Source organism: Streptomyces litchfieldiae (genome assembly GCF_031845365.1).
GTDB classification, from domain to species: Bacteria; Actinomycetota; Actinomycetes; order Streptomycetales; family Streptomycetaceae; genus Streptomyces; species Streptomyces litchfieldiae.
Genome location: NZ_JAVREL010000004.1, coordinates 1 through 229,824 on the forward strand (window position 1 = coordinate 1; position 229,824 = coordinate 229,824).

At 72.0% G+C, this 229,824-nt stretch carries 202 protein-coding genes, 4 tRNA genes and 10 pseudogenes; 95 read left to right on the forward strand and 121 right to left on the reverse strand.

What is annotated here, in order from left to right; all coding sequences use genetic code 11:
* Positions 1 to 214: 214 nt before the first annotated feature.
* Positions 215 to 408, forward strand: a pseudogene (locus RM590_RS08715) (hypothetical protein); the annotation flags it as partial.
* Between the two features lie 73 nt (positions 409 to 481).
* A complete protein-coding gene (locus RM590_RS08720; protein WP_311703849.1) occupies positions 482 to 1,051 on the forward strand; it encodes a maleylpyruvate isomerase N-terminal domain-containing protein in 570 nt (189 codons plus the stop codon).
* 36 nt (positions 1,052 to 1,087) lie between these two features.
* Here the strand turns inward: RM590_RS08720 and RM590_RS08725 are convergent, their stop codons facing one another.
* A complete protein-coding gene (locus tag RM590_RS08725; protein WP_311703850.1) occupies positions 1,088 to 1,825 on the reverse strand; it encodes a helix-turn-helix domain-containing protein in 738 nt (245 codons plus the stop codon).
* 94 nt (positions 1,826 to 1,919) lie between these two features.
* The gene (locus RM590_RS08730; RefSeq protein ID WP_311703851.1) at positions 1,920 to 2,936 is read right to left on the reverse strand and encodes a transglycosylase SLT domain-containing protein; all 1,017 of its coding nucleotides are present in this window, start codon (positions 2,934 to 2,936) and stop codon (positions 1,920 to 1,922) included.
* Positions 2,937 to 3,427: 491 nt separating this feature from the next.
* On the opposite strand from RM590_RS08730, the gene RM590_RS08735 reads away from it, so the two are divergent.
* The 10 genes from RM590_RS08735 (at position 3,428) to RM590_RS08780 (ending at position 12,313) form a co-directional block, all read left to right on the forward strand.
* Positions 3,428 to 4,771 carry a MinD/ParA family ATP-binding protein gene (locus tag RM590_RS08735; protein WP_311703852.1) on the forward strand — a complete coding sequence of 448 codons (1,344 nt, stop codon included), beginning with the start codon at positions 3,428 to 3,430 and terminating at the stop codon, positions 4,769 to 4,771.
* The gene (locus RM590_RS08740; protein ID WP_311703853.1) at positions 4,758 to 5,048 is read left to right on the forward strand and encodes a hypothetical protein; all 291 of its coding nucleotides are present in this window, start codon (positions 4,758 to 4,760) and stop codon (positions 5,046 to 5,048) included. Before RM590_RS08735 ends, RM590_RS08740 begins: the two co-directional genes overlap by 14 nt.
* Positions 5,049 to 5,246: 198 nt before the next feature.
* Positions 5,247 to 5,837: a hypothetical protein gene (locus tag RM590_RS08745; protein ID WP_311703854.1), complete on the forward strand. Its 591-nt coding sequence runs from the start codon at positions 5,247 to 5,249 to the stop codon at positions 5,835 to 5,837.
* A complete protein-coding gene (locus tag RM590_RS08750; RefSeq protein WP_311703855.1) occupies positions 5,834 to 7,273 on the forward strand; it encodes a hypothetical protein in 1,440 nt (479 codons plus the stop codon). The genes RM590_RS08745 and RM590_RS08750 overlap by 4 nt, the downstream gene beginning before the upstream one ends.
* Before the next feature lie 804 nt (positions 7,274 to 8,077).
* A complete protein-coding gene (locus tag RM590_RS08755) occupies positions 8,078 to 8,758 on the forward strand; it encodes a hypothetical protein (protein WP_311703856.1) in 681 nt (226 codons plus the stop codon).
* Positions 8,755 to 9,285 (forward strand): hypothetical protein, encoded by a 531-nt coding sequence (locus RM590_RS08760; protein WP_311703857.1) that lies wholly within the window; start codon positions 8,755 to 8,757, stop codon positions 9,283 to 9,285. The genes RM590_RS08755 and RM590_RS08760 overlap by 4 nt, the downstream gene beginning before the upstream one ends.
* Positions 9,261 to 10,127 carry a hypothetical protein gene (locus tag RM590_RS08765; protein ID WP_311703858.1) on the forward strand — a complete coding sequence of 289 codons (867 nt, stop codon included), beginning with the start codon at positions 9,261 to 9,263 and terminating at the stop codon, positions 10,125 to 10,127. Before RM590_RS08760 ends, RM590_RS08765 begins: the two co-directional genes overlap by 25 nt.
* Positions 10,124 to 10,360 (forward strand): hypothetical protein, encoded by a 237-nt coding sequence (locus tag RM590_RS08770; RefSeq protein WP_311703859.1) that lies wholly within the window; start codon positions 10,124 to 10,126, stop codon positions 10,358 to 10,360. Before RM590_RS08765 ends, RM590_RS08770 begins: the two co-directional genes overlap by 4 nt.
* 115 nt (positions 10,361 to 10,475) lie before the next feature.
* Positions 10,476 to 11,828: a type IV secretory system conjugative DNA transfer family protein gene (locus RM590_RS08775; protein ID WP_311703860.1), complete on the forward strand. Its 1,353-nt coding sequence runs from the start codon at positions 10,476 to 10,478 to the stop codon at positions 11,826 to 11,828.
* On the forward strand, positions 11,825 to 12,313 hold the full coding sequence (locus RM590_RS08780; RefSeq protein WP_311703861.1) for a hypothetical protein: 489 nt from the start codon (positions 11,825 to 11,827) through the stop codon (positions 12,311 to 12,313). Before RM590_RS08775 ends, RM590_RS08780 begins: the two co-directional genes overlap by 4 nt.
* A gap of 466 nt (positions 12,314 to 12,779) precedes the next feature.
* Here RM590_RS08780 and RM590_RS08785 read toward each other — a convergent pair whose 3' ends face one another.
* The 4 genes from RM590_RS08785 to RM590_RS08800 form a co-directional block, all read right to left on the reverse strand.
* Positions 12,780 to 13,061 (reverse strand): YrhB domain-containing protein, encoded by a 282-nt coding sequence (locus RM590_RS08785; protein WP_311703862.1) that lies wholly within the window; start codon positions 13,059 to 13,061, stop codon positions 12,780 to 12,782.
* A gap of 311 nt (positions 13,062 to 13,372) precedes the next feature.
* Positions 13,373 to 13,705, reverse strand: coding sequence for a hypothetical protein (locus RM590_RS08790; RefSeq protein WP_311703863.1), 333 nt, complete (start codon positions 13,703 to 13,705; stop codon positions 13,373 to 13,375).
* A gap of 20 nt (positions 13,706 to 13,725) precedes the next feature.
* Positions 13,726 to 14,904: a hypothetical protein gene (locus tag RM590_RS08795; protein ID WP_311703864.1), complete on the reverse strand. Its 1,179-nt coding sequence runs from the start codon at positions 14,902 to 14,904 to the stop codon at positions 13,726 to 13,728.
* A gap of 27 nt (positions 14,905 to 14,931) precedes the next feature.
* Complete coding sequence (locus tag RM590_RS08800) at positions 14,932 to 15,069, reverse strand: hypothetical protein (RefSeq protein WP_311703865.1); 138 nt, start codon at positions 15,067 to 15,069, stop codon at positions 14,932 to 14,934.
* A gap of 289 nt (positions 15,070 to 15,358) precedes the next feature.
* On the opposite strand from RM590_RS08800, the gene RM590_RS08805 reads away from it, so the two are divergent.
* A complete protein-coding gene (locus tag RM590_RS08805; RefSeq protein WP_311703866.1) occupies positions 15,359 to 16,078 on the forward strand; it encodes a site-specific integrase in 720 nt (239 codons plus the stop codon).
* A gap of 4 nt (positions 16,079 to 16,082) precedes the next feature.
* Here the strand turns inward: RM590_RS08805 and RM590_RS08810 are convergent.
* The 3 genes from RM590_RS08810 to RM590_RS08820 form a co-directional block, all read right to left on the reverse strand.
* Positions 16,083 to 16,155 (reverse strand) — tRNA-Ala (locus RM590_RS08810).
* Between the two features lie 103 nt (positions 16,156 to 16,258).
* On the reverse strand, positions 16,259 to 16,492 hold the full coding sequence (locus RM590_RS08815) for a hypothetical protein (RefSeq protein ID WP_049575784.1): 234 nt from the start codon (positions 16,490 to 16,492) through the stop codon (positions 16,259 to 16,261).
* A gap of 181 nt (positions 16,493 to 16,673) precedes the next feature.
* Positions 16,674 to 18,128 (reverse strand): MFS transporter, encoded by a 1,455-nt coding sequence (locus tag RM590_RS08820; RefSeq protein WP_311703867.1) that lies wholly within the window; start codon positions 18,126 to 18,128, stop codon positions 16,674 to 16,676.
* 109 nt (positions 18,129 to 18,237) lie between these two features.
* On the opposite strand from RM590_RS08820, the gene RM590_RS08825 reads away from it, so the two are divergent.
* Positions 18,238 to 19,107 carry a helix-turn-helix transcriptional regulator gene (locus RM590_RS08825; RefSeq protein WP_311703868.1) on the forward strand — a complete coding sequence of 290 codons (870 nt, stop codon included), beginning with the start codon at positions 18,238 to 18,240 and terminating at the stop codon, positions 19,105 to 19,107.
* Positions 19,108 to 19,127: 20 nt separating this feature from the next.
* On the opposite strand, the gene RM590_RS08830 is transcribed toward RM590_RS08825, so the two are convergent.
* The 5 genes from RM590_RS08830 to RM590_RS08850 all read right to left on the reverse strand — a co-directional run bounded on the left by RM590_RS08830 (position 19,128) and on the right by RM590_RS08850 (position 22,838).
* Positions 19,128 to 19,775 (reverse strand): histidine phosphatase family protein, encoded by a 648-nt coding sequence (locus tag RM590_RS08830; protein ID WP_311704171.1) that lies wholly within the window; start codon positions 19,773 to 19,775, stop codon positions 19,128 to 19,130.
* Positions 19,772 to 20,215: a ribosome silencing factor gene (gene rsfS, locus RM590_RS08835; protein WP_311704172.1), complete on the reverse strand. Its 444-nt coding sequence runs from the start codon at positions 20,213 to 20,215 to the stop codon at positions 19,772 to 19,774. Before rsfS ends, RM590_RS08830 begins: the two co-directional genes overlap by 4 nt.
* Positions 20,216 to 20,290: 75 nt before the next feature.
* The gene (locus RM590_RS08840) at positions 20,291 to 22,021 is read right to left on the reverse strand and encodes an LCP family protein (protein ID WP_311703869.1); all 1,731 of its coding nucleotides are present in this window, start codon (positions 22,019 to 22,021) and stop codon (positions 20,291 to 20,293) included.
* A gap of 21 nt (positions 22,022 to 22,042) precedes the next feature.
* On the reverse strand, positions 22,043 to 22,666 hold the full coding sequence (nadD, locus tag RM590_RS08845) for a nicotinate-nucleotide adenylyltransferase (RefSeq protein WP_311703870.1): 624 nt from the start codon (positions 22,664 to 22,666) through the stop codon (positions 22,043 to 22,045).
* A 10-nt stretch (positions 22,667 to 22,676) separates the two neighbouring features.
* Positions 22,677 to 22,838 carry a hypothetical protein gene (locus RM590_RS08850; protein WP_311703871.1) on the reverse strand — a complete coding sequence of 54 codons (162 nt, stop codon included), beginning with the start codon at positions 22,836 to 22,838 and terminating at the stop codon, positions 22,677 to 22,679.
* Positions 22,839 to 23,006: 168 nt separating this feature from the next.
* Here RM590_RS08850 and RM590_RS08855 point away from each other — a divergent pair, with 168 nt between their 5' ends.
* The gene (locus tag RM590_RS08855; RefSeq protein WP_311703872.1) at positions 23,007 to 24,128 is read left to right on the forward strand and encodes a M48 family metallopeptidase; all 1,122 of its coding nucleotides are present in this window, start codon (positions 23,007 to 23,009) and stop codon (positions 24,126 to 24,128) included.
* Here the strand turns inward: RM590_RS08855 and RM590_RS08860 are convergent.
* The 5 genes from RM590_RS08860 to proB all read right to left on the reverse strand — a co-directional run bounded on the left by RM590_RS08860 (position 24,097) and on the right by proB (position 28,998).
* Positions 24,097 to 25,185: an SCO2583 family membrane protein gene (locus RM590_RS08860; protein WP_311703873.1), complete on the reverse strand. Its 1,089-nt coding sequence runs from the start codon at positions 25,183 to 25,185 to the stop codon at positions 24,097 to 24,099. The genes RM590_RS08855 and RM590_RS08860 overlap by 32 nt on opposite strands.
* Positions 25,186 to 25,268: 83 nt before the next feature.
* Positions 25,269 to 25,910, reverse strand: a complete 642-nt coding sequence (locus RM590_RS08865; RefSeq protein ID WP_311703874.1) for an SCO2584 family spore wall biosynthesis protein — start codon at positions 25,908 to 25,910, stop codon at positions 25,269 to 25,271.
* Between the two features lie 48 nt (positions 25,911 to 25,958).
* Entirely contained in the window at positions 25,959 to 27,251 is a 1,293-nt protein-coding gene (locus RM590_RS08870) for a glutamate-5-semialdehyde dehydrogenase (protein ID WP_311703875.1), read from the reverse strand.
* Between the two features lie 36 nt (positions 27,252 to 27,287).
* Entirely contained in the window at positions 27,288 to 27,686 is a 399-nt protein-coding gene (locus RM590_RS08875; RefSeq protein ID WP_394813829.1) for a hypothetical protein, read from the reverse strand.
* A 181-nt stretch (positions 27,687 to 27,867) separates the two neighbouring features.
* Positions 27,868 to 28,998 carry a glutamate 5-kinase gene (gene proB, locus RM590_RS08880; protein ID WP_311703876.1) on the reverse strand — a complete coding sequence of 377 codons (1,131 nt, stop codon included), beginning with the start codon at positions 28,996 to 28,998 and terminating at the stop codon, positions 27,868 to 27,870.
* Between the two features lie 225 nt (positions 28,999 to 29,223).
* On the opposite strand from proB, the gene RM590_RS08885 reads away from it, so the two are divergent.
* Positions 29,224 to 31,314, forward strand: coding sequence for a hypothetical protein (locus RM590_RS08885; protein ID WP_311703877.1), 2,091 nt, complete (start codon positions 29,224 to 29,226; stop codon positions 31,312 to 31,314).
* An 88-nt stretch (positions 31,315 to 31,402) separates the two neighbouring features.
* Here the strand turns inward: RM590_RS08885 and RM590_RS08890 are convergent, their stop codons facing one another.
* Complete coding sequence (locus tag RM590_RS08890) at positions 31,403 to 32,032, reverse strand: alpha/beta hydrolase family protein (protein WP_311703878.1); 630 nt, start codon at positions 32,030 to 32,032, stop codon at positions 31,403 to 31,405.
* A gap of 77 nt (positions 32,033 to 32,109) precedes the next feature.
* Here RM590_RS08890 and RM590_RS08895 point away from each other — a divergent pair, with 77 nt between their 5' ends.
* Positions 32,110 to 33,195: an acyltransferase family protein gene (locus RM590_RS08895; RefSeq protein ID WP_311703879.1), complete on the forward strand. Its 1,086-nt coding sequence runs from the start codon at positions 32,110 to 32,112 to the stop codon at positions 33,193 to 33,195.
* 24 nt (positions 33,196 to 33,219) lie between these two features.
* Here the strand turns inward: RM590_RS08895 and RM590_RS08900 are convergent, their stop codons facing one another.
* The 20 genes from RM590_RS08900 to RM590_RS08995 all read right to left on the reverse strand — a co-directional run bounded on the left by RM590_RS08900 (position 33,220) and on the right by RM590_RS08995 (position 62,778).
* The gene (locus RM590_RS08900) at positions 33,220 to 35,994 is read right to left on the reverse strand and encodes a CDP-glycerol glycerophosphotransferase family protein (protein WP_311703880.1); all 2,775 of its coding nucleotides are present in this window, start codon (positions 35,992 to 35,994) and stop codon (positions 33,220 to 33,222) included.
* Between the two features lie 6 nt (positions 35,995 to 36,000).
* On the reverse strand, positions 36,001 to 38,094 hold the full coding sequence (locus RM590_RS08905) for a hypothetical protein (RefSeq protein WP_311703881.1): 2,094 nt from the start codon (positions 38,092 to 38,094) through the stop codon (positions 36,001 to 36,003).
* Positions 38,091 to 39,596 carry an SDR family NAD(P)-dependent oxidoreductase gene (locus tag RM590_RS08910; RefSeq protein ID WP_394813843.1) on the reverse strand — a complete coding sequence of 502 codons (1,506 nt, stop codon included), beginning with the start codon at positions 39,594 to 39,596 and terminating at the stop codon, positions 38,091 to 38,093. Before RM590_RS08910 ends, RM590_RS08905 begins: the two co-directional genes overlap by 4 nt.
* Positions 39,597 to 39,767: 171 nt before the next feature.
* Entirely contained in the window at positions 39,768 to 41,210 is a 1,443-nt protein-coding gene (gene obgE, locus RM590_RS08915) for a GTPase ObgE (protein ID WP_311703883.1), read from the reverse strand.
* A gap of 143 nt (positions 41,211 to 41,353) precedes the next feature.
* The gene (gene rpmA / locus RM590_RS08920) at positions 41,354 to 41,611 is read right to left on the reverse strand and encodes a 50S ribosomal protein L27 (RefSeq protein ID WP_311703884.1); all 258 of its coding nucleotides are present in this window, start codon (positions 41,609 to 41,611) and stop codon (positions 41,354 to 41,356) included.
* A gap of 14 nt (positions 41,612 to 41,625) precedes the next feature.
* A complete protein-coding gene (rplU, locus tag RM590_RS08925; RefSeq protein WP_311703885.1) occupies positions 41,626 to 41,946 on the reverse strand; it encodes a 50S ribosomal protein L21 in 321 nt (106 codons plus the stop codon).
* A 225-nt stretch (positions 41,947 to 42,171) separates the two neighbouring features.
* The gene (locus RM590_RS08930; protein ID WP_311703886.1) at positions 42,172 to 45,873 is read right to left on the reverse strand and encodes an Rne/Rng family ribonuclease; all 3,702 of its coding nucleotides are present in this window, start codon (positions 45,871 to 45,873) and stop codon (positions 42,172 to 42,174) included.
* 197 nt (positions 45,874 to 46,070) lie between these two features.
* On the reverse strand, positions 46,071 to 46,862 hold the full coding sequence (locus RM590_RS08935) for a TIGR03936 family radical SAM-associated protein (RefSeq protein WP_311703887.1): 792 nt from the start codon (positions 46,860 to 46,862) through the stop codon (positions 46,071 to 46,073).
* Positions 46,863 to 46,967: 105 nt separating this feature from the next.
* Positions 46,968 to 47,513, reverse strand: a complete 546-nt coding sequence (locus RM590_RS08940; RefSeq protein WP_311703888.1) for a GNAT family N-acetyltransferase — start codon at positions 47,511 to 47,513, stop codon at positions 46,968 to 46,970.
* Positions 47,514 to 47,562: 49 nt separating this feature from the next.
* A complete protein-coding gene (locus RM590_RS08945) occupies positions 47,563 to 49,488 on the reverse strand; it encodes a TIGR03960 family B12-binding radical SAM protein (RefSeq protein WP_311703889.1) in 1,926 nt (641 codons plus the stop codon).
* 40 nt (positions 49,489 to 49,528) lie between these two features.
* Positions 49,529 to 51,013: a CYTH and CHAD domain-containing protein gene (locus tag RM590_RS08950; RefSeq protein ID WP_311703890.1), complete on the reverse strand. Its 1,485-nt coding sequence runs from the start codon at positions 51,011 to 51,013 to the stop codon at positions 49,529 to 49,531.
* A 70-nt stretch (positions 51,014 to 51,083) separates the two neighbouring features.
* Positions 51,084 to 52,274 (reverse strand): FtsW/RodA/SpoVE family cell cycle protein, encoded by a 1,191-nt coding sequence (locus RM590_RS08955; protein ID WP_311703891.1) that lies wholly within the window; start codon positions 52,272 to 52,274, stop codon positions 51,084 to 51,086.
* A gap of 55 nt (positions 52,275 to 52,329) precedes the next feature.
* The gene (gene mrdA, locus RM590_RS08960) at positions 52,330 to 54,573 is read right to left on the reverse strand and encodes a penicillin-binding protein 2 (RefSeq protein ID WP_311703892.1); all 2,244 of its coding nucleotides are present in this window, start codon (positions 54,571 to 54,573) and stop codon (positions 52,330 to 52,332) included.
* Complete coding sequence (gene mreD / locus RM590_RS08965; RefSeq protein ID WP_311703893.1) at positions 54,570 to 55,277, reverse strand: rod shape-determining protein MreD; 708 nt, start codon at positions 55,275 to 55,277, stop codon at positions 54,570 to 54,572. The genes mrdA and mreD overlap by 4 nt, the downstream gene beginning before the upstream one ends.
* 3 nt (positions 55,278 to 55,280) lie before the next feature.
* Entirely contained in the window at positions 55,281 to 56,252 is a 972-nt protein-coding gene (gene mreC / locus RM590_RS08970; RefSeq protein WP_311703894.1) for a rod shape-determining protein MreC, read from the reverse strand.
* Positions 56,253 to 56,370: 118 nt separating this feature from the next.
* Positions 56,371 to 57,390 carry a rod shape-determining protein gene (locus tag RM590_RS08975; protein ID WP_311704174.1) on the reverse strand — a complete coding sequence of 340 codons (1,020 nt, stop codon included), beginning with the start codon at positions 57,388 to 57,390 and terminating at the stop codon, positions 56,371 to 56,373.
* Positions 57,391 to 57,768: 378 nt separating this feature from the next.
* Positions 57,769 to 58,182, reverse strand: coding sequence for a nucleoside-diphosphate kinase (gene ndk / locus RM590_RS08980; protein ID WP_311703895.1), 414 nt, complete (start codon positions 58,180 to 58,182; stop codon positions 57,769 to 57,771).
* An 85-nt stretch (positions 58,183 to 58,267) separates the two neighbouring features.
* Positions 58,268 to 58,597, reverse strand: coding sequence for a DUF4233 domain-containing protein (locus RM590_RS08985; protein ID WP_311703896.1), 330 nt, complete (start codon positions 58,595 to 58,597; stop codon positions 58,268 to 58,270).
* Complete coding sequence (folC, locus tag RM590_RS08990; protein ID WP_311703897.1) at positions 58,597 to 60,117, reverse strand: bifunctional tetrahydrofolate synthase/dihydrofolate synthase; 1,521 nt, start codon at positions 60,115 to 60,117, stop codon at positions 58,597 to 58,599. The genes RM590_RS08985 and folC overlap by 1 nt, the downstream gene beginning before the upstream one ends.
* Positions 60,118 to 60,150: 33 nt before the next feature.
* Entirely contained in the window at positions 60,151 to 62,778 is a 2,628-nt protein-coding gene (locus RM590_RS08995) for a valine--tRNA ligase (RefSeq protein ID WP_311703898.1), read from the reverse strand.
* Positions 62,779 to 62,920: 142 nt separating this feature from the next.
* On the opposite strand from RM590_RS08995, the gene RM590_RS09000 reads away from it, so the two are divergent.
* Together RM590_RS09000 and RM590_RS09005 are read left to right on the forward strand one after the other, a co-directional pair.
* Positions 62,921 to 64,024, forward strand: coding sequence for a hypothetical protein (locus RM590_RS09000; protein ID WP_311703899.1), 1,104 nt, complete (start codon positions 62,921 to 62,923; stop codon positions 64,022 to 64,024).
* A gap of 117 nt (positions 64,025 to 64,141) precedes the next feature.
* Positions 64,142 to 65,218: a hypothetical protein gene (locus RM590_RS09005; protein WP_311703900.1), complete on the forward strand. Its 1,077-nt coding sequence runs from the start codon at positions 64,142 to 64,144 to the stop codon at positions 65,216 to 65,218.
* A gap of 74 nt (positions 65,219 to 65,292) precedes the next feature.
* Here RM590_RS09005 and clpX read toward each other — a convergent pair whose 3' ends face one another.
* The 5 genes from clpX to RM590_RS09030 all read right to left on the reverse strand — a co-directional run bounded on the left by clpX (position 65,293) and on the right by RM590_RS09030 (position 69,797).
* Entirely contained in the window at positions 65,293 to 66,594 is a 1,302-nt protein-coding gene (clpX, locus tag RM590_RS09010; protein WP_311703901.1) for an ATP-dependent Clp protease ATP-binding subunit ClpX, read from the reverse strand.
* 187 nt (positions 66,595 to 66,781) lie between these two features.
* Positions 66,782 to 67,432 (reverse strand): ATP-dependent Clp protease proteolytic subunit, encoded by a 651-nt coding sequence (locus RM590_RS09015; RefSeq protein WP_311703902.1) that lies wholly within the window; start codon positions 67,430 to 67,432, stop codon positions 66,782 to 66,784.
* A 61-nt stretch (positions 67,433 to 67,493) separates the two neighbouring features.
* Entirely contained in the window at positions 67,494 to 68,096 is a 603-nt protein-coding gene (locus RM590_RS09020; RefSeq protein ID WP_311704175.1) for an ATP-dependent Clp protease proteolytic subunit, read from the reverse strand.
* A gap of 147 nt (positions 68,097 to 68,243) precedes the next feature.
* Positions 68,244 to 69,617, reverse strand: coding sequence for a trigger factor (tig, locus tag RM590_RS09025; RefSeq protein ID WP_311703903.1), 1,374 nt, complete (start codon positions 69,615 to 69,617; stop codon positions 68,244 to 68,246).
* 103 nt (positions 69,618 to 69,720) lie between these two features.
* Positions 69,721 to 69,797 (reverse strand) — tRNA-Pro (locus tag RM590_RS09030).
* A gap of 118 nt (positions 69,798 to 69,915) precedes the next feature.
* Here RM590_RS09030 and RM590_RS09035 point away from each other — a divergent pair.
* Positions 69,916 to 69,986 (forward strand) — tRNA-Gly (locus RM590_RS09035).
* Between the two features lie 51 nt (positions 69,987 to 70,037).
* Here RM590_RS09035 and RM590_RS09040 read toward each other — a convergent pair.
* Entirely contained in the window at positions 70,038 to 70,265 is a 228-nt protein-coding gene (locus RM590_RS09040; protein WP_311703904.1) for a hypothetical protein, read from the reverse strand.
* 473 nt (positions 70,266 to 70,738) lie between these two features.
* Here RM590_RS09040 and RM590_RS09045 point away from each other — a divergent pair, with 473 nt between their 5' ends.
* From RM590_RS09045 to RM590_RS09065, 5 genes are all read left to right on the forward strand, one after another.
* Positions 70,739 to 71,863 (forward strand): acyltransferase family protein, encoded by a 1,125-nt coding sequence (locus RM590_RS09045; protein WP_394813830.1) that lies wholly within the window; start codon positions 70,739 to 70,741, stop codon positions 71,861 to 71,863.
* A gap of 203 nt (positions 71,864 to 72,066) precedes the next feature.
* Positions 72,067 to 74,478, forward strand: a complete 2,412-nt coding sequence (locus RM590_RS09050) for a SpoIIE family protein phosphatase (protein ID WP_311703906.1) — start codon at positions 72,067 to 72,069, stop codon at positions 74,476 to 74,478.
* A gap of 64 nt (positions 74,479 to 74,542) precedes the next feature.
* A complete protein-coding gene (locus tag RM590_RS09055; RefSeq protein WP_311703907.1) occupies positions 74,543 to 75,646 on the forward strand; it encodes a sugar ABC transporter substrate-binding protein in 1,104 nt (367 codons plus the stop codon).
* Between the two features lie 22 nt (positions 75,647 to 75,668).
* Entirely contained in the window at positions 75,669 to 76,457 is a 789-nt protein-coding gene (locus RM590_RS09060) for an ATP-binding cassette domain-containing protein (RefSeq protein WP_311703908.1), read from the forward strand.
* Entirely contained in the window at positions 76,454 to 77,713 is a 1,260-nt protein-coding gene (locus tag RM590_RS09065; RefSeq protein ID WP_311703909.1) for a sugar ABC transporter permease, read from the forward strand. Before RM590_RS09060 ends, RM590_RS09065 begins: the two co-directional genes overlap by 4 nt.
* A gap of 34 nt (positions 77,714 to 77,747) precedes the next feature.
* Here RM590_RS09065 and RM590_RS09070 read toward each other — a convergent pair whose 3' ends face one another.
* From RM590_RS09070 to RM590_RS09090, 5 genes are all read right to left on the reverse strand, one after another.
* Positions 77,748 to 78,392, reverse strand: coding sequence for a M23 family metallopeptidase (locus RM590_RS09070; protein WP_311703910.1), 645 nt, complete (start codon positions 78,390 to 78,392; stop codon positions 77,748 to 77,750).
* Between the two features lie 178 nt (positions 78,393 to 78,570).
* Entirely contained in the window at positions 78,571 to 79,725 is a 1,155-nt protein-coding gene (locus RM590_RS09075; RefSeq protein WP_311703911.1) for a PP2C family protein-serine/threonine phosphatase, read from the reverse strand.
* Between the two features lie 207 nt (positions 79,726 to 79,932).
* The gene (locus RM590_RS09080; protein ID WP_311703912.1) at positions 79,933 to 80,745 is read right to left on the reverse strand and encodes an Fpg/Nei family DNA glycosylase; all 813 of its coding nucleotides are present in this window, start codon (positions 80,743 to 80,745) and stop codon (positions 79,933 to 79,935) included.
* 8 nt (positions 80,746 to 80,753) lie between these two features.
* Positions 80,754 to 81,230, reverse strand: coding sequence for a ribose-5-phosphate isomerase (locus RM590_RS09085; RefSeq protein ID WP_311703913.1), 477 nt, complete (start codon positions 81,228 to 81,230; stop codon positions 80,754 to 80,756).
* A 37-nt stretch (positions 81,231 to 81,267) separates the two neighbouring features.
* The gene (locus tag RM590_RS09090) at positions 81,268 to 81,849 is read right to left on the reverse strand and encodes a biotin transporter BioY (protein ID WP_311703914.1); all 582 of its coding nucleotides are present in this window, start codon (positions 81,847 to 81,849) and stop codon (positions 81,268 to 81,270) included.
* A gap of 94 nt (positions 81,850 to 81,943) precedes the next feature.
* On the opposite strand from RM590_RS09090, the gene RM590_RS09095 reads away from it, so the two are divergent.
* Positions 81,944 to 82,405, forward strand: a complete 462-nt coding sequence (locus tag RM590_RS09095) for a GNAT family N-acetyltransferase (RefSeq protein WP_311703915.1) — start codon at positions 81,944 to 81,946, stop codon at positions 82,403 to 82,405.
* Positions 82,406 to 82,532: 127 nt separating this feature from the next.
* Here RM590_RS09095 and RM590_RS09100 read toward each other — a convergent pair whose 3' ends face one another.
* On the reverse strand, positions 82,533 to 83,162 hold the full coding sequence (locus RM590_RS09100; RefSeq protein ID WP_311703916.1) for a mycothiol-dependent nitroreductase Rv2466c family protein: 630 nt from the start codon (positions 83,160 to 83,162) through the stop codon (positions 82,533 to 82,535).
* 168 nt (positions 83,163 to 83,330) lie between these two features.
* Here RM590_RS09100 and pepN (RM590_RS09105) point away from each other — a divergent pair, with 168 nt between their 5' ends.
* The 4 genes from pepN (RM590_RS09105) (at position 83,331) to pepN (RM590_RS09120) (ending at position 93,185) form a co-directional block, all read left to right on the forward strand.
* Positions 83,331 to 85,931: an aminopeptidase N gene (gene pepN / locus RM590_RS09105; protein WP_311703917.1), complete on the forward strand. Its 2,601-nt coding sequence runs from the start codon at positions 83,331 to 83,333 to the stop codon at positions 85,929 to 85,931.
* A 114-nt stretch (positions 85,932 to 86,045) separates the two neighbouring features.
* Positions 86,046 to 87,059 carry a hypothetical protein gene (locus RM590_RS09110; RefSeq protein ID WP_311703918.1) on the forward strand — a complete coding sequence of 338 codons (1,014 nt, stop codon included), beginning with the start codon at positions 86,046 to 86,048 and terminating at the stop codon, positions 87,057 to 87,059.
* Between the two features lie 136 nt (positions 87,060 to 87,195).
* Positions 87,196 to 90,504 carry a S8 family serine peptidase gene (locus RM590_RS09115; RefSeq protein ID WP_394813831.1) on the forward strand — a complete coding sequence of 1,103 codons (3,309 nt, stop codon included), beginning with the start codon at positions 87,196 to 87,198 and terminating at the stop codon, positions 90,502 to 90,504.
* Positions 90,505 to 90,620: 116 nt separating this feature from the next.
* Entirely contained in the window at positions 90,621 to 93,185 is a 2,565-nt protein-coding gene (gene pepN / locus RM590_RS09120) for an aminopeptidase N (protein ID WP_311703920.1), read from the forward strand.
* A 25-nt stretch (positions 93,186 to 93,210) separates the two neighbouring features.
* Here the strand turns inward: pepN (RM590_RS09120) and RM590_RS09125 are convergent, their stop codons facing one another.
* Positions 93,211 to 93,465: a hypothetical protein gene (locus RM590_RS09125; protein WP_311703921.1), complete on the reverse strand. Its 255-nt coding sequence runs from the start codon at positions 93,463 to 93,465 to the stop codon at positions 93,211 to 93,213.
* A complete protein-coding gene (locus tag RM590_RS09130; RefSeq protein ID WP_311703922.1) occupies positions 93,462 to 93,935 on the reverse strand; it encodes an NUDIX domain-containing protein in 474 nt (157 codons plus the stop codon). Before RM590_RS09130 ends, RM590_RS09125 begins: the two co-directional genes overlap by 4 nt.
* 245 nt (positions 93,936 to 94,180) lie before the next feature.
* Here RM590_RS09130 and RM590_RS09135 point away from each other — a divergent pair, with 245 nt between their 5' ends.
* Positions 94,181 to 95,065: a helix-turn-helix domain-containing protein gene (locus tag RM590_RS09135; RefSeq protein ID WP_311703923.1), complete on the forward strand. Its 885-nt coding sequence runs from the start codon at positions 94,181 to 94,183 to the stop codon at positions 95,063 to 95,065.
* Between the two features lie 5 nt (positions 95,066 to 95,070).
* A complete protein-coding gene (locus RM590_RS09140) occupies positions 95,071 to 95,304 on the forward strand; it encodes a DUF397 domain-containing protein (protein WP_311703924.1) in 234 nt (77 codons plus the stop codon).
* A gap of 99 nt (positions 95,305 to 95,403) precedes the next feature.
* Here the strand turns inward: RM590_RS09140 and RM590_RS09145 are convergent, their stop codons facing one another.
* From RM590_RS09145 to RM590_RS09155, 3 genes are read right to left on the reverse strand one after another with little or no spacing between them, the layout of a single operon-like run.
* Complete coding sequence (locus RM590_RS09145; protein WP_311703925.1) at positions 95,404 to 95,526, reverse strand: hypothetical protein; 123 nt, start codon at positions 95,524 to 95,526, stop codon at positions 95,404 to 95,406.
* An 11-nt stretch (positions 95,527 to 95,537) separates the two neighbouring features.
* A complete protein-coding gene (locus RM590_RS09150) occupies positions 95,538 to 96,176 on the reverse strand; it encodes a DUF6879 family protein (RefSeq protein ID WP_311703926.1) in 639 nt (212 codons plus the stop codon).
* Positions 96,169 to 96,438: a hypothetical protein gene (locus RM590_RS09155; RefSeq protein WP_311703927.1), complete on the reverse strand. Its 270-nt coding sequence runs from the start codon at positions 96,436 to 96,438 to the stop codon at positions 96,169 to 96,171. Before RM590_RS09155 ends, RM590_RS09150 begins: the two co-directional genes overlap by 8 nt.
* Before the next feature lie 432 nt (positions 96,439 to 96,870).
* Here RM590_RS09155 and RM590_RS09160 point away from each other — a divergent pair, with 432 nt between their 5' ends.
* Complete coding sequence (locus RM590_RS09160) at positions 96,871 to 97,557, forward strand: fascin domain-containing protein (protein ID WP_311703928.1); 687 nt, start codon at positions 96,871 to 96,873, stop codon at positions 97,555 to 97,557.
* 82 nt (positions 97,558 to 97,639) lie between these two features.
* On the opposite strand, the gene RM590_RS09165 is transcribed toward RM590_RS09160, so the two are convergent.
* From RM590_RS09165 to RM590_RS09180, 4 genes are all read right to left on the reverse strand, one after another.
* Positions 97,640 to 97,861 carry a hypothetical protein gene (locus RM590_RS09165; RefSeq protein WP_394813832.1) on the reverse strand — a complete coding sequence of 74 codons (222 nt, stop codon included), beginning with the start codon at positions 97,859 to 97,861 and terminating at the stop codon, positions 97,640 to 97,642.
* Between the two features lie 35 nt (positions 97,862 to 97,896).
* Entirely contained in the window at positions 97,897 to 99,915 is a 2,019-nt protein-coding gene (malQ, locus tag RM590_RS09170) for a 4-alpha-glucanotransferase (protein ID WP_311703929.1), read from the reverse strand.
* The gene (locus RM590_RS09175) at positions 99,915 to 100,103 is read right to left on the reverse strand and encodes a hypothetical protein (protein WP_394813844.1); all 189 of its coding nucleotides are present in this window, start codon (positions 100,101 to 100,103) and stop codon (positions 99,915 to 99,917) included. The genes malQ and RM590_RS09175 overlap by 1 nt, the downstream gene beginning before the upstream one ends.
* 201 nt (positions 100,104 to 100,304) lie before the next feature.
* Positions 100,305 to 100,841 (reverse strand): HNH endonuclease, encoded by a 537-nt coding sequence (locus RM590_RS09180; protein WP_311703930.1) that lies wholly within the window; start codon positions 100,839 to 100,841, stop codon positions 100,305 to 100,307.
* 286 nt (positions 100,842 to 101,127) lie between these two features.
* Between RM590_RS09180 and RM590_RS09185 the strand changes: the two genes are divergently transcribed.
* Complete coding sequence (locus tag RM590_RS09185) at positions 101,128 to 102,621, forward strand: MFS transporter (protein WP_311703931.1); 1,494 nt, start codon at positions 101,128 to 101,130, stop codon at positions 102,619 to 102,621.
* 60 nt (positions 102,622 to 102,681) lie between these two features.
* Here RM590_RS09185 and RM590_RS09190 read toward each other — a convergent pair whose 3' ends face one another.
* A complete protein-coding gene (locus RM590_RS09190; RefSeq protein ID WP_311703932.1) occupies positions 102,682 to 103,317 on the reverse strand; it encodes a TetR/AcrR family transcriptional regulator in 636 nt (211 codons plus the stop codon).
* Between the two features lie 165 nt (positions 103,318 to 103,482).
* Here RM590_RS09190 and RM590_RS09195 point away from each other — a divergent pair.
* From RM590_RS09195 to RM590_RS09245, 11 genes and pseudogenes are all read left to right on the forward strand, one after another.
* Positions 103,483 to 104,352: pseudogene (locus tag RM590_RS09195) on the forward strand (mechanosensitive ion channel family protein); the annotation flags it as partial.
* Positions 104,353 to 104,445: 93 nt separating this feature from the next.
* Complete coding sequence (locus tag RM590_RS09200) at positions 104,446 to 105,066, forward strand: GNAT family N-acetyltransferase (RefSeq protein ID WP_311703933.1); 621 nt, start codon at positions 104,446 to 104,448, stop codon at positions 105,064 to 105,066.
* A 227-nt stretch (positions 105,067 to 105,293) separates the two neighbouring features.
* Positions 105,294 to 106,691, forward strand: coding sequence for a hypothetical protein (locus tag RM590_RS09205; RefSeq protein ID WP_311703934.1), 1,398 nt, complete (start codon positions 105,294 to 105,296; stop codon positions 106,689 to 106,691).
* Positions 106,692 to 106,711: 20 nt separating this feature from the next.
* Positions 106,712 to 107,782, forward strand: coding sequence for a glutamate ABC transporter substrate-binding protein (locus RM590_RS09210; protein ID WP_311703935.1), 1,071 nt, complete (start codon positions 106,712 to 106,714; stop codon positions 107,780 to 107,782).
* A gap of 91 nt (positions 107,783 to 107,873) precedes the next feature.
* The gene (locus RM590_RS09215; RefSeq protein WP_311703936.1) at positions 107,874 to 109,142 is read left to right on the forward strand and encodes a coiled-coil domain-containing protein; all 1,269 of its coding nucleotides are present in this window, start codon (positions 107,874 to 107,876) and stop codon (positions 109,140 to 109,142) included.
* Positions 109,139 to 111,691: a serine/threonine-protein kinase gene (locus RM590_RS09220; protein WP_311703937.1), complete on the forward strand. Its 2,553-nt coding sequence runs from the start codon at positions 109,139 to 109,141 to the stop codon at positions 111,689 to 111,691. The genes RM590_RS09215 and RM590_RS09220 overlap by 4 nt, the downstream gene beginning before the upstream one ends.
* A gap of 2 nt (positions 111,692 to 111,693) precedes the next feature.
* Positions 111,694 to 113,115: a PP2C family serine/threonine-protein phosphatase gene (locus RM590_RS09225; RefSeq protein ID WP_311704178.1), complete on the forward strand. Its 1,422-nt coding sequence runs from the start codon at positions 111,694 to 111,696 to the stop codon at positions 113,113 to 113,115.
* Positions 113,116 to 113,164: 49 nt separating this feature from the next.
* Positions 113,165 to 114,520: a vWA domain-containing protein gene (locus RM590_RS09230; protein ID WP_311703938.1), complete on the forward strand. Its 1,356-nt coding sequence runs from the start codon at positions 113,165 to 113,167 to the stop codon at positions 114,518 to 114,520.
* Between the two features lie 29 nt (positions 114,521 to 114,549).
* Positions 114,550 to 115,542: an FHA domain-containing protein gene (locus RM590_RS09235; protein ID WP_311703939.1), complete on the forward strand. Its 993-nt coding sequence runs from the start codon at positions 114,550 to 114,552 to the stop codon at positions 115,540 to 115,542.
* A gap of 28 nt (positions 115,543 to 115,570) precedes the next feature.
* Positions 115,571 to 116,305, forward strand: a complete 735-nt coding sequence (locus RM590_RS09240) for an ABC transporter ATP-binding protein (RefSeq protein WP_311703940.1) — start codon at positions 115,571 to 115,573, stop codon at positions 116,303 to 116,305.
* Positions 116,302 to 117,366, forward strand: coding sequence for an ABC transporter permease (locus RM590_RS09245; RefSeq protein ID WP_311703941.1), 1,065 nt, complete (start codon positions 116,302 to 116,304; stop codon positions 117,364 to 117,366). Before RM590_RS09240 ends, RM590_RS09245 begins: the two co-directional genes overlap by 4 nt.
* 4 nt (positions 117,367 to 117,370) lie before the next feature.
* Here RM590_RS09245 and RM590_RS09250 read toward each other — a convergent pair whose 3' ends face one another.
* Complete coding sequence (locus RM590_RS09250; RefSeq protein WP_311703942.1) at positions 117,371 to 117,754, reverse strand: globin; 384 nt, start codon at positions 117,752 to 117,754, stop codon at positions 117,371 to 117,373.
* A gap of 92 nt (positions 117,755 to 117,846) precedes the next feature.
* Between RM590_RS09250 and RM590_RS09255 the strand changes: the two genes are divergently transcribed.
* Positions 117,847 to 118,974, forward strand: coding sequence for an acyltransferase family protein (locus RM590_RS09255; protein ID WP_311703943.1), 1,128 nt, complete (start codon positions 117,847 to 117,849; stop codon positions 118,972 to 118,974).
* A gap of 93 nt (positions 118,975 to 119,067) precedes the next feature.
* Positions 119,068 to 120,462, forward strand: a complete 1,395-nt coding sequence (locus RM590_RS09260) for a sialidase family protein (RefSeq protein ID WP_311703944.1) — start codon at positions 119,068 to 119,070, stop codon at positions 120,460 to 120,462.
* Positions 120,463 to 120,490: 28 nt separating this feature from the next.
* On the opposite strand, the gene solA is transcribed toward RM590_RS09260, so the two are convergent.
* The 7 genes from solA to RM590_RS09295 all read right to left on the reverse strand — a co-directional run bounded on the left by solA (position 120,491) and on the right by RM590_RS09295 (position 129,498).
* Positions 120,491 to 121,651, reverse strand: coding sequence for an N-methyl-L-tryptophan oxidase (solA, locus tag RM590_RS09265; protein ID WP_311703945.1), 1,161 nt, complete (start codon positions 121,649 to 121,651; stop codon positions 120,491 to 120,493).
* A 39-nt stretch (positions 121,652 to 121,690) separates the two neighbouring features.
* Positions 121,691 to 122,347: a hypothetical protein gene (locus RM590_RS09270; protein ID WP_311703946.1), complete on the reverse strand. Its 657-nt coding sequence runs from the start codon at positions 122,345 to 122,347 to the stop codon at positions 121,691 to 121,693.
* A complete protein-coding gene (locus RM590_RS09275; RefSeq protein WP_394813833.1) occupies positions 122,344 to 122,772 on the reverse strand; it encodes an acyl-CoA thioesterase in 429 nt (142 codons plus the stop codon). The genes RM590_RS09270 and RM590_RS09275 overlap by 4 nt, the downstream gene beginning before the upstream one ends.
* Positions 122,773 to 122,774: 2 nt before the next feature.
* Positions 122,775 to 124,439 carry an energy-dependent translational throttle protein EttA gene (ettA, locus tag RM590_RS09280; protein ID WP_311703947.1) on the reverse strand — a complete coding sequence of 555 codons (1,665 nt, stop codon included), beginning with the start codon at positions 124,437 to 124,439 and terminating at the stop codon, positions 122,775 to 122,777.
* Positions 124,440 to 124,619: 180 nt separating this feature from the next.
* Positions 124,620 to 126,032: a thioester domain-containing protein gene (locus RM590_RS09285; protein ID WP_311703948.1), complete on the reverse strand. Its 1,413-nt coding sequence runs from the start codon at positions 126,030 to 126,032 to the stop codon at positions 124,620 to 124,622.
* A 192-nt stretch (positions 126,033 to 126,224) separates the two neighbouring features.
* The gene (locus RM590_RS09290; RefSeq protein ID WP_311703949.1) at positions 126,225 to 127,874 is read right to left on the reverse strand and encodes a GTPase; all 1,650 of its coding nucleotides are present in this window, start codon (positions 127,872 to 127,874) and stop codon (positions 126,225 to 126,227) included.
* 10 nt (positions 127,875 to 127,884) lie between these two features.
* Positions 127,885 to 129,498 carry a dynamin family protein gene (locus tag RM590_RS09295; protein WP_311703950.1) on the reverse strand — a complete coding sequence of 538 codons (1,614 nt, stop codon included), beginning with the start codon at positions 129,496 to 129,498 and terminating at the stop codon, positions 127,885 to 127,887.
* Between the two features lie 249 nt (positions 129,499 to 129,747).
* Between RM590_RS09295 and RM590_RS09300 the strand changes: the two genes are divergently transcribed.
* A tRNA-Arg gene (locus tag RM590_RS09300) sits at positions 129,748 to 129,820 on the forward strand.
* Between the two features lie 39 nt (positions 129,821 to 129,859).
* Here RM590_RS09300 and RM590_RS09305 read toward each other — a convergent pair.
* A complete protein-coding gene (locus tag RM590_RS09305; protein ID WP_311703951.1) occupies positions 129,860 to 130,867 on the reverse strand; it encodes a tyrosine-type recombinase/integrase in 1,008 nt (335 codons plus the stop codon).
* 125 nt (positions 130,868 to 130,992) lie between these two features.
* A complete protein-coding gene (locus RM590_RS09310; protein ID WP_311703952.1) occupies positions 130,993 to 131,391 on the reverse strand; it encodes a transposase in 399 nt (132 codons plus the stop codon).
* A gap of 480 nt (positions 131,392 to 131,871) precedes the next feature.
* Between RM590_RS09310 and RM590_RS09315 the strand changes: the two are divergent.
* A pseudogene (locus tag RM590_RS09315) lies at positions 131,872 to 132,738 on the forward strand (cryptochrome/photolyase family protein); the annotation flags it as partial.
* Positions 132,739 to 132,961: 223 nt separating this feature from the next.
* Here RM590_RS09315 and RM590_RS09320 read toward each other — a convergent pair.
* The 3 genes from RM590_RS09320 to RM590_RS09330 are packed head-to-tail and all read right to left on the reverse strand — an operon-like array spanning position 132,962 to position 136,490.
* Positions 132,962 to 134,539, reverse strand: coding sequence for an FAD-dependent oxidoreductase (locus RM590_RS09320; protein ID WP_311703953.1), 1,578 nt, complete (start codon positions 134,537 to 134,539; stop codon positions 132,962 to 132,964).
* Positions 134,536 to 135,270, reverse strand: coding sequence for a methyltransferase domain-containing protein (locus tag RM590_RS09325; RefSeq protein ID WP_311703954.1), 735 nt, complete (start codon positions 135,268 to 135,270; stop codon positions 134,536 to 134,538). The genes RM590_RS09320 and RM590_RS09325 overlap by 4 nt, the downstream gene beginning before the upstream one ends.
* 29 nt (positions 135,271 to 135,299) lie before the next feature.
* On the reverse strand, positions 135,300 to 136,490 hold the full coding sequence (locus RM590_RS09330) for a lycopene cyclase family protein (protein ID WP_311703955.1): 1,191 nt from the start codon (positions 136,488 to 136,490) through the stop codon (positions 135,300 to 135,302).
* Between the two features lie 276 nt (positions 136,491 to 136,766).
* Between RM590_RS09330 and RM590_RS09335 the strand changes: the two genes are divergently transcribed.
* From RM590_RS09335 to RM590_RS09365, 7 genes are all read left to right on the forward strand, one after another.
* Positions 136,767 to 138,101 (forward strand): polyprenyl synthetase family protein, encoded by a 1,335-nt coding sequence (locus RM590_RS09335; RefSeq protein ID WP_311703956.1) that lies wholly within the window; start codon positions 136,767 to 136,769, stop codon positions 138,099 to 138,101.
* A complete protein-coding gene (gene crtI / locus RM590_RS09340) occupies positions 138,098 to 139,636 on the forward strand; it encodes a phytoene desaturase family protein (RefSeq protein WP_311703957.1) in 1,539 nt (512 codons plus the stop codon). The genes RM590_RS09335 and crtI overlap by 4 nt, the downstream gene beginning before the upstream one ends.
* Entirely contained in the window at positions 139,633 to 140,721 is a 1,089-nt protein-coding gene (locus RM590_RS09345) for a phytoene/squalene synthase family protein (protein WP_311703958.1), read from the forward strand. Before crtI ends, RM590_RS09345 begins: the two co-directional genes overlap by 4 nt.
* Positions 140,722 to 140,755: 34 nt before the next feature.
* On the forward strand, positions 140,756 to 141,760 hold the full coding sequence (locus RM590_RS09350) for a DUF5914 domain-containing protein (protein WP_311703959.1): 1,005 nt from the start codon (positions 140,756 to 140,758) through the stop codon (positions 141,758 to 141,760).
* Between the two features lie 27 nt (positions 141,761 to 141,787).
* On the forward strand, positions 141,788 to 142,429 hold the full coding sequence (locus tag RM590_RS09355; protein WP_311703960.1) for an ABC transporter permease subunit: 642 nt from the start codon (positions 141,788 to 141,790) through the stop codon (positions 142,427 to 142,429).
* Positions 142,430 to 142,520: 91 nt separating this feature from the next.
* Positions 142,521 to 143,318: a thymidylate synthase gene (locus tag RM590_RS09360; RefSeq protein ID WP_311703961.1), complete on the forward strand. Its 798-nt coding sequence runs from the start codon at positions 142,521 to 142,523 to the stop codon at positions 143,316 to 143,318.
* Positions 143,315 to 143,818: a dihydrofolate reductase gene (locus RM590_RS09365; RefSeq protein ID WP_311703962.1), complete on the forward strand. Its 504-nt coding sequence runs from the start codon at positions 143,315 to 143,317 to the stop codon at positions 143,816 to 143,818. Before RM590_RS09360 ends, RM590_RS09365 begins: the two co-directional genes overlap by 4 nt.
* Positions 143,819 to 143,957: 139 nt before the next feature.
* Here the strand turns inward: RM590_RS09365 and RM590_RS09370 are convergent.
* Positions 143,958 to 144,260: pseudogene (locus tag RM590_RS09370) on the reverse strand (MFS transporter); the annotation flags it as partial.
* Between the two features lie 142 nt (positions 144,261 to 144,402).
* Here RM590_RS09370 and RM590_RS09375 point away from each other — a divergent pair.
* The 3 genes from RM590_RS09375 to RM590_RS09385 all read left to right on the forward strand — a co-directional run bounded on the left by RM590_RS09375 (position 144,403) and on the right by RM590_RS09385 (position 146,409).
* Positions 144,403 to 144,549, forward strand: coding sequence for a hypothetical protein (locus RM590_RS09375; protein WP_311703963.1), 147 nt, complete (start codon positions 144,403 to 144,405; stop codon positions 144,547 to 144,549).
* 156 nt (positions 144,550 to 144,705) lie between these two features.
* A complete protein-coding gene (locus RM590_RS09380; protein WP_311703964.1) occupies positions 144,706 to 145,551 on the forward strand; it encodes an alpha/beta fold hydrolase in 846 nt (281 codons plus the stop codon).
* 63 nt (positions 145,552 to 145,614) lie between these two features.
* On the forward strand, positions 145,615 to 146,409 hold the full coding sequence (locus tag RM590_RS09385; protein WP_311703965.1) for a DUF5995 family protein: 795 nt from the start codon (positions 145,615 to 145,617) through the stop codon (positions 146,407 to 146,409).
* A gap of 366 nt (positions 146,410 to 146,775) precedes the next feature.
* Here RM590_RS09385 and RM590_RS09390 read toward each other — a convergent pair whose 3' ends face one another.
* Positions 146,776 to 148,131 (reverse strand): poly(ethylene terephthalate) hydrolase family protein, encoded by a 1,356-nt coding sequence (locus RM590_RS09390; RefSeq protein ID WP_311703966.1) that lies wholly within the window; start codon positions 148,129 to 148,131, stop codon positions 146,776 to 146,778.
* A 535-nt stretch (positions 148,132 to 148,666) separates the two neighbouring features.
* On the opposite strand from RM590_RS09390, the gene RM590_RS09395 reads away from it, so the two are divergent.
* From RM590_RS09395 to RM590_RS09405, 3 genes are all read left to right on the forward strand, one after another.
* On the forward strand, positions 148,667 to 150,979 hold the full coding sequence (locus RM590_RS09395) for a rhamnogalacturonan lyase family protein (RefSeq protein ID WP_311703967.1): 2,313 nt from the start codon (positions 148,667 to 148,669) through the stop codon (positions 150,977 to 150,979).
* Between the two features lie 130 nt (positions 150,980 to 151,109).
* The gene (locus RM590_RS09400; protein WP_311703968.1) at positions 151,110 to 152,420 is read left to right on the forward strand and encodes an RICIN domain-containing protein; all 1,311 of its coding nucleotides are present in this window, start codon (positions 151,110 to 151,112) and stop codon (positions 152,418 to 152,420) included.
* A gap of 126 nt (positions 152,421 to 152,546) precedes the next feature.
* Entirely contained in the window at positions 152,547 to 154,910 is a 2,364-nt protein-coding gene (locus RM590_RS09405; protein ID WP_311703969.1) for a glycosyl hydrolase 53 family protein, read from the forward strand.
* Positions 154,911 to 154,973: 63 nt separating this feature from the next.
* Here the strand turns inward: RM590_RS09405 and RM590_RS09410 are convergent, their stop codons facing one another.
* Complete coding sequence (locus RM590_RS09410) at positions 154,974 to 155,957, reverse strand: alpha/beta hydrolase family protein (RefSeq protein WP_311703970.1); 984 nt, start codon at positions 155,955 to 155,957, stop codon at positions 154,974 to 154,976.
* Entirely contained in the window at positions 155,954 to 156,874 is a 921-nt protein-coding gene (locus RM590_RS09415; RefSeq protein ID WP_311703971.1) for a zinc-binding dehydrogenase, read from the reverse strand. Before RM590_RS09415 ends, RM590_RS09410 begins: the two co-directional genes overlap by 4 nt.
* 89 nt (positions 156,875 to 156,963) lie before the next feature.
* Between RM590_RS09415 and RM590_RS09420 the strand changes: the two genes are divergently transcribed.
* Positions 156,964 to 157,890 carry a LysR family transcriptional regulator gene (locus tag RM590_RS09420; RefSeq protein WP_311703972.1) on the forward strand — a complete coding sequence of 309 codons (927 nt, stop codon included), beginning with the start codon at positions 156,964 to 156,966 and terminating at the stop codon, positions 157,888 to 157,890.
* Here the strand turns inward: RM590_RS09420 and RM590_RS09425 are convergent.
* From RM590_RS09425 to RM590_RS09435, 3 genes are read right to left on the reverse strand one after another with little or no spacing between them, the layout of a single operon-like run.
* Entirely contained in the window at positions 157,887 to 158,507 is a 621-nt protein-coding gene (locus RM590_RS09425) for a class I SAM-dependent methyltransferase (protein ID WP_311703973.1), read from the reverse strand. The genes RM590_RS09420 and RM590_RS09425 overlap by 4 nt on opposite strands.
* 34 nt (positions 158,508 to 158,541) lie before the next feature.
* Positions 158,542 to 158,925 (reverse strand): VOC family protein, encoded by a 384-nt coding sequence (locus RM590_RS09430; RefSeq protein ID WP_311703974.1) that lies wholly within the window; start codon positions 158,923 to 158,925, stop codon positions 158,542 to 158,544.
* An 11-nt stretch (positions 158,926 to 158,936) separates the two neighbouring features.
* Positions 158,937 to 159,392 carry a GNAT family N-acetyltransferase gene (locus tag RM590_RS09435; RefSeq protein WP_311703975.1) on the reverse strand — a complete coding sequence of 152 codons (456 nt, stop codon included), beginning with the start codon at positions 159,390 to 159,392 and terminating at the stop codon, positions 158,937 to 158,939.
* A 201-nt stretch (positions 159,393 to 159,593) separates the two neighbouring features.
* Between RM590_RS09435 and rox the strand changes: the two genes are divergently transcribed.
* Complete coding sequence (gene rox, locus RM590_RS09440; protein WP_311703976.1) at positions 159,594 to 161,027, forward strand: rifampin monooxygenase; 1,434 nt, start codon at positions 159,594 to 159,596, stop codon at positions 161,025 to 161,027.
* Between the two features lie 122 nt (positions 161,028 to 161,149).
* Positions 161,150 to 161,665 carry a carboxymuconolactone decarboxylase family protein gene (locus tag RM590_RS09445; protein WP_311703977.1) on the forward strand — a complete coding sequence of 172 codons (516 nt, stop codon included), beginning with the start codon at positions 161,150 to 161,152 and terminating at the stop codon, positions 161,663 to 161,665.
* A 15-nt stretch (positions 161,666 to 161,680) separates the two neighbouring features.
* On the opposite strand, the gene RM590_RS09450 is transcribed toward RM590_RS09445, so the two are convergent.
* Positions 161,681 to 161,902: a hypothetical protein gene (locus RM590_RS09450; protein ID WP_311703978.1), complete on the reverse strand. Its 222-nt coding sequence runs from the start codon at positions 161,900 to 161,902 to the stop codon at positions 161,681 to 161,683.
* Between RM590_RS09450 and RM590_RS09455 the strand changes: the two genes are divergently transcribed.
* The 6 genes from RM590_RS09455 (at position 161,903) to RM590_RS09480 (ending at position 166,645) form a co-directional block, all read left to right on the forward strand.
* Entirely contained in the window at positions 161,903 to 162,172 is a 270-nt protein-coding gene (locus tag RM590_RS09455; RefSeq protein WP_311703979.1) for a hypothetical protein, read from the forward strand. It begins immediately after the preceding gene.
* 283 nt (positions 162,173 to 162,455) lie between these two features.
* Positions 162,456 to 162,974, forward strand: coding sequence for a toxin-antitoxin system HicB family antitoxin (locus RM590_RS09460; RefSeq protein ID WP_311703980.1), 519 nt, complete (start codon positions 162,456 to 162,458; stop codon positions 162,972 to 162,974).
* 82 nt (positions 162,975 to 163,056) lie between these two features.
* Positions 163,057 to 163,899, forward strand: coding sequence for a DUF4097 family beta strand repeat-containing protein (locus RM590_RS09465; protein ID WP_311703981.1), 843 nt, complete (start codon positions 163,057 to 163,059; stop codon positions 163,897 to 163,899).
* 77 nt (positions 163,900 to 163,976) lie between these two features.
* Entirely contained in the window at positions 163,977 to 164,963 is a 987-nt protein-coding gene (locus RM590_RS09470; protein ID WP_311704180.1) for an ATP-binding cassette domain-containing protein, read from the forward strand.
* Positions 164,960 to 165,751 (forward strand): ABC transporter permease, encoded by a 792-nt coding sequence (locus tag RM590_RS09475; protein ID WP_311703982.1) that lies wholly within the window; start codon positions 164,960 to 164,962, stop codon positions 165,749 to 165,751. Before RM590_RS09470 ends, RM590_RS09475 begins: the two co-directional genes overlap by 4 nt.
* Positions 165,752 to 165,892: 141 nt before the next feature.
* The gene (locus RM590_RS09480) at positions 165,893 to 166,645 is read left to right on the forward strand and encodes a class I SAM-dependent methyltransferase (RefSeq protein WP_311703983.1); all 753 of its coding nucleotides are present in this window, start codon (positions 165,893 to 165,895) and stop codon (positions 166,643 to 166,645) included.
* A gap of 3 nt (positions 166,646 to 166,648) precedes the next feature.
* Here RM590_RS09480 and RM590_RS09485 read toward each other — a convergent pair whose 3' ends face one another.
* The 4 genes from RM590_RS09485 to RM590_RS09500 all read right to left on the reverse strand — a co-directional run bounded on the left by RM590_RS09485 (position 166,649) and on the right by RM590_RS09500 (position 169,692).
* Positions 166,649 to 167,893 carry an MFS transporter gene (locus tag RM590_RS09485; RefSeq protein ID WP_311703984.1) on the reverse strand — a complete coding sequence of 415 codons (1,245 nt, stop codon included), beginning with the start codon at positions 167,891 to 167,893 and terminating at the stop codon, positions 166,649 to 166,651.
* 276 nt (positions 167,894 to 168,169) lie between these two features.
* Positions 168,170 to 168,496, reverse strand: a complete 327-nt coding sequence (locus RM590_RS09490; RefSeq protein ID WP_311703985.1) for a hypothetical protein — start codon at positions 168,494 to 168,496, stop codon at positions 168,170 to 168,172.
* The gene (locus tag RM590_RS09495; RefSeq protein ID WP_311703986.1) at positions 168,493 to 168,939 is read right to left on the reverse strand and encodes a DUF6232 family protein; all 447 of its coding nucleotides are present in this window, start codon (positions 168,937 to 168,939) and stop codon (positions 168,493 to 168,495) included. The genes RM590_RS09490 and RM590_RS09495 overlap by 4 nt, the downstream gene beginning before the upstream one ends.
* Before the next feature lie 102 nt (positions 168,940 to 169,041).
* Complete coding sequence (locus tag RM590_RS09500; RefSeq protein WP_311703987.1) at positions 169,042 to 169,692, reverse strand: TetR/AcrR family transcriptional regulator; 651 nt, start codon at positions 169,690 to 169,692, stop codon at positions 169,042 to 169,044.
* Positions 169,693 to 169,767: 75 nt separating this feature from the next.
* Here RM590_RS09500 and RM590_RS09505 point away from each other — a divergent pair, with 75 nt between their 5' ends.
* Together RM590_RS09505 and RM590_RS09510 are read left to right on the forward strand one after the other, a co-directional pair.
* On the forward strand, positions 169,768 to 170,175 hold the full coding sequence (locus tag RM590_RS09505; protein ID WP_311703988.1) for a RidA family protein: 408 nt from the start codon (positions 169,768 to 169,770) through the stop codon (positions 170,173 to 170,175).
* 120 nt (positions 170,176 to 170,295) lie between these two features.
* Complete coding sequence (locus RM590_RS09510) at positions 170,296 to 171,096, forward strand: VOC family protein (RefSeq protein ID WP_311703989.1); 801 nt, start codon at positions 170,296 to 170,298, stop codon at positions 171,094 to 171,096.
* A gap of 93 nt (positions 171,097 to 171,189) precedes the next feature.
* Here RM590_RS09510 and RM590_RS09515 read toward each other — a convergent pair whose 3' ends face one another.
* Both RM590_RS09515 and RM590_RS09520 read right to left on the reverse strand, forming a co-directional pair.
* Positions 171,190 to 171,783 carry a DUF6461 domain-containing protein gene (locus RM590_RS09515; protein ID WP_311703990.1) on the reverse strand — a complete coding sequence of 198 codons (594 nt, stop codon included), beginning with the start codon at positions 171,781 to 171,783 and terminating at the stop codon, positions 171,190 to 171,192.
* A gap of 34 nt (positions 171,784 to 171,817) precedes the next feature.
* Positions 171,818 to 173,560, reverse strand: coding sequence for a discoidin domain-containing protein (locus RM590_RS09520; RefSeq protein WP_311703991.1), 1,743 nt, complete (start codon positions 173,558 to 173,560; stop codon positions 171,818 to 171,820).
* A 325-nt stretch (positions 173,561 to 173,885) separates the two neighbouring features.
* On the opposite strand from RM590_RS09520, the gene RM590_RS09525 reads away from it, so the two are divergent.
* Both RM590_RS09525 and RM590_RS09530 read left to right on the forward strand, forming a co-directional pair.
* Complete coding sequence (locus RM590_RS09525) at positions 173,886 to 175,820, forward strand: chondroitinase-B domain-containing protein (RefSeq protein ID WP_311703992.1); 1,935 nt, start codon at positions 173,886 to 173,888, stop codon at positions 175,818 to 175,820.
* Positions 175,821 to 175,834: 14 nt separating this feature from the next.
* On the forward strand, positions 175,835 to 177,220 hold the full coding sequence (locus tag RM590_RS09530) for a discoidin domain-containing protein (protein ID WP_311703993.1): 1,386 nt from the start codon (positions 175,835 to 175,837) through the stop codon (positions 177,218 to 177,220).
* A gap of 492 nt (positions 177,221 to 177,712) precedes the next feature.
* Here the strand turns inward: RM590_RS09530 and RM590_RS09535 are convergent, their stop codons facing one another.
* The gene (locus RM590_RS09535) at positions 177,713 to 178,033 is read right to left on the reverse strand and encodes a hypothetical protein (protein WP_311704181.1); all 321 of its coding nucleotides are present in this window, start codon (positions 178,031 to 178,033) and stop codon (positions 177,713 to 177,715) included.
* Between the two features lie 197 nt (positions 178,034 to 178,230).
* Between RM590_RS09535 and RM590_RS09540 the strand changes: the two genes are divergently transcribed.
* The 5 genes and pseudogenes from RM590_RS09540 (at position 178,231) to RM590_RS09560 (ending at position 184,232) form a co-directional block, all read left to right on the forward strand.
* Positions 178,231 to 179,622 carry a hypothetical protein gene (locus RM590_RS09540; protein ID WP_311703994.1) on the forward strand — a complete coding sequence of 464 codons (1,392 nt, stop codon included), beginning with the start codon at positions 178,231 to 178,233 and terminating at the stop codon, positions 179,620 to 179,622.
* A gap of 116 nt (positions 179,623 to 179,738) precedes the next feature.
* Positions 179,739 to 180,670, forward strand: a pseudogene (gene sigJ / locus RM590_RS09545) (RNA polymerase sigma factor SigJ).
* Positions 180,671 to 180,817: 147 nt separating this feature from the next.
* On the forward strand, positions 180,818 to 181,342 hold the full coding sequence (locus tag RM590_RS09550; protein WP_311703995.1) for a YceI family protein: 525 nt from the start codon (positions 180,818 to 180,820) through the stop codon (positions 181,340 to 181,342).
* Between the two features lie 32 nt (positions 181,343 to 181,374).
* Positions 181,375 to 182,298 carry an aromatic prenyltransferase gene (locus RM590_RS09555; protein WP_311703996.1) on the forward strand — a complete coding sequence of 308 codons (924 nt, stop codon included), beginning with the start codon at positions 181,375 to 181,377 and terminating at the stop codon, positions 182,296 to 182,298.
* Between the two features lie 134 nt (positions 182,299 to 182,432).
* Positions 182,433 to 184,232, forward strand: coding sequence for a bifunctional serine/threonine-protein kinase/glutamate ABC transporter substrate-binding protein (locus RM590_RS09560; RefSeq protein ID WP_311703997.1), 1,800 nt, complete (start codon positions 182,433 to 182,435; stop codon positions 184,230 to 184,232).
* A gap of 29 nt (positions 184,233 to 184,261) precedes the next feature.
* On the opposite strand, the gene RM590_RS09565 is transcribed toward RM590_RS09560, so the two are convergent.
* Entirely contained in the window at positions 184,262 to 184,951 is a 690-nt protein-coding gene (locus RM590_RS09565) for a FadR/GntR family transcriptional regulator (protein ID WP_311703998.1), read from the reverse strand.
* Positions 184,952 to 185,135: 184 nt separating this feature from the next.
* Between RM590_RS09565 and RM590_RS09570 the strand changes: the two genes are divergently transcribed.
* The gene (locus RM590_RS09570; protein WP_311703999.1) at positions 185,136 to 186,908 is read left to right on the forward strand and encodes a 2-isopropylmalate synthase; all 1,773 of its coding nucleotides are present in this window, start codon (positions 185,136 to 185,138) and stop codon (positions 186,906 to 186,908) included.
* A gap of 8 nt (positions 186,909 to 186,916) precedes the next feature.
* On the opposite strand, the gene RM590_RS09575 is transcribed toward RM590_RS09570, so the two are convergent.
* The 5 genes from RM590_RS09575 to RM590_RS09595 all read right to left on the reverse strand — a co-directional run bounded on the left by RM590_RS09575 (position 186,917) and on the right by RM590_RS09595 (position 190,872).
* Positions 186,917 to 187,348, reverse strand: coding sequence for a PPOX class F420-dependent oxidoreductase (locus RM590_RS09575; protein WP_311704000.1), 432 nt, complete (start codon positions 187,346 to 187,348; stop codon positions 186,917 to 186,919).
* Positions 187,349 to 187,421: 73 nt separating this feature from the next.
* A complete protein-coding gene (locus tag RM590_RS09580) occupies positions 187,422 to 187,970 on the reverse strand; it encodes an HAD domain-containing protein (RefSeq protein ID WP_311704001.1) in 549 nt (182 codons plus the stop codon).
* A 55-nt stretch (positions 187,971 to 188,025) separates the two neighbouring features.
* On the reverse strand, positions 188,026 to 189,309 hold the full coding sequence (locus tag RM590_RS09585) for an MFS transporter (RefSeq protein ID WP_311704002.1): 1,284 nt from the start codon (positions 189,307 to 189,309) through the stop codon (positions 188,026 to 188,028).
* 250 nt (positions 189,310 to 189,559) lie between these two features.
* The gene (locus RM590_RS09590; protein ID WP_311704182.1) at positions 189,560 to 190,357 is read right to left on the reverse strand and encodes an AfsR/SARP family transcriptional regulator; all 798 of its coding nucleotides are present in this window, start codon (positions 190,355 to 190,357) and stop codon (positions 189,560 to 189,562) included.
* Positions 190,358 to 190,656: 299 nt separating this feature from the next.
* Entirely contained in the window at positions 190,657 to 190,872 is a 216-nt protein-coding gene (locus RM590_RS09595; protein ID WP_394813834.1) for an AbfB domain-containing protein, read from the reverse strand.
* 41 nt (positions 190,873 to 190,913) lie between these two features.
* Between RM590_RS09595 and RM590_RS09600 the strand changes: the two are divergent.
* From RM590_RS09600 to RM590_RS09615, 4 genes and pseudogenes are all read left to right on the forward strand, one after another.
* A pseudogene (locus RM590_RS09600) lies at positions 190,914 to 191,245 on the forward strand (IS5/IS1182 family transposase); the annotation flags it as partial.
* Positions 191,246 to 191,329: 84 nt separating this feature from the next.
* Positions 191,330 to 191,923 (forward strand): hypothetical protein, encoded by a 594-nt coding sequence (locus RM590_RS09605; protein WP_311704003.1) that lies wholly within the window; start codon positions 191,330 to 191,332, stop codon positions 191,921 to 191,923.
* Positions 191,924 to 192,462: 539 nt separating this feature from the next.
* Positions 192,463 to 193,395, forward strand: a complete 933-nt coding sequence (locus RM590_RS09610; protein WP_311704004.1) for a hypothetical protein — start codon at positions 192,463 to 192,465, stop codon at positions 193,393 to 193,395.
* A 46-nt stretch (positions 193,396 to 193,441) separates the two neighbouring features.
* Entirely contained in the window at positions 193,442 to 194,086 is a 645-nt protein-coding gene (locus RM590_RS09615; protein ID WP_311704005.1) for a hypothetical protein, read from the forward strand.
* Here RM590_RS09615 and RM590_RS09620 read toward each other — a convergent pair.
* Positions 194,047 to 195,051: a GNAT family N-acetyltransferase gene (locus RM590_RS09620; protein ID WP_311704006.1), complete on the reverse strand. Its 1,005-nt coding sequence runs from the start codon at positions 195,049 to 195,051 to the stop codon at positions 194,047 to 194,049. The genes RM590_RS09615 and RM590_RS09620 overlap by 40 nt on opposite strands.
* A 252-nt stretch (positions 195,052 to 195,303) precedes the next feature.
* On the opposite strand from RM590_RS09620, the gene RM590_RS09625 reads away from it, so the two are divergent.
* Genes RM590_RS09625 through RM590_RS09635 form a run of 3 tightly spaced genes read left to right on the forward strand, consistent with a single transcriptional unit; the run spans position 195,304 to position 197,844 of the window.
* Positions 195,304 to 196,611 (forward strand): geranylgeranyl reductase family protein, encoded by a 1,308-nt coding sequence (locus RM590_RS09625; RefSeq protein ID WP_311704007.1) that lies wholly within the window; start codon positions 195,304 to 195,306, stop codon positions 196,609 to 196,611.
* A 20-nt stretch (positions 196,612 to 196,631) separates the two neighbouring features.
* Positions 196,632 to 197,318 carry a GNAT family N-acetyltransferase gene (locus RM590_RS09630; protein ID WP_311704008.1) on the forward strand — a complete coding sequence of 229 codons (687 nt, stop codon included), beginning with the start codon at positions 196,632 to 196,634 and terminating at the stop codon, positions 197,316 to 197,318.
* Between the two features lie 34 nt (positions 197,319 to 197,352).
* Positions 197,353 to 197,844: a cupin domain-containing protein gene (locus RM590_RS09635; protein ID WP_311704009.1), complete on the forward strand. Its 492-nt coding sequence runs from the start codon at positions 197,353 to 197,355 to the stop codon at positions 197,842 to 197,844.
* Between the two features lie 572 nt (positions 197,845 to 198,416).
* Here the strand turns inward: RM590_RS09635 and alaS are convergent.
* From alaS to RM590_RS09685, 10 genes and pseudogenes are all read right to left on the reverse strand, one after another.
* A complete protein-coding gene (gene alaS / locus RM590_RS09640; protein ID WP_311704010.1) occupies positions 198,417 to 201,071 on the reverse strand; it encodes an alanine--tRNA ligase in 2,655 nt (884 codons plus the stop codon).
* A 237-nt stretch (positions 201,072 to 201,308) separates the two neighbouring features.
* A complete protein-coding gene (locus tag RM590_RS09645) occupies positions 201,309 to 201,974 on the reverse strand; it encodes an HAD family hydrolase (RefSeq protein ID WP_311704011.1) in 666 nt (221 codons plus the stop codon).
* The gene (locus tag RM590_RS09650) at positions 201,971 to 202,234 is read right to left on the reverse strand and encodes a phosphoribosyltransferase family protein (protein ID WP_311704012.1); all 264 of its coding nucleotides are present in this window, start codon (positions 202,232 to 202,234) and stop codon (positions 201,971 to 201,973) included. Before RM590_RS09650 ends, RM590_RS09645 begins: the two co-directional genes overlap by 4 nt.
* 33 nt (positions 202,235 to 202,267) lie before the next feature.
* Positions 202,268 to 203,149, reverse strand: a pseudogene (locus tag RM590_RS09655) (RNA-guided endonuclease InsQ/TnpB family protein); the annotation flags it as partial.
* Between the two features lie 57 nt (positions 203,150 to 203,206).
* On the reverse strand, positions 203,207 to 204,427 hold the full coding sequence (locus tag RM590_RS09660) for a cytochrome P450 family protein (RefSeq protein ID WP_311704013.1): 1,221 nt from the start codon (positions 204,425 to 204,427) through the stop codon (positions 203,207 to 203,209).
* On the reverse strand, positions 204,382 to 205,644 hold the full coding sequence (locus tag RM590_RS09665) for a cytochrome P450 (RefSeq protein ID WP_311704014.1): 1,263 nt from the start codon (positions 205,642 to 205,644) through the stop codon (positions 204,382 to 204,384). The genes RM590_RS09660 and RM590_RS09665 overlap by 46 nt, the downstream gene beginning before the upstream one ends.
* Positions 205,641 to 206,240 carry a GTP-binding protein gene (locus RM590_RS09670; RefSeq protein WP_311704015.1) on the reverse strand — a complete coding sequence of 200 codons (600 nt, stop codon included), beginning with the start codon at positions 206,238 to 206,240 and terminating at the stop codon, positions 205,641 to 205,643. Before RM590_RS09670 ends, RM590_RS09665 begins: the two co-directional genes overlap by 4 nt.
* The gene (locus RM590_RS09675) at positions 206,218 to 206,565 is read right to left on the reverse strand and encodes a DUF742 domain-containing protein (RefSeq protein WP_311704016.1); all 348 of its coding nucleotides are present in this window, start codon (positions 206,563 to 206,565) and stop codon (positions 206,218 to 206,220) included. The genes RM590_RS09670 and RM590_RS09675 overlap by 23 nt, the downstream gene beginning before the upstream one ends.
* Positions 206,566 to 206,618: 53 nt before the next feature.
* Entirely contained in the window at positions 206,619 to 207,038 is a 420-nt protein-coding gene (locus RM590_RS09680; protein ID WP_311704017.1) for a roadblock/LC7 domain-containing protein, read from the reverse strand.
* A 3-nt stretch (positions 207,039 to 207,041) separates the two neighbouring features.
* On the reverse strand, positions 207,042 to 208,370 hold the full coding sequence (locus RM590_RS09685; protein WP_311704018.1) for an ATP-binding protein: 1,329 nt from the start codon (positions 208,368 to 208,370) through the stop codon (positions 207,042 to 207,044).
* 221 nt (positions 208,371 to 208,591) lie between these two features.
* On the opposite strand from RM590_RS09685, the gene RM590_RS09690 reads away from it, so the two are divergent.
* A complete protein-coding gene (locus RM590_RS09690) occupies positions 208,592 to 210,337 on the forward strand; it encodes an ABC transporter ATP-binding protein (protein WP_311704019.1) in 1,746 nt (581 codons plus the stop codon).
* A 33-nt stretch (positions 210,338 to 210,370) separates the two neighbouring features.
* Here RM590_RS09690 and RM590_RS09695 read toward each other — a convergent pair whose 3' ends face one another.
* The 13 genes from RM590_RS09695 to RM590_RS09755 all read right to left on the reverse strand — a co-directional run bounded on the left by RM590_RS09695 (position 210,371) and on the right by RM590_RS09755 (position 222,968).
* Positions 210,371 to 213,460 carry a BTAD domain-containing putative transcriptional regulator gene (locus RM590_RS09695; RefSeq protein WP_311704020.1) on the reverse strand — a complete coding sequence of 1,030 codons (3,090 nt, stop codon included), beginning with the start codon at positions 213,458 to 213,460 and terminating at the stop codon, positions 210,371 to 210,373.
* A gap of 53 nt (positions 213,461 to 213,513) precedes the next feature.
* Entirely contained in the window at positions 213,514 to 213,945 is a 432-nt protein-coding gene (locus RM590_RS09700; RefSeq protein ID WP_311704021.1) for a TadE/TadG family type IV pilus assembly protein, read from the reverse strand.
* Positions 213,942 to 214,358: a TadE/TadG family type IV pilus assembly protein gene (locus RM590_RS09705; protein WP_311704022.1), complete on the reverse strand. Its 417-nt coding sequence runs from the start codon at positions 214,356 to 214,358 to the stop codon at positions 213,942 to 213,944. The genes RM590_RS09700 and RM590_RS09705 overlap by 4 nt, the downstream gene beginning before the upstream one ends.
* The gene (locus RM590_RS09710) at positions 214,349 to 214,813 is read right to left on the reverse strand and encodes a TadE family protein (RefSeq protein ID WP_311704023.1); all 465 of its coding nucleotides are present in this window, start codon (positions 214,811 to 214,813) and stop codon (positions 214,349 to 214,351) included. Before RM590_RS09710 ends, RM590_RS09705 begins: the two co-directional genes overlap by 10 nt.
* Before the next feature lies 1 nt (position 214,814).
* On the reverse strand, positions 214,815 to 215,027 hold the full coding sequence (locus RM590_RS09715) for a Flp family type IVb pilin (RefSeq protein WP_311704024.1): 213 nt from the start codon (positions 215,025 to 215,027) through the stop codon (positions 214,815 to 214,817).
* Between the two features lie 33 nt (positions 215,028 to 215,060).
* The gene (locus RM590_RS09720; protein ID WP_311704025.1) at positions 215,061 to 216,014 is read right to left on the reverse strand and encodes a type II secretion system F family protein; all 954 of its coding nucleotides are present in this window, start codon (positions 216,012 to 216,014) and stop codon (positions 215,061 to 215,063) included.
* The gene (locus RM590_RS09725) at positions 216,011 to 216,952 is read right to left on the reverse strand and encodes a type II secretion system F family protein (RefSeq protein WP_311704026.1); all 942 of its coding nucleotides are present in this window, start codon (positions 216,950 to 216,952) and stop codon (positions 216,011 to 216,013) included. Before RM590_RS09725 ends, RM590_RS09720 begins: the two co-directional genes overlap by 4 nt.
* 7 nt (positions 216,953 to 216,959) lie before the next feature.
* Complete coding sequence (locus tag RM590_RS09730) at positions 216,960 to 218,261, reverse strand: CpaF family protein (RefSeq protein ID WP_311704027.1); 1,302 nt, start codon at positions 218,259 to 218,261, stop codon at positions 216,960 to 216,962.
* Positions 218,258 to 219,277 carry a hypothetical protein gene (locus RM590_RS09735; protein ID WP_311704028.1) on the reverse strand — a complete coding sequence of 340 codons (1,020 nt, stop codon included), beginning with the start codon at positions 219,275 to 219,277 and terminating at the stop codon, positions 218,258 to 218,260. The genes RM590_RS09730 and RM590_RS09735 overlap by 4 nt, the downstream gene beginning before the upstream one ends.
* Positions 219,278 to 219,341: 64 nt before the next feature.
* On the reverse strand, positions 219,342 to 220,076 hold the full coding sequence (locus RM590_RS09740) for a hypothetical protein (protein ID WP_311704029.1): 735 nt from the start codon (positions 220,074 to 220,076) through the stop codon (positions 219,342 to 219,344).
* A gap of 155 nt (positions 220,077 to 220,231) precedes the next feature.
* Entirely contained in the window at positions 220,232 to 221,188 is a 957-nt protein-coding gene (locus RM590_RS09745) for a hypothetical protein (RefSeq protein ID WP_311704030.1), read from the reverse strand.
* 80 nt (positions 221,189 to 221,268) lie between these two features.
* Positions 221,269 to 222,237 (reverse strand): hypothetical protein, encoded by a 969-nt coding sequence (locus RM590_RS09750; protein WP_311704031.1) that lies wholly within the window; start codon positions 222,235 to 222,237, stop codon positions 221,269 to 221,271.
* Between the two features lie 56 nt (positions 222,238 to 222,293).
* Positions 222,294 to 222,968 (reverse strand): hypothetical protein, encoded by a 675-nt coding sequence (locus RM590_RS09755; RefSeq protein WP_311704032.1) that lies wholly within the window; start codon positions 222,966 to 222,968, stop codon positions 222,294 to 222,296.
* 166 nt (positions 222,969 to 223,134) lie between these two features.
* Between RM590_RS09755 and RM590_RS35990 the strand changes: the two are divergent.
* The 6 genes and pseudogenes from RM590_RS35990 to RM590_RS09785 form a co-directional block, all read left to right on the forward strand.
* Positions 223,135 to 223,734, forward strand: a pseudogene (locus tag RM590_RS35990) (putative T7SS-secreted protein); the annotation flags it as partial.
* 35 nt (positions 223,735 to 223,769) lie between these two features.
* Positions 223,770 to 224,333, forward strand: a pseudogene (locus tag RM590_RS35995) (hypothetical protein); the annotation flags it as partial.
* A gap of 1,392 nt (positions 224,334 to 225,725) precedes the next feature.
* Positions 225,726 to 227,624 (forward strand): annotated as a pseudogene (locus tag RM590_RS36220) (RHS repeat-associated core domain-containing protein); the annotation flags it as partial.
* Positions 227,621 to 227,974 carry a hypothetical protein gene (locus RM590_RS09770; RefSeq protein WP_311704034.1) on the forward strand — a complete coding sequence of 118 codons (354 nt, stop codon included), beginning with the start codon at positions 227,621 to 227,623 and terminating at the stop codon, positions 227,972 to 227,974. The pseudogene RM590_RS36220 and the gene RM590_RS09770, both read left to right, overlap by 4 nt.
* An 11-nt stretch (positions 227,975 to 227,985) precedes the next feature.
* Positions 227,986 to 228,627: a hypothetical protein gene (locus tag RM590_RS09775; protein WP_311704035.1), complete on the forward strand. Its 642-nt coding sequence runs from the start codon at positions 227,986 to 227,988 to the stop codon at positions 228,625 to 228,627.
* Positions 228,628 to 228,935: 308 nt separating this feature from the next.
* Positions 228,936 to 229,124: a hypothetical protein gene (locus RM590_RS09785; RefSeq protein WP_311704036.1), complete on the forward strand. Its 189-nt coding sequence runs from the start codon at positions 228,936 to 228,938 to the stop codon at positions 229,122 to 229,124.
* Between the two features lie 361 nt (positions 229,125 to 229,485).
* Here the strand turns inward: RM590_RS09785 and RM590_RS09790 are convergent, their stop codons facing one another.
* Positions 229,486 to 229,650, reverse strand: a complete 165-nt coding sequence (locus tag RM590_RS09790) for a hypothetical protein (RefSeq protein WP_311704037.1) — start codon at positions 229,648 to 229,650, stop codon at positions 229,486 to 229,488.
* Positions 229,651 to 229,824 lie beyond the last annotated feature (174 nt).

Below are 229,824 nucleotides of genomic sequence, written 5' to 3' on the forward strand. Positions count from 1 at the left end.
TCAACCGCCGCCCCGTCCCGCCATCGATCCCCCACCAGACATGGATCAACAACCCCGCCAAGCGACACCAAATCGAACAACAGAGTTCATAGCATCACATTCGTTTCATTTGACTTGACAGGCACCGAAGTCGTCTTCCAGCCCGTGCCGTTTTCTGCTGCTGTGACAGGGAAGGTCCGCCGGGTCGGTGGTCGTGGCCGCTGGATAGGCGGTGATGTTCGTAACGACCGCAGGAGGTGGTGGCCGAGCTTGTGCGGGTGCGCAGATCGTGCGCCGAGGCAGTACCAGCTCGGTGCGTTATCGCCGGGCGATGATGCTGCTGGCGTCCGCCGACGGGAACCGGGTGCCGGTGATCGCTCACTGGTCCAGGCCGACGAGGACACAGTTCGGGAGGTGACCCACCGGTTCAGATCCCCGGCGGCGTGAAGGAACGACAGCCGGCACAGCCCAGCCGCACAGCACGAACCGCGAGGAGTTCCGCATGGACCACCAGGACGTCGACGCCGCCGTGGCAGAGATGCTGCGGATACTCAGCCCTCATACCGCCCAGGACTGGACGGTGCCAGCGGGGCCGCTCGATTGGACCTGCTGGCAGACAGCAGCGCACGTCGCTCACGACCTGCTGGCCTATGCAGGGCAGCTCGCGGCACAGCCCACCGACGCCTACCTCCCCATCGACCTGAACGTCCGCCCCACCGCCTCACCGGCTGAGCTGCTCCAGGCCGTCACCGCCTGCGGCGGGCTGCTCAGCAGCGTGTTGGCCACAGCCAGCCGGACCCTACGTGCCTGGCACTGGGGCCCGTGCGACCCCGAGGGGTTCGCGGCGATGGGCGTTGCCGAAGCCCTGCTGCACACCCACGACATCACGCAGGGACTGTCCGTGGACTGGCTGCCACCGGCACCGCTGAGCGCAGCCGTACTCAACCGGCTCTTCCCCGCCGCCCCGCCCGGAGACCCCACCCAGGTGCTTCTCTGGTGCACCGGCCGCGGGGACCTCGACGGCCTTCCCCGCCAAACCTCATGGAGGTGGGAAGCCGCACGACCGGACTGATCGAGCTGACCCCGGCGAACCTTCCCGGTCACAGCACTAGCCTTCTGCGCCGCCCTCGACTTCGCGCAGGTGGTCGATGAGGGCGAGAACAGCTTGGCGGCTGGCGGGGGTGAGGTGGGTAAGGCTTCTGGCGGCTCGTCGAACGTCGTCTTCGGCGAGCGCGTCGAGCAGGTCGGACTGGCTGATGGTGCCGACAGCCGTGGTGATGCGGTCCTCGGCGAGCGCGTTGGCGGCGAGGGCCAGCTCTCGCACGTGGTCGTTCTCAAGTGCGTCGAGCAGCTCCGTTTGGTGGGCCGGGTCCAGGGACTTGAGCCGGAGTGCGGTCTCGCGGGTCTCGTCGTCGCCGAAGTCGTCCAGGAGCCGGAGCTTGCCCAGCAGACTCTGGATAGTGGAGATGTCGACGCCCGGACCGCTGAAGCCTTCGAGTTTGATGTCTCGGACGCCGCCGCGTTTGAGGGCGTGGAGGAGTTCGAGCTCGGACTCCAGTTGCTCGAAGTCGGCCTGCTCGTCGACGAGGTAGGCGACGGGGACGCCGTAGAAACGGGCCAGCGCCTGGAGATGGTGGAGCTTGGGGTTGGTGGTCCGGCCGGTGACCAGTTCCCAGAAGTACGGGCCGGAGATGCTGACGCCGGTGGTCTCGGTGATCTGGCGGGCCGTGATCTCGTAGGACGGCGGGGGTTCGCCCGGCGGGGCCTTCATGTCGCGGAGTCGCTTCAGCTTCTCGCCGAGGGTGCGTCGTCCTGCGGCCGGGGCGTTCTTGCTCGGAACCCGCATGGGTGTGTTGCCTTCTTCCGGTGCCGTTGCCTCCTTCGTCCCGAGGTACCCTATCGCCATTCACAGACGTGGATGACGCATGCGGGGCGTGCCGTCAGCCGACGTCGCTGGTCCCCTCGCTTGCGTGGAGGAAGACCGGCGGTGTCCAGCCGAGGTAGGTGAGTCGCCACCGGCCGCCGGTCAGGTCGTTGAGGGGAACGATGTCGATGCGGCCCGGCGTGGCGATGTCGTTCGTCGCGACTTGGCCGTCGCCGAGGTGGAGGGCGACGTGCCCGGCGTCGTCACCGTTGTCGTAGAACAGCAGAGCGCCGGCGGGAGGGTCCGTACCGTGGGGGTGGGCCGTGCCGGACGCGAGCGCTCTGTCCCAGGCCACGGCGGCGGTGGCCTCGCCCGAGGCGCCCCAGCCGTATGCCTGGGCAACGAACGCCAGGCACCGGCGGTGCCAGACGAGGCTGCCGGACCGCGCTTCCCGGCGGGCGGCGTCGATGGCCTCCTGGCAGGTGCGCGGGTTCGGGCGGGTCAGAGTGAAGTCGCAGTCCGCGGCGTGGGCGGTGCTGCGGAACGCGGCCTGGTAGCGGGGGAAGAGGGCCTTGACCGTGCGGACGTAGTCCCGCGTCTCCGTAAAAGGCGGGAGTCCGGCGAAGGAACGAACGGCGTCGGGCCCGGCGTTGTAGGCGGCCAGGGCGTTGACCACCGGGTCGCTCGGGAGATCGGCCAGCTCGTCGACGAGGTGGCACATGTAACGCGCCTGGGCGTCGATGGCGTCGGCCGGGTCGAAGGGTGAGGGCCGGCCGTTGTCGTCGGCGTCCCGCCCCCACCCGTTCCAGGTGTCATCGGTGAACTGGGCCAGTCCCTTTGCCCCTTGGGGCGAGACGGCCTGAGGGTCCCAGTCGGATTCCGCGTCGATCTGGGCGGCCAGGAGCGGTGCGCTGATCTCGTCGCAGTGCTCGACCGCGGCGATGACGAGGGCGCGGTAGGCGTCGGGAACGGAGGCGTCCTCGGCCAGTCGCGGTGACGACGCGGCGGCCCCTGGCCCTCCGGCTCCGAAGACGATCAGAGCCAACGCCGCGAGAGCGACGAGCGGCACGCCGAGACAGCCGAGTTTCTCCACGCCGGTCCTTCCGTCACCTCGCCCAACCGGGGGTGTCATTCCGGTGGTTCTGTGTCTTTCGCTCCCAGTTGTGCGCCATGGTCCCGACCATAAACGACTGTGAAGGACATTCCCGTGCTCGCACGCTATGGCAGGAGGGTGACCCTTTTGATGTTGATGGCATGCGCGACGGCGTGCGGCATCGGGCCCGACGTTCGTCCGGCTGAGCTCACCGAAAGCATGGAGGCATCTCCTTCGGGGGCGTTCGAGCTGTACGGGGCCTCGATCCCCCGCGACGCCCCCGCCGCCTTCGAAGGCGCCGCTGGCGAGGCGTTGATGACAGCGGCCCGTCTCGCGGTGGCCGTCGATCCGGGCATGCCCGAGACGGTGTGGTCCCCCGCCGTCCGCGTCGCCATTCCGGAGGCCCAACGTGCGACGGTTCTCGCTCAGTTGGCCGCAGAACGCAAGAGCTGGCTCGGGAGGAGGGGTTCGAGGGACCTCTGTCCCCCACGGTGCCGGCCCGGGCCTGGGAACCAGGCATCCGCCTCGTCGGCTTCGACCGTTTCACCGCGCAGGCCGATCGGGCCGAGGTGCGCATCTGGGCGCGCGAAGACCGCAGCCACGCCTGGCTGGAGCGCACCGTGGCGGTCGAACGTGTCGGCGACCGCTGGGTGATGCGTCTGCCGATACCACCCGGCTGGAAGCGCAGCCCCGTTCCCGAAGCCATCGTCCCGTTCTCCGGAGCCTCCGGCCCCGGCCTGAGCAGCAAGGAACCCAGCGTGGCCGACACCGTGCGCGAGGAGCCGCTGACCGAGGCATCGTTCCGCTCCTCGGCGGCCAGCCGCCTGACCACGTCGCCGACCGCGGTCCCCCAACGACCGGTCGGCCACGGGGACTTCGCCGCCTCGCTGCGGCGGCACACGCGATCGGCGGCTCCCCGCTGGGGGTGGCGTGGACGCGTTCACCGCCTGAGCGAGGGTCGCCTGTCCCCGGCACCGTGCGCCGCCGAGCAAGAGTGGAACAACGCACTGCGGGCCGTGCAGATGTCGTTCGCCGGGCCGCGCACCATCGTCTTCGTCAATCCGAAGGGCGGGGCGTCGAAGACCACGGCCACACTGATGGCCGGCCGGACCTTCGGCGTGCACCGCGGCGGCGGCGTGGTGGCGATCGACAACAACGAGACACGTGGCACGCTCGGCGAACGCTCACTCCCCGCCGGACACGCCAACACCGCGCGCGAACTCCTCGACCAACTGCACACGTTCGAGACCACGGCGGCCCGGCTCGGGGACCTCGGGGCGTTCATCCGCGGTCAGGGCCCGGCGCACTTCGACGTGCTGGCCAGCGACGAACAGCCCGAGGTCACCGGGCAGATCGACGCCCCGGCCTTCGCGCGGCTGCACGAGCTGTTCCGCCGCTACTACCAACTGATCCTCGTGGACTCCGGCAACAACATCCGAGCGTCCAACTGGCTGGCCGCCGCGCGGCAGGCAGACCTGATCGCGATCACGACGACGATTCGCGAGGACACGGCGTCGGCCGCGTTGTGGATGGCCGATGCACTGGAACGGGACGTTCTCGGTGCCGGGGCCCTCAAACAGCGGGGCGTGGCGCTGGTGACCGACCCGGCGCCGACTCGCGACGCGGCGCTCCGGGACGTTGTGCTGGGCACGCTGGCCGAACGCTGCGCCACCGCCATGCCCCTCCCCTACGACCCGGCGCTGGCGAGCGGCGGGCCGGTCGACCACACGCGGCTGAAGCCCGCGACCCACACCGCGTGGCTGTACGCCTGCGCGGCGATGGCATCCGTGCTGTCCACGCTCCCGGAAGGGCGGTCTCTCCATGTATCTGGCTGAGGAGTTCAACCCGTTCGAGGGGATCAGCCCCAGCTTCGGGCCGTTCGCGCCGCTGCTGGAGTCGAAGTTCGGCATGTTCCTGGCACTGGCCTGGCTGATCGGCTTCTTCGTCTGCGCGTACTTCCTCGTCGAGGCAATCGCTCGTGCCGCGAAATCGCGGCGTCAGGGGCTCGCGGGCGATCTCGACGAGACCCGCGGGGAACTGGTGCGCGTCGGCGCGGCCACCATCGGCATGGCCTCGCTTCCCGTGCTCTACACCATCCTGGTCAGCGCCTGAGTGAGGAATCCGCTGATGAACACGCGTATGGACTGCGCGCCTCCTCAGATGCCGGGCCGGGACGGCGAACGCGGGGCGGCCGGCCGCCGGTGAAAGGTGACGGCGGTGGTGACCGGGGGCGTTCTCCTTGTGGCCGCGGTGGTCACATTCGGGCTGTGGGAGGGGCGGCCGACGAAGGCCGGCCGGGACGATGGCTCGGTGTCCGAGCCGCCTCGGGGGGACGCCACCGCGGCCGGCCAGCGAGCCACCCGCAGCGTCTCCGGGCTGCCGCGCGGCTTCCCCCGGTCGGAGGTTGGGGCGGTGGAGGCCGGAGTCTCCTACGTCGCCTCGATCCCCGAGGTGCACCGCATGACCTCCGCCGACCGATGGGCGTACACGCACGACGCCATGCTCGACCCGCCCTCGAAGGCCAGGCTCGACGCGGACGCCGCCGCCTCTCCCTTGAGAAGTGCCGCCTCGGACTGCCACCCCGAACTGGGCGCCTACCGCGTCCTGGCAGCCTCACCGGACCAAGCGCTGGTGGACTACTGGATGCCCTGCCTGATGGGAACCGCCGACACTCACATGCGGTGGCAGATGGGGCGCATGGCACTGCGGTGGGACGCGGACGACTGGCGCGTCGCCGAGATGACGAGAGGCCCGTTCGACCAGTTGGTCACTCCTGCCGAGCAGGGGAATCCGGTCACGACGTTCGCCGAGCGGCTGGAACTGCTGGGGGATGGCTGGGAACTGTTCGCGGACGCCACCGACGAGTGGCCCGTTGGACCGCCGGCCGGAGGTGTGTGGTGACCGGCCGCCGGGCCAGTGTGTCGCGGCGCATGGCCTTCGGCGTGCTCCTCGGAGTGCTGCTGACCTTGACGTGCGCGAGCCCGGCGGTCGCAGCGGACGAGGGCGGGAACGAGTGCGAGGACGCGCTGTTGGGGCAGTGGGCCTGCGAGCGGCTCAACGAGATCCCCGGGGTGTCCTCCCTCTACGGATACGTCGGCGACGTCCACCGTTCCAAGGTCGACGCCGTGACGGGCGCCCTCGGGGACATCGTGCCGGACGACTTCGTGGAGGAGTGGGTCAAGGGCATGGCCGAGTCGACGGTCAGCCTCCTGTCCTACATCCAGGGCCTGGGCGAGCAGGTGACCCAGCCGGCGTTCGACCAGCAGTGGTGGGCCTCCCAGTACGCCACCAGCTTCGGCTTCTCGCTGCTCCTGCTCGCGGTGATGCTGGTCTGGATCACGGCGCGGTTCGCCGCGTCCGGTTCCTCCGCCACCGCCGCGGATCTCCTGCGGCAGTCCGGGTGGCGCGCGGTGTTCGTCGTGCCGCTGATCGCGGCCGGGCCGCTGATCCTGCTCGAAGCCCAGTTGGCCGCGAACGAGGTGGCGCGCGCCTTCGCCGATCAGGGCAGGGAGCACGCCGGGAGCGCCGTCGAAAGCCTGATGGACCTCATCGTCGAACAGGCCGGGGACTGGGGGGTGTTCGGCGGAACGGTACTGGCTCTGCTGCTCTTCCTGTGCATCCTCTGCCTGGGTTTGGTAACGCTGATCGAGCTGGCCGTTGCCCAGTGGGGGCTCCATCTGGCCGCCCTGCTGGTCCCGTTGGTGCTGGTCGCGTGGGTGTATCCGCCGTGGTCCGCCGCGCTGCGGCGGCTGGCGTCGCTGCTCGGCGGCCTGATGCTGCTGCCCGCGTTCATCTACTTCTTCTTCAACACCGTCTGGTCGGCGTTCGATTCGGTCCTGCACGACCGGCCGGATGACGACGGGCTCAGCGTGCTGCTGTTCCTGGTCGTCGGACTGCTGATGATCGACGCCTTCCCGATGGTCGTGATGTGGCTCATGTCGCTGGCGGCGCCGATGGGCGGGGCCATGGACCCCGGGGTGCGAGGAGCGCTCGCGCACCCGTCGGCGGGAGAGATGGTCGCCTCGGTCGTCGAGCGCTTCGAGGCCCGCGCCAGCCGGATCGGCACCTCGCAGGCCGTCGGTGGCGCCGATGAGGGAACGGACGAGAACGCGGAGGACGCCGACGATTCTGGTGCCGCCGACCGGCAGGCGGCGAACGTCGCCGCGCGTACGTCAGGCGATCTGGCCCGGCGCGACCACAGCTCGGCGAGCGATCACCCGATGGGTGCCGACCCGGCGAACTCTGCCGCGTCCGTGCCATCGCCCGGAGGCGCCGATCCCACGGGGCGCTCCAACACCGGGGAAGCAACCACCGAGGAAAAGGAAGTGGACCGATGAGCACGGCGGAGCGGACCTATGTGCTCGGGGGCGAGACGCGCCGGCGTTCCGTGTTCGGGGCAGTGACGCCCGTCCAGGTGGCCATCGGTGCGGTGTACCTGGCGGTGTGGTTGCTCCTGCTGATCAGCACCCGATCCCTCGTCGTCCTGATCGCGGGCCTCCTCGGCGCCGGAGCCGGCTGGTTCCTCCTGCGGCGCGCCACCGCCGAAGGGGATTCCTGGGGCGCCGGGCTGGTGGACAAGGCCGAGTGGCGCATGGCGAGCAAGGCCGGGCGCCGGCCCGACTACGTGCCGGGGCTCGCCCCGCCGCCGGAGGTCGGCGAGATCCGCCTCCTCACCTATGCGCCCACCTCCTCCCCCGGTTCCCCGATGGCCCTGATCCACCACCGCGACCATGCGAGCCGCTCCTGGACCAGCGGCCATCTGACGGCCACCTTCGAGATCACCGGCGGTGGCGACGGCCTGCTGCCCACCCGGGCGGTCAACGCCGCCGGGTACCTGTTCGAGCGGCTGCTGGGCGGCCTGGCCGGGGCGAACCTTCCCGTGGACCAGGTGGACGTGTGCACCCGCGTGCTGCCGGTCCATCCCGATTCCTACCGGGCCCACATGGATGGTCTGCTCGCCCCCGGCACGCCGTCTCGGCTGCGGCGCTCCATGAGCGAACTGGCCGGTTACGTGGCGGGGACCACCGAGGAGTACCGCAGCTTCGCCACCGTGCGGATGCCCCTGGCACGGCTCGCCGAACGGAGCCCCGCGCCGGCCGACGACGAGGCGTTGTGCGCGGAGGCGTTCAACGTCCTCGGCGATGTGGTCGGACGGGTCGGGCGCGCCGGCCACCCGCTGCGCGGTTCTGGGGCCGCGGCGGCTGGGCGCGTTGATCCGCCACCTGCACGATCCGGACCTGGACATCGACGAGCTCGACGGCATCGAGTCCGTTCTCGACGGCTGGTCCCAGACGCGTACTCCGGGCCGCGACTGGGTGCGCACCGAGGGCGTGCACCGGCCCTGGTTCCACGCCGTGGCCTCGGTGCCGCGCGACGCGTGGCCGTTGCAGCCGGTCACCGCCCGCTGGATGGAGCACCTGGTCACCGGCATCCACCCGGCCACCATCCGGACCGTTCAGGTGCAGTGGCGCCTGGTGCCAAAGGTGCTGGCCCGGGAACGCGCCCGGCTGGCCCTGACGTACGACACCGCCGACCGGCATGGCGAACGCCGCCGCGGTCAGGTGTCGACGGGCGTGAGCGAGGCGTCCATGTCCTCCTCCCGCCGCGTGCTCCAGGATCTGCTGACACCGGTGGTCGGCGGAACGCACCCGGCCGTGCGCCTGCACCTTTCCGCGCCCAGCACCACCGAACTCGCCGCCGCGCGCGTGCGGTTGGTCGCGGCGGCCGAGGACGGCGGCGTGACGCGGCTGCGCTGGCACGCCCACCGGCACCACCAGGCGCTGCTCACCGCGCTGCCGCTGGCCAGGGGGATCAAGGCATGACGGCGACCGAACCTTTGGCACCGTCCCGTCCGGGTCGGCGCGGCCGCCTGCGCGAGCTCCTGGGGCGCGGCGAGCTGGCCGAGGAGACCATCTTCACCTCGACGCGACAGGCCGCGGCCCTCAACCCCGCCGTCGTCGGCACCCACCCCGCGTTGGCCGGGCCCATCACCGGCGTCGACCTGGCGACCGGCCAGCCGGTCACCACCGACCCGCACGCGCTGTATGCCCAGGGCCGGATCACCAGCCCCAACGTCCTGGTGCTGGGCGACATCTCGTCGGGGAAGTCGTCGCTGGTCAAGACGCAGTACTGCGTTCGGCAGGTGGCGTGCGGGAAGCAGGTCGTCGTGCTGGACCGGAAGAACCAGCAGGGCCGTGGCGAGTACGAGCGGGCGGCGGCGGAGTGCCGGGTCACGCCGGTGCGTTTCGCCCGCACCGGCGGCACCGCCATCAACCTCCTGGACCCCGCATCTCCACCACCTCCGAATCCGGCGGCGACGGGCGTGTGGGGCAGGACCGACTGCTGCTGATGGTCGCCGAACACGCCCACGAACGCCGCCTCACCTCTCGCCAGCGCTACGCCCTGCGCACCGCCCACGCCACCGCCCTGCACCGCGCCCGCGCCGAGGGCCGGATCGCGACCCTCCACGATGTCGTTATCGCCCTGTACGACCCGGCGCCCGACGCCATTCCGCGCCCCCACCTGAACGACGAGGGCATCGTCACCCGCCGCGCGGTCATCGAATGGGGGCTGGACCTGGCCCTGGGCCTTGAACGGTTCATCACCGGCGACCTCTCCGGCCTCATCGACCGCACCACCAGCGAGGATTTGGACCTCGACGCGCCGCTGATCGTGTTCGACACCTCGGCCCTGCCGGAGGATTCCCCGGCGCTGTCGCTGGTGATGGCGCTGGTGGCGACCTTCCTGTCCGCGGTCTGGGCCCACCGGGACGGGCAGCGGCTGATCATCCTGGAGGAGGGCTACCACACCGCCCGGCTGGAGAAGGTGGCCTCCGTGCTGCGTTCGCTGGCGAAACGCGGCCGGGGCATCGGGCTGTCGTTCATCACGGTCGTCCATCACATCAGTGACATCCGCGAGGACTCCGACGCCATGTCCCTGATCCGCGAGGCCGGCATCGTGCACATCTACCGGCAGTCCCGCGAGGACGACGCGGAACAGGCACTGCGGCAGTTCCGCCTCCCGACCGCACTCAGCGGGCAGTTGGGAGCTCTCGCACAAGGCGTGCACGTGCTGCGCATCGGCCACGAGCCGGCCCGGATGGTCCAGCACCTGCGAACGCCACTCGAAGTCGAGATCACGGACACCGACCAGGCGATGACCGGTCGCCGACGAGTGGCGGAGACGGCGTGACCGTTCTTGCCGTCGTCGGTGTCCTCCTGCTCCTCGGGCTGGTCGTCACGGCCGGTTTCCTGCGCGGCTACCTCTCCCATCGACCGACCGCCGGCGTCCGCCACGCCACCGAGCACGCCGGGTTCGCCACCCCGGAGCACGTGATGAACGACCTGTCCGAAGCCGCCGTACGCCGGGCCGGCGCCCAGGTACGGCCCGCACTGCACGCCGCCGAAGAGAGGAACGTCCCATGACCGTTGATCCAGGAACTCGCCATCGGCCGCCGAGTACGGCTACTTCCTCGGCTACGCGACCCGGCCGGAGTGCGGGCGGCTGGAGTTGTTCGCGCGCTACGACCAGGCTCTGCGGGTGATTGGTCCGATGGGCTCGGGCAAGACGTTCCGCTTTCTGGCCCGCCTGTTGCACGACGTTCCCGGCCCGGCGCTGGCCACCTCGACCAAGCCCGACCTCATCGAACTCACCCTCGGCGCACGCCGTCGCCGGGGCCCGGTCGCCACCCTCGACCCACAGGAACTCGTCCCCGGCCAGGAGCCGTTGCGCTGGTCACCGATCCACGGCGCGGAGGACACCCTGACCGCCGAGCTGCGCGGGCGGGCGTTCATCGCCGGCACCCGCACCCGGGTCTCCGGAACGCAGGACGAAGGGGCGGCGCACTACCGGCATCTGGCCGGCACCTGGCTGTCCTGCCTCATCCACGCCGCCGCGCTGGACGGCGCGACATGGCGCCACGTCCTGCGCTGGGCCAAACGCCCCACCGACCCCGCGCCCCGCCGCATCCTCCAGCACCATCCAGGTGCCGGGCCGGAGTGGGCCGAAAGCCTGCTGGACGCCACGACCGGGGACGACCGCGCCGTCGGCAACACCCGCTCAACGCTCGCCAACGCCCTGGCGGCGTTCGCGCACCAGCCGGTCATCGACACCGTCGACATGCCGCCCGAACACGCCACCGACATCGAGGAACTGCTCGACGCCAACGGAACGCTCTACCTCCTCGGCAAGGACAGCGCCCACAGCACCATCTCCCCACTGGTGACCGCCATCACCGAAGACGTCCTGGACCGCGCCGAACAACTCGCGGTCACCAGACCCCACCGGCGCCTCGACCCGCCCCTGGTCGCCGCGCTCGACGAGGCACCCAACATCGCTCCCCTCCCCTCCCTGCGCCAACGCGTCGCCGACGGACGGGGCCGAGGGCTGTGCATGATCTACCTGGTGCAGGGCTGGGCCGCGGCCGAGTCCCGCTTCGGACGCGACGTCGCCAAGGAACTGGCCGCGATCACCAACAACACTCTCGTCCTCGGCGGCTCCCACGACATCGGCCTGCTCAAGGACCTCCAGGAACTCTGCGGCACGACCGAGGTCTTCAAAACGTCCGTCACCCTCAACCGAGACACCCGAGGCCACGGCCGCGCCACGGGAACGAGCCGCTCCATCAGCCACGACCGCGAACCCGTCCTGCGCAGCCACGAGATCCAGCACCTCGACGTCGCGGCCGGCCAGGCTCTGCTCCTTGCCGGAAACCTCCCACCCGTCCTCGTCGAGCTCCCCCTGCTGTCCGAGCATTCCGACTGGCCACGGATCGTGCGCGAGATCGAAGAAGTACGCACGCTCGCCGACGCCACGCGCGGCAGAAGACGAGTACAGCGGCACCTCACCCGACGCCTTCACCACGACGCCTGGCAGAAGAGGAGCGAGACATGAGTCGACTGCCGCCGTGGCCTCCCCTCCCGGAGGTCGTCCGGACGCTGATGGAAGAGCTCCAGGGCGAGCAGTTCGCCCTGGACGGCCCTCGGGAGTCGCCGCCGCGCCCCTGGGACCTCTGCTCTCTGGCCGGGGCGATCGAAGATGCCGTCTGGCTCTGGCTCGACGAGGTGGCCCAGTGGCTCAACCGCACCTACGGCTGGACCGACGAGCAGGTCATCCCCGCCTGCTGGCACCAACATGAGGCAATCGCCCACGACCTGGCCGCACTGGCCTTCAGCCGCATCGACGTCTACTCCGCGTCCTCGGCGGCGTTCGTCGGCCGTTGGCACGCCGACATGGAGGACTTCCACCGAAGAATGACGCTCAGCCTCGGCCTCAACTCCCCCTGCCGCCACAGCCACCACGGCGAGTCGCCCCCGCGGTACACGGCCGAAATGGCCAACCGGGCAATGAGCGACCGGACTTCGCAGACGGGAGAGTGAAGTTCTTCCTCGACACCCGCATGCCCACTGGTCGGTGCTCCTTCCGCCGCCCGCTGCCCAGGCCCCTCATGCCCGATATCGGCGATGAGGGCCGTGAGCGCCCCGCAGGAATCCGCCCGCTCGGGAGAGAGCTTGGCCCGCCTTGCCCAGCGGTCCGGCTGGGCCCGCTCGCCCTCGGCCAGGACCAGGCCCCGACCGATAGGGCCCTCCACGAGGGCCGGGTGCGGCGTCGAAGGCCGCGACGTCGGCCCGGGGGTCGCCGGGTGGAACGGCGTGGAGGCGTTCTTGGGCACGGCCAGCGACGCGTTGAGCATGGCCGCCTCCTCGCCCGCCCCGGCCGCGTCAGTCGCGGCACAGGCGAAGAGCCGGGTCTCCGGCGTCTCGTGGAGAGGGTCTGGGCTGCGCAATGCCACTCGGCCGCGATAGGTCTGGTCGAGCCACCGCACGGCCCGCTGCCGAGGGTCGCTCATTGCGGGCCCTCGAGCTGCTCCACGTAGTCGATCACGGGCCGAGCCGAGGGCGGAAAATGCGGCTGGGAGCCATCCTTGGGCACCATGAGCACGCGCGTCATGGGCGCCTTGGTCATGTCGCCGGTGTCCAGATGTTCCTGAGTATCGAAAGCCACGGCCCAGATGGTCCGATATTCCTTCGTCAAATTCGGAAGCATGACGAAGGTGTATCCCTCCCCCTCGTACACGTTCTGCAGATGCTCCAGTGCGACCCGCAGCGCTTCCTTGCACGAAATCATGTGGGTGCCCCCTCGTAGATTCCGGAATGCCATCGACGGAGTTGGGACGCGTTCTTCGCCCCTCCCACTCTCCGCACCGAAATAACATCCCCCCGCCTACCTGAACGCCGTGGCCGCCGAACTCCACGGACGACCCGTCGTGTTCTGGACTACCGCACCCCAGCCGAAGCCTTCACCGAGCTCCTGACCAGCTCCATTGCTTCGACCGACTGACACTGCCCCCTCCTCGGATTCCGGACTGTGGCATCACCCGGCGGATGGCCACGGCGGGTGCTACTTCTTCGTCCCGTCGGTTCCGGGGCAGGACGCGTTCAGCCGTAGTACTTCACGACTTTCGAGGGGGCGGTTCGCTCCTTGAGCCATTCACGCCTGATACTTCCTGAAACGAGCGCAAATTCTTCCGGGCTCATAGAAGCGTCTTCGGCCTCGGATGCACCGCTAGCAGTGGATGGCTGCATGTTGCCATCCTCGAGAGAAAGTTGCATGTCCCCTGCTGGTTCCCCCGTAGATGTGGAGGAAAAGATTTCACCGCTTTCGATATCGAGAACGAGATAAGCGAAGCGTTCTCCGCCGTCCATAATGACGCGGTAGGAGTGGGTATCATTCGTGCTCTTGATGAGTTGGGCAAGGAACGACATCATCATGAAAAAGAGATCCTCATCTATCAGCGCCGCCGGAAGCCGATCCCGTCGCGGGAGGGAGCCTCACCATCCCAGGCCAGACCGGCATCGATGGCTGCCCGGTGGGCTTCACTATAGCTGGGGTTGCCTGTGTCACGCATATAGTTCGACTCGTACAGTTCATGGCGCAAAAGCGTAATGTCCTCCGGGTGTGGATTACCCTCGCGAAGACGCAGCCAGGCTTCTGCCATTCTCGGATTGGATTGGAATCTAGCCATCTCGGCTGGCTCGCCGTAGGCCACGTAGCTGTCCAGCAGATGCTCCTCCTCGAATACGTGAGACTTGATCTGAGCTATGTCGTCTCTGGTGAAGCCGTATTCTGCCACGTTGGCGGCAATAGTATCGACGTCGTCGGTAGCGCGAATCGAGTCGTATACCTCGTCGGCCCAAGCCGAGTCGAAGTCGTTTGTGTTGCGAGCTGAGCGAATCTCACCTCCGGTCTGGCGTCCGGGCGGGAGGACATCGTCGGCACTCCGGCGAAGCCCGTTGGCCATTTCCCGCAGGCCGCCACGGGCCAAGGCCCGCATGCCGACGGCGAGGCCGCCGAGGGTGGTCAGGCCCTTCATCCCCGGAATACAGTCCAGGGCTGGAAAGGCGACGTCGAAGAGGGATGCTCTGCCTTGTGCGTATTTGATGAGGGTGTCGGCGAGGACGACGAGGGCGGCCGCGAGGACGATCCATGCCAGCGGGCCGCCGATGATCATCACGACGATGCCGAGGACGGCGACGACCAGTTTGCAGACGTCGACGAAGGTGTCCCAGTTCTCCGTGACCCAGTTGACGGCGTCCTCCCACCAGCTGCGGTTCTGGATCCCGGCGTCGGAGGCGGCGTCGATGTCACGGGCGCATTCGCGGGCGGCCTCCTCGCGCAGCTCCCGCGCCTGCCCGGCCAGTTCGCGGGCGGCGGCGAGGCGCTGCTCGGCCGCGTCCACGCGGGACTGGGCCGCACCGGCCGCCGCTTCGGCGGCCTGGTGGTCGCGCATCGCGTCACGGACGGCCTGCTCATCCGGCGGCTCCGCCGCAGAGCTTTCGCCTTCGTCCTGGAGGCGTTCGGCCTCCTCCCCGGCCCGCGAGACCCAGTCCTGCGCGTCGCCCAACTCACTCTGCGCGGCACGGAGATCGTCCTGGGCGGCGATCGCGCTCTCCAAGGCGCGGTCCGCCATGCCCTGCGCGTTCTCCAGCCTCGGCCACTAACGCGCCAGCGCGTCCGCCGCCATGTCATACGACGTCCGGAGCTTGGTCAGATTCTCCGGCACCCCGTCGAACTCCGTACGGAACGCGTCCGCCGACAACCCCGACCAGTCCGCCACCGCCCGGTCCGAGGCCATCCCCCGGATCTCGCCCAGCGCCTCACCGACATCATCGGCGAACTCCTAGAGGTCCTCCGCCAGCTCCCGGACCTCCTCCGGATGACCCGGAGCGGGATCCGAGTCCATGTCAACGCTACTCCAGTCAGACGGACGTGCCACGATCTTCCCCCCACGGTGATCAAGCTACGTGCGATGCCCGACTGTACGGTAATCGCCGCGTCACACCGGGTTCAACGGTCATAAGGTCACGGCCCCTTGACGGTTTCCCCGGCTCGTCGGCCAACCTCGCCGAAGGCGCCCCTGCAACGTGACGTCACTCGGCACCGTCCTCTGCACCGTCCCACCAGGACAACCAGGCCGCCCTTCGAAGGCGTTCACCCGCGCCCAGACCCGCGCCATCATCGAAGCCACCCAGGACGACCGGCTCCACGCCTACCTCGTCCTCTCCCTCCTCACCGGAGCACGCACAGAAGAGCTCCGCGCACTGACCTGGGACAACGTCGACCTGGAAGGAGACCCACAGACAGACCCACCCGTCCCGCCGCACTTCGCAGTCTGGCGCTCCGTCCGCCGCAGCGGCGACACCAAAACCCACCGCTCCCGCCGAACCCTCGCGCTGCCCACCCGCTGCGTCACCGCACTCACCATCCACCGCACCAGACAGCAACACGAATACCGATCCGCCGGACTCCACTGGCGGGAGACCGGGCTCGTCTCCACCACCACCGTCGGTACCCCCATGGACGCCGCCAACGTCCGCCGCGCCTTCCGCCGTGCCCTGGCCAAGGTCGCCGGCATCGACCCCGCCGAATGGACACCCCGCGAGGTACGGCCCACCTTCGTCACCGTGCTCTCCGACGACGGCGTCACCAGCGACAAGATCGCGCCCCTCGTCGGCCACACCAGCACATCCACCACGGAGAGGATCTATCGAAAGCAGATCCAGCCCGTCGTCCAGACCGGCGCCACCGCCATGAACCGCACCCACGACAAAGGGGCCGCTTCCCTTTCGGGAAGCAGCCCCTGACCTGTGGAGCTAAGGAGAATTGAACTCCTGACCTCTTGCATGCCATGCAAGCGCTCTACCAACTGAGCTATAGCCCCTGGGTGGTCCGCCTCGGGCTTCCCCTCGGCGGCGATGCCTACTCTACACGGGCCCCCGGGACGTTTGCCAAATCGGTTCTCGGACTCCGGGCGGGGGACCCGGTCAGACGCTGGCGAACGAGTAGAACCGCTTCAGCGCGCAGTGCTCGTCCAGCAGCCGGCCGTAGATCGGCTCGCCCTCCAGCTCCCGGTAGACCTCGATCGGGTCGCCCTTGATGATCAGCGCCCGGGCGCACTCCACGCACCAGTACTGATAGGCGACGTTGACCGGCTGGAGATCGCGGACGATGGGCGTTCCCGCTCCGCACCAGTCGCACTTCCTGCTGTGGGCACCCATGCGCGATCAGCTCCACCCTCGGTTGTGGGCCGTGCACACGTGGCATACCCCTCCGTCGAGCCGGGTGATGAACGCCGGGGTCCCGCCCCGGCGTAATGACGATTCTGCCACGCGGGTGGCGGTCCGATAAGCCTTGTGATCCCGTCTCCACACGAAGGGAGACGGGATCGATACACAGCGCTCAGCGGGCGCGTGCCCGGCCCACCACGCCCGCCGTCGCGCCCGCGAGGGCCGTCGCCGCGAGCCCGAGCATCGCCGCCCACACGCCCTCGGCCGTGGACAGCTCGCTCTCGGCCCGGTTCAGGAAGAGCGTGCCCAGGGCGGCTACCCCGACCAGCATCCCGAGCTGCGTCATCATGGCCGTCACGCCGCTCGCGTCCGCGGCGTCCGCGGGCGCCACCAGCGCCAGCGAACGGGTCAGCGTCGGGCTGTAGGCCAGCGCCAGCGCGCAGCCGTTCAGCGCGAACGCCACCAGCAGCGCCGGTCCGCCACTGCCGCCGTCGCGCAGCAGCAGCCCCATCCACAGCATCGCCGCCGCCGACAGCACGAAGCCGGCCGGCGCCAGCGCGCCGTGCCGCCGCGCGGGGATCCTCCGCCACAGCAGCGAGGTCGCGCCGAAGCCCACCGCCGTCGGTATGAACATCAGCCCGGTGCGCAGCGCCCCGTGGCCCAGCCCCTCCGCCTCCTCGGCGCCCTGGAGGTGCAGAGACAGCACGAAGAGGATGCCGCCGTTGACCGCCATCGCCAGGAAGATCCGGCTCGCCGCCGCGGTCATGCCCGGGCTGCGCAGCACCCGCGGGGAGATCAGCGGCGTTCCGCCGCGCCGCGCCAGCCGGGACTCGTACCAGGCGAAGAGCGCGACCAGCACGGCGCCGGCCGCCAGCGACAGCCAGCACCACAGGGGCCAGTCCTCCTCCTGGCCCACCACCAGCGGCACCGTCAACGCCAGCACCGCGGCCGTCAGCACCGCGAGCCCCGGCAGGTCCAGGCCCCGCGCCCGCTCCGCGCCGCCGGGCCGGTCCAGCGGCACGACGCGCAGGCCGACGGCCAGCAGCAGCGCGCCGATCGGCACGTTGACCAGGAAGACCGGCCGCCAGCCCCAGTCGAACAGGTTGGCCTCGATCAGTACCCCGCCCACGATTTGCCCGGCCGCCGCCCCGGTGGCGAGCACCGCCGCGAAAATCGTCAGGGCCCGGGCGCGGGCCGTGCCGTGGAAGGTGCGCTGGATCAGGCTGAGCACCTGGGGCAGCATCAGCGCCGAGCCGATGCCCTGCCCGAAGCGGAACGCGATCAACTGCCCGCTGTTGACGGCCAGTCCGCAGGCCAGCGAGGCGGCGGTGAACACCACCAGCCCGGCCAGGAACAGCCGGCCGTGCCCATAACGGCCGCCCAGCCGGGCGCCGGTGATCAGCAGCACGGCGTAGGCGATGGTGTAGCCGGCGATGATGAGCTGCAACTCCCCGCCGGAGGCCGCCAGATCGGCCTGGACGGTGGGCGCCGCGACGTTGACGATGAAGATGTCGAGCAGTGCCATGAACTGCCCGGTGAGCACGATCGCCAGCAGCCAGCCGGCCCGGCGGGGCGACCCGCCGCCGGTGTCCCGCCCGGCGGCCGGGAGCGTCGAGGTGGTGGTCATGCCCACCAGGCTGGGGCCCGGGCGGTACCAGTAACGAGAGCCCGTCGATACTGGTACTGACAGCACCTGGCAGGGCGCGCCCGCCACCGGCAGGCTGGGGGATGTGAGCATGGCGACGACAGCGCGCGGCACGGCGGGTGAGCGCCGCCGGCCCGAACTGGCCGCGTTCCTGCGGTCCCGGCGGGCCCGCATCACGCCGGCGGATCTGGGGCTGCCCCCGGGGATCCGGCGGCGGACGCCCGGGCTGCGCCGCGAGGAGGTCGCCCAGCTCGCCGGCGTGGGCGTCACCTGGTACACCTGGCTCGAGCAGGGCCGGCCGATCAACGCCAGCGCCCAGGTCCTGGACGCGGTGGCCCGCACGCTGCGGCTGGACCGGGCCGAACGCGAGCATCTGTACCACCTGGCGGAGGTGCCGTTCACGCCCGGCCAGCCGGACGGCGCCGGGAACGGGCCCGCGGTGAGCGAGGACGTGCAGGCGGTCCTCGACGCGCTCAACCCGCTGCCCGCCGTCATCTACAACACGCGCTACGACATCCTGGGCCACAACGCGACCTACCGGTCGCTGTTCCGGATCGGCCGGGACATGCCGCGCCACGGCCGCAACGTGCTGTGGACGCTGTTCATCGGCCCGCGCGACCTCTGCCCGCTGGTCTTCCGGGAGAGCGAGCTGAAGATCATGGTGGCCACGCTGCGCTCGTCCTACGGCAGCCATGTGGGCGACCCCGTCTGGGAGACGTTCGTCCGTGAACTGAGCCGGGCCAGCCCCGAGTTCGCGGGCATGTGGGCCAGCGGCGACGTGGTGCCGCCGGGGCCGCGCGTGAAGACGTTCCGGCATGCCGAGGCGGGCGAGATCAGGCTGCGCTCGGAGTCGCTGTCGGTGAACGGGATGCCCGACGCCCGGATGGTCGTGTACATCCCGGGCGACGAGGAGAGCCGGCACAGCGTCGAGACGCTGCGCGCCCGGACGCGGGAGGACTGAGCCGCCCGGGTCAGGAGGGCTCAGACGTCGTCGCCGATGACCGGCTCGGGCAGCGAGCCCGCGTTGTGCTCCAGCAGCCGCCAGCCGCGGACGCTCTCGCCGAGGACGGACCAGCAGCAGTTGGACAGCCCGCCCAGCGACTCCCAGCTCGGCGAGGGCAGGCCGAGCAGCCGGCCGATGGTGGTGCGGATGGTCCCGCCGTGGCTGACCACGACCAGCAGCCCGCCCCGCGGCAGCTTCTCCGCGGCGCGCTCCACCAGCGGGGCGGCCCGGTCGGCGACCTCGGTCTCCAGCTCGCCGCCGCCGCGCCGGACCGGCTCGCCGCGCTTCCACGCGGCGTACTCCTCGCCGAACCTGGCCATGATCTCGTCGTGCGTCAGCCCCTGCCAGGCACCGGCGTACGTCTCCCGCAGCGCCTCGTCATAGGTGACCGCGAGCCCGGTGACGGCGGCCAGCTCGGCGGCGGTGTCCACCGTGCGCCGCAGGTCCGAGCAGATGATCGCGTCCGGGCCGAGGGTCGCCAGCAGCCGGGCGGCGCGCCGGGCCTGGGCCCGCCCCGTGTCGGTGAGCTCGACATCCGTGGTGCCCTGGAAGCGGCGCTCCAGGTTCCACGCGGTCTGGCCGTGCCGCCACAGGACGATGCGCCGGGTGCCGTCGGTGCCGGTCAGCTCCCCTCACCGCCCGCCGCGCCCGGGTCGGCGGACGAGGTCCGCGCGTACTCCGCGGCCCGGCCCTGGGTGGCGCGGGCGTCCTCCGGCAGGTCCAGGAGCGGGCAGTCCTTCCACAGCCGCTCCAGGGCGTAGAAGACGCGCTCCTCGGAGTGCTGCACATGCACGACGATGTCCACGTAGTCCAGCAGGACCCAGCGGCCCTCCCGCTCGCCCTCCCGGCGCACCGGCTTGGCGCCCAGCGTCTTGTGCAGGCGCTCCTCGATTCCGTCGACGATCGACTTCACCTGCCGGTCGTTCGGCGCGGAGGCCAGGAGGAAGGCGTCGGTGATGGCGAGCACGTCGCTGACGTCGTACGCGATGATGTCGTGCGCGAGCTTGTCGGCGGCGGCCTGGGCGGCGACCTCGATCAGCTCGGTGGCGCGGTCCGTGGCGGTCACAGGTGCGGCTATCTCCTCGGTGTCGCGGGCGTCGGTCCCGACTCTGCTCTCCAGGGTCTCACGCCACACTGACGGTCACTGTCCATAATCCTCGCCCAGGACGATCGTCACATCGGCATTTCCGGCGCCGTCGCCCTGTGTGACCGCCTCCTCGGGCAGGCCCAGCGTGCGGGCGGCCTCCAGCGCGGTCTCCTGGTGGGCCTCGTCGGCGTAGGTGACCTGCGACTCCGCGGCCGGCTCGTCGGTGGGGCGGCTGTCGACGACAGTGAAACCGCCGTTGACCAGGGCGATCCGCGCGGTCTCGGCCGAGCCCTCGGCGCCGCTGGCGTCCCGGATGCCGATGCGCGGGGTGGCGCCGGGGTCCGCGTTGGTGACGGTGCCGCCGAGGACGTCCATCACCAGGCCGTCCGCGGTCTCGTCACTGAGCGTGCCGTCCTCCTCCACGGGCAGTGCCGTCGTGGTGTACGCGTCGTCCTGGGCGTAGCCGGCGAGCTGGGCGAGGCTGGCGCCGAGCTCCTCCTCGGTGAGCGAGGGGTCGGTGATCTGGGCGAGGGCCTCCACGACGCGCAGGGCGCCGCTCTCGTTGCTCGGCATCTTCGCGAGGACGGCCTGCATGACCTGGCCGAAACGGGCCAACTGGGCGTCGCCCGACTCGTCCTCGCCGCGGTGGGTGGCGTAGGCGACGGCGGCGCGGCCGTTGAGCGGGACGTCCTCGCCCTGGACGACCAGCGGCTCCTCGCCGTCCTCGCCGGGCACCTCGGCGTCGGTGGTCACGGTGATGCCGCCCACCAGGTCGACCAGGTTCTCCAGGTAGGGGGTGTCCAGCCGCCAGGTGCCCTTGATGTCGGCGCCCAGCAGGCCGCCGAGGGAGTCGCGCACGGAGCCGGCCGCCTCGTCCGTGACGGCCTGGCCGAGCGTGGTGGGGCCGCCGTCGGGGGTCACGGCCAGGTCGTTGGGCAGCAGGAGCGTGGTGCCGGTGCCGGCGGTCTCGTTGGCCACCAGCAGGGCGGTGGCGGTCTCGTCGGAGTCGATCTGCCGCAGATGGACCACGACGACGTCGCGCACCTCCGCGCCCGGCGCCGCCTCCTCGCTCGTGTCCAGCCCGGGCACGCCCGGCAGCCGGCCGGTGGCCCACAGGAACCCGGTGCCGCCGAGCACGGCCAGGACCAGCAGCCAGACGAGCAGCCGGCGGCGGTTGCGGCCGCGGCGCTTGGCCTCCTCGCGGCGCTCGGTGCGGCTCTCGGTGAACTTGAGCCAGTCGATGACGTCCTCGGACTCGTCGTTGTTCTCGTCGACGAACGCGAACTGCTCGGTGTCCGGGGCGTCGCCGGGCGGCCGGCGCTGCTGGGGAACGGCCGCGGACGGCGCCGGGCCCGACGGCGGCGCGGGCGGCACGGGCGCCTGCTCGCCGGTCCCGAAGTCCCGGTCGTGACCGTAGTCGTACGCGTCGGCGACGGGTGGCTGCTCGCCCGTCCCGTAGTCGTGGCCGTGCGCGTAGGGGTCGGCGACGGGCGCCTGCTGACCGGTGCCGTAGTCGTAGGCGGGGTACGCGTCGTACACCGGCGGCTGCGGGCCCGTGCCGTAGTCGTGCGTGTAGGGGTCGGCGACAGGCGCCTGCTGACCGGTGCCCCAGTCGCCGGGCACGGGCGGCTGCTGACCGGTGCCGTAGTCATAGCCCTGCTGGGCGACGTCCTGGGGGGCGGCATCGTGCTGGGCGAACGGCTGCCCGGGCACGGGTCCGTACAGCGGGCGGCCGTACTCGTCATAGCCGTAGAGCTGCCCGTACGGATCCTGTCGGTCGTTCACGAGTGCCGCCCTTCAGTCCGTTCAGCGCGTCGGTTCTCCGAGATCCCGGTAGAGCGCGCGTTTGTTGATGTAGCGCACCACCCCGTCCGGCACCAGATACCAGACCGGATCGCCGCGGGCGACCCGCTCCCGGCAGTCGGTCGAGGAAATCGCCAGCGCGGGCACCTCCACCAGCGACACCCCGCCGCCCGGCAGCCCGGGGTCGGCGAGGGCGTGCCCGGGCCGGGTCACCCCGATGAAGTGGGCGAGCGAGAACAGCTCGGGGGCGTCGCGCCAGCCCAGGATCTGGGCGAGCGCGTCGGCCCCGGTGATGAAGAACAGGTCCGCGTCGGAGTTTTCGGCCCGCAGATCGCGCAACGTGTCGATCGTGTACGTCTTGCCGCCGCGGTCGATGTCGATCCGGCTGACGGAGAACTGCGGGTTGGACGCCGTCGCGATGACCGTCATCAGATAGCGGTCCTCCGGCGGGGAGACCGCGCGGTGCCCCTTCTGCCACGGCTGCCCGGTGGGCACGAAGACGACCTCGTCGAGGTGGAACCGCGCGGCCACCTCGCTCGCGGCGACCAAGTGCCCGTGATGGATCGGGTCGAACGTGCCGCCCATCACCCCGAGCCGCCGCTTCGCGGGGCCTATCTGGTCTCGCATGCGCCAGACCCTAGCGGTCGCGGTTGAGCCGCGTGGTGATCCACAGAAGCAGGAGCAGTGCCGCGAAGGCGCCGCCGCCGATGGCGTAGGCGTTCAGGCTCTCGTGTCCGTGCCCCTCCTCGGCGAGCGTGCGCAGGGCGGAGGTGGCGGGAGAAGTGGTGAGCTGCGTCATACGCGGACCTATCCGGGAACGGGACTGCTGGGACTCAGTGTCATCGTATGCGGAGGACTATGCCATGGCCTCTTGCCCCCACCGCTTCCCATGCGGTGCAGTGAGGACAGGACCGGCACGCGTGGCTGGACCGGCGCGGCGACGCCGGACGACGGACGAGGGGGCCCCATGACGGACAACGTGGACGCGGGCGGCGGCGAGCCGACGACGGAGGGGAACGGGCGGCGGCGGTTCCCCGGCATATCCTCCCGGGCCTACGAGCATCCGGCGGACCGTTCCGCGCTCGTGGCCCTGCGCAAGCTGACCGGATTCGACGCCGTGTTCAAGGCGATGAGCGGCATGCTGCCCGAGCGCAGCCTGCGGCTGCTGTTCCTGTCCGACTCGGTGCGGGTGAGCGAGCGGCAGTTCGCCCATCTGCACGAGATGCTGCTGGACGCCTGCTACGTCCTGGACCTGGAAAAGGTCCCGCCGATGTACGTCACGCAGGACCCCAGGCCGAACGCCATGTGCATCGGCCTGGACCAGCCGATCATCGTGCTGACCACCGGCCTGATCGAGCTGCTCGACGAGGACGAGACGCGCGCGGTCATCGGCCACGAGGTGGGCCACGCGCTGTCCGGTCACGCCGTTTACCGCACGATCCTGCTGTTCCTGACCAATATGGCCGTCCGCGTGGCCTGGATCCCGCTGGGGAACATCGCGATCATGGCGATCGTCACCGCGCTGCGCGAGTGGTTCCGCAAGTCGGAACTGTCCGCGGACCGCGCCGGGCTGCTCGTCGGCCAGGACGTACAGGCGTCCATGCGCGGCCTGATGAAGCTCGCCGGCGGCAACCACCTGCACGAGATGAACGTCGACGCCTTCCTGGAGCAGGCCGACGAGTACGAGGCGGGCGGCGATCTGCGCGACTCGGTGCTCAAGATCCTCAACGTGCTGCCGCGCAGCCACCCCTTCGCCGTCGTGCGCGCCGCCGAGCTGCGCGCGTGGGCGGCCGGCCGCGACTACCAGCGGATCATGGACGGCCACTACCCGCGCCGCGAGGAGGACCGCGACGCCTCCGTCACCGCGTCGGTCCGGGAGTCGGCCGGCCACTACGCGCGGCGCGTGCGGACCAGCGGCGACCCGCTGATGCGGCTCGTCACCGACGTGGCCGGCGGCGCCGGCGAACTGGGCGGCCGGCTGCGGGACTTCGCGACCGGGGCGGCCCGGGGCGCGCGGGGCTCGAGCCAGGACCGCGCCGAGCGCCCGGACGACGGGGCTAGTGAGCCGCCGGACTCGGCAGGTCGCTGACGGCGAACGTGCCGCACAGCGCGGCGCGTTCCCCGTCGAGGGCGTACGGGTCGACGCCCTCCGAGGCCGGCTGGGTGGCACTCTCCCCGGCCAGCAGCGGGTGGAACACGGCGGACGGGTCGGCGGCGCAGTCCATCGGCCCGGCCAGGGTGTCGGCCTGGCGCAGCACCACGTTCCGGTCGCGCAGCTCCTCCTCGCCGAACTGGAAGCGCAACTGCCGCTGCACGGTGAACAGCGCGACCGGCGCGGCCGGCGCGCCGGCCGGCCGCAGCGCGTAGACGGAGACGTGGTGGCCCTCCACCTGGAGCACGTCGTCGGTGATCTCGCTGAACGAGAAGTCGCCCTCCACGCGCACCTGCTGGTCGACCAGCTCGGCCTCGGCCTCGTCGAACCGGACCAGCCAGTCCGTGATGCCGCCCCAGCGCGCGTCCTGCCCGTTCAGCGCGCCGTCGAACTGCCGCTGCTGCTCGGCGCCCAGCAGCTCCCGCACCGGAACGGTGGTGGTCCCGGCCAGCACGCCGGGGGTCAGCGCGCTGGCCACCACGTACTCCTTGGCCAGGGTCAGCGCGGTGAGCACCTGCTCCCGGGAGAAGTGGGCGGTGGCGCGCGGGTCGGGCAGGTCGACGCCGCCGGCGCCCGCGCCGTAGTCCTCGGCCGGACCGTCCGCGTACAGCGCGGCGGCGTCGGCCGCGCCCGGCACCTCGCCCTCCGGGGCCAGCGCGACGGTCACCGCGGCGGGCGGGTCGGCGGGCAGCTCGCGGGCGGCGTCGTACGGGTTGTTGGCGCCCAGGTAGATGGCGGCGGCGAAGGCCATGAGGATGATCAGCGCCAGGGCTATGCCCTGCTTCGGCACCGTCCGCCCGGCAGTTGAGTACGCCTCGGGGGCGCGGGTGCGGACCGCGGTGGTGTGATCCTCCAGCCGCTGCCGCGCGGAATACTCCTGAAGACGGGCAGCTCTGACGAACGACTCGTCGAAGACGGTCGATTGGTACTCCTCGTCCCCGGCTCCCGGGGCACCCCCGGGAGTCCCTTCCGGAGGGTCAGTACGCCCGGCCACCCCTCCAGCGTAGGTCGCCGACGGAGGTGTAAAAAGCCCTCGCGGGGGGCGGATTTCGGTCGTAGGGGTCCGCAGGCGGACCGTCAGGAGCCGCCCTCGGAGAAATCGGCGTCCACAATGGTCTGTTCCTCGTCGTCGCGCTCCGGCTCGCGGGACTGCGCGGAGCCCGCCCGCTGGATGGCTATGAGCGCGAACGCGATCACGCTGATGCCCATCACCATGGCCAGCACGCACGCCACGGGACGCTGCCAGCGCACCGGCCGCCAGGGGGGCGGCTGCGCCTCCCGGGCGCCCGGCCCGCGTATCGCGCCGGTGCCGACGCCGTCCTCGTATCCGTACATCGGACGGGAACCGTAGGGGCCGAGGCCGGGCGGGATGTCGTCCGCCTCGTCGTCGTCCGGGAAGTACCGCGTGTAGTCGGAGCGGTCGAACCGTCCCTCGTCGTCGGCGTCTTCCTCGTCGTCGAAGCCGGCCAGCCCGTCGGAGGCCCCGGGATCCAGGTCGGGGTCGCGGTAGAAGCCCAGCTCCGCGGCGGCCTCCGCCTCGGCGCGCTCCATGGCGGCGTACAGGATCCGCTCCGCCGCGGTCGGCTCGTGGACCTCGGCGGCCTCGACGAAGTCGTCGTCGAGCACCACGGAGGCGAACGCCTCGTCGGCTGCCCCGCGGTCCTCGCTGTCGGGCCCGTCACCGTCACGGAACGGCAGGCCCCCCACGTCCTCCGGCACGTGTCCAGACTAGGCGGAATGCGCCCGCGGGGGAGAGTCATCCGGAATTCACTCCCGGGTGTGACCGTCCCCTGTCACCACGTACTTGGTGGACGTGAGCTCCGGGAGCCCCATCGGGCCGCGGGCGTGCAGCTTCTGCGTGGAGATGCCGATCTCGGCGCCGAAGCCGAACTGGCCGCCGTCGGTGAACCGGGTGGAGGCGTTCACCATCACGGCCGTGGAGTCGATCAGCGAGACGAAACGCCGCGCCGCGGCCGTGTCCCGGGTGACGATCGCCTCGGTGTGCCCGGAGGTCCAGCGGCGGATGTGCGCGACGGCGGCGTCCAGGTCGGGCACCACGGCGGCGGCGATGTCGTAACTCAGGTACTCCGTCTCCCAGTCCGCGTCGGTGGCCGGCACGACCTCGGTGCCCGCGTCCTGACCCGCCTTCTGCCACGCCTCGTCGCCGTGCACCGTGACCCCGGCGGCCGTCAGCGCGGCCAGCGCCCGGGGCAGAAAGCGGTCGGCGATCCCGGCGTGCACCAGGACGGTCTCCGCGGCGTTGCACACGCTGGGGCGCTGGGCCTTCGAGTTGACCAGGATGTCCACGGCCATGTCGAGGTCGGCGAGCTCGTCGATGTAGACGTGGCAGTTCCCCACGCCGGTCTCGATGACGGGCACGGTGGACTCCCGCACCACGGTCTGGATCAACGACGCCCCGCCGCGCGGGATCAGCACGTCGACCAGGCCGCGCGCCCGCATCAGCTCGCGCGCCGACTCCCGGCCCTCCCCCGGCACCAACTGCACGGCGTCGGCGGGCAGTCCGGCCCCGGCGACGGCGTCGCGCAGGACGGCCACCAGCGCGGTGTTGGAGGAATAGGCGGAGGAGGAGCCGCGCAGGAGCACGGCGTTGCCCGACTTGAGGCAGAGCGCGGCGGCGTCCACGGTCACATTGGGGCGGGCCTCGTAGATGATGCCGACGACGCCGAGCGGCACGCGGACCTGCCGCAGCTCCAGCCCGTTCGGCAGGGTCGAGCCGCGGACCACCTCGCCGACGGGGTCGGGCAGCGCCACCACGTCCCGGACGTCGGCCGCGATGGCGGCGATGCGCTCCGGGGTGAGCGTGAGCCGGTCGATGATCGCCGCCGCGGTGCCCGCGGCGCGGGCCCGCTCGATGTCCTGGGCGTTGGCCTCGACGATCTCGGCCGCGCGCGCCTCCAAGGCGTCGGCGACGGCCGCCAGCGCCGCGTCGCGGGCGGTGCGCGGCAGTGGCGCCAGCGCGGCCGCCGCCTCCCTGGCGCGGCGCGCGGTGGCGATGACGTCAGAGGTACCGGTCCCGGTCGATTCCGCGGTGGTGGTCATACGGAAAGCGTAGCCGCAGCCGCCTCGTGTCCGACCTCAGAACGGGTGAACGCCGACCGGAACGGCCGGCGGCGGACCGTAGCCCTCGGCGATGCGCTGGTGGTACGTCTCGCGCCCGATGACCTCCAGGCCGACGATCTCCCAGGGCGGCAGCTGCGCGGTGCGCCGGTGCTCCCCCCACAGCCGCAGCGCCACCGCCGCCGCGTCGTGCAGGTCGCGCGCCTCCTCCCAGTACCGGATCTCGGCATGGTCACAGGCGTAGCGGCTGGTCAGCAGGAAGGGGTGGTCGTCGGCGAGCCGCTCCAGGCCGCGCCGGACATCCCGCAGCGGCGCCTCCTGGCCGGCGACGCTGAGCGTGATGTGCCACAGCCGCGGCCCCTTGGGCGCGGCCTCCTCCCGTCGCTGGTCTTCCCCGACGCTGGCCAGTCGTCTCACCGGCAGCCTCCTGACATGGTGCTGGAGTGGTGCTGTGTGGTGCGGCGCGGCACCACGGAAGAGTTGACCAGTTCGCGTGCCGCGGCGGGGCCGTTTCCGGGAACCTTCCGTGGAAAGACTGGTCTTTCACACATCCGGCACCGGCCCGGCGACCGCACCGCACACGACTCACCGAAGGAACTTATGCCCGGATCAGAACCAGGTCATCGCGATGTACGACTTCTCTTTCGTATGCCGGGCCGAGCTCGCGAGCCAGTTCGCGAGTGGAACGGCCGATCAGCAGCGGGATCTCGCGGGCGTCGAAGTTCACCAGGCCCCGGGCCACCGCCCGGCCCGTCTCGTCGCGCAGCTCGATGGGGTCCCCGGCGATGAACTCGCCGTCCACCCCGGTGATCCCCGCGGGCAGCAGCGAGCTGCCGCGCTCCGTGATCGCGCGCACCGCGCCGGCGTCCAGGACGACCGCGCCGCGCGGGGCGGAGGCGTGCGCCAGCCACAGCAGGCGGCCGGCCGAGCGGCGGCCGGTGGGGCGGAAGTAGGTGCCCGTGGGCGCGCCGGACAGCGCGTCGGCGGCCTGGCTGGCCGAGGCGAGCACCACGGGGATGCCGGCCTCGGTGGCGATCGCGGCGGCCTCCACCTTGGTGGCCATGCCGCCGGTGCCCACGCCCGCCCGGCCGGCCCGGCCCAGCTCGACGCCCGCCAGGTCGGCGGGCCCGGTGACCTCGGCGATGCGCCGGGTGCCCGGCCGCGCCGGGTCGCCGTCGTACAGGCCGTCGACGTCGGAGAGCAGCACCAGCAGGTCGGCGCGGACCAGGTGGGCGACGAGGGCGGCCAGCCGGTCGTTGTCGCCGAAGCGGATCTCGTCGGTGGCCACGGTGTCGTTCTCGTTGACGACCGGGACCACGCCCATGGTGAAGAGCTGGTCGAGTGTGCGGTAGGCGTTGCGGTAGTGGGCGCGGCGGCTGGTGTCGTCCGAGGTCAGCAGCACCTGGCCGACGCGGCGGCCGTAACGGGCGAACGAGGCGGTGTAGCGCGCGAGCAGCAGCCCCTGGCCCACGCTGGCCGCGGCCTGCTGCCGGGCCAGGTCCGCCGGGCGGCGCGCCAGGCCCAGAGGGGCGAGACCTGCGGCGATGGCACCGGAGGAAACCAGTACGATCTGCCTCCCGTCCTGTTTCACCAGCACATCGACCAGTGCGTCCACCCGGTCGGCATCGAGCCCGCCGGCCGCGGTGGTCAGCGAGGATGAGCCGATCTTGACGACGACCCTGCGGGCATCGAAGACGTCCTGCCGCGCCACTGCGCCCGCGTCGCTCACTGTGCTGCCCCTGTGCTCGTCGGTTTCCGGCGCCACCGGACTTCCGTCCGTAATCTATGCCACCGTGCCGAACGGCCGCTCACTCATATAACCGCTGGCATCTTCCGCCCCGCGGCGATTGCCGCTTCCCGTCGCACCGGCCTACGCTCAGTGGTGGACCAGCACAAATCCGTATGCCGGGTGACACTTCCCCACATTCTCCCCACCCTCAACCGGAGCAACACCGTGCCCGCAGGACCGTCGCCGCGCCGCGGCGCGCCATGGATCACGCTCGCCGCCCTGTTGTCCCTCTTCGCCGCCCAGTTCATCGGCGCGCTGCTGCCGAACGCCGCCCTGCTCTGCGCCGCCGGCGCCGGCGGTCTCGCGTTCGATCTCAGCCTGCGCCACTGGCAGCCCGGCATCCTCTCGGTGATGACCCGGCTGCACTTCGACGAGGCGGTCAGACAGCTTCTGCGCGACCTGCTGTTCGTGATCGGCCTGGCGCACCTGTCCGGGATCGACACCGTGCCGCGCCTGGTGCTGGCCGGCACGCTGCTGGCCGCCTACGCGGCGCATTTCGGCTGCCGCGCGCTGGCCGTGCTGATCCGCCGCTCCCGTGCGCTGCCGGTCGTCACCCGCAACATCGACACCTCGGCGCTGGGGCTCTCCCCCGCCCCGCCCCGGCCGCTGATGCGGCCCGGGCGCCGCATGCCGCTGTTCGCCGTGCCGGGCACCGCCGGGCTGCTGGGCACGGTGCTCACCGACAGCGCGGTGTGGGGGCTGCTGGGCGCCGGGGCGTCGCTGGCGCTGTTCGCGGGCGGCTGGGCGTATCTGGCCACCTGGCTGCTGCCGGGGAAACGGCCGCCGGACGTGGAGCGGACGCTGGCGTGGTTCCAGGACTGGCTGAACGCCTACCGGCCGGACGTCGGGCTGTACTTCTCGGGCGGCTCGGGCACCGCGTACCAGGCGAACATGTGGCTGTCCACGCTGGCGGCGCTGGACGGCCGCCCGCTGGTCGTGCTGCGCGAGCGCGGCATGGTGCAGCAGATCGCCGCCACGGACGTGCCGATCGTGTGTGTGCCCCGGGTGGCGCACCTGATGCTGCTGGAGCACTCGACGCTGAAGATGCTGCTGCACCCGGCGAACGCGCCGAAGACCTCGCAGGTGCTGCGCATCCCCACGATCAAGCACGCGTTCACCAACCACGGGGAGAGCGACAAGCTGTCGAGCTGCAACCCGTACGCGAAGGTCTACGACGAGGTGTGGGTCGCCGGGCCCGCCGCCCGCCGGCGGTACGCGCTGGCCGATGTCGGCGTGGACGACCGCGACGTCGTGGAGGTCGGCCGGCCGCAGCTCGCGCCGATCCAGCCGCACACCGGCCCGCCGGACCCTTCGGGGCCGGTCACGGTGCTGTACGCGCCGACCTGGGAGGGCTGGACCAACGACCCGGGCAACACCTCCGTGCTGCTGGCCGGGGAGAACATCGTCCGCGCGCTGCTGGCCGAGCCCCGGGTGCGGCTGCTGTACAAGCCGCACCCGATGACCGGGTCGGTCAACCCGCGGGCCGGCGAGGCCGACGCCCGCATCCGGGCGCTGATCGAGGCGGCGAACGCGGCGGCGGCCGGCGAGCGCCGCCCCGCGCGCCGGCCGCCCGCGCGCGGCGAGGCCGCGGCCGAGCGCGGCCTGCTGGCGGCGCCCGCGCCCCGGGCGATCAGCGGCCGCACCGGCAGCGCCGAGGCCGAACTGGCCCGGCGCACCGAGGAGTTGAACGTGCTCACGGCCCGGGCGTTCCGGCCCCGCGCGGACGAGATGGAGCGGATGCTCCGGCAGACGGCGCCGCCGCCGGGCCGGGCGGCGGCGGTGGCCGCGGCGACCGAGGCGTGGCGGACGGCGTTCTGGGCCGCGCAGCCGGCCCGGGCCCATCTGATCCTCACCGGGCCGCGCCCCGACATCTACTCCTGCTTCAACCAGGCCGACCTGCTGATCTCGGACGTCTCCAGCGTGGTCGCCGACTTCCTCGCCAGCACCAAGCCGTACGCCGTGGTCAACACGAGCGGCCTGCCCGAGGAGGAGTTCCGCGCCGCCAACCCAACGGTCCGGGCGGCCGCCATCCTGGAGCCGGACGCCGCCGGGGTGCCGGAGCTGCTGCGGTCGGTGACGGACCCCGCGCGCGACACCCTGGCCGGGGCGCGGCGGGAACTGAAGGCGTTCCTGCTCGGTCCGGCCGAGCCGCCGTCCCAGGTCCGCTTCCAGCAGGCGGTGCACGCCCTGTGCGCGGCCTCCGACGCCCGCCGGTCTCGGCGGGCCCGGCTGAACGCTTCGCTGGCAATGCCGTAGGACTGCCGCTCGGGAAGAAAAGCGCGGGCCGTTTGTGGTTGATCGCGCAGTTCCCCGCGCCCCTTATGGGGCGCGTTCCCTTGCGGGCTCAGCCTGCCAGTAGCCGGTCCAGCCAGTCGGCGATTTGTGTTGTCGCGGTGTGCAGCGCCTTCTCTCCTGGGATCTCGGCTCGTTTGGGGACCGCCATGCCGTGGTCGGCCTCCGGGACCTCGATGATCTCCGTGCCGGACGGGAACTCCGCCGGCCGGCCGAAGGGGTCCCGGCCGCCCTGTACCACCAGCACAGGAACACCCGCCTCGCGCAGCTCACCCACCCGCGTCTTCTCCGGCCGCCCGGGCGGATGCAGCGGGAACGACAACGCCAGCACGGCGCGCGCGCCCGTTTCACGCGCCGTCCGGCAGGCCACCCGCGCTCCCGCGCTGCGCCCGCCGGCGACGACGGGCAGGCCCGGTTCGGTCAGCGTCGGCCACACGGCGGTCCAGGCCAGGTCCAGGGTGCGCGGTGCGGGGGCGACCTTCTTGCCCGCCACCCGCCAGGGCTGCTCGACGAGGACGACGGTGATGCCCCGGGCGGGCAGGGCGGCGGCCAGCGCCGCCAGGTCGGCGGCCTCGATCCCGCCCCCCGCGCCATGGCCCAGCGCCAGCACGGCTCGCGCGTCATCGGCGGCGTGCCAGTGGATACGGGCGTCCCCCGCGGGGGTGTGCACAGTCCGGCTCATGTGAGAAGTCTGTCGCCCGGGAGCGCTCAGCCCTCGCATGGACACCCGTGCGTCATCTGCCGTTAAGGTGCCGTGTGATGAGCAGTTCACGACAGACAGCCGAGACCCCGGCCGGCAAGGTCACCCTGCCGCGCCAGGCGGACGCGCCGGCGCGGGGGCGCGACGCGTTCTTCGACAACGCCAAGTTCCTGGCGATCGTGCTGGTGGCCGCCGCCCACGCCTGGGAGCCGCTGCGCGGCGACTCCCGGAGTCTGACCGCGCTGTACATGACCGTGTACGCCTTCCACATGCCGGCGTTCATCATCATCGCGGGGTACTTCTCGCGCAGCTTCGACGGCAGCCCGAGACGGGTCGCGCGGCTGGTCACCGGCGTCGCCGTGCCCTATGTGATCTTCCAGATCGCCTATACGTACTTCCTGCGCCGGCTCGACGACGACACGGACACCTATCTCCCGCTGTTCGAGCCGAAGTGGCTGATGTGGTTCCTGCTGGCGCTGTTCATCTGGCGGCTCACCGTTCCGCTGTGGCATGCCCTGCGGTACCCGCTGCCCGTGGCGCTCGCGCTGGCGGCCGTCGCGTCCGCCTCGCCCTCGCTGGGCGGCGACCTCCAGATCCAGCGCGTCCTCCAGTTCCTGCCGTTCTTCGTGCTCGGCCTCGTCCTGCGCGCCGAGCACTTCACCTGGGTGCGGCGGCGCGCGGTGCGGCTGCTGGCCCTGCCGGTGTTCGCCGGGGCGCTGGCCGTGGCCTACTGGGCGGCGCCGCGCATGGAGTACCAGTGGCTCTACCACCGGGAGACCGCGCAGGAGCTGGGCGAGCCCTGGTGGGCGGGGATCGCGATGACCCTCGTCCTGTTCGGCTGCTCGCTGCTGCTCACCGCCTGCTTCTTCGCCCTGGTGCCGGGCCGGACCACCTGGTTCACCGCGCTCGGCGCGGGCACCCTGTACGGCTACCTGCTGCACGGTTTCCTGATCCAGGGGTCCCGGGCGTGGGGCTGGTACGACCCCGAGGTGATGCGGGAGCTGCCCACGGCGCTGCCGCTCACCACCGCGGCCGCCGCCGTGGCCGTCGCGCTGCTGTGCACGCCCCTGGTCCAGCGGATCTTCCGCCCGCTGATGGAGCCCAGGCTCGCCTGGCTCTTCAAGCGCGAGCCCGGCCGCGCCTGAGCGCGGCGCGGCCGGGGGCGCCGGTCAGCCCTGCTGCCGCTTGGCCCAGTCGAGCATGCGGTCCACGACCTGGGCGGTGGCCAGCCCGTCCGCCGGCTCGCAGAACTTCTTCACGAACGCCGCGTAACGGTCGGCGTACTCCTTGCTCACCGTGTCCAGGTTCTGGAGGGAGTCGATCAGCTCGGCCGTGGTCTTCACCAGCGGGCCGGGTGACGTGCCGGTGAAGTCGAAGTAGAAGCCGCGCAGCGTGTCCCGGTAGTGCTCCAGGTCATAGGTGAAGAACACCATCGGCCGGCCGGTGTGCGCGAAGTCGAACATCGACGAGGAGTAGTCCGTGATCAGCACGTCGGACACCAGGTAGAGGTCCGAGATCTCCGCGTACGCCGCGACGTCCCGCACAAACCCGTCCCGCGCGCCCGTGATGTTGTTGAGCATCTTCGGGTGCTTGCGGAACAGCAGCACGTACTCGTCGCCCAGCGCCCGCTCGAACTCGGCCAGGTCGAGCTGGAGATCGAGCTTGAACTTCTTGCCCGTGCCGAACCGCTGGTCGTCGCGCCACGTGGGCGTGTAGAGCAGGACCTTCTTGCCCTCCGGCAGCCGCAGCGTCTTGCGGACCCGGTCGGCGATCTCCTCCCGGTCCTCCCGGTAGAACACGTCGTTGCGCGGATAACCGCACTCCAGAATCTCGTTCGGGAAGCCGAAGGCGCTGCGCATGATCGGCGTGGTGAACGCGTTGGGCGACGTCAGGTACTCGAACTGCTCGAAACGGCCGGGCAGCGTGGCGATGTAGGCCGGGTTGGCCTTGGAGGTGCCCAGCAGGTCGGCGCCCATCTTCTTCAGCGGCGTGCCGTGCCAGGTCTGGATGAAGAGCTGGTCCTCGCGCCGCTTGATCCACGACGAGATCATCACGTTGGTGACGAGGAACCGGCTGGTGGCCAGCGCCTCGTGCCACTCGGCGCTCTTCCACTCGACGGTACGCATCCCCGGCGGCACAACGGCCTGCTGGTCGTTGGTGCCCCAGATGTGCTCCACGTCCGTGCCACGCCGCACCAGCTCCTCGTAGATCGCGCGGGGCGAGTCGGAGAACTGGCGGCCGTGGTAGCAGTTGTAGAACACCGCGTTGCGCAGCGGCTTCTCCCGGTCCCGCACATACTGCGCGCGCAGCATCCGCTGCCGGTACTTGCCGCGGTCCTCCTCGCGCAGCGGGGAGCCGGCGGCCAGGAAGATCCGGTCGAAGAAACGCCGTTCTACCGTGTAGGTCCGCACGCTGCCCTGGTGGGTGACCGGCAGGCTGTCGACGAGGTCCCCGCGCAGCTTGACGGGCACGTCGTCCTTGCGGTCGGACTCGCCCTCCTTGCGGAAGGACAGATACCAACGGCCCTCGCGCAACTGCTGGTCCCCGTCGTAGGACGGCATGCGGTCGGGGGTGAGGCGCAGCGTGAACCGGCCGTCGCCCGACTCGAAGGGCAGGTACTTCTCCTCGAAGTACTTGCCGTGCCGCAGCACCAGTTCGAGCCCGTCGGTGGCGCCGGTGTAGACGCCGCTGAGAACGAGTTCGCCCTCGGGCGTCCAGTGGAGCTCGTCCACGACGGCCTGCCGCCGGCGGTCGTGCAGCTTGAGCAGGCCCGGCCCGTCGGTGGTCACCGCGATCTCGCGGCCCCGGTCGGTGAGGTACTGGCCGGGCCGGAACCCGGCGCGCACGGTGGCCCGGCGCGTGGTGCCGTCGGGGAACTCCAGCGTGGTGATGAAGTCCTGCGTGGCGGCCGTCGCCGAGTCACCGACCGACAGGTCGGCGAACGGGATGTCGGCCGTGAACGCGCCGCCCGGGCCCCGGGTCACGTCGTAGGCCCGCTTGAACTCGCCGCCCTTGTGCTCCACGAGCAGCCGCGCGGGCGCCTGCCCGGCCGAGCCGCCCGGCACGTGCAGGGCGAGCCGCAGCGCGTCGTCGGTTTCCTCGTGTCCGGCCACCTCGGCGGCCGGGGTCTCGATGGTGAGCTGCATCCGCTCGTCGGAGAAGCCGGCCAGCAGCCGCACGCCGTCGGCCAGTTCCCGGGCCTGGGAGTGGCCCGCGCTGCCGATGTCGATGCGGTCCACGGACCCGGTCCGCACCACGCCGGGCGAGGGCAGCGCCAGGGTGAGCTGCCAGACGCCCGGCTGCCACTGGCCGCCCGTGCGCAGCTTCTTGGGGTCGATGACGATCTCGAACCCGGCCTCGTCGTAGGCGTGCAGCGCCTGCCCCGAGTCCCGGGTCGCGCGCAGCTCGGTGCGCGCCTTGACCCGCACCGGAACGCGCCGCCGCGCCCCCTGCTGCCGCAGCCACGCGAAGCGCGGCAGCAGCGCCTTGCCGTCCACCGGCACGTTCTGCACGAACGCGTAGCCCCGCACGACCAGCCTGCCGTCCACCCACAGCACCTCGGTGGCCTTGGCGCGCACCGGCAGCTCGCCGGGGCCCAGCCGGACCACGTCGGCGGGCAGTGAGCCGCTGTCCAGCCCGGGGATCTCCAGCCGGGGCCGGAGCTTGCCGGACACCAGGAACGACGAGGCGCGGAACTCCCGCTCGTGACTCAGCACGGTCAGCAGGTCGTCGAGCCGCCGCTCCCGGGCCAGCTGCCACTTGACGCGCATCAGCGGCGGCAGCTTGCGGAGCTTGCGGGGGTCGGCGGACGCGAGGAACTCGCCCGCCGCGGTGAAGAACTCCTCGCGCTCCTCGGCCGAGGACTCCGGCAGCCAGTGCATGGACCGCCTCAGGTCCGCCGGGAGGATGTCTTCTGGCTTCTTGGCCGGCTTCTTGGGGGGCACGAGGGCTCAGCCTTCCTGTGCTGGTACGGCTCGAAGGGGCGTCCGGTCCGGCGCCGGGGAGGCGGGCGCGGCGGGCGGCTCGACGATGCCCTGGGCCGCGTTGCGGGCCTCCGCCTTGGCGGCGAGGTCGCGCACGGCGGCGTTGAAGCGCTCCAGCGAGGTCGGCTCGTCGGGGCCGAGGAGGTAGTGCTTCAGCTCGCCGCGGGCCGCGGCCAGCGGGTCGCCGGCCGGCTCGTGCACGGCCTGGAGCAGTTCGTCGAGGCGGGCCGCGTCGTTGCCGAGGATCACGGCGGCGCGAACGGCGGTGTTCTGCCGCTTGAACTCCTCGGCGCCCAGCTCGGCGGAGTCGGTGACGGCGTACGGCTTGCCGCTGGCGATGAAGTCCGAGACGACGCTGGAGATGTCGGAGACGAGGGCGTCGGACTGGTTGAAGCAGTCGAACAGCCGCGGCTCGGGGCCGGTGATGACGCGGTGCTCCCACCAGCCGCGGGACCGCCAGTAGGCGTCGTTCCACTCGGCGAGGCGGCGCTCCTCGGCCGCCGCCTCCTCGGGCGGCGTGTGGGCGTCGCGGGAGACGGAGGCGTCGTCCCAGGCGGGCGGCATCTTCCGGGTCCGGGCCTGCTCGGCCAGCGCGCGCAGCGTGGCCTGGGCCCGCGCCCGGTCGGCCGCGGTCTCCTCGGCCGCCGCCGCCCAGCGCGGGTCGGCGGCGCGCTCGGCGCCGGCCTCCTCCATCATGGCGACGATCCGCCGGTGCACCGCGCCGGCCTCCGGGTTCCGGGAGCCGGTGAACGGGTGCGGCTTGTACAGCACGCGCACGGGCCGCTCCGCGGTCAGCAGCCGGCGGATGATGTTCTCGCCGGCCAGCAGCAGCGACGTGTTCCCCGGGTCGTCGGTCCAGCCCTCCCAGGTGGGGGCGTACAGCACGGTGGGCACGCGGTCAGGGGCCACGCCGTCGGCCGGCAGGATGGGCGCGAGCTGCGGGCGGCCGACCTCCACGATGTCCTCGTCGCGCACCCCGACGTCGGCCAGCGCGTAACGGTCCCGGCCGGCGCGGCCCGCGGTCCACACCTCGTCGTACGCCTTGGCGTAGGGGTTGATGCTGGCGATCTTGTCGCTGTCACCGTGGCCGATGAAGACATGCTTCATGGTGGGCACGCGCAGCAGGTGGAGATTCTTGCCGACGTTCGCCGGGTAGAGGCCGACGCGCAGCGTGGAGAGGTCCATGTTCATCAGGTCGACCGCGCTGGGCACGCACACCACCGGCACGGTCGTGATGTCGAGCCGGGTCAGGATCGCGCGCTCGCGCAGGATCACCAGGGGCCGGGCGTCCAGCCGGGCCATGGTGTCCAGCCACATGTTGACCTGGTAGGCGGCGTCCTTGGAGCCGGAGAAGTACAGCGCGACGGTCGGGCGGTAGGAGCGCAGCCAGCCGTCGAACCACTCCAGCGTCTGCTCCTTGGCCGGCGGCAGCCGCTTCGCCCGCAGGAACGGCAGCAGCACCACCGTGTAGACCAGCACCAGGGCCACCGTGGTGGCGATCCCGGCGTAGCCGAACGCGGCGGTGCCGGTGGCGACGGCGGTCAGCAGCCCGGCGTACATGGGCAGCTCGGTGTGCAGCACCTTCTCCACCGACCGGTGGGTGAGCCAGCGCGGCGGCCCGTCGGGCACCGGCAGCGTGGACAGGTCGATGTTCCGGGTGGCGATCGGCAGCCGGCGCTTGCGGCGCAGCGTCATGATCAACGCGGTGTGCGGCGCCTGGAGGCCGTAGAAGAGCAGGAAGCCGACGACGGCCGCGTAGAACACCGTCTCGCCGGCCCAGTCGCCGCGCGCCATCAGCAGCACCAGCAGCAACTGGCGGACCAGGAAGCGGATGGTCAGGCCCACCCTGGCCTTGCCCATGCGGACCAGCAGGTAGCTGCCCCGGCGGTGGAGGTAGTGGTCACCGGCGTAGGAGAGCGCCGCGGCGGCGACGAACGCGCCGGTGACCGGCAGCAGCGCGGTGACCAGCATCAGCGGGTAGCTCACCACCATCAGCAGCGCCGCGACGAGCTCGGGACCCGTCGTCACTCCGGCCAGCCTGCGCAGGAGTCCTCCTGTCATGCCACCTCTCCACTGGCCTCGGCGTTCAGGGCGGCGGCCAGGGCCCGTTCGAAGGATCCGGCCTGGCTGGCGTCGGCGGTGGGGTCCTGCTGGCGGACGTCGATGACGTGTCCGGTCATCGGGGCCAGCAGCACATCCAGCGAAGCGCGGGCGACGGCCTCGGAGGCCAGCAGCGTGCCGGCCGGCTCCTCGCCGAACGCCTTGGTGCGCATCGGGGTGGCGGTCCGCTCGGGGTTGACGCAGTTGACGCGGATGCCGTCGGCGGCCCACTCGTCGGCCAGGGCCTGGGTGAGGTTCACCATGGCCGCCTTGGTCGAGGAGTACAGGCTGTACTCGGCGCGGCCCCGGGTGTAGCTGCTGGAGGTGTAGAGCAGGAGCTGGCCGCCGGTCTCGGCGAGGTACTTGTGGGCGGCGCGGGCGATGCGGACCGGGGCCAGGTAGTTGACCGTGAGCGCCTCCTCGATGGTGGCGTCGTCGGTCTCGGCGAGCTTCCCGATGCGCAGCACGCCCGCGGTGTTCACCACGAAGTCGACGCGTCCGGTGTCCGCGTAGGCCCGGGCGAGGGCGTCGGCCACGTCCCGCGGGTTCTCCACGTGGGTGCCGGTGGTGGAGCGGCCCAGCGCGTACACGGTGGCGCCGAAGCGCTCGGCGAGGTCGGCGATGTCCTTGCCTATGCCGTAGGAGCCGCCGAAGACGACGACGGTCTTGCCGGTGAGCTGTTCCCGGTAGGCGTCCTCGTCGGACTGGGCGGGGGCGGCGGTGGAGGCGAGCTGGAAGAGCTTGTCCGCGATGAACACGTCCACCGGCTGCGTGACCTTCATGTTGTACTCGTCACCCGGCACGACGTGGATGGGCACGTCCGGCAGGTACTTGAGCACCACGGAGCAGTCGTCGGTGGCCTGGAAATTGGGGTCCCCGGCGGCGATCTCGTAGGCGCGGCGGATGGTGGAGAGCCGGAACGCCTGCGGGGTCTGGCCCCGGCGGAGCCGCGAGCGGTCCGGCACGTCCGTGATGAACTCGCCGTCCTCGCCGTGCGTGCGGGTCACGATGATGGTGTCCGCGGAGGGGATGGCGACGTCCACCGCGCGGTACCGGTCGAGGGCGGCGACGCAGTCGGCGATCACTCGCTGGGAGAGCAGCGGGCGCACGGCGTCGTGGAAGAGGACCTTGCGGTCCTCCCCCTCGGCCAGCCCCTCGCTGAGCACGGATATCGCACGCTGGGTGGTCTCGTTGCGGGTGGCCCCGCCCTCGACGACGCGGGTGACCTTGGACAGACCGCCCTTGGCGACGATCTTCTCCACGTCCCCGGCATAGCCGGGGGCCATCATCACGAGGACGTCGTCGATGTCCTCGGCCTCCTCGAAGATGGCCAGGGTGTGTTCGATGACGGCCTTACCCGCGACCTTGATGAGCTGCTTCGGTATGGACAGACCCACGCGCTGGCCCGTTCCACCGGCGAGCACGACCGCGGTGGTGTGTGGGGACGAGCCTTGGGGATGGATGGTCAAGGAAGCTCCTGCCGGGTATCAAGAAGTGTCGCCTACGCGAGGAGAAGGTTAACCCCAGTAGAAGCTTGACCCCTAAGCCGGATGAACCGTTGTTGACCGTTATCGCTTTGTGACAGCGCGGAGTTACCCTGCGACGCTTACCCGAGTCGCAGCATGCCCCTTATTTCAGTCAAATGGGTCGAATTCCTCGAATTCCCGCTGTGCGGCGTCCTTCCGGCGGGCGTCGCGTTCCCTGCGGCGCGCCACGGCGGGCCGGATCGCGCTCATCCGGTGATCCTCGCCACGCCGGCCGAGCATCTCCGCGCCGCCGCTGACCGACGGCTCCCAGTCGAAGACAACGGCGTCGTCGTCCGAGCCGATCGCCACCCCGTCGCCCTCCCGGGCACCGGCCCGGACCAACTCGTCCTCGACGCCCAGCCGGTTCAGCCGGTCCGCGAGATAGCCCACGGCCTCGTCGTTGGTGAAATCCGTCTGACGGACCCAACGCTCCGGCTTCTCGCCCCTGACCCGGAAGAAGTTCTCCCCCTCGGCGGTCACCGTGAATCCCGTCTCATCCACCGCCTTCGGCCGGATCACCACGCGCGTGGACTCCTCGACGGGCTTTGCCGCGCGCGCCGCACTGACCTGCGCGGCAAGTACGTAGGAAAGATCATTCAGACCCTTCCGGGATACCGCCGAGACATCGAATACCCGAAGACCGCGTGCTTCGAGATCGGGCCGGACGATATCGGCGAGATCCTGGCCCTCCGGAATATCGGTCTTATTGAGCACAACAAGTCGCGGCCGGCCCTCCAGACCGCCGTACTTCGCGAGCTCGGCCTCGATCACGTCCAGATCGGTCAGCGGGTCCCGGCCCGGCTCCAGCGTGGCGCAGTCCAGCACGTGCACCAGGACCGAGCAGCGCTCGACGTGCCGCAGGAATTCGAGCCCGAGGCCCTTGCCCTCGCTCGCGCCCGGGATGAGCCCGGGCACGTCCGCGATCGTGTAGACGGTGGTACCGGCCGTGACCACGCCGAGGTTGGGCACCAGCGTGGTGAACGGGTAGTCCGCGATCTTCGGCTTGGCGGCCGACAGGACCGAGATCAGCGAGGACTTGCCCGCGGAGGGGTAGCCCACCAGCGCCACATCGGCGACGGTCTTCAGCTCCAGGACGATGTCCCGCTCCTCGCCCGGCTCGCCCAGCAGCGCGAAGCCCGGCGCCTTGCGCCGCGGCGAGGCGAGCGCGGCGTTCCCGAGGCCGCCCCGGCCGCCCTGGCCCGCCACGAACACGGTGCCCTCGCCGACAAGGTCCGCCAGGACCTCGCCGCGCCGGTCCAGCACGACCGTGCCGTCCGGCACGGGCAGCACCAGGTCCTCGCCGTCCGCGCCGGTGCGGTGGCCGCCGGCGCCCGGCTTGCCGTTGGTGGCCTTGCGGTGCGGCCGGTGGTGGTACTCCAGCAGCGTGGTGACGTCCCGGTCCACGACCAGGACCACGTTGCCGCCACGGCCGCCGTCGCCGCCGTCCGGGCCGCCCAGCGGCTTGAACTTCTCGCGGTGCACGGAGGCGCAGCCGTGGCCCCCGTTCCCGGCGACGACATGCAGTTCGACGCGGTCCACGAAGGTGGTCATGACGGGTGCCTCCCGATGCGGTGCTCGTTGCTACTACTGGAACAACCTGGATACTGGATCAACCTGGGTAAACAAGGCGAGGGCGGACCCGCTTCCCGGGATGGGAAGGCGGTCCGCCCTCGGAAAGTCGGAAGCCGACTCGATTACTCGGCGACCGGCACGATGTTCACGACCTTGCGGTCGCGGCGCTTGCCGAACTGCACGGTGCCGGCCTGAAGCGCGAACAGGGTGTCGTCGCCGCCACGGCCCACGCCCTGGCCCGGGTGGAAGTGCGTGCCGCGCTGGCGGACCAGGATCTCACCGGCGTTCACAAGCTGACCGCCGAAGCGCTTGACGCCGAGGTACTGCGGGTTGGAGTCGCGGCCGTTCCGAGTGGACGACGCGCCCTTCTTGTGTGCCATCTGTGCTCAGTCCCTTACTTCGAGGCCGGGGCGGGGATGTTGGTGATCTTGAGCTGGGTGTGCAACTGGCGGTGACCCATCCGCCGCCGGTACCCGGTCTTGTTCTTGAACTTCTGGATCCGGATCTTGTCGCCCTTGTGGTGGTCCAGCACCTCGGCCTGGACCTTGACCCCGGCCAGCACCCACGGGTCGCTGGTGACGGTCTCGCCGTCGACGACGAGGAGGGCGGAGAGCTCGACGGTGTCGCCGACCTCGCTGGACATCCGGTCAACCTCGATGACGTCGCCAACAGACACCTTCTGCTGACGGCCGCCGGTGCGCACGATCGCGTACACGCGGAACTCTCCCTCACTCGATACGGAGCCCCTGATGCCAGCAGCGGGCGAGCCCGGCCTCTCCCGGGCACGGACGGGGAACGTCCACGGCGCGGGAGGGAGATGCTCAGGAGCATGGCGGGCCTGATGACACGCCGACCGCCAACAATACGGACGCGTCAACAAGCCGGTCAAATTGGGCCGGCCCGCCCGCCCCGGGAACACCGGGCCGGGCGGGCCCGCTCGTCACTCGTCGGCCGACGCCGACACCGACGGCGGCTGCGGCTGCTCCGCGGCGGCGGTGGCCTTGGCCGACTTCTTCGCCGCGGCCTTCTTCGCCGTCTTCTTCGCCGCCGCCTTCTTGGCGGTCTTCTTCGCCGTCTTCTTCGCGGCCTTCTTGGCCGGTGCCTTCTTCGCCGGCGGGGTGGTGACGACCGTCACCACCGCCTCCGTGGCGCCCTCGGGCGACCCGGCGGGCGCGGACGCCCGGCGCACGGCCCGGCGGCGCGGCGGCGCCTCGGACACCGCCTCGGCCTCCGGCGCGGCGACGGGCTCGGCGGCCTCGGCCGGCTCGCTCGGCGCGACCACGAGCACCGCGGGCTCCGCCGCGGTCTTCGGCGAACCGGCCGGCACGGTCACCTTGCGGCTCCCGCGCCGCCGGGGCGGCGCCGGCTCCTCGGCCGGCTCCGGCTCGGGCTCGGCCACCGGCGCGGGGGCCGGAGCGGCGACCTCCTCGACCGCGGGGGCGGCCGCGGCGGCCTCCTCCGGGATCTCGGCGGGCTCCCCGGCGGTGATGACCGTCACCGTGCCGCCCTCGTCCGTCTTCGGCGGTCCGGCGGGCGCGCTCACCTTGCGGGTGACCCGGCGCCGGCGGCGCGGCGCGGGCGCCGCCTCGGGGGCCGGTTCCTCGGCCACCGGCTCGGCGACGGGCTCCGGGGCCTCGGCCGGCTCCCGCGTCTCCACGGGCTCCACCGGCTCGATCTCCTCGACCGTCTCCGCGGGCACGATCGGCTCGACCGGCTCCACGGTCTCGGCCGGCTCCGCCACCGGCTGCGGCTCCTCGGCGGCGGCCCGGCCGCGCTTGCGGCCCTTCTTGCCGCCCCCGCCGCCCGGCGCCTGCGCCTGGTCCGCGTGCACGATGACACCGCGGCCGTTGCAGTGGACACACGGCTCGGAGAACGACTCCAGCAGCCCCTGCCCGACCCGCTTGCGCGTCATCTGCACCAGGCCCAGCGAGGTGACCTCGGCCACCTGGTGCTTGGTGCGGTCCCGGCCCAGGCACTCCAGCAGCCGCCGCAGCACCAGATCCCGGTTGGACTCCAGCACCATGTCGATGAAGTCGATCACGATGATGCCGCCGAGGTCGCGCAGCCGAAGCTGGCGCACGATCTCCTCGGCCGCCTCCAGGTTGTTGCGGGTGACCGTCTCCTCCAGGTTCCCGCCCTGGCCGGTGAAGCGCCCGGTGTTCACGTCGATGACGACCATGGCCTCGGTCCGGTCGATGACCAGCGAACCGCCGCTCGGCAGCCACACCTTCCGGTCCAGCGCCTTCATCAACTGCTCGTCGATCCGGTACGTGGCGAAGACGTCCACCTCGGAGGTCCACCGCTGAAGGCGGCTGCTCAGATCCGGCGCCACGTGCGAGACATAGCCGTGGATGGTCTCCCACGCCTCGTCGCCGCTCACGATGACCTGCGAGAAGTCCTCGTTGAAGATGTCGCGGACCACGCGGACGGTCATGTCCGGCTCGCCGTACAGCAGCGAGGGGGCGTTGCCCTTCTTCGCCTTCTTCTGGATCTCCTCCCACTGCGCCTGGAGCCGCTCGACGTCGCGCGTCAGCTCCTCCTCGCTGGCGCCCTCGGCGGCGGTGCGCACGATGACGCCCGCGTCCTCGGGAACGATCTTCTTCAGGACCTGCTTCAGCCGCGCCCGCTCGGTGTCCGGCAGCTTCCGGCTGATGCCGGTCATGGAGCCCTCGGGCACATAGACCAGGTAACGCCCCGGCAGCGAGATCTGGCTGGTGAGCCGGGCGCCCTTGTGGCCGATCGGGTCCTTGGTGACCTGCACCAGCACCGGCTGGCCCGACTTCAGCGCGGACTCGATCCGGCGCGGGCCGCCGGACAGGCCCAGCGCCTCGAAGTTGACCTCACCGGCGTACAGGACCGCGTTGCGGCCCTTGCCGATGTCGACGAACGCCGCCTCCATCGAGGGCAGCACGTTCTGCACCTTGCCGAGGTAGACGTTGCCGACGTACGAGGCCGACTGCTCCTTGTTCACGAAGTGCTCGACGAGGACGTCGTCCTCCAGCACCGCGATCTGGGTGCGCTCGCCGCTCTGCCGGACGATCATGACCCGCTCGACCGACTCCCGGCGCGCCAGGAACTCCGCCTCGGTGATGATCGGCGCGCGGCGCCGGCCCTGCTCGCGGCCCTCGCGGCGGCGCTGCTTCTTGGCCTCCAGCCGCGTCGACCCCTTGATCGACTGCACGCCGTCGGCGCTCTCGGGCGCCTCCTCGCGCTTGCGGCGCGGCTCGCGGACCTTGACGACCGTGCGCTCCGGGTCGCCGACGGTCACCTCGCCGGACTCGCCGCTGCGCCGCCGGCGGCGCCGGCGACGGCGTGAGGCGCCGACGCCCTCCGCCTGCTCCTCGGCCTCGGCCGCGGCCTCCTCGGCGGGCTCCTCCTCGGCCTCTTCCTCCACGGCGGCGGCCTCGGGCTCGGGCTCCTCCTCGGCCTCCGCCTCCGCGGCGGCGGCGGCGGCCTCGGCGGCACGCTCCGCGGTCTCCCCGCGGCGGCGGCGCCGGCCGCCCCTGCGGCGCCGGCGGGCGGGCCGGTCGGCCTGCTCCTCGGCCTCCTCGGCGGCCTCGGGCAGTTCCTCGGCCTCTTCCTCCTCGAGTTCCTCCTCCTCGGCCTCCGCCTCGGCGGCGGCGGCCTCGGCGGCACGCTGCGGGGTCTGGAACATGGGCGCCTGGAACACCGGCGCCTGGAAGACGGCCGTCGCCACGGGCGCGACCGGCTGCGGCGGCACCTCCTCCTCGGAGGTGTCGGCCGGGGTGGCCTCGGGGGCGGACGCGACGCGCGTCGCACGACGCCGCTTGCGCCCGGGCTCGACCTCCTCGGCGGGCGGCTCGGGCGCCGGGCTCTCCTCCACGGCCTCGGGCACGGACGCGACGCGCGTCGCACGGCGCCGCTTCCGCGGGGCCTCGGGCTCCTCGGCCGCCGCCTCGGGGGCCGGGCTCTCCTCCACGGCCTCCGGCACGGACGCCACGCGGCGCCGCTTGCGCGCCGGGGCGGGCGCCTCGGCCTCGGCCTCCGGTTCAACGGCGGCGGCGGTCTCCTCCGGCGCCGGCTCGGGGGCAGCCACGGCACGGGTGGCACGACGCCGCTTCCGCGGCGCGGGCGCCGCCTCAGGAGCCGCCTCCTCCGAAACGGCCACGGCCTCCGCCGCCTCCGACTCACCCGCCGGCTCCACGACGGGCACCTCGGGCGCGGCCGCGGCACGCGTCGCACGACGCCGCTTCCGCGGCGCGGGCGCCGCCTCAGGAGCCGCCTCCTCCGAAACGGCCACGGCCTCCGCCGCCTTCGACTCACCCGCCGGCTCGACAACGGGCACCTCGGGCGCGGACACGGCCCGCGTCGCACGACGCCGCTTCCGCGGCGCGGGCGCCGCCTCAGGAGCCGCCTCCTCCGAAACGGCCACGGCCTCCGCCGCCTCAGGTTCGGCGGCGGCCCGCGTCGCCCGGCGCCGCGTGCGCGGCGCGGCGGCCTCGGCAGGCTCGGTCACGGTCTCCTCGGGGGCCGCCGCGGCGGGCGGGCCGGCCGGACGGCTCGCCGCCCGGCGGCGGCGCGGCGGAAGGGTGTCACTCGGTGTAGTGGTGTGGTCGGACGCTGAACTGCTCTCGGTGCGTTCCGCACCGTCCGTTTCCACGGACTCGTTGGGCTCTTGCATGCGGGCGGTTCTCCCGTCACGCTCCCGGGCGCCTCACGGTGAGGCGGGCGCCGCTCGGGAGCTGTCGTATCGCTCGCCGGTTCCGGACCCGCTGGGCCGGCTACGGCGAAAGTCTCCTGGTCGGTGCGTCGCGCGGAACAGCCGGGCCCGAGTGGCTCCCTGGCACCGGGCCGTTCGGCGGCGCAGCAACGGCATCGCTATCCGGTGATCCCCGGCGCCGCCGCGGCCTGCTGCCCGGCGCCCACGGTCAGGGCGGCCTTGGCAGCGTCGCGGTCGGGCGCGAACGGGTCGGTCACCGTGCCTGTCTCCTCATCGAGTGGCCCCTGCGCCAGCCTGGTCACCGCTACGGGGACCGGCGGCGCCAGGTCGGCCGTAGCGCGGAGACCGGACAGGACGTCGTCGGGTCGCACGGCAGGGGTGAGATGCCGTACTACCAGGCGCAGTATCGCACAGGGGTGGGGGTCGGGCCCATCGGACCCGCCCGCCGCCTCTTTGGGGGGCGCCACCGCGAGGGACACGACGGCCGAGCGGGCGTCGAAGGAACGCATGCCCTTCTTCGTCTGCCGCCGCACCTCGACGGCCTCGGCGGTCAGGAACGCCCCGGCCGCCGCCTCGGCCTCGGCCGGCGTCACACCGTCCAGCCGCAGCTCCCACCGGGACGCGGCCAGCCGCTCGGCGAAGTCCGGCGTGCGGGCCTCCACCGCGTCCACGATGTCCAGCCCGTCCGGCAGCGACGCGTCCAGCCGTGCCATCAGCGCGTCGACGTCCCGGTGCGCGGACAGGGCGATCTCCAGATACTCCGCCTCGCTGGCGGTGCCGGTGGGTGCGGCGTTCGCGTAGGAGACCTTGGGGTGCGGGGTGAATCCCGCGGAGTACGCCATGGGCACCCCGGCCCGGCGCAGCGCGCGCTCGAAGGCGCGCTGGAAATCGCGGTGGCTGGTGAACCGCAGGCGGCCCCGCTTGGTGTACCGCATGCGGATGCGCTGCACCGCGGGTGCGGGTGGCGGGCCTACGGGCTGTCGCTTCCCCAGTGCTCTTCAGTCCCTCGTACGTCACTTCGGGGCCCGGCTACGGGCCGTTGCTTACCCCCAAGGTTACGTCCCGCTCGTGGGGATCCAGTACCGGAGCTTCTCCGCCCGCTGGTCCTCGAAGACCCCGCCGCACGCCTCGATGACCTTGCGGGAGGCCACGTTGTCGTGGTCGCAGGTGACCAGGACCGGGTCGTGGCCGAGGTCGTGGGCCACCGGCAGCGAGGCGCGCAGCATCGCGGTGGCGTGGCCCCGGCGGCGGGCAGAGGGCCGCACGTCGTAGCCGATGATCCCGCCCCAGTCCAGCAGCCGGGGGGTGAGCCGGTGGCGGATGGACAGCCGGCCGAGAAATGTGTCGCCCGTCACATACCAGAGGACGGTGGAGGGGACCATGGCCACCGGCCGGGGCGTCTCGGGGCGGGCGTCGGCGAGGTTCCGCTCGACGTACTCGGCGAACGCCGCCGGGTCCCGCCAGCGCCCGCCGTAGACCACCATGTCGCGCCCCAGCATGGAGCCGTCGTGCACGGTGCCGCGGCCCTCCGCCACCCATTCGTCGACGGCTTCGAGGAACGAGGCGTGGACCGCGGTGGTGGGGGCGACGAGCTCGGGCACCGCATCATCGTGCGCCCGCGACCGCCGCCCGGCAACCCGGCCCGGCCGCTCAGCGCACGACGGTCAGCGGCAGCAGCTTCTTCCCGGTCGGGCCGATCTGGATCTTGGTGTCCATCTGAGGACAGACGCCGCAGTCGAAGCACGGCGTCCAGCGGCAGTCCTCGACCTCGGTCTCGTCGAGCGCGTCCTGCCAGTCCTCCCACAGCCAGTCCTTGTCCAGACCGGAGTCCAGGTGGTCCCACGGCAGGACCTCCTCGTAGCCGCGCTCGCGCGTGGTGTACCAGTCGACGTCCACGCCCTGCGGAACGAGCGCGGCCTCGGCGCAGGACATCCACTGGTCGTACGAGAAGAACTCGCGCCAGCCGTCGAAGCGCCCGCCCGCCTCGTACACCGCGCGGATCACCGCGCCCACGCGGCGGTCGCCGCGCGAGAGCAGGCCCTCGACGATGCCGGGCTTGCCGTCGTGGTAGCGGAAGCCGATGGACCGGCCGTACCGCTTGTCGCCGCGGATGGCGTCGCGCAGCTTGGCCAGCCGGGCGTCGGTCTCCTCGGCGGAGAGCTGCGGCGCCCACTGGAACGGGGTGTGCGGCTTGGGCACGAAGCCGCCGATGGAGACCGTGCAGCGGATGTCGTTGGAGCCGGAGACCTCCCGGCCCTTGGCGATCACCTTGGTCGCCAGCTCGGCGATCTGGAGCACGTCCTCGTCCGTCTCCGTGGGCAGGCCGCACATGAAGTACAGCTTCACCTGCCGCCAGCCGTTGCCGTAGGCGGTGGCCACGGTGCGGATCAGGTCGTCCTCGGAGACCATCTTGTTGATCACCTTGCGGATCCGCTCGCTGCCGCCCTCGGGGGCGAACGTGAGGCCGGAGCGGCGGCCGTTGCGCGTCAGCTCGTTGGCCAGGTCGATGTTGAACGCGTCGACCCGGGTGGACGGCAGCGACAGGCCGATCTTGTCTTCCTCGTACCGGTCGGCCAGGCCCTTGGTGATCTCGGCGATCTCGCTGTGGTCGGCGGAGGACAGCGACAGCAGGCCGACCTCCTCGAAGCCGGTCGCCCGCAGGCCCTTGTCCACCATCTCGCCGATGCCGGTGATCGACCGCTCCCGCACCGGGCGGGTGATCATGCCCGCCTGGCAGAACCGGCAGCCGCGCGTGCAGCCGCGGAAGATCTCCACCGACATCCGCTCGTGCACGGTCTCGGCCAGCGGAACGAGGGGCTGCTTGGGGTAGGGCCACTCGTCGAGGTCCATCACGGTGTGCTTGGCGACCCGCCACGGCACGCCGGAGCGGTTCGGCACGACGCGGGAGATCCGGCCGTCCGGCAGGTACTCCACGTCGTAGAACCCCGGCACATACACGCCGCCGGTGCGGGCCAACCGCAGCAGCAGCTCCTCCCGGCCGCCCGGCCGGCCCTCGCGCTTCCAGGCGCGGACGACGTCGGTGATCTCCAGCACGGCCTGCTCGCCGTCGCCGATGACCGCGCAGTCGATGAACTCCGCGATGGGCTCCGGGTTGAACGCGGCGTGCCCGCCGGCCACCACCACCGGGTGGTCCACGGTGCGCTCCCGCGCCTGAAGCGGGATGCCGGCCAGGTCCAGCGCGGTGAGCAGGTTCGTGTAGCCGAGCTCGGTGGAGAACGAGACGCCGAACAGGTCGAACGCCGCCACCGGCCGGTGCGCGTCCACCGTGAACTGCGGCACGCCGTGCTCGCGCATCAGCGCCTCGAGGTCCGGCCACACGCTGTAGGTGCGCTCGGCGAGCACACCCTCGCGCTCGTTCAGCACCTCGTAGAGGATCATGACGCCCTGGTTGGGCAGCCCCACTTCATAGGCGTCGGGGTACATCAGCGACCAGCGGACGTCGCAGGCGTCCCAGTCCTTGACGGTGGAGTTGAGCTCACCGCCGACGTACTGGATCGGCTTCTGGACGTGCGGGAGGAGGGCCTCCAGGCGCGGGAAGACCGACTCGACAGGCATGGGTTCGCGTCCTTCGGGACGGGGTTGGGGCTGTGACCCATCAGCGTACCCGCAGCGTGGCGAGCGTCCGTTCCCCGGCGGCGGCCAGCTCGGCCTCCCGCCCCCAGAGCACGCCGTAGGCGAACGACGGCTCGCCGGCGGCCTCGGCCTCGGCCGCGAGCCCGGCCAGCGCCTCGCGGGCCACCACGCTGTCGTGGTGGTCGCCCAGCACCTCCTGGACGCGGCGCCACCGTCTGCCGCGGCGGCGGGCCTCGCCGCCCAGCGCGGGCGTCGCCGCCTCGGCCGCGTAACGGGCGCGCTTGGCCGCCTTGCGGGCGACGTGCAGGGCGTCGTCCCGGTCCGGTCCGGCCGGCAGCTCCGTGGCGACCGCCAGCCGTCCCGCCAGCCGGTCGCCCTCCCGGCGCACGACCCCGGCCAGCACCTTCGCGGCCGGGCGGCCGGCGGCGCGGCGCAGCGGCGGCGCGCCCCTCAGCAGCAGGTCGAGGGTGTCCAGCAGGGCGAGGTAGCGGGAACTGTCCAGCGCGGCGGTCACCCGCTCCCGGGCCGCCGCGCGGCCGGTGTCGTCGCGCCGGGCCAGGCGGCGCGCGACCGGGCCGGTGCGCAGCTCGGCCGGCAGCTCGGCCAGCCGGGCGGCGAGCCGGTCGGCCAGCACCTCGCGGTCGCGGGCCGTGCCCAGCTCGCCGGCCAGCCAGCGCAGCTCGTCCTCCACCGGCCGCGTGGCGGCGCGGTCCAGCACCCGGCCATAGGAACGCAGACAGCTCCGCAGGCGGCGCGTGGCCACCCGCATCTGGTGCACGGAGTCGTGGCGGTCGCGGCGGACGGCCGGGTCCAGCCGGATCAGCGCGGCCAACTGACCCCGCGCGTACGCCAGTACCTCGGCACCCGCGGTGCCGGCCGCCGGCTCGGGCTGCTCCGGGGCGGCCGCCGCGGCGGTCTCCGCCAGCGCCCGGGCCAGCTTGGAGGCACTCGCCGAGGGGCGCGCCCCGGCGGCGGCCAGCCGTTCCTCCACGGCGTCCAGGACGGCCGGGTCGGCGCCCGGGGCGAGCTCCACCTCGACCTCGGTCCACTCGGCGGTGGCCTCGCCGCGCCGCGCGGAGACCGTGTCGACGGCCACCTCGGCGAGCACGGTGCCGGACGCGTCCAGCAGTTCGCGCCGCCGGCGGTCGGTGGCCAGGGTGACGACGGGGCCCAGCGGCTCGTGCCGGATCCGCGAACGCGCCAGGGCCAGCAGCGCGGCCGGCGGCTCGTCGGCGAGCGGCGCCCGGATCTCCTCCCGCGCCGAGCCGCCCAGCGGCAGCTTGAGGTGCCAGCCCTCGTCGGAGCCGCCGGTGCGGCGGCGCAGCGTGACCCCGTCGGCGGCGAGCCGCTGGCCGGGGGTGTCGTAGTAGACGGCGTTCAGCCGGTGGGCGCCGGCGTCCCGGGTGGCGCGCACCTCTCCGGCGCCGGCCAGCTCGGGCAGCGGCAGCGCGCCCTCGTACTTCCGCTCGGTCTCGGTCGTGCTGGTGATTGCCGGCTGCGCGCTCATGACCACCTCGCCCGTCGCGTCCGTCCGTGCCCCCGAGTTGGCCCTCACCAGCGTAACGCGAACGGGCCTTTCAGGCCGAGAGCGGACGTTTCATCCGTACCGACTGCAACAGCCCTATCGCGATCCACGACGCGAACATCGCGGTGCCGCCATAGGAGAGGAACGGCAGCGGCACGCCCGCCACCGGCATGATGCCCAGCGCCATCCCAATGTTCTCGAAGCACTGGAACGCGAACCACGCGACGACGCCCGCCGCGATGACCGTGCTGTAGAGGTCGGTGGCCCCCCGCGCGATGCGCAGCGCGCGCCACAGGACGATCCCTATCAGCACGATGATGCCGCCGGCCCCGACGAAGCCGAGCTCCTCCCCCGCCACGGTGAAGATGAAGTCCGTGTGCTGCTCGGGCACGAACTGCCCGGTGGTCTGGGTGCCCTCGAACAGGCCCTTGCCGTACAGCCCGCCCGAACCGATCGCGATCCGGGCCTGGTTGGTGTTGTAGCCGACGCCGGCGGGGTCCCGGGAGGGGTCGGCGAACGCGGCGAACCGGTCGAGCTGGTACTGGTCCAGCACGCCCAGCGTCCACACCAGCACCCCAGCGGCGACCCCGGCCAGCACCAGCCCGATGGACCACGTGAGCGCGGCGCCGGAGGCCAGGAGCATGCCGAGGACGATCATGCTGATCACCATGGCCATGCCCATGTCGTCGATGACGACGATGCCGAGCGGCGCGGCGGCCAGCGCCAGCGCCTGGAGCACCGCCCGGCTGCCGGGGTACTCGCGGTCGCCCGCGTCGACCTGGGCGGCCAATATCATCGCCATCCCCAGCACTATGGCCACCTTGGCGAACTCGCCCGGCTGGAGCGTGTATCCGCCGACGGACAGCCACGCGCGCTGGCCGTTGATCTCGGTGCCCAGCGGGCTGAACACCAGCAGCATCGCGCCCAGGGAGAAGGCGAAGAACAACGGCACGGCGCTGCGCAGCCGTTGATGGCCCAGCCACATCACGCCGATGGCCAGGGCGAGGCCCACGGCCAGGTTGATGCCCTGGCGGATCAGGAAGAACTCCGGGTCGCCGCCGGTGATGCCGGTGCGGTTGCGGGTGGCGGACCACACGAGCACGGTCCCGAGCCCGGACAGCGCCAGCGCGGCCAGCAGCAGGATCCAGTCGACGCGCCGGGCCACGGAATCCCGGGCGGCCAGCCGCCGCCAGGCGCTCTTGCGCGGCGCCGCCCGGTCGAGGGTCAGGGTGTGGACGCTCACCGGGACTTCCGTTCCCGACGGGGTCCGGCCGCGGATATCTCGTTGGCGGGGCCGGTCACTCGTTGCTCACCTGCTCGTCCCGTTCGTCGCGCCGGGCGTCGGTCTCCGGGTCCGGAATCTCGCCGCCCTCCGGTGCACCCGCCTCTTCGGCCGGCTCGCCGGACTCCTCGCCCTCCGCCGCCTCGTCGCCCTCCTCCGGCTCGTCGCGGTCGGGCACGATGGCGCCGGTGTCGTCGATCTCCGGCAGGTCCTGCCGCGGTTCCGGGAGCAGGGCGGCGTCCTCGTTGATGGAGCCGTCGTCGGAAACGCCGTACAGCGCCTCCCAGATGTTGCGCACGGCCGGGCCCGACGCGCCCGAGCCGGTACCGGCCTGGGCGATCGTCATGACCACGGTGTAGTCGTCGGAGTAGGTCGCCAGCCAGGACGTGGTCTGCTGGTCGCCCGACGCCTCCGCCGTACCGGTCTTGGCGTGCAGCGGGATCTCGTTCTGCGGCCAGCCGCCGAACTTCCAGGCGGCGCTGCCGGTGGTGATCACGCTCGCCGTGGCGTCCTGGAGGTTCTCCACGGTCTCCTCGTCGGCCGGGATCCGGCCCGCCACCTGCGGCTCGAACTCCTCCACCACTTGGCCGTCCGCACTCACCACGGCCCGGCCGACCTGCGGCGTGTACAGCGTGCCGCCGTTGCCCAGGGCCGCGTAGACGCTGGCGAGCTGTATCGGGGTGACCAGCACGTCGCCCTGGCCGATGCTGAAGTTCAGCATGTCACCGGCGCGCATCTTCATGCCCTCGGTGCAGTTCTCCCGGGCGATCCTGGCCTCGTAGTCCTCGCGGTCCGACTCGGCGATCTCGCACCAGGACTCCTCGTTGACCTCCCAGTAGTCCTGCTTCCACTGCCGGTCCGGGATCCGGCCCGCCGCCTCGTTCGGCAGGTCGATGCCGGTGCGCTCGCCGAGCCCGTAGTCGTGGGCGGTGCGGAACAGCCAGTCGTCCGGGTCGTCCACCGGGTCGATGCCGCCGTCGTTCTGCCACTCGCGGTGCGCGATGCCGTAGAAGACGGTGTTGCAGGAGACCTCGATGGCCCGGCCCAGGCTGATCGGGCCGTAGGAGGAGGACTCGAAGTTCCGGAAGGTCTGGCCGCCGATGTTGTACGAGGAGGAGCAGTTGTAGCTGCCGTCGAAGTCGTAGCCGGCGTTCACCGCGGCGGTCGTGGTGACCACCTTGAACGTCGATCCCGGCGGGCCCTGGCCCTGAATGGCCCGATTCAGCAGGGGGTTGTTCGCGTCCTCGTGGGTCAGCTCCGCGTACGCGTCGGTGGAGATGCCCCCGACCCAGACGTTGGGGTCGTAGTCGGGCGCGGAGGCCATGGCGACCACGCGGCCGGTGTCGTTCTCCATGACGATCGCGGCGCCCGCGTCGGCCTCGAAGTTCCGCCCGGACACGTCGTCATGGGTCTGCCGGGCGACCTCCATCGCGTTCACCAGCTCGTCCTCGACCACCGCCTGCACGCGGGAGTCGATGCTGGTGATCAGGTTGGACCCGGCGATGGCGGCCTCGTTCTCCGACTCCCCCAGCACTCGGCCGAACTTGTCGACCTCGTACCGCGTCACGCCCGCGTCGCCGCGCAGATAGCTGTCGTAGGCGCGCTCCAGGCCCGACCGGCCGATCTGGTCGGAGCGCAGCAGCGGCGCGTCCGTCTCCTCCGTCTCCGCGACCTCCTCGTCGGTGACCGGCGAGAGATAGCCGAGGACCTGCGCGGTGTTGGCGCCGTCCGGCGAGGGGTAACGGCGCACAGCGGTCGGCTCGGCGCTGATCCCCGGGAAGTCCTCGGCCCGCTCGCGGATCTGGAGCGCCTGCTGCGTCGTCGCCTCGTCGGTGATCGGGATGGGCTGGTAGGGGGAACCGTTCCAGCAGGGCTGGGGCGTCTCGGCGTCGCACAGCCGCACCCGGTTGGTGACCTCCTCCACCGACATGTCCAGCAGCTCGGCGAGATCGGCGAGCACCGCCTCGCCGCCGTCGTCCAACCGGCTCAGCTCGGTGCGGTCGGCGGAGACGACCAGCCGCGTCTCGTTGTCGGCGAGCGGCACCCCGCGCGAGTCCAGGATGGAGCCGCGCACGGCGGGCTGCACGACCTGCTGCACGTGGTTCCCCGCGGCCTCGGCCGCGAACTCGTCCCCCTGCCGGATCTGGAGGTACCACAGGCGCCCGCCCAGCGTGAGCAGGAGGGAGAAGACCAATATCTGGATGACGACCAGGCGGATGGTGATCCGTGAAGTCCGGCCGGTCTCCGGGATGTTCGTCACAGTCGCTTGACCCCCTTGATGCGGCCCGCCCTGTTGCGCGCGGACCTGCTGAGCAGGGTGGACCGCTGGCCGCCGAGCCGGGCCGCCTTGCCGTAACGGGTGCGGCGCGGCGCCCGGGTGCGCAGCCCGGTGCCGCCGCCCAGCCAGCTCACGGACGTGTCCCCGGCGGAGCCGCCCGATCCGCCGTCCCCGGACAGCGGATCGCTCTCCAGGCGGCGCGCCATCCCCATCACCAGCGGCACGGTGAACGGCGCGAGCAGCAAGTCGTACACGGTGGCGGTGACCAGCAGGTTGGTCAGGCCGACGTCGCGGGCCGCGGTGTCGCCGACCAGCGCGCCGACGCCCGCGTACAGCAGCGTGGAGCTGGCCGCGCCGGCCGCGACGACGAGCATCGGCACGGTCGCCGAACGGTGCTGCCCGTTCTCGGGCTTGGTCAGGCCCGCGGCGTAGCCGATGACGCACAGCACCAGCGCGTAACGGCCGACGGCGTGGTCGGCGGGCGGCGCCAGGTCGGCCATCAGGCCCGCGAGGAAGCCGGTGAGACAGCCCCCGACATGCCCGTAGACGAGGGCCAGCGCGAGCACGGTGAGCAGCAGCAGGTCCGGGACGGCGCCCGGGAGTTGGAGCCGGGCCAGCACGCTGACCTGGAGGACCAGCGCCACGACCACGAGAACGGCCGCGAGCAGGGTGCGGGAGACGCGCATCGGTCAGCTCCTGGAGGCTGGGTCGTCGTCTTCGGCCTCGCCGTCCCCGGCGGCACCGGCGTCGGCGTCCTCTTCGACGTCGCGCTCGGCGCTCTCGTTCCGGCCCTCGTCCTCGGGACGGGGCGGCAGAACGGTGTCGCGCGGGTTGTCACGGGGCGGCTCGACGACGACGCCGACGAGATCGAGCTGGGTGAACGCCACATAGGGACGGACCTGGACGGTGCGGGTGAGGTCGCCGGTCGTGCGGTCCACGCTGACGACCTCGCCCACCGGCACGCCCGGCACGAAGGGCCGGTTCTCCGCGGAACCGAAGGTGACCATCCGGTCGCCCTCCTGCACACGGGCCTGCTGGTTCAGCAGTTGGACGTCCAGCGTGTTGTCCCCGCGGCCGGTGGCGAACCCCAACTCCTCGCTGTCCTCCAGCCGCGTGCCCACGGTGAACCCCGGGTCGTTGGCCAGCAGAACGGTGGCGGTGCCCGGGCCGACCGTGGTGACACGGCCGACGAGCCCGTCGCCGTTGAGCACGGTCATGTCGCGTGCGATGCCGTCCTCGCTGCCGGCGTCGATGGTGACGGTCCAGGAGAACCCCTGGGCCGCGCCGATGGCGATGACCTGGGCGCCGACGATGCCGTACTGCCCGGCGCCGGCGGTCCGCAGCATCTCGTCCAACTGCTCTATCCGCGAGTCGCGGTGCGCCTCGCTGCCCAACTGCTGGCGCAGCTCGGCGTTCTCCCGCTCCAGCTCGCTGATCCGGTCGTGCCGGTCGCCCGACTCGCGGACCGCCGCGATGGCGTTGGCCACCGGGTCCACCGCGCCCGCGACGCCCTCCTCCACGGGCCCGAACACCGAGGCGGCGGCCTCCCGGGCGCCGTCCAGCGGAGAGTCCTCACCGCCGCGGATGTCCATCGTGATCAGGGCGAAGGCGATGCAAACCAGCAGAACGAGAAGCAGCCGGCTTTCTCGGGTGTCCCTCACGTGCGGCGGCCGTGCCTTTCTGATCGGTCCTGGGTCGTCGGATCACTGGGCTAACGATCCGCCACGCGGATTGGGGTCCCTCCACGCGGCGGACCACCGGCGCTGGAGCCGGCCCCGCTCAACGCCTGGGCTGGGCGTCCAGGACCTGTTGCAGCGCCTCGAACTCCTCGACGCACTTGCCCGAGCCGAGGGCCACGGAGTCCAGCGGGTCCTCGGCGATGTGGATGGGCATCCCGGTCTCCTTGCGCAGCCGCTCGTCCAGGCCGCGCAGCAGGGCGCCGCCACCGGTGAGGACGATGCCGCGGTCCATGATGTCGCCGGACAGCTCGGGCGGGCACTTGTCCAGCGTCGTCTTGACCGCGTCCACAATGGCGTTGACCGGCTCCTCCATGGCCTTGCGCACCTCGGCGGAGGAGATCACCACGGTCTTCGGCAGCCCGCTCACCAGGTCCCGGCCACGGATCTCCGTGTGCTCGTCCTGGTCCATGTCGTGCGCCGAACCGATGGTGATCTTGATGCTCTCGGCGGTGCGCTCGCCCAGCAGAAGGCTGTACTCCTTCTTGATGTGCTGGATGATCGCGTTGTCCAGCTCGTCGCCGGCGACGCGGATCGACTGCGCGGTGACGATGCCGCCCAGCGAGATGACCGCGACCTCGGTGGTGCCGCCGCCGATGTCGACCACCATGTTGCCCGTGGCCTCGTGGACCGGCAGGCCCGAGCCGATCGCGGCGGCCATCGGCTCCTCGATGATGTGCACCTGGCGGGCACCCGCCTGGGTGGACGCCTCGATCACCGCCCGCCGCTCCACACCGGTGATGCCGGAGGGCACACAGACGACGACCCGCGGCCGGGCGAGATAACGCCGTTTGTGGATTTTCAGAATGAAGTAGCGCAACATCCGCTCGGTGATCTCGAAGTCGGCGATGACGCCGTCCTTCAGCGGACGCACGGCGACGATGTTGCCCGGGGTGCGGCCGATCATCTTCTTTGCCTCGGCGCCGACCGCGAGAATGCCGCCGGTGTTGGTGTTGATGGCGACCACCGACGGTTCGTTGAGGACAATCCCTCGACCTCTGACGTACACCAGCGTGTTGGCCGTCCCGAGGTCGACTGCCATGTCACGGCCGATGAACGACATATTGTTCGCCATAGGGATACATCTGGCCTTCCAGCTGGAGCGATTTGTGCGGGGAGGTCGGCAGGGGTGCGATGAACGGTGCGCCTTGAGGTCCCCCAGCGTTGCGGGGGATCGCTGCGGCGATGCCATCGTATCCACGGCCGGTCGAACACGGAGCGCCGGAGCGCCGCTTTCGCCATTGTCGGCGGAACGTGGCCCACCCTCCATCATGGTGACGGCGTGTTCGTGGGACGGGTTCCCTCGTTCGACTGTACAGAGCGGAATGGAAGACTGCATTCAGGCGAACATCGCGAGTCGTGCACTGTTCCGGCCCTTGACGGCGGATCAGGTGAACGAGGGAAGCGGTGAAACGGAAGGCGCGGCGGTCCGGCGGCCGGGTCAGTCGCGGCCGGGGAAGAAAATCTTCAGCTCGCGTTCGGCCGACTCCTCGGAGTCGGAGGCGTGGATCAGGTTCTCCCGCACGATGGTGCCGAAGTCGCCCCGGATGGAGCCCGGTGCGGCGGCGATGGGGTCGGTCGGCCCGGCCAGCGCCCGCAGCCCCTCGATGACCCGCTCGCCCTCGACGAGCAGCACGACGCTGGGGCCGGAGGACATGAACTCGATCAACGGCTCGTAGAACGGCCGTCCGACGTGCTCCGCGTAATGCGTCTCCAGCGTGGCCCGGTCCAGGGTGCGCATCTCGATCGCGCTGATCGTCCAGCCGGCCTTTCGCTCGATGCGGCCGACGATCTCGCCGATCAGGCCCCGGGCGACCGCGTCCGGCTTCAGAAGGACAAGAGTGCGCTGGCTCATTTCAGGCGGCTCCTGGGAAACGGGATCGATGGGAGATCAGCAAGAGATTACCCGGACGGGCCCGCCACCCGGCGCGCGGGCCCTGTCAGGCCGCGGCGCGCGCGGCCTTGATCGCGTCCACGCGCCGGCCGTAGTGGACCGAGGCCCACCACAAACCGGCGAAGGCCGCGCCCAGCAGGAACATCGCCGGCAGCACGAACCCGCTGGCGATCAGCCCCACCTGGAGCGCCCAGCCGAGCTCCACCCCGCCGCGCCGGCCGATCATGCCGCACAGCAGCAGGCACAGCGCCATGGCCGTGCCGCTGACCGCCCACAGCGTGCCGGTGGGCACGTCGGACAGCCGCATCGCGGCCAGGGCGCCCAGGCCGATGATGATGAACTCCCCGATCAGTGTGCTGGCGCAGAACATGCGCATCAGCCGGACCTCCCCAGCAGCAGCCGCGCTTCCCCGACGGTGATGACCGAGCCGGTCACCAGCACCCCGGCCCCGGCGTACTCGCCCTCCTCCTCGGCCAGCGCGATGGCCGCGTCCAGCGCGTCGTCCAGCCGCGGCTCGACGCTCACCCGCTCCTCGCCGAAGACCTCGACCGCCACGGCGGCCAGCCGGTCGGCGTCCATCGCGCGGTGGCTGGTGTTCCGCGTGACGACGACCTCGGTGAAGATCGGCTCGAACGCCTCCAGCAGGCCCCGGACGTCCTTGCCCTCGCTGGCGCCGACGACCCCGATGAGCCGGCTGAAGCCGAACGCCTCGGAGACGGCCGCCGCGGCGGCCTGCGCGCCGGCCGGATTGTGCGCGGCGTCCAGCAGCACGGTCGGGCTGGTCCGCACCACCTCCAGCCGGCCGGGCGAGGTCACGGAGGCGAACGCGGCGCGGACCACGTCCGCGTCCAGCGTCCCGGCCCGGTCGCCCTCGCCGACGCCGAAGAACGCCTCGACCGCGGCGAGCGCCACGGCCGCGTTGTGCGCCATGTGCTCGCCGTACAGCGGCAGGAACACCTCGGGGTACTCGCCGCCGAGGCCGCGCAGCGTCAGAAGCTGGCCGCCCACGGCCATCTCCCGGGACAGCACGCCGAACTCCAGTCCCTCGCGGGCGACGGTGGCGTCCCGTTCGGCCGCGCGCCGCAGGAGAACGGCGGCGGCCTCGATCTGCTGCTGGGCGAGCACCACGCGGGCGTCCTGCTTGATGACACCGGACTTCTCCCCGGCGATCTTCTCCGGCGTGTCGCCGAGCCGTTCGGTGTGGTCCAGCGAGATCGGCGTAATGACGGCGACCTGGCCGTCGACCACGTTGGTGGCGTCCCAGGTGCCGCCCATGCCGACCTCGACGACGGCCACGTCCACCGGCGCGTCAGCGAAGGCCGCGAACGCCATGCCGGTGAGCACCTCGAAGAACGACAGCCGGTAGTCCTGCTGGTCGTCGACCAGCTCGACATAGGGCTTGATGTCCTCGTAGGCGGCGACGAAGCGCTCCGGCGCGATGGGCGCGCCGTCCAGGCTGATCCGCTCGGTGATGGACTGGACGTGCGGGCTGCTGTACCGGCCGGTGCGCAGCTCGAAGGCGCCGAGCAGCGCCTCGATCATGCGCGCGGTGCTGGTCTTGCCGTTGGTGCCGGTGACGTGGATCGCCGGGTAGGAGCGCTGCGGCTCGCCGAGCACGTCCATCAGCGCCCGGATGCGGACCACCGACGGGTCGAGCTTCGTCTCCGGCCAGCGCTTGGCCAGCTCCGTCTCCACCTCGCGCAGCGCCCGGTCGGTCTCCGGGTCGCTCGGCCGCGTCGGCAGATCCCCGCCCCCGGCGGGCCCGGCCTGGGTCCGCAGGGTGCGGCTGCCGGCCTCGATCACCGCGAGATCCGGGTCCCGGTCCTCCGCCGCGGCCACGATCTCCTCGAAGGGATCACCGGAATCGGGCGCGCCTGGCGCGCGTGCGTCGCTCACGCACGCCAGTCTACGAAAGCCCCCGGACGCGGCTCAGGGCAGCTTCGCCAGCTGGGCGCGGATCCGCTCGATGTCCGCCTGGGCCGTCTCCCGGCGGGCGCGGATCTTGTCCACGACGTGCTCGGGCGCCTTGGCGAGGAAGCCCTCGTTGCCCAGCTTGGCGGTGGTCTGCGCCAACTCCTTCTCCGCGACGCCCAGATCCTTCGTCAGGCGCTTGCGCTCCGCCTCGAAATCGATGGCCCCGGACAGGTCCAGCGCGACCGTCGCGCCGGCGACGGGCAGCGTGGCCGTGGCCGCGAAGCCCTCGCCGGCCGGCTGGAGCCGCAGCAGGGAGCGGATGGCCTCCTCGTGGGGGGCCAGGGCCGTGCCCGCCAGGTCCAGGGCCGCCGGAACGCGCTGGCCGGGCTGGAGGCCCTGGTCCGCGCGGAACCGCCGGACCTCGGTGACCAACTGCCGGACGGCCGCCAGTTCCCGCTCGGCCGCGGCGTCGCGGAAGCCGCTGTCCCGCGGCCAGTCGGTGACGACGACCGACTCGCCGGAGGTGAGCGAGGTCCACAGCTCCTCGGTGACGAACGGCATCACCGGGTGCAGCAGGCGCAGCGTGACGTCCAGGACCTCGCCCAGGACGCGCCGGGAGACCTCGGCGGGACGGCCGCCCGCGGCGAACGTGGTCTTGCTCAGCTCCACGTACCAGTCGAAGACCTCGTCCCAGGCGAAGTGGAACAGCGCGTCGCTCAGCTTGGCGAACTGGTAGTCGTCGTAGTACGCGTCGACCTCGGCGACCGTCGCGTTGAGCCGGGAGAGGATCCACCGGTCGGTGGACGACAGCTCCTCGGCGGCCGGCAGCGGGCCCTCGACGGTGGCGCCGTTCAGCAGGGCGAAGCGGGTGGCGTTCCAGATCTTGTTGGCGAAGTTCCGCGAGGCCTGGACCCAGTCCTCGCCGATGGGGACGTCGATGCCGGGGTTGGCGCCGCGGGCCAGCGTGAAACGGACGGCGTCGGAGCCGTAGGCGTCCATCCAGTCCAGCGGATCGACCGCGTTCCCAAAGGACTTGGACATCTTCTTGCCGAACTGGTCGCGGACCATGCCGTGCAGGGCGACGGTGTGGAACGGCGGCACGCCGTCCATCGCGTACAGGCCGAACATCATCATCCGGGCGACCCAGAAGAAGAGGATGTCGTAGCCGGTGACCAGGACGGCGTTCGGATAGAACTTCGCCAGCGACTCGGTCCGCTCCGGCCAGCCGAGCGTGGAGAACGGCCACAGCCCGGAGGAGAACCAGGTGTCCAGGACGTCGGTCTCCTGGTGCCAGCCCTCGCCCGCCGGCGGCTCCTCGTCCGGCCCGACGCAGACGGTCTCGCCGTTCGGCCCATACCAGACGGGGATGCGGTGGCCCCACCAGAGCTGGCGGGAGATGCACCAGTCGTGCAGGTTGTCCACCCACTCGAAGTAGCGGGAGGCCATCTCCTTGGGGTGGATGGCGACCCGCCCGTCGCGGACCGCGTCGCCCGCGGCCTCGGCCAGCGGCGCGACCTTGACCCACCACTGCATGGACAGCCGCGGCTCGATGGTGGTCTTGCAGCGGGAGCAGTGGCCGACGGAGTGCCGGTAGGGGCGCTTCTCGTCGACGATGCGGCCCTCGGCGCGCAGCGCGGCGACGACGGCGGACCGGGCCTCCAGGCGGTCCAGGCCGAGGAACGGGCCGTGCGCGGTGATGACCGCGTGCTCGTCCATGACGGTGATCTGGGGCAGCCCGTGCCGGCGGCCGATCTCGAAGTCGTTGGGGTCGTGGGCCGGGGTGACCTTGACGGCACCCGTGCCGAACTCCGGGTCGACGTGCCCGTCGGCGACGACGGGGATCGACCGGTCCGTCAGCGGCAGCTTGATGGTCCGGCCGACGAGGTGGGCGTAGCGCTCGTCCTCGGGGTGGACCGCGACCGCGGTGTCCCCGAGCATCGTCTCGGCGCGGGTGGTGGCGACGACGACCGAGTCCTCGCCCTCGCCGTACCGGAGGGAGACGAGCTCGCCGTCGTCCTCCTGGTACTCGACCTCGATGTCGGAGATCGCGGTCAGACAGCGCGGACACCAGTTGATGATGCGCTCGGCGCGGTAGATCAGGCCGTCGTCGAAGAGCCGCTTGAAGATGGTCTGGACGGCCCGGGACAGGCCCTCGTCCATGGTGAAGCGCTCGCGGGACCAGTCGACGCCGTCGCCCAGGCGCCGCATCTGCCCGGAGATCTGGCCCCCGGACTCGGCCTTCCAGCGCCAGACGCGCTCGACGAACGCCTCCCGGCCCAGGTCGTGGCGGGACTTGCCCTCCTTGGCCAGCTCGCGCTCGACCACGTTCTGCGTGGCGATGCCGGCGTGGTCCATGCCCGGCTGCCACAGGGTCTCGTAGCCCTGCATGCGCTTGCGGCGGGTGAGGGCGTCGATCAGCGTGTGCTCAAAGGCGTGTCCCAGATGGAGACTTCCGGTCACATTCGGCGGCGGAATGACGATCGCGTAGGGCTCCTTGTCGCTTTTCGCCTGCGCCGCGAAATAACCACGTTCTACCCAGCGCTCGTACAACTTCCCCTCTACATCGGCCGGCGTGTACTGCGTCGGCAGATCGGCGGGGGCGCTGCGGGGCCCGTTCGAGGGCGGCTGGGTGTTCTCGGTCACGGCCCAAGTCTACGAGGAGCGATGTCCCAACTTCGAATCGGATTGGTGACGGGAGCCTGTGCAAAGCCCGGCGTCGCCCAAAATGATCAGACTCGATTCGAGGAGCGCGCCGCGAACGGCGCGCGCGCAGAGGGGGAACATCGTGAGTTACCAGCAGCCCGGACCCTACGGTCAGCCACCGGGCGGCGGCCAGAACCCGTACGGGCAGCCCGCGCCGCCGCAGCAGCCGCCGGGCGCACCGGGGTACGGCCACCCGCAGCAGCCCGGACAGCCGCCGGGCGCGCCCTACGGCCAGCCGCAGCCACCCGGCCCGTATGGCCAGCAGCCCCCGCCGCCTGGCCAGATCCCCGGCCAGCCGCCCGGCCCCGGTTACCCGGGCCAGCCGCCCGGTGGCGGGAAGAAGAACACCGGCCTGATCGTCGTCCTCGCGGTCGTGGTGGCGGCGGCGGCCGGCGGCGGCCTCTTCTTCCTCCTCGGCGGCGACGGGGGCGTCTCGGACGACGGCAAGGACTACACGCTGACCACGCCCGCGAAGGTGCAGACGCTGTCGCTGGAGATGCCCATGGACGGTGTCTTCACCGACGAGCACGCCGCGGGCCTGGGCGTCACGATCGAGGGCCAGGCCGGCGGCATGTACAACGAGGACGTCGCGAACGAGGAAGTCAACATCGGCAACGCCTTCTACGCCGGCCTCTACGGCACCGTCGAAGATCCGGAGGCGGCGGTGGACCGGTTCTTCTCCTCCGGCGCCGGCGACTTCACCGCCAGCGGGAACGCCACGCTGGTCGGCAGCCCCGAGTCGGTCAGCCCCTCCGGCCTGGACAACGCGGTCATGAAGTGCCAGATGCTGGAAGGCGTCGAGCCGAATCCCGAGGACACCGCCTCGGCGCCGCTGTGCGCCTGGGCGGACTACGACACGTTCGCGTTCGTCCTCGTGGACCGCAACGTCGAGGGTCTGGGCCTGCAGAACCCGGAGCCGCTCGGCATCGACCGCGCGGCCGAGTTCGCCGCCGCGCTGCGGGGCCTGGCCCTGGTCGAGGCGGGCAGTGACGCCGAGGGCGGCGAGAGCGGTGGCGTCCTCGAAGGCGCCTCAGGCGGCGAGGAGTTGCCCACCGACCTCCCCACCGACCTCCCGACCGACATCCCGCTTCCGGAGGACCTGGAGCTGGAGACCACCGGAGGCGGCGGCGAGGTGTACGGCGATCTGGAGATCCCCGGCCCGTCGGGGGAGAACGGGAGCTTCTGAGCGCGGCTTCCCGGAAGGAAAGCGCGGAACCACCGGGCGAATGTACAGCCCGGTGTCCCGTCCGAGAGGATGAGCGGAGGCAACGCGCCAGCACAGGTTCCTAAAGGGGAAACGCCGATGAGTTACAACCAGCCGGGCCCGTACGGCCAGCAGCCGCCACAGGGTCCCCCACCCGGCCAGCCGGGTCCCTATGGAGCGCCGCCGCCGGGGGCACAGCCTCCCGGTGGCGGCGCCTACCCGCCCGCGGGTGCCCCGGGCGGCCCCGGTTACGGGTTCCCGCAGCAGCAGCCCGGGCAGCCGGGCCCGCCGCAGCCCCCCGGCGCCCCCTACGGCCAGCCGCAGCAGCCCGGTCCCTACGGCCAGCAGCCCCCGCCGCCCGGCCAGATCCCCGGGCAGCCCGCGCCCTACGGACCGGTCCCGCCGCCCCCCGGCGGACAGCGGTCCGGCAACCGCACGGCAATGATCGCGATCGCGATCGTGGGCGCGCTCGCGGTGCTCGGCGGCGGCGCGTTCTTCCTGCTGGGCGGCGACGACAGCAGCGGCCCGAGCGACGACGGCACGGTGTATACGCTCAGCCTGCCGGAGGCCAGCGGCGACTTCACCCGCCTCCCCGACGACGGGTTCGGCAGCGGCATGGACCTGCCGGACGAGCAGGAGCAGGAGGCGATGGGCCTGTCCGGCATGGAGGGCGAGACCGGCAACTACGCCAACTTCGACGTCACCGACATGACGGCGGTTCCGCCGGCCGGCAGCCTGGTCACGATGGTGGCCGGGATGTACGGCGAGGTCGCCGACCCGGAGGCGGGCGTCGACGCGCTGTTCGCGCTGGCGGAGGAGGAGTCCCTGGGTGAGGACGCCGAGGCCGATCTGGTCGGCGACCCCAGCGACTTCTCGGACGGCGACGCCATCATCAAGTGCCAGACCGGGCGCGGTCGGGAGGAGGACGCCGACCTCGGCTATGTGATCGAGGCGCCGGTGTGCGCCTGGGCCGACTACAGCACCGTGGGCCTGGTGATCTTCTCGCCGATGCCCGAGTACCCCGAGGGCTTCGACCCTTCCACGGGCGAGATGCCCGAGGGCGGGCTGACCGCGCCGGAGCCGCTGGCGCTGGAGGACGCGGCGGAGATCGCCCGGCAGATGCGCGCGGACTCGGTGGTCGAGGCGGGCGCCGAGGGCGAGGCGCCGGCGGAGTGACACCGCCGACCGGCGGCCCGTGAACGCGATCGGGGCCGGACCGCCTGGCGGTCCGGCCCCGATTCAGCAATGGCTCAGGCGGTCTTCTCGTGCGGCGGCGCGGTGGTGCCCCGCTGCTTGGTCAGCCGGGAACGCGGGACCAGCGTCGGGTTGACGTTGGACCGGACGACGTCCTCGGTGACAAGGACCTGGCCGACGTCCTGCCGGGAGGGCACCTCGTACATCACCGACTGGAGGACCTCCTCCATGATCGCGCGCAGGCCCCGGGCGCCGGTGCCGCGCAGGATCGCCTGGTCGGCGATGGCCTCCAGCGCCGGGAGGTCGAACTCCAGCTCCACCCCGTCCAGCTCGAACAGCCGCTGGTACTGCTTGACCAGCGCGTTCCGCGGCTCGACGAGGATGCGCAGCAGCGCCTCGCGGTCCAGGTTGTGCACGGAGGTGATCACGGGCAGCCGGCCGATGAACTCCGGGATCATCCCGTACTTCACCAGGTCCTCCGGGAGCGCGTCCCGCAGCAACTGGGCGGAGTCGCGATCCCGCTTGGAGCGGATGTCGGCGCCGAAGCCGATGCCGCGGGCGCCCGAGCGGGCCCGGATGATGTCGTCGAGCCCGGCGAAGGCGCCGCCCACGATGAACAGCACGTTCGAGGTGTCGATCTGGAGGAACTCCTGGTGCGGGTGCTTGCGCCCGCCCTGCGGCGGCACCGCGGCGGTGGTGCCCTCCAGGATCTTCAGCAGGGCCTGCTGAACGCCTTCCCCGGAGACGTCCCGCGTGATCGACGGGTTCTCGCTCTTGCGGGCGACCTTGTCGATCTCATCGATGTAGATGATCCCCTGCTCGGCCTTCTTGATGTCGTAGTCGGCCGCCTGGATGAGCTTGAGCAGGATGTTCTCCACGTCCTCGCCCACGTACCCCGCCTCGGTCAGGGCGGTGGCGTCGGTGATGGCGAACGGGACGTTGAGCATGCGGGCCAGCGTCTGGGCCAGCAGCGTCTTCCCGGAGCCGGTCGGGCCGAGCAGCAGGATGTTGGACTTGGAGAGCTCGATCTCCTCGTCCCGCGAGCTGTGCGCGTCGGTCTCGCTCGCCCGCACCCGCTTGTAGTGGTTGTAGACGGCGACGGAGAGCGCCTTCTTGGCGTCCTCCTGGCCGACCACATAGCTCTCCAGGAAGTCGTAGATCTCCCGCGGCTTGGGGAGCTCGCTCAGGTCCGAGTCGGGCGACTCGGCGAGCTCCTCCTCGATGATCTCGTTGCAGAGATCGATGCACTCGTCGCAGATGTAGACCCCCGGACCCGCGATGAGCTTCTTCACCTGTTTCTGGCTCTTGCCGCAGAACGAGCACTTGAGCAGATCGCCGCCGTCACCGATGCGTGCCACGAGGTGCTTCCCCTTCGCCTGCGCACCGCCGGGAGACGGTGCACTCATGCTTGCTGAAGACGACGGTACCGTGTCGCCGCGGCGGAATGGCCCCCCTTGACGGGAATCCCCCTCCGCGGGGCCTTCCCGCCAAAAGGGGGCGGCCGGTCGTCCTCTTGCGTTGTCCTGTCGGGTGGTGCCCGACGGCTCAGACAGCCGTCGTCGTGCGCGTGGTGATGATCTGGTCCACCAGACCGTACTCCACGGATTCCTCAGCGGTGAGGATCTTGTCCCGCTCGATGTCGTCGCGGATCTGCTCGATCGGCCGGGTGGAGTGCTTGGCCAGCATCTCCTCGAGCTGGGTGCGCATCCGCTGCACCTCGCGGGCCGCGATCTCCAGGTCGGACACCTGTCCGCGCCCGGTCTCGCTGTAGGGCTGGTGGATCAGGACCCGGGCGTTGGGCAGAGCCATCCGCTTGCCGCGGGTGCCGGCCGCGAGCAGCACGGCGGCGGCCGAGGCCGCCTGGCCCATGCAGACCGTCTGGATGTCCGGCTTGACGAACTCCATCGTGTCGTAGATCGCGGTCAGCGCGGTGAACGAGCCGCCGGGGCTGTTGATGTAGATCTGGATGTCGCGGTCCGGGTCCATCGACTCCAGGCAGAGGAGCTGCGCCATCACGTCGTTCGCCGAGGCGTCGTCGATCTGCACCCCGAGGAAGATCACCCGCTCCTCGAAGAGCTTGGCGTAGGGGTCGTACTCGCGCACGCCCTGGGAGGTGCGCTCGACGAAGCGCGGAATGACATAGCGCGACTCGGCAGGGAGGCGATCGTAGATGCCGGAGCCGGGGAAGGTGTTCATCGGGGAAATACCGCCTTGGTGTTGGGCTGCGATCGGGAACTGCGGGCCGGGCACCTGGGGCTCAGGCGCCCGTGCCACCGCCGCCCGCGATGTCGGCCGCGCTCGTGATGACCTGGTCGATCAGCCCGTAGTCCCGGGCCTCCTCGGCGCTGAACCAGCGGTCCCGGTCGGCGTCGCGCTCCCACTGCTCGATGCTCACGCCGGAGTGCTCCGCCGACAGCCGCGCCATCTTGCGCTTGGTCCGCAGCAACTGCTCCGCGTGGATCTTGATGTCCGAGGCCGAGCCGGCCAGGCCGGCGGAGGGCTGGTGGATGAGCACCTCGGCGTTCGGCAGGGCGTAGCGCTTGCCCGAGGCCCCCGCGGTCAGCAGGAACTGCCCCATCGAGGCCGCCAGCCCCATCGCGATGGTCACCACGTCGTTCTTGATGTACTGCATGGTGTCGTAGATCGCCATGCCGGCCGTGATCGAGCCGCCGGGGCTGTTGATGTAGAGGAAGATGTCCTTGTCCGGATCGGCCGCCAGAAGCAGCAACTGAGCCGTGATCCGGTTGGCGATGTCATCGTCGACCGGCTGTCCCAGGAAGATGATCCGCTCGTTGAGCAGCCGGTTGTAGACCTGATCGCCGAGGCTGCCGTTCGTCGGCTCCGCCATGGCGGAGGGCATCGAGAGCGTCACGTATCCACCTGCTCATTCTCGGACGGCCACGCTGTCGCCCGGCCGTCGCTTGACATCTGCGTTGTACCTACGGACCCTAACGCGCGGTGCCGACGGACCCATCCCGACCTGGGAACTGTTCGCTGTGAGCGCAGGTCAGTCCTCGTCGGTAGAGTTCTCGGTCCCGGCGACGGCCTCGTCACCGGCGGCCTCGTCCTCGTCCTCGTCCAGGCGGACCGGCTCGCCGTTGCTGTCGGTGACGGTGACCGACTCGACGACCGCGGCCAGCGCCTTGCCCCGGCTGACCTCGCCGACCAGCATCGGGACCTGGCCGCCCTCGACGACCGCCTTGGCGAACTGGTCCGGGCTCATGCCGGAGGACTGCGCGCGGCGCATCAGGTGCTCGGTGAGCTCCTGCTGGCTGACGTTGAGCTTCTCCTGCTTGGCGACCTCGTCCAGCACGAACTGGGTGCGGATCCCCTTCTCGGCCTGCTCCGTGAGCTCGGCGTCGAACTCCTCGCGGGTCTTCTCCTGCATCGACAGGTAGGCGTCGAGGTCCATGCCGAGCTGGGCGAGCTGGTGGTGCTCCAGGTTGTGCTTGCGGGTCTCGACCTCGTCCGCGAGCAGCTTCTGCGGGATCGGGACCTCGACCAGCTCCAGCAGCGCGTCGAGGACCTTCTCCTGGGCCTCGGTGGCCTGCTGGTACTTCTTCTCCTCGGCCAGCCGGCGGCGGCTGTCCTCGCGGAGCTCCTCCAGCGTGTCGAACTCGCTGGCCAACTGGGCGAAGTCGTCGTCCAGCCCGGGCAGCTCGCGGGCGGAGACCGACTCGACCGTGACCGAGATCTCGGCCTCGCGGCCGGCCGCGGAGCCGCCCTTCAGCTCGCTGGTGAACGTCGCGGTGCCGCCGGCCTCCAGGCCGGTGACGGCCTCGTCCAGGCCGTCCAGCATCTGGCCGGAGCCGATGGTGTAGCTCACGCCCTGCGCGACGCCGTCCGCCAGCACCTCGCCGTCGACCCGGGCCTCCAGGTCGATCTTGACGACGTCGCCCTCGGCGGCGGCGCGCTCGACGACGGTCGTGGACGCGAAGCGCTCGCGCAGCTGGTCCACGGTGGTGTCCACGTCCTCGTCGGAGACCTCGACCGCGTCGACGGTGACCTCGATGCCGGAGTAGTCCGGGATCTGGATCTCCGGGCGGATGTCCACCTCGGCGGTGAACGTCAGCAGCTCGTTGTCCTTGAGCTCGGTGATGTCCACCTCGGGCTGGCCGAGCGGGCTGATCTCGCCCTCGGTGACGGCCTCGTTGTAGAACTTGGGCAGCGCGTCGTTGACCGCCTCCTCCAGCACCGCCCCGCGGCCGAACCGCTGGTCGATGATGCGGGCGGGGATCTTGCCCTTGCGGAAGCCGGGCACCGTCACCTGCTGGTTGATCTTCCGGTACGCCGCGTCGAGGCTGGGCTTGAGCTCCTCGAAGGGCACCTCGACAGTGAGCCGAACCCGGGTGGGGTTCAGGGTCTCCACGGCGCTCTTCACGGTCGGTCTCCTTGGGGCAGGCATTGAGGGAGGTCGGGCGCGGCTCTTCTTGAGGGTCCCCCTTACGCGGACACACCTCAGCGCGCGGGCTACTCATAGTACGTGGTCGGGGTGGCCGGATTCGAACCGACGGCCTTCCGCTCCCAAAGCGGACGCGCTGCCAAGCTGCGCCACACCCCGCAGAGGCTCTTGACGCGACACGTAGCGTACAGGGCCGCACGCGGTGCGGTTCGCCGGGGCGGCGGCCCGGGACCCGGGCCCGGGCGGTGCGGGCGGCGCTGGTACGATGCTCACCGTCGCGGGCGTAGCTCAATGGTAGAGCCCTGGTCTTCCAAACCAGCTACGCGGGTTCGATTCCCGTCGCCCGCTCGCTGTGTGCGGCCCGGCTCCCCCCAGGGGAGGCCGGGCCTTCGCGTTCGGTCACTCGGCGCCGGTGTCGTCGCGGTCGTTGATGGAGTCGTCCACGTCGTCCACCGCGTCGGTGACGCCCTGGAGGAAGTCCTCTATCGGGTCGTTGGCTCCGGTGGAAGCGAGGGAGAAGCCGAAGAGGATCGCCACGATGGCCGGCCCCCACTTGATCACCCCGCCACGGATCATGAAGAACATGATCACGCCGAACAGCAGGGCCAGAGAGAACGAGATAACCACAACTGATCACACCTTCGGAAGGTTCGCCTCTGCTCCATCAGGGGCTTGACCACGGCCGCCGCACCCCCGCAGGCACCATCGTGCCATCAACAGAGGTACCCGCGTAGTGCGCTGACGCAGCGTTCGGTCCGTGCGTACGGTTTCGGCCGGTCCTGCGTACCAAGGTGGTCCGTTACCTGCTCGTTAGCCTTCCCGGCCCCACCTCCGGCGAATTCCCGGGCGATGTGCGGGAGTCGAGGAATTTCCGTTCGCTCATTCCCGGCGGCGCCCCGGCGTTGTGCGCCCTTGATCTCGTCGCACCTTCGGAACGGAGTGATACACCCCATTTAAGACGGTCAAGTCGCTCCATTTCGGGCGCTCTGCCGATCCATGGCGTCTCGCCACCACGATTCGCGACGTGGCACTCGATAAAGATCGCGGTGAAGTCGGCGGGCAATTTACGGACGGCGGTCCGGGGCGCTATCGTGCGGACAATGTTGCACGTCCGTAATCAACGAGCCTCCCTGCCCGCCGCCCGGGCGACGGCGGCTGATCCCCCACCGACAGTCACGGACGGCTCGGCAAGGGTGAAGCCGCGCGATCCCTACTTCGACAACGCGAAGTACCTGGCCATCGTCCTGGTCGCGGTGGGCCACGCCTGGACCCCGCTGCGGGACGACTCCCGGACCGCCTCGGCCCTGTATCTGTTCGTCTACACCTTTCACATGCCCGCGTTCATCCTGATCGCGGGCTATTTCTCCCGGAGCTTCACCGGGCGCCCGGACCAGCTCAAGCGGCTGATCACGGGCATCGGAGTGCCCTATCTGCTCTTCGAGACGGGCTACATCCTCTTCAAGCGCTGGGGCGGCGACGACCCCGATTACCCCTTCAGCATCCTGGATCCCTACTACGTCACCTGGTTCCTGGTCGCCCTGTTCGTCTGGCGGCTGACCGCCCCGATCTGGCGCATTGTCCGCTGGCCGATTCCGGTCTCCCTGGCCATCGCCGCGCTGGCCAGCGTCTCCCCCCACCTCGGCGACGACCTGAACATCCAGCGCGTCCTCCAGTTGCTGCCGTTCTTCGTCCTCGGAATGCACCTGCGCCGCGAGCACTTCGAGCGGCTGCGCGACCTCCGGCTGCGGCTCCTCGCGGTGCCCGTGACGCTCGGCGCGCTCGCCGTGGCGTACTGGGCGGTGCCGCGCATGCACCACAGTTGGCTCTACCGGACGCACAGCGCCCAGGAGTTGGGCGCGCCGGGGTGGACGGGCGTGGCAATGACGCTGGCCACGTTCGGCTGCGGGCTGCTGCTCACCCTCTGCTTCCTGGCCTATGTGCCGCGCCACCGCGTGTGGTTCACCGCGCTGGGCGCCGGGACGATCTACGGCTATCTGCTGCACGGCTTCATCGCCAAGGGCTCGCGGTGGTGGGACTGGTACGAGGTCGACTGGGTCAACTCCCCGGGCGGCCGGGTCGTCGTCACGCTGATCGGCGCGGCCGTGATCACGCTGCTGTGCACGTCCCCGGTGCGCCGGGTCTTCCGGTTCCTGGTGGAGCCGTCGATGGACTGGGCGTTCAAGCAGGACGCGCTGCCGGCGCCCTCCCGGGCGGCGGGTCGCTAGGCCTAGCCTCCTGGCCCGCCGCCCCGCCCGCCATGGCCCGGATGGCGGTCACCCGAGCCGCCGTCCGGCGCTTCCTTCCCTAGGCTGGAACCGCTCGGCTTCGGCGGGCGAGGACGAGGCGGAGGCGATGGGACCATGCGACGTCCGAGGAAGGCGTTCCCCCGGCCCCGGGCGGGCCTGGCCGGCGCGGGGCGCGGTGTCCCATGACGCAGGAGCGGCTGCGGGCATTCGGCGGTCCGGTGCCGGTCGCCGTCTACCTGCTGAAGCGGGAGGCCGGTGAGCTGCGGCTGGCCGCGGCGACGGAGGGCACCGAGCCGCCGGACGGGCTGTCGTCGTGGTACTCGCTGTCCGCCCGGTCCCCGGTCGTCGACGCGTTCCAGGCCGGCCGCCCGGTGTGGCCCGACGCCGCGGCGCTGGCCGCCTACGGCGAGACCGGGGCGGCGGCCGCCGCCGCCGGGGTCGCGCTGGGCGCGCTGGCGCTGGGCCCGGCGGGCGGCCGGTGGGGCGCCCTGGTCGCGGTGGACGAGAGCGGGGAGGGCTTCGGCGCCGACCGGCGCGGCTTTTTGGAGCTGTACGCGGACCACATCGCCGAGCGGCTGGCGGCCGAGGGCCGGGCGGAGGTGCGGCCGGAGGTGCTGCGCCACGCCATGGAACGGCACCGGCTCGGCACGTTCGCGCTGACGCTGACCACCGGGCTGGTGGAGGCGGACACGACCGCCCTGAAGCTGCTGGGCATGGTGGAGGGCGAGTTCGACGGGCGGGTGGAGAGCCTGTTCGGCCGGACGGTGCCGGACGACCTGCCGGCGCTGATGTCCATCGTCGAGCCGACGCCGCGCACCGCCGGCAGCCGGGAGCTGGAGTTCCGCATCCGCGGTGCCTCGGGCGAGCCGCGCTGGCTGCGGCTGCGGTGTCTGACGCGGGCCGGCCCCGACGGCCGGCCGCGGCGGGTGCTGGGCGTGCTGGCGGACGCCTCGCGGCTGCGGCCGGGCGCGGACGAGGTGTCCCGGGTGCAGCGGCTGTCCGCCGCGCTGGCCACCGCGGTGACCGTGCGGGACGTCGGCCATGTGACGGCCGCCGCGCTGCGCGAGCTGGGGGCGGAACGGGTGGTGCTGGCCGAGACGGAGTCCGACCGGCTGGTGGTCACCGCGCTCGACCCGCCGGAGCTGGACGCCTGGCCCGAGGCGTGGCGCGCGGCCTGGCCGGAGGTGCCGGTCCGGGACCTGCCCACGCTCCAGGCCGCGTTGCGGGAGCGCCGCACGGAGCTGTGGCCGCTGGGCAGCGGGCTGGAGCCCGGGCTGGGCGCCGTCGGTCCGGGCGGGCTGGCAGTGCTGCCGCTGCCGGCCGACGGGCAGGTGGCCGGGGCGTGCCTGGTCGGGTGGGCGGAGCCGCACGAGTTCGACACGGAGGAGCGGTTCCTGCTGACGGCGGCGGCGGGGCTGGTGGGCCAGGCGCTGGGGCGCGCGCGGGCGTTCGACGCGCAGCACGAGCTGGCGGCGACGCTCCAGCGCAGCCTGCTGCCGCGCGCGCTCCCGGCGCTGCCGGGCGGGGTGGCCGTGGCGCGTTATCTGCCGGCCACGGTGGGGCTGGACGTGGGCGGCGACTGGTACGACGTGATCCCGCTGACCGACCGGCATGTGGCGCTGGTGATCGGGGACGTGCAGGGGCACAGCGCGGCGGCGGCGACGATCATGGGCCAGATTCGCACGGCGATCCGGGCGTACGCCGTGGAGGGGCACTCCCCCGACGTGGTCATCTCGCACGCCAACCGGCTGCTCGTGGGCATGGAGACCGACCTGTTCGCCACCTGCTGCTATGTCGCGATGGACATGGAGGAGGGCGACACCTGGCTCGTCCGGGCGGGGCATCTGCCGCCGCTGGTGCGGGATCCGGACGGCGGCACGCGGGAGGTGACGGTCGAGGGCGGGCCGCCGCTGGGGATCCTGATGGACGCCGAGTTCCCGCTGACCACGCTGGGGCTGTCGCCCGGCACGGTGCTCACGCTGCTCACCGACGGCCTGGTCGAGTCCGCCAGCCTGCCGCTGGAGGACGGCATGCGCCGGGTGCGCGACCTCCTCGCGGCGGGCGACCTGTCCGACGCCGGGCGGCTGGCCGACACGCTGCTCGGCGGCGCGGGCCGGCGCGACGACGACGTGGCGCTGCTGCTCCTGCGCTACGACGGGATGCGGGTCCGCCCGCGCCGGGCGGGCTGGGAGGTGTGGCGGCTGCCCAACGCGGTGGGGCACGCGCGCCGTTTCGTCGGGCGGACGCTGCGTTCCTGGAGTGTGGCGGACGGCGCCGACATGGCGCTGCTGATCGTGTCGGAGCTGGTGACCAACGCGCTGGTGCACACCCAGGGCCCGGTGCGCCTCGATCTCACTCTTACGGGTGACCGGCTGCGCGTCGCGGTGAGCGACTCCTCCCCGCGCGCCCCGCAGAAGTCGGCCGGGGTGGACTGGGAGGCGACCGGCGGGCGCGGGATCCTGCTCGTCGAGGCGGTGTCCTCGGCGTGGGGCTCGGTGCCGCTCAGCGGCGGCAAGCAGGTGTGGGGCGAGATCAACGTCATGGTGGCCGAGCCGGACGAGGCCGGGAACGCAAACGTTGCGTCGATTACCTGATTAGCGTTGTATAAAGAAAAACCAGCGATATGCCCCTCTTGTTCGTCGTCGAAGGGAAGCGCCGATGGCAACGGTGACCCGCCGTGCCGCCGCCGTCGTGACCGCGGCGTCCCTGGCCCTCGGCCTGCTGGCCTGCGGGACGGCCGGCGACGACGTCCGGGACGAGGAGGCGCCGCGCGGCGAGAACCTGGTGATAGGGCTGCTGCTCGCCGACGCCGCGGTCACCCGCTGGGAGAGCTTCGACCGGCCCCTGATCGAGCGGAGGATCCAGGAGCTGTGCGACACCTGCGCCATCGAGGTCTCCAACGCGGGGAACGACGTCGCCGTCCAGCACCAGCAGTTGGGCATCATGATCACGCACGGAGTGGACGTGGTGATCGTCAACGCCGTCGACTCCAAGTCGATCGGCTCGGCCGTCAAGCGGGCCGATGAGAGCGGCATCCCGGTCATCGCCTATGACCGGCTGGCCGAGGGCCCGATCTCGGGCTATGTCTCCTTCGACGGCCACGCGGTCGGCCGGCTCCAGGGCCGGGCGCTGCTGCGCGCGCTCGGCGACGAGGCGGCCAACAGCCGGATCGTGATGATGAACGGCTCCCCCACCGATCCGAACGCCGGGCTGTTCAAGGAGGGCGCGCAGGCCGTGCTCACGGACCGCGTCCGGATCGGCAAGGAGTTCGACATCCTCGGGTGGAGCACCGAGGGCGCCTACGGCGCCATGGCCAGCGCCGTCGCCGACCTCGGCGCGAACGAGATCGACGCCGTGTACGCGGCCAGCGACAGCATCGCCGCCGGCGCCATCGCCGCCCTGCGGGCCGCCAACGTCGAGCCGCTGCCGCCGGTCACCGGCCAGGACGCCGAACTGGCCGCCGTGCAGCGCATCGTCGACGGCTCGCAGTACATGACCGTCTACAAGCCGTACCAGCGTGAGGCGTTCCCCGCCGCCGAGATGGCCGTGGCCCTCGCCCGCGGGGAGACGCTGGAGGGCATCGCCCGGGACCACGTGGCCAATGACACGGTGGACGACATCCCCGCGGTCTACGCCGAGCCCATATCCGTGACCGCGGCCAACGTCGACGAGGACATCGTGCGGCGCGGCCTGTTCACCGTCGAAGAGATATGCACTCCGAGGTTCGCGTCCGCGTGTGACAGAGCGGGCCTCACCGGATAGGCCCCGGTCCCAGCGCCAGAAAGTGGTTCATGTGTCACCCGAGGCGGCAGCCGCGCCGATGCTCAAGCTGCGCGGAGTGTTCAAACGTTACGGCGCCGTGCAGGCGCTCGCCGATGTCGAGCTGGAGATCCGGGCCGGCGAGGTGGTCGCCCTGGTGGGCGACAACGGCGCCGGGAAGTCCACCCTCGTCAGGGTGATCGCGGGCGCCGACCCGGCCGACGAGGGCGTCATCGAGTGGAAGGGCGAGCGGACCCGCATCAACCGCCCGCAGGACGCCCGGGCACTGGGCATCGCGACCGTCTACCAGGACCTCTCCCTCTGCGAGAACCTGGACGTCGTCGGCAACCTCTTCCTCGCCCGGGAGGTCCACCGGGTTGGCGTTCTCGACGAGGTCGAGATGGAACGCCGCGCGCGCGGCCTGCTGGACACCCTGGCCATCCAGATCCCCAGCCTGCGGGTGCCCGTCTCCGCCCTGTCCGCCGGCCAGCGGCAGACCATCGCGCTCTCCCGGGCGCTGCTGGGCGAGCCCGAGGCCGTTCTGCTGGACGAGCCGACCGCCGCGCTCGGCATCGAGCAAGCGACGCACACCATCGACCTCATCGACAGCATGCGGGAACGCGGCCTGGGGGTGCTCATCATCAGCCACAACCTGGCCGATGTGAAGGCGGTGGCGGACCAGGTGGCGGTGCTGCGGCTCGGGCGCAACAACGGCTTCTTCGACGTGAAGACCACCTCCCAGGAGCAGATCATCGCCTCGATCACCGGTGCCACCGACAACGCCGTCCGGCGGGCCGGACGGTCCTGGCCGTGACCGGCACGGGATCCCCCGGGGACACCGAGCCGGGCCGGCGGCGCGCCGACCCGCGGCTGATCACGCCCGGCAAGGGCGTCCGGGGCGCCTGGACGGAGTTCCGCCGGAAGTCGCGCAGCGGCGAGCTGGGCTCGCTGCCGGTCATCGGCGGCCTGGTCGCGATCTGGCTGGTCTTCCAGTCGCTCGACAACACCTTCCTCTCGCCGCGCAACCTGTCCAACCTCAGCGTCGACATCGTCGGCATGGGCCTGATCGCGGTCGGCATCGTCTTCGTGCTGCTCGTCGGCGACATCGACCTGTCCATCGGCTCGGTCAGCGGGCTGACCGCCGCCGCGTTCGCCGTGCTGAACGTGAACCACGGCGTGGAGGAGTGGCTGGGCGTCCTGATCGCGCTGCTCTTCGGCGCGGCGATCGGCGTGGTGCAGGGTTTCTTCGTGGCGCGGGTCGGCGTCCCCGCGTTCGTCGTCACGCTGGCCGGACTGCTGGGCTGGAACGGCCTGATGCTCTACATCATGGGCACCGACGGCAGCTTCGCCCTCGACGACGAGGGCCTGGTCGCCACGCTCACCAGCCACTACTTCACCGGCCCCGGCGTCGCGTTCGGCCTCGCCGCGCTCAGCGTGGCCGTCTGCCTGGCGACGGCCGTCCGGGAGCGGCGGCGGCGCGTCGCCGCCGGGCTGCCGGCCCGCCCGCCGCGCGCGATCGGGCTGGTGACCGCGGCGCTGGCGGTGGTGGCGTTCAGCGCCGCGTTCGCGCTGACCCAGTTCCAGGGGATGCCGCTGGCCCTGCTGATCTTCCTGGCCGTGCTGGTCGGCCTGGACTTCCTGCTGCGGCGCACGACGTACGGGCGGAAGGTGTTCGCGCTGGGCGGCGGTCTGGAGGCGGCCCGGCGCACCGGGATCAACGTGGTGTGGGTGCGGATCTCCGTGTTCACGGTGTCCGGCACGATGGCCGCGGCCGGCGGGCTGTTCCTGGCCTCCCGGATCAACTCGGTCGGCACGACCTCCGGCGGCGGCGAGCTGATGATCGACGTCATCGCCGCGGCCGTCATCGGCGGCACCAGCCTCTTCGGCGGACGCGGCACGCCGTGGTCGGCGCTGCTCGGGGTGCTGGTGATCCAGTCCATCGCGTCGGGCATGGCGCTGCTGGGCGTCGCGGTCGCCATCCAGTCGATGATCACCGGTGGCGTCCTGCTGGCCGCGGTGGTGATCGACTCGCTGTCCCGGCGGCTTCAGACGGCCCACGGCCGGGCCTGACCGCCACGGCCGGGACAACGAGTCGCGACGGCGGTCAGGAGACCCGCACGCCATGCCGTTTCAGATACGCCAGCGGGTCGACGTCCGTGCCGTACTCCCGGCCCCTCCGCACCTCGAAGTGCAGGTGCGGTCCGGTGCTGCGGCCCGTGTTGCCGGTGGCGCCCAGCTCCGTGCCGGCGTCGACTCGTTCGCCCTCCGGCACGGAGATCTCCGACAGGTGCGCGTAGAGCGCGAAGTACCCGTCCGTCATCCGCACGACCACCGCGTTGCCATAGGCGCCGGCCCGGCCGGCGGACACCACCCGGCCGGGGCCGACCGCGGCGACCGGCACGCCCACCGGCGTGGCGAAGTCCACACCCGTGTGATAGCCGGCCGCCCAGCCGCCGGGCGTGCCGTAACGGGCGGAGATCTCATGGCCGTTGACCGGGCTCGTCCACTTCTCCGCCGCGGGCTCGCCGCCCAGCGGCGGGTGGGGGCCCGGGTAGGGCGGGAGGAACGGGGCGCCGTACCGGCCGCCGGGCCGGTCGGAGACCGCGGCGTCGTCGCCGACGGCGGGCACGGTCCAGGGGCCCGTTATCACCAGCGTGCCCAGCAGCGTGCAGCCGACGGCGCGGTGGACCGGGGTCTGCCGCCGGAGCGGGAGACGGCGGAGGAACGCGGGTTTGCGGACAGGGCTCATGCCTTGAGCCAAGGGCAGCCGGGACCGGGCCGCATCCGCCCGCCGGGCCGGGGCACGGCCGATCGGCGCAGCGCGCGCCGGGCGCGGCGCCCGCCGTCGGCCCAGTTCACCGCGGCCTGCCGCCCCGTTCGGCCGCGGGCGCGGGCATTCCGCCCCGCCGGGTGATCACCCCGGCCGGTCACTCCCGGCTGATCAGCAGCAGGGCGCGGTCGTCGTTCACGTCCTTGGCGACGGCCTCGATCAGATGCCAGGCGGCGCCGCGGAAGCCGGTGGCGACATAGCGGTCGGCCTCGCCCGTCAGCCGGTCGATGCCCTCGGACAGGTCTCTGTCGGAACGTTCCACCAGGCCATCGGTGAACAGCATCAGCACATCCCCGCGGCGCAGCGTGCCCTTGGCGGGGAAGAACTCGGCGCCGTCGTACACGCCGAGCAGCGGGCCCTCGGCCGCCATCTGCTGCCACTGCCCGGTGCCCGCGTTCAACTGGACGCCCGGCAGATGACCGGCGGACAGCAGTTCGTAGTCCCCGGTGTCCAGGTCCAGCACGAGATGCACCGAGGTGGCGAAGCCCTCGTCCCAGCTCTGCCGCAGCAGATAGCCGTTGGCGGCCGGGAGGAACGAGTGCGGCGGCAGCGAGCCGAGCAGCCCGCCGAACGCGCCGGACAGCAGCAGCGAACGGGACGCGGCGTCCATGCCCTTGCCCGAGACATCGGTGAGCACGACCTCCAGCGTGCGCCCCTCCGGGCCGGTGCGGGCGGCCACCACGAAGTCGCCGGAGAACGACTGGCCGCCGGCCGGCCGCAGCGACATCTCCCGGTGCCAGCCGGGCGGCAGGGCCGGCAGCGCGCTCTGGGCGCGGATACGTTCCCGCAGGTCGAAGAGCATGGTGCCGCCGCGCCGCCAGGGCACGCCGACGCGGCTGCGGAACTGGGCGATGAGCAGCCCGATCAGCGCAACCGAGGCGACGACCAGGATGCTGCCCGGGGTGACCGGGTCCGGCGCGGAGCGGCGGGATTCGATGAGCGCGGTCTCCAGCACCAGCCCGGTGGCGGCGACCGCGTACAGCCCGAGGAGGCTGGCCGGGCGCAGCAGCAGGCCGCCGGCGACCAGCGGCAGCACCAGGGCCTCCGGCGGGCACCACTCCGGCCAGATCACGGTGGCGCCGCCGAACAGCGGCACGGTCAGCAGCAGCGCGCCGAACGCCAGCCAGTCGGAGCCGCCGCCCCGGAAGTAGTCCACGGCGGCGCGGCGCAGCCCGGTGCGGAGGCGGTGCATCGCCTTCTGCGCCCGGACCCGCCGGGCTCCCGGGGGTGCCGTCCTACTGCCGCGCGCCATGACCTGGGACCTTATCCACCCGTTCGGCGGCGCGTCGAACCCCCGCCCGGGACCGATGTCCGCGTAAGCCGCCCCGGCCGCGGGCAATCCGCTCGCGCCCCGGCCGCCGCATGCCGTTCAACCCCCGCATCCGGCCCACCCCCTGATGTCGTGAAGGCAGAGGATACGGCTCGCGGCTTACGGCCGGGAGCCGTTTGGCGCAGGCAGTCAGCGGGGCTGGCAGGCCGGGCACCAGAACAGGTTGCGCGCGGCGAGGGTCGCGGTGCTGACGGGGCCGGCGCAGACGTGGCAGTCGGCGTGGGCGCGCCGGTAGACGTAGACCTCCCCGCCGTGGTCGTCCCGCCGGGGCGGGCGGCCCATGGCCTCGGGGGTGTGCTCGGGGCGGACGGTGTCGATGCGCCCGGTCGCCACGCCCTCGGCCATCAGTGCCACGAGGTCGGCCCAGATGGCATCCCAGGCGGCGCGTTCCAGCTCGCGCCCGGGCCGGTAGGGGTCGATGCCCTGCCGGAAGAGGACCTCGGCGCGGTAGATGTTGCCGACGCCGGCGATGACGCGCTGGTCCATCAGCAGCTCGCCGATGGTGGTGCGGCTGGCGGAGATCCGGCGCCAGGCGCGGTCCGGGTCGGCGTCGGCGCGCAGCGGGTCGGGGCCGAGCCGGTCCCGCACGGCCTGCTTCTCGGCGTCGGTGATCAGGGCGCAGGTGGTGGGGCCGCGCAGGTCGGCGTGGCCGCCCGGCCCGGCCAGCCGGAGCCGGATCTGGCCGACGGGCGGCGGCGGAGGGCCGTCGCCGAAGGCGACCTTGCCGTAGAGGCCGAGGTGGATACGGACCCAGCCGAGGTCGCCGAAGCCGAGGAAGAGGTGCTTGCCGTGCGCCTCGGCCGCGGTCAGCGGCCGGCCGTCGAGCAGCGCGGCGCCGTCGGCGAACTTCCCCTGCGGGCTGCGGGCGGTGACCGGCCGGCCGCCGCCGAACCGGCGGGCGTACTCGGCGGCGAGCCGGTGGATGGTGTGGCCCTCGGGCATCGGGCGGGTCAGTCCTGGCCGGGCAGCGGCGGCAGGGTGTCGTCCGTTTCATAGGCGTCGAGCATGCGGATGCGGCGGCTGTGCCGCTCCTCGCCGGAGTAGGGCGTGGCGAGGAAGACGGCGACGAACGAGGTGGCCTCGTCCAGCGTGTGCATGCGGGCGCCGACGCTCAGGACGTTGGCGTCGTTGTGCTGCCGGCCCAGCCGGGCCGTCTCCTCGCTCCAGGCGAGGGCGCAGCGCACGCCGGTGACCTTGTTGGCCGCGATGGCCTCGCCGTTGCCCGAGCCGCCGATCACGATGCCCAGGGCCTCGGGGTCGGCGGCGGTGCGCTCGGCGGCGCGCAGGCAGAACGGCGGGTAGTCGTCCTGGGCGTCGTACGTGTGCGGGCCGCAGTCGACCGGCTCATGGCCGTGGTCCTTCAGCCAGTCGACGAGGTGGGCCTTGAGTTCGTAGCCGGCGTGGTCGGAGCCGAGATAGACGCGCATGACACGAGTCTGGCACGGCCCGCCCGGCGGACTTTCGTCAGTCCGCATCCCGGCGGCCGGCCAGCCACCAGGCGGCGGGCAGCGCGCCCATCGCGAGCGCGGCCTTGAGCGCGTCGCCCAGCAGGAACGGCACCAGCCCGGCGTCCACGGCCTCGGCCGCCGACATGCCGGTGTCCAGCGCCAGGTAGGGAACGCCGACGGCGTAGATGATCGCGGTGCCGACGGCCATGGTCCCGATGGTCCGCGGCACGGTGCGGTCGCCGCCCCGGCGGGCGAGGGCGCCGACCACGGTGGCGGCGACGGTCATGCCGATGATGTAGCCGAACGACGGCATGCTCCAGCCGGAGGCGCCCTCCGAGAACCACGGCATCCCGGCCATCCCGGCCAGCGCGTACAGGAGAAGCGAGGTCAGCGCGCGGCCGGTGCCCAGCGACGCGCCGATGAGCAGGGCGGCGAACGTCTGGCCGGTGACCGGTACCGGCGAACCGGGCACCGGCACGGAGAGCTGGGCGGCGGCGCCGGTCAGCGCGGCACCACCGACGATCAGCGCCACGTCCCGCACCCGCGCCCGGGGTGCGGTGGCTGCCGGCAGCAGATCGGCGAGGACGGCTGTGCTCATGGGACGACTCCCTGAGGGTGAAGCGAAACGGGGACCCCATGAAGCTAACCGAACCTACTGGCGATCTCGGCGTGAGCTTCACGACACTGACGCCATGCATATCGAACTCCTCGCCGACCGCCCGGACTTGATACCGGGTCTGGCCGCCCTGCGCTGGGACGAGTGGGGCCCGGAGCCGGCCCGTCCCCGGCTGGACGACTGGGTGGCCGTGACCGCCGCGGAGGCGGGCCGCGCGGCGCTGCCCGTGACCTGGGTGGCGTCGGACGACGCGGGCACCGTGCTCGGGGGCATGGGCCTGGCGCCGTTCGACCCACCGGAGCGGCGCGATGTCTCGCCGTGGATCGTCGGCGCCGTCGTGCGCCGCGGGCGCCGGGGCGAGGGCATCGGGCGGGCGCTGTTCGCCGAGCTGGAGCGGTGGGCCCGGGCGGCCGGGCACCGGCGGCTGTGGGTGGCGACCGGCGGACCGGCCGTGGCGTTCTACCAACGCTGCGGGATGGAGACCGAGTCGGCGCGGGGGGCGACGGTCCTCACCAAGGTGCTGGTGGCCGAGCGCTGATAGCGTGCTGTTGCGAGTAGTTCGCAACAAGAAACCCCCGGCCGTCTGATCGTCTTCTCACCTTCGGACAGGCGGGCGGCGGGGAAACGGCCCCCGCGCGGAGGCGTCGCGCGGGGGCCGGCCGACCTCAGTCGAACTGCGGCTCGGCGTCCCGGGTCCGCTTGATCTCGTAGAAGCCGGGCGTGGAGGCCACCAGCAGCGTGCCGTCCCACAGCCGCGCCGCCGCCTCGCCCTTGGGGGCCGGGGTGACCACGGGCCCGAAGAACGCGATCTGTCCGCCGTCGGCGCCCGGCACGGCGATCACCGGGGTACCGACGTCCTGCCCGACCAGGTCGATCCCGGCCTTGTGGGAGGCGCGCAGCTCGGTGTCCCAGCGGTCGGAGTCCGCCGCGTCGGCCAGCCCGGCCGAGAGCCCGGCCTCCTCCAGCGCCTCGACGATCGTGGCCCGGTCGCGGTCCCGGCCCTGGTTGTGGAAACGGGTGCCCAGCGCCGTGTAGAGCGGGCCCAGCACCTCGCTGCCGTGCTCCTGCTCGGCCGCGACGCACACCCGCACCGGGCCCCAGCCCTCGCGCATCAGCCGCTCGTATCGCTCCGGCAGCTCGCCCATCCGCGGCTCGTTCAGCACGGACAGGCTCATCACGTGCCAGCGCACCTCCACCGGCCGGACCTTCTCGACCTCCAGCATCCAGCGCGAGGTCATCCACGCCCACGGACACAGCGGGTCGAACCAGAAATCGGCCGGGGTCTTCTCGGTCATGGGGGCTCTCCTCTTCGGTGCCTGCGCGTGTCGCTTCCCGGCGACAACGCCCGAACATCCCCGTCGCATTCCGGCCCCGGCGTCGCCCCGGCTCGTGCGCCCGCTTCCGGCCGCGTGACATGCTGACACGCGTCCAGCGATCGGCGAACGGACAAGGAGACAGCCGCCGTGCCCGGAGAGAACCTGACCCGCGACGAGGCCCGTGAGCGGGCCCGGCTGCTGACCGTGCACGGCTACGAAGTGGCCCTCGACCTGCGGTCCGCGACCGAACCCGCCCCGGCCACCGGGCCGCGGACGTTCCGTTCCACCACCACGATCCGCTTCGCCTGCGCGGAGGAGGGCGCGGCGACGTTCGCCGACCTGCTCGCGCCGCACGTCCACTCCGTCACGCTGAACGGGGTGTCCCTGGCGGTGGACCAGGTCTTCGACGGCTCCCGCGTCGCGCTCACCGGGCTGGCCCGGGAGAACGAGCTGGTCGTGGACGCCGCCTGCGCGTACAGCCGCACCGGCGAGGGTCTGCACCACTTCGCGGACCCGGAGGACGGCGAGATCTACCTCTACACCCAGTACGAACCGGCCGACGCCCGCCGGGTGTTCGCCAACTTCGAGCAGCCCGACCTCAAGGCGCCCTTCGACTTCCGCGTCACCGCGCCCGCGCACTGGGTCGTCCTCAGCAACGGCGCCGAGACCGCCCGCGAGGAGCTGACCGGCCCCGGCGAGCCGGCCGCGACCTGGACGTTCGCCACCACCCGGCCCATCTCCACCTACATCACGGCCGTCGCCGCCGGGCCCTACCACTACGTGGCCGACCACTACACGCGCGAGCTGCCCGACGGCTCGACGCTCGACATCCCGCTGGGCGCGCTGTGCCGCCGGGGCCTGGCCCGGCACTTCGACCCCGAGGACATCTTCGAGGTCACCAAGCAGGGGCTGGACTTCTTCCACGAGCACTTCGGCTACCCGTACCCGTTCGGCAAGTACGACCAGGCGTTCGTGCCGGAGTACAACATCGGCGCGATGGAGAACCCGGGCCTGGTCACGTTCCGCGAGGAGTACGTCTTCCGCGGCCGGACCACCCGCGCCGCGTACCAGGGCCGGGCGAACACCCTGCTGCACGAGATGTCCCACATGTGGTTCGGCGACCTGGTCACCATGGAGTGGTGGGACGACCTGTGGCTGAAGGAGTCCTTCGCGGACTTCATGGGCGCCTTCTCGCTGGTGGAGGCGACGCGTTTCGAGGAGGGCTGGATCGCGTTCGCCAACCGCCGCAAGGCATGGGCCTACCGCGCCGACCAGTTGCCGTCCACGCACCCCATCACCGCGGACATCCGCGACCTGGAGGACGCCAAGCTCAACTTCGACGGCATCACCTACGCCAAGGGCGCCTCCGTTCTCAAGCAGCTCGTCGCCTATGTGGGGCGCGAGGCGTTCCTGGAGGGCGCGCGCCGCTACTTCCAGCGCCATGCCTATGGCAACACCCGGCTGGACGACCTGCTGGCCGTGCTCGGTGAGACCTCGGGCCGCGACATGGCCGAGTGGGCCAAGGCGTGGCTGGGCACCGCCGGGGTCAACGCGCTCACGCCGCATGTCACTTACGACGCCACCGGGCGCATCACCGAGCTGAGCGTGCTCCAGGAGGCGCCCGACAGCCACCCCACGCTGCGCCCGCACCGGGTGGCGGTCGGCCTGTACCGGCTGGCGGAGCCGGGCGGCGCGGTGGTGCGCTACGCCCGCGCCGAGGTGGACGTCACCGGGACGCGCACGGCCGTGCCGGAGCTGGCCGGCGAGGAGGCGCCGCTGCTGGTCCTGGTCAACGACGACGACCTGACGTACTGCAAGACCCGTTTCGACGAGGTGTCGCTGTCCAATCTGCGCGGCTGCCTGGGCGACATCACCGACCCGCTGGCCCGCGCCCTGTGCTGGTCCGCCCTGTGGAACATGACCCGCGACGGCCTGCTGCCCGCCCGCGACTTCCTCGGCCTGGTCCAGGACTTCGGCGGGCGGGAGACCGAAATCGGGGTGCTCCAGATGGTGCACGCCTGGGCGTTCACCGCCCTGCACCACTACAGCGCCCCGCCCCGGCGCGAGGCCGCGGCCCATGAGCTGTCCGCCGCGGCGCTGGGCGAGCTGCGGCGGGCCCTGCCGGGCAGCGACCACCAGCTCGCCTGGGCCCGTTTCTTCGCCGGCTGCGCCGTCTCCGACGCGGACTTCCAGTTGCTCGCCGGGCTGCTGGCGGGCACCGCCCGGATCGACGGCCTGGAGGTGGACCAGGAGCTGCGCTGGCAGTTCACCGAGCCGCTGGCCGCGAACGGCATCGCCGGGGAGGCCGACCTGGCCGCCGAGCTGGCCCGCGACGACACCGCCTCCGGCCGCCGCCACCATGTGCGCTGCCTGGCCGCGCGCCCCTCGGCCGAGGTCAAGGAGCGGGCGTGGCAGGACGTGGTCGAGTCGGACCGGCTGTCCAACGCGCTGGTCGAGGCGACCATCGCGGGCTTCGGCCAGAGCGGGCAGCGTGAGCTGCTGGCGCCGTATCTGCCGCGCTACTTCGAGGCGATCGAACGGGTCTGGCGGGAGCGGACGATCGAGATCGGGATGGCCGTGGTGCGCGGCCTGTTCCCCATGCTCCAGGGCAACCGGCGCGCGCTGGACGCCACCGACGCCTGGCTGGGTGACCACGCCGACGCGCCGCCCGCGCTGCGCCGCCTCGTCCTGGAGGCCCGCGACGACCTGGCCCGCGCCCTGCGCGCCCAGGCCGCCGACGCGCGGTAGGCACACACCCGTCCGCTGCCCGAACATCCGCGCATTGGGGCGGAGTTGTCCCTGTTTGCCGACGGGTCTGTAACAGAGGTGGGGAAACGGGCCGGTCGAGGGAATCGCCCGGGCATGAACGACAACACGCCCATCACACCCCGGCCGCTGCACCAGCTCGCCGCCGCGCCGTGCCAGGTGATGACGGCCCAGGAGCTGCGCGAGCACGGTGTCTCGGCCGCCGTCGCCCATGAGCGCTGCCGGCCCGGCGGCCCCTGGCAGATGCCGCTGCCCGGCGTCTTCCTGCTGCACTCCGGGCCGCCCTCCGCGGCGGAGACGCTGCACGTCGTGCTGCGCTACACCGGCGGCCGGGACGGCGAGGCCGTCGTCAGCGGGCTGGCCGCGCTGTGCCTGCACGGGCTGACCGGCGTGCCGCCGCTGACCGCGCTGGACCGGGTGGACGTGCTGGTGCCGCGGGTGCGGCGGCTGCGGTCCGTCGGCCGGGCACGCATCGTGCGCACCCACCGGCTGCCGCGGCCGGTGGAGGTGGCCGGGTTCCCGGTGGCGCCGGTGCCCCGGGCCCTGGCCGACGCCATCGGCCGGCTGCCGGACGCGCTGGCCGTGCGCCGGCTGCTGACCGAGGCGGTCCGCACCGGGTTCTGCGAACCGGGCGCGGTGGTGAGGGAGTTGTCCCGGGGCCGGGTGCTGGGCATGCCGCAGGTGGCCGCCGCGATCGACACGCTGCGGCTGGAGAGCCGGACGCTGGCCGAGGCGGGCCTCCTGGCGGCCGTCCGGGCCGGGGGCCTGCCCGACCCCTGCTGGAACGTCGGGCTGTGGCTGCCGGACGGCCCGTTCCTGTGCGACGTCGACGCGTACTGGCCGGAGCCGGCCGTCGCCGCCGTGATCGACGCCCGGGTGCCGCCCCAGCGGGGCGCCGGGGCTGTACCCGCCCCGGCCGAGGACGACGCGACGGAGGCGGACGAGATCCGGCGGCACCAGACGCTGTCCGGACTGGGCATCAGAGTGGCCCGGCTGACGCCGCGCGCGCTGCGCGAGTCGCCCGAGCGCCAGGCCGCCGTGCTGCGCACCGCGCTGGCCGAGGCGGCGCGCGGACCCCGGGCCAGTTACGTGGTGGTGCTGCCGCGTTAGCGCAGGTGGCGAGTTGACGCGTTCACACAAACGTTACTGGCAGGAATGTGACAACTTCCCCTCACCCCGCCACATTTGGTGATCGCGTCCGTAGGATGATCCGTCATCCTGATCCGGATTCCGAACAAGGATGCCCATGCCACTGAGACCCAGTTCACGCCCCTCTGCCCCGGGCCGCGGCCGCCTGCACCGCGTGGCGCTCGCCGCCGGCCTGGTCGCCTCGCTCTCCCTCGCCGGGGCCGTACCCGCCCTGGCCGAGGAGACACCGGAGCCGGTGCCGGACAAGCCGCTCGGCGAGAAGTTCGGCACCCAGGACGCCGCGCTGCTGTCCGAGGCCAAGGCCGCGGACGCGCCGTTCGTCACGATGATGATCGCCGCCGAGCCGGGTGAGACGGCCGAGGTCGCCGACCGCCTGGACGCCATATCGGGAGCCTCCGTCGGCTTCACCGAGGACGAGATCGGCTACGTCCGCGTCACCGTGCCCACCGGCCGGGCCGACGCCGCCATCGAGGAGGCCACCGGCCTGGCGGCGGTCCACGCCATCGACCTCAACGACGAGATAGAGGTGCCGGATCCGCTGCCGGAGGCCGGCTCGGGCGACGACCGGGCATCCGCCGACCGGACCTACCCCGGCCCCGACGAGGACACCCCCGCGGAGAACCCGTACCAGCCCGCCCACGAGACCGGCGCCGTCGACTTCGTCGAGGACCACCCCCGTTACGACGGCCGCGGCATCACCATCGGCGTGCTCGACCTCGGCGTCGACCTCGCGCACCCCGCCCTCCAGGAGACCACCACCGGCGACCGCAAGATCGTGGACTCGGTGACAGCGACCGACCCGGTCATCGACGGCGACGGGTCCTGGCGGCCGATGCTCACGGCCGTCTCCGGCCCCTCGTTCGTCAACAACGGCCGCGAGTACACCGCGCCCGAGGGCGACTACCTGTTCAACGTGTTCCGGGAGGCCGTCGCCATCGGCGAGATCGGCGGCGACGTGAACCGGGACGGCGACAACACCGACGCCTGGGGCATCCTGTACGACGCCGAGGCGGGCACCGTCCGAGTGGACGTCGACAACGACGGCGACTTCACCGACGACGCCGAGATGGCGCCCTACCGCGAGAACTACGACATCGGCCACTTCGGCACCGACGATCCGGCCACCGAGGTCGCCGAGAGCCTGCCGTTCGTCGTGGAGATCCGCGAGGACGTCCCGATGGACCCCTACGGCGGCGACTGGGTCGGCCAGACCCGCGACTTCGTCAACATCGGCATCGTCTCCGGCCGGCACGGCACCCACGTGGCCGGGATCACCGCGGCCAACGGCCTGTTCGGCGGCGAGATGAACGGCGCCGCCCCCGGCGCGCAGATCGTCTCCTCGCGCGCCTGCGTCTTCGGCGGCGGCTGCACCTACACCGCGCTCTTCGAGGGCATGATCGACCTCGTCGTCAACCGCGACGTCGACCTGGTCAACGTCTCGATCGGCGGCCTGCCCGCCCTCAACGACGGCAACAACGCCCGGGCGCACCTCTACACCGAGCTGATCGACACGTACGGCGTCCAGCTCTTCGTCTCGGCGGGCAACGACGGCCCCGGCACCAACACCATCGGCGACCCGTCCGTCGCCGAGAAGGTCGTCAGCGTCGGCGCCGCCATCTCCCGGGCCACCTGGGCGGCCAACTACGGCTCGGGCGTGCGGACTCGGTACGCGATGCTGCCGTTCTCCTCGGCCGGCCCGCGCGACGACGGCGGCTTCAAGCCGACCATCACCGGCCCCGGCGCGTCGGTCAACGCCATCCCGACCTGGCAGCAGGGCAGCCCGGTCGCCGAGGCCGGCTACTCCCTGCCGCCCGGGTACGGCATGCTCCAGGGCACCTCGATGTCCTCGCCGCAGGTGGCCGGCGCCGCGGCGCTGCTGCTGTCCGCCGCCGAACAGCGCCGCATCGACCTCGATCCCGCCGATCTGCGGACGGCGCTGACCAGTTCGGCCGACCCGATCCGCGGTGTCCAGGCGCACGAGCAGGGCTCCGGCCTGATGGACACCGAGGGCGCCTGGCACCTGATCACGCGCGGCGCCACCGCGCACGAGTACGCCGTCCAGGCCCCGGTCGACCACACCATGTCCGACTTCCTGGCGACCCCCGGCAGCGGCGCCGGTGTCTACGACCGCGAATCCGCCCCCGCCGTCGGCGAGTCGGAGCGTTACGAGATCACCATCACCCGCACCACCGGCCCCGACCGGCCCGTGCGCCACTCGCTGGAGCTGGTGAACAACCACGACCGCACGTTCCGGCTCACCGGCCGCTCCAGCGTGTCGCTGCCGCTGAACGAGCCGGTCACCGTCACCGTCGAGGCCCGGCCGCGGTCGCTGGGCGCGCACAGCGCGATCCTGGAGGTGAACGACGCCGGCACCCGCGGCACCGACCACCAGATCCTGGCCACGGTCATCGTGCCGCAGGACCTGGCCGGCCCCTCGTTCTCGCTGAGCGAGTCCGACACGGTCCAGCGCAACGACTCCACCTCGTACTTCGTCCGGGTCCCGGAGGGCGCCCGGACGCTGGAGGTCGCGATGGACGGCCTGGCCGAGGGCAGCCAGACCCGCTGGATCGCCATCACCCCGTGGGGCACGCCGGCGGACGACTCCAGCACCATCTACTGCTACCCCAACTATGAGAACCCGGCCAACACCTGCCGCCCGGACCGGCGTTCCTACGATGACCCGATCCCGGGCGTGTGGGAGATCGAGGTCGAGTCGCGGCGCACCTCGCCGCTGCTGGACAACCCGTACACGGTCACCCCGACCGCGCTGGGCGTCCGGTTCGACCCGGAGACGCTGAGCATCGGGCACGCCGACGCGGGCGTGCCGGTGAGCGTCGGCTGGGGCGTGACCAACGAATTCGCGCCCATCGCGGGCTCGCTTCAGGCCGGTGAGCTCGGCTCCGCGCACAACGCGACGCCGACCATCGAGCACGGCGCGTACGTGACCAGCGAGGTGCACATCGGCGAGGACGTCTCCTCGTTCACCGCGGAGATCGGCGCGGCGGCCGACCCGGGCGCCGACCTCGACCTGTACGTCTACCGCGACGGCGAACTGGTGGACAGCTCCACCAGCCCCGCCGCGGAGGAGCAGGTCCGCATCGAGGCCCCGGAGGCCGGCATGTACACCATCGAGGTGCACGGCTACTCCGTGCCGCAGGGCAGCACCACCTTCGCCTACCGGGACGCCTATCTGAGCCCGGGCCTGGGCACGGTGGCGGTCGACGAGAACCGGGTCATCGAGCTGGACACGGGCGCGACGGCGTCGGTCCGGGCGGAGATCACGGTCACCGCGGCGGCGGCCGAGGCGGGCCACGGCCGTGAGGTGTTCGGCGAGGTCCGGCTGCTGAACGCGGCGGGCACGCTCGTCGGCACGGGCAATCTGGTGATCGACCACGTGACGCCGTAGGTCCTGTCACGTCGGAGGGGCGGGCGTCAACAGCACTGGGCTGTTTAACGCCCGCCCCTTCGCGTGCCGTCGTGGAAGGATGGCGAACGACGCCGCACGACGAAGGAGACCACCAGGTGCCTGGCACGAATCTGACCCGGCAAGAGGCGCAGGAGCGGGCGCGGCTGCTCGGCGTGGACAGTTACGAGATCGTCCTCGATCTCTCGGGCGCCCAGGAGGGGGGCACCTTCCGCTCGGAGACCACCGTGCGTTTCACCGGGCGGGAGGCGGGGGCGAGCTTCATCGACCTCGTCGCGCCCGAGGTGCGCGAGGTGGTGCTCAACGGCACCCCGCTGGACCCCGGTGAGGTCTTCGCCGACTCGCGCATCGCCCTGCCGTCGATCGTCGAGGGCCACAACGAGCTGCGCGTGGTCGCCGACTGCGCGTACACCAACACCGGCGAGGGCCTGCACCGTTCGCTCGATCCGGTGGACCAGCAGGCATACCTCTACACGCAGTTCGAGGTGCCGGACGCCCGCCGGGTGTACGCGTGCTTCGAACAGCCGGACCTCAAGGCGACGTTCCAGTTCACCGTCACCGCGCCCGAGGGCTGGACCGTCATCTCCAACTCCCCGACGCCCGAGCCCCGGGACAACGTCTGGCGCTTCGAGCCGACCCCGCGCATCTCCACCTACATCACGGCGCTGATCGCGGGCCCGTACCACTCGGTGCACAGCACCTGGCAGGGCGACGGCCGCACGGTGCCGCTGGGCATCTACTGCCGCCCCTCCCTGGCCGAACACCTCGACGCCGAGGCGCTGTTCGACGTCACCCGGCAGGGCTTCGACTGGTTCCAGGAGAAGTTCGACCACCCGTACCCGTTCGCCAAGTACGACCAGCTCTTCGTTCCCGAGTTCAACGCGGGCGCCATGGAGAACGCGGGCGCGGTCACCATCCGCGACCAGTACGTCTTCCGCTCCAAGGTGACGGACGCCGCCTACGAGATGCGGGCCGAGACGATCCTGCACGAGCTGGCCCACATGTGGTTCGGCGACCTGGTCACCATGGAGTGGTGGAACGACCTCTGGCTGAACGAGTCGTTCGCCACCTACACCTCCATCGCCTGCCAGGCCCACGCCCCCGGCAGCCGGTGGCCGCAGGCCTGGACCAGCTTCGCCAACCAGATGAAGACCTGGGCCTACCGCCAGGACCAGCTCCCGTCCACCCACCCGATCATGGCCGAGATCCGCGACCTGGACGACGTCCTGGTCAACTTCGACGGCATCACCTACGCCAAGGGCGCCAGCGTGCTCAAGCAGCTCGTCGCCTATGTGGGCATGGACGAGTTCTTCCGGGGCGTGCAGACGTACTTCAAGCGCCACGCCTGGGGCAACACCCGGCTGACCGACCTGCTGACCGCCCTGGAGGAGACCAGCGGCCGGGATCTGAAGGCGTGGTCCCGGGCCTGGCTGGAGACCGCCGGGATCAACGTGCTGCGCCCGGAGATCACGGTCGACGCCGCCGGAACGATCGGCGAGTTCGCCATCCGCCAGGAGGCGCCCGCGCTGCCGACGGGCGCCAAGGGCGAGGCCGTGCTGCGCCCGCACCGCATCGCGGTCGGCCTGTACGAGCTGCGCGACAGCGCGCTGGTGCGCACCGACCGGCTGGAGCTGGACGTGGACGGCGAGCTGACCAAGGTCCCCGAGCTGACCGGCCGCCGCCGCCCCGACGTGCTGCTGCTCAACGACGACGACCTCAGCTACGCCAAGGTGCGGCTGGACCCGGAGTCCATGGCCGTGATCACCCGCCACCTGGGCGACTTCACCGAGTCGCTGCCGCGCGCCCTGTGCTGGGCCTCCGCCTGGGACATGACGCGGGACGGCGAGATGGCCACCCGCGACTACCTGGCGCTGGTGCTGTCCGGCATCGACAAGGAGTCGGACATCGGCGTCGTGCAGTCGCTGCACCGGCAGGTCAAGCTGGCCCTGGACCTGTACGCCGCGCCCGAGTGGCGCGAGGAGGGCCTGGCCACCTGGTCCGAGGCCGCGCTCGCGAAGCTGCGGGCGGCCGAGCCCGGCGGCGACCACCAGTTGGCCTGGGCCCGGGCGTTCGCGGCCACGGCCCGGACCGGTGAGCAGCTCGACGTGCTGGCGGGCCTGCTCTCCGGGGCGGTGACCATCGACGGCCTGGCGGTGGACACCGAGCTGCGCTGGGCGCTGGTGCAGCGGCTGGCCGCCACCGGCCGGGCGGACGAGGACGCCATCGCGGCGGAGCTGACCCGCGACGCCACCTCGGCGGGCGAACGCCACGCCGCCACGGCCCGGGCCGCGCGCCCGACGCCGGAGGCCAAGGAAGAGGCATGGGCCTCGGTGGTCGAGGACGACAAGCTGCCCAACGCCCTCCAGGAGGCGGTCATCGCGGGCTTCGTCCAGACCGACCAGCGCGAACTCCTCGCCCCCTACACCGAGAAGTTCTTCGCGGCGGTCAAGGACGTGTGGGAGGGCCGCAGCCACGAGATGGCCCAGCAGATCGCGGTCGGCCTCTACCCGACGCTCCAGGTCTCCCGCGCCACGCTGGAGACCACGGACGCCTGGCTGGCGACCTCCGACCCCTCCCCGGCCCTGCGCCGCCTGGTCACGGAATCCCGCGCGGGCGTCGAGCGCGCGCTCAACGCGCAGGCGGCGGACGCCGCCTCCGCCTGAACGACAGCCGCCCCGGCGCTCCCGATCAGCGCCGGGGCCGGTTCCAGCGCGACAGCCGCGGATCGATGCGGCGGGCGGCCCACAGGATGGTGGTGGGCCGCATGGTGAAGCTCTCCCCCGTCGCGAACTCCAGCCGTTTGGCGCCACGCGCGATCGTGGTCATGTCCTGAACGGTGAACGCCTGTCCTCCGATCATGAGTTGGTCTCCCCGCTGGACGGTGCCCGCGTCAACTTCCAGGGAGACGAGCACGCCGGGCCTGCGTATGCGCGCGGCGGTCACCGCGCCAACTCCCCGAACCCGCAGGAGAAGTCGGGCTGCCCGACGAGCACCCGCACGGGACCGCCGCGCAGCGCGTCCAGCGCGACATCGACGCACCACTGGACGGCGGGCGCCACCAACTGCCGCAGCTCCTCGGGCGCGGCCCCGACCAGCACCGGCGGCTGACCGTTGTCCGGGACGACCCCTCCGTCGAACACCACGGTGTAGTTCTCCGCCACCGGCGTGTGGTGGATCACCAGCACCCGGCTGGGCACGATGACCAGCCCGGTCTCCTCCCGCACCACCCGCTGACAGGCGACGTTCACCGACTCCCCGGCCCGCGCCGCGCCACCCGCCAGCCCGAACCGCGCCCGGCCGTTCCGCCGCGCCTTCTCGACCAGCAGCACATCCCCGTTCGCCTGGCGCAGCAACGCCACCCCGACCGCCACCCGGCGCGGCGGCGGGTCGGTAACGTCCTCTTCGCGGTGCATGCTTGCTCCTTTTCTGTCCGCTCCACCAGGCCCTATTGCGCTGCGTGAGCGACTGACTTCAGAATGGCAGCGAGAACGCCATGTCCGGAATGGGCTTCAACCGCATTCCGGAATCAAAGTTCTGCGCGACTTTTCGCCGCAAGCCGGGAGCACTCCCTCGGGGGCGACAACTCCCGCTATGGCGCAGAACGTTCCTTGCGGGAGCAGAACGCTCGCCGCCAGACTGGAAGCAGAGAGGACCGCGGATGATCACAGACATCGAGTCGGCCACACCCGCCCTGTGCCGACTCCAACTCGGCAGTGATCTGCGCCGGTTGCGCCTGGCTGCCGGGCTGAAGGCCAGTCAGGTCGCGAAGCGGCTCCTGTGGAGCCCGTCCAAGCTGACCCGGCTGGAGACCGGCGAGAACGCGTCGGTCGAACCGGCGGACGTCATGGCGCTGTGCGGGATCTACGGGGCCGACGAGGAGACCCGTGCCCTGCTGATGGACTACGCGGCGGTCACCAAAACCCGGCGGGACTGGTGGCAGTCGGCGGAGTACCGCCCGCTGATCAAGCCCGGCTTCAAGGCGTTCCTCGGCCTGGAGGCGACCGCGTCCTCGCTGCACAACTACGAGGCAGAGTTCGTTCCTGGACTACTGCAAACGGAAGCCTATGTCCGGGTGATCCACCAACGCGCGCACCCGGGCATCAGTCCAAAGGAGTTGGACCGGGTGGTCACGGTGCGCATCACACGACAGGAGGTACTGCGCCGCACCGTGGATCCGCTCAAGCTCACGGCGATCGTCAACGAGGCCGTGCTGCGCCGGCGGGTGGGGGACGGCGCCCTCATGCGGGGCCAGCTCACCCATATCGTGGAGCTGGCCGAGACGCTGCCCAACGTCCGGGTCCAGGTCGTCCCGTTCCACGCGGGATCCCACGCCGGGATGAACGGCAAATTCGTCGTGCTGCACTTCCCGGAGGGCGCCACTCCCCGGTCGATCGTCCATCTTGAGAACATGGCCGACGCGTGGGTCAGTCGCGCGGAGGGCGTTGTCGCCCGGTACGAAGAGGCGTTCACCGACCTCCAAGCACTGGCCCCCGGGCCGCTAGAGTCCCTGACCATGATCAAGAAGGCCATCAAGGAGCACTGACATACATGATCGTTACAGGGTCCAACGCCCTCGGTCCCGCCGCCTGGTTCACCTCCAGCTACAGCAATGACCAGGGCGCCGACTGCGTCGAGGGAGCCCGGCTCACCGGCCGCGCCATGGCCGTTCGCGACTCCAAGGACCGCCAGGGCCCGGCCTTCGTCTTCCCGGAAGGCGCGTGGACCGGCTTCCTGACGGCGGTCAAGGCCGGCGCCTTCGACGGTGCGGCCGACGCCCGCTGAGGCGCCAAGGTCCCACACCCCCTCCCGGGCGCGCGGGCCAGCCCGTGCGCCGGTAGCGCGCCTGTCCGCTCCGCACCGGAGCGGACGGGCGGCTGCGCGCTACGCGAGCCGACTGGCCACGCGCTCGCGTATGCGCGCCGCCCGGGGGTCGTCGTAGCCGGCCAGCAGCCGCAGCGCCTCCGCCCAGTGCCGCCGGGGCGCCGCCGGGGCGCTCCTCGTCACCGTCGCGCTGCTTAATCGCCGGCTCCCATGCTCAGTTGCGGGGGTGGCAGGTGGGCCACGCTGCGCTCGACGTAGGAGCGCACGTCCTCGCCGTCCGCGTAGAGCCGGGCGATGAACGCTTCCCACCCCTGGACCACGTCGGGGTCCTCGTAACGGGTCGCGCCGTCCGGGACGCCCTCGTCGGTGTAGGCGATGTCGTACAGAGTGGCCCCGCCGAGAACGACCACCTCGGGCAGCGGCCCACCGCTTTCCAGCGGGCTCACCCGCTCGGCTCTCACGACGCGGATGCGCCGACCGCACTCGGCCTGGATGCGCAACGCGTGCAACTCCCACTGCACATAGGGCGTCAGCGGCTCCTCGACGATGCGGACCCGGTGGAAGACGGATCCGCGCCCCGCGTCCGCCCGCACGGCCTGCCGGATGTCGTCGCGTTCCTCTTCGAGGAGCCGCAGGGCCTCGTTCCAGTCGCCCCGGGTCAGGGCGTCCCTGCTGGGGTCGTTCTGCTCCTCGAAGTGCTGCCGTCGCTCGAACTTCCAGGAGTCCCGGTTCTGGATCTCCGCGTTACGGCTGCGGAAATCGGGCCGGTAGACGGAACGGAGGAGCCGGACGCCACGGGTGGGATCGAGGGCCGGTGGTTGGAGATCAAGCATCGGGGATGTCCGCTTTCGCCGCGCTGAGCATGTTTCCGGGGATGACGACGAGCCGCTCGTCCGGCGCGAGAGTGACGCCCGCCGGCAGGCGGGGGCCGTAGGCGGCCGTCAGGTCCCGGCCTATGACCGCGATGTCACCGTTGTCGAGCTGCCAGATGTCCGGGCACTCGTCACCGTCCTTGGAATTCCCCAGCTCCTCGGCCGACTTCCCCAGCCGCCGCACGAATAACGCGGCCGGATCGGCCTCCCAGGCACGTGCCATGGCTGCCCCCTGCGTCTTCTGTGATCGCGCCGCCATCGGCGCGTTACCGAGTGTAAGCCTCGTGGTTACTCGCCTCAATGGCCCGCGCGGGTGTCCGGACCGGCGTTCAAGCGATGAACCGACAAGCACGTAAGGGGAGTTGTGAAACGCGCCTCCTGCGCCGAGGGCAGGTACCGGGCAACTCCGGCGAGCCGACCCGCGCCCGCGCCGTCCACCCCGGGCGACGAGCGGGAGCACTGGACGGACCGGCGCCCGGCCGCGCCGGTTCGCGAACCACACGTGACGACGCCATCACGCCATCTTCCGAAAAAGCAGGGGCCGGCGACCGTCCCTCGATGGCAATGTATGAGAATTGTAAGGAGAGTTCATGTTCATCGCTCACGGGTGGGGGGACTCGCGTCCGGCCACGTGAGCTGACAAAAGAGGACATACATGCGACGCAACGTTGCGGCCATCGCAACCATCTGTGGCCTGCTTGCCGTCTCGACGCTGGGGGCGTCGACCACGGCCACCGCCACCCCGCGGGCCACCGGCGCGCAGTCCGCGCCCGCGGCGCCGGAGGGCATGGTGCCACTCGGCCAGGCGGAGTTCGAGGCGCTGCTGGCGGACTCGTCCGGGACCGAGTTCTCCACCATGGCGGTCGAGGAAGGGCCGGTGGCCATCCAGTCGCTGCTCAACGGGCAGTTCGCCACCGCCGAGATGGGCTACAGCGCGCCGAACACGGGCCTGCTGCGCGCCCGGTCGGACTGGTTCAACGGGTCCTGGGAGAAGTTCACCCTCGTCTGGGAGGACCCGGAGGACGTGGAGGAGGGGGAGCCGCAGACCTTCGGCATCCGCTCCGAGGCCAACGACCTGTATGTCGCGGTCGAGAAGAACATGCCGGGTGACCGGCAGAACATGCTCCGCGCCCGGTCGGCCGGCATCGGCGGCTGGGAGACGTTCACCATGTGGTACTACGAGGAGGCCCCGGAGGAGATCTACCTGCGGTCCGAGCTGAACGGCCTGTTCGTCAGCGTGGAGAAGAACTACGGCGGCTCGCTCCAGTACCTGCTGCGCGCCCGCACGCCCGACGCGGCGACGGGCACCTGGGAGACGTTCGTCTACGGAGACACCGAGTAACGCCCACCCGCACCGGCGTCCGGCCGTGTCCCGCGCCTCGCGCGCGGGGCACGGCCGGTGTCGTGACGGCGAAAGAAGCCGGTCAGCGTCGGCGGTCGCTCAGGACGACCAGGCCCGCGATCACCGCGAAGAGCAGAATCGGGGTCAGCACGAAGAGCCCCAGCGTCTCGGCGACGCTCAGGCCCGGGCCCGGGTCGTCGCCGTCGTCGCGGTCCAGGGCCTGGGCCGCGGGAGAGGACATCAGCGTCAGCAGCGTGACGCCGGCCGCCACGGCGGCGGTGCGCTTCTTGTTCAGGTTGGCCACGGACCCACAGTAACGAATGCCTTCCCGCCGCCCCCTCACACCCCCGCCATTTCCTCCCGGACGGCCGTGACCAGCGCCGCCACGCGGGGCGAGGCGACCAGCTCCTCCAGGGAGACGGGGCGACCCGAGCCGTCGGCGACGGGCAGCCGCCAGTTGGGGTATTCACGCCAGGTGCCGGGCAGGTTCTGCGGGCGGCGGTCGCCGACCGCGTCGGGCAGCCAGATGCCGATCATCCGGGCCGGGGTACGGGCCAGGAAGCGGTAGGCGGCGGCGATCCGTTCCTCCTCGTCCGCCGAGGGCGGCAGCAGCCCCAGGCGCGCGAACTCGTCCAGCCACTCGGCGCTCTCCGCCAGCGCCGCGCGCAGCGCGTCCTCGGGGGCGGCCAGCAGCCCGAGCCGTTCGCGCAGGCGGACGTGCGAGCCGTCCAGCCGGGCCGCGGTGGGCGGCAGGTCGTGGGTGGTGACCGTCGCCAGGCAGCCGGCGCGCCAGTCGCCCGGGGGCAGCGGCGGGTGGCCGCGGCGGGTCCAGTCCCGTTCGAACCACAGCACGGAGGTGCCGACGATGCCGCGGTCGGCCAGGTCCTCGCGGACGCCGGGCTCGACGGTGCCCAGGTCCTCGCCGACGACGACCGCGCCGGCCCGGTGCGCCTGGACCGCCAGCACGGCGAGCATGGCCCGCGCGTCGTAGGAGACATAGGTGCCGTCGGCGGGCGCGGCGCCCTCGGGGATCCACCACAGCCGGAACTGCCCCATCACGTGGTCGACGCGCAGCGCCCCCGCGTGCCGCAGCAGGCCGCCGACCAGCTCGCGGTAGGGCACGTAGCCGCGCTCGGCGAGGGCGTCGGGGCGCCAGGGCGGCAGGCCCCAGTCCTGGCCGCGTTCGTTGAACGCGTCGGGCGGGGCGCCGGTGGACATGCCGGTCGCCAGCACGTCCTGCTGGGCCCAGGCGTCGGAGCCATGGGGGTGTACGCCGAGGGCCAGGTCGTGGACGAGACCGATCGGCATGCCGGCGGCCCGGGCGACGCGCTGGGCGCGGGCCAGTTGGGTGTCGGTGAGCCAGGCCAGCCAACTGTGGAAGTCGATGCGGGCCAGGTGGTCGCCGCGGGCGCGGGCCGTTTCCGGGGAGCGGGGGTCGTGCAGGCCGGCGGGCCAGGCCCGCCAGTCGGGTCCGTACAGCTCGGCGAGCGCGCACCAGGTGGCGTGGTCCTCCAGGGCCCGGCCCTGCTGGGCGAGGAAGGCGCAGTAGGCGGCGTGACGGCCGGGGCCGAGCGGGACGGCGCGGACGATCTCCAGCGCCCGGAGCTTGAGCGCCCACACGGCGTCCCGGTCGATGGGCGCGCGCTTGTCCAGCACGGCGGCGCGCAGCGCGGCGGCCCGGGTGAGGAGCTGGTCGACGCGCCGCCGGGCGTCGGCGTCCAGGTAGGCGTACTCGGGGATGTCCTCGACGCGCAGGTGGACGGGGTCGGCGAAGCGGCGGGTGCCGGGCCGGTACGGGGAGGGGTCGGTGGGCTCGCCGGCGGCGCCGGGGACGGCGGCGTGCAGCGGGTTGAGCTGGAGGAAGCCGGCGCCCAGCGTGTGGCCGGCCCAGCTCGCGAGGTCGGCCAGGTCGACGAGATCGCCCATGCCCCAGGAGCGGGCGGAGAGCACCGAGTAGAGCTGGACGAGGAAGCCGAAGGTGCGGCCGGGCGGGCCGGGCAGCCGGTCGGGCGGCACGATCAGCGTGGCGTGCGCGGCGCGGCCGTCGGGCGTTGCGGCGCGCAGGGTGTGGAAGCCGAGCGGGAGGGGCGCCTCGCCGTACTCGAAGGTGACGCCGTCCTCGGTGGTGACGCGCAGGGCGGTGCCGGCGGGGACTTCGGGCGGCGGCTCGCCGGGGCGGCGGACCACGGTGGGCGGGAGCAGGGGCCGGGGGCGGGGCTCGGGGGCGTCGGGGTCCACGCCGAGCGCGGCGAGAACGGCGACGACGGTGTCCGGGGGCACCTGGACGCGGGTGCCGGGCGCGGGTGCGTAGGAGGTGGCGACGCCGTGCGCCGCGGCGAGGCGCGTCAGCCGCTCCATCAGACTGCGACGGGCTCCGCGCCGCCGTTGCCGCTGGGCTCGGAGGTGAGGGGTGGCTCGACGGCCAGCGGCTGCTCGGAGGTCAGCGGGGTGAGGTCGGCCAGCGGCGGCTCGCTGGTCAGCGGCACCTCGCGGGTGTCGGACTGCGGGGGCAACGGGATCAGGGCCGGTTTCTCCAACCGCTCCAGCCGTTCCAGATGGTCCAGGGGGTCGATCCCGGCGGCTTTGGCCACGGGTCACTCCGTTCACTGACGGCGGCGGACTCGGTACTGCTCTACCCAGTCAACGCCACCGCACCCGTCCCCGCGACGGGAAAGCGACACAGCTCACGCGGCCTGCGGCGGAAATTCTTCCGCCGGGCCAGGGCCTGTCCTGTCGATATTGCTGAATCAGGCCGATCTGCCCTCGATGCGGGCAAGGGCGTCGTCGGCTCCATAGGGGCGCAGATACGGCAGCCACCGCGGATCGCGGTGACCGGTGCCGATGATGCGCCAGGCCAGCCCGGAGGGCGGGCCGGGCGTATGTCGGAGCCGCCAGCCCAGCTCGGCGACGTGCCGGTCGGCCTTGATGTGGTTGCAGCTACGGCAGGCGGCGACCACGTTGTCCCAGGCGTGCTGGCCGCCCCTGCTGCGCGGGATGACGTGATCGACGCTGGTGGCCACGCCGCCGCAGTAGGCGCAGCGCCCGCCGTCGCGGGCGAACAGGGCGCGGCGGGTGAGCGGGACGGCGGTGCGGTAGGGGACGCGGACGAAGCGCTTGAGGCGCACGACGCTCGGGGCGGGTATGGCCTGGGTCGAACTGCGCATGAGCGCTTCCGAGTCCTCCAGGCTCACCGCCTTGTCGTTGAGAAGAAGGATCAGTGCGCGGCGCACCGGTACGACACCCAGCGGCTCGTACGACGCGTTGAGGACCAAGACGTGTGGCACGAACGCCCTCCGTTTCCGTCGGCGGCACGTGGCTCGCGCCGGGACGATCTCCCTCAGTGTGTCCCGGGCATGGCCGCCAGCGCCACCACGATCAGGAAATGCACTGATTGTGTCGTTCGCCACATGACCCCCTTCTCTCCCGCTATTCCCTTGCCGCCCCTGGCCGTTGACATCCACACCGACCATTGGCCAACTGGCGTTGACAAACGGAGAGGGCGAGCCCTACTTTGCCTACAGGCGTTGACAACTACGTGTAGGCATTCAGGTATCCGAGAGAGGCGTGACCATGACTCACTCCGACCCCCCGGCGCGGGAGAACAGCCGGCGCTGGCTCGCGCTCGTGTTCATCTGCCTGGCCCAGTTGATGGTCGTCCTCGATGTGACGATCGTGAACATCGCGCTGCCCTCGGCCCAGGCCGATCTCGGCTTCTCGGACGGCGACCGGCAGTGGGTCGTCACCGCGTACACCCTGGCGTTCGGCAGCCTGCTGCTGCTCGGCGGGCGCATCGCGGACTACACCGGCCGCAAGCGCGCCTTCGTCATCGGCGCGGTCGGCTTCGCGCTGGCCTCGGCGCTCGGCGGCGCGGCCGGGTCGTTCGGCCTGCTGCTGGCCTCCCGCGCCCTCCAGGGCGTCTTCGGCGCGCTGCTCGCCCCGGCAGCGCTGTCGCTGCTGAGCGTCGCGTTCACCGAGACCCGGGAACGCGCCAAGGCGTTCGGGATCTTCGGCGGCATCGCGGCGGGCGGCGGCGCGATCGGCCTGCTGCTCGGCGGCTGGCTGACCGACGCGTTCGACTGGCGCTGGTGCATGTACGTCAACTGCGTGATCGCCGTCCTGGCCCTGTGCGGCACCGGGCTGATGCGCGACTCCCGGCCGGCCGTCCGCGCCCGGCTCGACATCCCGGGCGTGCTGCTGGTCACCGCGGGCCTGGTCGCGCTGGTCTACGGCCTGAGCGAGGCCGAGTCCGAGGGCTGGTCCTCCGGCATGGTCATCGGCATGCTGGCCACCGGCGGCGTGCTGCTGATCGCGTTCGTCCTGGTGGAACGCCGCACCGCCGAGCCGCTGCTGCCGCTGCGCGTGGTGCTGGACCGCACCCGGGGCGGCGCCTATCTGGCCGTCGGCTTCGCGATCATCGGCATGCTGGGCACGCTGTTCTTCCTCACCTTCCATGCCCAGGTCGTCATGGGGTACTCACCGGTCAAGGCGGGTCTGGCGTTCCTGCCCATGACCCTCGCGGTCGCGGTCGCCGCGGGTGGCATCGCCACCCGGCTGCTGCCCAAGGTCCCGCCGCGCGCGCTGATGGTGCCGGGACTGCTCATCGCGGCCGGCGGCCTGGCCTGGCTGACCACCCTGGAGCCGGACACCTCGTACGTCTCGGGCCCGCTGACCGGCCAGCTCATCATCGGCTTCGGCATGGGCCTGGTGATGGCCCCGGCCATCAACTACGCCACCCACGGCGTCCGGCCGCAGGACGCGGGCGTGGCCTCCGGCACCGTCAACACCGCCCAGCAGATCGGTGGTTCGATCGCCACCGCGCTGCTCAACACCCTGGCCACCAACGCCACCGACGACTACCTGGCCGACCGCGCCTCGGAGATCGGTGACCCCGCCGTGCTGCACGCGGGCCTCGTCGAGGGCTACACCACCGCGTTCGCCTGGGCCTCCGGCATCCTGGTGGCCGCGGCCCTGCTGGTCGGGATCCTGATGAACACCCCCCGCCCGCGGCCCGGCGAGACCACCGAGCAGAGCGGCGACGCCGTCCCGGCCGCGCACCTGGGCTGAGTCAACGGGCCAACGCCACCCCGTCCACGGCGGACGAGGTGGCGTTGTACGTGTCGGACTTCAACGCCCCTGGGCCGCGGCGTCCTTGAGCGGCGCGGTCAGGTGGTGCTGCATGGTGGCGCCGACCGCGTCGAGGAGCTGCTCGAAGTCCATCGACGCCACGGGCTCGATCTTCAGCACATAGCGGCACAGCACGGTGCCCAGGCCCTGGGTGAGGATCAGGCCCGCGCGGGTGTCGATGTCGGGGTCGTCGGGGAACGCGTTCCGCAGGGCCGGCAGGATCTGCTCCTCGAACGTGACCTGCATGCTGCGGGCGGCCTCCGGGTGGGTGGGCGCGGCGCGCAGCACCGCCTCCTCCGGCTTGTTCTCCCCCCGCTCCCAGCGGCCGAGCATCGCGCCGGCGAACCGCCGGCCGACCTCGTCGCGGGGCACCGTGGACAGGTCCTCCAGGTCGCTGGCCACCCGGACGGTGGCGGTGAAGAGCTCCGCCTTGCTGCCGTAGTACCGCATGACCATCGCGGGGTCGACGCCCGCGTCGGCGGCGATGGCGCGGATCGTGGCCCGCTCGTAGCCGTCCTCCGCGAACCGGGCCCGCGCCGCCTCCAGAATCGCCCGCCGCGCGGGCGCGGACCGGGGGCCGAAGCGCCGCCGCGGGGCCCAGGCCACCTCGTCGACCTCGACGTTCTCGCTGCTCATGCCACCTCCGCCGGCCGTCCCTGTCCGGGCCAGAGTATCAACGGCCGTTGACCAGGGGATGTCCACACTCATTTGCCAACACTGTTGACAGTAAGGGGGCGCGACCGGCCTGTCCACTCCCCCTTGTTTACCGTGGAGGGGTTCGACAGGAGAGGGCTGAAGACCTGGATGGGACAGAACTGGGAAGCGTGGCTGGCCTCCGGCCTGCGCATCGTGCTGATCGTCGTCATTGCGCTGATCGTGCGCTTCGTCGTCCGCCGCGCCATCACGCGGCTGATCGCGCGCCTCAACCGCGAGGACCGGGAACGCCGACACGGCGCCGCGCTGGGCAGCCTGCTGGCCACGCCGGAGCGGCGCCGCCAGCGCTCGGAGACGATCGGCTCGGTGCTGCGCAGCACCGCCTCCGTGCTGGTGCTGGGCACGGCGCTCCTCATGGTGCTGTCCGAGCTCGGCGTCCAGCTCGGCCCGCTGATGGCCAGCGCGGGCATCGCGGGCGTGGCCATCGGCTTCGGCGCGCGCAGCCTGGTCGCCGACGTGCTGAGCGGCATGTTCATGCTGCTGGAGGACCAGTACGGCGTCGGGGACACCGTCGACGTGGGCGAGGCCACCGGCACCGTGCTGGAGATCGGGCTGCGCGTGACCACGCTGCGCGGCGACAACGGCGAGACGTGGTACGTCCGCAACGGCGAGATCAAGCGCGTGGGCAACCTCAGCCAGGGCTGGTCCACGGCGGCAGTCGAGGTGGCGATCGCCGCCGACGCCGACTACGAACGAGCCCGCAAGGTCATCACGACGGCCGGCGAGGAGCTGGCCGCCCAGTCGCCCTGGGACGAGCTGCTGTGGGCGGAGGGCGTCGCGGTGCTGGGCGTGGACTCCGTCTCCGCCGAGGCCATCGTGCTGAAGGTCACGGCCAAGACCCAGCCCGGCAAGGCTCTTCCGGTGGAACGCGAGCTGCGCTGGCGCATCAAGCGGGCCCTGGACGCGGCGGGCATCTCGCACGGCGACGCTCCGGCTCCGGCGCCGCCCGGCGCCTGACGCCCGGCCGGCGTTCCGTCTCGGGAACCGGGCACGGAAATCCGGCACACAATGGGGGCGCCGTTGTCCGTATCTTCGGTGACAATGGCGCCCATGACCACCATCACCCCCATCAACATCAGGGGTTACGAGCCGCGCGACCTCGACGCGCTCCGCGACATCTGCGTCAGGACGGCCTACATAGGCGGCGACGCCACCGACCGCTACGAGGATCCCGCGGTGCTGCCCGCGCTGTTCGCCGAGCCGTACGCCGTGCTCGACCCGAGCCTGGTGTTCGTCGCGGACGACGGCGAGCGGGCCATCGGATACATCGTGGCCACGGCGGACAGCACCGCGTACTACGCGGCGTTCCGCGAGCGCTGGCTGCCCACCGTCGCCGACCGTTTCCCCGCACCCGCCGGGCCGCCGCAGGGTCCCGACGAGGAGATGCGGTACCTGCTGCACCACGCCGAGCTGATGCTCGTTCCCGAGATAGCCGCCGAGTACCCGGCGCATCTGCACATCGACCTGCTGCCGCAGGGGCAACGCCAGGGCCTGGGACGGCAGTTGATGGAGACGCTGTTCGCCGCGCTGCGCGAGCGCGGGGTGCCCGGCGTCCACCTCGGCATGACTCCGTTGAACACGAACGCCCGTGCGTTCTACGACCGCATCGGGTTCACCGAGCTGACCGCGGCCGACGCCGGCCCCACGCAGTACCTCGGCCACCGGCTCTGACCCCACCGGGCGCCCGGGGGCGCGAGCCGTCGTGAAACGGCGGGGAACTCGGCGCGATCCCGGGGAACCAAGGAACCGGCCCCGGCGTGATTGCCAGGAAGGGCCCCGGGGGACCCGGAAGATCGCGATCACGACAAGATCCCGGCAAGGGCTGTGTAGGTGCCGGACAGAACGGCATACTGCTGGCCGTGGCCCGTGCCGGAAACGTGAGGGGGAGGGTGCCGACCGTGACTCACCCGCCGACCGCGCCACCCGCGCCCCCGCCGGCGCACCCCCCGGCGCCGGTGCCCCCACCCGTGCCCCCCGGGGCGGCCGACGAGCCGCCGCGCCGCACCGCGCTGGCCGAGGCGCTGGCCCAACTGCGCGCCGGAGCACGGACGGAGCCCGGCAGGCTGCGCATCATCGGCGCGGTGATCGCCGGGCTGCTCCTGCTTTTCGGCGCACTCACGTTCTACCAGATCTCCGGCCGGGCCCACGCCGCGGACACCGTGCGCGGCAGCAGCCAGCCGCTCAGCGCCGACGCCGCCGAGATCTACCGGTCGCTCGCCGACGCCAACACCACGGCGGCGGTGGGCTTCCTGGCCGGCGCCGACGAGGATCCGAACGTGCGCCGGCGCTACGAGGAGGACATCGACAACGCCGCCCGGCTGGTCGCCTCGGCCGCCGCGCACAGCGGCGAATCCGGCGCGGCCGCCCGGTACATCGAGATCCTCAGCGAGCAACTCCCCTTCTACACCGGCCTGGTGGAGACCGCCCGCACCAACAACCGGCAGGGCCTGCCGCTGGGCGGCGCCTATCTGCGGTACGCCGACCAGCAGATGCAGACCACGCTGCTGACCGCCGCCGAGGACCTGTACGAGCTGGAGACCGAGCGCTTCCAGCGCGACCTGGCCGAGGCCCGCGAGTGGCCCTGGCTCGCGCTGGCCGCCGGCGCGGCCGCGCTGGCCGTGCTCGGCTGGGCCCAGCGGCGCCATTTCCTGCGCACCAACCGGGTGTTCAACCGGGGCCTGCTCGCGGCCACCACCGCCGCCGCGGCGCTGCTGGTGTGGCTCGCCGGCGCGCACGTCCTGGCGCGGGACGCCCTGCACGACGCGGACCGCGGCGCCGCCCAGTCGCTGAGCGTGCTCAACGACGCCTGGATCGAGGCACTCCGGGCCCGCGGCGACGAGAGCATGACCCTGGTGCTGCGCGGCACGGGCAACGAATTCCAGGACAGCTACGAGCAGCACATGGCCGCGCTCACCGGCGAGGAGAACACCGCGCTGGACAACGCCCGGGACCTCTCCGACGACACCGAGGGCCGCACGCCCGTGGAGGAGGCCGCCGAGGCGTCCGCCGAGTGGTGGGACCGGCACGCCGAGGCCCGCGAGCTGGAGCTGGCCGGCGAGTACAACGCGGCCGTCCGCCGGGTCATCGGCCAGGACGGCTCGACCGGCGAGAGCTTCGACCGGGTGGACGCCTCGCTGCGGGCGGCGGTCAAGCACGAGCAGGGCCAGTTCACGCGGGCGGCCGACGACGGCCACGGGGTACTGGGCGGACTGCCCGCCGGCGCCGTACTGCTCGGCCTGCTGGGCGGGTTGGGCGCGGTGCTCGGCATCGGCCGCCGGCTGTCGGAATACCGGTGAGGGCACGGAAGGAGCGCACGTTGAGTGAGCAGCCTGAACAGCCTGAGCGGACAGCGCGACGCGACCGGATTCGACCCACCCGGCGGGGGACCCGGGCCGACCGGCGGGCGCTCCTGCTCGCCGCGGCCGGGCTGGCGCTGGCCGGCACCATGCTGGTCGGCTCGCTCCCCCGGAACGCGGGAGGCGAGGCGGCCCGCACCGGCCCCGGATACGCCGTGGCCGAGCCGGCGGACGACCACATCGCCCCGCTCGCCGAGCGGGAGCGCTGCGACGACGGCACGGACGCGGCGGCCAGCTTCCGGCCGGAGCGCGATGAGACGGGCCGCGCCATCCGGGAGATCCAGGAGCGCGGCCATCTCGTCGTCGGCATCGACCAGAACAGCTATCTGTGGGGCTACCGCACCCCCGACACCGGCGACATCGTCGGCTTCGACATCGAGCTGGTGCGGGCCATCGCCGACGACCTGCTGGGCGATCCGGACGCCGTGACCTTTCTGGCGATACCCACCAGCGAGCGGGCCAACGCGATCCGCGGCAACGACGTGGACATGGTGGTGCGCACCATGTCCATCACGTGCGAGCGCTGGGAGAAGGTCGCGTTCTCCACCGCCTACTTCGAGACCGGCCAGCAGCTTCTGGTGCCGCGCGACTCCCCGATCGAGGGATACGACGACTCCCTGCGGGGGATGCGGGTGTGCAGCGCGGAGGGCTCCACGGCCGAGGGCCTGCTCCAGGACAACAGCTTCGGCGCGGAGCTGGTCCTGGCGCCCAATCACCTGGACTGCCTGGTCCAGGTCCAGCTCGGGGTGGCCGACGCCCTGATGACCGACAGCGCCCTGGCCGCCGGTCACATCGCGCAGGACCCGTCGACGCGGCTCGTGGGCGAGCCGCTCACCCAGGAGTCGTACGGCGTCGCGATGAACCTGGACAACACCGACCTGGTGAGATGGGTCAACGCCGTGCTGGAGGATTACCGCGGCGGCGGCGCGCAAAGCGGGTGGCGGGAGGCGGCCGAGGACTGGCTGGCGGGGTACCTGTACCCGGAGGGCGACCCGCCGCCCGAACCACCGCGACCGCTGTACCGAGATTGACCCGTGATCCGGCCCCGCCCGGGGCAGGGATCAGGCCAGACAACGGCAGGACCGGTCACCAGGACCGACAGGACCCACAGAGGGGAGAGCGATGGCCCCGGATTCCGGCGGGAAAGTGCTCAGCCGGGAGGAGGTGGACCGCGCGCTGGCGCGGCTCGGCGCCGAGCACGAGGCGATCGAGTCCTCCCTGCTGGCCCTTCAGGACCACGCGGGCCGCAGGCTGCTGGAGGGCGCCGAGCTGGCCGGGGTCACCCGCGAGAGATGGGCGCGGGCCGAGCGCACCGTCAGCCTGCTCTGGGCGTACTTCGACACCTGCACCGAGTCGTTGACCACCGCCCGGGAGCTGCGGGCCCGCCGCCGTTTCCCGAACCGGGACGACCTGCTCCAGCTCAGCATGCTGGTGGACGGCGCGACGCTGACCGTCTCCGGCGGCGACCGGCTGGCCGAGCACCTGAGCTGGGCCGAGCTGGTCGAGCGGATGAACACCGGCTACGCCGAGGTCCTGGACCTGGTGGCCGCGGCCGACGCCGTCTGGTCCGCGCTGCCGGCCCGGATAGATCTCCTCGCCGCCGAGCTGCACCGGCTGCGCGACCTGGCGCACTCCGTCGGCGTGCGCCCCGGCGCGCACCCCGCCGGTGACGAGCTGCACCGCGTCACGGCCGAACTCACCGAGCTGCGCGCCGAGGTGATCGCCGATCCGCTGGCGTTCTGGACCTCCGACGGCGGCAGCAGCGCGCCCGGCGGCGGGCGGCCCGACACCACACGCTACGACCGGGCCGCGCGCGCCCTGGACGACATCCGGCGCGAGGTCGAGGCGGTCATCGGGGTGCGCAAGGACGCCGAGGAGCGGCTCATCCGGCTGCGCGACGTCCTCTCCCGCGCCGACCGCACCCTCGCCGAGGCGCGCACCGCCCGCGGCGAGGTGCTGGCGAAGATCGCCGCCTCGGAGGTGCCGGCGGTCAGCGGCCCGGCCAGCGCCCTCCAGGAACAGCTCGTCGCCGCCGCCGACTTCCGCAGGCGCGCCCAGTGGCACCGGCTCTCTCCGCTGCTGGAGTCGCTGGAGCAGCGGGCCGAGGAGGAGCTGGAACGGGCCCGCGAGTCGCTGGCGGCCGTGACCGCGCCGCTGGCGGTGCGGGCGGAGCTGCGCGGCCGGCTCGACGCCTACAAGGCGAAGGCGGCGCGGCTTGGGAAGGCGGAGGAGCCGATGCTGGTGGAACGGTACGACGTGGCGCGGCGGCTGCTGTGGACCGCGCCCTGCGACCTGCGGGCGGCGGAGCACGCGGTGCTGCGCTACCAGCGGGCCGCCGCCGAGATCCTGGTCCCCGACCCGGAGCCGTGTGACCGGAGGGGTGACCGGTGAGCGTCGAAGCGGCGGCCGTGACCTGTCAACGGCCCGGCTGCGACGGCGAGTACGAGGACGTGGGCGGCGGCGAACTGTACTGCGACACCTGCGGGCTGGCGCCCGTGGTCTCGCCGCAGGGCATGATCGGGGTGGCCGCGACGGGCATCACCGGCTCCGCCCGGGCCGCCGCGGGCCCGGACAGCGCGGGCTCCGGCCGCGGCTCGGCCAGCGTTTCCACGAGCGCCGGCGGCAGCGCCTCCTCGCGTTCCCAGTACTCCCGCCGCTCGGTCTCGGGGCGGCTGTCCCGGTCCGGGGCCGGCGGGCTGGCGGGCCGTTCGGTCTCGGTGCGCAGCTCCCGGTCCAGTACCAGCACCCCGGGCCGGGCCCGGCTGGGCGCCGGCCTGGTGACGATGCCCCAGGTGCCGCGCCCGGACCCGCTGTCCGCGGTGCTGGAGATGCCGGAGGTCCCCGAGCGCAAACGGTTCTGCGGCAACAGCGACTGCGGCGCGCCGGTGGGACGCGCCCGGCACGGGCGGCCGGGCCGCACCGAGGGCTTCTGCACCAAGTGCGGCCACCCGTACTCGTTCATCCCCAAGCTCCAGCCCGGCGACGTGGTCAAGGACCAGTACGAGATCGCCGGCTGCCTGGCGCACGGCGGGCTGGGCTGGATCTATCTGGCCATCGACCTGGCGGTGTCCAACCGCTGGGTGGTGCTCAAGGGCCTGCTGGACACCGGCGACGAGGACGCGATGGCGGCGGCCATCTCCGAGCGGCGGTTCCTGGCGGAGATCGAGCACTCCAGCATCGTCCGCATCTACAACTTCGTGGAGCACCTCGACCGGCGCACCGGCTCGCTGGACGGCTACATCGTCATGGAGTACGTCGGCGGCAAGTCGCTGAAGGAGATCGCCAACTCCCGGCGCACCCCTGGGGGCCGCCGCGACCCGCTGCCGGTGGAACAGGCGTGTGCCTACGGGATCGAGGCGCTGGACGCGCTCGGCTACCTGCACAGCCGCAACCTGCTGTACTGCGACTTCAAGGTGGACAACGCGATCCAGCAGGACGACCAGCTCAAGCTCATCGACATGGGTGCGGTGCGGCGGATGGACGACCACGAGTCGGCCATCTACGGCACCATCGGCTACCAGGCGCCCGAGGTGGCCGAGATCGGCCCGTCCGTCGCCTCCGACCTCTACACGGTGGCCCGCACGCTGGCGGTGCTGACGTTCGACTTCCAGGGCTATACGACCGTCTTCGCGGACAGCCTGCCGGAGCCGGAGAACATCGAGGTCTTCCAGCGCTACGAGTCGTTCTACCGCCTCCTGGTGCGGGCCACCGACCCCGACCCGCGCCGCCGGTTCGCCTCGGCACAGGAGATGGCCGAGCAGCTCACCGGCGTGCTGCGGGAGGTCGTGGCGCTGCGGACCGGCCAGCCGCAGCCCGCGCTGTCGCAGCTTTTCGGGCCCGAACTTCGGGTCGTGGACACCGAGTTGGTGCCGCGGCCGCAGGGCCCGGTGTCGCTGCTCGGCGTCCGCGGGCCGCGCCGCACGAAGGCCCGGGCGGGCGGGCTCCCGACCGTGCCGCCGCAACCCACCGGCCCGCCGCGGCCCACGGCGCCGGTCACCGTCGCGCCGGACATCCGGGAGATCGTGCTCGCGCTGCCCGTGCCGCGCGTGGACCCGGGCGACCCGAACGCCGGTTTCCTGGCCGGCCTGATGGCCTCCGCGCCGGCCGACCTGGTGGTGGCGCTGCGCTCGGCCCCGACCGACTCGGTGGAGCGCCGGGTCGCGGAGCTGCGGGCGTATCTGGAGATGCCGGGCGAGGAGGCGAACGCGGCCCTGCGCGCCGCGCTCGGCTCGCTGGCCGAGCGGCACGCCAGCGACTGGCGCACGGTCTGGTACCGGGGGATGGCCGGGCTGGTCGGCGGCGACTGGGAGACGGCGGCCCTCGCCTTCGACGCGGTGTACGACGCGTTCCCCGGCGAGGTGGCGCCCAAGCTGGCGCTGGCGGTGTGCGCGGAGGTGCTGGGCCAGTTGGACAACGCGGCCGACTACTACGAGCTGGTGTGGACGACCGATCCCAGCCATGTCAGCGCCGGGTTCGGCCTGGCCCGGGTGCGGCTGGCGGCCGGCGACCGGCAGCGGGCCGTGGCCGCGCTGGAGTCGGTGCCGGCGACCTCGGCCCACTACACCGCCGCGCGCGTCGCCGCGGTGCGCGCGCGGCTCCGGCAGCGGGCGCCCACCCCGGATCTGCTGCCCGATCTGCTGGCCGCCGGCGGCCAGGTTGCCGATTTGCGTGGCGCCGGGCTGGAACCGTGGCTGGGCGAACAACTGTCCTGCGAAGTGCTGGGTTCCGCGCTGGACTGGGTATTGTCCCAACCTCCCGGGCAGTTCCGTCAGCAAACCGACCCCCAACGGCGACTCCTGGGAGCCTCGCTGGACGAGACCGGCATCCGCCTCGGCCTCGAACGCTCCTACCGGCGGCTCGCCCGGCTGGCGCAGACCAGCAGTGAACGAACGGAACTGGTGGAGGCGGCGAACCGCTTCCGCCCGAGGACATGGGTGTGACGATGCCGCAGCTCGACCAACTCTCCGCCTGCCCCGGCTGCGGTGAGCCGCTGGAGGAAGACGACCGTTTCTGCGGAGTCTGTGGCACGGATCTTCAGTCGGCCGCGCGGGTGACCGCTCCCCTGCCCCCGCCGCTCGCCGAACCCGACGCCCCGGCCGCCGAACCCCCGGCCACCGAGCCCGACTTCACGCTGCCCCCGCCGCTGCCCGGGGTCCAGCCGCCGCCCCCGGCCGCCCAGGAGGCGCCACCGGAGGCGGCGTCTCCCCCGCATGGGGGTCCCCCCGGACGGAGTCCGGGGGAGGGAGGTACCCCCACCCCACCGCCCGCCGAAACCCGGGCGCCGGACCCGCGCACGGCCGACCCACGGGCGCTCGACCGGCCGCCCACGCCCCCGGCCGCACCGCCCGTGCCCCCCGCACCGGCATCGCCGCCCGCTCCCGCGCCGGCCGGCGCGCCCCGCCCGCCGCAGGGCGCGGACCCGCGCACCGGCGACCCCCTGCCGCCGCCCCGCGAGGTCGTCCCGGTCACGTGCGCGGTGTGCGGCAACGGCCAGGTGGACCCGGAGGGTTACTGCACCGAGTGCGGGCGCGCCCAGCCCGGCGAACGCGACCACGTGGAGCGCGCGCTCGGCGGCGTCGCGGCGGTCAGCGACCTCGGCCTGCGCCACCACCGCAACGAGGACGCGTTCACCGTCTCGGCCACCGCGCTGCCGGACGGCTCACCGGCCGTCATCGCCGTCGTCTGCGACGGCGTGTCCTCCTCCTCCCGTCCCGACGAGGCGTCCGCCACCGCCGCCGAGGCCGCCCTGGAGTCGCTGCTGTCCACGCTGCCCCGGGGCGTCGACGGCCAGCAGGCCATGCACGACGCGCTCGTCTCCGCCGCCGGCGCGGTCAGCGCGCTGGCCGAGGGCGTCGAGCAGGAGCCCGGCCGGAACGCCCCGGCCTGCACCATCGTCAGCGCGTTCACCGCCGGCGGCACGCTCACCGTGGGCTGGATCGGCGACAGCCGCGCCTACTGGGTGCCCGAGGAGGAGGGGGCCGCGCCGGCCCGGCTCACCCAGGACGACTCCTGGGCCGCCCAGATGGTCGCCGCGGGCCTGCTGAGCGAGGCGGAGGCGATGGCCGACCACCGCGCGCACGCCATCACGGCCTGGCTCGGCGCCGACGCGCAGGAAATCGAGCCGCACATCTGCTCGTTCACCCCCGGCCGGCCCGGCGTGGTGATCGTCTGCACGGACGGCCTGTGGAACTACGCCGAGACCGCCGAGCAGATGGCGCACGTGGTGCCGGAGAAGGCGCGCTCCGCCCCGCTGCCCAGCGCCCAGCACCTGGTCCGGCACGCCCTGGAGTCCGGCGGGCACGACAACGTGACCGTGGCCGTCATCCCGTTCCCGACCGAGACCGACCGGGCGGACACGGCCTGACCGCGGTCGTTCCCCGGCCCGGGCACGACAGCAGGAGGGCACTCCCTCGATGGCCAACTTCGCCAAGTCGCACGTGCCGCACTTCACGATCGACGTCTACCAGAACGAGTACCTGCCCAGGGATGCCCAGGAGGTCAACGCGATCGTCACGGTGACGGCCACCGGCAGCGGCGGGCTGCCGGTGCCCGCCGTCCCGGCCGACGGGCCCCGGGCGGCCGTGGTCGTCATGGTGGACTGCTCCGGGTCGATGGAGTATCCGCCGGCCAAGATGCACAACGCGCGGCGGGCCACCGAGGCGGCCGTGGACACGCTGACCGACGGCGTGGCGTTCGCCGTCGTCGCCGGCACCCACCGGGCGGCCGAGATCTACCCGGGCGACGGCCGGCTCGCCATCGCGGACGGCACCACGCGGGCGGCGGCCAAGGAGGCGCTGCGCGGCCTGCACGCCTCCGGCGGCACCGCGATCGGCACCTGGCTGCGGCTGGCCGAACGGCTCTTCCGCACCACCCCGGCGCCCATCCGGCACGGGATCCTGCTCACCGACGGCCGCAACGAGCACGAGGAGCCGGAGAAGCTGCGCGAGGCGCTGGACGCCTGCGCGGGCCGTTTCACCTGTGACGCGCGCGGCGTGGGCACCGACTGGGAGGTCGAGGAGGTCACCGCGATCGCCTCGGCGCTGCTGGGCACCGCCGACATCGTGGCCGAACCGGACGGCCTGGCCCGGGACTTCACCGCCATGATGGAGGCGGCGCTGGGCAAGGAGATCGCCGACGTCAGCCTGCGGCTGTGGACCCCACAGGGCTCGTCCGTCCAGTTCGTCAAGCAGGTCGCGCCCGCCGTGGAGGACCTGACCGGGCGCCGCACCGAGTCCCCGCCGCGTTCGGGCGACTACCCCACCGGCTCCTGGGGCGACGAGTCGCGCGACTACCACGTCTGTGTGCGGGTCCCGGCGGCCGGCGTCGGTCACGAGATGCTCGCGGCCCGCGTCGCGCTCGTCGTCCGGGAGCCCGCCGACCCCGCCGGGCCGCCCGCCACGACGCTGGGCCAGGGCCTGATCCGGGCCGTGTGGACGGACGATCTCCAGGCCGCCACGGCCATCAATCCGCAGGTCGCGCACTATACGGGCCAGGCCGAACTGGCCGCAGCGATCAAGGACGGGCTGGAGCGCCGCAGAGACGGTGACGAGCCCGGTGCGACGGCCAGGCTGGGCCGCGCGGTACAGCTCGCACACGGCTCCGGAAATGACGCGACGGCGAAACTGCTTGCGAAGGTGGTAGACGTGGAGGATGCGGCGGCGGGTACTGTTCGACTGAAAGCTAGAGTCGCCGAGGCCGACGAGATGACCCTGGAGACGCGGTCGACAAAGACGGTCAGGGTGAAGAGACAGCCGAGCGAAGACGAGTGACGCACGTGACGTGAGGGGGAGGCAGTAACATGCCGACTTGCCCGAACGGCCATCAGACGATGGCCGAGGACTGGTGCGAGGTGTGCGGTCACCGCATACTCGCACCCGCCGCAGCGGCGCCCCCGCCACCCCCCGGCTTCCCCGGCGGCCCGGCCGGTCTGGGCGCGCCGCCCCAGCCGCCGCCCTATCCGGGGCAGGGCGGCCCGCCCGGTTTTCCGAACCCCCCGACGGCGCCGCTGCCGCAGGCCGAACTGTGCCCGCAGTGCCGGACGCCGCGCGAAGCGCAGGCGCCGTTCTGCGAGGAGTGCCGGTACAACTTCCTGACCAACTCGCCCACCACCTATCTGCCGCCCACGCCCCCGGCACCCCAGCCGGTGCCCGGCGCGCAGCCCATGCCCGGCGGCCAGCCGATGCCGGGGCAGCCCATGCCCGGCGCCCAGCCCATGCCGGGCCAGCGCCCGCCGATGTACGGCCAGCAGCAGCCCGCCCCGCCCGCGCCCCCGCAGCAGCAGCAGAGCGGTGACTGGGTCCTGCCCCCGCCCGGCGGCGCGCCGGTGCCCCCGCAGTCCGGCCCGCCCGGCTACCCGGGCATGCCGCAGCCGCCGCAGCAGCAGACCGCGGGCTGGCTGGTCAGCGTCGGCCCCGACCCGGACTACTTCGCGGCGATGATGCGGCGTTCCGGTCCGGAGGCCGCGCAGCTCACGCTGCCCGCGTACGCGCCCGAGCAGCGGCTGCCGCTGTCCGGCCAGCAGGTCACCATCGGCCGCCGCCGCCAGTCCACGGGCGAGTCCCCGGACATCGACCTCTCGCACCCGCCGGAGGACCCGGGCGTCTCGCACCAGCACGCCATCCTGGTGCAGCAGCCGGACGGCACCTGGGCGGTGGTGGACCAGGACTCGACCAACGGAACCACGGTCAACGGGGCGGAGGACCCGATCCAGCCGTTCGTCCCGGTTCCGCTCCAGGAGGGCGACCGTATCCATATCGGTGCCTGGACGACGCTCACGCTCTATCGCGGCTGACACCACCCCCGGCACTACTATCACTCGAGTGACAGACGACACCCCCGCCATAGCCGTCGCAGGGCTGCGCAAGCGGTACGGGGACGTGCGGGCCGTGGACGGGGTGACCTTCGAGGTCCCCCGCGGTGAGTTCTTCGGCATCCTCGGTCCCAACGGCGCCGGCAAGACGACCACACTGGAGATCGTCGAGGGGTTGCGCGAGCCCGACGAGGGCAGCGCGCATCTTCTCGGCGAGCCGTCCTGGCCCCGCAACAGACGGCTGCTGCGGCACATCGGGGTGCAGCTCCAGGCCTCCGCGTTCTTCGACAAGCTGACGGCGCGGGAGCAGATCCACACCTTCGCCGCGCTCTACGGCGTCCCGCCCGAGCGCGCCGACGCGATGCTGGAGACGGTCGGGCTCACGGAGAAGCGGGACGTCCGCGACGACAAGCTCTCCGGCGGCCAGGCCCAGCGGCTGTCCATCGCCTGCGCCCTGGTCCACGACCCCGAGCTGGTCTTCCTCGACGAGCCGACGACCGGCCTGGACCCGCAGGCCCGGCGCAACCTGTGGGACCTGCTGCGGGAGATCAACTCCGCGGGCCGCACGGTCGTCCTCACCACGCACTACATGGACGAGGCCGAGCTGCTGTGCGACCGCGTCGCCATCATGGACGCCGGGCGCGTCCTGCGGATCGGCCCGCCCCGCGACCTGGTGCGCGAACTGGGCGTGGCCACCCTGGAGGACGTCTTCCTCCAGTTGACCGGACGGGAGTACCGCGAGTGAGCGCGTTCCGGAGCCTGTCGCGGGCCATGATCCTCGGGCTGCTGCGGGACCGCACGGCGGTCTTCTTCATGCTGCTCTTCCCGCTGATGTTCCTGGCGCTGTTCGGCGCGCTGTTCCAGAACGACTCCGGCTCGCGCTCGACGGTCGTCCAGGTCGGCGACGTGGCGCTGCTGGACGACATGCCCACCGAGCAGTTCGCCGCGCTGTCCGAGGCGTTGACCCTCCAGAAGACCGCCGACCGCGCGCAGGCGCTCACGGACGTGCGGGAGGGCGACGTCGACGCGGCGGTGTGGGAGGAGAACGGGCGGATCGAGCTGCGGTACTCGGCCGCCGACCCGGCCCGGGCCGGCACCGTGCAGGGTCTGATGCAGTCCGTGGTCCAGAGCGCGAACGTGGCCGCCACCGGGCAGCCGCCCGCCTTCGAACTGGCCACCGAGCAGGTCGAGGACCGGTCGGTCAAGCCGATCCAGTACCTCACCCCCGGGCTGCTGGGCTGGGCGATCGCCATGGGCGCCTCGTTCATGTCCGCGTTCACCCTGGTCAACTGGCGCCGCAAGCGCATCCTGCGGCGGCTGTGGCTGGCCCCCATCAGCCCCGGCACCGTGATCGGCGCCCGGGTCGGGGTGAGCCTGGCGCTGTCCTTCGTCCAGACCGCCGTCTTCCTGGGCGTGGCCACGATCCCGTTCTACGGGCTGCAGCTCACCGGGTCCTGGTGGCTGGCCCTGCCCCTGATCGCCTGCGGCACGCTGGCGTTCATGTCGATCGGCCTGGTCATCGGCGCCCGGGCCAACTCCGACGAGGCCGCCAACGGCGCGCTCCAGGTCGTCATCATGCCGATGGCGTTCCTGTCAGGCTCGTTCTTCCCGACGGACGAGATGCCCGGCTGGCTGAAGACGGTGTCCGACGTCCTGCCGCTGAAGCACCTCAACGAGGCCATGCAGGACGTCCTCTCGCGCGGCGAGAGCTGGGGCGCGGCGCTGCCGGTGATGGGCGGGCTGCTGCTGTTCACCGCGGTGCTGACGGCGATCGCGGCCCGCCTGTTCCGCTGGGACAACGCCTGACCGCTCAGCCCGGGGTGTTCACCATCGACGCCGCCGCGTACACCAGGTAGTTCCAGAGCTGGCGCTCGTGCTCGGGCGCCAGCCCCAGGCTGTCCACGGCGTCCCGCATGTGCCGCAGCCACGCGTCGTGGGCGGCCCGGTCCACCTGGAACGGCGCGTGCCGCATCCGCAGCCGCGGGTGCCCGCGGCTGTCGCTGTAGGTGCGCGGGCCGCCCCAGTACTGCATGAGGAACAGCCGCAGCCGGTCCTCGGCCGGGCCGAGATCCTCCTCCGGATACATCGGCCGCAGCACCGCATCCCCGGCGACACCCTCGTAGAAGCGGCGGACGAGCTTGCGGAAAGTCTCCTCGCCCCCGACCTGGTCATAGAACGACTGCTCCTCGGTCACCCGTCCATGGTCGCAGACCCGCCGCGTACCCCGCGCCGAATCGTTATGCAACCCAGCGCATCCGAGAGGGCACTCTGGGGGTCTAACGAGCCGTGGGACTACTGACCTGGCGACGCCGAACCGACCGGCGGGGCGCGACAGCCGCCAAGAGCCGCGATCCGCACTGGGACAACGTGCGGGCCATCTCCGGCACCCTGGTTGTCTTCGGCCACCTCACCGACACCATCACCGACCGCGACGGCCTGCGCTGGCTCCAGATCGCCACCTGGGCGCTGCGGGTCCCGGTCTTCGTGATGGTCGCCGGGTACTTCAGCCGGGCCGACGCCCTGACCCCGCGCGAGGCGCGGCGGCTCACCGAGTCGATCCTCGTGCCGTATCTGGCCATCGGCCTGCTGCACTCCGCCGAGCAGTACCACTTCTACGACAACTGGTCGTTCAGCATCGCCCAGCCCCACTGGGCCATGTGGTTCCTGCTGTCGCTGCTGTTCTGGCGGGCCGGGCTGCCGTATCTCGCCCAGCTCCGGTACCCGTTGGCGACCTCGGTCGCCGTGGCGCTGGCCGCCGGGTACATCTCGGAGTTCGGCGGCTATCTGTCGCTGTCCCGCACGCTGTGCTTCCTGCCGTTCTTCCTACTCGGCTGGCGGCTGCGGCAGGGCCTGTTGGCCGACGCGCTGACGGCCCGCTGGAGCCGGCACGCCGCGATCGCGGTCCTCGCCGTGACGTTCGTCACCGCCTGGTTCATCCGCCACGAGGTGCCGTTCAGTTGGCTGCGGATGAGCTCCGCCTACGACGGCACCTATGAGCTGCCCCGGCTGTGGGACTGGACGATCCGACTGGGCGTGCTGGTCCTCGGCACGGTGATCGCGCTCGCCTTCATCCGGCTGACGCCGCGCGGCCGGGTGCCGCTGCTCACCTATCTGGGCACTGGCGGTCTCTACATCTATCTGCTGCACCCGCTGGTGCTGCGCCCGCTGCTGCGGTGGTTCGGCGTCGACTGGGTGGGGCCCTGGCCGGAGCAGTTGTCGCTGGTGCTGTTCACGGTGGCGCTCACGATCGTGCTGGGCTCGCCGCCGGTGCGCCGGCTGGCGCGGCCGTTCGTCCAGCCCCGGCTGCCCTGGCTGTTCCGGGCCGAGCCGGACGCGCCGGCCCCCGCCCGGACCGTTCCGGCGCCGGCCGCCGCCCCGGACGACCAGCTCGTGCGGGTCCCCGGCCCGCGCTGACCCCGGCCGCCCGCCGGGCGCGTCACCCGCCCGCAACCCGGCCGTTCACCGCCGTCCCCTCGGCGGTATCCCCGCTGTCGTACTGTCCGGCCCATGCCTGCCCGGGATACGCCCACCGCCCGAAGACGGTCCGCGCCGTCATGGACGGCCGCCCTCGTCACCGTGGTGTGGGCCGTGATGGTGACCGCGCCGACGGCCGGGGCGGGCGCCCCCCGGCAGCCGCCGAGCGCGCCGGAGCCGGCGATCTCCCGGCCGTTCATCTCCCACCGGGACGGCTACGACTGCTACCGCATCCCGGCGATCGTCACCACGCCCTCCGGAACGCTGCTGGCGTTCGCCGAGGGCCGCCTCACCGACTGCGACGACGTCGGCAACATCGACCTGGTGCTGAAACGGTCCACCGACGGCGGGCACACCTGGAGCGACATCATGGTGCTGCGCGGCGCCGGCAGCCCGGGCACCTTCGGCAACCCGGTGCCCGTCGTGGACGAACTCACCGGCCGCGTCTCCCTGCTGTACGCGCACAACTCCTGGACGGACGAGGGCGACCGGCGGGTGCGGCGCAACCGCTCCCTGCACAGCGTCTACAGCACCGACGACGGACTGACCTGGTCCCCCGGCGGCGTGCTCGGCCCGCTCAAGCCGTCCGACTGGACCTGGGTGTCCGTCGGGCCCGGCCACGGCGTGCAGTTGCGCCGGGGCCCGCACGCCGGGCGCCTGATCGTCACCGGCGACCACAACACCGCCGACGGCAGGTCCGGGGCGCAGCTCTACTACAGCGACGACGGCGGCGCGACCTGGCGGCTCGGCGCCGTGTACGAGACGGACCGGCACGAGACGCACCCCGGGGAACTGACCGTCGTGGAGCGGGTGGACGGCTCCCTCTACATCAACGCCCGCAGCTCCGACCCCGGCCCGGGCCACTACCGGCTGGCCGCCACCAGCGAGGACGGCGGGATGTCGTTCACGCCGGGCGGGTTCACGCCGGCCCCGGGCCTGGCCGCCCCGCCGGTGTCCGCCTCGCTGCTGCGGCTGCGCGCCACCGACGACGGCGACCCGCGCAACCGGCTGCTGCTGTCCGCCCCGGCCCGGCCGGGACCGCAACTGGCCACGCGTCGCCGCACGATGACGATCCGGTCCTCCTACGACGAGGGGCTGACGTGGCAGGCCACCGCCCCCGTGATCAACCCGGGCCGGGCCGGCTACTCGGATCTGACCGAGCTGGCCTCCGGCGAGATCGGGCTGCTCTACGAGACGGGCGTCAACAGCTCGCACGGCACCATCAAGTTCACCGCGTTCACGGCGGAGTCGCTGGACGGCGGCGCGCCCCGGCTGCCCGTCTGCGCCACCCCGGCGGCGGGCGGCGCGACCTGGGTGCCGAGCGACCGGCGCCCGGCCCGGGTGCGCGCCGCCGCCACCGTGAACCGGCGCACGCCCTCGGCGATGCCCCGCTCCCCCACGGCACGGCGCCCGCCGCCGCGCACCTGAGAGCCGCGTTGCCCCAGGCCCGGGCGCTTCAGGCCCCCGCGTCCGCGAAACGCCCCGGGTCGAAGAGGCCGATGGGGTGCGCGGTGGTGCCGGTGAGCGCCAGGTCGGCCAGGATCTCGCCGACGACCGGCACGAACTTGAAACCATGGCCGGAGAACCCGCAGGCCACGGTCACCGAGGCGTGCTCCGGATGGCGCGCGATCACGAAGTTCTCGTCCGGCGTGGTGGTGTACATGCACGTCGCGGCCCGCAGGAACCGCCCCGGCAGGGTCGGCAGCCGGGCCCCGACGCGGGCCGCCATCTCCTCGATCTCCGCCGGGTGCACGGTCCGGTCGATCGTCTCCGGCGTGCACACGGTGCCCTGCCGGAACAGCGCGACCTTGGCGCCGCCGCCCGGGCCGTCGAGCGCGGGGAAGCCGTAGATCTGGGAGCCGTCCGGGTCCTCCCAGATGTAGATGGGCTGCCGCTCCGGCGCCCAGGGCTCGGTGCCCCCGGTCGGCTCGAACCAGTACATGATCTGCCGCTCCACGGTCAACGGCACGCCCAGCCCGGCCAGTTGCCGCGGCGCCCAGGCACCGGGCGAGACCACCAGATGGCCCGCCGTGTAGCTGCCGCGCGCGGTCGTGACGCGCACGCCCCGGCCGCCCGGCAGCGCCTCCCACCGGGTCACCGGCTCGTTGAAGCGCAGCTCGGCCCCGGCCGCGGCGGCCAGCTCCAGTTGCGCCGACACGGTCTCCTCCGGCCGCACCAGCCCCGCCCGCGCCTCGAACAGCGCGACCTCGCCGTCCCGGGGCGCCAGGGTGGGGTAGCGGCGGCGGATCTCCTCCGCGTCCAGCATCTCGTGCGGCAGGTCCCACTCCTCGGCCGCCTGCCGGCTGCCCGCCACCGCCTGGCTGTCCGGGGCGCCCAGCATCAGCCCGCCGCAGCGGACCGCGAGTTCCCGCCCGCTGTCCCGCTCCAGCCGCTCGTACAGCTCGTGGGCGCGCAGCAGCAGCGGAACGTAGGCCGCGCCCTCGAAGTACGCCTGCCGGAAGATCCGGGAGCCGCCGTGGCTGGACCCCTCGTGGTGCGCCGGGCCGAACTTCTCCAGCCCCAGCACACGGGCGCCGCGCGCCGCCAGGTGGTGGGCGGCGGCACTGCCCATGCCGCCGACGCCGAGGACGATCACGTCGGCGGACTCGGTTGCCATCGTTGCTCCTTCGCTCCGCTCCGGCCCGAAGGCGGATCTCTACAGCGGTGTGACGCCCAGGCCGGGCAGCCCGCCGCGGCGCACCGCGATGGAGCCCAGCGGGGTGCGCAGCCGCAGCCAGGGGCCGCGGGACAGCAGCGTCGCCGGCGCCGCGGCGCGCAGGAAGCCCAGCGCGTGGGCGGCGTGCACGGCCCGCAGCGGCAGCGGCGTGCCGTGCAGCGTCCGGGACCAGATCTCCTCGGCGAGGGTGTCCAGCGCGGCGCGCGTGCGCCCCTCGGGCGGCAGCGCCTCGGTCCGCTCCCGGAACTCGGCCACCACCCCGGCGGCGGCCTCCCGCAGCGTTTCGTGCGGCACCTCGGACACCGGCCGCCAGCCGCCGCGCGGCGGCAGCACCCCGGCCCAGGACGGGCCGGTCACGGCGCCGGGCACGGTCAGCGCGCCGTGCTCGTCGTCGATGGCCTCCAGCAACTCCCCGGCGGAGACGGTGACATCGAGCCGGGCGGGCTCCCCCAGCCGGCAGGGCCGCACGGCCAGCACGTCGAACCGCGCCGGCCGGGTGAACACGGCGACGACCTCGCCGTCCGCCTGGAGCCGGGCGGCGGCCGTCTTGTCCCAGCGCAACTGGCGCCCCAGGAAGGCGGCGAGATCCCCGGCCTCCCCGGGCGCGGCCAGGGCCAGCCGCAGTGACGTGCTCATGGGAGAGGCGCGCTCCCCGCCTCGTCGTCGCGGTACTTCTCCAGGAACGTCCGCTCCTCGGCGGTGAGCCGCCGCGGCCGTTCCCGCTCCAGGTCATAGGGAACGACGATGGTCTGGGCCCGGGCGAACAGCGTCTCGTCGTCCTTGATCTCGTAGGCGACCGTGACCGAGGCGCCGCCGATCCCGACTATCCACGTCTCTATGGTGAGCGGCTCGTGCCGGTGCACCAGCGGCCGCAGGTAGTCGATCTCGTGCCGGGCGACCACCGAACCGCCGGTGAACGCGCCGGAGGCCGCCTCCCGCGCCAGCCGGAACATGAAGTCTATCCGCGCCTCCTCCAAGTACCGCAGGAAGACGACGTTGTTGACGTGCCCGAAGGCGTCCATGTCCGACCAGCGCAGGGAGCACTGGAACACGTGCCGCACGGTCAGCCCCGGGTGAGCTTCTTGTAGGTGGTGCGGTGCGGGCGCGCCGCCTCCGGGCCCAGGCGCTCGATCTTGTTCTTCTCGTAGGACTCGAAGTTCCCCTCGAACCAGAACCACTTGGACTCGCCCTCGTACGCCAGGATGTGCGTGGCGACGCGGTCGAGGAACCAGCGGTCGTGGGAGACGACGACGGCGCAGCCGGGGAACTCCAGCAGCGCGTTCTCCAGGGAGGACAGCGTCTCCACGTCGAGGTCGTTGGTCGGCTCGTCCAGCAGCAGCAGGTTCCCGCCCTGCTTGAGGGTGAGGGCCAGGTTCAGCCGGTTGCGCTCGCCGCCGGACAGGACGCCGGCCGGCTTCTGCTGGTCCGGGCCCTTGAAGCCGAAGGCGCTGACGTAGGCGCGGGACGGCATCTCGACCTGGCCGACGTTGATGTGGTCGAGCCCGTCGGAGACGACCTCCCACAGCGTCTTCTTGGGGTCGATGTTCGCGCGGGACTGGTCGACGTAGCTGATTTGCACCGTCTCGCCGACGCGCACGCCGCCGTCGTCCACCGGCTCCAGGCCGAGGATCATCTTGAACAGGGTCGTCTTGCCGGCGCCGTTGGGGCCGATCACGCCGACGATGCCGTTCCGCGGGAGGGTGAACGACAGGCCGTCCACCAGGACCTTCTCGCCGAACGCCTTCCGCAGGTCGTCGACCTCGACCACGACGTTCCCCAGGCGCGGGCCCGGCGGGATCTGGATCTCCTCGAAGTCCAGCTTCCTGGTCTTCTCCGCCTCGGCGGCCATCTCCTCGTAACGGGCGAGGCGCGCGCGGGACTTGGCCTGGCGGCCCTTGGCGTTGGAGCGGACCCACTCCAGCTCTTCTTTGAGCCGCTTGGCGCGCTTGGCGTCCTTCTGACCCTCGACCTTGAGCCGGGTCTGCTTGGTCTCCAGGTACTTGGAGTAGTTCCCCTCGTAGGCGTAGGCGCGCCCGCGGTCCAGCTCCAGGATCCACTCGGCCACGTTGTCCAGGAAGTACCGGTCGTGGGTGATCGCGACGACGGTGCCCGGGTACTTGGCGAGGTGCTGCTCCAGCCACTGCACGGACTCGGCGTCCAGGTGGTTGGTCGGCTCGTCCAGCAGCAGCAGGTCGGGCTGCTCCAGCAGCAGCTTGCACAGCGCGACGCGGCGCTTCTCACCGCCGGAGAGGTTGGTGACGGGCCAGTCGCCGGGCGGGCAGCCCAGCGCGTCCATGGCCTGCTCGAGCTGGGCGTCCAGGTCCCAGGCGCCCGCGTGGTCGAGCTCCTCCTGGAGCTGCCCCATCTCCTCCCCGAGCGCGTCGGTGTACTCGGTCGCCATCTGCTCGGCGATCTCGTTGAACCGGTCGAGCTTGCCCTTGATCTCGGCCACGCCGTCCTGGACGTTCTGCAGGACGGTCTTGGTCTCGTCCAGCGGGGGCTCCTGGAGCAGGATGCCGACCCGGTAGCCGGGGGTGAGGAACGCGTCGCCGTTCGACGGCTGCTCCAGCCCGGCCATGATCTTCAGCACGGTGGACTTGCCGGCGCCGTTGGGACCCACGACACCGATCTTTGCCCCGGGCAGGAAGCTCAAGGTGACGTCGTCAAGGATCACCTTGTCGCCGTGCGCCTTACGCGTCTTGCGCATGGTGTAGATGTACTCAGCCAAGAGAAACCGTCCGGCAGGTCAGTCAGTGGGCAGGTCAGTCGGTGGGGTGAGGCAGATGTCTCCATCCTGCCGCATGCCGGGGCCCGGGCGGAAACCGGTGTACCCAGCGCGAAGGGGCGGGCCCGCGCGGGCCCGCCCCTCGTCGGCGTCAGATCCGGCTCACGCCGGGTGCGCCTGGTGTCACTCGTCCGCGCCGGCACCCGCCGTCGCGGCCCTGCGGCGGACGAAGAACACCGCGCCGCCGCCGGCCACCAGCAGCGCCACCGCGATGCCGGCGATCATGCCCGGGTTGGTGCTGCTGCCCGTCTCGGCCAGGTCCGTGCCGTCGTCGGCCGGCTCGCCGCCCGAGCCACCGGTGGACGCCGGGGCCGGCTCGTTGTCGTCGACGTCGGCCGCGCAGTCCAGGGTGCCCGTGAAGCGCCAGGGCTCCTGGGTCTCGTCCGGGTGCGCGATCTCGATCTCGTACTCCTGGCCGTCCTGGACCGGGACGACCACGGACTCCGCGGTCTCCGGCGCGACCTCGATGGTCTCGCCGGCCAGTTCCAGCTCGAACGGAACGTCGCCGGTGTTGTTCACCGTCACCTGGACGCCGCCCTCGGCACAGATCTCCTCCGCGGTGACCGCGACGGAGGGCTGGCCCTCGGACGCCCAGTTGACGGAGGCGCTCGCGCTGACCGAGGACTCGGAGGAACCGGCCAGGATCAGGGTCTGCGTCACGGTGTCCACGCCGGTGAAGGCGCGGCCCACGGGGATCTGCGAGGTCGCCGTGGCGGTCAGCGAGGCGGTGCCGTCCTCGGCGTCGGCGGGCACCGAGAAGTACAGCTCGGTGCCGTCGGCGACCGGCTGGTCGTCGGTGACCCACTCGCCGTTGACGTCGACGATGGTCACGCCCTGCTCGGCGGCGGCCTCGTCCGGGGTGACGAACACGGACTCGGCGGTCGTGTCCACGGTCACCGGGCCGATGATCTGGCCGGGCTGGCCGGACACCTGGGCCGGGGAGAGCTGGAGGGAGGCGCCGGGCTCCGGCACGTCCTCGGCGCTGGAGAGCAGCCACTCGGTGAGGTGCGCGGCGTTCTCGTTCTCCGGCACGGCGTCCACGCCGTCGGAGAGTTCCCAGATCGCGGCCTGGGTGCCGGCCGCGGCCTGCTCCTTGGAGAGCGAGCCGTCGATGCCGGCGTTGGAGGCCAGGGTCATCTCGTCGACGGCCGGGTAGGAGTTCTGGAGGATCCAGTGGATCTTGCCCGCGTCGGGGTTGTTGTGCAGCGTGGAGGAGCCCCAGCCGGTCTCCCGGTACTGCGTGCCGTTCCGTGCGGGTGTGTTGAAGTCGATGCAGTAGGTCTGCAGGGCGCCGCCGTCGGCGGCGGCGAGGTTGAACAGGCCGCCCTCGATCGAGTGCTCCGTGCCGTCCGGCATCGTGACGTCGACCGTGCCGTGCGTCACCAGCCCTTCGAGGGTGGCGGTGGCGCCGCCGCTGCCCGGGCTGTCGTCGGCCGCTGCCGGGCCGGCGGCCGCGATCGAACCGGCGGCGAAGAGGCCGGCGGCGAAGGCGGTGGCCGCAAGGCGGGGGGCGACCCGCCTGCGCGCAGAAATCATGTGTGTGTCCCCTCCACGAGATCACAGGGCGCAGCAGCCGTATCGTCGGCCGCACGCTCATCAATATCCCCGTGCGTACGGTGGATCGTAGAGAGGCGAAGGGTCAATGTCCCCACCCAGCCCCCGACTTACACATTCCGAGGGCGAATCGTTACCTTGCGGCGCGGCCGCGTGCCCGGGAATTCCCGGACATTACTGGATGGTTGAGGAAACCCTCGGGGTACCGGACGGGGACGCCGCGATGACGTAACGCTCCCGCACCTCGCGGTAGCGCATGAGCTCGGCGGCCACCGGTTCGAGCACCTGGCTGTGCCCGCGGTCGGCCGCCAGCCGCCGCAGCCGCCACTCCTCCCGCTGTCCCCAGGCGGCGGCCGGGCCCCGGGCCGCGATGCGGCAGCCCCAGGCGAGCAGCGGGCCGCCGACCGAGCCGCCCAGCAGCAGCGCCAGCGGCAGCCAGCGCCCCACCACCGGCTGCCCGACGAACGCGGTCACCAGCCAGCACAGGCCGAGGAACTGGGCCGCCAGCAGCACCGCCTGCCCGGTCGCCGCCGCCGCCCACCAACGGGGGCGCGGCCGGGCGCCGGCCGGGTGCCGTTCCAGGTCGCTCTCCAGGGCGCGCGGCAGCCCCTCGGCGCCCTGCCGCGCGGCCTCCCGGACGGCCTTGGCCCAGGGCTCGGGCAGCCCGGCCGAGGCGTCCGCGGCGAGTTGCCGCACGGCCTGCTCCACGGCGGCCCGGGCGACGATGGGCGGGCTGGTGGCGCGCAGCCGCTTGGCGGCCAGCGCGGGCGGCTCTCCGCGGCGCTCCGCCTGGTGGGCGGCGAGCCGGCGCAGGAGCTGCGCCCAGGGCGTGCCGCAGGCCCGGTCGGCGCGGCGCAGCCAGCCGCGTTCGGCGGCCTGCCCGGCGGCCTGGGCGCCGACCGCGTCGGCCAGCCCGTCCTCGAACGCCTCCCGCACGGCCCCGGTCAGCCCGGCCGGGGCCTCGGCGCCGTCGGCGATGTAGACCGGCCCCAGCCGCCGGGCCACGCCGTCCACGTCGGCGGCCAGCCGCCGCGCGGCGGCGGTCCGGGCGGCCACCAATTCGCCGACCTGCTGGCGCAGTTCGGCCACGCCGTCGCCGGTGAGCGCGGACACGGCCAGCACGCCGGCGCCCGGCTCGCCGTGCTCGCCCAGCGCGACGCCGCGTTCGTCCAGCAGCCGGCGCAGATCGTCCAGCACGGCGTCCACGGCGTCGCCGGGCAGCCGGTCGATCTGGTTGAGCACGATGAGCGAGACGTCGGCGTGGCCGGCGAACGCGCGCAGGTAGCGCTCGTGCAGCACCGCGTCCGCGTACTTCTCGGGGTCCACCACCCAGATGACGGCGTCCACCAGGTTGAGCAGCCGGTCCACCTGGTCGCGGTGGGCGGTGTCCACCGAGTCGTGGTCGGGCAGGTCCAGCAGGATCAGCCCGCGCAGCCCGGTGTCCACGGCGTGCGCCCGGCGGCGGGCCCGGGCCGGGATGCCGAGCCGTTCCAGCAGGCCGTCCGGCGGCTGCTGGTCGCGCCCGGCGTCCCAGGTGCACGCCACGGCGGTGGCGGTCGTCGGGCGGCGCACGCCCGCCTCGGAGAGCTGGGCGCCGGCCAGCGCGTTGAACAGCGTGGACTTGCCGCTGCCGGTGGCCCCGGCGATGGCCACGGTGGTGTAGGTGCGCGGCAGCCGCTCGCGGGCGGCGGCCTCGTCCAGGACCCGGCCGGCCTCGGCGAGGACCTGGTCGTCCAGCCGGGTGCGGGAGAGCCCGACCAGCTCCCGCAGCGCCCCGAGCCGGACCCGCAGGGCGCCGTCGTCCCCGGTCAGCGTCTCCGTCATGGTGTTCTCCTCAAGCCTGCTGGGCGTGCACGGTGGACAGCGCGGCGATGAGCTCGACCTGGGGCTCGGCGGTGATGGCGAGGCGGTGCAACGGGGCGCCGCGGCGTTCCCGTTCGGCGGCGAGCGCCCGGTCCACGCAGCGGCGCAGCTCCTGCTCGCCCTGGTCGCGCACGCGCGAGGCGTACCGGGGGCCGAGGACGCCGGCCAGGGACTGCTGGGCGACGGTGCCGGTCTTGCCGCCGAACAGCGCGGCCATCAGCAGCGCCGCCGTCTCGCCGTCGTCGCACTGCTCGCCGCGCAGGCCCGCGGCGGCCCGGGCCTCCTCCGCCAGCTCCTCCAGACAGCGCCGCAGCCGCCGCACCAGCACCCCGGCGCGTTCGCGCACGGCCTCGGCGGTGTCCGTGCCGCCCTCGGGCGCGCCGGGCTCGCGCCGCCAGGCCGCGTCGGCCTGTTCGTCGGCGGCCGAGACGGCCTCGACGAGCAGGTCGGTGAGCGCCTGGGTCAGCGACTCCTGCACCTCCTCGGCGCTGGCGTCCTCGGGGAACGCCAGCCAGTGCGCCCGGGCCTGACCCGTCAGCAGCCCGCCGCCGGTCAGGCAGGCGCGGACGCGGCGGTCGGCCTCGGCGTAGGCGTCGGCGAGCCGCTGGTCGAGGCGGACTGCGGTGGCGTACTGGGCGGCGCACGCGCCGGCGAGGTCGGCGACCCGGGCGCGCAGCGAGGCGACGGTCCCGGCGGCGGTGCGGGCGGCGGCCATGGTCCGCGCCTGCGGGTCCTGGGCGCGGCGGCCGAGCCACTCCCGCAGCCCGGCGACGGCGCTGGCGGGCAGGAGCCCGGATCCGCCGACGGATTCCGGGAGTTCGGGCACGGTGAACCGGGGGATCCCGCCGAGCCCGGCCCGTTCCAGCAGGGCGTCGTAGTGCCGCGACACCTCGGCGGCGATCTGGTGCGGCACCCGGTCCAGCACGGTGGCGAGGGTGACGTCGTACTCCTGCGCGCTGCGCAGCAGGTGCCAGGGAACGGCGTCGGCGTACCGGGCCGCGGTGGTGACGAGCACCCAGATGTCGGCGGCGCAGATGAGATCGGCGGCCAGGTCGCGGTTGCCGGCGACCAGGGAGTCGATGTCCGGGGCGTCGACCAGGGCGAGTCCGGCGGGCACCGCCCGGGTGGTGACGACGGCGAGCGCCGGCTGCCCGTCGCTCTCCTGCCGGGGCCCGACGACCCGTCCGAGCTGCGGCAGCACCCGTCGCCCGCTGAACCACCGCTGGTCGTCGGGATGGCACACGAGAACGGGCATCCTGGTGGTCGGCCGCAGCACCCCGGCCTCGGTGACGCGGCGTCCGACGAGCGAGTTCACGAGCGTGGACTTCCCCGCCCCGGTGGACCCCCCGACGACGGCGAGCAGCGGCGCCTCCGGCTGCCGCAGCCGGGGCAGCAGGTACCCGTCCACCTGGGCCAGCAACTCGGCGCACGAACGCCGGGCCCGTTCGGCCCCGGGCACATCGAGCGGGAAGCGCGCGGCAGCGAGACACTCCCGCAGGAGGGTCAGTGCGTCCAGCAGCTCGGGCCGTGCGTCCAAGATCGCCACATGCGCAGAATGCCTAATTTCGAGCGGTTTCAAAAGCATATTCCGCCGAACGCGCCCCAAACCAGACAGCCATCTCCGCGGCCCCGGCATAACGAGTGCGCAACACCCCTCGCGGGAGCCACCAAAACCGCTGCGCACATCGCACTCGCCTGCGATTATCGGGGCTGCTTCACTGGATCTCCACACAAGGGTGTTGCCGTGAAGCAACCGGGACGAACCCCTCGAAGCTCTATCCTGTGCGCGGCGAGGTCACCGAGGGGGCACCGTCCCACGCCACGACCATGACCGGCCCCCGTAGCTCAGCGGATAGAGCAGGTGCCTTCTAAGCACTTGGCCGCAGGTTCGAGTCCTGCCGGGGGCACAAGATCACCGATGGCTCGGCGTCCCCCTTTTCCGCAGGTCAGCGGCCGTGTCGAGGGCGTCGGACTCGACGGGTGGCATGCCCAGCGTTTCCCGGCGCGGGACCGGCTAGGGCCGGTTGGTACCGGGTTTTTGCGGGTGGCTGCGGTGAATACACGGAGAAGTTTTCCTGCGCCGCCCCCTCGGCTGGCTCGAGCGAGGTGAGGTCCTGGGCGGCCTCGATGCGCTTCTGAAGGTCCTTGAGCTGTCCGGAGAGGCAGCGGGTGTAGGCGGCCAGCAGGACCGGGACGCTGTTGCCGGCCCACTCGGCGACCTGGGCGGGCGGGACGCCGTTGTTCAGCCAGGTAGTAAGGCAGGTGTGACGCAGGTCATAGACCCGGCGCCCCAGCGGGGAGTCGAACTCGGCTTCGGTGAGTTCACTCTTCCGGGCTGCGGTCCAGGCCCGGCGGATCACCGAGCCGGCCAGGGCGCCCCCGTTCTCGCCCTGGAACAGGAGGTCGCCAGGCTTGAGACGCTTCCGTTCGACGTGCTCGCGCAGAATCTTCACCAGCGCCGGGTGGCAGGGCACCGGCCGGGTCTCCCCCGCGGCCCTGCCCTTCAGGTGCCGCTTGTCATGGGTGTGGCCGGAGTCGGTCCACTGTTTGCCCACTTCGGGAGTGGCCGTGTGGAGTGGCAGTTCACCCCACTGGTCCTCGGCCTCCTCGTCGGGCAGCCGGATGTCGCTCACCCTTATGGCCACGACTTCTTCCGGCCGGGCCCCGGCGTAGTACAAGGTCGCGAAGAAGGCGTGAAGCCGCTCGCCACCCCGCGGCCGGCGGCGGATCCGGCCCAGCAGCCGCGCCGCCTGGTGGGGGTTGATCAGGCACCGCTTGTCCACGGCTGTGGAGGTCTTGGGACTGGTGCCCCGCCCCTTGGGCAGCGGGTTGCTCAGCAGGACGCGCCGGCGGACGGCGTGCTCCAGCGCGACGTTGAGGATGCGGCGGACGCGCTTGACCGTCGATGCGGCGACGGGTGTGCCGTCGAGCTTCAGGGCGATCGCGGCCAGCACGTCGCCCCGGCTTTGTCAGGGCCGCTTGCCACCCTCCCCGGCACCTCCCTGGTCAGGCTGCCCCCAGCTTCACCGCCCTGCTGCGACAGGACGGCGGCGAAGGTCTCTCGCCTCCACACGATCAATCAGCGCCTCACGGCGCACCTGCCACAGGTGGAAGCGGTCAGCGACCTGGAGGGCCTGCGGGGCGGCGGTGCGGGCCGCGTCCGCGTAGGCGCCCGCCCGGTCCGGCAGATGACCTCGATCCCGGAGTGCCGGGCCAACCAGGGCTTCAGGGTCTCGGTGTCGCGTTCGGGCAGTAGGTCCAGGACCTGGTGGGTCAGGGCGTCGATCACGACGGTGCCGTAGTTGTGCCCGCGTCGCAGTGCGAAGTCGTCCACGCCGACCGCCCGCGGTTGTGTCGGCGGCGGGTCGGCCAACTCCATCACCCGACGCAGGAGCGTGCTGCGGCTGACCGCGATGCCCATGCGCTTCGCGAGCCGGGCTCCGGCCAGGCCGGCCAGGGCCAGGCCGATCGCGCTCATCGCCGAGCGAAGCCGTTCGGTGGCCTCCCGTGGCGGCGGGTCAACCCTGGGACCGGCTCGGCGAACGTCCGGCGCGGGCACGACGGGGAGGCGCACCAGAACCGACGGACGCGCAAGGTCAGGACCGCCCCGCCGTCCCCCGCTCGGCAGGTCCGCTGGAAAGCGCAGGTACGCGCTGTGGACTCGTTCCGGCCCGTCGCCGCAGTCTGGACATGGCGCGCCAGCCACCGTGCACTGGGCTTCGACGCGTATCGCCTCGCCGTCAGCCTCGACGGACACGACCGCGCCCCCGGGGATCGACGGCAACAACTCTTGCAACTGGCGGAACATCTGGCTCACGGCGACCGAAGGTCAGCCACACCAACCGATCGAGGGACGAAATCAAGGCGACTTCCGCAATGCCCCAATCGAGGAGATCAGCTACAACGCGTAGCTGCCGCACGGAACTTGAGCCAGAGCCCCAGCGAACCTGTCGCAAACAGCCGTGACGGCCCGCGCCGCTTTTCCGTCACCCGCCGGGAGGCCCTGGCGGCGCTGCGCCGGTTCACCGAGCACCGGCTCGCCGGGGTCGGACCGTACGAGGACGCGATGCTCGCCGCCGACCCGGTGATGAGCCACAGCCTGCTGCCGTCCTCCCTCAACCTCGGCCTGCTCCACCCCGCCGAGTGCGTCGCCGCCGCCGGGGATGCCTGGTGTGCGGGCCTGGCGCCCGTCAACAGCGTCGAGGGATTCGTTCGGCAGATCGCGGGCTGGCGCGAATACGTGTGGCAGTTCTGTTGGTACTTCGGCGACGACTACCGCAACCGCAACGCCCTGCGCCATCACGCGCCGCTGCCCGAATGGTTCCGCGAGCTCGACGCGGACACCGTCACCTCCCGCTGCCTGGCCACCGTCCTCGCCCAGGTGCGTGACACCGGCTGGACGCACCACATCCCGCGGCTGATGGTGCTCGGCAGCTTCGCCCTGCAAAGGGGCTGGGACCCGCGCGAGGTGACCGACTGGTTCCACCGCTCCTTCGTCGACGGATACGACTGGGTGATGCTGCCCAACGTCACCGGCGTGTCTCAGTACGCGGACGGCGGCCGGACGACCACCAAGCCGTACACCTCGGGCGGGGCCCACATCCACCGCATAAGCGACCTGTGCGCCGCCCGCGACTACCGCCCCTCGGACCGCACCGGGCGGCCCGCCTGTCCATACACCACCGGCTACTGGTCCTGCACCCACCGCCACCGATCCTTGCTCGCCGGCGACCCGCGCACCGCACGCACGGTGGCGGGCCTGGACCGGCTCGGCGACCTGCGTGAGGTGCTGCGCACCGACCGTCGGTGGGACACGGGGCCGCCCTCCCCGTCGCCGCCGCGCCGCGCCGCGGCGGGGCCGCCGCCCGGCCCCGGGCGAGGCGCGTTGGGACGCGGCCGCCGTTGGCCGCGCCTGGGTGCGAGCTGCTCTCGCACCGCCCGTCACGTTCCTCGGCCTCGGCCTGGCACTGCGGGTCATACGAAAGCAGACCCCGGGCCGCACGGCCGGGTGCGCCCGTCGGCCCGGCAGGGCCCCGGGGCGGCTCGCCTCACCGGCCGCCCCCGGCGCGCGTCGCCCACCGCAGGAACGCCCCGCGCCCCCGGCCGGGCACCGTCCACAGGGCGTGTCCCCGCAGCCCCCACCGACGCAGCAGGGTGTTGGCAGCGAGGAAGCCGCTGGTGGCCGCTCGTTCCATCAACGCCACCGGCAGGCCGGTGCGGACCGCATCTCCCGCGACGACCAGGCCGGGCGTGGGAGTGCCCACCGTTGGCCGGTCCCGGTACCCACCAACCGGGAACAGGGGGCAGTCGGCCCGCCATTCGTGGCGTTCGTCGACGACGCGCGCACGGGACGTCTCCGGGTACAGGCGGTGCAGTTCGCCCAGCAGCCCCCGCCGCGTCGCCGCCCGGTCGGCGTCCCGGGGCAGGGCGTAGGCGTGCAGTTCCACGACCGAGCCGCCGGTGCGGGCGGCCCAGCGGGCTGCCTCGCCCTCCCAGCGACTGAGCACGCTGACGTTGTCCAGGGCTCCGTATCCGCTGGTGCCGAGGAAGCCGGGCCGGTTCGCGCGCACGGGTTTGTCCAGCCACAGGCGGGAGACCAGGAAGGGCGGGGCGGTGCGCAGCCGTGCCACGCGCTCACGCCACTCGGTGTCGCCAAGCCCGCCGGAACGGGCGACCAGCGAGCGCAGCGCCGCCGGGTCGAGGGCGAGCACCACGGCATCGTACGGCTCCTCTCCTCGTGTGGCGGCCACGGTGAAGCCGCCCGCGGACAGGACCGACACCACCTCCACCGCGCTCCGGGTGCGCACCCGCGCGCCGAGCCGGCACAAACGTCCGGCAAGCGGATCCCACAGCGCCTGGGGAAACGGCTCCCGGGGCACGTCGAACAGCAGGCCCTCGGCCGAGCCCAGGAAGTAGATGTGGAACATCAGTGCCATCTCCGCGGCCGACAGCCGCCGGGGATCCGCGAAGAAGCTGCGGGAAAACACCTCGAAGGCCAGGTGCCGCGCCGCCGCGGGGAAGCGGATCGCCTCCAGGAAGTCGTACGCGCTGACGTGGTCGAGCCGGTCGTACACCTCCGGCACCCGCACATCCAGCAGCGGCAGCGCCGCATGAGGATCAATCCGGGTCAGGGCGCGCAGGGAGAACGACTCGCTCAGCGCCACGAACCCGAGCGCACTCAGCGGCGGTGTGCGCGGCACGTGCCGGAAGCTGTCCTGCCGGCCACTGCCGTGGCGCAAGGGGTAGTCGGGCAGGCCCCTCAGGCGGGCCAGAACCGGGTCGGTGCGGCGCAGCAGAGCCCGCAGGTTGTAGTACTGCCGGAAGAAGGCGTGGAAGCCACGGCTCATCGTCACCGGCGTACCGTCGGCCAGCAGCGTGGGCCATCCGGCCAGCCGTCCGCCGAGTTGCGCTTCGCGCTCGTACAGCGTGACCCGGACGCCGCGTTCAGCCAGCGCTGTGGCCGCGGTCAGTCCGGCGATACCACCTCCGACGACCGCCACGCGCGGCGCACCGGAATCCTCGGCGCGTTCGGCGCCGGGCGGTGCGGGCAGCAACCGGGCCAGCCGGTCCCGGCCGGGGCGGGGTGTGCGGGCCGCGAGACCCGGGAAACGGCGCAGGCCGGTCATTCCCCCGCCTCCCCTCCGCCGGCCGATGGGCGCCGGGCGACGACGGTGTGCGTGATGCCCGTCTGCCAGCCCGGCAGCGGCAGCACCCGCACCTGCTCGAACCCGGCGCGCCGCGCACGCTCCCCGAGCTGCGCGGCCGTGTCGAAGGTGACGACACTGCGCCACAGGTGCCGGTAGAGCGGTCCGTCGCCGAGCAGCGTCGCGACCGGCAGGACGAGTCCCCCGCACACGGCGCGCCACACCGCCCGGTGCGCCGCTCGCCCGCTCAGCGCGTACTCGTGCACCGCCAGCCGGCCGTGCGGCGCGAGCAGCCGCAACACGGAAGCGAGCACGGCGTCCGGGTCGGCGGTGTTGCGCAGCAGGTACGCGGCGAAGACCGCGTCGAACGGGCCGCGTACGTCGGCTTCGGCCAGGCGTTCCACCGGAGCGTGCACGAACCGCACGGGCCGGGGCCACGGTCGGCGGGCCGCGCGGCGCAGTATGCCGACCGAGGCGTCCACGGCGGTGATGTCCGCGCCGGGCAGCACGGTGGCCAGGGCCGCCGTCGAGGCGCCCGTGCCGCACCCGAGATCGAGCACGCTCAGGCCCGCACCGCCGCGGAGCAGGCCAAGGCGCCGGGCGGAGCGGCGCAGGTGGGCGTGGTAGCCGGGATTGGCCGCCACCAGTGTGTCGTAGCTGCGGGCGGCGTGGTCGAACGCGGTGGCCAGGTCGGCGTCGCGCAGCAGGGGCATGCCGTCTCCGTAAGGGGTCGTGGTGTGGGTCAGGTGGGGGGAGCGCTCCGCCGCGGCACGAACGGCAGGGTGAGAGCGGAGCCGAGCATCGCGGTGACGGGCACGTGCAGGCCGACGGACAGGTCCTCCGGCAGGCTGGTGCCGCCGTCCAGGAAGCGCAGCAGGCGAGGCGCGGGGACGCGGGCGAACAGGCGGGTGAAGAAGGCCGGACCGTCCACCCGGCCTCGGTCGAGGGCGTGCAGCAGCACGGCGTCCATGAGCCGGGAGCGGGCGGAATGGGCGCGCGGGGGAAGGGGTCGGTGGCCTGCGTGCAGCGCGGCGGCCACGGCGCGGGTCTGGCGCTGAACGGCGCTGAAGGTGTAGCCCGTCGCGGGCCGCGTGGCCCCGGCCGCGGCCCCGATCCGGAACACGGACGCGGCAGTTTGCCGAGGGAAGTCCGCGTCCGTCATGGGGATCACGCCCTGCTCGCAAGCGGTGACCTCGTGCTCGTGGACACCCAGGATTCGGGTGGTGTAGTGCCGCAGTGCCCGGTCGTACCCGTCCCGGCCGAGCACGCGACGGGAGAACTCCGTGTACTCGACCAGTGCGTCGTGCGGACTGGTCGGCAGGACGTAGCCGAACGACAGGCCGTGCGCGGGCTGGGGGGTGCGGAAGTCCATCAGCTCCACGGTGGCGGGATCGAACACCGGCCGGCGGGTGCGGACGAACCAGCCGCGGAAGTGCTGGAGCAGCGTCGTGCGGGCCGGTGGCAGACGCGCGGGCGGCCGGGAGTCGAACACCCATCTGGCGCGGACGGTCACCCGGCCGCCGTCGGCCAGGCGGGCGTGCACCAGGGCGCCACCCGGCGCGGACTCCACCCGCTCCGCGACGGCCTCGACGCGTGTCACGCACGAGCCCGCCCCGATGTCCCGGCGGGCCCGTGCCTCGAAGGCGTCGGAGCGCAGCATCTTGTAGCGCAGCGGTGCGATGGCGGCATCCACCGCCCAGCCGTCGCCGGAGCGCACCCGCAGCCGCTGCCAGGTGGCCGTCAGCACCTCGTCGTACGGCCCCGTCCCCGCCTCCCAGTAACACCAGGTGCGTCGCGCGGCGCGGAACGGACCCGGCGGTGCCGCCAGCAGCACCGCCGTCACCCGGCGCCCGGCCGCGGGCGGCCGAGCCAGCCGCAGGGCCAGCGACAGCCCCGCGGCCCCGGCGCCCACGACGGCGACTTCCGACTCCATGTCCACGGCGAGCTCCTCCCGGGTCTGCTGATCCGGCCAGTCTTCCGGTCCGCCGGCCGCGGCGGACGCAGCCGGAAGCGTGTCGTGCGGATGGGTGCCTGTCGCGTCGGCACGTCCGCCGAACGGTGCATCCGGTGAGGCGCTTCCGCGTGAAATGTGTCCTGGTGAACCGTGAAGGGCGGAACGTGTGCTGATGAATCGTGAAGCACCGCGTACGAAGGACGCGTGAAGCACCGGGCGCTCAGCCCGGCTTCCTCGACTGGCGAGAGGACCGTGATGCGCTCCACCCAGGCGATCGGCCGTCCAACGGCAGACCCGCAGCACAGGCCGCCCGGCGGGCCGGTCGGCCACCAGGAGATCGGGGAACCGGTCGGCACGGCCGATGGCGGTCGGAGTTCCCGCGCTGCCGCGGACGCCCCGTCCCGGCCGGCCCGCAGCGGCTGCGCGCTCGTCGTGGACGACGACGTGCCGGGCGCCGTCGGCCGGGAACTCCACGAACTGCTCACCGGCGTCCTCGCCGGCTGCCGAGGGCTGAGCACGGTGTTCGCCCACGACATCGCCGAGCGGGTCGCCCGCTTCGCCCAGCGCGGCGGGCGCCGCGTTCGGGCCCGGCTCGTGTGGTGGTCCCTACGGTCCTGCGGCGGCGGGGACCCTGCCCAGGTGCGCGCGGCGTTGCGCACGGCGGCGGCGCTCGAACTGATCCAGACCTGTGCCCTGGTCCACGACGACCTGATGGACCAGGCGCCCACCCGCCGTGGCAGCCCTGCGCTGCACGCCGACGTGGAGCGGCAGTACTCGGATACGGCACCCCGGCCCGTCGCACGCCGGCTCGGCGCGTCGGCCGCCGTGCTCGCCGGCGACCTCGCGCTGGCCTGGGCGGACGACGCGCTGACCGGCCTGGTGCTGGACTCCGGGCTGCCGCCCGGCACCGCGCACCGGCTGAACGACGTGTGGCGCACCCTGCGCACGGAGATGGTGGCGGGGCAGTACCTCGACGTTCAGGGGCAGGCCACCTCCGTCCCCGCTCCGGCACGGACGCTCCGCGCCGCCTGCCTCAAGAGCGCCCGGTACACCGTGGAGCGGCCACTGGAGCTCGGTGCGGTCCTCGCCGGCGCCGACGCGGCCACCACGCGCACGCTGTGCCGCGCCGGACGCTGCGCGGGTCTGGCCTTCCAGCTACGGGACGATGTGAACGACCTCTTCGCCGACCCTCATGTCACCGGCAAACCGGCTGGCGGGGACGTACGCGAGGGCAAACCCACCTACCTGCTGGCCGTGGCCCGTGCCCTCGCCACCGCCTCCGGCGATCTGTCCGCGCTCGGCCTGCTGGAGCGCGCGGTAGGCCGCGCGAACCTCCCCGAGGGTGCGCTGGCCGAGGTGCGGGACATCGTCGTCGCCACCGGCGCCCGCGACACGGTGGAGGCGAAGATCGCGCAGCTCGCCGGGCGGTGCCTGCACCACCTCGGCAAGGTGCCCCTGGAACCGCGTGCGGCGGCCCGGCTACGCGCCGTCCTGGCCGAGATCACCGGCACGCCGGGTCGGCTGCCCGCGCCCGCCGGCCTGCCGCTCGGCGCCGCCCTGACCGGCGCGGAAACGGAGGCGGACGGGTGACCGGAACGGTGACGGGCTCCACCGACCACGTGGTGGTGGTCGGCGCGGGACTGGCCGGCCTGTCCGCCACCCTGCACCTGCTCGGCGCGGGCCGCCGGGTCACGGTGGTCGAGCGTGACGCGCGACCCGGCGGACGGGCCGGGCGTCTCTCGCTCGGCGGCTACCTGATCGACACCGGGCCCACCGTGCTCACCATGCCGGACATCGCCGAGGAGGCGTTCGCCGCGGTCGGCGAGTCGCTGCGCGACCGCGTCGAGCTGATCGCGCTGCATCCCGCGTACCGGGCATGCTTCGCCGACGGCAGCGCCCTCGACGTGCACACCGGCGCGGAGGCGATGGAGGCGGAGATCGAACGGTTCGCCGGGCCCGCCGACGCGGCGGGCTACCGCCGCCTGCGCCACTGGCTGGGGCGGCTGTACCGGGCCGAGGCAGACCGGTTCCTCGACGCCGACTTCGACTCGCCGCTTCAGCTTCTCACCCCGGACCTGGCCCGCCTCGCCGCGCTCGGCGGCTTCGGCCGCTGGGAGGCGCGCATCGGCCGCCACTTGCGCGACGAGCGACTGCGCCGGGTCTTCTCCTTCCAGGCCCTGTACGCCGGCGTGCGGCCCGAGCGGGCTCTGGCCGCCTACGCCGTGATCGCCTACATGGACACCGTCGCCGGGGTGTACTTCCCGCGCGGCGGCATGCACGCCCTGCCGCAGGCGATGGCCGATGCCGCCGAGGCGGCCGGGGCGGAGTTCCACTACGGGCAGCGGGTCACCCGTCTGGAACGTGCCGGCGAGCGGGTCACTGCCGTGGTGACCGAGGCGGAGCGCTTCGCCTGTGACGCCGTCGTCCTCACCCCCGACCTGCCGATGACGTACCTGCTGCTGGACCGAGCCCCGCGCCGCCCGGCACGTCTCAGATATGCCCCGTCGGCAGTGATCCTGCACGTCGGCTGCGACCGCACCTGGCCGGAACTCGCCCATCACACCCTCTCCTTCGGCGGCGCCTGGCGGCGCACCTTCCATGAGCTCACCCGTACCGGCGAGCTGATGAGCGACCCCAGCCTGCTGATCACCCGGCCCACCGCCACCGACCCCGCCCTGGCCCCGCCCGGCCGGCACCTGCACTACGTCCTCGCGCCCTGTCCCAACACCGACATCGGGCCCGGCGCCGCCGACTGGCACGACCTCGCCCCGCGCTATCGCGACAGCCTGCTGCGCGAACTCGACCGCCGGGGCCTGGCGGGCATCGCGTCGGCCATCGAAGAGGAGATCCTGGTGACCCCCGCCGACTGGACCGGGCAGGGACACGCCGCGGGCACACCCTTCTCGGCCGCGCACACCTTCGCCCAGACCGGCCCGTTCCGCCCCCGGAATCTGGTGCGCGGCATCACCAACGCCGTCCTCGCAGGCTGCGGCACCACGCCCGGCGTCGGAGTGCCGCCCGTGCTGCTGTCAGGCAAGCTGGCGGCCGCCCGCATCACCGGCCGGCGTCACCGTGCCGCGTCCGGCAGGCCAGTCGGCCGGGCGGCGCAAGGAGTACGGCCGTGACCGCCCGCGAGCTGGACGCCGCCGGCATCACCGGCCCCCGCCTGCGCGCCGCCTACACGCACTGCCGAGAACTCAACGCCCGGCACGGCCGCACCTACTTCCTCGCGACCCGCCTGCTGCCTCCCGGACGGCGCCCCGCCGTGCACGCCCTGTACGGCTTCGCCCGGTGGGCCGACGAGATCGTCGACGCGCCGGGAGGCGACCCCGGCGGACGTGCTGACGGCGAAGCGGCCCTCAGGGCCGCCGCCCTGGACCGGCTGAGTGACGACCTCGCCCGGGGCCTGGCGGGCAAAAAGGCCGTCGCGCCGGTGGTTGCCGCCCTCGCGGACACCACCCGCCGCTACGCCATCGACCACCGCCACTTCACCGACTTCCTCACCTCCATGCGCAGCGACCTGACGGTCACCGAGTACGCCTGCTACGACGAGTTGCGCGTCTACATGCACGGCTCGGCCGCGGTGATCGGTCTGCAGATGCTGCCGGTCCTCGGAACCGTGGTGCCCCCCGAGGAGGCGGCTCCGTACGCGGCCGAGCTGGGCGTGGCCTTCCAGCTCACCAACTTCCTGCGGGACGTGGGGGACGACCTCGACCGCGGCCGCGTCTACCTCCCCCGCGACGTACTCGCGGCGCACGGCGTCGACCACGAACTGCTCCGCCACAGCCGGGACACCGGCCGCACCGACAGCCGGGTCACCGCGGCGCTGCGCGCGTTCGAGGCCCTCGCCCGTGCCGCCTACCAGCGTGCGGCGCCCGGTGTGCTGATGCTCGACCCCGTCGCCCGGCCGTGCGTCCGCACGGCGTTCGTGCTGTACGGCGGCATCCTGGACGCGGTCGCCGCCGACGGCTGGGCACTGCACCGCCGCGCCGTGGTACCCCGGCGGCGCCGCGCGCTCGTCGCCGCCGACGGCCTGCTGCGGGTGGCCGCGGCCCGCCTCCGCGCCCGTCGCGGGAGCACACCCGCCCCACCACGACCCCGCATCCCCTCCCACCCGAAGGCGGCTTCCCACGATGAAATCAAGCGGACACAGTGTCAGGAGACGCCTCCCGGCAGCACCGGTCACGGATCGGAGCTCACAGGGCGTTGACGCGCCGGAGGGCGGGCACGGGGACGGCCTGGGAGTGGCTCTCCCGCCCCGGCGCGGACCCATCCCCCTGCGCCTGCGCCGCGCCCCGGTCGCCTGGGAGCGCCAGCGTGCCATGTGGCGCGATGCCCGGCCCACGCTGATCGCCGGCGCGCTCGAACGAGCGCGGGCCCGGCCGAGCGGCAACTGGTACGTCGTCGGCGCTTCCCGGGGCTTGCGCACGGACCGGCCGCTGGCCCGGACCATCGCGAACCAGGAGGTCGTGCTCTGGCGCGACGCGCGAGGCCGCCTGGTGGCCGGGCCCGGCGTCTGCCCCCACCTGGGCGCGCCCCTGCGCGACAGCCCGATCCGCTGCGGCACCCTGGTGTGCCGCTGGCATGGGCTCACCCTCGACGGAAAGCCGTTCGCCGGATGGGAGCCCTGGCCCGCCCACGACGACGGGGTGCTGCTGTGGGTGCGGCTTGACCACGCCGGAGGCGAGGAGCCCACCAACCGGCCATCGGTGCCGGCCCGTCCCGACACAGCCGACGCGCTGGTGACGGTGTACACCGGGGTCGGCGTCTGCGAACCGGACGACGTGATCGCCAACCGTCTCGATCCCTGGCACGGGGCATGGTTCCATCCGCACTCGTTCGTCGACCTCACGGTCGTGGACACTCCCGGCCCGCGGGAGGAGGAGGACGCCTTCACGGTCGACGTCTCCTTCAGAGTCGCCGGGCGGCTTGTCGTCCCCGTTCGCGCGGTGTTCACCGCCCCCGGACCGCGCATCGTCGTGATGCGGATCACCCACGGCGAGGGCGAGGGGTCCGTCGTGGAGACCCACGCCACACCACTGGGACGCGACGCCCTGGGCAGGCCGCGTACCGCGGTGGTGGAGGCCGTCGTGGCCTCCACCACACGGCCCGGGTTCACCCTGGCCCGCCGTGCTGCCCCCGTGTTGCGCCCGCTGATCCGGTACGCCGCGGGCCGCCTGTGGCGCGACGATCTGGCTTACGCCGAACGGCGCTGGGCGCTGCGTTCCACGGGACGTTTCCCGGGCTGAGGGGCCAGCGCCGGGGCGGCCTCGGTGGTGACCTGCACATCCACTGGCTGCGGCGGCGACACGGTCAAGGTCAGCCTCACGGGCGTCCATCTCGGCCAGGCACTGGTCGCCATCCTGGCCGTGCTGGTCATCGGCGGGGAGTACGGCTCGGGCATGGTCCGCACCACCCTGACGGCGGTGCCGCGGCGAGCCACCGTCCTCGCGGCCAAGGCCATCACCGTCAGCGGCGTCGTGGCCGTCGCCGGGACCGTTGCCGTCCTCGGGCCGCTGCTCACCGGGCGGCTCCTCCTGCCCGGCCCCGCTGACCAGGCCCTGTCCCCGGCCGACGGGCCGACGCTGCGCGCGGTCGTCGGGTCGGTCCTCTACCTGGTGCTGATCGCCCTGCTCGGCCTCGGTGTCGCGACCGCCGTGCGGGACTCCGCCACCGGCATCGGGGTTGTCCTCGGCCTGCTCTACATCGTTCCCATCGTCTCCCTGACCATCGGCGATCCGCACTGGCAGCGCCTGCTCCAGAAGGTGGCGCCGATGAGCGCCGGACTCGCCGTCCAGGCCACCACCGATCTCGGCAGCCTGCCCATCGGCCCCTGGGCCGGCCTCGGCGTGACCGCCGGGTGGGCCGCCGCGGCGCTGTTGGCCGGCGGCCTGCTGCTGCGCGGGCGCGATGTCTGAACGCCCTCCCCGGCCGGTCGGCTCCGCCCGCCGCGGCCAAGACCTGACCGCCAGGTGTCCCCCTGCGGGCGGCCAACTAGACTCGACGGCCGTGGCGGACACCCAGTACGAAGACCTGTTGCGGCTGGTGCTCACCTCCGGAACGGCCAAGGCCGACCGGACGGGCACCGGCACCCGCAGTGTCTTCGGGCACCAACTGCGCTACGACCTCTCGCGGGGGTTCCCGCTGATCACCACCAAAAAGGTGCATCTCAAGTCCGTCGTGTACGAGCTGCTGTGGTTCCTGCGAGGCGACTCGAACGTCCGCTGGCTCCAGGAGCACGGCATCACCATCTGGGACGAGTGGGCCGACGCGAACGGCGAACTCGGTCCCGTTTACGGCGCACAGTGGCGCTCCTGGCCCGCTCCGGACGGCAGGCACATCGATCAGATCCGCGAGGTGCTCGACACGCTGCGCCGGGACCCGGACTCCCGCCGGATGATCGTCTCCGCCTGGAACGTCGCCGAGTTGCCCGAGATGGCTCTCGCGCCGTGTCACGCCCTCTTCCAGTTCCACGTCGCCGACGGCAGGCTCTCCTGCCAGCTCTACCAGCGCAGCGCGGACCTGTTCCTCGGTGTCCCGTTCAACATCGCCGGCTACGCCCTGCTCACGCACATGGTGGCGCAGCAAGTCGGCCTCGAACCGGGTGACTTCATCTGGACCGGCGGCGACTGCCACATCTATGACAATCACGTCGAGCAGGTGACCGAGCAGCTCTCGCGCACCCCGTTCGCGTTCCCGAGGCTGCGCCTGCGCCGAGCCGACTCGCTTTTCGCGTACGCCTACTCCGATGTGGAAGTGCTCGGCTACCAACACCACCCGGCCATCAAGGCCCCGGTCGCGGTGTGAACGTCGGGCTGATCTGGGCGCAGACCCGCGACGGCGTGATCGGCGCGGGCAACGCCATTCCGTGGCACCTGCCCGAGGACATGGCGCACTTCAAGGCAACCACCCTCGGCCATCCGGTGGTGATGGGGCGCAAGACGTGGGATTCGCTGCCGCCGCGATTCCGCCCGCTGCCCGGCAGGCGCAACATCGTGGTGACTCGTGATCCCCAGTGGACGGCCGATGGCGCCGAACGTGCCGGGTCCATCGCCCAGGCCCTGGACCTCGCGGCCCAGCCGCCGGAGTCGGCCGCCCCTGTCACGGCATGGGTGATCGGCGGCGGGGAAATCTACCGGGCCGCCCTGGGATACGCCACGGCGCTCTCGGTGACCGAGATCGACTCGGCGGTGGCCGGCGACACCTACGCCCCGACACCGGACCCGACGTGGAAAGTCGCCGAGGACAGGGGCTGGCAGTCCTCCGCGTCCGGACTGCGCTACCGCATCCGCGGATACACCCGGTGACACTCGCCGCCGCTGCCGTGCCCCTCGTTCTCCTCGGCCGGACCCGACAGGCCCGCTCGGCGCAGGTCAACCGCTGTCGCCGATTCCGCCATCCGGCGGCGGCCCCCGGGGAGCCGCCGCCAGGTGCGCGTCGCCGGGCCTACATGTGGATGACCGGGGCGGCGCTGTCGTCCTGTTCGGGGACGCCTCGCCGGTACAGCAGGCAGCAGGCGAGGAGTCCGACGGCGAAGAAGACGGCCGACCAGGTGCAGGCGGCGGAGTAGCTCTCCAGGGACGCCTGGGCGAGGACCGCGGGGTCCTGGGGGTTCTTGCCGGCCAGGTGGTCGGTGGCCGCGCTGGAGGCGAAGGTCGTCAGCAGGGCCGTGCCGATGGAACCGCCGACCTGCTGCATCGTGTTGACGGTGGCGGAGGCGACGCCGGCGTCGTGCGCGGCCACGCCCCTCACGGGACACCGAACGGCTGGACTATCTCTGCCAGCGTTACATCGAGCCGACCCTGGCCACCATCGCGCCCAGCGTCGAGATCCGGTCGCATGCCCCCGGTGCCCATGGAGATCTGCTTCTTCGCGATCATTCCCCCCCCCCATGGCGGGGCTGACTCAGGACCCACCCGCCCAACGCCTGGGCCGCCCGGCGAACATCTCGCGCGAGGAACGCCTGCGCAGGGCGGACACCCCGGCCACATTGATCGTGGACGGCCTCCTGGCACCGGGCGGCGCCCACCGCCGATGACCCACTTCGCCGCGGCGGCTCGGCGGGATCGCCAACCAGGGCCGAATAGGGCCTGGTTGAGTGCTGTGAGGCGGCGGAAGATGGCCCTGTGACGGACAACGTCTCGAACGGGTTACCGCGCCCTCCCCCATCGGATTGACATGAAGGTGAGTATTCATGCCTGCCGCCTCCCCGCTGGTGCTGGTTCACGGCTTCTGGCACGGCTCCTGGTGCTGGAGCGAGGTCACCCTCCACCTGGCCGCCGCCGGTCGCGCGGCCGTCGCGGTGGACCTGGCGGGGCACGGGCTGTACGCCCGCCGTCCGGCATGGTTCACCGGGCGGGCCTCGCACCACTCCGAGGCGGTCACCACGGAGGTCTCGCCTTTGGCGGACGTGAGCCTCGATGACGCCGCCGCGTTGCTGACCTCGCAGATCAAGCGGATCGGCGGCGAACCGGTCACGGTGGTCGCCCACAGCGCGGCCGGCCCCGTACTGACGCGGGTGGCCCAGCAGACGCCCCAACTGATCGCGCGCGCCGTGTACTTGACGGCCTACATGCCGGCATCCGACGTGCCGGCCGCGGCCTACACGCGACTGCCCGAGGCCGCGGGCGACCGCGTCGCGCCGTTACTGAAGGGCGACTCGGCGCGGATAGGGGCGCTGCGGCTGGACTTCGCCACGGACGACGCCGCCTATCGGCGGGCGCTCCACGAGGCGTTCTACGGTGACGTGGACCCGGCGCTCGCCGAGGCCGCCACCGGCCTGCTGACGCCCGACGGCCCGCTCGGCATCATGGCCGGCACCACGACCCTGACCCCCGACGGCTGGGGATCGGTGCCGCGCACCTACCTCACCTGCACCGGGGACATGGCGATCTGGCCCGCCGTGCAGGCGAAGTTCATCGCCGAGGCCGACGCGGCATTCCCCGACAACCCGACCTCCGTCGTCGCGCTGGACGCCTCCCACTCGCCGTTCCTCTCCATTCCCGACGAAGTGGCCGCCGTCCTCGCCGCACTTGACTGACACGAGGCGGACCTCACCGGTATCGTGGCCGATGAGTGTCATCGCGTCGTGGGGGGGTCGTGCATGGCGGCGGAGAACATCGACGAAGTGGTGGACGGACTCGCCGAGATCGTGCGCGACGCCGGCCGCGCGGGTGACCGCGTCGGGTACTTCGCGGCGCTGTACCGACAGGTGACCGTCGAGGTCCGGACGGCCATTCACAACGGGTTGTTCGACGACGGCGCGCGCATGGACCGGTTCGACACGCTGTTCGGCAACCGCTACTTCGACGCGTACGACGCCTGGCGGCGCGACCGGGGCGGACCGCGTTGCTGGCGCGAGGCGTTCGGGCTGCTCGACGACTCCGACACCGTCATCGTTCAGCACCTGATCCTCGGCGTGAACGCGCACATCAACCTCGACCTGGCGATCGCCGCCGCCCGGACCAGCCCGGGCGAGGCGATCCACGAGCTGCGGCGCGACTTCCTGCTGATCAACGACATCCTGGCGCGCGTGGTCCTGGCCGTGCAGGACTCCGTCGGTGCCATATCGCCGTTCCTGTCACTGCTGGACCAGGTCGGCGGCCGCACCGACGAGCGGATCCTGGACTTCAGCATCCGTCAGTCCCGGCAGGAAGCCTGGTACAACGCCGTCCTGCTCGCCGGCCAGCACGGCACGGAGCGCGAGGCCACCATCGAACGGCTCGACGTCCGGGCCGCCGTGCTCGCACGCCTGATAGCGCGCCCCGGTGGCCTGGTGCGGCCGGCCCTGCATCTGATCGGCGGCAGCGAGAGCGACGACGTGCAGGCCGTCATCACGCATCTGGACCGCGCCATGGAGCAACGCCCCGCCCGGCAGGGGACGGACGAGCCCCGCTAGAACGGCCGCGGCCCCGGCCCTTCCTGTCCCGCCACCGGGGCGGCCTGGCGGTGCGCTCCGGAGCCGACCGGCTCGCCGTCGCCCACCGCCCCGGAGCCGCGGGAATCCGCGCCGACAGCCACACCGTCCCCATCACCCGAGGAACTGCCGCGACTGGGCATAGGGGACTCCACCATCTGGGAATCCACCCGTCCCGACGACCGCGAACTGCGAACCCGGATGGCGATCACCAACCTCGGGGACAACGACGGCGTCTTCCTCCCCTCGGGGGACCGGCTGAAGATGTCCCAGATCGTGTTGCCCGACAGCGACATCTGAGGCACGCTCACTCAGCCTCCGGCACCCGGCACCCGGCCCGGGTCCGCGCTACTCGACGTCCCACCGCTGGTTGGATCCGCCGTTGCAGGTCCACAGGACCACTTGAGTGCCGTTGGCGGTACCGGCGTTGTACGCGTCCAGGCACAGGCCGGACCGGGTGCTGGTGATCGTGCCGTTCGCGTTGACGTTCCACTGCTGGTTCGAGCCGCCGTGGCAGTCCCAGATGATGGCCCGCGTTCCGGGAGAAGTACCCAAGGCCTCGGCGTCCAGGCACTTGCCGCCGTACACCCGCAGTTCCCCGGCACTGGTGTGTGTCCACTGCTGGTTGGGCTGGCCCGAACAGTCCCGGAGCTGGACCTGGGTGCCGTTGGTCTGCGAACTGTTCGGCACGTCCAGGCAGCGGCCGGACTGTTCACCCACGAGCGGTCCCCCGTCCGGCGGCGGGGGCGTCGACCCGTCGGGCACGTACGGGCAGGTGTTCCGGTAGCGGGAGACGCCGGTGGAGTCGGCCAGCGACGGGCACAGGAACTGGGTGTAGCGGGTGTCGTTGTCGATGAATGTCTTGAGCCAGGGGATCATGCGGCGTGTCACCTGGGAGTTGCCCCAGGTGGGGAATCCGTGGCCGCCGCTGGAGAGTTCGACGAAGGCGCCCTCGGTGGTGGCGGGCAGGGTGGCGTAGAGCTGGTCGAGCGCGGCCGGTGTGACGGTGCCGTCGTCACGGGCGCCCATGATCATCGTCGGCACCTGGACGCCGGAGAGGTTCTGGGAGAACGAGGCGGGCGCGAACGGGACGGCCGCCTGCAGCGAGGGCCGCCGCGTCGCCGCGCTGATGGCGCCGCCGCCGCCCATGGAGTGGCCGATCACGCCCAGCCGGTTGGGGTCGACCCGGTCGCGCACCGGGCTTCGCTGGGTCAAGTAGTCCAGCGCCGCTAGGAGTTGGGTGCCGCGGGCGGTGTCCCAGTCGGTGGGGCTGTTGGTGTCGATGCCGATGACGACAAACCCGAACGAGGCGAGCCAGGGCCCCATCCAGGCGCCTTCGGCCGCCCAGCTCGCGGTGTATCCGGGCACGACGGCGACCGCGCCCCAGGTGCCCAGACTGGTGTCGGTGGGGTAGTAGATCCGCCCGCCGTTGAAGCCGTTGCCCGGCGGCACACTGATCTCCGCGGTGGCGAACGTACCGCGCGAGGCGGCGACGCTGCTCACCGTGGGATCCGGGCCCCGCTGATAGGACTCCTGCTGCGCGAAGTCCTGCCGGGCGGAGTCCTGCTGGGCGGACGCCGGCGGGATCGCGATCAGGGTGCCGATCAGGCCGATCAGGGTGACGACGAGCGCGGCCAGGGTGCTCCTGCGCCGGGGTCTGGCCCGGGGAGAGGCCCCCGGGGCCTGGGTGACGGGTGATCGCATGGTCGTGCTCCTCCTCATGTGGTGCGCCCGCTGCGCGTCGGAGCAGCGGACGAGGCCCGCGACAGGATGCGCTCATGACAAGTTCTCCGCTGCGCGGCTCGTGGCACCGCGTCGGAGAGTGGCGTCACTCTTTGGTTTCCGTTGATTTTCGGGGACCTTACTGAGGCACCCCCGAGCGCGGAAGCCATCAACTCCGCCAGGTTCCCGGGGGATTGAGCCAGCCATCTGACCTGCTCCGATGCGGCCACGAGCCCGCTCCGCCCCAGGTGACGCATACCGCCCCACTGGCTTGAATCCGTTACCGCGGAGCCGACCGGGGCATGACCGGACGATCAGAACCCACTTGATCAAACTATTTGCCACACGAAGTCCCTGCACGGGTCTTGCCGCTCCCGACCGCCCGCCCCTAGCCTCCTGGGAGCGCTCCCAACCCCACCCGATTCCCGAGCCTTGTCGCACCATCTGAGTGAATCGATTCAGAGAGCCTTCAAGGGAGCGCGAGCATCTGCCCGTCCATGCGAAGGAGCCGCACATCATGCTCGTCCGAAGTCTCCGAAGAACGCGCGGGCCAGCCGCCGCGCTGCTGGTGGTCCTGCTGGCCGCCGTCTCGCTGGTCGCCCTGCCCACGTCGCGGGCGCACGCCGCCGTCATCGACACCAGCGCGACATACGTGCTGGTCAACCGGAACAGCGACAAGGCGATGGCCGTGAGCGGCGCTTCCACCGCCGACGGAGCCGGGATCGTTCAGTGGACGCGTGACGACGCCGCCTCGCAGCAGTGGCAGTTCGTCGACTCCGGCGGCGGCTACTACCGTCTGAAGTCCGTGCTCAGCGGCAAGGTGGTGGACATCGAGGCGCTCTCCACCGCTGATGGCGCCAACGTCATCCAGTATTCCGACAACAACGCCACCAACCAGCAGTTCCAGGTCGTGGACACCGACAGCGGGTACGTCCAGTTGATCAACCGTCGCAGCGGCAAGGCGCTGGACGTGTGGGAGCGGTCCACCGCGGACGGCGCCCGGATCTCCCAGTACACCGACAACGACGGCTGGAACCAGCAGTGGCAGTTGGTCCCGCTCGATGGCGGCACGGACCCCGACCCGCCGACCGGTGAGGCGCTCCAGATGGAGGACCTCAACCGGGGTCTGGTCTCTGTGCGTTCGGGCAGCGGGAACCTGGTGTCCTGGCGGCTGCTGGGCACCGAGAGCTATGACACGGCGTTCAACGTCTACCGCAACGGCACCAAAGTGAACGGCTCGCCGGTCACCGACTCCACCAACTACCTCGACAACGGCGCCCCCTCGGAAGCCACGTACACCGTGCGCGCGGTGGTGGACGGCGTCGAGCAGGCACCGTCGGAGAGCTCGCTGCGCTTCACCGGCGGCAACTACCTGGATGTCCCCCTCCAGCGTCCCGGATCCACCTACACGCCGGTGGAGGCCAGCCCGGGCGACGTGGACGGCGACGGCCAGTACGAGCTGATCGTGAAGTGGGACCCGGACAACGCCAAGGACAACTCGCAGTCCGGCGTCACCGGCAACGTCTACCTCGACGCCTACCGGCTGAACGGCCAGCGGCTGTGGCGCATCGACCTGGGCCGCAACATCCGGGCCGGGGCGCACTACACGCAGTTCCAGGTCTACGACTACGACGGCGACGGCCGCGCCGAGGTCGCGGCGAAGACGGCCGACGGCACCCGCGACGGACAGGGCACGGTCATCGGCAACGCCGGCGCCGACCACCGCAACTCCAGCGGGTACATCCTGGCCGGTCCCGAGTATCTGACGATGTTCAACGGCCTGACCGGCGCCGCCATGTCGACGGTCAACTACGATCCCCCGCGCGGCAACGTCTCGTCCTGGGGCGACAACTACGGCAACCGGGCCGACCGTTTCCTGGCCGGCACCGCCTACCTCGACGGTCAGCGCCCGTCGCTGATCATGGCCCGCGGCTACTACACCCGTGCCGTCATCGCCGCCTGGGACTTCCGCAACGGCCAGCTCACCCGGCGCTGGACGTTCGACTCCAACGTCTCGGGCAATGGCGCCGCCTACGGCCAGGGCAACCACCAGTTGTCGATCGCCGACGTGGACGCCGACGGCCGCCAGGAGATCGTCTACGGCGCCGCGACCATCGATGACAACGGCCGCCTGATGTACTCCACCGGCTTCGGCCACGGCGACGCCCTGCACGTGGGCGACTTCGTGCCGAGCCGTTCGGGCCTTGAGGTCTTCACCATCCACGAGGCCGGCAACCAGCCGGGCTCCGACCTGCACGACGCCCGCACCGGCCAGGTCATCCACCGCACCCCGACCAGCGGTTCCGAGGGACCGGGCCGTGGCGTGGCCGGAGACATCTACGCCGGCAACCCCGGCGCGGAGTTCTGGGGCTCGGGCCCGAACATGACCCAGTTGCGCAACTCCTCCGGCGGCAACGTGGGACGCAACCCCTCCTCTGCCAACTTCCTCGCCTGGTGGGACGCCGACCCGGTGCGCGAGCTCCTGAACGGCACCCAGATCGACAAGTACGGCACCGGCGGCGACACCCGGCTGCTCACCGGCAGCGGCGTCGCCTCCAGCAACGGCACCAAGTCCACTCCCGTGCTGTCCGGCGACCTCTTCGGCGACTGGCGCGAGGAAGTGATCTGGCGCCACACGAGCAACACCGCCCTGCGCATCTACGCCACGACCACACCCACCACCACCAAACTCCACACCCTCGCGCACGACGCGCAGTACCGCGTGGCACTGGCCTGGCAGAACACCGCCTACAACCAGCCGCCGCACCCCGGCTACTTCCTCGGCGCCGGCATGACCCGCCCGCCACAGCCCAACATCTACGTGCGCTGACGGCCCCACCGCGCACCGCACAACAACAGCACGCACACGGGCCGGCCGGGGCACACCCCCGGCCGGCCCGGAGGCGCCGACTCTCACATCGGCCAGCCAACTTTTCGCTCATCTCACACCAGGAGTCATCGTGTCATTGCGACGTCGCAGTTTCCTGAGCCTGAGCGCGGTCGCGGCGATGGGCGCGGGCGTGTCCCTGCTGGGCGCCGGGCAGGCGCTCGCCGACCCCGCCCCCGCCCAGCCGTTCGCGGTCGGCGTCCGCCGGTACGACTGGACCCGCGGCAGCCGCCCGTGCACCACCTACGTCTACTACCCCGCCACCGGCACCGCCGGTGGCAGCCCGGTGACCGACGCTCCCGTAGCCAACGGCGTCTTCCCCGTCTACAACATGACCCACGGCTACGGGAGCAGCCCGCAGAACTCCCTGTTCATCATCCGGGCCCTGGCCTCGGCGGGCTTTGTCGTCCCCGCCCCGCACTTCAACCACAACTTCACCGACGTCAACAACGGCAACACCTCCAGGGACGTCTCGCAGATCATCACCAACACCCTCGCGCTCAACGCGAGCGGTCCGCTGGCCGGGCACATCAACACCGGTATTGGCGTCGGCGTCTCCGGCCACTCCCTGGGCGGCATGGTCACCCACGGCCTGCTCACCTCCTGGCCGGACAGCCGGATCATCTCCGCCAACCCCCAGTCCTGCGTGGACATGGGCAACCCGTCCTCCTCCGTCAACGCCAAGGTGCTCTTCGTCCACGGCGACCGGGATTCGACCACGCAGTACTCCTCGGCCCGGCAGGCGTACACGGAGATGACCTGGCCCAAGGCGTTCCTCACCTTCATCGGTGGCAGCCACACCAGCTTCTGGAGCGACAACCGCTTCCCGAACACCGTCGTCGACTGGGCCCGCTGGACCATGTACGGCGACACCGCCGCGCGGGACCGCCTCCCGGCCGACGCGGCCGGGCCCAATACCAGATGGGAAGCCGAGCTGGGTGACACCCCCGGCGGCCCGGCCTACTACCGCCTGGTCGCCCAGCACAGCGGCAAGGCGGCCGACATCAACGAGGCATCCACCGCGGCCGGGGCGGGACTCATCCAGTGGACGGCCGGCAGCGGACCCAACCAGCAGTTCGAGTTCCTCGACTCCGGCGACGGCCACATCCGCATCAGGGCGCGCCACTCGGGCCTGGTGCTCCAGGTCGCCGGCAACGAAGGCGGCGCCGCCATCACCCAGCAGCCCGACACCGGCGCCGCCGGCCAGCAGTGGAGGATCGTCGACCACGGCGACGGCACGGTCAGCCTGGTCAACCGGGCCAGCGGCCTGGCCATGGACGTCTGGGAGTACTCCACCTCCGACGGAGCCCGCGTCTCCCAATGGACCTACACCGGCAACGCCAACCAGCGCTTCACGCGTCAACGAGTCATGGCGGCCCAGTAAGTCGGAATCGCCTCATTCGAGAGGCGGTTCCGCCGTCAGTCGCACGTCCTGATGGTCGTCGGCGAATACCCGTCGTTCGCCGATGGCCCGTAAGTCTCGCTGGAACACAGCGATGAGGAGTGAGCAATGATCCGAAAACATCCCGTCCGCACCGCGCTCGGCGTCGTCACCGCGGTCACGGTGGCGTGCGGCGTAGCGGCGTTCGGGCCGGCCGCCCCGGCCGCCGCGTACTTCGGCGAGGCCGAGATCTCGCCGATCGAGAGCGACATCAGCGAGAAGCCCTGGGCCGGCGTGGAGGTCAGCAGCGGCGCGTCCACCGCCGACCTGGCGATCGATCAGGACGACCGGACCGCGTGGACGGCGGACGGCACGTCCGCGGACCAGTGGCTGACCCTCGATCTGGGCGGCGCCTACGACAACGTCCGGAAGGTCGAGGTCGTTCTTCCGGACGCCGGGGCGGTCTACCAGTACGTGATCGAGTCGTCGGCGGACGGCGGCAGTTGGGACGTCATCGCCGATCACTCGGCCGACCAGCGGCCCACTCGCGGTTCGGTCGACCTCTTCACCCAGCCGGGGACGAGATTCGTGCGGGTGACGTTCACGGGAGCCTCGCCCGGCGCGACTGCGGGTATCAGCGAGCTGAGCGTCTACAACTACCTGCGTGACGACCTGGTCCTCGGCGCCGACGCCTCCTGGGTGGACAACGACGTCGCCGAAGGGCGCGATTACTGGGTGAGTCCGACGGAGGAGGACCCGGGTGCGGGTCCCCATCTGCTCGACGTGCTCCAGGACCGTGGCATGGAGTACATCCGGCTGCGGATCTTCAACGAGCCGCGCAGCGAGTCCTCGGGCGACGTGCTGCCCGTTCCGTACCAGGGCCCGGAGCGGTCTCTTGAGGTTGCCGAGTGGATCAAGGCCGAGCGGGACATGGGCCTGGGGATCGACTTCCACTACGCGGACTCGTGGGCCGACCCGTCCAAGCAGCCCAAGCCGCGGGAGTGGGCCGAGCTGGAGTTCGACGACCTGACGCAGGAGGTGTACGACTACACCTACGACTACGTCGAGCAGTTGATCGAGCAGGGCACGACGCCGGACAAGGTGGCGATCGGCAACGAGATCATCAACGGCTTCATGTTCGGCAGCGAGGCGGCGTTGATCGGCACGACCGATCCGGCGTACTTCCGGAACCAGCCGGAGATCTACCAGTCGCAGCCCGGCGGCGGACTGCTCTGGCAGTACTGGGGCTCCGAGGACCCGGAGGAGCAGCGGCTCTACGACGAGGCGTGGGACCGGTTCACGACGCTGTCCGCCGCGGGGATCCGCGCGGTCCGCGACGTGTCGGCCGACCACGGCGAGGACATCGACGTCGAGACGCACATCGCCACCGGCCGGGAAGACAAGGCGCTGGAGTTCTGGCACCAATACCTGACCCGGGTGAACGCCAAGGGCGCCGACCCGGACGTTCTCGCCCACTCGTACTACCCGGAGTGGCACGGGTCGCCGGAGAACATCGAGCACACCCTGAACGCGGTGGCGGCGGCGCACCCGGGGTACCGGATCGAGATCGCCGAGACGTCGTACCCGGCGTCGGGCGGCGGCGGGGCCCCGATGCCCAACTCGACGTACCCGCGGACCGTTCAGGGTCAGGCGGACGCCCTCCAGCGCGTGTTCCAGATCGCCAACGACATCCCGAACAACCAGGGCTTGGGCGTGCTGGCGTGGGAGCCGGCGAGATGGCAGTCCATGTTCACCGCCGTACCGGGCATGACGCGCACCTGGGAGCCGAACGCGTCGATCGACGTCTTTTCCAGGAGTCGCGCGTCCCACGCGGTGGAGGACACCGTGTACGCGGCCGCGCTGGTCGGCGGCGAGGTGGCCCTGCCGGACTCGGTGGAGGTGCTGACCATGGCCGATGGTTCGACCGGGCCGGTCCCGGTGGAATGGGACCCGGTACCGGACGGCGCCACCGACACGGCCGGCCGGGTCACGATCCACGGCTCGACCGAGTACGGCGCGGTGACGGCGGTGCTCGACGTCGTCGACGCCTATGCCGGCCTCGACTGCGACCGGGTGATCAGCGGCCGGCATGCCGGGCCGTTGACGGTGACCGAGGGCGTGACCTGCCTGGACGGAGCGACGGTGTCGGGCCCGGTATCGGTGCGTGCCGGTGCCTCACTCCAGGCGGACGGTGCGGTGATCGCCGGTCCGGTGCGGGCCGACGGCGCGGCGGCGGTGGTGATCTGCGACAGCCGGATCTCCGGCCCGGTGACGTCGTCCGGGACTTCGTCGGTGACCATCGGCGATCCGGTGCTGGGATGTGCTCCGAACACGATCAGCGGCCCGGTGACGGGGACGCTTTGGTGGAACGTGATCGCCGGGAACACGATCAGCGGCCCACTGACGTGCGGCGAAAACACCCGGCCACCGGTGAACAACGGATCGGCCAACACGGTGAGCGGTCCGAAGTCGGCACAATGCCGCGACCTGTAGCGATCTGAACGTCCGGCTTTCCCCAGGCGCTGCCGGGCCGGGTCTCCCGGCCCGGCAGCGCACTCATTGATGCAGGACGTGCGCGATGTGGTCGCCGAGGCGGGGCAGCCAGTCGGGCCGCGCGTTGCCGAGCAGGTGATCGCCGTGCGGGACGGACAGATAGGTGCCCTGCGGGGCCAGCCGGGCCAGCGGCTCGCCGTTGGTCACACCGGGGATGACGTCCTGGCCGCCGTCGACGACCAGCAGCGGGGCCGCGACCCGGGGCGCCAGGGCGGCGAGGTCCACCTGCCGGACGAACGCGCGGGCGCTGTCGGCCCCGCCGGTGCGGTGGGCGAGGATGTCCCTGACGGGCGGGGGCAGTTGGTCCCAGTCGAGACGGAAGGGACCGCTGACGGTGGCCACGGCCGCCACGCGCGGCTCCAGCGCCGCGGTCCGCGCCGCGAAGTAGCCGCCCAGGCTGAGGCCGACGAGCCCGACGCGTGCGACACCCAGGGCGTCGATGACCCGGCCCACGACGTGCTCGTAGTCCGGCCTGAGGTTTGTCGTGGCCGCGAGCACGCCCTGCCCGGGGCCGTCCATCGCGAACACCGCCAGGCCCCTGGCCAGCAGCGCGGAGGCCAGATCGAGAAACTCCTCCTTGGACGAGTCCAGGCCGGGGACGACGATCACCGTGCCCGGCGCGTCGGAGGGGCCGCGCAGCCAGCCGGTGAATCCCTCGCCGGTCACGCGCCGCGCGCCGGGGTCCAGCGCGGTGAGTGCCCTGCTCAGGGCGTTGTCCGCCGCGGCTGCGGCACGGCCGGTCGCCGCGTGCGGCGCCAGCGTGGCGAGGTGGAACCACCGGGCCGCCATGAGGAGGTGCTCGCCCGCCGAGACGGCCGATCCCGCCTCGTCCGCGCGTTCCAGGTAGGTTCCCCCGGTGCGCAGGAAGGCCGGTCCCCAGTCGGCGACGGAGGTCAGGCCGCCGGTGACGCGCCCGTACTCGTGGGGGTCGACGCCCGCGCCGGTGGCGCGTGTCCACTGGGCGGCGGCGAAGTCGGCGGCGTTCATCGTGTCGCTCCCGTCGTCAGGACGGCCTTGCCCCGTATCCGGCGCTCGCGCAGGTCGACCAGCGTGTCGGCGGTCTCGGCCCAGTCGGAGGTCCGGCCGATCTCCGGGTGCAGCCGCCCCCGTTCCACGAGTGTGACCAGGGCCGCGAGATCGGATCCGTAGGGGGCGCCCGCGTAGTGGAAGTGCTGGATCGTGACGCGCTCGGGCCCGCTCAGCAGGTGGAAGAAGTCCAGGGTCACCGGGGTGCGGCTCGCCTGGCCGAACCAGACCAGCGTGCCGCCGGGGCGCACCCGGGAGAGGGCCACCGGCAGGTCAGGGCCGCCCGCGGACTCCAGCACGATGTCGAACGGCCCGTGCGCCGCCGCGACATCGTGCACCACCCGCGCGCCGAACTCTTCGAGCCGCTCGCCGCGCGCCGGCGTGGCCGTCACCGCGGTCAGCTCGGCCCCGGCTCCCACGGCCAGCTCGGTGACGTAGTGGCCGACGCCGCCCGAGGCGCCGGTCAGCAGCACCCGTCGGCCGGCCGGGGAGCCGGCCGTGCGCAGCAGTCGCAGGGCGGTGATCCCGGCCAGGGGCAGGGCCGCCGCGCGAACGCTGTCGATGCCGTCGGGGAGCACCGCGAGCGAGTGCGTGGGCACCGCGGCGTACTCGGCCCAGCCGCCCTGCGCCGGATGCCCGACCACGCGGGTGCCGATGCCGGGGCCCGAGCCGTCCGCGGCGGGCTGCACGACGAGCCCGGCGATGTCCTTGCCGGGCAGCAGCTCCGGCCGGGGGTGTTCGAGGAGGAACGTCTCGCCCCGGTTCGGCGCGAACGCCTCGACCTTGACCAGCGCCTCGTCGGGCCCGGGAACGGGCTGGGGGACCTCGGCGAAGGCGACCGGGCGGGCCGCCTCTCCGGTGGGAATCAGTCTGCGCATGCCGAGGATGCAACCCCCGTGGCCGCCCCGCGATCCAACAACGAACGAGCAGCGCCGACAACTTTTGGTTGCCACCTATGGTGGGAGCCGTGGATCTCGATGTCGCACAGGTGCGTGCCTTCGTGCGCGCCGCCGAGGAACTGCACTTCGGGCGGGCGGCCGAGACGCTCGCCATCTCCCAGCAGGCGCTGTCCAAGCGGATCGCGCGACTCGAATCACTGCTCGGCACCGCGCTGTTCGAGCGCGGCGGCAACGGGGTGCGCCTCACCGCCGCCGGACAGCGTTTCCTCCGGCCGGCCCGGCAGACCGTGGCCGCCGCCGAGGCCGCGGTCGCGGCGGCGGTCGGCGAGGACCGCCCGCTGCGCGTGGACGTCTGGGGGCACCTCTACGCGCCGATGCGCACCCTGGCCCAGGTCGCCGAACGCGCCGGGGAGCTCCCGCTGGAGCTGGGGCACGGGCGCGATCTGCCGTCGGTGACGCATGCCCTGCTGCGCGGCGACATCGACGCGGCCTTCGGCCGGGTCCACCCGCCGCTGCGCCCGGGGCTGGCCCACCGCCTCGTCCGCCTCGAACCGGTGGACGCCGTGCTGAGCGCGGACCACCCGCTCGCGGCCGGGCCGGCGCTGCGGCCGGACCAGTTGCGCGGCAGCGTGCTGTGGGCACCCGGCGCCCTGGACCGGCTGGACTTCCTCCACCAGTTCGCCGACCGGTTCGGCATCCGTGACAGCGCCGCCGGCGTCAACCTGGGGCTGGCCCACTTCCTCGAAGAGGTGGCGCGAGACCCGCGTCGTTTCTCGCTGCTGCCCGCCGACATACCCCTGCCGGAGGTCCCCGGGCTGCGCTCCGTTCCGCTGGTCGACCCCACGCCGCTGTACGCCTGGTCACTGCTGTGGCGCACCGGCAATGGGCACCCCGGGCTGAACGGCCTCACCGCCGCCTGCGCCGTGGCCGCGGGGCAGAGCCGCTGGCTCGAGTACCACCCGGAGCGCGACTGGCTGCCCGAACCGCCGCGCTAGCGAGCGAACACCAGGGAAATCCAGCGCACTTCGGGCCGGCCCAGGCGGTCCTCGGTGCCGGCGGTGTGGTTCAGCAGGCGCAGGCCGTGGCGCCGCGCCAGTTCGACGGTCTCCTCGTCGGAGACGTCGAACATGCGGCGGTCGGGCGGGGGCGGGCCGTGGCGCAGCGAGACGAGGAGGCGGCCGGCCGGGGCGAGGAGGTCGTGGAGGCGGGCCATGGCCCGGGGGCGTTCGGTCTCCTCCAGGTGCATCCAGACGGCGGAGACGAGGATCAGGTCGAACGGGCCCTCCAGACGTGTCAGCGCGGGCAGGGAGTCCGCCAGCCAGGTGATCGACGGGCCGGGGTGCAGGCGCCGGGCGAGGTCGCGCAGCTCCCGCACCGGCTCGACGGCCGTGATCGCGTAGCCACGGGCCGCCAGGGCCGCCGCGTCCCGGCCGGTGCCCGCGCCGATGTCGGCGGCGGTGGCGGGGCCGGGCGGGAGGAAGGGCAGAAACGCCTCGTGCGCGTCCTCGAAGGCGACGGACTCGTACTGACGGCCCAGCCGATCCGCCGATTCCGCGTAGTAACGCTGGGCTCCGGGGCCGACGAAGTGCTCGACGTGCTGCTCGCGTGACATGCGCGCAGGCTAGCGGCACACCGGCGGGCGGGATTCAGGAGGACAGCGCGGCGCGGTCGGATTCGCTGCTCAGGACGCAGAACTCGTTGCCCTCGGGGTCCGCGAGGACGGCCCAGCCCGAACCATCGGGTTTCCGGCGGTCGGCGACCATGGTGGCCCCCAGACCCAGCAGCCGTTCGACCTCCTCCTCGCGCGAGGTCTCCGGACGCAGACACAGGTGAATCCGGTTCTTCACCGCCTTCGGCTCCGGGACCTCGTTGAAGAACAGCACCAGCCCCGTCGGCAGCGTCACCTCCGTCTCCCGGTCGCCCGGCTTGTCCTCCGGATGCAATGGGCCGCCGGTCACCACGCTCCAGAACCGGGCCAGTTCATAGGCATTCGCACAGTCGATCGCCACGTTTTGCACCACCGAGACCATGGCGAGCGAGTCTAGTGGACGGTGATCCTCATGACCGGAAGCCGCCGGCCCGGGGCGACCTCGCGCTCGCCGACGCGCTCGGCCCCCATCCGCAGGTAGAACCCCTCGGCGTGCGGGTCGGATTCCAGGGTCAACGTGCGAAAGCCGGCGTCGCGGGCCGAGGCGACGGCGTGTTCCCACAGGGTCCTTCCCAGGCCGGTGCCGATCACGTCGGGTTCGAGGAAGAGATCCGCCAGCTCGCCGTGCGGGGGTTCGCCCGTGAGTTGGTAATAGCCCGCCACCACACCGTTCCGCTCCGCGACGACGACATTCCCGTCCCGGATGGTGGCGGAGCTGACCGTCAGCATGTCCGCCCACCGCTCCAGCATCGCCCGCGGATAGCCCCAGTGCGCCTTCGACCGCCGCGTCAGCGCCGTCAGCGCGGGCGCCTCGTCGGGCTCGGCGGTGCGCAGCGAGATCTCGTCCATGGCGTGGAGTATCGCCGCCAAGTCCCGCCGGAACGAGGGGATTTCACCGGCAGGCGGACCGCACATGGCAAGGGCAAGGAGGTCAACGCACTCCTTGCCACTCTCAACGTATAGCGCACCGGGGGGCTTGCGGCAAGCCCCGGGGCGTGCCGCAGAATCACCAGCCGTAGCCGAATCCACGGCAATACATGGGGGTTTGTGGTGATCGACGTGATCGTTGTCGGCGGTGGGCCGACCGGTTTGATGCTGGCCTGTGAGCTGAGGCTGGCCGGGGTGCGAACGGTCGTGATCGAGAAGTTGGCCGAGCCGACCAGCCACTCTCGGGGGCGCGGCCTGCATGTGCGCAGCGTCGAGGTGATGGACCAGCGCGGTCTGCTGGACCGGTTCCTCGCGGAAAGCGAGAAGTTCCAGGCCGGCGGTCTCTTCGGCGGCGTCATCAAGCCGTGGCCGGACCGGTTGGACACGGCCCATCCGTATGGCCTCGCCGTCTCGCAGCCGGTCACCGAGCGGCTGCTCAACGAGCGCGCCCTCGAACTCGGCGCGGAGATCCGGCGCGGCTGCGAAGTGGTCGGGCTGAGCCAGGACGAGGACGGGGTGACCGTCGAGGTCACCGGAGAAGGCAGCGCGCGGCTGCGCTCGCGCTATCTCGTCGGGTGCGACGGCGCCCGCAGCGCGGTGCGCAAGCAGCTCGGGGTCGGCTTTCCGGGCGAGCCCGCCACGGTCGAAACGCTCATAGGCGACATGGAGTTGACCGAGGACCCCGCGACGATCGCCGCCGTCGTCGCCGAAGTCCGCAAGACCCACCTGCGGTTCGGGGCCGTATCCGAGGGGGACGGCGTGTACACCGTGATCGCGCCCGCGGACGGCGTGGCCGAGGACCGTTCGACCGCACCGACCTTCGAGGAGTTCACGCGGCAGCTCCGGGCCTTCGCGGGCACCGACTTCGGCGCGCACTCGCCGCGCCGGCTGTCCCGGTTCACCGACGCCACCCGGCAGGCCGAGCGTTACCGGGTCGGCCGGGTGCTGCTGGCCGGCGACGCGGCGCACATCCACCCGCCGACCGGCGGGCAGGGGCTCAACCTCGGCATGCAGGACGCGTTCAACCTCGGCTGGAAGCTGGCCGCCGCGGTCAACGGCTGGGCACCGGAGGGGCTGCTGGACAGCTACCACGCCGAACGGCACCCGGTGGGCGCCCGCGTGCTGGACAACACCCGTGCGCAGATCGCGCTGATGGGCACGGATCGCGGTGCGGTGGCACTGCGGGAGCTGTTCTCGACGCTGATGGACTTCGAGGAGGTGAACCGGTACGTGACCGGGCTCATCACCGCCGTCGACGTCCGCTACGACTTCGGCGAGGGCCATGAACTGCTCGGCCGCCGGCTGCGGGACGTGCGGCTGAAGCAGGGACGCCTCTACGAGCTGATGCACGGCGGCCGGGGGCTGCTGCTCGACCACACGGGCCGGCTGACGGTGGCGGGCTGGGCGGACCGGGTCGACCACGTCGTGGACGCCGGCGAGGAACTGGACGTGCCCGCGGCGCTGTTGCGGCCGGACGGGCACGTGGCGTGGGTCGGTGACGATCAGCCGGGCCTGGACGCCCAGTTGACACGGTGGTTCGGCACGGCCACCGGCTGAGCGTCGACGACGGACAAGAAATCGGCCGGTGCCGGTCACATTCGGCTCGTTCGCTTCGTCAGTGGGGTGAACCGATGACCAAGCGGGCCCGAACGCCCCATCCGCATGAAGGAAGTCAGATCATGAACGCCTCCCCGTCCGTCACCGACTCGCTCACCTCGCGGCTGCCCAACCCCCAGCAGCTCGTTCCGGCGCTCGGCGAGGTCGCCGGCGCGCTGTTCAAGGCCGTCGGGAACGATTCGGTCCCGCGGACCACCATCGGCCTGACGCAGTTGCGCGCCGGCCAGATCGTCGGCAGCACCTACCTGACCGTTCTGCACGCCGGCAACCTGCGCAAGGCCGGGGAGTCCGAGGAACGGATCGCCGCCGTCTCCTCCTGGCGGAACGCGCCCTACTTCACCGACGCCGAACGCGCCGCGCTGGCGCTGGTGGACGCGGTGCTCACGCCCAATCCGCACGGCGAGCGCGTCCCCGACGAGCTGTACGCGGAGGCGGCCGAGCACTACGACGACAAGGCCCTGGCCACGCTCATCATGGCGATCGGCCAGGTCAGTTTCTTCGTGCCGCTCGCCCTGATCGGCAAGCCGCTGCCGGGTGTGTCGCCCGCCGAGCAGTGGCGTCCGGCCACGGCCGAGTAGCCCCGGAATCTCCCCTCACGCCTGGTGCGCGCCGATGAGCAGTTCGGCCAGGGCGCGCGCCCGGCGGGCGGGCCAGTCGGCCCGGCTGGCCTGGACGGCGGCGTAGACGCCCTCGAACGCGACGGTCAACTGGTCGGCGAGGGCGGCCGGGCCGGCGCGGGAGCGGGCGCCCCGGCCGCCCTGCGGCTCGCCTCGGACGTCGAACACCTCACCACCGGCCCGGACGACCTGGCGCACGTGCTCGTCACGGTGGTCGACAGCCGGGGCCGGGTCGTCCCCGACGCGGTGCACAAGGTGACGTTCGAGGTGGGCGGCGCGGGCGCACTCGTCGCCGTCGGCAACGGCAACCCGCACAACGTCGACAGCTTCCAGCAGCCGCGCCGCCACACCTGGCACGGGCGGGCGCTGGCGATCCTGCGCCCGGCGAAGACCCCGGGCAGCATCACCCTCACCGCGCGGTCACACGGGCTGCGGCCGGCGACGGTGACGCTGCGCGTCACACGCTAGGGCCACGGTCGCGCGGATGATGCCCGCGGCCGTTGCCGCCGCAGGGCACCTTCTAGCGCCATCGCATGGCATCACCTGGCACCGGGTAGCACCACATGGCGCCGCCCGGCGCCACCAGGCGCCAGTTCACGTCCTCACAGGGGCCTGAGCGCGCGTGGTGCCACCAACTTTCCGGCCGCCGCCTCCGCGTTTCCGCAGCTCAGAGCGGACACCTTCAACTCCGCGCCACTCAAGGCGCCATCCGGGCTTGCATGTGGCGCCATTGAGGTGCCATAGTGGCGTCATGGACCTCACACCGTACGTGGACACCCTCCGCCGCGAACTCGCGGTGGCCGCCGAGGCCGGCGGCGACGAAGCCCGCGAGCTGGCCGAGAGGCTCACCGCTCCCCTGGAGTCGGCGACCCGGCTGACCATGCTCAACGTGCTCTCCGCCGCGATGGACGAGATCACCCGCGAACTCGCCCCCGGCTCGGTCGACGTGCGGCTGCGCGGGCTCGACCCCGACTTCGTGGTGACGCCGCCGCCCACCGACCACGGCGCCCCCGGTGAGCCGGCCGCGCCCGCCGAAGCGCTCAGGGCCCCGGCCCCGGCAGACGGCGACGAGGGCGGCACCGCCCGCGTCAACCTGCGCCTGCCGGCCCACCTCAAGGCACGCGCCGAGGAGGCCGCCGCCCGCGAGGGCCTGTCGGTCAACGCCTGGCTGGTGCGGGCCGTGTCGGCCGCGCTCGACGGCGGCACACGGCCGCGCACGACGGAGAAGGCCCAGACCCTCGGACAGAGCTTCACGGGCTGGGTGCGCTAGCCGCACCCGCGCCCGCCCCACTCCATCCACCCCACGCCCCACCAGCGGGGACGGCCCAAGAACCCATGAGGACGGTACAGCCATGCCCACTTTCGACACCCCCGAACCGATCGCGGTCACCGCACGCGTGGAGGCCGGTTCCATCCAGTTCGTCGCGAGCGACCGCCTCGACACCGTGGTCGAGGTGCGGCCCCGGGACCCGAAGCGGGACCAGGACGTGCGGGCGGCCGACCAGACCGACGTCACGTACGCGAGCGGCGTCCTGACCGTCAGGACGCCCAAGTCCAATCTGTTCGGCCGCACCGGCACCGTCGACGTGTCCGTCGAACTGCCCACGGGCTCGGACGTCGAGATGACCGGCGCCTGGGCCCAGGTGCTCGGCGAGGGACGGCTCGGCGAGGTCCGCGTGAAGACCTCGGCGGGCGACGCCCGCCTCGATACGACCGGCCCGCTGAAGCTGACCGCCTCCCACGGCTCGATCACCGTGGACCGGGTCGAGGGCATGGCCGAGATCACCACCAGCTCCGGCAGCCTGCGCGTCGGTCACGTCGACGGCCCGGCCGTCCTGAAGAACTCGCACGGCACCACGACCGTCGGCGCCGCGACCGGCGAGCTGCGGGTGAGCGGCGCCAACGGCGACATCGACATCGCACGCGCCGAGGACTCGGTCGCCGCCACCACTGCGCACGGCACCCTGCGCGTGGGCGAAGTGGCCCGTGGCACCGTCCAGTTGGAGACCTCGCACGGCGCCATTGAGGTCGGCGTCCGCGAGGGCACGGCCGCCTGGCTCGACGTCAGCTCCCGCGCCGGCCAGGTGCGCAACACGCTCACCGCGTCCGAGACTCCGGAGAGGACCGCGGACACCGTCGAGATCCGCGCCCGGACGCGCTACGGCAACATCGACGTGCGCCGCGCCCGGCCCTGAGCACCGGCCCCGCCAACTCCCCCGCTATCTCGGTTACTTCAGCCCTCGAACAGGAAGACTCCATGCCTTCTCCTGTCATGCTCACGCCCAGCCAAAGCGGCGGGCACCCCGCGCCGGCCGCCGTCTCCGCCGTCGGGCTGCGCAAGTCCTATGGCGACAAGACCGTCCTGGACGGCATCGATCTGCGCATCCCGGCCGGGTCCGTGTTCGCGCTGCTCGGCCCGAACGGAGCCGGCAAGACCACCGCCGTCAAGATCCTCTCCACGCTGATCAGCGCCGACGGCGGGCAGGCCCAGGTCGCCGGCCATGACATCGCCACGTCCCCGGACGGGGTGCGGACGGCGATCGGTGTCACCGGGCAGTTCTCCGCGGTCGACGGGATGATCACGGGCGAGGAGAACATGCTCCTCATGGCCGACCTGCACCACCTGTCCAGGCGGGAGGGACAGCGGGTCGCCGCCGAGCTGCTGGAGCGCTTCGACCTGGTGGAGGCCGCGAAGAAGCCGGCGTCCACCTACTCGGGCGGCATGAAGCGGCGCCTCGACATCGCCATGACCCTGGTCGGCAACCCGCGGATCATCTTCCTCGACGAGCCCACCACCGGCCTGGACCCCCGCTCCCGCCACAACATGTGGGGCATCATCCGCGAACTCGTCTCCGACGGCGTGACCGTTTTCCTCACCACCCAGTACCTGGAGGAGGCCGACGAACTCGCCGACCGCATCGCGGTGCTCAACGACGGCAAGATCGCCGCCGAGGGCACCGCCGAGGAGCTGAAGCGGCTCATCCCCGGCGGACATGTGCGGCTGCGCTTCGAGGACCCGCAGGCGTACGAGGCCGCCGCCTCCGCGCTGCGCGACGCCACCCGCGACGACGAGTCGCTGTCGTTGCAGATCCCCAGCGACGGCACCCAGCGCGAACTGCGCGCCATCCTCGACTGGCTCGACGCCGCCGACATCGAGGCGGACGAACTCACCGTCCACACCCCCGACCTCGACGACGTCTTCTTCGCCCTCACCGCCACCGCCACCGTGCCCAACCAGCCCAAGGAGAACGCCCGATGAGCTCCCTGTCCCTGGCCGTGCGCGACTCGAACACCATGCTGCGCCGCAACCTGCTGCACGCCCGGCGCTATCCCTCCCTCACCCTGAACCTGCTGCTCACCCCGGTCATGATGCTGCTGCTCTTCGTCTACATCTTCGGAGACGTGATGAGCGCGGGCATCGGCGGCGGCGACGCGAACCGTTCCGACTACATCGCCTACCTCGTCCCCGGCCTGCTGCTGATGACCATCGGCTCCACCACCGTCGGCACCGCGGTCTCCGTCTCCAACGACATGACCGAAGGCATCATCGCCCGCTTCCGCACCATGGCCATCCACCGCCCCTCGATCCTCATCGGCCACGTCCTCGGCAGCGTCCTCCAATGCGTCCTCAGCGTCGTCTTCGTCGGCGCCGTCGCCCTCGCCATCGGCTTCCGCACCACGGATGCCACCCCCCTGGAATGGCTGGCCGCGTTCGCGCTGCTCGCGCTCTTCGCCATGGCGCTCACCTGGATCGCCGCCGGCATGGGCCTGATCAGCCCCAACGCCGAGGCCGCCAGCAACAACGCCCTCCCCCTGATCTTCCTGCCCCTCATCTCCAGCACCTTCGTCCCCATCGACGCCATGCCCGGCTGGTTCCAGCCCATCGCTGAATACCAGCCCTTCACCCCCGCCATCGAAACCCTCCGCGGCCTCCTCCTCGGCACCGACATCGGCCACAACGGATGGCTCGCCGCGGGCTGGTGCGTGGTGCTGGCCGCACTCGGCTACCTCTGGTCCGCCTCGCTGTTCAACCGCGACCCGAAGTAGCGGCAGGCAACTCGCCCCACTCCAGGGCGGCGCACACCGACACCACATCGGCGTGCGCCGCCCCGCCGGCGTTCTCTCCGTTCGCTCTCGCGGCCGGATATTCCGTTGCCGCCTCTCATCGAGCTTGGATCGAATGCCCCCATGGCTGCTGACCACGTGGATCTGAACCGGCGTTACTGGGACGACGAGGCGGCCGGGTGGCACGGGCCACTCGCCCGCGGTCACTGGTCGCAGCCGGAGCCGCGCTGGGGACTGTGGGCCACCCCGGAGTCGCAGGTCCGGGTGCTGCCCGACGACATGACGGGGATGCGCGCGATCGAGCTCGGCTGCGGCACCGCCTACGTTTCGGCGTGGCTGGCCAGGGCCGGGGCCCGTCCGGTCGGGATCGATCTCTCGGAGAAGCAGCTCGCGACCGCGCGTGCGATGCAGGAGGAGTTCGGCCTCGACTTCCCCCTGGTCCTCGGCAGCGCGGAGGAAGTGCCTTATGACGACGGCACGTTCGAGCTGGCGATCAGCGAGTACGGGGCCTCGTTGTGGTGCGACCCGTATCGGTGGATCCCGGAGGCCGCCCGGCTTCTCGCGCCCGGCGGCCGGCTGGTGTTCATGCGCTACTCGACCCTGTTCGCGATGTGCGCACCGCACGAGGGCCGGGCGTCCACGACCCTGCTGCGCCCGCAGTTCGGGCTGAACCGGCTGGACTGGGGAGAGCGGGTGGAGTTCGTGCTGCCGCATGGCGAGATGCTCCGTCTGCTTCGGTCCAACGGCTTTGTCGTCGAGGACCTGATCGAGATCCAGGCTCCCCACCCCACGGACCGGCACTTTCCGGAGCTGTCGGCGGACTGGGCCCACGCGTGGCCCAGCGAGGAGATCTGGCAGGCCCGCCTGGCGAAGTGACCCTCAACGACCCGCCAGTGCAACAGTTTTCACGCGGTGGAGGACGAGGGAGAGAACGACGAGGACCAGCCCGGCCAGGGGCGCGCCGGCGAGCGCCGCTGAGGCGCCCCAGGTGTCGGCGGCGCGTCCGGCCAGGGACGCCGCCAGTGCCGAACCGGCCGCGCTGGCCGAGTTGTTCCAGGTGAACGCCTGAGTGAGGGCGGCCGGGCGGACGGCCTTCTCGGTGAGGACGTTGAGCAGAACGAGCGTGGGCGGCACCGCGGCCTCCGTGACCACCGCGGCGGCGCCGAGCCAGAATGCGGACGGAGCGAGCGGAAGCAGCACCGCCGTGCCCATCAAGTAAGCGGTGACGAAGACGAGTTGGCGGCGCGCCCGGGTGCGGTGCCGGCACAGCCCGTAGAGCCAGCCGGAGAGCAGTCCGCTGAGGCTGGCGGCGGCGATGATCGGTGTGGCCGCGCCGGGCATGTCGTGGCTGATCGCGAAGGCGGTCACCGAGACGCCCATGGTCCCGAAGTAGAGCCCGATGGCCAGGTTCAGCAGGGCCAGGAGCAGGAAGGCCGGCCGCAGCAGGGACAACGACCGTTCGCCGTGCGCGCGTTCGGCGTCCGCCGATGGGGGTCCCCCCGCTCGAGCGAAGCCGCGAGTGGGGGACGGTGGCGGCGCGGTGCGGCGCTGGGCGGCCAGCGCCGCTCCCCCGCCGAGGATCAGGGCCGCGGCGATGGCGCTGGCCAGGGCCGCGTTGCCGACCGCGCCGAGCGCGGTGGCCAGGACGGGCCCGAGGAGGAAGGCGGTGGCATTGGCCAGCGATTCCAGGGCGAAGGCGCTGGGGAGTTCCGCGGCGCGCTCGCCGCGCAGCAGGTGGGCCCAGCGGGCCGCGGACAGGGCGCCGAGTTGGGGAACGGCCGCCCCGGCGCAGGTGGCGGCGACGACCGCCGCGGCCGGGGTGGTCGACGCGAGGACGCCGACGATGGCGGCGCCATGGGCCACGAGGCAGCACGGCAGGACGCGGGTCTGGCCGAACCGGTCGACCAGACGCGCCAGTTGGGGGCCGATCAGCGCCTCGGCGAGGGCGAATCCGGCGCTCCCGAGGCCGGCGGTGGCGTAGGAGCCGGTGCGGGCGTGCAGCAGCCAGACCAGGCCGAGACCGGTCATGGCGATGCCGACACGGCCGACGGCGGCGGTGAGGAAGAAGGCGGCGGCGCCGGGGATGCGCAGCAGGGGACGGTAGCCGGTGGCGGCTCGGGGCATGGGTGTCCTTCGTCGCCGCCCGGCGGGGCGGACCACCCGGGGCCGCCGGCGCCTGAGTACCGCTGACAGAAAAGGTGCGACCCGTGGTCCGCCAGGGGACATCCAGGACTGCGGTGGGACGGGACACGCGCCCTCGCCGCCGCCCCCGACACCGGGCGGAAGAGAAACGTTGGGCCCGGGACAAGGCGGACCCGAGCGACTGCCGGGAGGGTAACAGGAGGGGACGAAGTGGCGGCAAGGGAATTACGGTCGACGGCGCACGCGGCCGCCGCCGCTTCAGCCGTTGGGCGGCAGCAGCCCGCGGGTCATCGCGAAGGCGGAAGTGGCCGCCGCGAGAAGGGCGTTGACCCGGCCGATGATCCGGTCGGCGCGCGTCGGGTCCTCGGCGGCGATGGCCTCCTCCAGGTCTTCCGCATGGGCCCGGGCCGCGTGCGCCTCCGCGCCCTGTGCGGTCTCGGCGTCCGTGCGGAGAGCCGTCAGAAGCATCGCGTGGAAAGCCGCCTGCTGATCGACGGACGCGGAGTTCTGATAGCTGATCTTCCCGATGTGACCACTCCCGTCATTGATGATCACCTTGTCGCCGAAATGGATGTCGCCACTCATTTGCTCACCTTCCCCGTATTGCCGCTGCCACCGATCAGCTTGATCGTGTCCCCGATCTGGAGATGCTCGATCCGGTACATGAACGCGGCCTGTGGATTGTTGATCGCGTCGATGATCTGCTCGCCGATCTGCCGGATCAGTTGCTGGTCCCGGCTGTGCAGCCTGGCGAAGGGCGGCCCCGACGTCTCGACGAGCAGCACATAGTAGGAGCGCCTGACCAGGACCGACAGGAGCCGGATGGTCAGAATCACGGCCACCGCGTAGGTGATGCCGGTCACCGCGCCCGCCGGGGCGTCGTTCTCGTCCTCCAGGGCAGCGTTCACGAGGGCGGCCGATAAGCCCAGAATGGTCATGGCGACCAGGAATTGCAGAAACGCCTTCCCGCGATCGGGAACATGCGGCGACACCACGACCCGGGCGATGTTGTCCACCGGAAACGCCATGGTTTCGACACCCTTGGGGGATGGCACCACCGTCTCGATCCGAAGGATCTTGTTCCGGACCAGGACCGTCGTCTCCGTGTCTCTCGCCATCGCGCTCCCCCCTCAACCCCCGCCCTTTTCATGCCCCTTCCGGTTGAGAAATATGGCAGCGCTCCCCCAGCCACTCTCGACCGACCGGCGGCATATGCCGGGTTCATCTCCGGCGGCGATGAAGAGCGCCGTCAGCATGGGCACGGCGTGCCCGAGCGCTTGGTGCGGCAACGGGCCCGTGGCGACGAGTGAGGCCAGTCCATGGCCGATGGCCCAGCTCTGTGTCGCCAGCTCCAGAGGGTCGACGTCGTCGCGGAAGCGGCCGGCCGTCCTGGCTCGTTCCACGGCGTCGACCAGGCAGTGCAGAGTCTCGTCCGCGGCGGCGGCGTCCTCCAGTTCGACGTCGGCGTCGAACATGACGCGGTAGAGGTCGGGGCTCTCCAGGGCGTTGGACAGGTAGGCGGCCCCCAGGGCGGCCAGGTCCCGCACCGGGTCCCTGGTCATCGCGACGGCCGCGAGCTTGGCGGCGAGGCGGGTGAAGCCTTCCTGCCGCAGCGCCTGCCACAGGCCGTCCATGCCGCCGAAGTAGGTGTAGACGGCCATCGTCGACACGCCGGTCCCGGCGACGAGCGTCCGTAGGGTGACCGGTTGCCGGGTCCGGAGCATGTGCGCGGCCCGGTCCAGCAGTTGGGCGCGCACCGCCGGATCCTTCGTCCTCGCCATGGCGACACAATACATAGCATCGCTATGCTTTCGCCGAACGCCGATCCTGTCGCCCATGAACGCCGAGGAGGGGCCATGCCCGTAACCCTGGTCAACCCGGAAGGGCTGCCGAAGCCCGATGTCTACCGCCAGTTGTCGATCGCCACCGGTTCGAGGCTGGTCTTCCTCGCGGGACAGGTCGCCCGGGACGCCGGCGGCCGCCCGGTCGGCACGGGGGACTTCGCCGCCCAGGTCGAGCAGTGCTACCTCAACATCGGCACGGCGCTGGCCGGGATCGGCGGATCCTTCGACGACGTGGCCAAGCTGACCATCTACGTCGTCGACTGGAGCCCCGAGAAGATGCCCCTGCTCGGCGAGGGGGTGGGCCGGGCGGCGGCGAAGCTGGGCGTCGATCCGGTCAAGCCGATCACCCTGCTGGGCGTGGCGGCGCTCGGGGAGCCCGACCTGCTGGTCGAGGTGGAGGCCACCGCGGTCATCGGGTAGCCGGGGTTCGAGACTAGTAAAATTTGACTACCCGGAATGGTCGGTCGTACCGTCGAACTCTCGCTCGGCGCCCACCCGTTGGGGCACCGATGCCCGAGCCGGGATGGGACGGAGAGACCGTTGACGGAAACGACGATACGGGCGAACGAGACGACCGTTCCGGTGCTGCCGTGCGCGGACGTGGAGGAGACGCTGGCCTTCTACCAGGCGCTCGGATTCGAGGTCACCTACCAGCAGACCCGCCCGTACCTCTATCTCGCCCTGGAGTGGAGCGGTTTCGCGGTCCACTTCGGCAAGCCGCCCCAGGGACACGACCCGGCCCGCGAGGACGGCGGCGGCTGTCTGGTCATGGTGGACGAGGCCGCCCCCTACCACGCCGCCCTCACCCGGGCCATGCGCGCCGCCTACGGCAAGGTGCTGGCCAAGGGGCTCCCGCGCCTCACCCGCTTCCGCCCCGGCCAGTCGCGGTTCACCCTGGTCGACCCGTCCGGCAACTCGCTCATCTTCATCCAGCGCGACGAGCCCGACGAGCTCGAATACGGCGGCTCCAAGAAACTGACGGGCCTGGCCCGGGCACTCGACAACGCCCGTATCTTCCGCGAGTTCAAGAACGACGACCGGGCCGCCTTCCGCGCCCTCTCCTCCGCGCTGCGCCGGCACGGCGACACCGCCCCGGCCCTTGACCGGGCCCTGGCCCTGGCCGCCCTCATCGAACTCGCCACCGCCCTGAACGAGCCAGAGAACATCGGCACCTGGGCCCGCGAGCTGGAACGGATCCACCTCACCGACGCCGAACGCCGGCGCGTCACCGAAGAGCTGAGCCAAGCCGAGGACCTCACGCGGTGGCTCGCCGGACACGCCCCAGAAGCGGGAACGCGGGACGACTCCGGGGGTGATCGGCGACCCGGACGGATACCGTGAGTAACGGCCGGAACGACCTGGCCCGGTCGTTGAAGAGCGGGCGGTCGATGACCACCGGCGTGGTCATCGCCGACCGGCCGGGGGCCGGCGCTGTCAGCGGGGCACCGTCGCGAGGCCGCACCGGAACTCCGCGGAGGCGAACAGCCCGGGTGTCAGACGTATGCCCGTGATGCGGTGGGCGAGAGCGAACGCGGCCTCGGTGTGGTCGGGGTCCGGCTCTTCTTCATCGCTGAGGGCGAAGCCCAGGTCCCGCATCTCGGTGAGCAGTTCGTCCGGGTGGCTGCCGTCGCGGTCGTAGGCGAAGAGCGGTTCGAAATGGAGGCGTACGGCGCCGTCCCGGTACCAGCAGAAGTGGTCCACCGCGTTGACGTTGCGGAAGTGCGAGACCACCGTGCGTCCCTGCGACACGGGGAGCATGGCCTTGTCGGTGACGCCCAGATAGCCGTTGTACTCGACCATCAGCGACCAGTCATCGACCGCTGCGACCCTCACGAACGACCGATCATGTTCGAACGACGGCTCGGCCAGCCCGGACACGCCGGTGATCCGCCCCGCGGGCTCGGCCCCGAGTGCCGTGAGCAGCTCCTCGGGGCCGAGCCCTTGGACGAGGGTGACGCAGTACGCCTCCAGCAGATCCTCGTACTGCTCAGTGAGCCACGCGTAGTCGGCGGCGGTGGTGTAAGCCATGGGAGCAGCATGGCAGCCGCCACTGACAGTGAACTCAGCCGAGCTCGAACGGGCCGATGTCGATCGCGGCTCCCTGAACGCGGGCGGCGCCGTCCACGTCCTCGGTGAAGTCCGGGCTGGTGGGCGGGGCGCCCCGGTCCAGGACGGCACCGAGGTCGGCACGGTCCCGGAATGCGGTGAAGTCGTCCGGGTTGATCGCCGGCACCGGAGCGTCGGGATTGTTCTCGAATTCCTGCCAGTCGTCGTGAATGGACTCGTCGGTCAGTTGGATGTTTCTCGTGTCGTCGATCAGCGCGTCCCGACTGCCGCTGGCGTACACGGAACCGCCGGCGGTGACCAGAATGTTGTTACGCATTCTGACGCCGGTGGTTTCCAGCCCGTCGACGGTGCTGTGGAAGGTGACCACGTGTCCGTCGACCCCGCCGAGCAGGATGTTGTTCTCGATGGTGCTGCCTGCGATGCTGCCCAGTTCGATGTTCTGGCTGCCGAAGGATTCGCAGACGTTCCCGCGATAGGTGAAGTCGCGGATGTCCGGGACCGGTCGGCGCCCGTTCTGCAGGATCAGGCACTGGCCGGAGACGCGCACGCAGTAGTTGTTCTCCACCAGGACGTCCGAGGACTCCCTGGTCTCGCTGCTGTGCTGGTAGGTCTGGAGACAGTCGGCGTGCGGCTCGCCCTCGCCCTTGTTCACGTTCAGGTCGTGGATGTAGTTGTTGCGGATGATGTGGCCGTTGCCCCAGACGCGCATGCCGTCGACGTCGTCGTTGCCGTCGTCCGACCACAGGTCGTAAATGTTGTTCCACTCGACGACGATGTTGTCGCCGCCCCAGAGAACGACGCCGAAGTTGTTGGTCCGGGTGACCGTGTTCCGTGAGATCAGTACGTCGCTGGCGCAATTCTCCGGATCACAGGCGATGGCGTAGTGAATGTGCTTTCCCCGGATCATGTTGTTGATGATCCGGTGGCCGCTGCCGGAGAACTTGATGCCCGTCGACGGGTCGTCCAGGGCGTCCCCGACGATCGTGAAGCCGTCAACGACCGCGCCCGTTCCGCTGATCACGATGTTCCGCAGTGTCACCACGCCATTGGCGCGTACGGTCACCGCCTTGTCGACGGTCAGCGTCGAGTCGCGGTGGTCCCCGGGCCGCACGCAGATGACATCGCCGGGGGACGCGTCGTCAACGGCCTGCTGGGGATCGGAGTCGGCGAACTCCGTGCAGTCGTCGGTCCTCGGGTTGCCGTTGCCATCGGTGCCGTACCCCGGCTCCGGGTCGCCGGGGTCGCCCGGGTCCCCGGGGTCGCCGTCGCCGGGGCCGCCCCAGACCTCGACCTCGGTGAGGCTGTTCCAGTCGCCCTCGCCGTCGCCGGTGTAGCCGTGGCCGAGGTAGCGGACCCGGGAGGTCTGGACGGGGTCGAAGCCGAACGACTCCAGGCCGGTGGTGGTGCCGCTGCTCTCGCCGTCGTAGGCGGTGACCCAGCGCGAACCGTCCCAGTACTGGAGCTCGAAGACGTTCTGCCGGGTGGTGCCCTTGTACACGGCGAGCTTGATGTGGCTGACGGTCATGACCGAGCCGAGGTCCAGTTGCAGCCAGGCGCCGTCGCCCTCGCCGGACCACCGGGTGGTGTAGTCGTGGTCCACGACGTTCGCCGGCTCGTTCTCGTCACTGGTGCTGGCGGTGATGGCGCCGGCGCCCGGGGTGATCTGCGCACCGGCGGCCCGCGCGGTCCCCGGCCCGGCCGGCGTCGCCGCGAGCGCGGCGATGACGGCGGCCGCCAACGGCAGCCGTCTCCAGGGTGTGAAACGGGATAAGTGGGTTTCCCTCACAGCGTGTTGCCCTCCTCGTTCGAGCTCTCCTGCCCGGCCCCGGCCGTGGAGCGTCGCCGGGGCACGGGAGGCGGCGTCGGCGCGCGACCGTAGCGGCACGGCTTCGGGAGGGGTCACGGGGCGGGGGGAGTAGCGCGGCCGGCTCCGGCGCCGGAACGAAAGACCGGCCGATTCATCGATGCCGCCCGGCCGGATCCCGCGGCACTCGGGACCCCTCCCGGTGCCGGGCCCCTAGAAATCACCCGATGGACCTCACCACGAAGACGAGGGGCTGGCAATGCACTTGCTCAACCGCGCTTCCCACCGCGCCATCCGCGGCGGGGCCGTCGTCGCGGCGGCGCTCGCGCTCGGCCTGACGGCGAACCCGGCCGTCGCGGGCACGGTCGCCGTCTCCGGTGCCACGGACGAGGCCGATGCCCTGGCCGAGATCGTCGTCAGCGACTCCGACGAGCTGGCGGCGGCCATGGGGAGCGCCCAGGCGGGCGACCGGATCGTGCTGGCGGACGGCGAATACGAGATCGGCAAGATGAGCGGGCGGCACGGCACCGAGTCGGCGCCGATCGTCGTCGCCGCCCAGAACCGGGGCCAAGCGGTCATCTCCGATGGCCAGTTGGAGGTCCTCAACTCGTCGTACGTGACGTTCGAGGGTCTCAAGTGGACGAACAGCGACACGCTCAAGATCACCAGCTCGCACCATGTCCGGCTGACCCGCAACCACTTCCGGCTCACCGAGGAGGAGTCGTTGAAGTGGGTGATCATCCAGGGCGAGAACAGCCACCATAACCGGATCGATCACAACCTCTTCGAAGAGAAGCACCAACTGGGCAACTTCATCACCATCGACGGCTCGGAGTCCCAGCAGTCCCAGTACGACCTGATCGACCACAATCACTTCCGGAACATCGGTCCGCGCGCGGCCAATGAGATGGAGGCGATCCGGGTCGGCGAGAGCGCGATCTCCCAGTCGGACGGGCACACCGTCATCGAATCCAACCTGTTCGAGAACTGCGACGGTGACCCGGAGATCGTCTCGGTCAAGAGCAACGAGAACGTGGTCCGGTACAACACGTTCCTGACCTCGCAGGGCACGCTGTCCCAGCGCCACGGCAACCGCGGTCAGTTCTACGGCAACTTCTTCCTCGGCGGCGGGAAGCCGGGCACCGGAGGCATCCGGATCTACGGCCAGGACCACCTCATCTACAACAACTACTTCGAGGGCCTGACCGGGACCGGCTACGACGCGGCGCTCCAGGTGGACGGCGGCGACGTGGACACCTCCGGCGCGCTGAGCGCGCACTGGCGGGTGTACCGGGCGACGATCGTGCACAACACGTTCGTGAACAACGTCTCCAACATCGAGGTCGGCGCCAACTACGACCTGGCGCCGGTCGATTCGGTCATCGCGGACAACGTGGTGATCGGCGGCGACGGGGAGCTGTTCAACGAGCTGATGACGCCGGAGAACATGACCTACGGGGGCAACATCGCCTGGCCGACCGGCTCGGCCACGGTCGGCGACGTGCCGGCCGACGGCGTTCGGGTCACCGATCCGCTGCTCGTCGAGGACGGCGCCGTCCACCGGATCGGCGCGGGCAGCCCGGCCGTTGACGCCGGCACCGGCGGCTATGCCTTCCTCACCGACGACATGGACGGCCAGGGCAGGACCGGGGCGCCGGACACCGGTGCCGACGAGTACTCCGCCGGTGAGCCGGCCCGTGGCCCGCTCACCGCGGCCGACGTCGGTCCCGGCGCGGGCGATTCGGAGGACCCGGACGACCCCGGTGACCCGGGGGACCCCGGCGACCCCGGTGATCCGGGCGAGGCGGAGCTGCCCGTGGCCGGCGTGACGGCGAGCGATCACGACGGGAACGTCCCGGCGAACACCATCGACGGCGACCTGGCCACCCGCTGGTCCGCCGAGGGCGACGACGTCTGGATCCGCTACGACCTCGGCGCCGTCCACACCGTGGGCGCGGTGTCCCTCGCCTGGCACCGGGGCGACACGCGCGTCCAGACCTTCGACATCCAGCTCTCCCAGGACGGCACCACCTGGACGACCGTGCGGTCCGGTCAGCGCAGCAGCGGTACCACCAGTGGACCGGAGACGTACGACTTCCCCGACGCTTCCGCCCGTTATGTGCGGATCGTCGGCCACGGCAACACGGACAACGACTGGACCAGCATCAGCGAGACCACCATCCACGGCGCCTGATGGAGGGCAGCGCCATGCGCGCGATACGCGTGGGAGTCGTCGCGGCGGCGCTCACCCTGGGACTTGCGCCCGTCGCGGTGGCGGACGAGGGTCCGGGCGTGACCCGGGTGTCGACGGCCGCCGGACTCCAGGACGCCATCGACGAGGCGGAGCCGGGCGACACGATCGAGATGGCGGACGGCACGTACGACAACATCGTCATCGCGAACAGCGGAACGGCGGCCGAGCCGATCACGCTGACCGGCTCGCCCGACGCGATCGTCGACGGCGGCGACAACGGAAGCGGCTACGGGGTGGACCTGCGGGCCGACCACTGGCGGCTCACCGGGTTCACCGTGCGCGACGCGAAGAAGGGCGTGATGGCCACCGGCGCGTCCGGCAATGTGCTGGACGGGATCGAGGTGTACGACATCGGCGAGGAAGGCATCCACTTCCGGCAGGAGAGCTCGGACAACGTGGTGCGCGACTCGTTCGTGCACGACACCGGCCAGGTCACCGAGGACTACGGCGAGGCCATCTACCTGGGGTCGGCCCAGAACCACTGGGACGGCGGCCCGGACACCAGCGACCGGAACCGGGTCCTGAACAACCGGCTCGGCCCGAACGTGACCGCCGAACACGTGGACATCAAGGAGGGCTCCACCGGCGGCGAGGTGAGCGGCAACACCTTCGACGGCACCGGCCAGACCGGCGCCAACTCCGGCGAGAGCTGGGTGTCCGCGAAGGGGAACGGCTACCTGATCGCCGGCAACCAGGGCACGGCGGCGTACATGTCGGGCTACAAGACGCGCGTGCGCGTCGAGGGCTGGGGCTGCGGAAACGTCTTCCGGGCCAACACCGGCAGCGTCGCGCCGTACCAGGCCGACGGCTGGGGATTCGACGTGGTCAACGACGGCTGCGCCGAGCCCAACGTGGTGTGCGACGACAACGAGGTCACCGGCGCCACGCTCGGCGCGAGCACCGTCGTGCCGACGGACTGCGGCGACGGCCAGTCGCCGCCCGCGCCGGAGCTGCCGGTGGCCGGGGCGACGGCGAGCGATCACGACGGCAACGTCCCGGCGAACGCGATCGACGGCGACCTGGCCACCCGCTGGTCCGCCGAGGGCGACGGGGTGTGGCTTCGGCTCGACCTCGGCTCGGCGCGACCGGTCGGCTCGCTCGCGGTGGCCTGGCACCGGGGCGACGCGCGGGTGACCACGTTCGACGTGCAACTGTCCGCCGACGGGTCCGTCTGGACCACGGCGCTGGCCGGCAGGCGCAGCTCCGGGGCGACGGCCGGGTTCGAGTCGTACGACTTCGCGCACGGCTCGGCCCGTTATGTGCGGCTGGTCGGCCATGGCAACACGGCGAACGACTGGACCAGCGTCAGCGAGATCACCGTGCGGGGCCCGCGGGTGTAGGCCGCGGTCCGGCGGGAGTTGACGGCCGGCGGCTCCTCGGCGCGCTCACCCGCGTCGAGGGGCCGCCGGTCGTTTCCCGGTGGGTGGGCTGGGACTGCGACGGGAGCACTGAGCCGGAAGGAGGTACCGGGGCCCGCCCGGCGCCCGATCCGCCGCGCGGGGCGCCGCCGGAGGATTCGGGCATGACAGAGATCAGTACCACCGCCGCCCCCGGCAGGGCCCGTGCTGGACTACAGCGCCCTGGTGACCGGCCTGGCGTTCCTGCCGCACACGGTGGTGCTGATCGCCGCCTCGCAGGTCGCCCCGGCGCTCATGGCGCGCCTGGGCGGGCGGACGCTCACCGTGGTGGGTGGCCTGCTGACCGCGGGCGGGTTCCTGTGGCAGGGCCGCGGTGCCGGACGCGGACGCGTTCGTCGCCGCGGGACTGATCACCGGGGCGGCGATGGTGCTGGTGCCGCTGCTTCCGCGCGCCCGGTCCGGCGGACCGGATCGTTAGACGGTGCCCCGGCCGTCGAGGAGCCCGAGCAGTACGGCGGCCTCCGCACGGAGCTGCGTCGCCCGGTCGGCGTGCGCGGGCGCCGTCAACTGCGCCGCGGCGGCGAGTCGTTCATCCGCTTCCGCGCGCACGATGTCCGCCACGCCGTACTCGCTCAGCGCGCGCCGCGGCGCCTCGGTGGCGCCGGCGCCGACCGGCGACTCCTCAAGAACCACGCCGCGCAGCGCGGCCGCGTCCACGGGCACCGCCTCCGCGTTGTCCACCGCGGCGAGCGTTGAGCGCAGGGCGCTGACCGCGGCCTTGTCGCGGGCGCGCATCGCCTCGCGCAGGGCTTCACGCATTCGGAGTCGCAGAGACATGCCGGTGACCCTACGGCCGCGCCGCCGGAGCGACAACTTGAAAGCGACATGAAAGCGCCGCCGCGAGCCTTCCCCGGAGGAACCGGCATCGGACGGACGCACAGCAGGTGCCCTGTGCCGGTTGCGGCGAACGTCGAGAGCGAGCACGCGCAGGCATGTCCCACAGCAACCAGTATCCCCAGCCCTCCCCTCAGCCACCCCCGTACCACTACGGAGGGCCGTCCCAGTCGCCCGGGGCATACCCCGGCCCGCCGCCCGGCGGTCACCCGCCCCGCGGTCCGAAGCAGTCGAGGGCCCTGATCGCGATCGTCGCCGTGCTGGCCGTACTCGCCGCGGGTGTGGGAGCCGTGCTGTTCCTCGGCGGGGGCGGCGACGGGGACGGAGGGGGCTCGGGGGACGAGGTGCAACTGACCCCGCACCCGACCCTGGAGCCGATGGAGTTCCCCGACGCGCAAGCGCTCGACTACGCCGCGGGGCCCGACGCCGCGTGTGCGGCGGTCTCGGAGATCATGGTCGCCCGCAACTACGAGTTCCAGAGCGCGCGTGCGAAGGACGGCGGCATCGACTGCTGGTACGCCACCCCGGCGACCAGCTCGATCGAGGACGGCACGTACCACTTCTCGGCCAACGTGTACATGTCGGTCGGGGATGCCGCGGAACCGGCCTACGACGCGTTCTTCCCCGGCTCCAACAGGTTCGCGGACCTGGAGTACGGCCCGCTGTACGAGTTCCCGGTCGGCGAGGAAGGGTGGATCATCCACAACCGGAATCTGGCCGCGGGCATGGAACGAGGCGACGGTTCCGCCTCGTTCCGGCAGGGGGAGACCACCTTCTACGTCCTCGTCTACGGCTGGATCGTGCACCCCGACGGCGCGAACGAGCCCCTGACCGAGGAGGTCACCTTCCGGGAGATCACCGACATCGTGAAGTCGCTCGGCGGCGACGACTCGGCCGGCGAACCGCAGCTCAGCGAGTCGGCCGCCCAGGAGTACGCGGGCCTTGAGGACTTCGGGGAGCCCATGCTGCCGATGGAGGGCTCCGGCGAGGAGCGCTGCGCCGCCGTGACCGCGGCGGCGACCGAGCAGCTCGACGTCAAGGTGAAGGGCACCACCGTCGACGACGGTCCCGAGACGACCATCCCGAGCACGAGCTGCGTCTACGAGCCGTCGGACGCCGCCTACGGGATCGACAACACCGGCATCCGCAACATCCGGGTGACCGTGGAGGACTACTCCGAGACCGACCCCGACGTCATGTACCCCGCGGGGGAACTCGGGTACGACCTGCGATCCACCATGGACCGTCTCGGGGAAGCGGAGGGCGCGGGCCCGCTCTACGCGCTGCCGGCTGGTACCTCGGGCTACCTGATCTACGAGGACGACGGCGGGGGCCACGGTCAGTTGGACGCCGGCTATGTGGTCGGCGACTACTACATCAGCATCACCTACGGCGGCTTCTTCAACGCCGGTGACTTCAACACCCGCGCGCTGACCGAGGAGGAGATGGTCAACGACCTGTCGCTGCTGCTCACCGCGATGAACGGCTGATCCCGGCCGCGGCGGCCGGCCGTCCCCGCCTCTCCCGCATGCTGGACCTCACAGTTCGGTGCGCTGTCTCGTCGAGCTGACGAGGGCGGACGCGATCGAGGGAGTTGGCGACAACCATGACCACGTGGAACGAGCCGGGGGACGGCCGGCCCGACCCGGGCCTGAGCGCGATCATGAGCGAGCGGCGTCAGCTCATCAACCTCGGGTACCGGCTGCTGGGCTCGCTGGCCGACGCCGAGGACGTCGTGCAGGAGACGTATGCCCGCTGGTACGCCATGTCCCCAAAGCAGCGGAAAGCGATCGATTCACCCGGCCGCTGGCTGGCGAAGGTGGCCGGCCGCATCTGCTCCGCTCGGCCCGGGCCCGGCGGGAGCGCTACGTCGGCGAATGGATCCCGGAGCCGCTGCCCGAGCCCAGTGAGTTGCCCCACGGCAGCACCGACGACCCGGCGGAACGCGTCACCGTCGACGAGTCGGTCAACATGGCCTTTCTCGTCCTGCTCGAATCGATGACCCCGGCCGAGCGCGTCGCGTTCATCCTGCACGACATCTTCCGCTACTCCTTCCCCGAGGTGGCCGAGATCGTGGGCCGTTCGCCCGCGGCGTGCCGCCAGTTGGCCACCTCCGCCCGCCGGCGCCTGCGCGCGTCCGGGACCCCCGCCACTGCGGCGGCCCAACGCGCCGATGTCGTGAGGGACTTCAAGCAGGCGTGGGAGGCCAAGGACATCGACGCCCTCGTCGGCATCCTCGACCCGCGCGTCACGGCGATCGCCGACGGCGGCGGCCTCGTCGGCGCCGTGCTCGACCCCATCGTTGGAGATGAGCAGGTCGCGCGCGTCTTCGTCGACGTCGCCCGCCGGGTGCCCGACATGACGTTCCTGGAGCGCACGGTCAACGGCCAGCCCGGTCTGGTGGCCCAGCAGGACGGCGTCACCGTGACGGTGATCGCGTTCGACGTCGCGGGCGACCGGATCGCGCGCATCTGGTCGGTGCGCAACCCCGAGAAGCTCCGGCCGCGGACGGTGAACGGGCTGCGGCGAGTCAGGTGACTTTCCGTCAATCTGCCTCAGCAGATGGGGATATGAGCCTGTCTGGCCGCCGAAACAGTTGACATGTTCCGTTGCCGGTGCCGGGACTTGGGTGGGAGGATGCGACGGCAGCCCACGTCCCATTCACCACAAGGAGCACCCATCACCATGGCCACGCAGGTCGACATTCCCGGTTACGCCGCCGGCACTTGGGTGATCGACACCGCCCGCTCCAACGTGTCCTTCCAGATCCGGCAATTCGGCGTCGCCACCCGAGGTCGCTTCACCGACTTCGAGGGCACGATCGTGACCGCGGAAAACCCGCTGGACTCGACGGTGAGCACGGTCATCAAGACCGCGTCGGTGGACACCAGGAACGAGCGCCGCGACACGCACCTCCGCAAGCCCGAGCTCCTGAGCGTCGAGGAGCACCCCACGATGACGTTCACCTCGACGGGGATACGGGCCGACGGGGGCGGCCTCTTCGTGGACGGCGACCTGACCGTTCGCGGGGTCACCCACCCGGTGACGCTGACCGTGGATCTCGACAGCGTCGCCGGCGAGCCGCTGGAGCGGGTCACGGCCCACACCGAGGTCAGCCGCAAGGCGTTCGGCGTGGTCGGGCCGCTGCGGGTCGTGGTCAGCGACAAGGTCAAGGTCACCCTCGAAATAGTGGTCAGCAAGCAGGGCTGACGGCGCCCTCTTATTTGTTACTTGGAGGACCCATGTCCGGAGCCAATGAGGTAGAAAACGTATACTCGGCCATTGAGGAATCGGCTCGGCTGGTGGGTGTGCCGTGCTCGCGCGACAATATCTGGCCGATCGTGGACGCGTACAAGGACGGGCTCCCGGAGGCCGTTATTTCCATCAGCGTGGCGACCGACAAGGCCCACGCGGGAGAGCTCGACTACACCATCACGGTGCCTCCGGGGAACGGCGATCCACACGCCGTCGCCCTGTCGAACGGCTTTGTCACGGAGACGGACCACCCCGTCGGCTCCCTGCTCTCGGACATCGTGGACCGCTTCCCCGTTCGCGGTTACGCCGTGGACTGCGGAGTCATCGGCGGCTTCAAGAAGATCTATTCCTACTTTCTCCTTGATGACATGCCGTCGGCGTCCAAGCTCGCCGACATCCCGTCCATGCCGCGCGCCGTGGCCAAGAACGGCGACCTTTTCGCCGGCCATGGCCTGGAGGCCAACAATGTGACGATGACCACGATCGACTACCAGAGCAAAACGGTGAATCTGTACTTCGGCAAGCTCTCCGCCGAATGCCTTGAGCCGAAGAACCTCCAGTCGTTGCTTCGTGAGATCGGGCTGCCGGAGGTGGGCGAGCAGACGATGGAGATCATCCGGAAGTCGTTCTCCATCTACGTCACCGTCAACTGGGATTCCCCGGACATCTCGCGGATCTGCTTCGCGACTCCGCCGAGCCCCGAGCTGATCACCCTGCCCGCCGAACTCGAACCGGGAGTTGAGCAGTTCGTCAATAACGCCGCGTACGACTACCCCGGCAAGCGCGTGCTCATCTACGGCATCGCGTGCTCGCCCGGCGGTGAGTACTACAAGGTGGGGTCGTACTACCGACTGGCGCCGCAGACGCGGAAGCAGTTGGCGGCGTTCAATACCGGCGAGAACAAGGCCTGACCTCCCGCCGGCCGGCGAGTGTCACCGCGTCGGGGTCGTCGGCCCCGACGCGGTGACCGGCGCCGGCGGCCCGCGGCCGGTTGATCGCGGGTGCCTGACTGCCTCGTGGCACGGCTGTCTGCCAGAGTGGTGGCGTGGAGCCACTGAGGAGCCAAGACCCGAAGCGCATGGGGGAGTTCACGCTGCTGGCCCGGCTGGGCAGCGGCGGCATGGGGCGGGTGTATCTGGGGCGGTCGCCGGGCGGGATGCAGGTGGCGATCAAGGTGATCCGCGAGGACTTCGCGGACGACGCCGACGCCCTGGCCCGGTTCCGGCGCGAGGTCGCGACGGTGCGCGCGGTGCGCAGCCCGTACACCGCGCGCCTGGTCGACGCCGCCCTCGACGCGCCACCGTACTGGCTGGCCACGGAGTTCGTGCCGGGCCCGACGCTGCTCGCCGCGGCGCGCGGCGCGCCCCTCGAACCGGCCTTGTGCACCGGGCTGTTCGCGGCGCTGGCCGAGGCGCTGGCGGCGGTGCACGCGCATGGGGTGGTGCACCGCGACGTGAAGCCGCACAACGTCGTCCTGGGCCCGGGCGGGCCGCAGTTGATCGACTTCGGGATCGCACGGGCCGCTGAGCACACACAGCTCACCCGCACCGGCCAGACGCCCGGCACCGTCGGCTACACCGCCCCCGAGGTGCTGCTGGGCGGCGGGGCGGGCCCGGCGGCGGACGTGTTCGCGCTCGGCGCGACCATGGCCGCCGCGGCGACCGGCCGCGCGCCGTACGGCGGCGGGGAGTGGGCGGCCGTCAGCTATCGCGTCGTGCACGGCGAGATCGACGTCGACGGCGTGGAGCCCGGTCTCGCCGCGCTCATACGGCAGTGCGTCGCCCGCGACCCGGCGGCGCGGCCCGAGCCGCGGGAGATCGTCCGGCGGTGCGGCGTCACCCACGCGCTGGCGGCACTCCCGGCGTACCAGCGGCTGGCCGCGACGACCCCGCCGCCCACGCCCCCGGCCGCGCCCCGGCGCCGGGCCCCGCTGGTGGCCACGGCCGCCCTGGCCGTCGGCGGGCTCGCGGTGGCGACGGTGGTGTGGCTGCTGCCGGAGGGCGGTGACGACGCGACGGCCGGCGACTCGCCCTCGGATTCGGTGAGCGACTCCCCCGACGAGTCGGGATCCGATGCCGGGTCCGACGGTGACAACGGTGACGACGGCGGACGGGACAGCCTGACCATCGGCATCAAGTTCGACGAGCCGGGCATGGGCCTGCTCACCCCCGAGGGCGACCACACGGGCTTCGACGTCGAGGTCGCCCGGTACATCGCCCGCGAACTCGGCGTCGAGGAGCAGGACATCACGTGGGTGGAGGCGCCCAGCATCGAGCGGGAGAACCTCCTGACGCACGGCCGGGTCGACTTCCTCGTCGCCAGCTATCAGATCACCGAGGACCGGGACACCCGCGTCGACTTCGCCGGGCCCTATCTCTCCACCCACCAGGACCTGTTGATCCGCGCCGATGACGAGGTCAACAACATCGCGGAGATCAACGACCTGACGCTGTGCTCGGTCACCGGCAGCACCCCGGCCCAGGTCGTGCAGAACGGCCTGGCCCCGGACGTGGACATCACGGAGCGCCCGTCTTATGCGGAATGCCTGGGTGCCCTGCGGTACGGCGGGGTCGACGCCCTGACCACCGACGACGCCCTCCTCGCCGGATACGCCTCCCAGAGCGGGCACCCCGACCGCTACCGGCTGGCCGAACTGAGGCTCAGCACCGAGTACGACTACGGCGTCGGGCTGCCCCAGGGCGAGACGGAACTGCGCGACGCCATCAACGCGGCGATCGCCCGGATGATCGAGGACGGCTCCTGGGCGGCGGCCGTCGAGGCCAACCTCGGCGCCGTGGAGAACTACGATCCCCAGCCGCCCGAAGTGCCCACGGCAACGGGCTGACCGGGCGTCGGCGACGCGGGTCCGGGGCGTCAGAGGGAGTGGAGCAGGGCGAGCGTCTGCCCGAGTTCGTTCCGCAGGGTCTCGCCGGCCGCCTCGGCGTCGCCGCTCACGACGGCGTGCACCAGCGCGGCGTGCCCCTCGTCGCCGTGGCCGGGGTGCGTGGCGCGCAGGTCGAGCATCGCGACCAGGTCGAGCAGTCCGCGCCGCAGCGCGGGGACGAACTCACCGAACAGGCCGGTGAGCACGGGGTTGTGCGCGGCGGCGACCACGGTCGTGTGCAGGGCGATGTCGGCGTCGACGAACGCGGCGTCGTCGGCGTCCGCGGCGGCGCGGCGCCCGGCCAGCGCCTCGTGGAGCGCGGCGATGTCGTCGTCGGTGCGGCGCCGTGCGGCCAGGCACGCGGCCTCCACCTCGACCAGCACGCGGACTTCGTAGACATCGGTGATGGCCGCCCGGCGGAGCTGGGCGGCCCAGTCCTCCCGGGGCTCGGTCGCGACGACGAAGACACCGGCGCCCTGGCGCGCCCGCACCAGGCCGGCGCCGACCAGTGCGCGCAGCGCCTCGCGGACGGTCGAGCGGCCCACGCCGAGGGACGCGGCCAGGGTGGTCTCACCGGGGAGCTTCGTTCCCACCGCCCACGTGCCGCCGGTGATCTGCTCGCGCAGGCGCTCGGTGGCCTGCTCGACGAGAGGGGACGGCCGCAGGGCATCGAGCGGCATGGGAAGTGACCTCCGGACTTATCAGGTTGTCTGAGGAGTTGGATGCGACTACCGTACCCCGCATGCCACTGCACGGGCTTCTTCTTCTCGACTGCCGCCGCGGGGTCTGACACGACCGGCACCCCGCGGCGGGTGTCGGGCTGCGCCGGTCCCCGTTGACCGACCGAGAGAAGTTCCGCGACTCATGGCTTCCCCCAACCCCAGCACGGCATTTCCCACCCTGCGCACCCCCCGCGGCGCCATCCCGGCGGACGCGCCCCGCTGGAACCCCCAGCGCCCCGGCGCGATGCCGCACCACCGCTACCGGCCCGCGCACGAGCGGGTCGCCCTGCCTCCCCTGCCGGACCGGACCTGGCCGGCGCGCCGCATCGAGCGGGCCCCGCTGTGGGTGCCGGTCGACCTGCGCGACGGCAACCAGGCGCTGGCCGAACCGATGGACACCGCGCGCAAGCGCCGGATGTTCGACCTCCTGGTCGCCATGGGCTTCAAGGAGATCGAGGCCGGCTACCCCTCGGCCAGCCGGACCGACTTCGACTTCATCCGCCACCTGGTCGACAGCGACGCCGTCCCCGACGACGTGACCATCTCCGTCTTCACGCCCGCCCGCCCGGACCTGATCGACCGGACCATGGCCTCCGTCGAAGGGCTCCCCCGCACCCTGGTCCACCTCTACACGGCGACCGCGCCCACCTGGCGGGACGTCGTCCTGAACCGCTCGCGCCACGAAGTCCACGAACTCATCCGGGACGCCGCCACCCACCTGCTGCGGCGAGCCGATCAACGGCCGCGTTCCGACATCCGGTTCGAGTTCTCCCCGGAGGTCTTCAACCTCACGGAACCGGACTTCGTCCTGGAGGTGTGCGACGGCCTGACCGAGCTGTGGGACGCGAGCCCGGACCGGCCGGTGGTGCACAACCTGCCGGCGACCGTGGAGATCGCCACGCCCAACGTGTACGCGGACCAGATCGAGTACATGCACCGCCACCTGGCACGCCGCGACTCCGTGATCCTGTCGGTCCACCCGCACAACGACCGCGGCACCGGCGCGGCCTGCGCCGAACTCGCCGTCCTGGCGGGCGCGCAGCGGGTGGAGGGCTGCCTGTTCGGCAACGGCGAGCGCACCGGGAACGTCGACCTGGTGACCCTGGCCCTGAACCTGTACACGCAAGGCGTGAACCCGATGATCGACCTCTCCGACATCGACGCGGTGCGCGAGGTCGTGGAGCACTGCAACCGGCTGCCCGTCCACTTGCGCCACCCCTATGGCGGGGACCTGGTGCACACGGCGTTCTCCGGCACGCACCAGGACGCCATCGCCAAGGGGATGGCACAACACGCCAAGCAGGCCGCCGAGTTGGGCCTTCCCGTCGAGGAGGCGCCGTGGGCGGTGCCGTATCTGCCCATCGACCCGCGCGACATCGGCCGCACCTACGAGGCGGTCATCCGGATCAACTCCCAGTCCGGCAAGGGCGGTATCGCCCACCTCCTGCGCACCCACCACGGCGTGGACCTGCCCCCGGCCATGCGCCCGGACTTCTCCCGCGCCGTGCAGGACGTCACGGACTCCACCGGACGGGAGCTGTCCCCCGGTGAGCTGTGGGAGCTCTTCCACGCCACCTATCTGGCCCCGGCCCTGGCCGGCCCGCTCACCCTGGTCTCCTGGAGCGCGGAGGAACCGGCCCCCGGCGAGCACCGGTTCACCTCCACGGTGCGTGACGCCGACGGGCGGGAGCACGCGTGCCTGGGCACCGGAGACGGGCCGCTGTCCGCGTTCGCCGACGCGCTCACCGCGGTCGGCGTCACCGCCGAAGTCCTCGGCCACACCGAGGACTCGGCCGCCGCCTACGTCCAGTGCCGGGTGAACGGCATCACCCGCTGGGGAGCCGGCTCGGCCCCGACCGCGTCGGTCCACGCGCTGCTGTCCGCCGTCAACCGCGCTCTGCGGCCCGGGACATGAACGCGCCGTCAGCCGATCCTGGCGCCGTACACGTGGTCGACCGTCAGGGTGATGAGCACCCGGCGGTCGGAGACCATCACCGACCGGTACTCGTCCCAGTCCGGGTGCTCCCCGGCGGCGGCGCGGTAGTAGTCCACGAGCGCCTGTACCTCGGGCCCCTCAGGGTCGGTCCCCGGCCCGGTGAGCGTCACGGTGCCCTCGGCGGTGGCCCACGCCATCCCGTCCGGCCCGGTGACCTCCAGCGCGGCCCGCGGATCCCGCCGCAGATTGGCCGTCTTGGCGGTCCCGTCGCTCGTGGACACGAGGATGACGCCGGCCTCCTGGTCGTAGAAGGGCATGACGGGCGAAAGCTGCGGCCGGCCGTCCGACTTGATTGTCGCGAGTACGCCCAGCCGGCTCTCGGCGAGAAGCGCGCGCGGGTTGAAGGGTGTGGCGGTCATGCCGGGATTCAAGTCCCGGCCGGGGGCGGCCTATTCCCGAGGTGAGCCGTTCGGGCCAACGGCGGGCCGGGGGTCAGTCCCGGCCCGCCGCCCATTCCCTCAGCGCGGCGAAATCATCCGCGGTCAGCCCGGTGCGGGGATCCACCCGGCACAGCAGGGCGGGCCCGCCATGGCGGGCCTTCACCCACGCGCGATCGGCGTCGGTGATCTCGTCGTCGACCCAGGCGAAGGCGCGGCCCCTGGCCCACGCGACGATCTCCGGGGTCTTCCAGAACACGCCGCCCTCAGTGTCGGGCCGTGGCGAGGGCCATGGGATGAAGGGCAGAACGGGGAGTCCCAGCAGCGGCGTGATAAAGGCGTTGGCCTCTTCCTCCCACGTCGTCGCCCAGACCAGGTCGAAGGGCAGCGCGGCCAGCGCCGGCCCGTGGTCCGGGTTGAGCCAGATCCGCAGCGGTTTCACGGGCTGGTCCGGCCGTCCCCACGCGGTCAGCCGCCGCCGCTCGGCGGCCTCCCATCGAGGTGTGAGCAGACGGTGTGTCCGGTAGCCCTGGGGCCTGCGGTGCGGCTTCGCCGCGTACGGGTTCAGCGGTCCGTCCACATCCACCAGCAGCGCTGGTCGCACCGGCCCACCCCCTCGGTCCCGCTCGCACGATGGTCCACGCCAACTCGCGGCCCGGTCAAGGTGCGGCCGGGAGCGTTCGGCCCAGGCGGGCCAGGGGTGAGAGGGCCATGAGCAGTGGGGACAGCAGCATGCCCGCGGCCGTTACCAGGAGGCCGGCGCGCAGGCCCCACGCCGTCGCGAGGAAGCCGCCGAGGAGGGAGCCCAATGGGGTCAGGCCCATGCCGGTGAACGTGATCGTCGCCGCCGCGCGGGCCTGCATGCCGTCCGGGGTGACGGCCTGGCGGACGGCCATCACCGTGACGTTCACCAACTGGCCGAAGGCGCCGAACACGAAGTTGATCGCCAGCAGCGCGGGAACCGTCACCGTGGCGGGGCCGTGCAGCGCGGGCACGCACAGCATCACGCCGTCGCCGATCGCCGCCGCGGACACGAGGACCGTGCCGTAGCCCAACCGGTGCGGCAGGCGGGCGGCCAGCAGCGAGCCCAGGAGCGCGCCGGGGCCCGTCGCCGCCAGGGCCAGCCCGATGGCGGTGCCGGACAGGTGGAGTTCGCGCGGCAGGAACAGCAGATAGATCGTCATCGTGGCCGCCAGGAAGAACTGGAAGGCGGCCGAGGCCAGGCACACCGTCCGCAGCGACGCGTCGCCGGCGACGAAGCGAAGGCCCTCCCGGATCCGCCGCCCCACTCGCGGGGGGCGTTCCGAGCGCTCCGGGACCGACTCGCGGCGGCGGATCCCGCGGATCGACAGGAACGACAGCGCGAAGAACAGCGCGCCGGAGGCCGCGGCGGCCGGCGCCGACAGCGCGGAAACGAGCGTACCGCCGAGCGCCGGGCCGCCGATCTGGGCGGCGGACCGGCTGCCCTCCAACGCGCTGTTGCCCGGCACCAGTTGATCGCGTCGCACCAGCCGCACAAGAGACGTCTGGTAGGCCACGTCGAAGAACACCGACAGCGCCCCGACGGCGAAGGCGACCACGAGCAGCGCGGGCAGGCCCAGCCAGCCCAGGAGGCCGGCCACGGCGGTGGCGCCCAGTGCCAGCGCGCGGCCGGCGTCCGTCACCACCATCACCGTGCGGGCCCGCCACCTGTCCACCCACGCGCCGGCGAGGAGCGCCAGCAACAGGATCGGCGCCTGCCCCACCGCTCGGAGAACGCCCAGCTCACCCGCGCCGACGCCGAGCGTCAGGACGGCGAAGAGCGGCAGGATGACCAGGCTCGCGTGTTCGCCGAGCTGGGAGGCGGTCTGGCCCAGCCAGAGCCTGCGGAAGTCGCGGTCCCGCCACAGGCTCGGCGGAACGGATTGCCCGGAATCGGACACGGAGGAGGAAACGGACGGCACGGGGACCCCTTGAACTGCCGACGAACGAGGCCCGCCGCCCGGCGCACGACAGGCGCGGGGGCGGTTCGGGCGAGGGAAGGCTCGCTGTGCCGCGGTATCAAGGGCAGCACGCGATGACTGGCCGACGACGGCCTACGACGTCAACGCGCGCTCGGACTACCGACCATTCCTCAGCTCCTCGTGGGTCTCTCGCCGCCCGCACCCTAGCCCGCCGTCGGCCGGGCGCGAAAGCGAGTTTGCCGCCCCGGCCTCAGCCCTCCAGGGCGCGCTGAATCTGGCGGAGCTCCGCCCGGCACTCGGCGGCCGTGAAGCCGGTGCTCTGCCGCAGGATCGCCCGCTCCACCGCGGGCAGTTCGCGGCCGGGGTCCATGCCCAGGTCGTCGCGGAGACGAGCCCGGGCCCGCCGTATCACGCCGAGGGCGTCGCCCACCCGCCCCGAGCGGTACAGTGCCATCGCCAGCGTGCAGGCCAGGGACTCCCGGAGCGGGTGCTGGTCCACCTGTTCACGCAGCTCCGCCACAACGGCCCGGTGCCGGCCGCACAACACCTCCAGCCGGAGGCGTTGTTCGAGCACGCCCTGGCGCTCCTCCTCCAGCCGCTCCGCCGTCGTGGCCAGCGCCCCGCCGCCGATGCCGAGCAGCGCGGGCGCCCGCCACCGGGCGAGCGCCGACCGCAGGACGGCCGCGGCCGAGTCCGGCCGGTTCGCGCCGAGTTCGGCACGGGCGGCGGCCACCTCGGCGCGGAACCGGCCGAGGTCGGTGGTGAAGGCGGCTTCCGGAAGCAGATAGCCGCCGGCCGTGCGCCGGATGGTGCCCCCCGGCACCCCGACCTCGGCCAGCACCAGGCGCAGCCGCCAGACGACCGTCTGCAACTGCGCCTCCGCGGTGGGCGGCGAACGGTCCCCCCACACGCACTCGATCAACCGGCCGACCCCGACCGGCTTGCCGCCGGCCAGCACCAGCGCCGCCAGCAACCGCGCCGCTCGCCGCGCCGTGATGGGCACCGGGCGCCCGTCGACGACGACCTCCAACGGCCCCAGCACGGACACCTGAAGCAACCGCGCCGCTCCCCCGTTCCGCTCATGCGCCCGGGGCCGGCGCTCCCCCGGCCCGACGAGATGCGGCCGCCGCGGCGGCCGGCCCCCTGCCGGGAACGCGCGGAGAGCGCACAGGGCTGGGTTGCTGCGCATGGCTCACTCTGTTCTCTCGGCGACGGGATCGCCGGGGAAGGTTTCGTGCCGGGCCGGCAGCGGCGGGCGCCGGCCCGGCATCCCCCTGTCGCCACCGGCCCGCGTCGGGCAGGGGCCCGACATCCGGTGGCTTGCTATTAAGAGTGGCGCTCCCACTTTCATCGCACTTTCATGAAGCAAACAGCGGCCGTCTCACGCCCAGGGGCCGACGGCCGTGAACGAGCGTCGGCGCGGAAGGTCGCCGTGTCCTGGCAGGGGTCCACGCGGAGTTCCCACGCGTAGTGCCGCAGATAGCGGCCGGTGGAGTCGCGGAAGGAGTAGCAGTTGGGGTCGGCCAGGCCGGGGACGATCGTGAAGGTGGCGCTCTGCCTCACGGCCGTGGTGCTGGACGAGGTCACCGGGTCCAGGTGGCGCGGCACCCGGGGGCGGCGAGGTCACCGGACGCTCACCGGTCGACCGCGGCAAACGGGCCTGAAACGCTCCGGCATGACGGATAAACACGGAATCCCGCTCGGCAGGGTCCTGGCCGGAGCGAAGCGCCGTGACTCCCCGCCGCTCGGGCCGACCCTGGACCGTCTGAACGACCTCGTGCCGCTACCAGAGGACATCACTGTGCACCTGCATGCCGGCTACGACTCGGACACCACCCGCGCGCTGCCCGACGAACGCGGCCTGCATGGTCGCATCGCGCACAAGGGAGAATGGACGACCCACCGCTGGAACGAACGCCCGAGCCGCCGCCCATGAGTTCACACCTTTCGGCGCGCAGAGCGGTCCGTGCCAGACTCTACGAGCATCGCGGGTTGGACTGAGATCATGGGTAGCTGATTGGTGAGCGAAGAGAAGCCGCGAAGCAGGCGGTTCGTGCTGCTAGACGACGCAGACGGGGACACCGTCGAAGATTTCGCACAGCAACAAGACTGGCCATACTTGTCGGAGACCGCGGAGGACCTCGACGAGATGCTCCCACGTCATGTGTCCTGGGCCATCGAACCCTCCGCCACACTCCATTACATGGAAGATCTCATCTCAGATCTAAACTATGTGATGGTGATCGCGGACGACCCCGGCACAGTCCGCGGCGCAGTGGCCGTGATCGAAGACGGATTGCCAGTCTGGACACTCGATGGCCTTGCCGCGGATGTCGATGCGCTGACGAACCCGGCCGACCTGGCTCTTGCCCTGGTTCGGTTGGGGATGGGAGCACCCGTGGGGTACGACGACCGGGTTTTCCGGCGTATCCGGAACGCCATGAACAGCGAAGCCAGAAGGGTGAGAGAGGCTGCGCTGTGGGCCGTCACATACGAGGCATGGCCAGACTATGTGGGCGCATTGCAGGACGTGCTGAGCCGGGAACCGGATCACGACCTGGCGCGCACGGCGCATGCACTTCTGGCGGAGATGGGCGCAGGTGACGGGACATGACTCGCTAATCCAACAACCCCAGGCCCATCCGGTCCGGCATTGTTGTCGTCGGCCCACAGCGAGGGCACCCGCCCAGTCGGCCGGGTCGGTGTGCCTGGAGGGCACGGTCCGGGCCGCGGTCACGGCGGCGCGCAGTCGGGTCGCTCTCATTTCGCTCTCCTCTCGGATGGGAGACGCCGGGTCGGAGCCCCGGCAGGGAGAGGCTAGGAAGCGCGCGGCGGGCGGCCGTAGATGCCGAACGGCCACTTCAGCGGCGCCCGGCACCGCCGTGGGGGTACCTCCCGCTTGCGGGGGAGGCACATGTCCCGCGGCACGTCCGGCGCTCCGGCCTGCGCCAACCCCCTTGTCCTGGCGAGGAGATGAACCGGCCGCCGGCCGGAACCGGCGCGGTACCGCCGCGCGTCTCCGGAAGGGACAGCCGGCCGCACAGGGCCTGGTTCCGGGGCGCCTCGGTGACCCATCGGTAATTGTGCCGCCGCGATCCGGTGTTGCTAGCGTGGCCCGGCAGATCCAACGCACAGAAGGTGTACGGGGGAACGATGAGCGGTATACAGGGCTGGCCGGGTGCGGGTTCGCCTCCGGGACCGGCACCGGCCCCGAGCGGCGGTGACGGCCGGCGCCTGGGCATTCTGGCCGGCGTGATAGTCGCGGCGGTGGGCCTCTCGTTCGGCCTCGCCACGGCCACCGGCGCGGACAGCCGGGGCGGCGACGGGTTGGCCGGTCCCGCCGGGCCTCCCGGACTGACCGGCGGCCTCGGGGGCGACGACCTCGGCGGAGACCTGGAGGGCCTGGGCGGAGACCTGGAGGGCCTCGGCGAGGACTTGGAGGGCATCGGCGGCGACGACCTGGGCGGGGACATCGGGGGCGATCTCGGCGGTGGTGACATCGGCGGGGACATCGGGGGTGACATCGGCGGCGACCTGGGCGGCAGCGACACGGGCGGGGACATCGGCGGCGACACGTACACCGAGCCCGCCACGCCGCCCGACCCGACGATGGAGGCGTACCGGGCAGTCGTCGCGGGCGACTGCCTCAACAACTGGATGATCAACGACACCGACTGGGTCAGCGAGGAGCCCGCGGTCGTCAGTTGCGACGACTCGGGGGCGGGCGTGTGGGTGTCGCAGACCTCGTCCTCGACGGCCGACTGTCCGGTGGACTCCGGCCGTTCCTACCTCTCGTACAGCTATGACGGCGAGACGGTGGCGCTGTGCGTCACCCGCCAGTTCGAGATCGGGCAGTGCTTCCTGGGCATGGCGGACGGCAGTGCCAACCTCATGAGCTGGGTCGACTGCGACGGCAGCGTCCCGTCGCCGTACAGCCAGAAGTACAACGTCACGGCCGTCTACTCGGCCCCGTCGAACCCCACCGGCGACGAATGCCGCCAGTCCTCGACGGACCAGAACACGTACTGGTGGTGGACGCTCGACGCCGACTCGGTCCTGCTCTGCTCCGTCGTGTACAGCGGATGAGCCGGGGGCCGGCAATGACACCGTCGCGGACCACAGGGGGAATCTCATGAGCCAGCCTTGGCAGAACCAGCCGCCGCAGCCGGGTTACGGATATCCGCAGCAGCCGGGCGGCTATGGCTATCCGCAGCAGCCCGGTGGCTACGGCTACCCGCAGCAGCCCGGGATGGGGCCGCCCTTCCCGCCGCCTCCGCCCCGGCCGGGGTCCCCGGGCCAGCCGGGGCTGGGCATCGGCCTGGCCATCGGCGCCATGGTGGCGCTGCTCTTCCTGTACGGCTTCCTCACGGGGATGGTCGTCGACTTCGAGTCGCTGATGCAGGACGCCATGGAGAGTGGTGACTTCGACATCGAGGTCGCCCAGCTCACGTGGCTCGCCGCGGCGGTGGGCGCGCTGATCGGCCTGCCGGTCGGGAAGCTGGCGCCCGGCCAGGTGCCGGCGTACTGGATCGCCGGGGTGCTGGCGCTGGCGGCGATGCTGCTGGGCGAGACGTTCGCCACCGCGGTGCTGATGTCCGAGGCGTCGGACGGGGCGCAGGGGTCGTTCGAGCTGTTCTTCGAACACTTCTCCGACCTGTGGGAGGGCTGGACCGACGGCGCGGAGCCCGTGACCTGGGTGCTGATCGGCCTGGCCCCGGTCGCCGCGGTCTTCACCGGCTACCTGCTGGGCAACGGGGCGTCCGCCGGGCGGCCCTGACCTTCGGGCAGGCCGAACAGCTCCAGGCAGGGCTCCAGTCCGGTCACCGTGACCTCCGGCCGCGCCGTCGCCGCCCAGTCCTCCGCGCTCAGGCGCAGGCGCTGGGAGACGACGGCGCGGTCGTACAGCACGTCGCGGGTGATGCCGTCGGGGCGGTAGCCGAGCTTGCGGGAGACGCCGACCGAGGGGGCGTTGTCGGCGAACGAGCTGCTGACGGCGTACCGCGCGCCCAGCCCCGCGAACGCCAGGTGCAGGACCGCCGCGCGCATCTCCGTTCCGATGCCCCGGCCGTGGTGCGCGAGGCCCAGCCAGGAGCCGGTCGTCACCTCGCGGAGCGTCGCGAAGTCCCGGCCGCATATCTCCTGGAACCCCACCGGGCGGCCGTTCTCGAAGACGGCCAGATCAAGTTCCCAGTTGGCCGGGGTCCAGGTGCCGCGCTGCCGCCAGTGCCGCTGGAGCACATTGCGCGCCCGCTCGGCGGGCGGCTGGTCGGTCCACGGATTCAGGAACGGCCGCTGGTCCGGCTCGTGCACGCCGAGCACCGCGAGGTCGGCGAGCTCCGCCAGCTCCTCGTCGGTGGGCAGCCGCAGCTCCAGCCGGGCGGTGGTCAGCCGCAGCCCGAGCAGCGGCCATTGCTCGAGCAGCGGCGGCGATTCGGCGCGGTACTGCTCCACCAGCTCCGGAAACGCGTCCGGATCCCCCTCCGCCACCTCGACCCGGCGCCCCGGGCCGAGCAACGCCCGTACGCGGTCGGCCACTTCGACGACCCGAGCGCCCGTGGTGCAGACGCCGAGCACCAGAACGGTCGTGTCGTCGTCACCGCCGAGCCCGAAGCTCCAGGGCACGTCGCACGGCCCCGGGTGCTCCTCCTCGGGACACAGCTCCCGGGCGATGGGGTCCTGGAGGGCCAGCGCCTCGTCGAGGTCGGTGCAGCCGGTGACCCGGATCTCGTATACGCGCGGCATGGGACGCACGGTAATGGCGGGCCACCGGGGGCGCAGCCGGTTATCCATCAGGGGGTGCGTTCGGCGGCCCCGTGTCCATCCCGGCGCCCGGAGCCGGGGCGTTGGCGCGCCAACGCGCCCCGGTGGGGGGCGGGTTCCGGGGTGGTGGGGATGGGTATCTCAGTCCTGGCCTCCGTCCCGCCCCACCGGTCCGGTGCGTTGGTGGGAGAGAGCTTGCGCGTCGGCCGCCCGCCTCGCGAAGGGACCGAGCCCATGACCGAAAGCCCGCTGTGGCCCGAGACCGCCGATGTCATCGTCGTGGGCGCCGGCCCGGCCGGGGCGTCGGCCGCCTATCACCTCGCCCGGCACGGGCGGGACGTACTGGTGCTGGAGAAGGCCGAGTTCCCGCGCGAGAAGGTGTGCGGCGACGGCCTGACGCCGCGCGCCGTGCATCACCTGATCCGGATGGGCGTGGACATCGAGGCGCCGGGCTGGCACCGGAACCGGGGCGTGCGGTTCGTCTCCCGCGGCACGACCGTGGAGATCGACTGGCCGGAGAGCGCGCGGTTTCCCGGCTTCGGGCTGACCCGTTCGCGGCACGACTTCGACGATCTGCTGGCGCGCCGGGCCGTCGCCGCCGGGGCGCGGCTGTGGACGGCGACCCGGGTCACCGAGCCGGTGCTGGACCGGGCGGGCCGGGCGCGCGGGGTGACGGCGCTGGTGGGCGCGGGCCGGCGGCCGGTCGTGTGCGAGGCGCCGGTGATCATCGCGGCGGACGGGGTGTCGGCCCGGATGGCGGTGGCGCTGGGCGTGGCCCGGCTCCCGCGCCGGCCGATGGCCACCGCGATCCGGCAGTACTACCGGTCGGCGGCCCGCCACGACGACGCGTTCCTGGACATCTGGGGGGATCTGCGCGCGCGGCCGGGCGGGCCGCCGCTGCCCGGCTACGGCTGGATCTTCCCGATGGGCGACGGCCGGGTGAACGTGGGGCTGGGCCTGGTCAACGAGGCGCGCCCGGAGCCGCTGGACACCCGGCGGGTGCTGGCCGACTGGCTGGCGCGCACGCCCGGCGAGTGGGGCCTCATGGCGCCGGACGCGCCGGACGGGCCGGTCCGGGGCGCGGCGCTGCCGATGGGTTTCAACCGGCTGCCGCACTACACCCGGGGGGTCCTGCTGGCCGGCGACGCCGGTGGCATGGTCAGCCCGTGGAACGGCGAGGGCATCCCCTACGCGATGGAGTCGGGCGAGGTGGCCGCCGAGATCGTCAACCAGGCGCTGGCCCGGCCGCCGGGCCCCTGGCGCGAGCGCGTCCTCCAGCGCTACCCGGCCGAGATGCACCGCCGCCTCGGCCGCTACTACCGGCTGGGCAACGTGTGGGCGGGGCTGCTGACCAGGCCCCCCGTCACCTCGTTCCTCAGCCGCCGGGTGGTCACCTCCCCGGCGGCGATGCGCTATCTGGTCCGGCTGCTGGCCAATGTCACGGACGAGGCCGGTGGCGACGCCGCGGACCGCGTGATCAACGCGCTGGTGCGCGCGGTGCCGGCCCGTTCCCCGCGTCCGCGGCGGTCCCGGCCGAGGTGAGAATCCGCCACCGAGGTAATATGCGCGAGCTGATAGCGGCTATTACAGCAAGGCGCGTGGTGAGCATGGAGAAGGACATCGTCCGGGCGTGGGTCGAGGGCTGGGCGGTCTCCCGGGGGGCGGCGCCCCCGGCCGAGGAGAGCTGGGGTTTCACGATCGACATCGGCACGCCGAAGTCGGTGACCCGGCATGTGCTGCCCGCGGCCGACGAGCAGTTGATCAAGACGTTCATGGCGACGGCCACCGCGCCCGGGATCTGGCTGAAGATGTTCGTGCCGCCCGAGACGCTGGGCCCCTGGCTGGTGCCCGGCTGGACGTTCGACGCCCCCGGCTTCCTGATGTCCTCGCCGCTGCGCTCCGCGCCCGCGCCCGTGCCGGACGGATTCCGGCTGCGCACCTGGTCGCGGGGCGGGGTGACGCGCGTGCTGGTGACCGACGCCGACGGCGGCTTCGGCGCCCGGGGCCAGATCGCCCTCCCCCCGGCCGGCGGCACCGCCGTCATCGACCAGATCGAGACGTCCGGCGCGCACCGCCGCAAGGGCCTGGGCACCCTGGTGATGCGCACCCTCGGGAACGCGGCGGCCGAGGCCGGTGTCCCCGCGGGGGTGCTGGGCGCGTCGGTCGAGGGCCGGGCGCTGTACGAATCGCTGGGCTGGCGCACGCTGGGCCCGCTGACGGGCGTCTTCCTCGAACAGGCGGACGCCTGACATGGGCCGCGGCCGCGCCGGGAAGGAGCAGGCCATGGTTCCGGCACCGACGCCCGACGTGCTCGCGCGCATGGCGCGGCTGCTGAGTCAGGCACCGCCGTCCCGGGGCGGCGCCCTGTGGCGGCTCGACCAGCAGGGGCGGCAGCTCGACGCGAACGTGATCCGGCTGGCCCCCGGATCGGAGGTCGCCGAGCACGTCGAACCGGACCTGGACGTGCTGCTGTTCGTCTCCGAGGGGACCGGCCACCTGGTGACCGGGGCCGGCACGCGGGAGCTGACCCCCGGCAGCATCGCCTGGCTGCCGCACGGCACCCGCCGCGCGCTGTCGGCCGGCGACGACGGCCTGGTCTATCTCACCGTGCACCGCCGCCGCCCGGGCCTGGCCATCCGCACCGACGCCGGTGAGCGGGAGGGCGGCGAGACGGCCTGCCTGCTGTCCCGGGTCTGCCTGGAGTGCGGCCGGTTCTCGCCCGACGCCGACGCCCGTTACTGCGGCCGGTGCGGCGCCGAGTTGGGCTCCGTCTGACCGGGCCGTTTCGGCGGAAGGCGGACGGGCACCCGGGGCGGGAGTCCATTCGTTTTTTCGAGCCGCAGCACGGGAGGGCGCTTCGCGATGCCCGATCCACGTCCAGCCCCCGACCCCGTTCCGCCGACGCCCACGCCGCCGCCGGACCCCGGCGGCCCCGGCCCGGGCCCCCGGCCGGGGCCGGTCCCCGGACCACCGCCGGCGCCCCCGCCCGGCCCCCCGCCGGAGCCCATGCCGCCACCGGAGCCCGACCCGATCCCCCCGATGCCGCCCGGCCCCAACCACCCGGAGCCCAAGCCCCAGCCCGCCCCACCACCGGTGCCGCCGCCGACCTGACGGCGCCGCCGGCCCGGCCCGACATCGGCAGATGGGCCTGAGCGATCGGGGCGGAGCTGCTGCTGCACCGCATCTACGCAACCTATGACCCACGGAACGTCACATCGGCCAGGGTGCTTGGCGACGAGGTGGCTGGCGTGTGCGTTGATGGCAGCCTGTTCGACTGGGCTGAAGGCCATCGGAGTTCTCCAGGCGGTGAGGCCCGCCCGAGGTGAGCGGGCCCGTGCATCGTGCCGTTAACGGCCACTGAGCAGGCCGCCCGCGTCTTCGGCGGCGGTGGTCAGGGCTTGGTCGAGGGCTTCGGGGCAGCGGCCTCCCGCGCTGGCGATCGGGCCGTGGCCACCGGCTCCGCCGCCGACGACGCGGGCAGCGACGGTAAGCACCTGGCTGGCCCGGATGCCGCTGCGGTGCAGGCCCTGTGTGATGGCAGCGGCGAGGAGGGCCTTGCCGTCCCGTTCGGTGCCCAGGATGACGACGGCGGGGTCATCGAGACGGGCGGCCGTTTCCTGGGCGAGCGTGCGCAGTTCGTCGGCTGTGGTGCCCGTGACCGTCCGGGAAACGATCCGCCCGGTCCCGGATGGCCGGGCGGTGCCCGCGAGGAGAGTGGCCTGCTCGCGCAGCGCGGCGGCCCGGAGCCGGGTGAGTTCGTCCTGTGCGGTGGCAAGGGCGGCCAGGCGCTTGCGGAGGGCGTCGGGGGCGTCGGTGGGGCGGGTGCCGAGCAGGCCGGCGAGTTCGTTGATCAGGCGCCGTTCGGTGTCCAGGTGGGTGAGGGCGCCGTGGCCGGTGAGCGCTTCGACGCGGCGGAGGTTGGCGCCGATGGAGGACTCACTGAGCAGGCGGAAGGCGCCGACCTGGGAGCCGTGGGCGACGTGGGTGCCGCCGCAGAGCTCGCGGGAGAAGTCGCCGATGTCGACGATGCGGACGCATTCGCCGTACTTCTCTCCGAACAGAGCGATGGCTCCGGCGGCTTCGGCCTCGGCCCGGTCGGCGTGCCAGGCCCGCACTTCGGGGTCGTCGAGAACGTGGCTGTTGACGGCGTTCTCGATCTGATCGAGTTGGTCGGGGGTGAGGGCGGTGAAGTGCGCGAAGTCGAAGCGGAGCCGGTCGGGCTCGACGAGGGAGCCTTGCTGGCGGGCGTGCTCGCCGAGGGTGGCCATGACGACGGCGTGCAGGATGTGGGTGGCCGAGTGCGAGCGCATCAGGCCCGCCCGGCGCTCGGCGTCCACCTGGGCTTGGCCGACTGAGCCGGTGTGGAGTTCGCCTTCGAGGACGTGGGCGGTGTGGACGCGGAAGCCTTCCAGGCCGTAGCGGGTGTCGGTGATCCGCAGGCGTGTGCCGTCGTTGAGGGTCAGGGTGCCGGTGTCGCCGATCTGGCCGCCGGCCTCGGCATAGAACGGTGAGCGGTCCAGGACCAGCTCGACGTCGCTGCCCTCGCCGGCGCTGGTGGCGACGGCGCCCCCGGAGATGAGGCCGGTGACGGTGGCCTCGGCGGTCAGATGCCGATAGCCGAGGAACTCAGTCCGCGGCAGGCGGGCGGCCAGTTCGCGGTAGGTGTCCATGGCGCGCAGGGTCTCGGCGGTCTTGGCCTTGCCGTGGGCCTTCGCGCGCTTCTTCTGCTCGTTCAGCAGCGTGGCGAATCGGTCCTCGTCGACGGTCAGCCCCGCCTCGCGGGCGGCCTCGACGGTCAGTTCCAGGGGGAAGCCGTAGGTGTCGGCGAGTTCGAAGGCGGTCTCGCCGGGCAGGGTGGCCGAACGCGTCTCGCGGGTGCGGCTGATCGCGGCGTTCAGCAGCCGGGTGCCCTGGGTGAGGGTGCGGGTGAAGGACTCCTCTTCGGCGGTGACGACCTGCTCGATCAGGGCCGCCTGGCTGGCGAGTTCGGGCCAGACATCGCCGAGGTTGGTGATGACACTGGCGGTCGTGTTCGGCAGGACGGGGCCGTCGATGCCGAGCAGGCGCGCGTGGCGGATCGCGCGGCGCATCAGGCGGCGCAGGATGTAGCCGCGGCCGTCCTTCGCTGGCAGGACGCCGTCGGCGATGAGGAAGGCGATGGTGCGGGCGTGTTCGGTGACGACCTGGAAGGAGACCTTCTCCTCGCCCTCGCTGGGGCAGGCCCGGCCGGCGATCTCCTGGACGGTGCCGAAGGTGGGCGAAAGCAGGTCGGTGGCACAGACGTTGGGGACGTCCTGGAGGATCGCGGCGAGCCGGTCCAGTCCGAGGCCGGTGTCGATGCTCTTGGCGGCCAGCTCGCCCAGGATCGGGAAGTCCCTCTTCGGCGGGCCCTCACCGCGGATGTTCTGCATGAAGACCAAGTTCCAGATCTCGACGTAGCGTTCGCCGTCGATAGCGGGGCCGCCTTCCTTGCCGAAGGTGGGGCCGCGGTCGTAATGGATCTCGGAGCTGGGTCCGCACGGGCCGGGGACGGTCATGGACCAGTAGTTGTCCTCCATCCCGAGCCGCTGGATGCGGGAGGCGGGGACGCCGATGCGGCGCCAGATGTGCTCGGCCTCGTCGTCGTCCTCGAAGACGGTGATCCAGAGCTTGTCCTTCTCCAACTGGTAGCCAGCGGTGAGCAGTTCCCAGGCGTAGGCGATGGCGTCTTCCTTGAAGTAGTCGCCGAAGGAGAAGTTGCCCATCATCTCGAAGAACGTCGCGTGCCGGTTGGTGCGGCCGACGTTGTCGATGTCGGAGGTGCGGGCGCACTTCTGGATACTGGTGGCGCGGGGGAACGGCGGGGTGGTCTCGCCGAGGAAGTAGGGCTTGAACTGGTTCATCCCGGCGTTCGCCAGCAGCAGCGTCGGGTCGTCCGGGATCAGTGGGCTGGAGGGGACGGGCTGGTGGCCGCGGGAGGTGAAGAAGTCGGTGAACAGACTGCGGATCTGCGTCGAGCGCATGGCTGGGTGGCCTCACGGAAGAGTCGCGGAGAGGTGGTGGGGTGATCACACGCCGAGCCGGGCCGAGAACAGGGACTGAGAGTGTTCTCAGTTCTCCAGCTCGACGCAGATAGCTCGCGCCCCCACGGTGTAAACCATGACTCCAGATCCGTTGATCACGATCGGTGGTGCAGCAGACCGCTCAGAGACGAGTGCCTGCCGCACCACCGACTGTAGCGGGTCGGAGTCCATGATCGCTTAACGCGACCGTGCCGTGGCTGAGGCTGTGGCCCGGTGATCGAGCAGGCCGGGGCCGATCCAGCCCGGGTCGTGCAGCACGACGGCGGCTCCGGCGTCGCGCAGGGCCTGGCCTCCGGCATAGCCCCACTCGGCCCCGATGGGGGTGACCCCAGCGGCGAGTGCGGCCCGCATGTCGCCGGCGGTGTCGCCGAGGAACACCGCCTCCATGGGGGTGGCGCCGAGCTTGCCCAGGGCGAGCAGGAGCCCGTCCGGTGACGGCTTGGGCTCGGCGTCCTCGTGACAGATGGTGACGTCCAGCAGTGCGAGGACGGCCGGCGGCAGCAGCCAGGACAGCCGGGTGCGGGGCTGCAGGGTGACCAGGCCCGTCGCCATCCCCGCGTCCTTGATCGCCATCAGCCCCTCCAGCACCCCGGGGAACACGGCGGTGCGGGAGGCGGCGGCCAGGGCCGGATCCCACCAGACCTCGCAGAGCTCGTCCGGCTCGCTGACGCCGAGCCCGGTCAGCACCTCGACCCGCGGCGTCGTCAGCGCGTTGGACGGCAGGTCGGCGACAGTGATGCGGCGGCCGAGGGAGGCGGTCGCAACGCCCGCGAGGGTGGACAGCGTGGCCTCCTGGCTGTCCAGCAGGACCCCGTCCATGTCGAACAGCACCGCCCCTGTCATGACACGGCTCCCTTGCCGGTAGGCAGATCGGCCTCGGTCAGCAGCGGGTGCAGGGTGACCCGGTGCTCGTCCAGCAGAAGCCGGCCGCCGAGCGGTCTTTCCAGCACGCAGAGCGCGTCGGTGACCAGGGCGCCGGCGACCCGCAGTATCCGGGTCATGGCCAGCAGTTGGCCGCCGGAGCGGACCACGTCGTCGACCACAACGACCCGCCGCCCCTCGACGCTGGTGCCCTCGACTGCGACGGAGCAGAGTGTTGACATCCTCCCCTCCCTGAAGGGGAGGGGATTCCTGGCTCAGGCTGCCTGCGGGAGCAGCGCTCCCGGGGGTCTTACGCCCTCGGCACCAGCCGGGTTGAGACCAGCCCGGACCAGCATCACGCGGGCGGAGTTCTTGTCCCTGGGGGACACGGCTGCGCACGCGGTGCAGGTGTAGGTACGTTCCGAAAGAGGAAGTGCGTGCTTGGTTCTCGCTCCGCACGACGCGCAGTCCATGGTGGTGTGCGCGGGATGCACGAGGCGGATGTCCCGCCCGTGCTTGCGGCCCATCTCGACAAGGGCCGTCTTCGTGGCGCCGATCGCGGCGTCCGCCGCCTTGCGCGCCATGGTGGTCTTCGCGAGGAACTTCGGCCGGAAGTCCTCCACGGCAATCGCGTCATGGTCCCGGACCACCTTCTTGGCCCACTTGCGGGCCGTGTCCTGCCGCTGCCGGGCCACCTTCTTGTGCAGCTTCGCGGTCTGCCGCCGCGCCTCGCGATATCCCTTGGACGCAGCCTGCCCCCTGGCCGGGCGGCGGCGGGCCATCATCCGCTGATAGCGGGCCAGCTTCTGCGCGGCGTTCTTCCCGTGCCGGGCGTGCGGAAAGTCATGTTCGTCGCTGGTGGTGGTGGCGGTTTCCTTCACGCCCCAGTCCACGCCGAGCACACGGCCCGTGGCCGGGAGCGGCTGCACCTCGGTGGCGACGACGAACGAGGCGTACCAGTGCCCCACCGCGTCGCGGTACACCCGTACCGAGGAGGGTGGGGACGGTAGTTCGCGGGACCACACCACCCTCAGGCTGATGCCGCCCGCGAGACGGAGGCGGCCGTCCTTCAGCCGGAACCCGCGCTGGGTGTAGTTCAGCGTGGGCAGCGCATCGCGTTTCTTCTTGTGCCGGGGCATGCCCGCGCGCTGCCGGAGCTGCGCGAGTCCGCCGGCGGCCCGGAGCCGACGGCGGAGCGACGCGTCCCGGAGGAGTCAGTCCGCTGACAGCAGTACCGGCAGCGAACGGAAGCCGTTCGAGATGAACGACTCGATGGGGGTGAGCGCGGACCGGGCGAGCCGCAGCCCGGGGAAACGGCCGAACAGCGCGGGCAGCGCCAGGCCGGCCTCCAGCCGGGCCAGCGGCGCGCCCAGGCAGTAGTGGACACCGTGCCCGAAGGCCAGGTGCTCGTGGGCGGGCCGGGCGACGTCGAACCGGGCGGCGTCCGGCCCCTGGTGTTCGGGGTCGGTCCCGGCGGCGGCGAAGACGATCAGTATCGGGTCGCCCCGGCGGATCGTGACGCCGTCGCCGAGGGCGATCGTCTCCACGGCGTAGCGCAGCGGGACGGCGGTGACGGAGGGCGCGCGGCGCAGCGTTTCCTCGATGACATCGGCCCAGGTCGCGTCGCCGGCGCGGACGAGGGCGAGTTGCCGGGGGTGGGTGAGCAGGGCGTGCACGGCGTTGCCCAGGAGGTTGACCGTGGTCTCGTGGCCGGCGGAGAGCACCAGCAACAGCGTGTCCAGCAGCTCCTGTTCGGTGAGCTGGTCGCCGCCGCCGTCGCGGGCCGTGATGAGCACGCTCGTCAGGTCGTCGGCCGGCTCGCCGCGCCGCATGGCGACCAGTTCGGCCAGCAGCGCGTACATCCGCTCGTAGGCGTCGGTCTTCTCGGACCCGGCGGCGGTGGTGGTGAACGCGATGTCCACGCACCGGCACATCGTGGGCCGCAGCCGCCGGGGCACGCCGAACAGTTCGCAGATGACGCGAACGGGCAGCGGGTGGTTGAACGCGGCGCGCAGGTCGACGGGCGTACCGGGCGGGGTGGCCGCCAGCCCGTCGAGCAGGTCGCCCACGATCGCCGCCACCCGGCCGGCCAGGGCGCGGGTGCGGCGGGCGGTGAAGGCGGGTGCGATCAGCTTGCGCAGTCTGGTGTGTTCGGGTCCGTAGGCGGTGAACATGTTCCGTACCGCGACCCAGTGGTACAGCGGCCAGGTCTCCGGTATCCGGCCGGCGGCGAAGTCCGGCCAGTGCCGTCGGGCGTCCTTGGAGACCCGGGGATCGGTGAGCAGTTGCTTGATGAGGGTGTAGCCGACGACGGCCCATGCCCGGATGCCGCCGGGGAGTTCGACGCGGGCGGCCGGGCCCCGTGCCCGTATTCGGGCTATGTCCCCTGCTATGTCATGGCCGGTGGGGTCGAGGACGAGGGGTTCACGTTCCACGGGCTGGTTCCCTTCTGATCGGGCGCGATCGGTGTGAAGCGCGCGGGGAGCGAGGCCAGCGCCCGGTGGAACGGGCCGGGGCGCCAGGTGAGTTCGTCGTAGGGAATGGCCAGATGGAGATCGCACAGCCAGCCGGTGAGCCGGTCGATCGCGGTGCCGGCGATCAGCACGGCGGGCTGCTGCGCCGGGCAGGCGTGCGGCCCGGCGGCGAACGACAGATGGGCGCCGGTGTCGGCGCGGGGGCCGGGCGGCAGATCGGCGGGCGCGGTGTTGGCGGCGGCGTAGGAGACGAGGACGGGGGTGCCGGCCGGGATCCAGGTGCCGTGCAGGTCGACGTCGCGGCGCGGGAAGTGGGTGGAGAAGTTGGCCAGCGGCGGGTTGTTCCACAGGACGTCGGTGATGGCGTCCGTGGCGGTCAGCGCGCCGCTGGAGACGGTCCGGTAGTAGCGCTCGTCGGACAGCATTCCGGCGAGCGCGTTGGCGATGAGGTTGGTCGTGGTCTCCTGGCCGCCCGCGAGGGTGACCATGAGCTGGTGGACGACCTCGTCCTCGGTCAGCGCCGAGGGGTGGTCGAGCAGCCAGGAGGTGAAGTCCCGGCCCGGGCGCCGCTTCTTGAGCTGCACCAGTTCGACGAGGTACTGGCGGAACTCGGCGTCGGCCCGGGCCGCCTCCTCGGGCGACCGGCCCTCGAACACCCCGGCGATGGCGGCGACGAGGCGGTCGCTGTAGGAGTCGGGCAGGCCGAAGAGGTTGTTGAAGACGAGCAGCGGCAGGATCTGGGCGTACTCCCGGATCAGCTCCACCTCGCCCCGGTCGGCGAAGCCGCGGATCAGCGAGTCGGCGGAGCGCTGCACCTGCTCGCGCAGCTCGTACGGCTCGATGAGGCCGAGGCTGTCGGTGATGGCCCGCCGGTAACGGGCGTGCACCTCGCCGTCGTTGTACAGGACGTTCCGCTTCCAGCTCATCATCGGCAGCAGTTGGCAGTCCTGCGGGATGGTGTCCTGCCAGACGCGGGGGTCCTTGGAGTAGGTCTCGGTGTCGTGCAGCACGTCCAGCGCCGCCCGGTAGCCGGTGACCAGCGTCGCGACGACGCCGGGCGCCAGCTCGACGGGGGCGCAGGCGCCGAATTCGCGCAGCCGGTCGTACACGGCGTGCGGGTCGGCTGCGAACTCGGGGCCGTACAGCGGCACCGGCTGCGAGGCGTCGGTGGTCGTCACGACTGCTCCAGGGCGGGAAGTTCCAGCAGATGCTCGGCGAGCGCCAGCAGCGCCTTCAGCGACGTGGCTCGGTCGCGGGCGTCGCACGTGATGAGGGGGGTGTCGGCTGAGAGGTCCAGCGCCTGCCGCAGATCCTCCTCCGGGTAGGCGGGCGAGTCGGGGAAGTCGTTGAGCGCCACGGCGTATTGGATGCCCTGCTCCTCGATCATGCCCATGACCTCGTACGAATCACCTATCCGCCGCGTATCGGCCAGAATCAGCGCACCGAGCGCGCCCCGGGTGAGGTCCTCCCACAGCGCGTGGAAACGCTTCTGGCCGGGCGTGCCGAAAAGGCACAGCGCCAGGTCGTCGCCCAGCGAGATGCGGCCGTAGTCCAGCCCGACCGTGGTGGTGGTCTTGTCCCGGACACCGTCGAGGTGGTCGACGACGGCGCCGGTGGCGGTCATGACCTCCTCGGTCTTCAGCGGCGGGATCTCCGACAGGGTGCGGATGATGGTGGTCTTGCCGACGCCGAACGGGCCACTCACGATGACCTTGACCAACTGCTGGTCAGGGTTGCGCAGATAGATTCCTCTACTGGAGGGCGCGGAGTCCACGAATGACCCTTTCAAGGAGTTGCTTGTCGGGTTGCTCTCCGGCGGGGACCGGGGTGGGCGCCCGCACGATCAGCAGCCCCTGGTCGAAGAGGTCGCTGGCCAGGACCTTGACGAAGCTCACGGGCAGGGAGAGGTGCGCGGCGACTTCCGCCAGGGGGAGGGCTCCCTCGCGGAGGATCTCCAGCACCCGCTGTCCGGCCGGCGACACGTCGGCGGGGACCTCCTGGACCGGTGTGCGCAGCACGGTCAGCCGGTCCAGGACGTTCCGGCTCGGACGCGTCCGGCCGCCGGTCCAGACATAGGGCGGGATCAGCCGGCGGTTCATCGAAACTCCCTTGCGTGGTCGGACACGCGGCGGTCGGTGGGCAGGCCGCCCGCCTATCTGCCGCGGTCGCCCCGGGGCGGGCTGCCCATGGCCTTGCCCAGGGTCTGCACCTGCTTCTGCATCTCGTACGAGACGTTGTCCATGGCGACGCCGGGGCCGGTGAACACCGCGAGGTAGGTACCCTCGCCCGCCGGGATCACAAAGGCGTATCCGTCGTAGGTCTCGACCATGACCTGCCGCAGCACGGTCCCGTCGCCGTAGTAGGTGTGGCTGGTGCCGCGCGCCGAGGCGAGCAGCGAGGCCAGGACCGCGGACAGCTTCTCGGCCGTCTCGGCCTCCATGCCGGAGTGCGCCTCGAAGAAGCCGTCAGCGGTGATCACCATGGCGTGCTGGACGTCCGGCACCTCCAGGATGGGTGCGAGCACGAAAGTCAGGTCGACTTTCGGCTTGGTCACGGGGACGCGGGCGTTCATCGGCTAATCCCTTTCCATGTCGGCCACGGCAGCCGGTCCTGTGTCTGCGGCACGTCCCCGCGCGGTCCCCCGCTGGAGGGCGCCCATCCGGGCGGCGGCCTCTTCCGGGTCGCGAAACCGCGGGTCCCGGTCGGCCGGCGCGGCCGCGGGTCCCGGCGACGGGTCCGGAACGCGGCGGTTGTGGCGCTGCGGCAGCGGTGGCGGGTCGCCGACGCGGGGCGGCGGGGGCGCCGCGGGCCGGAAGACGGGGGCGGGGACCGGTTCGTCGTCGGACACCGGCAGCAGCAGCTCGGCGGGGATGAACACCACGGCCTTCACTCCCGCGTAGTGCGACGGTTCCACGGACACCGCGACACCGTACTGCCGGGACAGCTCGCCGATCGCCGCGAAACCCGAGCGCGGCGGGTCGCCGAGCTCCGCCAGATGGATCTGCTCGGTGCCCGACAGCAGGCGCCGGGCCCGGCTGAACTCGTCGGCGTTCATGCCGATGCCGGCGTCGTTGACGACCACGACCGCGCCGTTGTGCGCCTGATGGAGCGTCACCTCCACTGGCAGCGAACCGTGCGAGTGGTGCACCGCGTTGGCCATCAGCTCTGCGATCATGATCGCCACCGGCTCGGCGGCGCGGTCCGCGACGGCGACGGGCTGCGGCAGATGGTCGATGATCTGCACCCGCTCGTAGCTGGGGATGCGGGAGCTGGCGCCCATCACCAGGGCGCGCAGCGGGGACTTGGTGCGCACCAGCCCGGCGCCCGCGCCGCACACCACGCGGGTGACCTGGAGGCGGCGCAGGATCTGCTCGTTCAAGTAGTCGAGCGCGGAAAGCTGTTCGGCCAGGTCCGGGTCGTCGTACTTGTGCAGCATCTCGTCGACCGACGTCTGCATTTGGTAGCACATGGTCTGTAGCTTGGTGGTCGCCCCGCGCACGGCGGCCTGCGCCGCGCCGTCCACCCGGCGGCGCTCGGAGAGAATGGCCCTGGTCGCCGCGGCCAGCACCGCCTCGAACGCCGCGCGGCCCGCGTCGTCCAGCAGTTCGGGGTGGACCGGCCCGGGCACCCGCACATGCGAGTGCCGCAACGACTGGGTCAGGGCCGGCAGCCGGGCGTCGGCGAGGTGCGCCAGCTCCTCGGTCATCACGCGCTCGCGCCGCGCGGCCTCGGTCAGCCGCTGGCGCAGGTCCACCAGCTCCGCGTCGGCGTCCGCGGCACGGCGCCGCGAGTCCAGCTCCCGCCGCCGGTGGCGCCGATGCTGACGCGACCACAGCGTGGCCAGCAGCACGGCCAACGCACTGCCGGCCGCGAGGCAGATGACCAACGCCGTTGGAATCTCCATCGCACCACCCAACGGTAACGACTAAGCGGGAAAGGGACATGCCGCAGCAAGGCAAGACACTTCGGACGTGGTGGCCACCCACCCGGGCGCGCGGCTCGGCGCGCCAATCAACGGCGGTTTTCGGCCAGTTGCAAGGTCCGCTTTAGCGGCAGGCAGAGTCAAGCAGGCGTAACGTCACTCCGCAAGGCGAACGTGTGACCAAGCGTGGATAGGGAGAACAGGTGTCCAATTCCCGGCCCGAGCCCGCGTGGCGGGTTCTGCTCGGCTATGTCCGGCCACACCGGCGCTCACTCGCCGCCGGAGCACTCCTGTCCCTCGCCACCGGTGCCACCGGACTGGCCCTGCCACTGGTCGCGCAGGACCTCATCGCCAGCCTTTCGGAGGACCGCGCCATCTCCGGCGCCCTCCTTCTGATGAGTGCTCTGGTGGTGACCAACGCAGCGGTCGGCGCGCTCGGTTCCTATGTGCTCCAGCGCACCGCCGAGTCCGTCGTGCTCACCGCCCGCCGCTCGCTGACCTCCTCGCTGCTGCGGCTGCGGATCTCCGCGGTGGACGCCACCGAGCCGGGCGACCTGCTCTCCCGCGCCACCTCCGACACCACGCTGCTGCGCGCCATGACCACCCAGTCGCTGGTCGGACTGGGCACCGGCGGGCTGACGCTGCTGGGCACGCTGGTGATGATGGGCCTGGTCGACCTGGTGCTCCTCGGGGTGACCGTCGGCGTGATCGCGCTGGCCTCGGCCGTGCTGGGCGTCATCGTGCCGATGATCAACCGGGCCAGCCGACGCGCCCAGGAGTCCGTCGGCCAGATGGGCGCCGCGCTGGAACGCGTGCTGGGCGCGCTGCGCACCGTCAAGGCGTCCGGCGCCGAGCGCCGCGAACGGGACGCCGTGCACGCCGCCGCCGAGGAGTCCTGGCGGCAGAGCGTGCGGGCCGCCAAATGGCAGGCGCTGGCGGGCAACGTGGCCGGGCTGTCGATGCAGATCGCGTTCATCACCGTGCTCGCCGTGGGCGGCGCGCGGGTGGCCACCGACGCGATCGACGTCGGCGCGCTGGTCGCGTTCCTCCTCTATGTCTTCTATCTGATGGCGCCCATCCAGGAAGTGGTCGGCGCCATCACCCAGTACCAGGTGGGCGCGGCCGCCATCGGCCGCATCCAGGAGGTCGACGCCCTGCCCGGCGAGCCCGACCACTCGGCCGCGCCGCTGCCCGCCGCCGACGAGGAACCGGCCGCCATCGCCTTCGAGGACGTGCGCTTCCAATACACCCCTGAACTCCCGTACGTCCACCACGGGGTGACGTTCACCGTGCCGCCGCGCGGCATGACCGCGTTCGTCGGGCCCTCGGGCGCGGGCAAGACGACCGTCTTCTCGCTGATCGAGCGGTTCTACGATCCGACCGACGGCCGGGTGCTGCTGGACGGCAAGGACGTCGCCGACTGGGACATCGCCGAACTGCGCGCCGCCATCGGCTATGTGGAGCAGGACGCCCCCGTGCTCTCCGGCACGCTCCGGGAGAACCTGCTGTTCGGCGCGCCGGACACGGCCGAGGAGGCGCTGGCCGACGTGCTGGTCACCACCCGGCTGGACGCCCTGGTGGCCCGGCTGCCGGAGGGGCTGGACACGGTCGTCGGCCACCGGGGCACCAAGTTGTCCGGTGGTGAACGGCAGCGCGTGGCGATTGCCCGGGCGCTGCTGCGCCGCCCCCGGCTGCTGCTGCTCGACGAGGCCACCTCGCAACTGGACGCGGTGAACGAGGCGGCGCTGCGCGACGCCGTGACCGCCGCGGCCCGCGAGACCACCGTGCTGGTGGTGGCGCACCGGCTGTCCACGGTGACGTCGGCCGAGCGCATCGTGGTCATGGACGCCGGGCGGGTGCTGGCCGTGGGCACCCACTCCGAACTCGTTTCCGGTAACCCGCTCTACGCCGAACTGGCGGCGACCCAGTTCCTGTCGGCCGTCGAGTAGCCCCGTCGGCCCGCCGGTCCGGGCGGCCAGGTCCTAGGTCCGGACCGGCCGCCAGCCCGGCAGCAGTTCGTCCAGCAGCGCTTCCGTCCGCGCGGGCAGCGGCTGGCCGGGGCCGAACAGCGCCTCGTGGTGGGCGAGCAGCCACTCCGACGCGCCCGACAGCCACTCCTGGCGGCCGGTGGCGTGGGCGGCGCGCAGCAGTTCGTTCCACAACCGCTCGTCGGACGGCGCCGCGGGCAGCGCGGACCGCACCGCCGTGTACGCCTGCTGCGCCTCGCCCGCCTCGCGGAGTTCGTCGGACAGCTTGAGCGCGATGCTCGCGACCAGCAGCGGGTACTGCGCGTCCACGATCTCGTGCTCCAGCCAGGCGTACCGGTGCCCGGCCAGCAGCGGGCCGCGCGCCAGGCCGAGCGCGTCGCCCAGCCACCGCCGGCGGTCCTCGGGCGCCAGCCGGTCGCCCGCCTCGATCCCCCGGTGGTGCAGCGTGCGCAGCACGTCCCAGTCGGACACCACGGCCGCCGACAGCGTCAGCCGCCCGTCCGGCGCGACGACCAGCCGGGGCAGGCCGGCCGCGTCCGCGCCCAGCCAGTTCCGCAGCCGCCCGACCAGCGCGTCCCGCACGTCGTCAGTGACGCCCCGGGGCCACAGCGCCGCGCCCAGCACGCGCGGGTGCACGCCCTCGCGGTGCAGCAGGAGCAGCGCCAGGGCCTCGCGCAGCCGCTGGCCGCGTTCGGTGTCGGGCATGGGCAGCCCGGTGATCTCGAACTCGCCCATGAGCTGGACGTACACGTCCGGGCGGCGGTCCTCGGACAGGTCAACGGTGAACACCGGCGGGTTGGGCGTCCCGTCCGGCCGCAACAGCCCGGCGAACAGCTCCACCACCGCGCGGCGCTGCGCGGCGGGCAGCAGTTGCGCGGCCAGCTCCAGGCCCATCACCGGCTCCTTGAGCACCCCGTCCCGCGTCACCTCGAACTCCCAGGCGCTGCCCGGCAGTCCGGCGCGGTCGGCGGCGACCACATAGCCGATGCCGAGCCGCGCGGACACGGCGGCGAGCGTGGTCAGCCGTTCCGCCTCCGTCTCGGTGGGCGGGGTACCGATCAGCACCAGGTGCGGCGCCCACTGCTGCTGGCGGGCCGGGCCGGTGCGGCCGACGAGCACCGAGTCCTGGCCGGCGTGCCGCAACGCGCCCACCCGCAGCCGCGTTTCGGTCTCCATCACCTCCAGCAGGCCGCCGACGTCCGCCAGATGCCGCACCCGGGTCGGCGCCAGCGGGATCAGGTCCTCGCCGAAGCCGACGAGCGTCACGGTCATCCGGTCCGACCAGCCGCTGGTGGCGAGTTCGGCCGCGAGGGAGGCCAGCACGGCGTCCCGCAGCGGGGCGGCGCCGGTGACGGCGGCGATGCCGGGCAGCGCCTCCAGGTTGAGCAGCAGCCGCAGCCCGTCCCGGGTGCCGAGGCTGACCAGCCCCGGGTAGGGGGCCTCCGCGTCGGGGACGCCGGCGTCGGCGGCCGGCAGCCGGTCCTTCTCCACCGTCCAGTACGTCTCGTCCGGCCCGGTCACCCAGGGCCCGGGCGGGCGCCCGGCGGGGGCGGCGAGCTGGAGGTGCAGCGCGGTGTCGCCCAGCCAGGCCGCGTAGACGGCGGGCAGCACCCGGCCGTCGGCGTCCAGCGCGGCCGACAGCGCGCGCAGCGCGCGGTCCAGGAACGCGACGGCCTCCGGCGCGGCGCCGACCAGCAGCGCGTCGCGCGCGTCGGCCGCCTCGGGCGTGCCCGGCCCCAGGCCGTCGCCGACGCCCCGTGCGAGCGTGCCGGCCGCGGCCTGCCACAGCGCGTTGCGCCGGGTGCGGCCCAGCGCCATCAGCAGCCCGGCGGCCAGCAGCGGGGCGCCGACCAGCGCCTCGGAGAGCCCGAACGACGCGCCCTCGCCGCCCTGTTCGGCCGCCGCCGCGCCGTCCTGTCCGGGCGCGAAGGGCCCGCCGGTGTCGCGTTCCTCGTCCGGGCCGCCGTCCAGGGCCCGGCCGGGCGGCTCGTCCCCGCCACCGTCCCCACCGCCGTCCACGCTGTCGCCGGTGTCCGCCGCGCCGTCGGCCGGCGTGCCGGGCAGGTCGTTGAGCTGCCGGGGCGGCAACGGCTTCGCGGCGCCGTCCTCCTCGGGCGCCGCCGGCTCCGGTGGCTGCCCGGGCAGCTCGTCCTGCTCGTGCTGCTCGGGCGGCAGCACCGGCGCGGACCACCCGGTGTCACCGCTCTCCCGGTACTCCTCGTACTCACCGGCCTCCTCCTCCGGAAGCTCCGCCAAGTCCCCGGGCATCTCGACGAGTTCGCCGCCCTGCGCGTCCGCGGGCATCTCCAGGATCCAGCCGGGGCGGATCAGGCTGGACTCGGTGAGCCGCGAACCGTCCGGCTGCACCCGGTCCTTGTTGAGCTGGAAGATCTCCTTGTACCGCAGCCCGTCGCCGAGATGCCGCTCGGCGATGCCCCACAGGGTGTCGTGGTGGCGCCCCTCCGGCGGCTGGATCCGGTAGTACTGCGTGGCCTGGGCCGCCGACTCCTTCAGCATCGCCTCCTCGGACACCGCCACCACGGCGTCCGGCGCGGAGTCGACGACCGCCTTGCCGCTCCCCTCGTGCGCTCCCGAGGACACGGGCAGCCCCGACACCTTGGGCCCCGACGACACGACCGACACGATCGACTGGGACCCGTCCTGCCCGGGGCCCAACTGGCTCAGCCCCGGCGTCAGCGACGCCGCCGCCGAGGTCAGCAACAGGACGGCGCCCACGAGTTGGCGGGCGAGCAACTGGCTGGGGCCCGCGCCCGGCACCCGGCGCGGCAGGCCGACCCCGGACACCGCCGCCGCGGCTTCCACCAGCACGCACGCGGTGAACTGCGCCCACGCCACCCACACCAGCACGGCCAGCACCTTGAGGAACGCGTCGGCGCTGATCTCCTCGGTCAACATGTCCATGCTGGGCGCGGAGGAGGGCAGCGGCCAGCCGATGAGGGACGCCAGCGACAGCGGCACCCCGACGACGAGCGCGAGCAGGGCGACAAAGGCGAGCAGCGCCTTCAGCACGTCGCCGGCGCTGCGCCCTGCCCGCGTGTCGCCGGAGGAGGGGGTGCGAGCCATGACGTTGTGCTCCCGGTGAGTGAGACGGACGAAACAGTGAACGAAGGGGCGGGTCAGCCGACTTGGGCCTCGGCCGTCGCGGTGCCCCACACCGTGAGCGAGCCGCCGAAGACGATGCCGGTGAAGACGGGGTCGTAGGTCAGCCGGATCCGGACGGTGACCTGGTCGGCCGTCGCGCCCGTGCACTCGGCGGCGGCGATGTCGCCGGCGGGCATCCCGACCGATTCGGCGTACTCGGCGACCCGGTTCTCGCAGTTGCCGAAGCGGATCGGGGCCTGGCCCGCCCCGTCGCGCAGCGCCTCCACGTCGAGGTCCTGCGCCGCGTACCGCGCGGCCTGCTCGGCGATGTCGGCGGCGCGTTCGCGCTGCGCGATGGACAGCCCGCCGTCCACCACGAACGCCGCCAGCCCGAGCACCACCAGCGCGAAGAAGATCACCGCGATCGCGCCGGAACCGCGGTCACCACGTGCCCGGAGGAGCCTCATCCCGACCTCCGGTAGGGGTCGATGGGCGAGCTGGAGGTGCCGCTGAGCGTGGAGGTGACGCCGACGCCCAGCATGTCCAGGCCGCGCACCCGGCACGACACCTCGACGCCGAACAGCGACCCCGGCTCGTGCCCCGCCGGGCTGGTCCGCACCACCCGCACGCTCCCGGCCACGCAGACGTCCCCGAGCTGGTGCTCGGCCACCTCCTCGGCCTCCCGCATCGCGGCCGACGTGCTGCGTTCCAGCGACCCGGCCCGCGCCGCGTCCCGGGCCGCGCCGCTGACCGCGCTACGCCCGGACACCAATTGCCCGAGGGCCACCAGCACCAGGACGAACCCGATGACGACCGGCGCCAGGATGACGACCTCGATGGACGACACCCCCCGGTCCCTCATCCGCCGCCTCACTCGCATACCTGGCACCCCGCGTCCGGCACGAAACGCTCCACCGGCCCCTCGCTGACCGCGTGCACCGTCAGGTCCATGCCCGGCAGGATCGACGGGATGTCGCCCGCCACCTCCACCCGCACGGTGAACGCGGCCGGCTGCGCCGCGTCCACGGTCGGCCGGGAGACGAACAGGCCGGGGCCCAACTGCTCGATGTAGTCGTACGCCTTCGCCTCCGCGGCGGCGCGCCAGCCGTCCGGGTCCGCGTCCGCCTCGGCGCGCGCGGTGCGGGCACCGGCCCGGGCCGCGGCCTTCGCCACGTGCTCGGCGAAGGAGTACATCGCGAACTGCACCGCGCCGAAGATCATGAAGAACATCACCGGCGTCAGCACGACGAACTCGATCGCCGAACTGCCGCCGTCCCCTCCCCGGTCGCCCCCCTCGGCGATCCTGCGGCGCAGAAAGGCCCTGACGCGTCTCACGTCAGCAGTCGGCGAAGTCGTCGACGCCCTCGATGCATTCGCCCACGCTGTCGGCCCGGTCGTCGAGGGCGTTCATGATGACCCCGGCGACGCCCGCGACGATGCCGACGACGATGGCGGCGATGATGACCCACTCGATCGCGGACGCGCCGCGGTCCAGCTCCTCGGCCCGCGCGCGGCGGGCCAAGACGAACTCCCGAATCCTGCGGAACATGACGTGCTTACCTCCACTCGAAGCCGGCCGTCTTCACGCCTGGAACACTCGCATTCCGGCCGGAAAGATCAGAAAGATCAGAAATCCCATGCACAGCAGCAACTGTGCGATCAGCATCGACTGCGACTTCTCCCCCGCGCTCCCCTCGATCTGGGCGAGCTCCCGGTGCCGCATCGTCTCCGCGCGCGCGGAGAGCGAGGCCCGCACCTTCGCGCCGTCGTCCGCGACCAGCGCCAACGACGTGGAGAGGTCCTTCAGTTCGTCGACGCCCACCTCGTCGCCCAGCCGCCCCAGCGCCTGCCACTGGGTGAGCCCGGTGATGCGGGCGTCCGCCAGCGCTGTCTGGATGCGGCGCAGCGCCCAGCCGTCGCTGACCTCGGCGGCGGCCTTCAGTGCCTCGGGCAGACCCCGGCCGCCGGCCAGGCTCATCGCCACCAGGTCCAGATAGGCGGCCACCACCCGGCGGAAGTCCCGCCGCTTCGCCCGGGCGTCCCGCCGCACCTCCAGGTCCGGCAGGAAGAAGAACCCGGCGGCGAACGCCAGCGCCAGCCACACCGGAATCACCGGGCCGGCGCCGAAGCCCAGCATCCACGCCAGGGTCACGACGAACGGCCCGAAGAACAGCCCGGCCGCCGCCAGCACCACCTTGGTGGCCAGGAACGCCTCCCAGCCGCGGTCCAGCAGCGCCAAATCGGCGCGCAGCGAACGCATCTCCCAGCCGCGCTGCACATACAGCTCGGCCAGCCGCTCACCGGCCCGCTCCCGCAGCGGCTCCAGCGCCCCGCGCCGCCGCTGCCCCTCCCCCGGCCGGTCACCGGGCTGGTGCGTGATGCTCACGCCCGCGCCGCCGCGCGCCCGCAGCGCGTCGATGCGCGCCACGGTGGACACCGGCCCGCGCCGGGTCGGCAGCAACGCGCGGATCAGCGCGTACAGCCCCAGGCCGACGAGCGCGCCGACGAAAACGGCCGTGGTGATCTCGGAGTTCACGCGCGTACCCCCTGCTGTCCGTGCGGTCGCGGCTGTTCGCGCGGCCGCAGCGCCGTCTCCGGTTCGCCGCGGACCAGGAAGCGTTCGGGCAGCTCGATACGCGCCAGCCGCCGCATCCACAGGAAGCCGAGCGCGAACAGCCCGCAGACCACGGCCAGTACGGCCTGCCCGAGCGGATCGCCGAACGGCTCCACGAAGTCCCGGTTGAAGATGGCCAGTCCGGCCGGGAACGCCACGCTGACCCCGACGACGATCTGCACGCTGCGCCGGGTGGAGGCCCGTTGCGCCATCACCCGCTGCCGCATGTCGACCTCCTCGCGCGCCGACCGGGCCAGCGCGCCCAGCACCTCGCGCAGACCCGGGCCGCGCAGCCGGGCGTTGAGGACGAGGGAGGCGATGATGACATCGGCCGAGGAGTCGTCGAGCTCGTCGGCGAACTCCAGCAGCGCGTCCGGCAGCGGGGTGCGGGACCGCAGCCGGTCGACGAGGTTGTTCAACGGGCCGCGCAGCGCGGGCGCGGCGGCCCGGGCCGAGGCGGGGATGGCCTGTTCCAGGCCGACCGCGCCGGCGATCGTGTCGCGCAGCGACTCCGTCCAGCCGGCCAGCGCCTCCACGCGGCGCATGCCGGCGCGTTCCTCCGCGGCGCCGCCGAAGAGCCGGTTCCAGGTGAACGCGAGCAGCGCGCCGGCGATGGCGGCGACGGGCCAGCGGGTGAGCAGCAGGACCACCACGGCCACCGCGGCGGCGATGGTGCCGCGCCGCCCGAAGAACGCGGCCAGCTCCGCGCGCCGCCGTTGCCGCCGGGCGCGCTCCTCCGCCGTGGTGGGCGGCAGGCCGCGGACGGCGGCTATCAGGAGGGCCAGTCCGCCGCCGACGGCCACCCCGCACAGCAGGGCGTAGAGCGTCGCCGGGGAGAACAGCCCGGTGCTGCCGGTCATCTGCCCCTCACCCCCATCCGCCGCGGTAGCCGTAGGCGGCGAGCTCCTCGGCGCAGGACAGCGCGGCGTGCGGCCGCGTCACGCCGTCCGGGCCCTCGGCGAAGACCTCGCTGGAGAGCACCCGGCCGTCCACCCCGTTGACCTCGCGTATCGAGGACACGAACCGGCGCAGCCTGCCGCCCTGCGCATAGGTGTTGCGCCGCTCGATGAAGATCACGAAGTTGACGGCACCGGCTATCAGCATCTGGCTGGCCTCGATCGGCAGCCGCTCGGCCGCCTGGAGGGCGTAGGTGGAGATGCGGTTGAACACCTCCTGCGAGCTGTTGGCGTGGATCGTGGACAGCGAGCCGTCGTTGCCCTGCGACATCGCGTTGAGCATGGTGACGATCTCGTCGCCCAGCACCTCGCCGACGATGACCCGGGAGGGGTTCATGCGCAGCGAGCGGCGGACCAGCTCGGCCATGCTGATGGCGCCCTGACCCTCGGAGTTGGGCAGCCGCTCCTCGAACGCCACGACGTTCGGGTGCAGTTCGGGGAACTGGTCCAGCCCCAGCTCCAGCGCGCGCTCCACCGTGATCAGCCGCTCGTCGGCCGGGATCTCGTTGGCCAGGGCGCGCAGCAGCGTCGTCTTCCCGGCGTTGGTCGAGCCGGCGATCATGATGTTCTTGCGGGCGCGCACGGCCGCGGTGAGGAACGAGCCGAGCTCCTGGGTGAGCGTGCCGTTGCCGACGAGATCGGCGAGGAACACCTTGCCGAGGCGGGCGCGGCGGATCGACAGCGCCGGGCGGCGGGTGACGTCCATGACCGCCGAGAGCCGGGAGCCGTCCGGCAGCCGCAGGTCCAACTGGGGGTTGGCCGAGTCGAACGGGCGGGAGGACAAGCCGGAGTAGGCGCCCAGGATCTGGATCAGCTCGACCAGTTCCTCGTCGCTCTCGGCCACCGGGTCGCCGCGCACCTCGCGGCCGTCGGCGTAGCCGATGAAGACCTGGTCGCAGCCGTTGATGTCGATGTTCTCCACATCGGGGTCGTCCAGCAGCGGCTGGAGGCGGCCCACGCCGAACAGCGCGGCGTGCACCGCCGAGGCGTACGCCTCCTCGGACTGCGCGTCCAGCGGCGCCCGGCCCTCGGCGATCTCGGCGCGCGCGTACTCCTCCAGCACCCCGGCGATCACGGCCCGCGCGTAGTGCCGTTCGTCCTCGGAGGTCATCGGGCGCACGCCGCTGGCCTGGTCGATGCGGCGCTGCTCGGCGATGCGGTCGCCGGCCTCCTGCCGGAACCGCTTGACCAACTGGTGGTTGACCTCGCTCATCGCACGGCCCCCGAGGGACCGGGCTGCCACGGCCGGCCGTGGGGCGGCGCGTCGGGACCGGCCGGCGGCGGCACGGGCGGACCGTACTGGGGCGGACCGTAGCCCGGCGGGCCGTACTGGGGCGGCACCACGGGCACGCCCGGCGCCCCGCCGCCGGCCACCGGCGGGCCGACGGGCGGCGGCGGCGCGGCCTGCCCGCCGCCCGACGGCGTGAGCTCGGCCCGGTAGGTCTGGTGCAGGTCGGCGACCACCTTGCGGGCCGAGCGCACCAGCAGCGAACGGTCCAGCCGGCCGCGCCGCCGACCCGCCAACTGCCCGGCGCCCAGCTCGTCCTCGGCGATCAGCCCGACGACGCTCGCGCCGCTGCCCGAGGCGATCAGCATCTCGTTGACCTGGCCGGCGGTCCGCCCGCCGGCCGAGGCGTCGGCGATCAGCAGCACGCCGATCTGCGGCTGCGCGAGCTGCGCCGCGCCGCGCTGCTGACCGTGCAGCTTGGCGTGCAACGCCTGGGCGCGGTCCCGGACATGCGCGATGTTCTCCGGTTGGGCGCGGCTGACCAGCAGCAGCAGCGCCGCGTGCGGCAACAGCGCGGTCAGCGGCGACGAGGCGTCCAGCCGGCCGCAGTCGGCGAGCACGTCGGCGGCGACCTCCGGGTGCGGGGACTGCGCGAGCTCGGCGAACGCCCGGCCCAGCGCGCCCCATTGACCGGCCAGCCCGCCCGCCTGCTCGGAGGCGGCCAGGCCGACCAGCACGTCCAGCCCGCCGGAGATCCGCTGCGCGTGGTCCCACAACTGCTCTGCGGCGATGCCGCGCCGGGCGGTGGCGGCCAGCGACAGCATGCCGGTGGTCGGATCGAGCGGGCGGCCGTCCGCGCCGAGCGAGCGGTACACCAGGTCACCGCCGGACGGGTCGGTCTCCGCGAGCAGCACGCGGCGCGGCCACAGGGCGGCCAGCGCGACGGCCGTGGTCGTCACGCCGGGTGCGCCCTTGTCCGCGGCCACTGCGATCAGCGCCATGAGCTCTCTGCCTCTGGTTCCGTGTCGGGCGGTTGCGGCATGGGGCGCTCCCGGGGCGGCGGGGTCATTCCCCGGAGGAGCCGACGATGACGAGGGAGACCTCGCCCTGGGCGGCGGCGCGGGTCAGCGCGGCGACGTGGTCCGTGTGCACGCGCAGGGTCACCGGCAACGCGCTGTTCCCGGTGGACTCGTCCGAGCTGTGGATGGTCGCCACAGTGGCCCGTTCGGCGATGACGGCGTCCGTGACCGGCGCGCCCGGCTCCGTGCTCGCTTCGGCTTCGGAACCGTCGCTGCCGGGCGGCGCGTCGTCGCCCACCCAGTACGCGGCGACCGTGTCCCCGGCCTCCAGGCCGGAGGGGTACTGGCCGGGCTGGAGGGAGACGCCGACGACGACCTCGTCCGCGGCCAGCGCCTCCTCGCCGCTGAGCATCTCGCCGACCAGCACGCTGCCGGCCACCAGGTCGGCGCCCGCGCGCAGTTCGCCGAGGACCTGCTCGCGCTGGCTCCACAGCACGTAGTTGACCGAGGAGTCCTCGGCGACGAGCACGGAGGAGATGGCCGATTCGGGGATCCGCGAACCGGCGGGCACCCGTTCGGTGATCTGGATGGCCTCGACGCGGTCGCCGGCGCGCATCACGAGCACGGTCGCGCCCAGCGCGCCGGCCAGCACCAGCAACGCGGCCAGCGCGGCGAGCGCGGGCCGGCGCTCACGCGGCGGCGTGGGCAGCCGGTCTCCCGCCGCGGGCCCGGCCGCGACGGTTTTCCTCGCAGCCGTGGAAACCCGGTCCTGAGTCCTCAATCCCACCAACCCCCGCTGCCGGCCGTTCGGCTGGGACCGGTACTCACGCAAAGGAGTGGTCCCATTACCCGCAAAGTCGTCCCGAACTTATCAGCCGGTTCCTGAGCCCTACAACGGCAGGAGGGTCACGCCCATACAACGGGCTCGCCGCTCTCCTACTCGGCCTCCTCGGCGGGGAACGGACGCAGGCTGCTCATCATCTGCTCGATGGTCTCGTCGTCCAGTTCCTCGGGAAAACCGGTGTCCGCGACGACGACCCAGGTCACCAGGTCGTTCTCCGAGTCGAGATAGGAAACGGTGACGACCTTCCCGGACGAAGGCTGGCACGGATCGTCCGGGTCCTCGGGAACGCCGCTGATCGTGGCCGTCGCGGTGTGCCCGGAAATTCCGTGCTCGTTGTCGAACGGCGCCGCTTCCGAGACCTCCAACTGCCCCTGTTCCTGCTGGTCATAGGCGGCCAGCGCGAAGGCGCCCGCCTCCTCGCGGGCGGAATCCTCGGTGCCGGTGTACCCCCGCGCGTGATTGCCACGAGTCCCGGCCACCGCCCGCCAGGACCAGCCGTCGGGGTCCTCGGTGCACCAGTCGTCCAGATAGAGCGAACCGCCCTGCACGCCCAGCAGCGGCGTCCCGGTGGACTCCCCGTCCGCGGTCTCCTCCTCGTAGTAGAACGCGTCGGCCGGCGCCTGCACCTCCCAGTCCTGTGGCGGCACGTCGTACGCGGTGCGCATGTCCTCGTGCGCCTGCACCTGCCAGTCGGCCGCCACGACGGGATCGGGGATCTCCGCGATCCCCTGCCGGGGATCGTCGGGCGCCGCACTGCGGGTGGGCGACTCCTCCGCGCTGGGCGAGGCGGTGGGCCCGGCGTCACCGCCGCTGTCGTCGTCACCGCCCGCCACGACCACCCCCACGACCCCGAGCGCGGCGAGCACCACGACGGCGGCCACGGCCACCAGGGCGAACCGCTTGCGCCTCGGGGGCGCTCCGCCTGGAGCGCCCCCGAGCGTGGCCGGCCCCGGCACGCTGGCCTGATACGGATTCGGCTGCTGATATCCCGGCTGCTGATAGGGGTTCGACGAGGATTCGCCCCCCGGCTGCCGCTCTCCCGGTCCCATGCGAGCGACTCTACGGACCGGCCCGCGGACCGTTCCACGGTCTCATCCGTATTGCGACACATCCGCGACGGTACGGACACTCACTTGATGATTGTCTGGATCTCCTCGACGGTGATGTCGTAGCTGGTCTCGAAGACTCCGTCCGGCAGCATTCCGCCGGCGCCGTCCGAGCCCTCCCAGGTGATCTCCCAGGTGAGCGAGGCGGTCAACGGATGCGCCCCGGCCTCCCCGGTCGCCCGCAGGTACGTCACCCCGCACGGCGGCTCCTGCTCCGCCAGCCCCTCCCGGTAGGGCTCCCCGAGGCCGGCGCACTCTCCCGTGGCGGGGTGTGTCACGGCGTCTGCCGTCCCCGGATCGACGGTCAGTGCCACGGGAGTGGCGGTGGCGGTGGCCCACAGCCCGTACGTGTCGAGGGAGGCGGTGACGGAGACGGGCTCGAACTCGGCCTCGTCGAGCCAGATCCAGGTGGCGAGATTCACTGTCTGCGCCCCGGCCGGGTTCCATTCGATCTCGGTCTCGGGTACGCGTACGCGTTCGTAGGCGAGTTCGGCGAGCATCTCGGTATCGAGGACCCCGGGTTCGTCGGGGGGCGGCTGGCCGAAGTCAACCCAGAAGGTGCGGAATTCGCAGGCGTAGCGGGCCTCTTCGTCGGGGTGGTTGGCGTTGCGGACGACGGTCCAGAACATGCCCTCCCCCTGCTTGTCGATGTTGTAGTTGGGGTACTGGCCGTTCTCGCCGTAGGTCTCCTCCAGGTCCTGGCGCAGGGCTTCCTTGTCCTCGGGAAGGTGTCCGGCGCCGTAGAACTCGCTGGATAACTCGTCCCAGTAGGCCCGGTACTGCTCGGGGGTGTAGGTCGGCGCGTAGTAGCAGGCGGGCGGGAACCAGGAGGTGTCGCTGCTGGTGAGTCTCCCGTTCCCACCAGGGGCGTCCTCGCTGAAGGTAACGGTGGGGCCAGTAACGGTGGCCTCCAACTCGTTGCCGTCCCGGTCGGCTTCGGCCTCTTGCTCGTTCTCCAAATCATTCGTCACTTCGGCCCGTGCCACGGACATCAGCGATAAGCAGGCAGTGATCGCCAGCACTGCGGCGACTCGGCCCCTTTTCCGAGTCACTGGCACTCCGGCGCCCCATTCGTGAAGCCGTAGTCAACGGTCTGCCAGACGCCGTCCGCGTTCTGCTCCAGCCGCCCGCTGTACAGGTCCGCGGGCGCGGTCGATTCGGCTTCCTCCACCACCTCGCGCGTGTCGAAGTCGATGGTGTACACCTCGGTGTAATCCCGGCAGAAACTGAAGGTGGCCGCCCCCTCCTGGTCCTCCAGCAACGTCACGTTGAAGCGGAAAAGACGCGCGGTCCCACCGGACGAGCGCCCGCCCTCGACGAGATCGTCGAACACGCGGATGGTCCGGTCCAGGGCTGCCCCGCTGATGTAGTAGCGCAGCGCCGGACGATCCGACTCGAAGCTGATGACCATCTCGCTCTGGGCATCCTGAAACCCGCGCAGGTCCTGAATGATCGCGTCGATCTCCGGGTCGCCGGTCGTGGTGTCCTCGTAGACGTTCTGGTAATCCTCACCCAGATCGATCTCCGGCCGCTCGGTTCCCGTTTCCTCGGTCGGTGTCTCCGACGGTTCCTCGGTGGGCTCTTCTGTGGTTTCCTCCCCGGTTTCCACTCCCTGGATCTCGTCCGTCTCGTCGTCGTCTCCTCCGCCGCAGGAGGTGAGCAGCAGGGCGGTGGCCATGGAGGCCGAGGCGGCGAGGAGGGGGACTCCGGTGCGGCGCTTCACAGTGACTCCGTTTCGACAGAGGGTGATGGCTGACTCGGCATCAGCCTAGGCCCCCACCCCCGCGCTCCGCCGTCGGATACCCATTGCGACCGCTTGCGCCCTGCCGGTAACTTCCCCTGCGGGGGTGGTTGTTGTGGCGCGTGCGTCCGACTGGAGTCCGGTGGACATGGACTCCGATCCGACTCCGGGCAACCCGGAGGAGATCCGGGAACTGGCCGAGGACCTCCAGGAGTTCGCCGACGACGTGGGAGAAGCCCTCGGCAAGATCCGGGGCATGGCCTCCGACCGCGCCATCGCCGACTGGTCCGGATTGTCGGCGGACGCGTTCCGTGCGGAGTTCGACGGGGTTCCGGAGAATCTGACCAAGCTCCGGACGTCGTATGACATGGCGGCGGACGCGCTGGCGCGTTACTGGCCCAGGCTGGAGAACGCGCAGGGCATGGCCGACCGTGCTCTGGAGAGCGCGATCGCCGCCCAGGACGACCTGCGCGCAGCCCAGTCGGAGTTGGGCGACGCGCAGGACTGGGTCTCGCGGGCCGGGGACGAAGCCGAACGCCTCCAGGACGAAGACGACGCCCCCGAACCGCCGGATGAGCAGGCGGTCCGCGACGCGGTGCGCGACCACCAGGCCGCCGAAGCCGCCGCCGGAGCCGCCCAGTCCCGCGTGGACGCGGCCGAGCAGCGCCTCGCCGCCGCCCGGGAGCTGGCAGGCCAGGCGCGGGAGTTGCGCGAGGAGGCCGCCCGGGAGTGCGCGAGGGACATCGACGCCGCCTCCGACGCCGGTATCCAGAACCGCAGTTGGTGGGAGGACGCCGTCAACTGGGTCACCGAGAACTGGGACACCATCGTCGACATCTGCAAACTGGTCGTCGCCATCGTCGGTATCGCAGCCATGATCATCGGCGGCCCCCTCGTCTGGATCGTCGTCGCCGCCGCCGCCGTCGTCCTCGCCGACACTCTGATGAGATACGCCAGAGGCCAGGCCGGTCTGCTGGACGTGGCCTTCGCAGCGCTCGACTGCATACCGGGCGGCCGAGGCCTCACCACACTCGGCGGACTCGCCGCGGGCTTCACCGCCCTCGCCCGCGGCGGGCTGCGCGGCATGGCCGGCAGCCTCCGCCGCGCGGCCGGCAGCGCCCGGGACACCCTCAGCAACGCCGCCCAGGGCACCTACGACCGCGTCCGCAGCCTTGTCCGCCGGGGCGACACGGACCCCGTGGACATGGCCACCGGCCACATGTTCCTCCCCCAGACCGACGTGGCCTGCCCGGCACGCTCCCTCTCACCATCACCCGCCGCGCCGAATCGGGCTACACCGCCGGCTTCTGGTTCGGCCCGACCTGGGCCTCCTCCCTCGACCAGCGCCTGGAGATCGACGAGGAGGGCATCGTCCTCGTCACCGAGGACGGCATGCTCCTCACCTACCCCCACCGGGATGAGAACCCCGTCCTGCCCGACTCCGGCCCCCGCTGGCCGCTCACGCGCCTGCCGGAGGACGACGGCTACACGGTCACCGACCCGGTCACGGGCCACATCCGTCACTTCTCCCGCCCCAACTCCAGTGGTCTGGCGCTGCTGCTCCGGCTCAGCGACCGCAACGACAACGCCATCCACTTCGACTACGACTCCTACGGTGCCCCCACCGCCGTCCGCCACTCCGGCGGCTACCACCTCAAGATCCAGACCGACTTCGGTCGCGTCACCGCCCTCGTCCTCGCGGGCGGTGCCGAGGACGGCTCGGACGTCACCATCAAGACGTACGGCTACACGGCCGGAAATCTGACCGAGGTCACCAACTCGTCCGGTCTTCCCCTGCGATTCACCTACGACCGGGGTAATCGCATCACCGGCTGGACGGACACCAACGGCCATGGCTACAGCTACACCCACGACGACCGGGACCGCTGCGTGGCGCAGGGCGGTGAGGCGGGACATCTGACATTCGTCCTCGACTACGAGGCCACCCACGCCGACTGGCCGGGGATGCGGGTCACCAAGCACACTTCGCCAGAGGGCATCGAGACCCAATTCGTGGTCAACGACGCGTTGGAAGTCGTCGCCGAGATCGACCCGCTCGGAAGCGTGACGCGCACCGAGTACGACGAGCGCCACAACATCGCCGCTTGGACGGACCCGCTGGGCAACACCACCCGCATCGAGCGCAACGCGGCGGGACAGCCGGTGACTGTCACCCTGCCCGACGGCGGAACGACCCACTACGCCTACAACGCCCTCGCCCTCCCGACCCGCATCACCCTCCCCGACGGATCGACCTGGCGGCGCTCATACGACAAACGCGGCAACTGCACCCGCATCACGGACCCAACGGGGGCCACCACCTACTACGCCTTCGACTCGCGGGGCAACCTCGCGTCCGTCACCGATCCTCTCGGCGCCAGCACACGAGTGGATTGCGACGACTCCGGCCTGCCCATCACGCTGACCGACCCACTGGGTCATCGCTTCGTCCGGAAACGCGACGCGTTCGGCCGCGTGAGCACCATCGTCGACCCTCTGGGAGCAACGACCCACCTCCAGTGGACCGTTGAGGGCCGAATCGCCCGCGCGACCGGACCGGACGGCGCCGAACGCTCGTGGACCTACGACGGCGAGGGCAATCGCACCAGCCATACCGACGCCAACGGCATCAGCACGACCTACACCTACAGCCACTTCGACCTGCTCACTGCCCAGAACGGGCCGGGCGAACAGCGATACGAATTCGAGCACGATACGTCCCTTCGGCTGACCAAGGTCACCAACGAACAAGGTCTGTCATGGGAGTACGAATACGACGCTGCCGGGCGGATCGTGGCCGAGAGGGACTTCGACGGTCGCCGGGTGACCTACGAGCACGACGCGGCCGGCCGCATGGTGGCACGCACAAATCCCCTGGGCGAGACCGTCACTTACCGCCATGACCCGCTGGACCGCATCACCGCCGTCGGCGTGGCCGGAGCGGTGACCACGTTCGAGCATGACCCGCTGGGCAACCTGCTGCGTGCCGTGAACGCCGACTACGAGCTCGTCCGGGAGCGGGACGCGGCGGGCCGGATCACCGCCGAAACGGTCAACGGCCGGACGCTCACCTCGGGCTACGACGCCGCTGGCCGCCGCGTCAGCCGCACGACCCCTACGGGCGCCCGCGCCACCTACGGCTATGACGCGGCCGGTCGCCGAATCTCGGTCACCACCTCCGGTCGCACGCTCACCTCGGGCTACGACGATGCTGGCCACGAAATCTCGCGCCAGGTGGGCGACCTCGCGCTGACCCAGCTCTGGGGCAGCACGGGACGGGTCACCGAACAGTCGCTGTCGACAACGGAAGGCGGCCTTCTCCAGCGCCGCGCGTACACGTACCGCCCCGACGGACACCTGACCGGCATCGACGATCCGCTGCTCGGCCATACCGAATTCGCTCTTGACACCTCCGGCCGAGTGACCGAAGTCAGCGCCAGCGACTGGACGGAAAGCTACGCCTACGACTCCAGTGGCAACCAGGCCAGCGCTTCCTGGCCCGGCCAGGAACGGGACGACCGCGTCTACACCGGCACCCGCCTCACCGGCGCCCGCACCATGCGATACGAATACGACGGCGCGGGCCGCATCGTCGTCCGACGCAAGACCCGTCTTTCGCGGAAGCCGGAGACATGGCGCTACACCTGGGACGCGGAGGACCGCCTCACCTCGGTGACCACTCCCGATGGCACCCTCTGGCGCTACCGCTACGACCCTCTCGGCCGACGCATCGCCAAACAACGCATGGCACCCGACGGGACGACGGTGCTGGCGGAGACCCATTTCACCTGGGACGGCTCAACCGTCACTGAACAGACCACCACCGCCCCGGATTTCCCGCACCCGGTCACCCTCACCTGGGACCACGACGGCCTGCGTCCGGTCGCACAGACCGAACGGCGCCTGAACAACGCGACCCAGGAGGAGATCGACTCCCGCTTCTTCGCCATCGTCACCGATATCGTCGGCACCCCAACGGAACTCGCCGACGAGTCCGGCACCATCGCCTGGCGCGCTCGCAGAACGCTCTGGGGAGTCACGAGCTGGCGCACCGACAGCACCGCCTACACGCCCCTCCGTTTTCCTGGCCAGTACCACGACCTCGAAACCGGGCTGCACTACAACTACTTCCGTTACTACGACCCTGAAACGGCTCGCTACCTCTCCTCCGACCCACTCGGCCTCGCCCCGGCGCCCAATCCGTACACTTACGTTCACAATCCCCACTCGTGGTCCGATCCATTGGGGCTGACGCCATGCCCCAACGATGTCGCGCTGGGCATTCGCGAGCATGGGCTGCGAGAGTTCGCGGACCGAAACAATTTCACTCATTACCTGGACGACCTGACAACATGGGAGGCAGAAGTGCGGGCGGCCGCGCATAATCCCAATGTTCGTCTACACGTCGTCATGGACGGCTTCCGTGGCGAGACACCGTCTCAGCGTTTCATGAATGCTTACGAAGAAGGCATGGGGGACAACTGGTACGCCACCGAGCGCGAGATGTACCATGTCGGAGAATCTGTGCGGCGTGAAAGTCGAACCTGGGATAGCATCACTTTCTACGAGAATGGGCAGCGCGTGTCCGTCCCCGAGCCGTCGGAGTGGCCCAGACCACCGGAAGGACGCAGACGTTGAGAGAGATCGCGAAGTGGCCAAGGAAATTCCAGGTTTGGCAGTATGCGGTGAGCCACTCGGTGCTACTCCTCAGGAGTTACCATCCGCAACAGTACGAGACGCGGATTGATATCGCTTTTTCGGATGTCTCTCTGATGAAGTTGAAATCCAGCTTCGACTCGCTCTCTGTCCATCAGGCCGACCCGGAGGAAGCAAGCGAGATACTTGCCGACAATTTTCCTTCCTATGGGTTTCTCTATCTGCTCAATGACGGCGAAGGATACGTACATGCCGCGAATTGTTCGTGGCACGAGGACCATGGCCATCACAAGACACCTTCCCATTTCGGCCCCTTGCGCGGGACCGACTGAGAAACCTTCGAATGGCAGACATCCAGGCCGAAGCCGCCACCTTCGCCACCACCGCCCCGTCGGCGGCACTCCGCCTCTTCGCCGCCGCCGGCGTCGAACGCACCGCGGCCTGCTATTTCCGGGTCATCAGCACACAACCAGGACGTGTGGCCGATCGCGACTTCTACCTATCCCGCCTGGATCGGCTGTGGCAACTCGACCAGCCCTGCGACGACCTTGAGCGCGAGGTCCGCGACTGGACCACGCGCCTCCCCGAGTTCGCCACCGACAGCGGCCCCGGCGGCATCCTGCGCTTCGCCTTCGAAGCCGTCCTCTGCCTCCAGACAGCCAGCGTCCTCCTCACCCCAACGGCGACCCCCGACGACGCCCGACACGCGTCCAACAGCTTCCTCGGCTTCGCCGACATCATCGACAACGCCGAAAACCCCTTCGACCCCACCGCCCCCGTCGACCTCGCCGCCCTCCTCCAAAGCCAGCCCGAACACACCGGTCGCCACTACCTCGCCGAAGCCGACGAACAGATCCACGACCTCGCAGAGCTGTCCGGCCCACGAGCCGACACCACCCCGGACACCCACCTCATCGGCCGACTTCGCCGGCGCGCCCAAGAGCACGGCCATCACCGACTGGAAGCACTCAAAGCCACCCAGTAACCCAGAGAGCACCGACCTGAGTAGCGGCAACGGGTTTCCGTGGATGTCGTCCGCAAGCTGGAGCAAGGGCAGCGGCAGACCGCTCGTTTGTCCACGCTGAGCGCGCTGGCCCGCGCTGGACGTGGAGCCATCCGTCCTGGTGGGGCAGCCGACGACCTTCGAGGCCCGGGAGGCGGGCGACGCTCCCTCGATGCTCGCTCTGCGGCAGGCCGTCTCGCCCGTCTCGGAGATGCTCGGGGAGGGGGCGGCGTGGTGCCCGAGACCGGACTGTCGGAGCGGCCGGTGGTGCAGTGTCCAGGAGGCCGGCGGTGAGTGCCATCGTCTCGCTCTGGGCGGAAGAGCAACTGCCCATCAAGGACGGGCTGTATCTGGCCTCGGGGACATCGGTGGCGACTGAGCTGGCACCTGCCTCCGACGCAGGCGTGGCGTTCTTGGAACCCTTCGACCTCGACGCCGAACTGCGGGCCGACCCGGGGCGGGTGACGTCGATCGCGTGACGCGGAAGCTGCCCCTGGCGGACAGCGACCGCGTCCTGTGCTGCGGTGACGGCTTCCACGGTTCGGAGGGCTTCCTCGCCTGCACGCGGAAGGACGGGACCCTCGATTGGGTGATGCACTTCCCGGAGACCAATCCCTTCATGGACATCGCCTGGGATGGCGGCAAGGCGACGTTTCGCTCCACCTCGGGGGTCCGGATCACCGTCAACCGTCGTGGCTCCCTGGCCGGGCTGGGGGACCACCGGCAGACGAACGTGAACGCTTATGACGCACGAACCTGGGCATGGCAAACGTCAACTTCCGTGTGGAGACGGAAACGAGCCCCGCCCCATGCAGCCCAGCACGTGGACGAAACCACAGCTCAACGCCGCATCCACCTGTGCAGACGGGGATCGATCCGGCGGGCAGCCCACAGCACAGTCGTGGGATTCATCGTAAAGATTTCCCCGGTGGTGAACGTCAGGCGCTTGCGGCCCGGGCCCAGCGCGGTCATGTCGCTGACGGTGAACTCCTGGCCGCCAACCATCAGTTGGTCCCCGCGCCGCACGGTCCGGGCGTCGACCTCGATCGAAACCAGGAGAGAGGCGGCTGACGGGGTGGCTATGCGGTGCGGAGGGTGAGGCGTCACGGTGATGGCACTCCGGTGTCGGAACGGATGGACAGTGGTGATCCCTGCCGCCGCCCAGGGCCAAGGAGGGAA

Bases quoted from the DNA above. Each gene is read 5' to 3' on its own strand.
- RM590_RS09285 (WP_311703948.1), bottom strand. From the start codon at position 126,032: ATGATTTCTGCGCGCAGGCGGGTCGCCCCCCGCCTTGCGGCCACCGCC.
- RM590_RS09050 (WP_311703906.1), top strand. From the start codon at position 72,067: ATGACGCAGGAGCGGCTGCGGGCATTCGGCGGTCCGGTGCCGGTCGCC.
- RM590_RS09080 (WP_311703912.1), bottom strand. From the start codon at position 80,745: ATGCCCGAGGGCCACACCATCCACCGGCTCGCCGCCGAGTACGCCCGC.
- RM590_RS09460 (WP_311703980.1), top strand. From the start codon at position 162,456: ATGGACCTCACACCGTACGTGGACACCCTCCGCCGCGAACTCGCGGTG.
- RM590_RS09155 (WP_311703927.1), bottom strand. From the start codon at position 96,438: ATGGCACGTGCCTGGGAGGCCGATCCGGCCGCGTTATTCGTGCGGCGG.
- RM590_RS09160 (WP_311703928.1), top strand. From the start codon at position 96,871: ATGCGACGCAACGTTGCGGCCATCGCAACCATCTGTGGCCTGCTTGCC.
- RM590_RS09020 (WP_311704175.1), bottom strand. From the start codon at position 68,096: ATGCCCTCCGCCATGGCGGAGCCGACGAACGGCAGCCTCGGCGATCAG.
- RM590_RS09525 (WP_311703992.1), top strand. From the start codon at position 173,886: ATGCACTTGCTCAACCGCGCTTCCCACCGCGCCATCCGCGGCGGGGCC.
- RM590_RS09610 (WP_311704004.1), top strand. From the start codon at position 192,463: ATGAGCGGTATACAGGGCTGGCCGGGTGCGGGTTCGCCTCCGGGACCG.
- RM590_RS09470 (WP_311704180.1), top strand. From the start codon at position 163,977: ATGCTCACGCCCAGCCAAAGCGGCGGGCACCCCGCGCCGGCCGCCGTC.
- RM590_RS08720 (WP_311703849.1), top strand. From the start codon at position 482: ATGGACCACCAGGACGTCGACGCCGCCGTGGCAGAGATGCTGCGGATA.
- RM590_RS09385 (WP_311703965.1), top strand. From the start codon at position 145,615: ATGGCGGCGGAGAACATCGACGAAGTGGTGGACGGACTCGCCGAGATC.
- RM590_RS09445 (WP_311703977.1), top strand. From the start codon at position 161,150: ATGAACGCCTCCCCGTCCGTCACCGACTCGCTCACCTCGCGGCTGCCC.
- RM590_RS08790 (WP_311703863.1), bottom strand. From the start codon at position 13,705: ATGATGATGTCGTTCCTTGCCCAACTCATCAAGAGCACGAATGATACC.
- RM590_RS09790 (WP_311704037.1), bottom strand. From the start codon at position 229,650: ATGGTTGGCGGCCAGGAGTTCACCGTCAGCGACATGACCGCGCTGGGC.
- RM590_RS09530 (WP_311703993.1), top strand. From the start codon at position 175,835: ATGCGCGCGATACGCGTGGGAGTCGTCGCGGCGGCGCTCACCCTGGGA.
- RM590_RS09330 (WP_311703955.1), bottom strand. From the start codon at position 136,490: ATGGAGTCGGAAGTCGCCGTCGTGGGCGCCGGGGCCGCGGGGCTGTCG.
- RM590_RS09425 (WP_311703973.1), bottom strand. From the start codon at position 158,507: ATGTCACGCGAGCAGCACGTCGAGCACTTCGTCGGCCCCGGAGCCCAG.
- RM590_RS09015 (WP_311703902.1), bottom strand. From the start codon at position 67,432: ATGAACACCTTCCCCGGCTCCGGCATCTACGATCGCCTCCCTGCCGAG.
- RM590_RS08780 (WP_311703861.1), top strand. From the start codon at position 11,825: ATGAGTCGACTGCCGCCGTGGCCTCCCCTCCCGGAGGTCGTCCGGACG.
- RM590_RS09230 (WP_311703938.1), top strand. From the start codon at position 113,165: ATGGCCAACTTCGCCAAGTCGCACGTGCCGCACTTCACGATCGACGTC.
- RM590_RS08950 (WP_311703890.1), bottom strand. From the start codon at position 51,013: ATGAGCGCGCAGCCGGCAATCACCAGCACGACCGAGACCGAGCGGAAG.
- RM590_RS09650 (WP_311704012.1), bottom strand. From the start codon at position 202,234: ATGTCAACACTCTGCTCCGTCGCAGTCGAGGGCACCAGCGTCGAGGGG.
- obgE (WP_311703883.1), bottom strand. From the start codon at position 41,210: ATGACCACCTTCGTGGACCGCGTCGAACTGCATGTCGTCGCCGGGAAC.
- RM590_RS08905 (WP_311703881.1), bottom strand. From the start codon at position 38,094: ATGACAGGAGGACTCCTGCGCAGGCTGGCCGGAGTGACGACGGGTCCC.
- RM590_RS09500 (WP_311703987.1), bottom strand. From the start codon at position 169,692: ATGGCGAGGACGAAGGATCCGGCGGTGCGCGCCCAACTGCTGGACCGG.
- RM590_RS09130 (WP_311703922.1), bottom strand. From the start codon at position 93,935: ATGCACCGCGAAGAGGACGTTACCGACCCGCCGCCGCGCCGGGTGGCG.
- RM590_RS09075 (WP_311703911.1), bottom strand. From the start codon at position 79,725: ATGGCGCGCGGCAGTAGGACGGCACCCCCGGGAGCCCGGCGGGTCCGG.
- RM590_RS08800 (WP_311703865.1), bottom strand. From the start codon at position 15,069: ATGGCCTCGGACCGGGCGGTGGCGGACTGGTCGGGGTTGTCGGCGGAC.
- RM590_RS08975 (WP_311704174.1), bottom strand. From the start codon at position 57,390: ATGTCGTTCATCGGCCGTGACATGGCAGTCGACCTCGGGACGGCCAAC.
- RM590_RS08930 (WP_311703886.1), bottom strand. From the start codon at position 45,873: ATGCAAGAGCCCAACGAGTCCGTGGAAACGGACGGTGCGGAACGCACC.
- solA (WP_311703945.1), bottom strand. From the start codon at position 121,651: ATGGCAACCGAGTCCGCCGACGTGATCGTCCTCGGCGTCGGCGGCATG.
- RM590_RS09695 (WP_311704020.1), bottom strand. From the start codon at position 213,460: ATGGCTCGCACCCCCTCCTCCGGCGACACGCGGGCAGGGCGCAGCGCC.
- RM590_RS08850 (WP_311703871.1), bottom strand. From the start codon at position 22,838: ATGACGCAGCTCACCACTTCTCCCGCCACCTCCGCCCTGCGCACGCTC.
- RM590_RS09185 (WP_311703931.1), top strand. From the start codon at position 101,128: ATGACTCACTCCGACCCCCCGGCGCGGGAGAACAGCCGGCGCTGGCTC.
- RM590_RS08825 (WP_311703868.1), top strand. From the start codon at position 18,238: ATGGCGACGACAGCGCGCGGCACGGCGGGTGAGCGCCGCCGGCCCGAA.
- RM590_RS09635 (WP_311704009.1), top strand. From the start codon at position 197,353: ATGGTTCCGGCACCGACGCCCGACGTGCTCGCGCGCATGGCGCGGCTG.
- RM590_RS09750 (WP_311704031.1), bottom strand. From the start codon at position 222,237: ATGTCCGTGGCACGGGCCGAAGTGACGAATGATTTGGAGAACGAGCAA.
- RM590_RS09200 (WP_311703933.1), top strand. From the start codon at position 104,446: ATGACCACCATCACCCCCATCAACATCAGGGGTTACGAGCCGCGCGAC.
- RM590_RS09730 (WP_311704027.1), bottom strand. From the start codon at position 218,261: ATGAGCGAGGTCAACCACCAGTTGGTCAAGCGGTTCCGGCAGGAGGCC.
- RM590_RS09570 (WP_311703999.1), top strand. From the start codon at position 185,136: ATGGCTTCCCCCAACCCCAGCACGGCATTTCCCACCCTGCGCACCCCC.
- RM590_RS09575 (WP_311704000.1), bottom strand. From the start codon at position 187,348: ATGACCGCCACACCCTTCAACCCGCGCGCGCTTCTCGCCGAGAGCCGG.
- RM590_RS09430 (WP_311703974.1), bottom strand. From the start codon at position 158,925: ATGGTCTCGGTGGTGCAAAACGTGGCGATCGACTGTGCGAATGCCTAT.
- RM590_RS09540 (WP_311703994.1), top strand. From the start codon at position 178,231: ATGTCCCACAGCAACCAGTATCCCCAGCCCTCCCCTCAGCCACCCCCG.
- RM590_RS09395 (WP_311703967.1), top strand. From the start codon at position 148,667: ATGCTCGTCCGAAGTCTCCGAAGAACGCGCGGGCCAGCCGCCGCGCTG.
- RM590_RS09745 (WP_311704030.1), bottom strand. From the start codon at position 221,188: ATGGGACCGGGAGAGCGGCAGCCGGGGGGCGAATCCTCGTCGAACCCC.
- RM590_RS09705 (WP_311704022.1), bottom strand. From the start codon at position 214,358: ATGCGAGTGAGGCGGCGGATGAGGGACCGGGGGGTGTCGTCCATCGAG.
- mreD (WP_311703893.1), bottom strand. From the start codon at position 55,277: ATGCGCGTCTCCCGCACCCTGCTCGCGGCCGTTCTCGTGGTCGTGGCG.
- RM590_RS09390 (WP_311703966.1), bottom strand. From the start codon at position 148,131: ATGCGATCACCCGTCACCCAGGCCCCGGGGGCCTCTCCCCGGGCCAGA.
- RM590_RS09090 (WP_311703914.1), bottom strand. From the start codon at position 81,849: ATGAGCACAGCCGTCCTCGCCGATCTGCTGCCGGCAGCCACCGCACCC.
- RM590_RS09715 (WP_311704024.1), bottom strand. From the start codon at position 215,027: ATGTTCCGCAGGATTCGGGAGTTCGTCTTGGCCCGCCGCGCGCGGGCC.
- RM590_RS09055 (WP_311703907.1), top strand. From the start codon at position 74,543: ATGGCAACGGTGACCCGCCGTGCCGCCGCCGTCGTGACCGCGGCGTCC.
- RM590_RS09680 (WP_311704017.1), bottom strand. From the start codon at position 207,038: ATGAACGCCCGCGTCCCCGTGACCAAGCCGAAAGTCGACCTGACTTTC.
- RM590_RS09645 (WP_311704011.1), bottom strand. From the start codon at position 201,974: ATGACAGGGGCGGTGCTGTTCGACATGGACGGGGTCCTGCTGGACAGC.
- RM590_RS09465 (WP_311703981.1), top strand. From the start codon at position 163,057: ATGCCCACTTTCGACACCCCCGAACCGATCGCGGTCACCGCACGCGTG.
- RM590_RS09405 (WP_311703969.1), top strand. From the start codon at position 152,547: ATGATCCGAAAACATCCCGTCCGCACCGCGCTCGGCGTCGTCACCGCG.
- RM590_RS09675 (WP_311704016.1), bottom strand. From the start codon at position 206,565: ATGAACCGCCGGCTGATCCCGCCCTATGTCTGGACCGGCGGCCGGACG.
- RM590_RS08820 (WP_311703867.1), bottom strand. From the start codon at position 18,128: ATGACCACCACCTCGACGCTCCCGGCCGCCGGGCGGGACACCGGCGGC.
- RM590_RS08870 (WP_311703875.1), bottom strand. From the start codon at position 27,251: ATGACCACCACCGCGGAATCGACCGGGACCGGTACCTCTGACGTCATC.
- RM590_RS09085 (WP_311703913.1), bottom strand. From the start codon at position 81,230: ATGCGCGTCTATCTCGGCTCCGACCACGCCGGCTACGAACTCAAGGCC.
- RM590_RS08760 (WP_311703857.1), top strand. From the start codon at position 8,755: ATGACGGCGACCGAACCTTTGGCACCGTCCCGTCCGGGTCGGCGCGGC.
- RM590_RS09270 (WP_311703946.1), bottom strand. From the start codon at position 122,347: ATGAGCACGTCACTGCGGCTGGCCCTGGCCGCGCCCGGGGAGGCCGGG.
- rpmA (WP_311703884.1), bottom strand. From the start codon at position 41,611: ATGGCACACAAGAAGGGCGCGTCGTCCACTCGGAACGGCCGCGACTCC.
- RM590_RS08815 (WP_049575784.1), bottom strand. From the start codon at position 16,492: ATGGGTGCCCACAGCAGGAAGTGCGACTGGTGCGGAGCGGGAACGCCC.
- RM590_RS09260 (WP_311703944.1), top strand. From the start codon at position 119,068: ATGCCTGCCCGGGATACGCCCACCGCCCGAAGACGGTCCGCGCCGTCA.
- RM590_RS09565 (WP_311703998.1), bottom strand. From the start codon at position 184,951: ATGCCGCTCGATGCCCTGCGGCCGTCCCCTCTCGTCGAGCAGGCCACC.
- RM590_RS09495 (WP_311703986.1), bottom strand. From the start codon at position 168,939: ATGGCGTTTCCGGTGGACAACATCGCCCGGGTCGTGGTGTCGCCGCAT.
- RM590_RS09410 (WP_311703970.1), bottom strand. From the start codon at position 155,957: ATGAACGCCGCCGACTTCGCCGCCGCCCAGTGGACACGCGCCACCGGC.
- malQ (WP_311703929.1), bottom strand. From the start codon at position 99,915: ATGGAGCGGCTGACGCGCCTCGCCGCGGCGCACGGCGTCGCCACCTCC.
- RM590_RS09325 (WP_311703954.1), bottom strand. From the start codon at position 135,270: ATGCCCCTGCTGCGCGACGCCGACCTGGCCACCGCGTTCGACCACGCC.
- RM590_RS08855 (WP_311703872.1), top strand. From the start codon at position 23,007: ATGACGGACAACGTGGACGCGGGCGGCGGCGAGCCGACGACGGAGGGG.
- RM590_RS08945 (WP_311703889.1), bottom strand. From the start codon at position 49,488: ATGCCTGTCGAGTCGGTCTTCCCGCGCCTGGAGGCCCTCCTCCCGCAC.
- RM590_RS09310 (WP_311703952.1), bottom strand. From the start codon at position 131,391: ATGAGCGCGATCGGCCTGGCCCTGGCCGGCCTGGCCGGAGCCCGGCTC.
- RM590_RS09225 (WP_311704178.1), top strand. From the start codon at position 111,694: ATGCCGCAGCTCGACCAACTCTCCGCCTGCCCCGGCTGCGGTGAGCCG.
- RM590_RS09475 (WP_311703982.1), top strand. From the start codon at position 164,960: ATGAGCTCCCTGTCCCTGGCCGTGCGCGACTCGAACACCATGCTGCGC.
- RM590_RS09515 (WP_311703990.1), bottom strand. From the start codon at position 171,783: ATGGCTTACACCACCGCCGCCGACTACGCGTGGCTCACTGAGCAGTAC.
- RM590_RS09555 (WP_311703996.1), top strand. From the start codon at position 181,375: ATGTCCGGAGCCAATGAGGTAGAAAACGTATACTCGGCCATTGAGGAA.
- RM590_RS09140 (WP_311703924.1), top strand. From the start codon at position 95,071: ATGATCGTTACAGGGTCCAACGCCCTCGGTCCCGCCGCCTGGTTCACC.
- RM590_RS09070 (WP_311703910.1), bottom strand. From the start codon at position 78,392: ATGAGCCCTGTCCGCAAACCCGCGTTCCTCCGCCGTCTCCCGCTCCGG.
- RM590_RS09620 (WP_311704006.1), bottom strand. From the start codon at position 195,051: ATGCCGCGCGTATACGAGATCCGGGTCACCGGCTGCACCGACCTCGAC.
- RM590_RS08755 (WP_311703856.1), top strand. From the start codon at position 8,078: ATGTGGTCGGACGGGTCGGGCGCGCCGGCCACCCGCTGCGCGGTTCTG.
- RM590_RS09550 (WP_311703995.1), top strand. From the start codon at position 180,818: ATGGCCACGCAGGTCGACATTCCCGGTTACGCCGCCGGCACTTGGGTG.
- RM590_RS09380 (WP_311703964.1), top strand. From the start codon at position 144,706: ATGCCTGCCGCCTCCCCGCTGGTGCTGGTTCACGGCTTCTGGCACGGC.
- RM590_RS09775 (WP_311704035.1), top strand. From the start codon at position 227,986: ATGGCAGACATCCAGGCCGAAGCCGCCACCTTCGCCACCACCGCCCCG.
- RM590_RS09150 (WP_311703926.1), bottom strand. From the start codon at position 96,176: ATGCTTGATCTCCAACCACCGGCCCTCGATCCCACCCGTGGCGTCCGG.
- RM590_RS09630 (WP_311704008.1), top strand. From the start codon at position 196,632: ATGCGCGAGCTGATAGCGGCTATTACAGCAAGGCGCGTGGTGAGCATG.
- RM590_RS08740 (WP_311703853.1), top strand. From the start codon at position 4,758: ATGTATCTGGCTGAGGAGTTCAACCCGTTCGAGGGGATCAGCCCCAGC.
- RM590_RS09615 (WP_311704005.1), top strand. From the start codon at position 193,442: ATGAGCCAGCCTTGGCAGAACCAGCCGCCGCAGCCGGGTTACGGATAT.
- RM590_RS09335 (WP_311703956.1), top strand. From the start codon at position 136,767: ATGCGCTCCACCCAGGCGATCGGCCGTCCAACGGCAGACCCGCAGCAC.
- RM590_RS09100 (WP_311703916.1), bottom strand. From the start codon at position 83,162: ATGACCGAGAAGACCCCGGCCGATTTCTGGTTCGACCCGCTGTGTCCG.
- alaS (WP_311704010.1), bottom strand. From the start codon at position 201,071: ATGCGCTCGACGCAGATCCGCAGTCTGTTCACCGACTTCTTCACCTCC.
- RM590_RS08785 (WP_311703862.1), bottom strand. From the start codon at position 13,061: ATGATTTCGTGCAAGGAAGCGCTGCGGGTCGCACTGGAGCATCTGCAG.
- RM590_RS09725 (WP_311704026.1), bottom strand. From the start codon at position 216,952: ATGACCGGCAGCACCGGGCTGTTCTCCCCGGCGACGCTCTACGCCCTG.
- RM590_RS09505 (WP_311703988.1), top strand. From the start codon at position 169,768: ATGCCCGTAACCCTGGTCAACCCGGAAGGGCTGCCGAAGCCCGATGTC.
- RM590_RS09685 (WP_311704018.1), bottom strand. From the start codon at position 208,370: ATGGAGATTCCAACGGCGTTGGTCATCTGCCTCGCGGCCGGCAGTGCG.
- RM590_RS09135 (WP_311703923.1), top strand. From the start codon at position 94,181: ATGATCACAGACATCGAGTCGGCCACACCCGCCCTGTGCCGACTCCAA.
- RM590_RS09045 (WP_394813830.1), top strand. From the start codon at position 70,739: ATGTTGCACGTCCGTAATCAACGAGCCTCCCTGCCCGCCGCCCGGGCG.
- RM590_RS09190 (WP_311703932.1), bottom strand. From the start codon at position 103,317: ATGAGCAGCGAGAACGTCGAGGTCGACGAGGTGGCCTGGGCCCCGCGG.
- RM590_RS09320 (WP_311703953.1), bottom strand. From the start codon at position 134,539: ATGACCGGCCTGCGCCGTTTCCCGGGTCTCGCGGCCCGCACACCCCGC.
- RM590_RS09095 (WP_311703915.1), top strand. From the start codon at position 81,944: ATGCATATCGAACTCCTCGCCGACCGCCCGGACTTGATACCGGGTCTG.
- RM590_RS09235 (WP_311703939.1), top strand. From the start codon at position 114,550: ATGCCGACTTGCCCGAACGGCCATCAGACGATGGCCGAGGACTGGTGC.
- RM590_RS09485 (WP_311703984.1), bottom strand. From the start codon at position 167,893: ATGCCCCGAGCCGCCACCGGCTACCGTCCCCTGCTGCGCATCCCCGGC.
- RM590_RS09700 (WP_311704021.1), bottom strand. From the start codon at position 213,945: ATGAGGCTCCTCCGGGCACGTGGTGACCGCGGTTCCGGCGCGATCGCG.
- RM590_RS09625 (WP_311704007.1), top strand. From the start codon at position 195,304: ATGACCGAAAGCCCGCTGTGGCCCGAGACCGCCGATGTCATCGTCGTG.
- nadD (WP_311703870.1), bottom strand. From the start codon at position 22,666: ATGCGAGACCAGATAGGCCCCGCGAAGCGGCGGCTCGGGGTGATGGGC.
- RM590_RS09480 (WP_311703983.1), top strand. From the start codon at position 165,893: ATGGCTGCTGACCACGTGGATCTGAACCGGCGTTACTGGGACGACGAG.
- RM590_RS09490 (WP_311703985.1), bottom strand. From the start codon at position 168,496: ATGAGTGGCGACATCCATTTCGGCGACAAGGTGATCATCAATGACGGG.
- RM590_RS09535 (WP_311704181.1), bottom strand. From the start codon at position 178,033: ATGCGCGCCCGCGACAAGGCCGCGGTCAGCGCCCTGCGCTCAACGCTC.
- RM590_RS08985 (WP_311703896.1), bottom strand. From the start codon at position 58,597: ATGCGCATGTTCTGCGCCAGCACACTGATCGGGGAGTTCATCATCATC.
- RM590_RS09375 (WP_311703963.1), top strand. From the start codon at position 144,403: ATGGCGGGGCTGACTCAGGACCCACCCGCCCAACGCCTGGGCCGCCCG.
- RM590_RS09110 (WP_311703918.1), top strand. From the start codon at position 86,046: ATGAACGACAACACGCCCATCACACCCCGGCCGCTGCACCAGCTCGCC.
- RM590_RS09005 (WP_311703900.1), top strand. From the start codon at position 64,142: ATGAGTTACAACCAGCCGGGCCCGTACGGCCAGCAGCCGCCACAGGGT.
- RM590_RS08725 (WP_311703850.1), bottom strand. From the start codon at position 1,825: ATGCGGGTTCCGAGCAAGAACGCCCCGGCCGCAGGACGACGCACCCTC.
- RM590_RS09735 (WP_311704028.1), bottom strand. From the start codon at position 219,277: ATGGCGCTGATCGCAGTGGCCGCGGACAAGGGCGCACCCGGCGTGACG.
- RM590_RS08890 (WP_311703878.1), bottom strand. From the start codon at position 32,032: ATGAGCCGGACTGTGCACACCCCCGCGGGGGACGCCCGTATCCACTGG.
- RM590_RS09435 (WP_311703975.1), bottom strand. From the start codon at position 159,392: ATGGACGAGATCTCGCTGCGCACCGCCGAGCCCGACGAGGCGCCCGCG.
- RM590_RS09290 (WP_311703949.1), bottom strand. From the start codon at position 127,874: ATGACGGAGACGCTGACCGGGGACGACGGCGCCCTGCGGGTCCGGCTC.
- RM590_RS09215 (WP_311703936.1), top strand. From the start codon at position 107,874: ATGGCCCCGGATTCCGGCGGGAAAGTGCTCAGCCGGGAGGAGGTGGAC.
- RM590_RS08895 (WP_311703879.1), top strand. From the start codon at position 32,110: ATGAGCAGTTCACGACAGACAGCCGAGACCCCGGCCGGCAAGGTCACC.
- ndk (WP_311703895.1), bottom strand. From the start codon at position 58,182: ATGAGCCAGCGCACTCTTGTCCTTCTGAAGCCGGACGCGGTCGCCCGG.
- RM590_RS09295 (WP_311703950.1), bottom strand. From the start codon at position 129,498: ATGCTTTTGAAACCGCTCGAAATTAGGCATTCTGCGCATGTGGCGATC.
- RM590_RS09415 (WP_311703971.1), bottom strand. From the start codon at position 156,874: ATGCGCAGACTGATTCCCACCGGAGAGGCGGCCCGCCCGGTCGCCTTC.
- RM590_RS09115 (WP_394813831.1), top strand. From the start codon at position 87,196: ATGCCACTGAGACCCAGTTCACGCCCCTCTGCCCCGGGCCGCGGCCGC.
- RM590_RS08795 (WP_311703864.1), bottom strand. From the start codon at position 14,904: ATGGCGGACCGCGCCTTGGAGAGCGCGATCGCCGCCCAGGACGATCTC.